General features: G+C 70.1%; 214 protein-coding genes and 2 tRNA genes (1 of these 216 cut by a window edge). 102 read left to right on the forward strand and 114 right to left on the reverse strand.

What is annotated here, in order from left to right; genetic code table 11:
- Positions 1-473 precede the first annotated feature (473 nt).
- Positions 474-878 (forward strand): hypothetical protein, encoded by a 405-nt coding sequence (locus Pmi06nite_RS15000; protein ID WP_203953602.1) that lies wholly within the window; start codon positions 474-476, stop codon positions 876-878.
- A 70-nt stretch (positions 879-948) separates the two neighbouring features.
- Here Pmi06nite_RS15000 and Pmi06nite_RS15005 read toward each other — a convergent pair whose 3' ends face one another.
- Positions 949-2,544, reverse strand: a complete 1,596-nt coding sequence (locus Pmi06nite_RS15005; protein WP_203953603.1) for an ABC transporter substrate-binding protein — start codon at positions 2,542-2,544, stop codon at positions 949-951.
- Between the two features lie 183 nt (positions 2,545-2,727).
- Here Pmi06nite_RS15005 and Pmi06nite_RS15010 point away from each other — a divergent pair, with 183 nt between their 5' ends.
- Together Pmi06nite_RS15010 and Pmi06nite_RS15015 are read left to right on the forward strand one after the other, a co-directional pair.
- A complete protein-coding gene (locus Pmi06nite_RS15010) occupies positions 2,728-4,737 on the forward strand; it encodes a sensor histidine kinase (protein ID WP_203953604.1) in 2,010 nt (669 codons plus the stop codon).
- On the forward strand, positions 4,734-5,105 hold the full coding sequence (locus Pmi06nite_RS15015; protein WP_203953605.1) for a DUF742 domain-containing protein: 372 nt from the start codon (positions 4,734-4,736) through the stop codon (positions 5,103-5,105). The genes Pmi06nite_RS15010 and Pmi06nite_RS15015 overlap by 4 nt, the downstream gene beginning before the upstream one ends.
- A 53-nt stretch (positions 5,106-5,158) precedes the next feature.
- Here Pmi06nite_RS15015 and Pmi06nite_RS15020 read toward each other — a convergent pair whose 3' ends face one another.
- From Pmi06nite_RS15020 to Pmi06nite_RS15095, 16 genes are all read right to left on the reverse strand, one after another.
- A complete protein-coding gene (locus Pmi06nite_RS15020; RefSeq protein WP_203953606.1) occupies positions 5,159-6,877 on the reverse strand; it encodes a hydantoinase B/oxoprolinase family protein in 1,719 nt (572 codons plus the stop codon).
- Positions 6,874-8,877: a hydantoinase/oxoprolinase family protein gene (locus Pmi06nite_RS15025; RefSeq protein WP_203953607.1), complete on the reverse strand. Its 2,004-nt coding sequence runs from the start codon at positions 8,875-8,877 to the stop codon at positions 6,874-6,876. The genes Pmi06nite_RS15020 and Pmi06nite_RS15025 overlap by 4 nt, the downstream gene beginning before the upstream one ends.
- Before the next feature lie 43 nt (positions 8,878-8,920).
- A complete protein-coding gene (locus tag Pmi06nite_RS15030; protein ID WP_203953608.1) occupies positions 8,921-10,339 on the reverse strand; it encodes a PucR family transcriptional regulator in 1,419 nt (472 codons plus the stop codon).
- Positions 10,323-11,285: an ABC transporter ATP-binding protein gene (locus tag Pmi06nite_RS15035; protein WP_203953609.1), complete on the reverse strand. Its 963-nt coding sequence runs from the start codon at positions 11,283-11,285 to the stop codon at positions 10,323-10,325. Before Pmi06nite_RS15035 ends, Pmi06nite_RS15030 begins: the two co-directional genes overlap by 17 nt.
- Entirely contained in the window at positions 11,282-12,070 is a 789-nt protein-coding gene (locus Pmi06nite_RS15040) for an ATP-binding cassette domain-containing protein (protein WP_203953610.1), read from the reverse strand. Before Pmi06nite_RS15040 ends, Pmi06nite_RS15035 begins: the two co-directional genes overlap by 4 nt.
- Complete coding sequence (locus Pmi06nite_RS15045; protein WP_239094740.1) at positions 12,067-12,945, reverse strand: ABC transporter permease; 879 nt, start codon at positions 12,943-12,945, stop codon at positions 12,067-12,069. Before Pmi06nite_RS15045 ends, Pmi06nite_RS15040 begins: the two co-directional genes overlap by 4 nt.
- The gene (locus Pmi06nite_RS15050; protein WP_203953611.1) at positions 12,942-13,958 is read right to left on the reverse strand and encodes an ABC transporter permease; all 1,017 of its coding nucleotides are present in this window, start codon (positions 13,956-13,958) and stop codon (positions 12,942-12,944) included. Before Pmi06nite_RS15050 ends, Pmi06nite_RS15045 begins: the two co-directional genes overlap by 4 nt.
- Positions 13,959-13,961: 3 nt before the next feature.
- Positions 13,962-15,578: an ABC transporter substrate-binding protein gene (locus Pmi06nite_RS15055; RefSeq protein ID WP_203953612.1), complete on the reverse strand. Its 1,617-nt coding sequence runs from the start codon at positions 15,576-15,578 to the stop codon at positions 13,962-13,964.
- Between the two features lie 29 nt (positions 15,579-15,607).
- Complete coding sequence (locus Pmi06nite_RS15060) at positions 15,608-17,158, reverse strand: hydantoinase/oxoprolinase N-terminal domain-containing protein (protein WP_203953613.1); 1,551 nt, start codon at positions 17,156-17,158, stop codon at positions 15,608-15,610.
- Positions 17,155-18,225: an S-methyl thiohydantoin desulfurase family protein gene (locus tag Pmi06nite_RS15065; protein WP_203953614.1), complete on the reverse strand. Its 1,071-nt coding sequence runs from the start codon at positions 18,223-18,225 to the stop codon at positions 17,155-17,157. The genes Pmi06nite_RS15060 and Pmi06nite_RS15065 overlap by 4 nt, the downstream gene beginning before the upstream one ends.
- A gap of 148 nt (positions 18,226-18,373) precedes the next feature.
- Positions 18,374-18,447 (reverse strand) — tRNA-Met (locus Pmi06nite_RS15070).
- Between the two features lie 204 nt (positions 18,448-18,651).
- Positions 18,652-18,725: transfer RNA gene (locus Pmi06nite_RS15075), tRNA-Met, on the reverse strand.
- A 49-nt stretch (positions 18,726-18,774) separates the two neighbouring features.
- A complete protein-coding gene (locus Pmi06nite_RS15080; RefSeq protein ID WP_203953615.1) occupies positions 18,775-21,690 on the reverse strand; it encodes a UPF0182 family membrane protein in 2,916 nt (971 codons plus the stop codon).
- 130 nt (positions 21,691-21,820) lie between these two features.
- The gene (locus Pmi06nite_RS15085; protein ID WP_203953616.1) at positions 21,821-22,867 is read right to left on the reverse strand and encodes a YlbL family protein; all 1,047 of its coding nucleotides are present in this window, start codon (positions 22,865-22,867) and stop codon (positions 21,821-21,823) included.
- A gap of 28 nt (positions 22,868-22,895) precedes the next feature.
- Positions 22,896-23,321: a molybdenum cofactor biosynthesis protein MoaE gene (locus Pmi06nite_RS15090; protein ID WP_203953617.1), complete on the reverse strand. Its 426-nt coding sequence runs from the start codon at positions 23,319-23,321 to the stop codon at positions 22,896-22,898.
- A gap of 330 nt (positions 23,322-23,651) precedes the next feature.
- Positions 23,652-24,722, reverse strand: coding sequence for an NAD-dependent epimerase/dehydratase family protein (locus Pmi06nite_RS15095; protein WP_239094739.1), 1,071 nt, complete (start codon positions 24,720-24,722; stop codon positions 23,652-23,654).
- Positions 24,723-24,804: 82 nt separating this feature from the next.
- Here Pmi06nite_RS15095 and Pmi06nite_RS15100 point away from each other — a divergent pair, with 82 nt between their 5' ends.
- The 3 genes from Pmi06nite_RS15100 to Pmi06nite_RS15110 all read left to right on the forward strand — a co-directional run bounded on the left by Pmi06nite_RS15100 (position 24,805) and on the right by Pmi06nite_RS15110 (position 27,831).
- Positions 24,805-26,103, forward strand: a complete 1,299-nt coding sequence (locus Pmi06nite_RS15100) for a zinc-dependent metalloprotease (protein WP_239113912.1) — start codon at positions 24,805-24,807, stop codon at positions 26,101-26,103.
- 131 nt (positions 26,104-26,234) lie between these two features.
- Positions 26,235-26,780 carry an NUDIX hydrolase gene (locus Pmi06nite_RS15105; protein WP_203953619.1) on the forward strand — a complete coding sequence of 182 codons (546 nt, stop codon included), beginning with the start codon at positions 26,235-26,237 and terminating at the stop codon, positions 26,778-26,780.
- A 70-nt stretch (positions 26,781-26,850) separates the two neighbouring features.
- The gene (locus Pmi06nite_RS15110) at positions 26,851-27,831 is read left to right on the forward strand and encodes an endonuclease/exonuclease/phosphatase family protein (protein WP_203953620.1); all 981 of its coding nucleotides are present in this window, start codon (positions 26,851-26,853) and stop codon (positions 27,829-27,831) included.
- Here Pmi06nite_RS15110 and Pmi06nite_RS15115 read toward each other — a convergent pair whose 3' ends face one another.
- Entirely contained in the window at positions 27,832-28,407 is a 576-nt protein-coding gene (locus Pmi06nite_RS15115; RefSeq protein ID WP_203953621.1) for a glycosyltransferase family protein, read from the reverse strand.
- On the reverse strand, positions 28,404-28,919 hold the full coding sequence (locus Pmi06nite_RS15120; RefSeq protein WP_203953622.1) for a M48 metallopeptidase family protein: 516 nt from the start codon (positions 28,917-28,919) through the stop codon (positions 28,404-28,406). Before Pmi06nite_RS15120 ends, Pmi06nite_RS15115 begins: the two co-directional genes overlap by 4 nt.
- Positions 28,920-29,118: 199 nt before the next feature.
- Between Pmi06nite_RS15120 and Pmi06nite_RS15125 the strand changes: the two genes are divergently transcribed.
- Both Pmi06nite_RS15125 and Pmi06nite_RS15130 read left to right on the forward strand, forming a co-directional pair.
- Positions 29,119-30,183, forward strand: a complete 1,065-nt coding sequence (locus tag Pmi06nite_RS15125; protein WP_203953623.1) for a ThiF family adenylyltransferase — start codon at positions 29,119-29,121, stop codon at positions 30,181-30,183.
- Between the two features lie 20 nt (positions 30,184-30,203).
- The gene (locus Pmi06nite_RS15130; RefSeq protein ID WP_444544151.1) at positions 30,204-31,523 is read left to right on the forward strand and encodes an ABC1 kinase family protein; all 1,320 of its coding nucleotides are present in this window, start codon (positions 30,204-30,206) and stop codon (positions 31,521-31,523) included.
- A gap of 59 nt (positions 31,524-31,582) precedes the next feature.
- On the opposite strand, the gene Pmi06nite_RS15135 is transcribed toward Pmi06nite_RS15130, so the two are convergent.
- The 5 genes from Pmi06nite_RS15135 to Pmi06nite_RS15155 form a co-directional block, all read right to left on the reverse strand.
- A complete protein-coding gene (locus Pmi06nite_RS15135) occupies positions 31,583-32,317 on the reverse strand; it encodes a quinone oxidoreductase family protein (protein ID WP_203953625.1) in 735 nt (244 codons plus the stop codon).
- 455 nt (positions 32,318-32,772) lie between these two features.
- The gene (locus Pmi06nite_RS15140; protein WP_203953879.1) at positions 32,773-33,036 is read right to left on the reverse strand and encodes a WhiB family transcriptional regulator; all 264 of its coding nucleotides are present in this window, start codon (positions 33,034-33,036) and stop codon (positions 32,773-32,775) included.
- Between the two features lie 121 nt (positions 33,037-33,157).
- The gene (locus Pmi06nite_RS15145) at positions 33,158-33,448 is read right to left on the reverse strand and encodes a hypothetical protein (protein ID WP_203953626.1); all 291 of its coding nucleotides are present in this window, start codon (positions 33,446-33,448) and stop codon (positions 33,158-33,160) included.
- A 136-nt stretch (positions 33,449-33,584) separates the two neighbouring features.
- Positions 33,585-34,469 (reverse strand): acyl-CoA thioesterase II, encoded by an 885-nt coding sequence (gene tesB / locus Pmi06nite_RS15150; RefSeq protein ID WP_203953627.1) that lies wholly within the window; start codon positions 34,467-34,469, stop codon positions 33,585-33,587.
- 26 nt (positions 34,470-34,495) lie between these two features.
- Entirely contained in the window at positions 34,496-36,544 is a 2,049-nt protein-coding gene (locus Pmi06nite_RS15155) for an ATP-dependent DNA helicase UvrD2 (RefSeq protein WP_239113914.1), read from the reverse strand.
- Positions 36,545-36,659: 115 nt separating this feature from the next.
- Between Pmi06nite_RS15155 and Pmi06nite_RS15160 the strand changes: the two genes are divergently transcribed.
- Positions 36,660-37,631, forward strand: a complete 972-nt coding sequence (locus tag Pmi06nite_RS15160; protein ID WP_239113915.1) for an alpha/beta hydrolase — start codon at positions 36,660-36,662, stop codon at positions 37,629-37,631.
- A 99-nt stretch (positions 37,632-37,730) separates the two neighbouring features.
- A complete protein-coding gene (locus Pmi06nite_RS15165; RefSeq protein ID WP_203953628.1) occupies positions 37,731-37,970 on the forward strand; it encodes a mycoredoxin in 240 nt (79 codons plus the stop codon).
- A gap of 15 nt (positions 37,971-37,985) precedes the next feature.
- Here Pmi06nite_RS15165 and nudC read toward each other — a convergent pair whose 3' ends face one another.
- Complete coding sequence (gene nudC / locus Pmi06nite_RS15170) at positions 37,986-38,888, reverse strand: NAD(+) diphosphatase (protein WP_203953629.1); 903 nt, start codon at positions 38,886-38,888, stop codon at positions 37,986-37,988.
- Positions 38,889-39,011: 123 nt separating this feature from the next.
- Between nudC and Pmi06nite_RS15175 the strand changes: the two genes are divergently transcribed.
- From Pmi06nite_RS15175 to Pmi06nite_RS15185, 3 genes are all read left to right on the forward strand, one after another.
- A complete protein-coding gene (locus Pmi06nite_RS15175) occupies positions 39,012-40,193 on the forward strand; it encodes an ATP-grasp domain-containing protein (RefSeq protein WP_239113916.1) in 1,182 nt (393 codons plus the stop codon).
- Complete coding sequence (locus tag Pmi06nite_RS15180; protein WP_203953630.1) at positions 40,190-41,845, forward strand: IucA/IucC family protein; 1,656 nt, start codon at positions 40,190-40,192, stop codon at positions 41,843-41,845. The genes Pmi06nite_RS15175 and Pmi06nite_RS15180 overlap by 4 nt, the downstream gene beginning before the upstream one ends.
- Before the next feature lie 210 nt (positions 41,846-42,055).
- Entirely contained in the window at positions 42,056-43,720 is a 1,665-nt protein-coding gene (locus tag Pmi06nite_RS15185) for an IucA/IucC family protein (protein ID WP_203953631.1), read from the forward strand.
- Here Pmi06nite_RS15185 and Pmi06nite_RS15190 read toward each other — a convergent pair.
- A complete protein-coding gene (locus Pmi06nite_RS15190) occupies positions 43,702-44,757 on the reverse strand; it encodes a type III PLP-dependent enzyme domain-containing protein (protein WP_239113917.1) in 1,056 nt (351 codons plus the stop codon). The two genes, Pmi06nite_RS15185 and Pmi06nite_RS15190, sit on opposite strands and share 19 nt — an antisense overlap.
- 175 nt (positions 44,758-44,932) lie before the next feature.
- Here Pmi06nite_RS15190 and Pmi06nite_RS15195 point away from each other — a divergent pair, with 175 nt between their 5' ends.
- Positions 44,933-45,628, forward strand: a complete 696-nt coding sequence (locus Pmi06nite_RS15195; RefSeq protein ID WP_203953632.1) for a Uma2 family endonuclease — start codon at positions 44,933-44,935, stop codon at positions 45,626-45,628.
- 29 nt (positions 45,629-45,657) lie between these two features.
- Here the strand turns inward: Pmi06nite_RS15195 and Pmi06nite_RS15200 are convergent, their stop codons facing one another.
- From Pmi06nite_RS15200 to Pmi06nite_RS15235, 8 genes are all read right to left on the reverse strand, one after another.
- On the reverse strand, positions 45,658-48,903 hold the full coding sequence (locus tag Pmi06nite_RS15200) for an ATP-dependent helicase (RefSeq protein ID WP_203953633.1): 3,246 nt from the start codon (positions 48,901-48,903) through the stop codon (positions 45,658-45,660).
- A 19-nt stretch (positions 48,904-48,922) separates the two neighbouring features.
- Positions 48,923-52,111 carry an ATP-dependent helicase gene (locus tag Pmi06nite_RS15205; protein ID WP_203953634.1) on the reverse strand — a complete coding sequence of 1,063 codons (3,189 nt, stop codon included), beginning with the start codon at positions 52,109-52,111 and terminating at the stop codon, positions 48,923-48,925.
- Between the two features lie 452 nt (positions 52,112-52,563).
- Positions 52,564-52,881, reverse strand: a complete 318-nt coding sequence (locus tag Pmi06nite_RS15210) for an MGMT family protein (RefSeq protein WP_203953635.1) — start codon at positions 52,879-52,881, stop codon at positions 52,564-52,566.
- Entirely contained in the window at positions 52,869-53,240 is a 372-nt protein-coding gene (locus Pmi06nite_RS15215) for a hypothetical protein (RefSeq protein ID WP_203953636.1), read from the reverse strand. Before Pmi06nite_RS15215 ends, Pmi06nite_RS15210 begins: the two co-directional genes overlap by 13 nt.
- A 79-nt stretch (positions 53,241-53,319) precedes the next feature.
- The gene (locus Pmi06nite_RS15220; protein ID WP_239113919.1) at positions 53,320-54,489 is read right to left on the reverse strand and encodes a S8 family serine peptidase; all 1,170 of its coding nucleotides are present in this window, start codon (positions 54,487-54,489) and stop codon (positions 53,320-53,322) included.
- A complete protein-coding gene (locus tag Pmi06nite_RS15225; RefSeq protein WP_239113920.1) occupies positions 54,483-55,247 on the reverse strand; it encodes a hypothetical protein in 765 nt (254 codons plus the stop codon). The genes Pmi06nite_RS15220 and Pmi06nite_RS15225 overlap by 7 nt, the downstream gene beginning before the upstream one ends.
- Before the next feature lie 120 nt (positions 55,248-55,367).
- Complete coding sequence (locus tag Pmi06nite_RS15230) at positions 55,368-56,618, reverse strand: S8 family serine peptidase (protein WP_203953639.1); 1,251 nt, start codon at positions 56,616-56,618, stop codon at positions 55,368-55,370.
- Entirely contained in the window at positions 56,612-57,331 is a 720-nt protein-coding gene (locus tag Pmi06nite_RS15235) for a hypothetical protein (RefSeq protein ID WP_239113921.1), read from the reverse strand. Before Pmi06nite_RS15235 ends, Pmi06nite_RS15230 begins: the two co-directional genes overlap by 7 nt.
- Positions 57,332-57,489: 158 nt before the next feature.
- On the opposite strand from Pmi06nite_RS15235, the gene Pmi06nite_RS15240 reads away from it, so the two are divergent.
- The gene (locus Pmi06nite_RS15240) at positions 57,490-57,957 is read left to right on the forward strand and encodes a hypothetical protein (RefSeq protein WP_203953640.1); all 468 of its coding nucleotides are present in this window, start codon (positions 57,490-57,492) and stop codon (positions 57,955-57,957) included.
- The gene (locus Pmi06nite_RS15245) at positions 57,957-58,259 is read left to right on the forward strand and encodes a winged helix-turn-helix domain-containing protein (protein WP_203953641.1); all 303 of its coding nucleotides are present in this window, start codon (positions 57,957-57,959) and stop codon (positions 58,257-58,259) included. Before Pmi06nite_RS15240 ends, Pmi06nite_RS15245 begins: the two co-directional genes overlap by 1 nt.
- 97 nt (positions 58,260-58,356) lie before the next feature.
- On the opposite strand, the gene moeZ is transcribed toward Pmi06nite_RS15245, so the two are convergent.
- Positions 58,357-59,535: an adenylyltransferase/sulfurtransferase MoeZ gene (moeZ, locus tag Pmi06nite_RS15250; protein WP_203953642.1), complete on the reverse strand. Its 1,179-nt coding sequence runs from the start codon at positions 59,533-59,535 to the stop codon at positions 58,357-58,359.
- Between the two features lie 98 nt (positions 59,536-59,633).
- On the reverse strand, positions 59,634-60,554 hold the full coding sequence (locus Pmi06nite_RS15255; protein WP_239113922.1) for an alpha/beta fold hydrolase: 921 nt from the start codon (positions 60,552-60,554) through the stop codon (positions 59,634-59,636).
- Between the two features lie 375 nt (positions 60,555-60,929).
- Here Pmi06nite_RS15255 and Pmi06nite_RS15260 point away from each other — a divergent pair, with 375 nt between their 5' ends.
- From Pmi06nite_RS15260 to Pmi06nite_RS15280, 5 genes are all read left to right on the forward strand, one after another.
- The gene (locus Pmi06nite_RS15260; RefSeq protein ID WP_203953644.1) at positions 60,930-61,340 is read left to right on the forward strand and encodes a hypothetical protein; all 411 of its coding nucleotides are present in this window, start codon (positions 60,930-60,932) and stop codon (positions 61,338-61,340) included.
- 300 nt (positions 61,341-61,640) lie between these two features.
- Positions 61,641-62,021 (forward strand): hypothetical protein, encoded by a 381-nt coding sequence (locus Pmi06nite_RS15265; RefSeq protein WP_203953645.1) that lies wholly within the window; start codon positions 61,641-61,643, stop codon positions 62,019-62,021.
- Between the two features lie 227 nt (positions 62,022-62,248).
- Positions 62,249-62,653 carry a hypothetical protein gene (locus Pmi06nite_RS15270; RefSeq protein WP_203953646.1) on the forward strand — a complete coding sequence of 135 codons (405 nt, stop codon included), beginning with the start codon at positions 62,249-62,251 and terminating at the stop codon, positions 62,651-62,653.
- Positions 62,654-63,329: 676 nt separating this feature from the next.
- Positions 63,330-63,557, forward strand: a complete 228-nt coding sequence (locus Pmi06nite_RS15275) for a hypothetical protein (RefSeq protein WP_203953647.1) — start codon at positions 63,330-63,332, stop codon at positions 63,555-63,557.
- Positions 63,558-64,210: 653 nt separating this feature from the next.
- A complete protein-coding gene (locus tag Pmi06nite_RS15280; RefSeq protein ID WP_203953648.1) occupies positions 64,211-64,522 on the forward strand; it encodes a hypothetical protein in 312 nt (103 codons plus the stop codon).
- Positions 64,523-64,759: 237 nt separating this feature from the next.
- Here the strand turns inward: Pmi06nite_RS15280 and ku are convergent, their stop codons facing one another.
- On the reverse strand, positions 64,760-65,653 hold the full coding sequence (gene ku, locus Pmi06nite_RS15285) for a non-homologous end joining protein Ku (protein ID WP_203953649.1): 894 nt from the start codon (positions 65,651-65,653) through the stop codon (positions 64,760-64,762).
- A gap of 77 nt (positions 65,654-65,730) precedes the next feature.
- Here ku and ligD (Pmi06nite_RS15290) point away from each other — a divergent pair, with 77 nt between their 5' ends.
- The 5 genes from ligD (Pmi06nite_RS15290) (at position 65,731) to Pmi06nite_RS15310 (ending at position 68,835) form a co-directional block, all read left to right on the forward strand.
- Positions 65,731-66,693 carry a non-homologous end-joining DNA ligase gene (gene ligD / locus Pmi06nite_RS15290; protein WP_203953650.1) on the forward strand — a complete coding sequence of 321 codons (963 nt, stop codon included), beginning with the start codon at positions 65,731-65,733 and terminating at the stop codon, positions 66,691-66,693.
- The gene (gene ligD / locus Pmi06nite_RS15295) at positions 66,690-67,577 is read left to right on the forward strand and encodes a non-homologous end-joining DNA ligase (RefSeq protein WP_203953651.1); all 888 of its coding nucleotides are present in this window, start codon (positions 66,690-66,692) and stop codon (positions 67,575-67,577) included. The genes ligD (Pmi06nite_RS15290) and ligD (Pmi06nite_RS15295) overlap by 4 nt, the downstream gene beginning before the upstream one ends.
- 45 nt (positions 67,578-67,622) lie before the next feature.
- Positions 67,623-67,823: an Rv3202a family protein gene (locus Pmi06nite_RS15300; RefSeq protein ID WP_203953652.1), complete on the forward strand. Its 201-nt coding sequence runs from the start codon at positions 67,623-67,625 to the stop codon at positions 67,821-67,823.
- A 65-nt stretch (positions 67,824-67,888) separates the two neighbouring features.
- Positions 67,889-68,509, forward strand: coding sequence for a TetR/AcrR family transcriptional regulator (locus Pmi06nite_RS15305; RefSeq protein ID WP_203953653.1), 621 nt, complete (start codon positions 67,889-67,891; stop codon positions 68,507-68,509).
- A gap of 95 nt (positions 68,510-68,604) precedes the next feature.
- Positions 68,605-68,835 carry a DUF3107 domain-containing protein gene (locus Pmi06nite_RS15310; protein ID WP_203953654.1) on the forward strand — a complete coding sequence of 77 codons (231 nt, stop codon included), beginning with the start codon at positions 68,605-68,607 and terminating at the stop codon, positions 68,833-68,835.
- A 51-nt stretch (positions 68,836-68,886) separates the two neighbouring features.
- Here Pmi06nite_RS15310 and Pmi06nite_RS15315 read toward each other — a convergent pair whose 3' ends face one another.
- From Pmi06nite_RS15315 to Pmi06nite_RS15330, 4 genes are all read right to left on the reverse strand, one after another.
- Positions 68,887-69,402: an SRPBCC family protein gene (locus Pmi06nite_RS15315; protein WP_203953655.1), complete on the reverse strand. Its 516-nt coding sequence runs from the start codon at positions 69,400-69,402 to the stop codon at positions 68,887-68,889.
- A 216-nt stretch (positions 69,403-69,618) separates the two neighbouring features.
- Positions 69,619-69,957: an ArsR/SmtB family transcription factor gene (locus Pmi06nite_RS15320; protein WP_239113923.1), complete on the reverse strand. Its 339-nt coding sequence runs from the start codon at positions 69,955-69,957 to the stop codon at positions 69,619-69,621.
- A 12-nt stretch (positions 69,958-69,969) separates the two neighbouring features.
- Complete coding sequence (locus tag Pmi06nite_RS15325) at positions 69,970-70,317, reverse strand: VOC family protein (protein ID WP_203953656.1); 348 nt, start codon at positions 70,315-70,317, stop codon at positions 69,970-69,972.
- A 69-nt stretch (positions 70,318-70,386) separates the two neighbouring features.
- Positions 70,387-71,058 carry a ferritin-like fold-containing protein gene (locus Pmi06nite_RS15330; protein WP_203953657.1) on the reverse strand — a complete coding sequence of 224 codons (672 nt, stop codon included), beginning with the start codon at positions 71,056-71,058 and terminating at the stop codon, positions 70,387-70,389.
- Between the two features lie 399 nt (positions 71,059-71,457).
- Between Pmi06nite_RS15330 and Pmi06nite_RS15335 the strand changes: the two genes are divergently transcribed.
- The 3 genes from Pmi06nite_RS15335 to Pmi06nite_RS15345 all read left to right on the forward strand — a co-directional run bounded on the left by Pmi06nite_RS15335 (position 71,458) and on the right by Pmi06nite_RS15345 (position 75,309).
- Complete coding sequence (locus Pmi06nite_RS15335; RefSeq protein ID WP_239113924.1) at positions 71,458-73,284, forward strand: DEAD/DEAH box helicase; 1,827 nt, start codon at positions 71,458-71,460, stop codon at positions 73,282-73,284.
- A gap of 221 nt (positions 73,285-73,505) precedes the next feature.
- On the forward strand, positions 73,506-74,384 hold the full coding sequence (locus Pmi06nite_RS15340; RefSeq protein ID WP_203953658.1) for an alpha/beta fold hydrolase: 879 nt from the start codon (positions 73,506-73,508) through the stop codon (positions 74,382-74,384).
- Between the two features lie 13 nt (positions 74,385-74,397).
- On the forward strand, positions 74,398-75,309 hold the full coding sequence (locus tag Pmi06nite_RS15345; protein WP_203953659.1) for an oxygenase MpaB family protein: 912 nt from the start codon (positions 74,398-74,400) through the stop codon (positions 75,307-75,309).
- Here the strand turns inward: Pmi06nite_RS15345 and Pmi06nite_RS15350 are convergent.
- From Pmi06nite_RS15350 to Pmi06nite_RS15360, 3 genes are read right to left on the reverse strand one after another with little or no spacing between them, the layout of a single operon-like run.
- Positions 75,306-76,295 carry a RecB family exonuclease gene (locus tag Pmi06nite_RS15350; protein WP_203953660.1) on the reverse strand — a complete coding sequence of 330 codons (990 nt, stop codon included), beginning with the start codon at positions 76,293-76,295 and terminating at the stop codon, positions 75,306-75,308. The two genes, Pmi06nite_RS15345 and Pmi06nite_RS15350, sit on opposite strands and share 4 nt — an antisense overlap.
- A 6-nt stretch (positions 76,296-76,301) precedes the next feature.
- Complete coding sequence (locus tag Pmi06nite_RS15355) at positions 76,302-77,012, reverse strand: MBL fold metallo-hydrolase (protein ID WP_203953661.1); 711 nt, start codon at positions 77,010-77,012, stop codon at positions 76,302-76,304.
- 39 nt (positions 77,013-77,051) lie between these two features.
- The gene (locus Pmi06nite_RS15360; protein ID WP_203953662.1) at positions 77,052-77,696 is read right to left on the reverse strand and encodes a DUF6758 family protein; all 645 of its coding nucleotides are present in this window, start codon (positions 77,694-77,696) and stop codon (positions 77,052-77,054) included.
- 73 nt (positions 77,697-77,769) lie between these two features.
- Here Pmi06nite_RS15360 and Pmi06nite_RS15365 point away from each other — a divergent pair, with 73 nt between their 5' ends.
- Positions 77,770-78,174, forward strand: a complete 405-nt coding sequence (locus tag Pmi06nite_RS15365) for an NUDIX hydrolase (RefSeq protein WP_239113925.1) — start codon at positions 77,770-77,772, stop codon at positions 78,172-78,174.
- On the opposite strand, the gene Pmi06nite_RS15370 is transcribed toward Pmi06nite_RS15365, so the two are convergent.
- Together Pmi06nite_RS15370 and Pmi06nite_RS15375 are read right to left on the reverse strand one after the other, a co-directional pair.
- Positions 78,155-81,523: a hypothetical protein gene (locus Pmi06nite_RS15370; protein WP_203953663.1), complete on the reverse strand. Its 3,369-nt coding sequence runs from the start codon at positions 81,521-81,523 to the stop codon at positions 78,155-78,157. The two genes, Pmi06nite_RS15365 and Pmi06nite_RS15370, sit on opposite strands and share 20 nt — an antisense overlap.
- Before the next feature lie 147 nt (positions 81,524-81,670).
- Positions 81,671-82,651 (reverse strand): CPBP family intramembrane glutamic endopeptidase, encoded by a 981-nt coding sequence (locus Pmi06nite_RS15375; protein WP_203953664.1) that lies wholly within the window; start codon positions 82,649-82,651, stop codon positions 81,671-81,673.
- A 131-nt stretch (positions 82,652-82,782) separates the two neighbouring features.
- Here Pmi06nite_RS15375 and Pmi06nite_RS15380 point away from each other — a divergent pair, with 131 nt between their 5' ends.
- Both Pmi06nite_RS15380 and Pmi06nite_RS15385 read left to right on the forward strand, forming a co-directional pair.
- On the forward strand, positions 82,783-83,484 hold the full coding sequence (locus tag Pmi06nite_RS15380; protein WP_203953665.1) for a hypothetical protein: 702 nt from the start codon (positions 82,783-82,785) through the stop codon (positions 83,482-83,484).
- Positions 83,485-83,538: 54 nt separating this feature from the next.
- Complete coding sequence (locus Pmi06nite_RS15385) at positions 83,539-84,090, forward strand: DUF6529 family protein (RefSeq protein ID WP_203953666.1); 552 nt, start codon at positions 83,539-83,541, stop codon at positions 84,088-84,090.
- A gap of 4 nt (positions 84,091-84,094) precedes the next feature.
- Here Pmi06nite_RS15385 and Pmi06nite_RS15390 read toward each other — a convergent pair whose 3' ends face one another.
- The gene (locus tag Pmi06nite_RS15390) at positions 84,095-85,036 is read right to left on the reverse strand and encodes an HpcH/HpaI aldolase/citrate lyase family protein (protein WP_203953667.1); all 942 of its coding nucleotides are present in this window, start codon (positions 85,034-85,036) and stop codon (positions 84,095-84,097) included.
- 272 nt (positions 85,037-85,308) lie between these two features.
- Between Pmi06nite_RS15390 and Pmi06nite_RS15395 the strand changes: the two genes are divergently transcribed.
- Both Pmi06nite_RS15395 and Pmi06nite_RS15400 read left to right on the forward strand, forming a co-directional pair.
- Entirely contained in the window at positions 85,309-85,875 is a 567-nt protein-coding gene (locus Pmi06nite_RS15395; RefSeq protein WP_203953668.1) for a biotin transporter BioY, read from the forward strand.
- Between the two features lie 9 nt (positions 85,876-85,884).
- Positions 85,885-86,235, forward strand: coding sequence for a hypothetical protein (locus tag Pmi06nite_RS15400; protein ID WP_239113926.1), 351 nt, complete (start codon positions 85,885-85,887; stop codon positions 86,233-86,235).
- A gap of 39 nt (positions 86,236-86,274) precedes the next feature.
- On the opposite strand, the gene Pmi06nite_RS15405 is transcribed toward Pmi06nite_RS15400, so the two are convergent.
- Positions 86,275-87,216 (reverse strand): EamA family transporter, encoded by a 942-nt coding sequence (locus Pmi06nite_RS15405; protein WP_203953669.1) that lies wholly within the window; start codon positions 87,214-87,216, stop codon positions 86,275-86,277.
- Between the two features lie 83 nt (positions 87,217-87,299).
- On the opposite strand from Pmi06nite_RS15405, the gene Pmi06nite_RS15410 reads away from it, so the two are divergent.
- Both Pmi06nite_RS15410 and Pmi06nite_RS15415 read left to right on the forward strand, forming a co-directional pair.
- Positions 87,300-88,508, forward strand: a complete 1,209-nt coding sequence (locus Pmi06nite_RS15410; RefSeq protein WP_239113927.1) for a magnesium transporter MgtE N-terminal domain-containing protein — start codon at positions 87,300-87,302, stop codon at positions 88,506-88,508.
- A 5-nt stretch (positions 88,509-88,513) separates the two neighbouring features.
- Positions 88,514-88,975: a DUF1003 domain-containing protein gene (locus Pmi06nite_RS15415; protein ID WP_203953670.1), complete on the forward strand. Its 462-nt coding sequence runs from the start codon at positions 88,514-88,516 to the stop codon at positions 88,973-88,975.
- Here Pmi06nite_RS15415 and Pmi06nite_RS15420 read toward each other — a convergent pair.
- The gene (locus tag Pmi06nite_RS15420; RefSeq protein WP_203953671.1) at positions 88,972-89,706 is read right to left on the reverse strand and encodes an aspartate/glutamate racemase family protein; all 735 of its coding nucleotides are present in this window, start codon (positions 89,704-89,706) and stop codon (positions 88,972-88,974) included. The genes Pmi06nite_RS15415 and Pmi06nite_RS15420 overlap by 4 nt on opposite strands.
- Before the next feature lie 117 nt (positions 89,707-89,823).
- On the opposite strand from Pmi06nite_RS15420, the gene Pmi06nite_RS15425 reads away from it, so the two are divergent.
- Positions 89,824-90,963, forward strand: coding sequence for an Mrp/NBP35 family ATP-binding protein (locus Pmi06nite_RS15425; protein ID WP_203953672.1), 1,140 nt, complete (start codon positions 89,824-89,826; stop codon positions 90,961-90,963).
- A 10-nt stretch (positions 90,964-90,973) separates the two neighbouring features.
- Here Pmi06nite_RS15425 and Pmi06nite_RS15430 read toward each other — a convergent pair whose 3' ends face one another.
- The 4 genes from Pmi06nite_RS15430 to sigE all read right to left on the reverse strand — a co-directional run bounded on the left by Pmi06nite_RS15430 (position 90,974) and on the right by sigE (position 93,935).
- Positions 90,974-91,321, reverse strand: coding sequence for a sec-independent translocase (locus tag Pmi06nite_RS15430; protein WP_203953673.1), 348 nt, complete (start codon positions 91,319-91,321; stop codon positions 90,974-90,976).
- 69 nt (positions 91,322-91,390) lie between these two features.
- The gene (locus tag Pmi06nite_RS15435) at positions 91,391-92,710 is read right to left on the reverse strand and encodes a S1C family serine protease (protein WP_203953674.1); all 1,320 of its coding nucleotides are present in this window, start codon (positions 92,708-92,710) and stop codon (positions 91,391-91,393) included.
- A gap of 59 nt (positions 92,711-92,769) precedes the next feature.
- Positions 92,770-93,330, reverse strand: a complete 561-nt coding sequence (locus tag Pmi06nite_RS15440) for an anti-sigma factor family protein (RefSeq protein WP_203953675.1) — start codon at positions 93,328-93,330, stop codon at positions 92,770-92,772.
- Complete coding sequence (sigE, locus tag Pmi06nite_RS15445) at positions 93,327-93,935, reverse strand: RNA polymerase sigma factor SigE (protein ID WP_203953890.1); 609 nt, start codon at positions 93,933-93,935, stop codon at positions 93,327-93,329. The genes Pmi06nite_RS15440 and sigE overlap by 4 nt, the downstream gene beginning before the upstream one ends.
- A 185-nt stretch (positions 93,936-94,120) precedes the next feature.
- Here sigE and Pmi06nite_RS15450 point away from each other — a divergent pair, with 185 nt between their 5' ends.
- Complete coding sequence (locus tag Pmi06nite_RS15450; RefSeq protein ID WP_239113928.1) at positions 94,121-94,756, forward strand: O-methyltransferase; 636 nt, start codon at positions 94,121-94,123, stop codon at positions 94,754-94,756.
- Here Pmi06nite_RS15450 and Pmi06nite_RS15455 read toward each other — a convergent pair.
- The gene (locus Pmi06nite_RS15455; RefSeq protein WP_203953677.1) at positions 94,753-96,168 is read right to left on the reverse strand and encodes a leucyl aminopeptidase; all 1,416 of its coding nucleotides are present in this window, start codon (positions 96,166-96,168) and stop codon (positions 94,753-94,755) included. The two genes, Pmi06nite_RS15450 and Pmi06nite_RS15455, sit on opposite strands and share 4 nt — an antisense overlap.
- Before the next feature lie 83 nt (positions 96,169-96,251).
- Positions 96,252-96,419, reverse strand: coding sequence for a DUF3117 domain-containing protein (locus tag Pmi06nite_RS15460; protein WP_203883600.1), 168 nt, complete (start codon positions 96,417-96,419; stop codon positions 96,252-96,254).
- Between the two features lie 180 nt (positions 96,420-96,599).
- On the opposite strand from Pmi06nite_RS15460, the gene Pmi06nite_RS15465 reads away from it, so the two are divergent.
- Together Pmi06nite_RS15465 and Pmi06nite_RS15470 are read left to right on the forward strand one after the other, a co-directional pair.
- Positions 96,600-97,373, forward strand: coding sequence for a PaaX family transcriptional regulator (locus Pmi06nite_RS15465; RefSeq protein WP_203953678.1), 774 nt, complete (start codon positions 96,600-96,602; stop codon positions 97,371-97,373).
- Position 97,374: 1 nt separating this feature from the next.
- Positions 97,375-98,154 (forward strand): enoyl-CoA hydratase-related protein, encoded by a 780-nt coding sequence (locus Pmi06nite_RS15470; protein WP_239113929.1) that lies wholly within the window; start codon positions 97,375-97,377, stop codon positions 98,152-98,154.
- On the opposite strand, the gene Pmi06nite_RS15475 is transcribed toward Pmi06nite_RS15470, so the two are convergent.
- Both Pmi06nite_RS15475 and Pmi06nite_RS15480 read right to left on the reverse strand, forming a co-directional pair.
- Positions 98,120-98,695 carry a DNA-3-methyladenine glycosylase I gene (locus tag Pmi06nite_RS15475; RefSeq protein ID WP_203953680.1) on the reverse strand — a complete coding sequence of 192 codons (576 nt, stop codon included), beginning with the start codon at positions 98,693-98,695 and terminating at the stop codon, positions 98,120-98,122. The genes Pmi06nite_RS15470 and Pmi06nite_RS15475 overlap by 35 nt on opposite strands.
- On the reverse strand, positions 98,689-99,135 hold the full coding sequence (locus Pmi06nite_RS15480) for a hypothetical protein (RefSeq protein WP_203953681.1): 447 nt from the start codon (positions 99,133-99,135) through the stop codon (positions 98,689-98,691). The genes Pmi06nite_RS15475 and Pmi06nite_RS15480 overlap by 7 nt, the downstream gene beginning before the upstream one ends.
- A gap of 44 nt (positions 99,136-99,179) precedes the next feature.
- Between Pmi06nite_RS15480 and Pmi06nite_RS15485 the strand changes: the two genes are divergently transcribed.
- The gene (locus Pmi06nite_RS15485; RefSeq protein ID WP_203953682.1) at positions 99,180-99,452 is read left to right on the forward strand and encodes a hypothetical protein; all 273 of its coding nucleotides are present in this window, start codon (positions 99,180-99,182) and stop codon (positions 99,450-99,452) included.
- 1 nt (position 99,453) lies between these two features.
- On the opposite strand, the gene Pmi06nite_RS15490 is transcribed toward Pmi06nite_RS15485, so the two are convergent.
- The gene (locus Pmi06nite_RS15490) at positions 99,454-100,032 is read right to left on the reverse strand and encodes an LOG family protein (protein ID WP_203953683.1); all 579 of its coding nucleotides are present in this window, start codon (positions 100,030-100,032) and stop codon (positions 99,454-99,456) included.
- Positions 100,033-100,036: 4 nt separating this feature from the next.
- Positions 100,037-100,783 (reverse strand): LOG family protein, encoded by a 747-nt coding sequence (locus tag Pmi06nite_RS15495; RefSeq protein WP_203953684.1) that lies wholly within the window; start codon positions 100,781-100,783, stop codon positions 100,037-100,039.
- 106 nt (positions 100,784-100,889) lie between these two features.
- On the opposite strand from Pmi06nite_RS15495, the gene Pmi06nite_RS15500 reads away from it, so the two are divergent.
- A complete protein-coding gene (locus tag Pmi06nite_RS15500) occupies positions 100,890-101,345 on the forward strand; it encodes a hypothetical protein (RefSeq protein ID WP_203953685.1) in 456 nt (151 codons plus the stop codon).
- Entirely contained in the window at positions 101,342-103,504 is a 2,163-nt protein-coding gene (locus Pmi06nite_RS15505; RefSeq protein WP_203953686.1) for a bifunctional polysaccharide deacetylase/glycosyltransferase family 2 protein, read from the forward strand. Before Pmi06nite_RS15500 ends, Pmi06nite_RS15505 begins: the two co-directional genes overlap by 4 nt.
- Before the next feature lie 9 nt (positions 103,505-103,513).
- Here Pmi06nite_RS15505 and dapE read toward each other — a convergent pair whose 3' ends face one another.
- From dapE to fdxA, 5 genes are read right to left on the reverse strand one after another with little or no spacing between them, the layout of a single operon-like run.
- Positions 103,514-104,575, reverse strand: a complete 1,062-nt coding sequence (gene dapE, locus Pmi06nite_RS15510) for a succinyl-diaminopimelate desuccinylase (protein WP_203953687.1) — start codon at positions 104,573-104,575, stop codon at positions 103,514-103,516.
- Between the two features lie 11 nt (positions 104,576-104,586).
- Complete coding sequence (locus tag Pmi06nite_RS15515; protein ID WP_239113930.1) at positions 104,587-105,390, reverse strand: hypothetical protein; 804 nt, start codon at positions 105,388-105,390, stop codon at positions 104,587-104,589.
- A gap of 21 nt (positions 105,391-105,411) precedes the next feature.
- Complete coding sequence (locus tag Pmi06nite_RS15520; protein ID WP_203953688.1) at positions 105,412-106,056, reverse strand: DUF4178 domain-containing protein; 645 nt, start codon at positions 106,054-106,056, stop codon at positions 105,412-105,414.
- 11 nt (positions 106,057-106,067) lie between these two features.
- Positions 106,068-107,147, reverse strand: coding sequence for a succinyldiaminopimelate transaminase (gene dapC / locus Pmi06nite_RS15525; RefSeq protein WP_203953689.1), 1,080 nt, complete (start codon positions 107,145-107,147; stop codon positions 106,068-106,070).
- 32 nt (positions 107,148-107,179) lie between these two features.
- Positions 107,180-107,506, reverse strand: a complete 327-nt coding sequence (fdxA, locus tag Pmi06nite_RS15530; protein WP_203953690.1) for a ferredoxin — start codon at positions 107,504-107,506, stop codon at positions 107,180-107,182.
- Positions 107,507-107,603: 97 nt separating this feature from the next.
- On the opposite strand from fdxA, the gene Pmi06nite_RS15535 reads away from it, so the two are divergent.
- From Pmi06nite_RS15535 to Pmi06nite_RS15565, 7 genes are all read left to right on the forward strand, one after another.
- Positions 107,604-107,849 (forward strand): hypothetical protein, encoded by a 246-nt coding sequence (locus Pmi06nite_RS15535; RefSeq protein ID WP_203953691.1) that lies wholly within the window; start codon positions 107,604-107,606, stop codon positions 107,847-107,849.
- Between the two features lie 21 nt (positions 107,850-107,870).
- A complete protein-coding gene (locus Pmi06nite_RS15540) occupies positions 107,871-108,956 on the forward strand; it encodes an ABC transporter substrate-binding protein (RefSeq protein WP_239113931.1) in 1,086 nt (361 codons plus the stop codon).
- Between the two features lie 75 nt (positions 108,957-109,031).
- Complete coding sequence (locus tag Pmi06nite_RS15545; RefSeq protein WP_203953692.1) at positions 109,032-109,808, forward strand: class I SAM-dependent methyltransferase; 777 nt, start codon at positions 109,032-109,034, stop codon at positions 109,806-109,808.
- A gap of 66 nt (positions 109,809-109,874) precedes the next feature.
- A complete protein-coding gene (locus tag Pmi06nite_RS15550; protein WP_203953693.1) occupies positions 109,875-111,521 on the forward strand; it encodes a hypothetical protein in 1,647 nt (548 codons plus the stop codon).
- 4 nt (positions 111,522-111,525) lie between these two features.
- Positions 111,526-113,586: a UvrD-helicase domain-containing protein gene (locus Pmi06nite_RS15555; protein ID WP_203953694.1), complete on the forward strand. Its 2,061-nt coding sequence runs from the start codon at positions 111,526-111,528 to the stop codon at positions 113,584-113,586.
- A 49-nt stretch (positions 113,587-113,635) separates the two neighbouring features.
- Positions 113,636-115,480: a sigma factor-like helix-turn-helix DNA-binding protein gene (locus Pmi06nite_RS15560; protein WP_203953695.1), complete on the forward strand. Its 1,845-nt coding sequence runs from the start codon at positions 113,636-113,638 to the stop codon at positions 115,478-115,480.
- A 10-nt stretch (positions 115,481-115,490) separates the two neighbouring features.
- Positions 115,491-116,708 (forward strand): CysS/YqeB C-terminal domain-containing protein, encoded by a 1,218-nt coding sequence (locus tag Pmi06nite_RS15565; RefSeq protein WP_203953696.1) that lies wholly within the window; start codon positions 115,491-115,493, stop codon positions 116,706-116,708.
- Here Pmi06nite_RS15565 and rraA read toward each other — a convergent pair.
- The 4 genes from rraA to mshB are packed head-to-tail and all read right to left on the reverse strand — an operon-like array spanning position 116,690 to position 118,943.
- Positions 116,690-117,172: a ribonuclease E activity regulator RraA gene (gene rraA / locus Pmi06nite_RS15570; RefSeq protein ID WP_203953697.1), complete on the reverse strand. Its 483-nt coding sequence runs from the start codon at positions 117,170-117,172 to the stop codon at positions 116,690-116,692. The two genes, Pmi06nite_RS15565 and rraA, sit on opposite strands and share 19 nt — an antisense overlap.
- The gene (locus Pmi06nite_RS15575; RefSeq protein ID WP_203953698.1) at positions 117,153-117,605 is read right to left on the reverse strand and encodes a hypothetical protein; all 453 of its coding nucleotides are present in this window, start codon (positions 117,603-117,605) and stop codon (positions 117,153-117,155) included. The genes rraA and Pmi06nite_RS15575 overlap by 20 nt, the downstream gene beginning before the upstream one ends.
- A 44-nt stretch (positions 117,606-117,649) precedes the next feature.
- Positions 117,650-118,027, reverse strand: coding sequence for a DUF6113 family protein (locus Pmi06nite_RS15580; RefSeq protein ID WP_203953699.1), 378 nt, complete (start codon positions 118,025-118,027; stop codon positions 117,650-117,652).
- Positions 118,028-118,037: 10 nt separating this feature from the next.
- The gene (mshB, locus tag Pmi06nite_RS15585; RefSeq protein WP_203953700.1) at positions 118,038-118,943 is read right to left on the reverse strand and encodes an N-acetyl-1-D-myo-inositol-2-amino-2-deoxy-alpha-D-glucopyranoside deacetylase; all 906 of its coding nucleotides are present in this window, start codon (positions 118,941-118,943) and stop codon (positions 118,038-118,040) included.
- Positions 118,944-119,000: 57 nt separating this feature from the next.
- Between mshB and Pmi06nite_RS15590 the strand changes: the two genes are divergently transcribed.
- A complete protein-coding gene (locus tag Pmi06nite_RS15590) occupies positions 119,001-121,073 on the forward strand; it encodes a DPP IV N-terminal domain-containing protein (protein ID WP_203953701.1) in 2,073 nt (690 codons plus the stop codon).
- A 67-nt stretch (positions 121,074-121,140) separates the two neighbouring features.
- Here the strand turns inward: Pmi06nite_RS15590 and Pmi06nite_RS15595 are convergent, their stop codons facing one another.
- Together Pmi06nite_RS15595 and Pmi06nite_RS15600 are read right to left on the reverse strand one after the other, a co-directional pair.
- Positions 121,141-122,889 (reverse strand): ABC transporter ATP-binding protein, encoded by a 1,749-nt coding sequence (locus tag Pmi06nite_RS15595; protein ID WP_203953702.1) that lies wholly within the window; start codon positions 122,887-122,889, stop codon positions 121,141-121,143.
- Positions 122,890-122,891: 2 nt separating this feature from the next.
- A complete protein-coding gene (locus Pmi06nite_RS15600) occupies positions 122,892-124,592 on the reverse strand; it encodes an ABC transporter ATP-binding protein (RefSeq protein ID WP_203953703.1) in 1,701 nt (566 codons plus the stop codon).
- Positions 124,593-124,691: 99 nt separating this feature from the next.
- Here Pmi06nite_RS15600 and Pmi06nite_RS15605 point away from each other — a divergent pair, with 99 nt between their 5' ends.
- Together Pmi06nite_RS15605 and Pmi06nite_RS15610 are read left to right on the forward strand one after the other, a co-directional pair.
- Positions 124,692-124,925, forward strand: a complete 234-nt coding sequence (locus Pmi06nite_RS15605) for an RNA polymerase subunit sigma-70 (RefSeq protein WP_203953704.1) — start codon at positions 124,692-124,694, stop codon at positions 124,923-124,925.
- Positions 124,926-124,928: 3 nt separating this feature from the next.
- Positions 124,929-125,501: a Clp protease N-terminal domain-containing protein gene (locus tag Pmi06nite_RS15610; protein WP_203953705.1), complete on the forward strand. Its 573-nt coding sequence runs from the start codon at positions 124,929-124,931 to the stop codon at positions 125,499-125,501.
- Between the two features lie 109 nt (positions 125,502-125,610).
- Here the strand turns inward: Pmi06nite_RS15610 and Pmi06nite_RS15615 are convergent, their stop codons facing one another.
- Genes Pmi06nite_RS15615 through Pmi06nite_RS15625 form a run of 3 tightly spaced genes read right to left on the reverse strand, consistent with a single transcriptional unit; the run spans position 125,611 to position 129,042 of the window.
- The gene (locus Pmi06nite_RS15615; RefSeq protein ID WP_203953706.1) at positions 125,611-126,351 is read right to left on the reverse strand and encodes a succinate dehydrogenase/fumarate reductase iron-sulfur subunit; all 741 of its coding nucleotides are present in this window, start codon (positions 126,349-126,351) and stop codon (positions 125,611-125,613) included.
- A gap of 31 nt (positions 126,352-126,382) precedes the next feature.
- Positions 126,383-128,314 carry a fumarate reductase/succinate dehydrogenase flavoprotein subunit gene (locus Pmi06nite_RS15620; RefSeq protein WP_203953707.1) on the reverse strand — a complete coding sequence of 644 codons (1,932 nt, stop codon included), beginning with the start codon at positions 128,312-128,314 and terminating at the stop codon, positions 126,383-126,385.
- A complete protein-coding gene (locus tag Pmi06nite_RS15625) occupies positions 128,311-129,042 on the reverse strand; it encodes a succinate dehydrogenase cytochrome b subunit (RefSeq protein WP_239113932.1) in 732 nt (243 codons plus the stop codon). Before Pmi06nite_RS15625 ends, Pmi06nite_RS15620 begins: the two co-directional genes overlap by 4 nt.
- Before the next feature lie 165 nt (positions 129,043-129,207).
- Here Pmi06nite_RS15625 and Pmi06nite_RS15630 point away from each other — a divergent pair, with 165 nt between their 5' ends.
- From Pmi06nite_RS15630 to Pmi06nite_RS15660, 7 genes are all read left to right on the forward strand, one after another.
- A complete protein-coding gene (locus Pmi06nite_RS15630; RefSeq protein WP_203953708.1) occupies positions 129,208-130,152 on the forward strand; it encodes a LysR family transcriptional regulator in 945 nt (314 codons plus the stop codon).
- 50 nt (positions 130,153-130,202) lie between these two features.
- Complete coding sequence (locus Pmi06nite_RS15635) at positions 130,203-131,396, forward strand: PP2C family protein-serine/threonine phosphatase (RefSeq protein WP_203953709.1); 1,194 nt, start codon at positions 130,203-130,205, stop codon at positions 131,394-131,396.
- On the forward strand, positions 131,393-132,967 hold the full coding sequence (locus Pmi06nite_RS15640) for a sensor histidine kinase (protein ID WP_203953710.1): 1,575 nt from the start codon (positions 131,393-131,395) through the stop codon (positions 132,965-132,967). The genes Pmi06nite_RS15635 and Pmi06nite_RS15640 overlap by 4 nt, the downstream gene beginning before the upstream one ends.
- On the forward strand, positions 132,960-133,397 hold the full coding sequence (locus tag Pmi06nite_RS15645; protein ID WP_203953711.1) for a response regulator: 438 nt from the start codon (positions 132,960-132,962) through the stop codon (positions 133,395-133,397). Before Pmi06nite_RS15640 ends, Pmi06nite_RS15645 begins: the two co-directional genes overlap by 8 nt.
- A 102-nt stretch (positions 133,398-133,499) precedes the next feature.
- Positions 133,500-134,300, forward strand: coding sequence for a succinate dehydrogenase subunit SdhC (gene sdhC / locus Pmi06nite_RS15650; protein ID WP_203953712.1), 801 nt, complete (start codon positions 133,500-133,502; stop codon positions 134,298-134,300).
- 2 nt (positions 134,301-134,302) lie between these two features.
- Positions 134,303-136,198 (forward strand): fumarate reductase/succinate dehydrogenase flavoprotein subunit, encoded by a 1,896-nt coding sequence (locus tag Pmi06nite_RS15655; RefSeq protein ID WP_203953894.1) that lies wholly within the window; start codon positions 134,303-134,305, stop codon positions 136,196-136,198.
- A complete protein-coding gene (locus Pmi06nite_RS15660; RefSeq protein WP_203953713.1) occupies positions 136,198-136,953 on the forward strand; it encodes a succinate dehydrogenase/fumarate reductase iron-sulfur subunit in 756 nt (251 codons plus the stop codon). The genes Pmi06nite_RS15655 and Pmi06nite_RS15660 overlap by 1 nt, the downstream gene beginning before the upstream one ends.
- A 57-nt stretch (positions 136,954-137,010) precedes the next feature.
- Here Pmi06nite_RS15660 and Pmi06nite_RS15665 read toward each other — a convergent pair whose 3' ends face one another.
- From Pmi06nite_RS15665 to Pmi06nite_RS15710, 10 genes are all read right to left on the reverse strand, one after another.
- Positions 137,011-138,069 carry a hypothetical protein gene (locus Pmi06nite_RS15665; RefSeq protein ID WP_203953714.1) on the reverse strand — a complete coding sequence of 353 codons (1,059 nt, stop codon included), beginning with the start codon at positions 138,067-138,069 and terminating at the stop codon, positions 137,011-137,013.
- Between the two features lie 106 nt (positions 138,070-138,175).
- The gene (locus tag Pmi06nite_RS15670) at positions 138,176-138,571 is read right to left on the reverse strand and encodes a (deoxy)nucleoside triphosphate pyrophosphohydrolase (protein ID WP_203953715.1); all 396 of its coding nucleotides are present in this window, start codon (positions 138,569-138,571) and stop codon (positions 138,176-138,178) included.
- Positions 138,572-138,577: 6 nt separating this feature from the next.
- Entirely contained in the window at positions 138,578-139,720 is a 1,143-nt protein-coding gene (locus tag Pmi06nite_RS15675) for a C40 family peptidase (RefSeq protein ID WP_239113933.1), read from the reverse strand.
- Positions 139,717-140,364 carry a hypothetical protein gene (locus Pmi06nite_RS15680; protein WP_203953716.1) on the reverse strand — a complete coding sequence of 216 codons (648 nt, stop codon included), beginning with the start codon at positions 140,362-140,364 and terminating at the stop codon, positions 139,717-139,719. The genes Pmi06nite_RS15675 and Pmi06nite_RS15680 overlap by 4 nt, the downstream gene beginning before the upstream one ends.
- A 10-nt stretch (positions 140,365-140,374) precedes the next feature.
- Positions 140,375-142,672 carry a type IV secretion system protein gene (locus tag Pmi06nite_RS15685; protein WP_239113934.1) on the reverse strand — a complete coding sequence of 766 codons (2,298 nt, stop codon included), beginning with the start codon at positions 142,670-142,672 and terminating at the stop codon, positions 140,375-140,377.
- Positions 142,669-145,149, reverse strand: a complete 2,481-nt coding sequence (locus tag Pmi06nite_RS15690) for an ATP-binding protein (RefSeq protein ID WP_203953717.1) — start codon at positions 145,147-145,149, stop codon at positions 142,669-142,671. Before Pmi06nite_RS15690 ends, Pmi06nite_RS15685 begins: the two co-directional genes overlap by 4 nt.
- Before the next feature lie 157 nt (positions 145,150-145,306).
- Positions 145,307-148,318: a conjugal transfer protein gene (locus Pmi06nite_RS15695; RefSeq protein ID WP_203953718.1), complete on the reverse strand. Its 3,012-nt coding sequence runs from the start codon at positions 148,316-148,318 to the stop codon at positions 145,307-145,309.
- Between the two features lie 21 nt (positions 148,319-148,339).
- Positions 148,340-148,609 carry a hypothetical protein gene (locus Pmi06nite_RS15700; RefSeq protein WP_239113935.1) on the reverse strand — a complete coding sequence of 90 codons (270 nt, stop codon included), beginning with the start codon at positions 148,607-148,609 and terminating at the stop codon, positions 148,340-148,342.
- 68 nt (positions 148,610-148,677) lie between these two features.
- Positions 148,678-149,697, reverse strand: coding sequence for a conjugal transfer protein (locus Pmi06nite_RS15705; RefSeq protein ID WP_203953720.1), 1,020 nt, complete (start codon positions 149,695-149,697; stop codon positions 148,678-148,680).
- 408 nt (positions 149,698-150,105) lie between these two features.
- Positions 150,106-150,519, reverse strand: coding sequence for a hypothetical protein (locus tag Pmi06nite_RS15710; RefSeq protein ID WP_203953721.1), 414 nt, complete (start codon positions 150,517-150,519; stop codon positions 150,106-150,108).
- Positions 150,520-150,782: 263 nt separating this feature from the next.
- Here Pmi06nite_RS15710 and Pmi06nite_RS15715 point away from each other — a divergent pair, with 263 nt between their 5' ends.
- The 4 genes from Pmi06nite_RS15715 (at position 150,783) to Pmi06nite_RS15730 (ending at position 153,069) form a co-directional block, all read left to right on the forward strand.
- Positions 150,783-151,196 carry a DUF2089 domain-containing protein gene (locus Pmi06nite_RS15715; RefSeq protein ID WP_203953722.1) on the forward strand — a complete coding sequence of 138 codons (414 nt, stop codon included), beginning with the start codon at positions 150,783-150,785 and terminating at the stop codon, positions 151,194-151,196.
- Positions 151,193-151,453, forward strand: coding sequence for a hypothetical protein (locus Pmi06nite_RS15720; RefSeq protein WP_203953723.1), 261 nt, complete (start codon positions 151,193-151,195; stop codon positions 151,451-151,453). Before Pmi06nite_RS15715 ends, Pmi06nite_RS15720 begins: the two co-directional genes overlap by 4 nt.
- An 11-nt stretch (positions 151,454-151,464) precedes the next feature.
- The gene (locus tag Pmi06nite_RS15725) at positions 151,465-151,887 is read left to right on the forward strand and encodes an SHOCT-like domain-containing protein (RefSeq protein ID WP_203953724.1); all 423 of its coding nucleotides are present in this window, start codon (positions 151,465-151,467) and stop codon (positions 151,885-151,887) included.
- A 183-nt stretch (positions 151,888-152,070) separates the two neighbouring features.
- Complete coding sequence (locus Pmi06nite_RS15730) at positions 152,071-153,069, forward strand: threonine ammonia-lyase (RefSeq protein ID WP_203953725.1); 999 nt, start codon at positions 152,071-152,073, stop codon at positions 153,067-153,069.
- A gap of 79 nt (positions 153,070-153,148) precedes the next feature.
- On the opposite strand, the gene Pmi06nite_RS15735 is transcribed toward Pmi06nite_RS15730, so the two are convergent.
- On the reverse strand, positions 153,149-153,688 hold the full coding sequence (locus Pmi06nite_RS15735) for a DUF1062 domain-containing protein (protein WP_239113936.1): 540 nt from the start codon (positions 153,686-153,688) through the stop codon (positions 153,149-153,151).
- A gap of 505 nt (positions 153,689-154,193) precedes the next feature.
- Between Pmi06nite_RS15735 and Pmi06nite_RS15740 the strand changes: the two genes are divergently transcribed.
- The 5 genes from Pmi06nite_RS15740 to Pmi06nite_RS15760 all read left to right on the forward strand — a co-directional run bounded on the left by Pmi06nite_RS15740 (position 154,194) and on the right by Pmi06nite_RS15760 (position 157,980).
- Complete coding sequence (locus Pmi06nite_RS15740) at positions 154,194-155,267, forward strand: sensor histidine kinase (protein WP_203953727.1); 1,074 nt, start codon at positions 154,194-154,196, stop codon at positions 155,265-155,267.
- A 2-nt stretch (positions 155,268-155,269) separates the two neighbouring features.
- The gene (locus tag Pmi06nite_RS15745; protein ID WP_203953897.1) at positions 155,270-155,938 is read left to right on the forward strand and encodes a response regulator; all 669 of its coding nucleotides are present in this window, start codon (positions 155,270-155,272) and stop codon (positions 155,936-155,938) included.
- A 293-nt stretch (positions 155,939-156,231) separates the two neighbouring features.
- Positions 156,232-156,888, forward strand: coding sequence for a hypothetical protein (locus Pmi06nite_RS15750; protein ID WP_203953728.1), 657 nt, complete (start codon positions 156,232-156,234; stop codon positions 156,886-156,888).
- Between the two features lie 48 nt (positions 156,889-156,936).
- Positions 156,937-157,536 (forward strand): Chromate resistance protein ChrB, encoded by a 600-nt coding sequence (locus Pmi06nite_RS15755; protein ID WP_203953729.1) that lies wholly within the window; start codon positions 156,937-156,939, stop codon positions 157,534-157,536.
- Between the two features lie 3 nt (positions 157,537-157,539).
- On the forward strand, positions 157,540-157,980 hold the full coding sequence (locus Pmi06nite_RS15760) for a YkvA family protein (RefSeq protein WP_203953730.1): 441 nt from the start codon (positions 157,540-157,542) through the stop codon (positions 157,978-157,980).
- 182 nt (positions 157,981-158,162) lie between these two features.
- Here Pmi06nite_RS15760 and ychF read toward each other — a convergent pair whose 3' ends face one another.
- A complete protein-coding gene (gene ychF / locus Pmi06nite_RS15765) occupies positions 158,163-159,251 on the reverse strand; it encodes a redox-regulated ATPase YchF (RefSeq protein WP_203953731.1) in 1,089 nt (362 codons plus the stop codon).
- 122 nt (positions 159,252-159,373) lie between these two features.
- Here ychF and Pmi06nite_RS15770 point away from each other — a divergent pair, with 122 nt between their 5' ends.
- Together Pmi06nite_RS15770 and Pmi06nite_RS15775 are read left to right on the forward strand one after the other, a co-directional pair.
- The gene (locus Pmi06nite_RS15770; protein WP_203953732.1) at positions 159,374-160,687 is read left to right on the forward strand and encodes a DNA recombination protein RmuC; all 1,314 of its coding nucleotides are present in this window, start codon (positions 159,374-159,376) and stop codon (positions 160,685-160,687) included.
- Between the two features lie 9 nt (positions 160,688-160,696).
- Positions 160,697-161,194, forward strand: coding sequence for a DUF6542 domain-containing protein (locus tag Pmi06nite_RS15775; protein ID WP_203953733.1), 498 nt, complete (start codon positions 160,697-160,699; stop codon positions 161,192-161,194).
- Between the two features lie 22 nt (positions 161,195-161,216).
- On the opposite strand, the gene Pmi06nite_RS15780 is transcribed toward Pmi06nite_RS15775, so the two are convergent.
- Complete coding sequence (locus tag Pmi06nite_RS15780; RefSeq protein WP_203953734.1) at positions 161,217-162,182, reverse strand: 4-hydroxy-3-methylbut-2-enyl diphosphate reductase; 966 nt, start codon at positions 162,180-162,182, stop codon at positions 161,217-161,219.
- A 175-nt stretch (positions 162,183-162,357) separates the two neighbouring features.
- Here Pmi06nite_RS15780 and Pmi06nite_RS15785 point away from each other — a divergent pair, with 175 nt between their 5' ends.
- Together Pmi06nite_RS15785 and xseA are read left to right on the forward strand one after the other, a co-directional pair.
- Positions 162,358-163,119, forward strand: a complete 762-nt coding sequence (locus Pmi06nite_RS15785) for a DUF8129 domain-containing protein (protein WP_203953735.1) — start codon at positions 162,358-162,360, stop codon at positions 163,117-163,119.
- 8 nt (positions 163,120-163,127) lie between these two features.
- Positions 163,128-164,330 (forward strand): exodeoxyribonuclease VII large subunit, encoded by a 1,203-nt coding sequence (gene xseA, locus Pmi06nite_RS15790; protein WP_203953736.1) that lies wholly within the window; start codon positions 163,128-163,130, stop codon positions 164,328-164,330.
- Between the two features lie 4 nt (positions 164,331-164,334).
- On the opposite strand, the gene asnB is transcribed toward xseA, so the two are convergent.
- Positions 164,335-166,179, reverse strand: coding sequence for an asparagine synthase (glutamine-hydrolyzing) (gene asnB / locus Pmi06nite_RS15795; RefSeq protein ID WP_203953737.1), 1,845 nt, complete (start codon positions 166,177-166,179; stop codon positions 164,335-164,337).
- 113 nt (positions 166,180-166,292) lie between these two features.
- On the opposite strand from asnB, the gene Pmi06nite_RS15800 reads away from it, so the two are divergent.
- The gene (locus Pmi06nite_RS15800) at positions 166,293-166,544 is read left to right on the forward strand and encodes an exodeoxyribonuclease VII small subunit (protein ID WP_203953738.1); all 252 of its coding nucleotides are present in this window, start codon (positions 166,293-166,295) and stop codon (positions 166,542-166,544) included.
- Positions 166,545-166,555: 11 nt separating this feature from the next.
- On the opposite strand, the gene Pmi06nite_RS15805 is transcribed toward Pmi06nite_RS15800, so the two are convergent.
- The gene (locus Pmi06nite_RS15805) at positions 166,556-167,095 is read right to left on the reverse strand and encodes a DUF4245 domain-containing protein (RefSeq protein WP_203953739.1); all 540 of its coding nucleotides are present in this window, start codon (positions 167,093-167,095) and stop codon (positions 166,556-166,558) included.
- Between the two features lie 11 nt (positions 167,096-167,106).
- Positions 167,107-167,697 (reverse strand): TetR/AcrR family transcriptional regulator, encoded by a 591-nt coding sequence (locus Pmi06nite_RS15810; RefSeq protein WP_203953740.1) that lies wholly within the window; start codon positions 167,695-167,697, stop codon positions 167,107-167,109.
- Between the two features lie 139 nt (positions 167,698-167,836).
- Here Pmi06nite_RS15810 and glpX point away from each other — a divergent pair, with 139 nt between their 5' ends.
- Complete coding sequence (glpX, locus tag Pmi06nite_RS15815) at positions 167,837-168,865, forward strand: class II fructose-bisphosphatase (protein ID WP_203953741.1); 1,029 nt, start codon at positions 167,837-167,839, stop codon at positions 168,863-168,865.
- A 49-nt stretch (positions 168,866-168,914) separates the two neighbouring features.
- Here the strand turns inward: glpX and Pmi06nite_RS15820 are convergent, their stop codons facing one another.
- Positions 168,915-169,571: a DUF1707 SHOCT-like domain-containing protein gene (locus tag Pmi06nite_RS15820; protein WP_239113938.1), complete on the reverse strand. Its 657-nt coding sequence runs from the start codon at positions 169,569-169,571 to the stop codon at positions 168,915-168,917.
- Between the two features lie 111 nt (positions 169,572-169,682).
- Between Pmi06nite_RS15820 and Pmi06nite_RS15825 the strand changes: the two genes are divergently transcribed.
- Positions 169,683-170,864: an MFS transporter gene (locus Pmi06nite_RS15825; RefSeq protein WP_203953742.1), complete on the forward strand. Its 1,182-nt coding sequence runs from the start codon at positions 169,683-169,685 to the stop codon at positions 170,862-170,864.
- A gap of 18 nt (positions 170,865-170,882) precedes the next feature.
- On the opposite strand, the gene pdxR is transcribed toward Pmi06nite_RS15825, so the two are convergent.
- Positions 170,883-172,250, reverse strand: coding sequence for a MocR-like pyridoxine biosynthesis transcription factor PdxR (pdxR, locus tag Pmi06nite_RS15830; protein ID WP_203953743.1), 1,368 nt, complete (start codon positions 172,248-172,250; stop codon positions 170,883-170,885).
- A 67-nt stretch (positions 172,251-172,317) separates the two neighbouring features.
- On the opposite strand from pdxR, the gene Pmi06nite_RS15835 reads away from it, so the two are divergent.
- The 3 genes from Pmi06nite_RS15835 (at position 172,318) to Pmi06nite_RS15845 (ending at position 176,080) form a co-directional block, all read left to right on the forward strand.
- Positions 172,318-173,283, forward strand: coding sequence for a DMT family transporter (locus Pmi06nite_RS15835; RefSeq protein WP_239113939.1), 966 nt, complete (start codon positions 172,318-172,320; stop codon positions 173,281-173,283).
- Positions 173,284-173,470: 187 nt separating this feature from the next.
- The gene (locus tag Pmi06nite_RS15840; RefSeq protein WP_203953744.1) at positions 173,471-175,141 is read left to right on the forward strand and encodes a fumarate hydratase; all 1,671 of its coding nucleotides are present in this window, start codon (positions 173,471-173,473) and stop codon (positions 175,139-175,141) included.
- Between the two features lie 438 nt (positions 175,142-175,579).
- Positions 175,580-176,080, forward strand: coding sequence for a hypothetical protein (locus Pmi06nite_RS15845; protein WP_203953745.1), 501 nt, complete (start codon positions 175,580-175,582; stop codon positions 176,078-176,080).
- A gap of 60 nt (positions 176,081-176,140) precedes the next feature.
- Here the strand turns inward: Pmi06nite_RS15845 and Pmi06nite_RS15850 are convergent, their stop codons facing one another.
- Positions 176,141-176,467, reverse strand: a complete 327-nt coding sequence (locus Pmi06nite_RS15850; protein WP_203953746.1) for a hypothetical protein — start codon at positions 176,465-176,467, stop codon at positions 176,141-176,143.
- A 568-nt stretch (positions 176,468-177,035) separates the two neighbouring features.
- On the opposite strand from Pmi06nite_RS15850, the gene Pmi06nite_RS15855 reads away from it, so the two are divergent.
- The 8 genes from Pmi06nite_RS15855 (at position 177,036) to Pmi06nite_RS15890 (ending at position 187,664) form a co-directional block, all read left to right on the forward strand.
- Entirely contained in the window at positions 177,036-178,199 is a 1,164-nt protein-coding gene (locus Pmi06nite_RS15855) for a serine/threonine-protein kinase (protein WP_203953747.1), read from the forward strand.
- Positions 178,200-178,241: 42 nt separating this feature from the next.
- Entirely contained in the window at positions 178,242-179,795 is a 1,554-nt protein-coding gene (locus tag Pmi06nite_RS15860; RefSeq protein WP_203953748.1) for a serine/threonine-protein kinase, read from the forward strand.
- A gap of 12 nt (positions 179,796-179,807) precedes the next feature.
- Complete coding sequence (locus tag Pmi06nite_RS15865) at positions 179,808-181,199, forward strand: class II fumarate hydratase (protein WP_203953749.1); 1,392 nt, start codon at positions 179,808-179,810, stop codon at positions 181,197-181,199.
- A 67-nt stretch (positions 181,200-181,266) separates the two neighbouring features.
- On the forward strand, positions 181,267-182,028 hold the full coding sequence (locus Pmi06nite_RS15870; RefSeq protein ID WP_203953750.1) for a 3-hydroxybutyrate dehydrogenase: 762 nt from the start codon (positions 181,267-181,269) through the stop codon (positions 182,026-182,028).
- 1 nt (position 182,029) lies between these two features.
- Positions 182,030-183,883 carry a helix-turn-helix domain-containing protein gene (locus Pmi06nite_RS15875; protein ID WP_203953751.1) on the forward strand — a complete coding sequence of 618 codons (1,854 nt, stop codon included), beginning with the start codon at positions 182,030-182,032 and terminating at the stop codon, positions 183,881-183,883.
- A 78-nt stretch (positions 183,884-183,961) separates the two neighbouring features.
- Positions 183,962-185,311, forward strand: coding sequence for an MFS transporter (locus Pmi06nite_RS15880; RefSeq protein WP_203953752.1), 1,350 nt, complete (start codon positions 183,962-183,964; stop codon positions 185,309-185,311).
- Positions 185,311-186,648: a 3-hydroxybutyrate oligomer hydrolase family protein gene (locus tag Pmi06nite_RS15885; protein ID WP_203953753.1), complete on the forward strand. Its 1,338-nt coding sequence runs from the start codon at positions 185,311-185,313 to the stop codon at positions 186,646-186,648. The genes Pmi06nite_RS15880 and Pmi06nite_RS15885 overlap by 1 nt, the downstream gene beginning before the upstream one ends.
- Positions 186,645-187,664 (forward strand): alpha/beta fold hydrolase, encoded by a 1,020-nt coding sequence (locus tag Pmi06nite_RS15890; protein WP_203953754.1) that lies wholly within the window; start codon positions 186,645-186,647, stop codon positions 187,662-187,664. The genes Pmi06nite_RS15885 and Pmi06nite_RS15890 overlap by 4 nt, the downstream gene beginning before the upstream one ends.
- Here Pmi06nite_RS15890 and Pmi06nite_RS15895 read toward each other — a convergent pair.
- Together Pmi06nite_RS15895 and Pmi06nite_RS15900 are read right to left on the reverse strand one after the other, a co-directional pair.
- Entirely contained in the window at positions 187,646-189,571 is a 1,926-nt protein-coding gene (locus Pmi06nite_RS15895; protein WP_203953755.1) for a glycosyltransferase family 2 protein, read from the reverse strand. The genes Pmi06nite_RS15890 and Pmi06nite_RS15895 overlap by 19 nt on opposite strands.
- Before the next feature lie 173 nt (positions 189,572-189,744).
- Positions 189,745-190,458 carry an aggregation-promoting factor C-terminal-like domain-containing protein gene (locus Pmi06nite_RS15900; protein WP_239113940.1) on the reverse strand — a complete coding sequence of 238 codons (714 nt, stop codon included), beginning with the start codon at positions 190,456-190,458 and terminating at the stop codon, positions 189,745-189,747.
- 262 nt (positions 190,459-190,720) lie between these two features.
- Between Pmi06nite_RS15900 and Pmi06nite_RS15905 the strand changes: the two genes are divergently transcribed.
- The 3 genes from Pmi06nite_RS15905 to Pmi06nite_RS15915 are packed head-to-tail and all read left to right on the forward strand — an operon-like array spanning position 190,721 to position 193,361.
- Positions 190,721-191,395 (forward strand): response regulator, encoded by a 675-nt coding sequence (locus Pmi06nite_RS15905; RefSeq protein WP_203953756.1) that lies wholly within the window; start codon positions 190,721-190,723, stop codon positions 191,393-191,395.
- A complete protein-coding gene (locus tag Pmi06nite_RS15910) occupies positions 191,392-192,822 on the forward strand; it encodes an ATP-binding protein (protein ID WP_203953757.1) in 1,431 nt (476 codons plus the stop codon). Before Pmi06nite_RS15905 ends, Pmi06nite_RS15910 begins: the two co-directional genes overlap by 4 nt.
- The gene (locus tag Pmi06nite_RS15915) at positions 192,819-193,361 is read left to right on the forward strand and encodes a hypothetical protein (RefSeq protein ID WP_203953758.1); all 543 of its coding nucleotides are present in this window, start codon (positions 192,819-192,821) and stop codon (positions 193,359-193,361) included. Before Pmi06nite_RS15910 ends, Pmi06nite_RS15915 begins: the two co-directional genes overlap by 4 nt.
- A 12-nt stretch (positions 193,362-193,373) precedes the next feature.
- On the opposite strand, the gene phoH2 is transcribed toward Pmi06nite_RS15915, so the two are convergent.
- The 8 genes from phoH2 to abmR all read right to left on the reverse strand — a co-directional run bounded on the left by phoH2 (position 193,374) and on the right by abmR (position 202,015).
- Positions 193,374-194,684, reverse strand: a complete 1,311-nt coding sequence (gene phoH2 / locus Pmi06nite_RS15920) for an RNA 5'-3' helicase PhoH2 (protein WP_275409571.1) — start codon at positions 194,682-194,684, stop codon at positions 193,374-193,376.
- 263 nt (positions 194,685-194,947) lie between these two features.
- Positions 194,948-195,709, reverse strand: a complete 762-nt coding sequence (locus Pmi06nite_RS15925; RefSeq protein WP_203953759.1) for an isoprenyl transferase — start codon at positions 195,707-195,709, stop codon at positions 194,948-194,950.
- A gap of 54 nt (positions 195,710-195,763) precedes the next feature.
- Complete coding sequence (locus Pmi06nite_RS15930; protein WP_203953760.1) at positions 195,764-196,225, reverse strand: SCO6045 C-terminal-like domain-containing protein; 462 nt, start codon at positions 196,223-196,225, stop codon at positions 195,764-195,766.
- A gap of 19 nt (positions 196,226-196,244) precedes the next feature.
- The gene (locus Pmi06nite_RS15935; protein WP_239113941.1) at positions 196,245-197,075 is read right to left on the reverse strand and encodes an MbnB/TglH/ChrH family RiPP precursor modification enzyme; all 831 of its coding nucleotides are present in this window, start codon (positions 197,073-197,075) and stop codon (positions 196,245-196,247) included.
- Complete coding sequence (locus Pmi06nite_RS15940) at positions 197,062-198,084, reverse strand: TIGR04222 domain-containing membrane protein (RefSeq protein WP_203953762.1); 1,023 nt, start codon at positions 198,082-198,084, stop codon at positions 197,062-197,064. The genes Pmi06nite_RS15935 and Pmi06nite_RS15940 overlap by 14 nt, the downstream gene beginning before the upstream one ends.
- Positions 198,085-198,253: 169 nt before the next feature.
- Entirely contained in the window at positions 198,254-199,183 is a 930-nt protein-coding gene (locus Pmi06nite_RS15945) for a TIGR04222 domain-containing membrane protein (protein WP_203953763.1), read from the reverse strand.
- Between the two features lie 127 nt (positions 199,184-199,310).
- Positions 199,311-201,215 carry a phosphoenolpyruvate carboxykinase (GTP) gene (locus tag Pmi06nite_RS15950; protein ID WP_203953764.1) on the reverse strand — a complete coding sequence of 635 codons (1,905 nt, stop codon included), beginning with the start codon at positions 201,213-201,215 and terminating at the stop codon, positions 199,311-199,313.
- A 281-nt stretch (positions 201,216-201,496) separates the two neighbouring features.
- On the reverse strand, positions 201,497-202,015 hold the full coding sequence (gene abmR, locus Pmi06nite_RS15955; RefSeq protein ID WP_203953765.1) for an ATP-binding transcription factor AbmR: 519 nt from the start codon (positions 202,013-202,015) through the stop codon (positions 201,497-201,499).
- Positions 202,016-202,091: 76 nt separating this feature from the next.
- Here abmR and Pmi06nite_RS15960 point away from each other — a divergent pair, with 76 nt between their 5' ends.
- Positions 202,092-203,591, forward strand: coding sequence for a DHA2 family efflux MFS transporter permease subunit (locus Pmi06nite_RS15960; RefSeq protein ID WP_203953766.1), 1,500 nt, complete (start codon positions 202,092-202,094; stop codon positions 203,589-203,591).
- 25 nt (positions 203,592-203,616) lie between these two features.
- Entirely contained in the window at positions 203,617-204,201 is a 585-nt protein-coding gene (locus Pmi06nite_RS15965; protein WP_239113942.1) for an acyl-CoA-like ligand-binding transcription factor, read from the forward strand.
- 4 nt (positions 204,202-204,205) lie between these two features.
- On the opposite strand, the gene Pmi06nite_RS15970 is transcribed toward Pmi06nite_RS15965, so the two are convergent.
- The 3 genes from Pmi06nite_RS15970 to Pmi06nite_RS15980 form a co-directional block, all read right to left on the reverse strand.
- On the reverse strand, positions 204,206-205,471 hold the full coding sequence (locus Pmi06nite_RS15970) for a C40 family peptidase (protein WP_239113943.1): 1,266 nt from the start codon (positions 205,469-205,471) through the stop codon (positions 204,206-204,208).
- Positions 205,472-205,590: 119 nt separating this feature from the next.
- Positions 205,591-206,091, reverse strand: coding sequence for a transcription elongation factor GreA (gene greA, locus Pmi06nite_RS15975; RefSeq protein ID WP_203953769.1), 501 nt, complete (start codon positions 206,089-206,091; stop codon positions 205,591-205,593).
- A 75-nt stretch (positions 206,092-206,166) separates the two neighbouring features.
- Positions 206,167-206,604, reverse strand: a complete 438-nt coding sequence (locus Pmi06nite_RS15980) for a DUF4307 domain-containing protein (RefSeq protein ID WP_203953770.1) — start codon at positions 206,602-206,604, stop codon at positions 206,167-206,169.
- 149 nt (positions 206,605-206,753) lie between these two features.
- On the opposite strand from Pmi06nite_RS15980, the gene mca reads away from it, so the two are divergent.
- From mca to Pmi06nite_RS15995, 3 genes are read left to right on the forward strand one after another with little or no spacing between them, the layout of a single operon-like run.
- A complete protein-coding gene (gene mca / locus Pmi06nite_RS15985) occupies positions 206,754-207,635 on the forward strand; it encodes a mycothiol conjugate amidase Mca (protein ID WP_239113944.1) in 882 nt (293 codons plus the stop codon).
- 9 nt (positions 207,636-207,644) lie between these two features.
- Positions 207,645-207,818 (forward strand): hypothetical protein, encoded by a 174-nt coding sequence (locus Pmi06nite_RS15990; RefSeq protein ID WP_203953771.1) that lies wholly within the window; start codon positions 207,645-207,647, stop codon positions 207,816-207,818.
- Positions 207,815-208,123, forward strand: a complete 309-nt coding sequence (locus Pmi06nite_RS15995) for a GNAT family N-acetyltransferase (RefSeq protein ID WP_203953772.1) — start codon at positions 207,815-207,817, stop codon at positions 208,121-208,123. The genes Pmi06nite_RS15990 and Pmi06nite_RS15995 overlap by 4 nt, the downstream gene beginning before the upstream one ends.
- An 11-nt stretch (positions 208,124-208,134) precedes the next feature.
- Here the strand turns inward: Pmi06nite_RS15995 and Pmi06nite_RS16000 are convergent, their stop codons facing one another.
- The 3 genes from Pmi06nite_RS16000 to Pmi06nite_RS16010 form a co-directional block, all read right to left on the reverse strand.
- On the reverse strand, positions 208,135-209,283 hold the full coding sequence (locus Pmi06nite_RS16000) for a hypothetical protein (protein WP_239113945.1): 1,149 nt from the start codon (positions 209,281-209,283) through the stop codon (positions 208,135-208,137).
- A 192-nt stretch (positions 209,284-209,475) separates the two neighbouring features.
- Positions 209,476-211,272, reverse strand: a complete 1,797-nt coding sequence (locus tag Pmi06nite_RS16005; RefSeq protein WP_239113946.1) for a sensor histidine kinase — start codon at positions 211,270-211,272, stop codon at positions 209,476-209,478.
- Positions 211,262-211,972, reverse strand: a complete 711-nt coding sequence (locus Pmi06nite_RS16010) for a response regulator transcription factor (RefSeq protein WP_203953773.1) — start codon at positions 211,970-211,972, stop codon at positions 211,262-211,264. Before Pmi06nite_RS16010 ends, Pmi06nite_RS16005 begins: the two co-directional genes overlap by 11 nt.
- A gap of 68 nt (positions 211,973-212,040) precedes the next feature.
- Between Pmi06nite_RS16010 and Pmi06nite_RS16015 the strand changes: the two genes are divergently transcribed.
- The 5 genes from Pmi06nite_RS16015 to Pmi06nite_RS16035 are packed head-to-tail and all read left to right on the forward strand — an operon-like array spanning position 212,041 to position 217,803.
- A complete protein-coding gene (locus Pmi06nite_RS16015; RefSeq protein WP_203953774.1) occupies positions 212,041-212,625 on the forward strand; it encodes a hypothetical protein in 585 nt (194 codons plus the stop codon).
- Positions 212,615-213,826, forward strand: coding sequence for an efflux RND transporter periplasmic adaptor subunit (locus Pmi06nite_RS16020; RefSeq protein ID WP_203953775.1), 1,212 nt, complete (start codon positions 212,615-212,617; stop codon positions 213,824-213,826). The genes Pmi06nite_RS16015 and Pmi06nite_RS16020 overlap by 11 nt, the downstream gene beginning before the upstream one ends.
- Complete coding sequence (locus Pmi06nite_RS16025) at positions 213,823-214,509, forward strand: ABC transporter ATP-binding protein (protein ID WP_203953776.1); 687 nt, start codon at positions 213,823-213,825, stop codon at positions 214,507-214,509. The genes Pmi06nite_RS16020 and Pmi06nite_RS16025 overlap by 4 nt, the downstream gene beginning before the upstream one ends.
- Positions 214,506-215,729 carry an ABC transporter permease gene (locus Pmi06nite_RS16030; protein WP_203953777.1) on the forward strand — a complete coding sequence of 408 codons (1,224 nt, stop codon included), beginning with the start codon at positions 214,506-214,508 and terminating at the stop codon, positions 215,727-215,729. The genes Pmi06nite_RS16025 and Pmi06nite_RS16030 overlap by 4 nt, the downstream gene beginning before the upstream one ends.
- 52 nt (positions 215,730-215,781) lie before the next feature.
- Complete coding sequence (locus Pmi06nite_RS16035; RefSeq protein WP_203953778.1) at positions 215,782-217,803, forward strand: thioredoxin domain-containing protein; 2,022 nt, start codon at positions 215,782-215,784, stop codon at positions 217,801-217,803.
- A gap of 7 nt (positions 217,804-217,810) precedes the next feature.
- On the opposite strand, the gene Pmi06nite_RS16040 is transcribed toward Pmi06nite_RS16035, so the two are convergent.
- Both Pmi06nite_RS16040 and Pmi06nite_RS16045 read right to left on the reverse strand, forming a co-directional pair.
- Positions 217,811-219,949, reverse strand: coding sequence for a transglycosylase domain-containing protein (locus Pmi06nite_RS16040; protein WP_203953779.1), 2,139 nt, complete (start codon positions 219,947-219,949; stop codon positions 217,811-217,813).
- Positions 219,950-220,188: 239 nt separating this feature from the next.
- Complete coding sequence (locus Pmi06nite_RS16045; protein ID WP_203953780.1) at positions 220,189-220,656, reverse strand: Lrp/AsnC family transcriptional regulator; 468 nt, start codon at positions 220,654-220,656, stop codon at positions 220,189-220,191.
- Positions 220,657-220,752: 96 nt separating this feature from the next.
- On the opposite strand from Pmi06nite_RS16045, the gene hppD reads away from it, so the two are divergent.
- Together hppD and Pmi06nite_RS16055 are read left to right on the forward strand one after the other, a co-directional pair.
- A complete protein-coding gene (hppD, locus tag Pmi06nite_RS16050) occupies positions 220,753-221,856 on the forward strand; it encodes a 4-hydroxyphenylpyruvate dioxygenase (RefSeq protein WP_203953781.1) in 1,104 nt (367 codons plus the stop codon).
- A gap of 86 nt (positions 221,857-221,942) precedes the next feature.
- On the forward strand, positions 221,943-223,412 hold the full coding sequence (locus Pmi06nite_RS16055) for a M1 family metallopeptidase (RefSeq protein WP_239113947.1): 1,470 nt from the start codon (positions 221,943-221,945) through the stop codon (positions 223,410-223,412).
- A 67-nt stretch (positions 223,413-223,479) separates the two neighbouring features.
- Here Pmi06nite_RS16055 and ilvA read toward each other — a convergent pair whose 3' ends face one another.
- The 4 genes in view from ilvA to Pmi06nite_RS16075 are tightly spaced (at most 40 nt apart) and all read right to left on the reverse strand, a layout consistent with a single transcriptional unit that may run on beyond the window.
- Positions 223,480-224,694: a threonine ammonia-lyase gene (ilvA, locus tag Pmi06nite_RS16060; RefSeq protein WP_203953782.1), complete on the reverse strand. Its 1,215-nt coding sequence runs from the start codon at positions 224,692-224,694 to the stop codon at positions 223,480-223,482.
- Positions 224,695-224,721: 27 nt separating this feature from the next.
- Positions 224,722-225,369 carry a LysE family translocator gene (locus Pmi06nite_RS16065; RefSeq protein ID WP_203953783.1) on the reverse strand — a complete coding sequence of 216 codons (648 nt, stop codon included), beginning with the start codon at positions 225,367-225,369 and terminating at the stop codon, positions 224,722-224,724.
- 40 nt (positions 225,370-225,409) lie between these two features.
- On the reverse strand, positions 225,410-226,375 hold the full coding sequence (locus tag Pmi06nite_RS16070) for an ROK family protein (RefSeq protein WP_203953784.1): 966 nt from the start codon (positions 226,373-226,375) through the stop codon (positions 225,410-225,412).
- 1 nt (position 226,376) lies between these two features.
- Positions 226,377-226,399, reverse strand: partial view of an FIST signal transduction protein gene (locus Pmi06nite_RS16075; RefSeq protein ID WP_203953785.1) — the end only. It continues 1,165 nt past the right edge of the window; 23 of the gene's 1,188 nt are visible here — the last part of the coding sequence; the start codon falls outside the window, past its right edge; its stop codon occupies positions 226,377-226,379.

The following is a 226,399-nucleotide window of genomic DNA, read 5'->3' on the forward strand; positions in this document are numbered from 1 at the left end:
CGACAAGATTAGCAGCCCTTGAGACCACCTTGATCCGAAAGGCGAGCACCCATCCGCATTGCCGTGCCGTCCCCGAACCGGCCCGAAGCCGGCCGCGATCACTCGGGCGTCGCCCCCGCGACCGGCGAGCACGCGTCACGGGTGCCGCGGCCCCCCTTCGGGGCCGTCCCGGAATGTCCTTTCAAAGACGCGAGCGTCCGGGGACAACCGGATCGTTCTTTCAAGCATCTAAGTAGCGCGACGGCGAGCACGCCGGCGACGCGCAACGGGTCGGGGAGAGGGACGGGCATGAGGGGTGAGGTGTCCTCAGCAGCGGTTTCGCTTGACAGGACGGCGTCCCGAATCGAAGTCACAGCCCCCGCGCAACCGGATGTCAAGTCGCCCGCAATCGCCTCACGTTACGAACATGATGCGGGAGTCTTCACTCGGCGGCAGCCAAGCCGCCTCTGCTCCCGCCGGTGGAGGTGGCCATCATGACGCGGTCGGAGTTCGACGACATTCGCGCACACATCGCGGCCGAGGACCCCCGGTCGGGCGGTCTACTCGACATCGCCCGGGAGTTGCTCGACGACCTCGAGCAGGCCCGCATGCGCGAGTCGATCCTGCGCACCTACTACTTGGGGTTGCTCACCGCCGCCCGCGCGACCGTCGCCGCGGACATGGCCGGCGACGCGTCGCCGATGACGTTCCTGGAGCACGAGCTCGGCAAGCACGGGCAGATGCCGTCGGGCGAGCAGATCGAGCGCATCCTGTCCGACGCGCGCACCGCACAGACGCTGCTGGCCCACCTGGGCGAGCCGGCGCCGGCGCCCCGGCGCTCGGTCCCGATCCGCTTCGGCGGTCGCTGCGTGGGCACCCCCCGCAGGCTCCGCGGCTGACGAAGCCCGCAGAGCCGCGACGGAAGACGACGGGGCCGATCCGGCCCCGCGCACACGGGGATACGCCGGATCATCCGCCAGGGATGAGGTCGTGCACGAACACCACGTTGGGATACGCGGGGTTGTCCGTGTATCCCTGGACGTTGCCGAGATACGCGCGCTGGTAGTTCGACACCCAGGGGACCGCGACGACCGCGTCCTCATCGATGAGCGTCCGCTGGAGATTGAGATACGCCTTCTCCGCGGCGGAGCGGTCCGTGGCCACGAGTGACGGCAGCTTGTCGATCTGGCTGTCCAGAGCCTTGCTCTTCATGTAGGTGAGGTTGAAGGACACCGGGTCGCCGCTGTGGAAGACGTTGAGGAACCACGAATAGGCGTCCGCGTAGTCCGGCCACCAGTACATGACGAAGATGTCCTGGCGCTTGGTGAGATCCTTCGACTTGCCCTGGTCCCACTGCGCGTTCCACTGCATCGCCAAGGCGTTCACCTTCACGTTGAGCTGACTCAGCGTCCCGGTGAGCTGATTGACGAGCACCTGCTCGTCGTCGTCGCCCTCGGCGTAGGTGAGCGTCAACTCGAGTTGCTTGCCGCCGGGGCCGTACCCCGCCTGCTGGAGCAGCGTGGTCGCTCCGGGGATGTCCTGCTTCGGAGCGACCTTGCTCGAGTGGCCGAGCAGTCCCTCGGGCACCAGTCCGTTCGCCTTGGCCCCCGCACCCTTGAGCGCCTTGATCAGACCGTCGTAGTCGATGACCTTCTGCATCGCTTGGCGGAGCCGTATGTCCTTCAGGGGACCCGACGCGGAGTTGAACAGAACGAGCATGTTCTGGAACGAGGGGACCTGCAGCGTACGCACCCCGGCCGTCATGTCGGCCTGGCGGTAGAGGGCGGGGTTGAGCCGCTGCACGTAGCTCACCTCGCCGCGGAGCAACTGCTGCCACGCCGTGTTGAGGTTGGGCGTCACACGGAACTCGACGTTCTTATAGTGCGCGCCGTCCCAGCCGCCCCAGTACCCCTCGTAGGCGCGCAACGTGAGCTCCGTGCGCTGGCCCTTCTTCCAGGCCCCGACCGTGTACGGCCCCGAGCCGGCGTCCTTGCCCTGCTGGAACCACTTCGTGAGGTCGCCCGAGCCGGCGGCCGCGGTGTCGTAGATGTAGGCGGAGTAGTCGGCCGAGGCGATCAGGTCCAGCGGAGCCGGGTACTTGAGCGTGAACTCGACCGTGAGCGGGTCCTTGACCGTGATGTTCTGGACGCAGTCCCAGATGTAGGCCGCAGGACCAGCGAGCCGCTTGGTCCTCTCGATCGACGCCTTCACCGAGGTGGCGTCCAGTGGCCTGCCGCTGTGGAACTTCACGCCGTCGCGCAGCGTGAACGTCCAGGTCTTGCCGTCCGACGACGACGTCCACTTGGTCGCGAGACGCGCTCCCGCGCGCTTCGTCACCGGGTTGTAGACCGTCAGCGAGTCGTAGATGTTCTGCATCGCGATCACCTCGTTGGAGTACGAGGTCGCGGGATCCCAGTCGGTGATGACGTCCAGGTTCGATACGTAGACGAAGTTCGAGTCCTTGGGACTGGTGGTGGTTCCGGCGGTGGTCTCGGCCACCGAACCCCCACCGCAGCCGGTCAGGGCCAGGGCGGCCACGAGACCTAGGACGAGCAGACGGCGCATGCGGCGTGAGGTCCTTTCCACCATGAGCTACCATGATCGAAACTACCGCATGATCACGATTCAAAATGATATTTCGCGATATCTCAACGCAGAACTCTCATTTGAAACATAGCGCTGCTAACCTCTCTCCCTGTCTCACAAGAGTTCAGCGGAAGCTCATCATCCCCATCGGGACGAGGTGCCATGAGTCCCCGTAGGCGTGACCGGTCGATCAAGTTCAGGCTTATCGGCCTGCTCGTGGTGCCGCTCCTCTCGCTGGTAGCCCTGTGGGCGGTCACGGCCGGTGTGACCATCGGCGACAGTCTCCGCTTGAGGACCTACAACACCCTGTGGTCCACGCTCCGTCAGCCCGCCGACAAGCTGATCGTCGAGCTTCAGCGGGAGCGTCTCGACTCCGCGCGCTACCTCGGGTCGGCGAGCCGCTCGGGCCGCTCCGAGATGGAGGCGCAGCGGCTGCGCACCAACACCGCCCGCGACTCCGTCCGGCGACTGGCGCTCTCCGACTCCTCACGCTCCGCGACCACACCGGCCATGCGCTCCCAGGTGGACGAGATGCTGGACGGCCTGGGCCAGCTGGACGAGATCCGGGCGGAGATCGACGAGGGCCTGTCGGACCGCCTGCGCGCGATCGAGACCTACAACCTCGTCTCCGACTCGATCTACCGGATGCACTACAGCCTGGCGCTGATCGACGACATCCCGATCTACCAGCAGTCCCGCGTGGTCATCTCCCTCGGCTACGCCAAGGAACTGCTGACCCGCGAGCAGGCGATCGCCTCCGCGGCCTCGGCCTCCGGCACGATGACCGTCGAGGAGCGCAAGCTCTTCACACAGCTCGTCGGCAACCGGCGGTTCCTCATCGACCAGGCGCTCCCCGAGCTGGACGAGGGTCTGCGCCAGATGAACGTCAACCTGATCACGACTCCGCTCTACCAGCGGCTCCGGCTGCAGGAAGAGAAGATCATCTCCGGAGGTGCGCTCACCGCCCGGACGGAACAGGTCTGGCAGTCCACCTCCGACGACATCGCCGCGTCGTTCCAGCAGGCCCAGACGGACGCCGGCACCAAGCTGACCGAGCGTGCGGCGCCCATCGCCGACTCGATCCTCACCCGGGCCGTCATCGCCGGTGGCGCAGGACTGCTCGCGGTGCTCGCCTCGATCCTCATCTCGCTGCGCTTCGGCTCCCGCATCGCGCGTGAGCTGGCCACCCTGAGGCAGGCCGCGCTCGACCTCGCCAACGTGCGGCTGCCCCGCGTGCTGGACAAGCTCAAGAAGGGCGACGAGGTCGACATCGCCACCGAGGCTCCGCCGATGCCGGCCATCGGCCAGACCGCGGAGATCCAGGACGTCGGCCGCGCCTTCTCGACCGTGCAGCAGACCGCCGTCGAGGCCGCGGTCGGTCAGGCCAAGCTCCAAAGGGGCGTCGGTCAGGTCTTCCTCAACCTGGCCAGGCGCAGCCAGACCCTGCTGCACCGGCAGCGCACGCAACTCGACGGCATGCAGCGCCGTACGACCGAGCCGGAGACCCTCGAGGACCTGTTCCGCCTCGACCACCTGACGACTCGAATGCGCCGCCACGCCGAAGGCCTGATCATCCTCTCCGGCTCGGTGCCGGGCCGGGCCTGGCGCAAGCCGGTCCCCCTGTACGACGTCGTACGCGGCGCGGCCGCCGAGGTCGAGGACTACGCACGGGTGACCGTGTTCCCGATGGAGGAGCACCGGCTGGACGGCACGGCCGTCGCCGACGCCATCCACCTCATCGCCGAGCTGATCGAGAACGCGACGATCTTCTCGCCGCCGCACACGTCGGTCTCGGTGCGCGGAGAACTCGTGGGCAACGGCTTCGTGGTCGAGATCGAGGATCGCGGCCTGGGCATGACCCCCGAGCGGCTGGACGAGCTCAACGAGCGCCTGGCCAACCCGCCGGAGTTCGATCTCGCCGACACCGACCGGATGGGCCTGTTCGTGGTCTCCAGACTCGCCGCACGTCGCGAGATCTCCGTGACACTCCGGCCCTCGCCGTACGGCGGGACGACCGCGATCGTGCTCCTCCCCACGGCGCTCATCGACTCTCCGAAGGATCCCGACCTCGCGCGCCTCGCGACGGACGAGGTCACGCCGGAGGACATCATTCTTGCCTCGCTCAGCCGGGGAACCCAAGACAACCAGGAGCCCGGCGAGGAGAGGTCATGACCGAGCGCACCCACGACCAGTGGCTGGACGAGGAGGCAGGGCCGGTCGTCCCGGCCTACGCGCTGACCCGCGGGCGGGTGCTGCCCGCGAACAAGGCGATCGACCTGGTGGCCATCGTGACCGCCACAGGCGGGCCCACCCCGGTCAGCCTCAACCCGGAACAGTGGATGATCCTCAGCCTCTGCGCGCGGGCGACTCCCTTGGCGGACATCGCCGCGGCGATCGACCTTCCGCTGGGCGTCGTGCGCGTGCTGGTGGGCGACCTCCACGAGCAGGGACTGGTGCAGGTGCGCCCGCCCGCGAGCGTGTCCCAGTTGCCGAGCGCGAGCATCCTGACCGAGGTGATCAGCGGGCTGCGCGCCCTCTGATCCAGTCTGAGTCTCCAGTCTGAGCCAGATGGCCGCGCAGCCCCTGAAGGCGTCTAGAACGCGTGGGGGTAGTGCCGCCTCGCGTGCCCGGCGGTGATGTACCCCTCCCGCAGATCGGCCTGGACGGCCTTGGGGTCGCGTTCGGACGGCGGGCCGTACCCGCCACCCGATCCGGTGCGCAGGTGGACGACCGCGTCCTTGGGCAGGAAGATCCGCGTCTTCAGCGAGAACTCCTCCTCGCGCCCGTCGGGGTATTCGACCGTGAGCCGGTTGGGCCGCCCGGCCAGACCGCCGGACAGGCCCCAGGGCTCCAGAGCGGTCCTGGCCAGGCCGGCGGTGAGGTACTGGTCCTCAAGCACGCGGAAGGAAAGGTCGAGCCCGAGCCCGCCCCGGTACGTTCCGGCGCCGCCCGAGTCCTCGGCCAGGGCGAGGCGCTCGATGCGCCAGGGGTTGCGGGCCTCCCAGATCTCGGCGGGCGTCAGGCGGGTGGCCGACTCGGAGATGTACATCAGCGCGCTGGCGCCGTCCGCGGCGGGAGACGCGCCCTGCCCGACCGGGTGCGGCGCTCCGTCGGCCCAGGGCTCGCCGGTCGCCTCCCTGTTCCCCCACCACACCAGGGCGTTGATGTCGCCCCCGCTCGCCGCCGGCACCGAATCGGGCACGGCCTCGGCCAGCGCGCGGATGATGAGCTCGATGGCGTGGTCGGACGGGATCCCGTACATGAAGCAGGGGGCCGGCCGTACGGGATGGAAGAGCGACCCGCGCCTGGTGATCAGCTCGAGCGGCCGGAAGTGCCCCTCGTTGGGCTGCTCGCCCGAACCCGCGAGGAAGGCCACGGCGATCCGGACGGCCGCCACCGTCGAGGGGAGCGGGCAGTTGACCGGGCCGCCCACCTGGTCGGGGCAGTTCGTGAGGTCGACGGTCACCGACGACCCGCTGATCGCGACCTCGACGCCGAAGCGGATCGGCAGGCCGTTCACGCCGTCGGAGTCGATCACGCTCTCGGCCGTGTAGACGCCGTCGGGCAGCTGATCGAACCAGCCGCGCACCAGTGCCTCGCCGTGGGCGTACATGCGGGCCACGGAGCGGCGGAAGGTGTCCAGACCGTAGCGGCGCACCAGCGCGCCGAGCGCCTCGGCTCCCGTCCTGGCCCCCGCGACCATGGCGTTGATGTCCCCGATGACCATCTCCGGCATCCTGCTGTTGGCCAGGATCATCCGGTAGACGTCGCTCACCAGCCGGCCCGCGTCGTAGAGCTTGACCCCGGGGAAGATGGTGCCTTCCTGGTGCACGTCGACCGTGTCGGTGCAGTAGGGGTCCTTGCCGCCGATGTCGAGCCAGTGCGCCTTGATCACGGCGTAGCCGACGAGGACGTCCCCCTCGCCGGTGAAGATCGGCACGACCATCGCGGCGTCCTGCGGGTGCGAGCCGGTCCCGTAGGGGTCGTTGTAGAGGATCACGTCACCGGGGCACAGGGCGCATGCACCGCCGACGGCCTCCACCGCCTCCTGCACGCAGAACCCCAGCGTGCCCATGAACGCGGGCAGTGTGGGCGCCTGGGCGAGCATGCACAGGTCGACGTCGTAGAACGCGACGGCGAAGTCCAGCGCCTCGTAGATGATCGGTGAGAACGCGGTGCGGATCAGTGACTGCTTCATCTGCTCGGCGGCGGCGTTGAGCCCCTGGCGGATGATCTCCGTGGTGACCGGGTCGGCTCCGTCGCCGAGCCCGGGGTTCGCCTCGGTGTAGCGGGTGCGGACGATGCTCGTCATCGGTCGCCGTCCTTCCGTGTGATCAGCAGACAGCCGCTGGGATGCGCCTCCGCGGTGAAGCCCGCGTCCACGTACGTCGTCGCGGTCGGCTCCACCACCAGGAGCGGTCCCTCCGCGGGCCCGGAGAATCCCTCTCTCGGCACGACCTGGGCGTCGGCCCAGGCGCGCCTGCCGAACGACCACAGGCGGGTCGTCCCTCCCGCGGACGCGCCAGACGGCGGCGCGGGCACCAGCGGGCGCGCCGCGTCGAGCACGATCCGCGTCGTCGCCCTGACCGTGACCACTTCCAGCGGGTCGGGCAACTGGTGACCGAAGGTCCGGTGGTAGGCCTTGGAGAACCGGTCCGCGACCGCCGCGACGTCGTCCTCACCCAGTCGCAGGGGGACCGTCAGCGTGTGCTCCTGGCCGCGATGGCGCAGGTCGAGGTCGACCTCCCGTACGGCTCCCGCCGTGGACAATCGCTCGAACAGCGCGCCGGCCATCGCCTCGATCGCCGGCAGCGCCTCCTCGTCGAGGGGCCGGACCATCGTCCGGGCAGCCGAGCGCACGACGTCGGCCTGGACGAGCCCGACGGCGGAGAAGTTGCCCGCGTTCGGCGGGACCACGACCGTGTCGACGTCGAGTTCGGCCGCGAGGAGACAGCCGAACAGCGGGCCCGCCCCTCCGAACGCGACGATGGCCGCGCCGCGCGGATCGACTCCCCGCTCGACCGTCACCCCGCGCACCGCCTGGGCCATGTTGGCCGCAGCGATCCTGATGACCCCCTCGGCCACGGCGTCGGTGCCGGCGATCCCGGTCGGCTCCGCGAGGGGCGACAGCACCTCGGCGGCCTTCTCCGGGGAGAGGGATATCCCGCCCGACATATGGCCTGCGGGGATCATGCCGAGATGCAGGGCGGCGTCGGTGACCGTGGGCTCGGTGCCGCCCCGCAGGTACGACGCGGGACCGGGCACGGCGCCCGCGCTGCGCGGGCCGACGCGGAGCAGGCCTCCCGCGTCGGCGTGGGCGACGGACCCGCCGCCCGCCCCCACCGATCGCACGTCGACCCAGGGGCTCTGCAGCGGGAGGCCGACGACCTCCCCATGGAACATCAGGGGAAGCCTGCCGTCCTCGATCAGGGCCGTGTCGAAGCTGGTGCCGCCGACGTCGGCGGCGACGGCCGTGCGGAGCCCGAGGGTCTCCGCGAGCCTGGCGGTGGCAACGGCCCCGGCGACCGGCCCCGAGAGGATGGTCTCGAACGGCCGCGCGGCCGCCTCCGCGAGTGTGAGCGCGCCGCCGCCCGAGCGGGTCACGAGGAGCTCGCCGGCGAATCCGCGCTCCCGCAGCTCCCGCTCGAGGTTGTGCAGGTAGGGGCCCATCCGATGGCGGACGAAGGCGTCCACGACCGTGGTGCAGGTCCGCTCGTACTCCCGGTACTCCCCCGACACGTCGTGGGACAGCGAGATGGGCCCGTCGAACCCGGCCGCGCGGAGCAACTCGCCGGCCAGCACTTCGTGACGGGGATTCGCGTAGGAGTTCATCAGGACGATCGCGACGGCGTCGACTCCCTCGGCCGCGAACAGCCGGGCCGCCTGCCGTACGCTCTCGGGGTCGAGCTCCCGGACCACCGTGCCGTCCGCGGCGACCCGCTCGGCGGCCTCGGCCCGCAGCCGGCGCGGCACGAGCGGCGGCGGCGGCGTCCAGAAGAGGTCATAGGGATCGTCGCGGTCGCCGCGCCGGATCTCGAGCACGTCGCGGAACCCGGCCGTGGTGATCAGCCCCACCGTGGCGCCGCGGCGTTCGAGCAGCGCGTTCAGGCCGACGGTCGTGCCGTGGACGAAGTGGCCGCTGCGGGCCAGCAGTTCAGGGGGCACCGCCGCGTCCACCGCGGCCAGTACGCCGAGCTCGGGCGCGGACGGTGTGGTGGGCTGCTTGGCCACCCTGATCTCGCCTGTCGCCGCGTCGTGGAGCACGAGGTCCGTGAAGGTTCCGCCGACGTCCACTCCGATGACCGTTGCCATGACTGGCAACGTAGGACCACGGTGAGGTGGCGTCGATGTGGCCTCACAACGACGAGACGGCGTCCGTTGTGCCGGGGAGACATTCCCGATCGAGAACGACGTGACAGGCCACGTGGAGGGCGAACCGGGTCTGCGGATCCGACAGGTCGGCGCCGAGCGCCTCGCTGATGCGCCTGATCCGGTGGGCCACCGCGTTCGGGTGCAGATTGAGCAGCTCGGCGGCCCTGGTCCGCGACCCCCAGCTGTCCAGATACGCCTTGAGCGTGGGCACGGCGTGGTCCGCCAGCACGCCCAGGCCGTCCAGAGGGGCCAGCATGTCCCGGGCGGCGACCAGCGCGCTGTCGCTGCCGCCCAGTTCGGCGAGGATCGCGTAGGCCCCCAGCCGGTCGAACCGCGCCACCTCGCCCGCGACCGCCCGGCCGGCCGCCGCCCTCGCCTGCGACGCCGTACGGCGCAGCCCGTCGGGGCCGGGCTGGCAGGTGCCGATCCCGGCGGTCAGTCGCGGCCACGCGTCGTTCGGAAGGTCGGCGACGGCGCGCTCGTCCGTCGTGAACAGGACGAGGATGCCGTCCTGCCAGCGGGTGACGACCGGAGACCCGGCGAGGTCCTCACCCCAGGGAGCCGTGGCGACCGCTTTGCGCACCCGCCGGGTCGTGACCTCGGCCGGACCGGCGGGAGAGTCGGGATCGCGCAGGAAGACGGCGACGTGCCAGCCCTCCACCGGCACGCCCTCGTGCCGTGCGCGGCGGGCCGCGGTCCTGACCTCCTTCACCCCCACACGCAGCAGGGCGAGCACCGCCTGCTCGCGGGCGCCCTCGGCGGCGCGGGCCGACGCGCGCACGCGGCCCAGGGTGGTGGCGACGACGCCCGCGACGATGGCGGCGGCGGGATCCTCTCCGTCCCAGCACACGTAGCCGTCGGGACGGCCGTCGACCCGGATCACGGCCGAGTTGGCGGATGGTCCCGCCACCTCGGCCACGCCGTAATCGACGCCGATCGCGCCCGAGGCCGCCCGGAGGATGTCGTCCTCCCCCGCGCCCTCGATCGCACCGAGTCCCTCGATCGCGTCACGGGTCCTTCGCAGAAGCAGGCTGGGGTCGGCTCGCAACACCGCGCTGAGACCGAGGACCGTCTCGGAGAGCGGCTGGTCGGAGGCGCCTGCGAGCAGCGCGACTCCTGCCCTGCGCGCCGTGCCGACGATGTCCGGCGAGGTGCCTGAGGGGCCGGGCACCACGATCGCGGCCAGTTCCCTGCGGCCCGCGACCGTCAGCGCCTCGAGCACGCCCGCTCCGTGCATGGCGTGGCGGGACAGGATGGCGAGCGCTCCCCGCCCCGCCGACTCCAGTTCGCGCATCTCGTCGACCAGGATGACGCTCTCGACCGGCCGGGCGTCCCAGGGGCCCGCGACGAGCGTCAGCCGTCTGCCCGCAGGCGTCCGAAGCAGGTCACTTACGTGGTGCATGGGGGACCTCACCTTCGGCCAGCACGTCCTCGGCGCGATGACATGCCACCATACGCCCTTGTACGTCCCTGACCTGGGGTGCCTCCTCCCCACAGACGTCCACGGCGAACGGGCACCGCAACCGGAACGGGCAGCCCGACTCCGCCGGCTTCGCCTCGGTCCGCCCGCCGGGGCGGGGCGGCTCCCCGCCCAGCCGCGGCACCGCGTCGCGCAACGCCAGCGTGTACGGGTGGGCGGGACGCGTGAGCAGGTCCGTCGTCGGGCCCGACTCCACCACGCGGCCGGCGAACAACACGTGCGACGTACGGCAGAGCCGGTCGACGACGCCGAGGTTGTGCGTGATGAGCAGATACCCGAGGCCGTGCTCGGCGGCCAGCCCCTCCAGCAGGTCGAGGATCCTCGCCTGCACGGTGACGTCGAGCGCGCTCGTCGGCTCGTCCAGCACGAGCAGGCGGGGCTCCACGGCCAGAGCGCGGGCGATCGCGACCCGCTGCCGCTGACCGCCCGACATCTGGTGCGGCCTGCGCGCGGTCAGGGCGGAGTCGAGGCCCACGTCGGCCAGGAGTTCCGCCACCCTCGCGCGGCGGTCGGCCTTCGCCATCCGGTGGTGCGTGGTCAGCGCCTCGCTTATCGACGCCTCCACGGTCATGCGGGGGTCGAGCGCCTCACTGCCGTCCTGGAAGACGGGCTGCACGTCGCTGCGGAACCGGGCGCGCTCCTTGCGATCGAGCGACGCCAGGTCGCGGGAGCCGTACGTGATCGTGCCGGAGCGCGGGCGCAGCAGCCCCAGCAGGGCGCGGGCGAGCGTGGTCTTGCCCGAGCCGCTCTCGCCGATGAGGCCGATCCCGCCCTCGCCGACCGACAGGCTGACGTCGTGGACGACGGCCGTGTGCCCGTAGGCCAGGGTGACCGTCTCCGCGCCCAGCACGGCGGGCCGCTCGCTCATGTCTCCTCCTCGCCCGGCCGCTCACCGGAGTGGCCGGGGAGCCGGGGAACCGCGGCGATCAGCTCGCGGGTGTAGGCGTCACTCGGCCGGGTGAAGACGGCGTCGGCCCGGCCGCACTCCACCACGGCGCCCTCCTTCATGACCACGACCCGGTCGGCGATCGTGGAGACGAGGGCCAGGTCATGGGAGACGAACAACACGGCGAGGCCGCGCTCGTCGCGCAGGCGACGCAGCACGGCGACGACCTCGGCCTGCACGGTCACATCGAGCGCGCTCGTCGGCTCGTCGGCCAGGATCACTTCCGCGCCGAGCGCCAGCGCGAGCGCGATGGCGAACCGCTGCGCCTGCCCGCCGGACACCTGGTGCGGATAGCGCCGCAGGATGGCGGGATCGAGCAGCACCGCCGCGACCGCCTCGTCGGCCCGGCTGCGCGCCTCGCCGCCCTTGACTCCGTGCCGGGCGAGCGCACGGCGCATCAGCGTGCCGAGCCGCATTGTGGGGTTGAGCGCGGCCTGCGGGCTCTGCATGACCAGAGCGGCCCGGGAGCCGCGGATCCGCAGCAGGTCGGCGGGGGCCGCCGTGAGCACGTCGACGTCGCCGACGCGGATCTCCCCGGAGACGGCGGCGCCCTCGACGAGGCCGAGCGTGGCGAGCAGCGTCGTCGTCTTGCCCGACCCGCTCTCGCCCACGATGGCCACGCACTCCCCGGCGGCCACATCCAGCTCGGGGACGGAGGCGATCAGCCGGTCGCCGATCCTCACGGCGAGGTTCCTGATCCTGATCATCGAGCCAGCCTCGCCCTCAGTCCCTCGCCCAGCACGTTGAAGGCGAAGGCCGTGATGAGGATGGCCACGCCGGGGCAGGTCACCACCCACCAGTCGGTGGTGAACAGCGACTGGCCCTGCTGGACCATGAGGCCCCATTCGGAGGTCGGCTCGTGGGCCCCGAGACCCAGATAGGACAGGGCGGCCGCGGTGAGGATGACGCCGCCGCCGTCGAGCGAGAGCTGCACGAGAACCGGCGTCAGGGAGTTCGGCAGGACGTGCCGGAAGACGATGACCGGCGCCGGCACCCCCAGGCAGCGGGCGGAGTCGACGAACCCCCGTGTGGACACCGACGCCGCCACCGACGCGGTGAGCCTGGCGTACCACGGCCACCAGGTGACCGCGATGGCCACGATCACGGTCGTCACGCTGGGCTGGAGCACCACGGCGAGGGCGAGCGAGAGCAGCAGCGCCGGGAAGGCGAGGAAGACGTCGGTGACCCGCATGATCACGTCACGGACCCAGCCCCCGGCGTACCCCGCCACGACGCCGAGGACGACCCCGACGACTCCGGCGATCACCAGCACGGCCACGGCGATCAGCAGCGACGTCCGCGCGCCGTAAAGGACCCGGCTGAGCACGTCGCGGCCGACCTGGTCGGTCCCGAACCAGTGGGCTCCGCTGGGCGGCAGCAGCGCCTCGAGTGGATGGGTGGCCGAACCGCCGTCGTCCGGGTACGGCGCGATCAGCGGGGCCAGCAGCGCGGCGAGCACGATCAGCGCGAGCAGCACCGCCCCCACGGTGGCCAGCCGGTCCATCCCCGCGAGCCCGCGCAGTGCCGTACGGCGAAGCTGTGGCTGGAGCGTGGGAGCCCCGGCCGGTCCTGAGACGGTCATCGCGACCTCACCCTCGGGTCGATCACGCCTTGGACCAGGTCCACGGCCAGGTTGGCGACGACGTACAGGATCGCGACGAGCAGGGTGACCCCGGCGATCGCCGGAGTGTCCAGCGAGCGGATGGAGTCGGCGGCGTATCGGCCGAGTCCCGGCCAGTTGAACACGGCCTCGACGAGGAAGCCGTTCACGATCGAGTACGCGAAGACGAGCGCGATGAGCGACAACACCGGGTTGAGCGCCGGTCGGAGGGCGAACCGGGTGAGCACCGCCGTCTCGCCGAAGCCGAGGGCCCGTTCCAGCCGGGCGTGGTCACGGGACGACTCCTCGATCAGGGCGGCACGAGTCATCTGGGCGATCACACCGGCCGGGTAGGCCGCGATCACGAGAGCCGGCAGCACGAGGTGCGCCAGCGTGCTGCCCAGGATCGGCCAGTTGCCGGTGAACAGCGCGTCCACGGCGGTGATGTTGGTGTAGACGTGCAGCGGGCTCGTCGCGTCGAGGTTCGCGTCGTACTCCCCCGCGACGGGGAACCAGCCGAGGCCGCTGGCGAAGAGCGTCTGCAGGGCCAGAGCGAGCCAGAACACGGGGACGGACACGGCCAGCATCGAGGAGATCCGAATCGACAGATCCGGTAATTTCCCCTTGTAGCGGGCGGCAGCGATCCCCAGAGGAATCCCCACCACGATCGCGACGACCAGGGCGGCGCCGACCAGTTCCAGGGACGCGGGGAACGCCTGGAACAGGTCGTCGCGGACCGGCCGGCGGGTGTGCAGGCTCGTGCCCCAGTCCCCGCCGAGCAGGTCACGCACGTAGCTCCAGAGCTGGACCGGCAGCGAGTCGTTCAGCCCGAACCGAGCACGCGCCGCGGCGAGCTCCGCCGGCGACGCCCTCGGCCCCGCGTACGCCACGGCGGGATCCCCGGGGACCAGCCGCATGATGACGAACGTGAGGATGACCACGCCGGCCACGACCAGGACAGCCTGGCCGAGCCGGCGGGTCAGATAGCGGAGCATGCCTCAGGCACCGGGCTTGAGGTCGTAGACGAACACCACGTTGGGGTAGGCGGGGTTGTCCACGTACCCCTGAACCGACTTGGCGAAGGCCCGCTGGTAGTTCTGCACGTACGGCACCGCGACGGCGGCCTCCTGGCCGATGATCTTCGACTGCAGGTCGGCGTACGCCGCCTCCGCCCCCGCCTTGTCGATCGCGGTGAGCTCGGGCAGCTTGTCGATCTCCTTGTCGATCCCGTCGTTCTTCATGTAGGAGAGGTTGAAGGAGATGGGGTCCGCGCTGCGGAAGACGTTCACGAACCACGAGTAGGCGTCGGCGTAGTCCGGATACCAGTACATGATGAAGATGTCCTGGCGCTTGGACGTGTCCTTCGACTTGCCCTGGTCCCACTGGGTGGTCCACTGCAGCGGCTTGGCCGTCAGCTTGACGTTGAGCTTGTCGAGCGCCGACGTCAGCAGGGTGACAAGCACCTCCTGGTCGCTGTCGCCCTGGGCGTAGGTCAGGGTGAGGTCGAGCGGCTTGCCGCCCGGCCCGTAACCGGCCTCCTTCAGCAGCGCCTCGGCGCCCGGGAGGTCCTGCTTGGGCGCCTGCCCCGGCGTGAAGCCGAGCAGGCCGTCGGGCACCAGACCACTGGCCTGCACGCCGGCGCCCTTCAGCGCGGCGACGAGACCGTCGTAGTCGATGGCCTTCTGCACCGCCTGGCGCAGCTTGACGTCCTTGAGCGGGCCGCTCTCGGTGTTGAACAGCGCCAGCAGGTTCTGGAACGAGGGCGTCTGCGAGGTCTGGACGTTCGCGGTGCCGCTCGCCTGCTGGAACAGCTGCGAGTTCAGTCGCTGGACGAAGCTCACCTCACCGCGCTGCAGCAACTGCCACGCGGTCGTGAGCTCCGGGGTCACCCTGTAGGAGATCTTGGAGTAGTGGGCGCCGCTCCAGCCGCCCCAGTAGCCGTCGAACTTCTTCAGCGTGAGCTCGGTCTCCTGGCCCTTCTGCCACGAGTCGATCGTGTACGGGCCCGAGCCGGCGTCGTGTCCCTCGTTGAACCACTTCGCCAGGTCACCCGTGGCGGCGGTGGTGTCGTAGATGTACGAGGCGTATCCGGCGGAGGCGACCAGGTCGAGCGCCGTCGGGTACTTGAGCGTGAACACCAGGGTGGTGGCGTCCTTGGCCTCGATCTTGTCGACCGCGCCCCAGATGTAGGCGGCGCCCTGCCCGACCTTCATGGTGCGCTCGATGGAGGCCTTCGCCGCGGCGGCGTCGAGCGGCTTGCCGGTGTGGAACGTCACCCCCGGCCGCAGGGTGAAGGTCCACTGCTTGCCGTCCGGCGTGCTGGTCCAGGACGTCGCGAGCCGCGGCTCCGCCTTCTTGGTCTGCGGGTTGTACCTGGTCAGCGACTCATAGACGTTCTCCATCGCGATGATCTCGTTGGAGTACGAGCTCGCGGGGTCCCAGTCCGTGACGACGTCGAGGTTCGGGACATATACGAAGGTGGCGTCAGCCGCGCTCTGAGACGTGCCCGGCTGCGGGGAGTCTTCGGTGCCGCGGACCTTGCCACCCCCGCACGCGGAGGTGAAGGCCACGACGGCCACGGCTCCCGCCGCGAGCAGACGCTTGTGCCAGCGCATTTGTGGGGGTTCCTTTCGTTTCCACCGGCCTACCGGCTGAGTGGACCGGCAGCCTTTACCTGCAGGCGCACAGCGGGCTCCGGCAGGTAGCTGAGGGGGATCTCGCTGAGCTCCACAATCTGGACCGACGCCGGATCGGCCCCGGCGGCGACGGCCCTCGCGGCCGCCTCCTCCTTGGCTTTCTCGATCAAGGCAGCCCGGGCGTTTCCGTTTCCGGTCGGCACGATCGTTTCGAGCCGGCCACTCGCGAGCGCGATCGCCGCGCCGACCGCGTTGGCGACCTCCGCGTGGCGCGGCCGGATCACCTCGCTCGCCCCCGGAATGCGTCCCGCCAGCAACAACGCGCCCCCGCCCACCGCGATGAGCGGCCGGTCGGCCTTCCCCAGCGCCACGCGGTCGACCGCGTCCGCGACCAGTTCGTCGGCCCGCGCCACGGCCTCCGCCAGCCGGACCCGCCACTGGTCGGGAACGCCGTGCGTGCCGACGGTCCCCCTGCCCGCGGCCACCGCGGCGTCGGTCATCGTGGGCGTCGGCCCTCCGAAGACCAGTGCCTCCCGGCCGATCCGGTAGCCCACCGAGCGGGGCTCCGCGCCGACCATCGTGCCCCCGCCGAGGGCGATCGACAGGATGTCGGGCATCCGGAAGTTGGTCGTGACGCCGCCGATCTCCACGGCCGCGGCGGACTCCCGGGGGAACCCGCCCACGAGGACACCGAGATCCGTCGAGGTGCCGCCGACGTCGGCGACGATCGCGTCCTCCACGCCGGACAGGTAGGCCGCTCCCCGCAGGGAGTTGGCCGGCCCCGAGCCGATGGTCAGAACGGGATAGCGGGCCGCGTAGTCGACGGCCATCAGCGTGCCGTCGTTCTGCGCGAAGAACGTCTCCACCTTCAGCCCGCGCGAGTCCAGCGCGTCCTGGAGCGCGGTGGTGACGTCACGCGCGACGCCGTACAGGGCGGCGTTGAGCACCGTGGCGTTCTCACGCTCGAGCAGCCCCAGCGAGCCGATCTCGTGGCTCAGACTGACCGCGACGTCACCGAGCTCGGCCCGGATTATCTCGGCGACCTGGTTCTCCTGGTCCGCGCTGCCCGGGCTGAAGACCCCCGCGACGGCGACGGCGTCGGCCTCGCTCCCCACGTCGGCGAGGAAGCGCTTGACCGCGTCCGTGTCGAGCGGGGCGATCGGCCGCCCGTCGACGAAGTGGCCGCCGCGCACGATCGCCGCGCCCGCCGCCACCACGTCCCGCAGATCGGCGGGCCAGTCGCTCAGCGGAGGCACGGACGTCGTCGCCGGAAGACCGAGCCGCAGCACGGCGACCCGCCCGAGCGACCGGCGCTCCAGGATGGCGTTGGTGGCGTGGGTGGTGCCCAGCATGACGCGGGTCACCAGCGAGGGGTCGTCGAGCTCGGCGAGGACGGCGTCAAGCGCGGCGCGCAGGCCCTCGGTCACATCGGGACTGGTCGGCCGCTTGGCGGTCGCCACGACACTGTCGGTCTCGTCGAGCACCACGGCGTCGGTGTTCGTGCCGCCCACGTCGATCCCGACGCGGAGGCGACGGCGCTGGTCAGGTCGCTCGCTCATGGCGCGATCTTCTCGACGGGAAGGTAGTCGAGGTCGTAGCCGAAGGCCCGCGGACCGGCCGTCTCCAGGCCCTTGGGCGTGCGCCACAGCGGGTCACAGGGCCACGCGAGCACGGTCACCCGCTGACCATAGCGGAGCCCTTCCGTCTGGACGGCGGTCGCCGCCTGAGTATCCACAACTGTGATCAAATCGGGCACCATCGCTCTCACCCGGCCGTCCTCGACGGCGACGAGGTTCTCGTTCTGGATCTCCAGGCCGAGCGTCCTGCCGCGGTCGTCACCGGTCCCCTCAATCGTCACCGTGCCCCGGACGAAGCCTCCGGTGGTCCGCCGGTCCAGGTCGGTGAGCTTGCCCGTGATGAGCCGTACGGCGCCGAGCTCGTCCTGCAGGGCGGCCAGCGGATCCTGCGCGCCTTCCGTCGCCCGGCCGATCGCGATGGCCCGGCTCACGGTCCCCTCGATCACCGCGCCGCGGCACTCGCGGGCCGTCAGGACGTAGTCGGCCATCAGCGCGCTGGAGCCCGAGGCCACGCACACCGCGCGGGCGATCTGCTCCGACCACAGACCGTCGACCGGACGGATCGTCACGACGTTGCCGACCACATCGGACATGATCACGATGTTCGCCGGAACGCCGGCGACGTACATCGACACCATCTGGACCTCGGGGAACGCGCGTCCCATGGCGTCGGCGTCCAGCAGCGGCAGGCCGAGCCTGGCCGCCCACGCCACCGGGGCCACCCCGTTGCCGCCGCCGATCTCCGACGACATCACGGCCGCCGGGGGCCGGCCGAAGATGCGTTCGACCTCGTCGCGGATCCGGACGGGCTCGTCCTCGGCGTGGATCATCTCGTGGCTCACGGTCGGCGCGCCGATGCCGGAGAGCGGGAGGATCAGGGCGTCTTCCGGAAGTTCGTCGAGCCGGACGAGCGGGACCTCCCCGTACTCGAGGATGGCCCGGCGTGCGGCCAACCCTCCGGCGCGGACGTCACCGCCGCCCCCCGTCCCGAGCACTGCGCAGCCACGGGCCAGGGCGGGCACGTCGTCAGTTGAAATGCGGGCCTGCATGGCGGGAGCCTTCACCACTCACCGGTCCGGACTCAATGTCACCCTTCGACACCACTCCGACATACGTTGTCGTATCACGACAAAAGGCATATCGACCGGCGGAAACGCAGAAGGCCCGGAGGAGATCCTCCGGGCCTTCTGACCTTTGTAGCGGGGACAGGATTTGAACCTGCGACCTCTGGGTTATGAGCCCAGCGAGCTACCGAGCTGCTCCACCCCGCGTCGGTATGCCTTAACCATAGCGCTCCCATGGAACCGCGGCAAATCAATGGAGGGCTCCGCTGGAATCGACGGCCCTCAGGACCCCGAGGCGCTCAAGGGGATCGTGGATGGGAACCGCACGCAGACGAGGTGGTCGGGAAAAAGTGGTGCGGCATGACGAAGGCCCCCGAACCTAACCCGGTTCGGAGGCCTTCGTTTCTTTCGTAGCGGGGACAGGATTTGAACCTGCGACCTCTGGGTTATGAGCCCAGCGAGCTACCGAGCTGCTCCACCCCGCGTCGGTAATGCAAGATTATCCGGCGCGGGGAGAAGTAGCAAATCGGGGGCTCAACCACTCGGTGAGGCGCTCGGACTCGCCGGCGGCGAGGCCGGGGGCGTGGACGTAGGCGTGGCTGTGGGCGTCGCAGACGGCGTGGCCGTCCCCTGCTGACTCTGGATCTTGTTCAGGTCGTCCAGGGCCTGCCTCAGCTGGTCCTGGGCCGTACCGTAGGCCGTCCAGTCGGGCGGGTTCGCGGACAGCGCCTTCTGCGCGTCCTCGTACGCCTTCTGCGCCTGCGCGATGACCGACGTCAGCGTGCTGAGGTTGGTCGGATTCTGCTGTGGCGGGGACTCCGGATTGGCGGGTGCCTGCGCACCGGTGCCGAAGACCTGATCCAGGGCGTCCTTGAGCGTGTCCGCCGAGCCGACCTTGTCGCCGAACATGACCAGGACGCGCCTGAGGATCGGATAGGGCTCCTGCCCCGCCCCCTCGGCCGTCTGGACATAGACCGGTTCGACGTACACCAGCCCCCCGGCGAACGGCAGGGTGAGCAGGTTGCCGTACAGGATCTGGGCCTTGCCCAGCCCCAGGATGTTGAGCTCGCCGGAGAACCGGTTGGTGAAGGTGTTCTGCACCTGCCCCGGACCGGAGATCGTCGTGTTGGCCGGCATCCGCAGGATCTGCAACTGGCCGTAGCCGGGCCCGGGGTTGGCGTCCACCGCCATGAACGCCGCCAGGTTCGGTCCCTGACGGGGCACGAACGTGGTGGTCAGCGAGAACGACGACTGGGCGCCGGGCATCTTGACCGACAGGAAGTACGGCGGCTGCTTGATGTTCTTCTCACCGGACGACGGGTCGTCGGGGACGTTCCAGAAGTCCTGTCCGCTGTAGAAGGCCGGCGCGTCGGTGATGTGGTAGCGCGACAGGACGTCACGCTGCACCTTGAACAGGTCCTCCGGGTAGCGCAGGTGCTCCTTGAGCTGCGGGCTCATAGCCGTCTGCGGCTGGATGACCCCGGGGAACGCCTTCTCCCAGGACTTCAGCACCGGGTCCTGCGAGTCCCACTCGTAGAGCTTCACGGTGCCGTCGTAGGCGTCCACCGTGGCCTTGACCGAGTTGCGGATGTAGTTGATCTGGTCGCGCGGCTGGGGCGCGATCGCCCGCGGGTCGGTCGCGGTGTCCCTGATCATGTCGGAGAAGCTCTTGCTCTCCGAGTACGGGAACTCGTTCGCCGTCGTGTACGCGTCGATGATCCACACGATCCTGCCGTCGACGACCGCCGGGTAGGGGTCGGAGTCGAGGTTGAGGAACGGCGCCACCTTGGCGACCCGCTGGGCGGGGTCCCGGTCGTACAGGATGCGGGACTGGGAGTTGATGTCGCCCGACAGCAGCAGGTTCTTCTCGCCGTACTTGACGGCGTAGAGCAGCCGGTTGAAGAACGAGCCGAGCGGCACGCCTCCCGAGCCCGTGTAGGTGTTGTTCGACTGGCCGGTCCCGCCGCTCTCGGGGAAGTCGAGTTCCTGCGGCTTGTTCGGCGAGCCGCCGACGACGACGTAGTCGGTGCCGCGCTCCCCGAAGTAGACGCGGGGCTCCTTGAGACCGGTGTCCGTGACGAGCGACCCCGATGCCGGCATGTCCTTGGCGTCGAAGTCGGGAAGCCCCTCGGAGTCGACCTCGTTGCCGGGGGCGGCGACGAACCCGTAACCGTGGGTGTAGACCAGGTGCCGGTTGATCCAGTTGTCCTGCTCCGCGGGCGGGCCCGTGAGCTCGCGGACCGCCACCACATGGTCGCGGACGCTGCCGTCCGCCTCCTTGTAACGATCGACGTCCAGCGGGTCGGCGAAGTCGTAGAACCCGCGGATCCGCTGCTTCTGCTGGAAGGTCTTGGCCACCAGCACCGGGTCGAGGAGCCGGACACCGGACACGGTCTCGTCGGTGGTGGCCTGGCCCGCCTCCGGCGTTCCCTTCGCCTGGTACGGCACCACCTTGACGTTCTTCACTCCGTACGCTTCGCGGGTCTCGTCGATGTTCCGCTTGATGTACGGCTCTTCCTTGCTCTGCTGGGTCGGCTTGACCTGGAACTGCTCGACCAGGACCGGGTAGACCGTGCCGATGAGGATCGCCGACAACACCAGGAGCCCGAACGCGACCCCGGGCCACATGCCACCGGGCCGGACCACCCCGGCGAAGAAGATCAGTGCGCAGATCAGCGCGATCCCGGCCAGGATTCCCTTGGCCGGGAGCACCGCGTTGATGTCGGTGTAGGAGGCCCCGTAGACGAAGCCCCGGTTGGAGAAGACCAGTTCGTAGCGGTCGAGCCAGTACGCCAAGGCCTTCAGCAGGACGAAGACGCCCAGCAGCACCGACAGATGGCTACGGGCCGCCCGGGAGGCGCTGACTCCGCCCGGCGACTGCACCCGGAACCCGCCATAGAGGTAGTGCACGATCGCCGCGAGGATGATCGACAGGATGACGGCCGTGAACAGGAAGGTCAGCACCATCCGCAGGAACGGGAAGGTGAACATGAAGAACGACACGTCGACGTGGAACTGCGGGTCCTTGTGGCCGAACGGCGTGCCGTTGACGAACAGCAGCCAGGTCTTCCACTGCCCCGCGATCGACGACCCGGTGAACAGTGCCAGGACGCCCATGCCGACCAGGAAGACCAGTCGCCGATGCGGGTCGACCGACAGCCGGTAACGATCGGCTCCCTGCGGCGTCCCGAACATCCCCGGCCCGAACATCGGGCGCATGCGGTGGGCGAGCACCATGTTGCCGCCCACGATGCCCACCATCAGCGCGGCGCCGACGATGAAAAGCAGAATCTGGGTGAGCAACATCGTCGAGAAGACCGACGAGAAGTTCACCGAATCGAACCACAGGAAGTCTGTGTAGATCCCGTCGAAGATCAGAAGTAACACCACGATGGCTACGAGCGCGATCGTGACGGGAATGAGAAGTCTCGGCCGACGGGGCAAGCGCATCGCCCGTCCGGCTCCGGGGCTCCGGAAGCTCAACGCCATCCCCTTGTCTCAGAGAGCAACGGTCCGTGCCTGGAAACCTACACCGCGAAATCTGAGGGTGGGTGATCCAGGAAGCCGGGTGTCAACCAGGCTAGCCCGCGGTGCAGGCGGGTACGTCGCCGGAACCCGTGCGAAGCGTGTCCAGTGCCTTGATCGCGCCCGAGAGAGTCTCGACCTTGACGAGCCTGAGGCCTTGGGGAACGGCCTTCACGGCGTCTCCGCAGTTGTCCGCGGGCGTGAGGAAGACCGTGGCTCCCGCGGCCTTAGCGCCGACCATCTTCTGCTCGATCCCGCCGATGGGCCCGACGTTCCCCGCGGGGTCGATCGTCCCCGTGCCGGCCACCGACTTCCCTCCGGTGATCGAACCCGGGGTCAGCTTGTCGTAGATGCCGAGCGAGAACATGAGCCCCGCGCTGGGGCCCCCCACGTCGCCCACGCTGATGTCGACCTTGAACGGGAACTTGTACGACGTCTGCATCCGGACGCCCACCACGGTCCTGCCGTCGTCCGCCTTGCCCGCGGTGAGCGTGACGTCGGTCGAAGATCCCCCGCGCCGTACGGTGAATTTGACCGGGTCGCCCGCCTTGTGCTTCTGCACGGCCGTCGCCACCGACTCGAGCGCCGTGACCGGGGTGCCGTCGACGGCGATGATCACGTCGCCCGGCTTGAGCTTCCCGTCGGCGGGCGCGCCCTTGTCGGTCTGCGCCACGGAGACGGACTCCTCGATCGGGACCTTCAGCGCGTTGAGCGCCGCCGCGGTCGCCCACTGCTGGGAGTCGGACATCTCCTGGGTGTTCTCCTGCTCGACCTGCTCCAGCGACGAGGTCCGGGGGAAGATCGCCTCCTCCGGCACCACGGCGATCGACGGGTTGGCCCAGCCGCGAAGCGCGGTGAGAAGGTCGAGCCGGTTGTCGGGGCCGCCCTGATAGGCGACGGTGACCAGGCTGAGCTTGCCGTCGGTGGGGTAGGTCTGGTGGCCGTCGATGGTGATCACCGGCTTGCCGTTGGCGTCCCCGATCGTGTTCTCCGTGGGGCCGGGGCTCAGCGCGACGTACGGCACGGGCAGCATGGCGCCGAACAGCGCGAGCACGACCGTCAGGAACCCTGCCACCATCAGGGCCAAAGCGCGTCGGGACATGGACGAACTCTATGCGTTCGCCCGGGCGCTAATCACAGGCCCCGACCCACTCGGCGTCTCCGTCGGTGAACTCCTGGTGCTTCCAGATCGGGACCTCCTGCTTGAGGTCGTCGATCAGTCGGCGGCAGGCCTCGAACGCCTCCCCCCGGTGAGGGCAGGCCACCGCGACGATCACCGCGATGTCACCCAGCCGGAGGTCGCCCACGCGGTGCACCGCGGCCAGGGCCGTGACCGGGTAGTCGGCGGCCACCTTCTCCGCCACGCGCCGGAACACCTCGGCCGCCGACGGGTGGGCGGAGTAGGACAGCAGCCGAACCGGCCTGCCGTGATCTTGCTCACGTACCGTCCCGACGAAGAGCGACGTTCCTCCCGCCGCGTGATCGCCGACGGCGCCCAGCACCTCGTCGACGGACAACGGGGTGTCACGAATCCCCAGCAACCGGATGACGTCCACCCCATGAGGTTAGTACGGCTCAGCGCCTCAGGCCGAGGACGGCGTGATCAAACCCGCGAGTGGAACGCGAGGGCCGCGCCCGTGCCCGCTTCCCAGCGACCCACACCAAGCCCGAGTCGAACCCGCGGGCCGCTGCGATCAGGAGCCCGAGCCTCACCACTGACGCGAGGGGCGCGGCCGTGTCTGGACTGAGGAGTGAGCGGGGAGCGAGGAACGAGCGACCCCGAACGACGAAGGAAGACGCGGCCTCTAAGGCGCCCCGAGCCTGCCTCGCCGGAGGCGAGGCAGGCGAACGCTACCCCCGAGCCCGCCTCGCCGCAGGCGAGGCATTTATATGCGCCGCTTTCTGCGGGCGGCGCGGACGATCGCGGCGGTGCCGATGACGGCCACCGTCGCACCCGCGGCGGTGATCGTGGCGTCCTTGCCGGACAGGCGCCGGCCCACGACGGCGTGCCGTCCCTCCCGAAGCTCCAGCAACTCCTGGAGTGCCGCGTCGTTCGTCCAGGCGGGTTTCCAGCCGGCCTCACGGAGCGTGGCGGCGTCGACCACCCAGGGGTAGACGACGTAGTGCAGGTCGGTGGCGGGGGCCGGGGTGATCCCCAGCCGGTGCAGCCGCTGCGCCGTGCCGAAGGTCAGCCCCGCGGGCAGTTCCAGGCGGCGCAATCCGGAGATCTCCTCCACCTGGTCGGTCTCCAGCCAGCCGTCGGAGCCGACCGCGACCACACCGCTCACCTGGCCGAGAGCGGCGACCTCCAGCGCGGACACCAGGTCGTCGACGTGGCAGAACTGCCAGTGGGGCAGGCAGCCCTTGACCACCAGAAGCCGGGGAGCCTCGAAGTGCCGGGTGACGACGGTGTCGATCCCCTGCCCGACGAGCGCCGCCGGCCGGAGGACGGTCACCTCCAGGCCCGGGTGGGAGCGCGACGAGCGCCGGACCAGCGACTCGATCTCCAGGAAGTCGCCGACCAGCCCGGTGTCGGGCTCGGCCGCGACGGGGGCGTCCTCGGGCAGCGGCACCTCGTTGTCGGCGGCCGCGCCGTACACCATGGCGCTGGTGACCAGCACCACCCGGCGTACCCGGGCCGCCGCGCAGGCGGTGAGGACGGTCTGGGCGGCCCTGACGTTGTAGCGGCGGCGCTCGGCGGCGTCGGAATCCAGCGACATGTCCGTGCCCAGATGGACCAGGACGTCCACGTCTGAGATGCGGTTCGCCAAGAGCGGATCCCGGATGTCGAGCACCCTCCAGGTGACGTCGGGCACGTCGCCACGATGGTCGTCGATGGCCACGACGCGGCGGAAATCCGCAGACGAGGCCACTTTTGAGAGGAACGCCCTGCCTATACCGGAGGCGCCGCCGGTGACGGCGACGACGGGCGGACGGAGGCGTTTCGAGGTAGGCACGAGGTCCTCACTTTGCACTGATCCGCCCCGCGGCGGATAACGTGGCGGATGTGGACTACTCCATCCTGCACGAGGTGGCGCGGTGACTGACCTGCCAGGTCGCGAAAACGACCCCAACGAGAACCCGTTCGCCATGTTCGGCAGTCCGGAGCAGGTCGCCGCTGCCATGCGGCAGTTCGCGGACATGTTGTCCGCCTCGCCGGACGCCGGACCGGTCAACTGGGACATGGCGAAGAACATCGCCCGGCATGTCGTGGCCGCTGAAGGTGACCCGAGCGTAATGGAGGGCGAGCGCCGCCAGATCGTCGACTCGCTCAATCTGGCCGATCTGTGGCTGAACGAGGTGACGACCCTTCCGAGCGGAGTGGTGAACCCTCAGGCCTGGAGCCGGTCGGAGTGGATCGAGAAGACGGTGCCGGTCTGGAAGCAGCTGTGCGACCCGGTCGCCGCCCGCATGGTCGAGACCATGGGCGGCACGCTGGGAGCCGCCGGGCTGCCGCCCGAGGCGCAGGCCATGGCGGGGCCGCTCATGGGCATGCTCAAGCAGATGGGCGGCATGATGGTCGGCCAGCAGATCGGGCAGGCCCTCGGGACGCTCGCGCGCGAGGTCGTGGGGTCGTCCGACATCGGCCTGCCGCTCTCGGACACGGCCGCGCTGCTGCCTGGCGGGATCGCCTCGTTCAGCGCGGGGCTGGAGACGCCGTCGGAGGAGATCCGGCTCTACCTCTCCCTGCGCGAGGCCGCACACCACCGGCTGTTCCAGCATGTCCCGTGGCTCCGGGCGCATCTGCTCGGGGCGGTCGAGGAGTACGCCCGGGGCATCACCGTGGACGTCTCCGCCCTGGAGGAGAAGCTTCAGGGGCTCGACCTGAGCAACCCGGAGCGGATCCAGGAGGTCCTGGGCGGCGGCGAGCTGCTCAAGCCCGAGGAGACCGAACGGCAGAAGGCCGCGCTCGTCCGGCTGGAGACCGCACTCGCCCTGGTCGAGGGCTGGGTCGCCACCGTCGTCGACGCGGCAGCCGAGGGCAAGCTGCCGTCCGCCGCGGCCCTGGCCGAGACGGTACGGCGCCGCCGCGCCACCGGCGGGCCCGCGGAGCGGACCTTCGCGACCCTGGTCGGCCTGGAGTTGCGCCCGCGGAGGCTGCGCGAGGCGGCGGCCCTGTGGAAGACGCTGGGCGACGAGCGGGGGATCGACGGCAGGGACGCCGTGTGGGGTCACCCCGACCTGATGCCGACGGCAGGCGACCTGGACGATCCGGAGAGCTTCGTCAAGGGTGAGGCCGAGCTCGACATGTCCCTGTTCGAGGAGGACGGGAAGCGCCCGGACGCGGACGGCACGGACGAGACCGGCGGCAGGGACGGCTCCGGCTCCTCGGAGTGACATGCCCTCGCAGTGACATCCCCTCAGAGTGACGCCATCTTGGAGACGACCCCCTTCGGAGACTCTTCGGAGACGGCTATTCGGAGCGTCGGACGGCGAAGGCCGTGACGTGCCGCCGGTAGGCTGCCGCGGTGAGTCTCCATGGTGACGCCCGAGCCGTACTGGAGGGGTGGACGGCCCCCTCCGCCGATGAGGAACTGCTGCGCAAGGAGTTCCTCGAGCACCTGCGAGCTCACGATGACGCGATGTGGCGCGAATGCGTCCGCGGCCATCTGACGGCGACGACCGCGGTGTTGTCGCACGACGGCACGCGGGTGCTGCTCACCCTGCACCCCAAGGCGGGGATGTGGCTCCCCATGGGCGGGCACTGTGAGAGATCGGACACATCACTCGGCCAGGTCGCCCTGCGCGAGGCGGTGGAGGAGTCCGGCATCACCGGGCTGGTTCCGCTGGACGGCCCGCTCGCCCTGGACAGGCACAAGGTCTGGTGTCACCCGCCGCACAGCTGGCACCTCGACGTGGAGTACGGCGCCGTCGCCCCGCCCGAGGCCGAGGCCGTGATCAGCGACGAGTCACTCGACCTGCGCTGGTTCCCGATCGAGGAGATCCCCGAGTTGAGCGACGAGGCGACCCGGCGTCTGGCTCGCAGGGCCCGCGCGAGGCTTGCCACCGCTTGATGATGTTTCGCACGCAATCCTCAGGTCCGGCTTACGCGTGGTTTCACCTTCGCTCGTTAGGGTCGGCAGCATGACCAAGGCGTACGCAGGCGGCGTGATCGCGTCACCTCCGCGACGCCAGTGGCGAGTGTCTCCCGCCTTCGCGTGGGTCGCGGTGGCCCCGTTCATTCTCTGGACGGCCGGGCGGCTGACCGGCGTCGACCAACGGCCGGTGATCGTCGAGTTCATCACGCTGACGCCGTATGTGGCGGCCGCGTCGCTGGGAGCGGTGCTGATCGCGCTGGCCTCCCGCAGCCGGGCCGTCATCGCCGTGTCGGCGGCCACGTCCACGCTTCTGGCGGCGATGGTGCTGCCCCGGGCCCTCCCCTCGGCGCCCACGGCCACCGGGCCGACGTTGAAGATCCTCACCAGCAACATGTTCTTCGGCAGCGCCGATCCGAAGACCATCGTCGATCTGGTGCGGCGGCTCAAGCCCGACATCCTCAGCACCCAGGAGCTCACCCCCGCCGCCGTCGAGGCCCTGGACGCCGCGGGCCTGGAGGAGTCGCTGCCGTACACGCTCAACCAGGCGGCGTTCGGCGCCTACGGCAGCGGAATCTGGTCGCGATACCCCCTCACCCCGATGCCGGACTTCGCCCTCCAGGGCAGCCGCAACATGCCCCGGGCCCGGGTCGCGGTGCCAGGCGGACCGCCCGTGGAGATCGTCGACGTGCACACCATCTCCCCGGTGGGCCGGGACGTCTACGAGTGGCGGGCGGACATGGCGTCGCTGCCGGCGCCGTCCTCCGATGTGATCAGAATCCTCGCCGGCGACTTCAACGCGAGCCTCGACCACTCACCGCTGCGGGACGTCCTCGCCCGGGGCTACGCGGACGCGGGCGACGCGACCGGGACGGGGCTGCACCCCACCTGGCCCGCCGACTGGCGCATCCCGCCCATGATCACCATCGATCACGTCCTGTACGACAAGCGGGCCTCCGCGGTCACCACCAGCGTGCACACCGTCCCCGGCACCGACCACCGGGCGCTGTTCGCCGAGCTCCGCCTGTGATCAGGTGAGGAGGGCGCGGGTGTTGTCCCACCCTTCGAGGCCGGGATCGAGTCGTGCGATGTCCGTGGGCTTCCTGAGGCGATGCCAGCCGGGACCGGTCGCGACCATGCGGCGTCCGGGGGCCTGACCGCGGAGCGTCGCGACCACGTCGGGCTCGTCGAAGTCGGGGACGGCCCAGTCCGGCAGCGGCAGGCGGGAGGCGATGGCCACCGCTCCCCCGCCCTCGGCCGGGCAGACGGCGATCGGGGCGCGTCCCAGCTCCCGGAAGAGCTTTCCCACCAGGAGCGGCGGCAGATCGGGGGCGTCGGCGCTGATCACCACGGCCTCGGTGCCGTACGGCAGAGCCGCGAACGCCTCCGAGGGGGAGCCGACGGGGATCACGGGCGTGCCCGGCCAGGCGATGGCGTCCAGATCGGGGACTCCGGCTGAAAGGATCACCGGCTCGACGAGTTCGAGGCCGGCGACCATCTCGTAGGTGTCCTCCGCCATGGCGAGCAGGAACTCCTCCGGGTCGACGCCCGGGGGCGAGGCGTCCGTCATCCCCGCCGTGACGAGGACCGCCACGATCCGGGTCAACACTCCTCCGCTGAGCCGCTGGCCCCCATGGAGAACCCCTCGAGGAACCCTCTGGCGCGTTCCGCCCGTGGATACCGCTCGACCAGTTCCCAGAAGGCGGGGCCGTGGCTGGGGACGAGCAGGTGGACCAGCTCATGCATGATCACGTAGTCGACGACCCAGGCAGGCATCCCCTGGAGCCGGGTGGACAGCCGGATCGTCCCGTGGTCGGGAGTGCAGGAGCCCCACCGGTGGCGCTGGTTCTCGACCCACCTGACGCTGGTGGGAGTGGCCTTGTCGTCCAGATAACGGGTCGCCAGGTCCGCCGCTCGCTCGAGCAGATCGTCGTCGCTCGGCCGTCGCCGTTGCTCTTTGGCGGCGAGCCGGTCGAGCATGCGGCGTACCCATTGCTCCTCGTCGGTCAGGCTCAGACCTGCCGGGAGCAGCACGATGGTTTTGTCTCCATCGCGGTATGCGGAAACGGTTCGCCGCCGACGTGTGCTCCGACGAACCTCGACTGTCTCGGGGGGCACATATGAAAGGTAGCCGACACGCGCGGATTTCCACAGGGGGGGAGTTATGTTCCCCCTGGTCAATCGAGCGAACGTGACCTTGCGAGCGCGAAAACGACCGCCCTCGCGTAGTTCACCCGCCACATTCACCCCGGTAATTATCCACAACCCCGAAGATTCCGGCCTCACCAGGGGCGGCGTGTGGCAAGGTCTGGCGACTATGAGGCCCCGTCTGAAGCCCGTTCTGCGCCGTGTAGACCGCGACGAGCACACCCTCCAGCTCGGCGTCCATCCCCACCGGGCCGTCGTCCTGACCGGCGTCGAGCCCGCCGTGCGCCGCCTGATCGACAGCCTGGACGGCACCCGGACCCTCACCCAGGCGGTGGCCGAGAGCGATCTCGACGACTCCTCGGCCCGCGAGGTGATCGCCCTGCTGACGGCTCGCGGCGTGATCGACGACGCGGCCGTGCGTCCCGAACCCCTGGCAGACCTGACCAGGGCCGAGCGTGATCGGCTCCGTCCCGACATCGACGTCCTGTCGCTCACGTCGCCGGACGGAGGGATGGGCGCGGTCGAGCGCCGGAGATCGGCGCGGATCCGCGTGCACGGCGCGGGGCGGGTGGGCGCCCAGATCGCCGTCCTGCTGGCCGCCTCGGGCATCGGCCACCTCTGCGTCGTCGATCCCGGTACGGCACGGCGGGAGGACGTCGTCCCCGGCGGACTGGGCTGGTCGCAGGTCGGGACGGCCAGGGAGGAGGGAGCGGTGGCCCTCGCCCGCGAGATCGCGCCCGGTGTCAACGCCTGGAGCGGCCGATCGGCGTCGCAACTGAGTGATCACGGCTCCCGTCCCGATCTCGTGATCCTCGCGCCCGTCGGACCGCTCGACCCCGTGCTGGTCCGCGAGCTCGGTGCCGAGGAGATCCCGCATCTTCTCGCCACGGCCTTCGAGGGCTGCGGCCTGGTGGGACCGCTGGTGATCCCGGGAGTGACGCCCTGCCTCGACTGTCTCGACCTGACCCGGCGCGACCGCGACCCGTCCTGGCCGGCCGTCAGGGCACGACTCGGCGGCTATCCCGCCGGTGAATCCGCCTGTGACACGACCCTGTCGTCGCTGGTAGCGGCGCAGGCCGCGGGGCACGCGATCGCCTTCGTGGACGGGGCGGACACGCCGGCCGGGAGCCTCGACATCCTCCCCGATCGGCGATGGCGGCACCGGTCGTGGGAGCGTCATTCACAATGTCAATGTGGTCGAAACGACCCAAATTCGCTAACAATGGTCGCGTGACCGACCTTCCCCATCGCGCTGTGACTCGTTCAGCCAAGCTTGCCTCGCTCCCCCTCGGGTTCGCCGGCAGGACCGCGATCGGGCTCGGCAGACGGCTCGGCGGCGCATCCGCGGAGATCGTCACCAGGGAGATCCAGCAGCGGACGGCGGACCAGATCTTCAAGGTGCTCGGCGAGCTCAAGGGCGGGGCGATGAAGCTCGGCCAGGCCCTGTCCATCTTCGAGGCGGCACTGCCACCCGAGTTCACCGAGCCGTATCGGGCGACGCTGACCAGGCTGCAGGACGCCGCTCCCCCGTTGCCCGCGGCCAGCGTCCACCGGGTCCTCGCGGAGCAACTCGGCGACGACTGGCGGGACAACTTCGTCGAGTTCGACGACCACCCGACCGCCGCCGCCTCCATCGGCCAGGTGCACCGGGCCGTCTGGCACGACGGGCGCACCGTCGCCGTGAAGATCCAGTATCCGGGGGCGGGCAAGGCCCTGCTCTCCGACTTCAACCAGCTCGCACGGCTCGGCAAGCTCTTCAGCGTGATCCTCCCCGGCCTGGACATCAAACCGCTCCTCAACGAGCTCAAGGAGCGGGTGGCCGAGGAGCTCGACTATCTGAACGAGGCCGAGGCCCAGCACGCGTTCGCCCAGGAGTTCATGGGCGATCCGGACTTCGTGGTGCCCGACGTCATCGCGGCGAACGAACAGATCCTGGTCACCGAGTGGATGGACGGCACCCCCCTCTCCAAGATCATCACTGATGGCTCGCAGGAGGACCGGGACCGGGCGGGCCTGCAACTGGTCCGATTCCTCTTCTGCTCTCCGGCGAGGGTCGGCCTGCTGCACGCGGATCCGCATCCGGGCAACTTCCGGGTGCTGGAGGACGGCCGCCTGGGGGTGCTCGACTTCGGAGCGGTCAACCGCCTGCCCGAGGGTTACCCCCCGATGTTCGGCAAACTCACGAGGATCTTCAACCAGGGCGACATGGAGTCGGTGGTCCGCGGTCTGCGGGATGAGGGCTTCATCCGGGAGCACATCGAGGTCGACGTCGACGCTCTGCGCTCGTTCCTCGCCCCCTACGTCGAGCCCACCCAGGTGGAGGAGTTCACCTTCACCCGGGAGTGGCTGCGGCACCAGGCGGTGGCCGTCGCCGACCTGCGCCCGACCAACGTGGTGCGTCAGCTCAACCTGCCGCCCTCGTACGTGCTGATCCACCGGGTGCATGCCGCCGGGGTGGGCGTGTTGTGCCAACTCGGCGCGACCGCCCGGTTCCGCGACGAGGCCATCCGGTGGGTTCCCGGCTTCGCCGACGACCCCGGTGAGCCGGAGGACACCGCACTCGCCGCATCCTGAGCTCGCGCCTCCTGAGCTCTCGCCTTCTGAGCTCGCCCGGACCGCGGCGTCCGATATGGCTAGGCGAATGTGGTGAGCACGACGCGCCGGCCGGGTTCCGTGGGCGCGGTCCAGGCGTGTTCGACCTGGGAAAGCGGGAGCGGCAGCGCGGCGGCGGTGAGGGCACCCGTCGAGAGTTCTTCGATCAAGGACGGCAGCTCGGCGACGATGCCGGCGGCGGTGAGCGATCCCTGTCCGCTTCCCATGATCCGCAGGTTGGCCGCGCGGAGAACGAAGGAGGGCAGGGTGATGTCCGGCCCGGCCGTCGACCCGATCTGAATCCAGTCCAGGGGGGCGCTGCGTTCGGTGCGGCGGGTGAGCAGGGCGGGGACGGCCAGCTCGGTGGGGATGCCCCAGGTATAGTCGATCACGACGTCGACGTCCGCGGCGGCCTCGCCGAGCCGGTCGGCGGCCTCGGCCGGGTCTCCTGCCAGGGAGACCACACGGGTGGCGCCGAGATCGGTGAGCAGGTCCAGACGTTGTGGGTCGCGCCCGGCGGCGACGATGTGGGCCGCGCCGAGACGGCGGGCGATCTGCACGGCCATCTGGCCCGCGTTGCCGGTGGCGCCGAGCACCAGCACGCTCTGCCCGGCCTGGAAGGCGACCCTGCGGCGCAGTGCCACCCATGAGGACATGGCGGGGTTCATCGCTGCCGCGATGATCACCGGGTCGGCGTTCTCCGGCAGCGGGACGGCGCGGCGTGGATCGAGGAGTGCCTGCTCGGCCATCGTGCCGGGTGCGTCATCCTCTGCCACGAAGTACACGCGACGCCCATCGGGCAACCGTCCCACACCGTCGACGCCGGGGATCAGGGGCAGGCGCCACGACGATCTGACGCGCCGGCCCCCTCCTCGACACCGTCGAGTCCTACGACGTGACCGGCGGCAACGCGGTTGCCGTACAGACCTGGGGGCGAAAAGGGGAAGGCCCCGGTCCACATCGGACCGGGGCCGTCGCGTCTTCAGGCACGTCTGCCGTCACACACGCGATAACGCGTCACTGAGGCGGCGGGAGGCGCGCTCCATCCGCCGACGAGCCTTGCGCACGCTGTTGACCCGGCTGGCGAGCCGCTCCTCCTCCGCCTCAAGGTGGAGGGTTCGTATTCGCTCGTGAACCAGTTCTTGATTCAGATACAACGACGCGCTCGGGGAGAGGTTCATTCGAGTGGTTCCTTTCGGATTGCTACTGCTTTTTACTGGCGAAATTGCGGTCAGGCCGCTACGGGGGCCTTCCTGGGACGCCCCCTCGGGCGCTTGCGGGGTACGACTACCCCCCGCAGGATCAGTTCGCCGCCCCAGACGCCCCACGGCTCCTCGCGCTCCAGCGCGCGGGCCAGGCAGGCCTTCTGGATCGGGCATCCCCCGCAGAGCGCCTTGGCGAACTCGACGTCCTCGGGAGACTCGGCGAACCACAGGTCGGGCTCGGTACGACAGGGGATTTCGGCTTCGATCAGGTCCATGACCGGGGCCGCCATCTGCGTCACCTCTTCGTTCGTTTCTGGTCTGGTTGTCCTCGTGGGTGGGCGGGAACGTGGCCGGACAATAAGAAAGGCCGCGGATCCTTTGCGGATCCGCGGCCTGGAGAGAGGAGACCGGTCAGGTTATGACTGGTTCTCTCCAGGCGTATTGCGGACCCTGCGCCCCACCATTGGCGGTGCGGTCGGTCTGCTCATCGCTCATCGGTCGGACCACAGGGATCCGGACATAAGCGGGGGTGCCGTGGCTGGCCACGCCGGCGAGGTCGCCGAAGGCTGACGTCCCACGCTCTCTGGCGATCGGAGCCTGGGCGCGAACGGCCTTGCCACCCGACAGTTCGATCTGCGCGATGACGGCGGCCAGGCATGCGAAAGCGAGCCACGTGGCCAGGAACACGGTCATGTTCTCCACGGGACTCACCTCCACTCGAATGCGATCGGCCGGACGGACCGTCCGGCGGTTTCCTGCGACCTCATGACTGCTGAGATCAGTCATGACCCTAAACGCGAACCGCAGGGGTGGGCAACCTATTTTCTACCTGCGATTTTCACGACTTCATGACATCTTCGCTGACCCTGATCATGCACTCCTGAACCACCGACACCGCCAGGTCACCCGAGGGCGTGAACATCTCCCCGCGGGCGAGGCCTCGCGCGCCTCCTGACCAGGGCGACTCCTGGGCGTAAAGCAGCCAGTCGTCGGCGCGGAACGGCCGGTGGAACCACATCGCGTGGTCGAGCGACGCCCCCCGGACATTCGAGGAGCCCCAGGCCAGGCCGTGCGCGAGCAGCACGGTGTCCACGAGCGTGAAGTCGGAGGCGTAGGCGGCGAGCACCACGTGCAGCAGCGGATCGTCGGGCAGGTCGGCGTCGTAGCGGAACCACACGTGGTTCTCCGCGCTGATCAGGCTCGGGTCCTTCTGCGCCTCCCAGGTCAGCGCGTTCACGTAGCGTGCGTCGACCGGGCGCGGCCTCGACAGGTAGTCGCGCCACGCCGGATCGTCGCCGACGACGTTGACCATGCGCTCCTGGAAGGTGGGCAGCGTCTCGGGGTCGGGCACCCGCGGCATCGTCACCGCCTGGTGAGAAACCCCTTCCTCGTGGATGTGGAAGGACACCGACATCGTGAAGATCGCTTTACCGTGCTGGACCGCCACCACGCGCCGCGTCGTGAACGAGCGGCCGTCCCGGATCCGCTCGACGTTGTAGACGATCGGGATGGCGGGATCGCCGGGCCGGATGAAGTAGGCGTGCAGGGAATGAACCATGCGGTCGGAGGGGACCGTGCGACCGGCCGCCACGAGCGCCTGCGCGGCGACCTGACCGCCGAAGACCCGCTGAATGCGCTCCTCTGGGCTGCGCCCCCGGAAAATGTCCAGCTCGATCTGCTCGAGGTCGAGCAGACCCAGCAACTCCTTGAGCGCCGAGTTCACGGGGCCTCCATCACGCGGGGGATTTATTACTCATCAGTAACACTAGTGGCGGCGCGGCACAGATCCAGAACGGCTTCGCCGTACCGGTCAAGTTTGACGCGTCCGATCCCCGCGATCGCGAGCAGGCCCTCCTCCGATGTCGGAACCCGCTCCGCTATGGCCTGCAGCGTCACATCGGTGAACACGACGTAGGCGGGGACCTTCGTCTCCTTGGCCACTGCCGACCGCCAGGACCTGAGGCTTTCCAGCAGAGCCTCATCGTAGTCGGCGGGGCAGGTCGCGCAGCGGCCCAGCTTCTGCTCGGCCGCCACGGACAGGGTCTTGCCGCAGATCCGGCAGTGCAGCGGCGCCGCCGTCTTCTTGGCGCCGCCGGAGGGCCGCTCCACACGGCTCACGACGGGGGTACGCGGCGACAGGCCGTCGAGGAAGCGTGAGGGGCGGCGGGAGCGGCGGCCGCCGGGCGAGCGGGCCAGCGCCCACGACAGGTGCAGGTGCTCGCGGGCGCGGGTGACCCCCACGTACAGCAGGCGCCGCTCCTCCTCGACCTGCTCGGGGGTCTCCGCGTAGATGATCGGCAACATGCCCTCGGTGAGGCCGATGAGGAAGACCGCGTCCCACTCCAGGCCCTTGGCCGCGTGGAGCGAGGCGAGCGTCACCCCCTCGACCGGCGGCGCGTGCTGCTCGGCCGCCCTGCGCTCGAGTTCGGCGACGAAGGCGGCCAGGTTGGCGCCCTCCGCCGCGAGGTCCTCCGCGAGATCGGCGAGGGCCTTCAGCGACTCCCACTTCTCCCTGGCCTTGCCGCCACTGGGCGGCTCGGCGGTCAGTCCGATCCCGGACAGGATCGCGTGCACTCCGGGGGCCAGCGGCTCCTCGTCGTTGGCCGACCGGGCGGCGCCCCTCAGCAGCACGACCGCCTGCCGTACCTCGGGGCGCTCGAAGAACCGCTCGGCGCCACGCAGCAGGTACGGCACGCCCGCCTCGGTGAACGCCTGCTCGTAGGCCTCGGACTGGGCGTTGATCCGGAACAGCACCGCGATCTCGCGGGTGGGCACACCGTCGGCGATCAGCTTCTTGACCGTCAGCGCCACTCCGAGGGCCTCGGCCGGCTCGTCGTCGTACTCGGTGAAGACGGGCTCCGGCCCCTCCGGCCGCTGCGCGACCAGTTCCATCCGGTGCACCGACCGCGCGATCACCCGGTTGGCCAGCGTGACGACCTGCGGCGTCGACCGATAGTCGCGGATCAGCCTGATCACGCTGGCGGAGGGATGCTCGACGGCGAAGTTGGTGAGGTAGTGCGGGGTCGCCCCGGTGAAGGAGTAGATCGTCTGGTTCGGGTCGCCCACGACGCACAGGTCGTCGCGCCCGCCGAGCCAGGTGTCCAGCAGGAGCTTCTGGAGTGGGTTGACGTCCTGGAACTCGTCCACGACGAAGTAGCGGTACTGCTGCCGGATCTGGGCGGCGACCTCGCGGTGCTCGGTCATGACGGCCGCGGTGAGCTCGAGGATCGTCTCGAAGTCGATCAGGTTGCGCTGGCGGCGCAGGGTCTCGTAGCCCTCGTAGAGCCGGGAGACCTCCTCGGGCGCGACGGGAGGAGTGCGCCGGGCCTTCACCGCTGCGGCAGGGTAGTCCTCTGGGGCGACCTGGGTGACCTTCGCCCACTCGATCTCGCTGGCGACGTCCCTCAGCTCACCGCGGTCGGGATTCTTCCGCAGGCGCCGGCAGGCCTCGATCAGCAGCGGCAACTTCGACTCGACCACCTGGGGCGGATCCCCGCCGATGACCCGCGGCCAGAAGTAGCTCAGCTGGCGCAGTGCCGCGGCGTGGAAGGTCCGCGCCTGGACGCCGGGGGCGCCGAGTTGGCGCAGCCGCTGCTTGAGCTCGGCGGCCGCCCGGGTGGTGAAGGTGACCGCGAGAACGCCCTGCGGATCCACGATCCCGCTCTGCACGGCGTAGGCGATGCGGTGGGTGATGGCGCGCGTCTTGCCCGTGCCCGCACCCGCGAGCACGCACACCGGGCCGCGCACCGCCTCAACGACCTCGCGCTGTTCGGGATCAAGGCCCTCGAGGACGTCCAAATGGGCTCCCAATATGCGATGCGGACGGATGTACTGGCATCATCCTTCCAGCAGCCGCCCTGGCGTGTCCTGAGACCGGGTCGGCACACGGTACCAGCGGGGAGGGAACCAGCCCGTGCGGAAAGCCGTGGGCGCGGCGATCGGGGTCGGAGCGCTCGCCCTCACCGCGATCCTGTTCGTCTTCGCCGGACAGAGAGCGGTGCCCGAGGCGGTGAAGTCCCCGGCGGCGGTGACGAAGCCCACTCCGGTCTCGTCGCCCAAGCCGTCTCACAAGCCGACGCCCACCACCCGGACGCTCGCCTCCGCGACCGACATCAAGGTCCGCACGGTGGCGTACGGCAGCGGCCCCCGGCGGCGGATGGACGTCTGGTGGCACACGAAGGGGCCGCGCCGCCCGGCGGTGTTCGTCATACACGGCGGATGGTGGTCGGGCGGCGACAAGAAGACCATGACCACCGTCAGCAGGACCTACGCCCGCCTGGGCTACACCGTGGTCAATCTCGACTACCGGCTCTCGGGGGACGCGCGCTGGCCGGCCCAGCGAACCGACACGATCGCCGCGATCGCCGCCGCGCGCGCTCAAGCCGCCCGGTACAACACCGACCCCGACCGCTATGTCCTCATCGGCTTCTCCGCGGGCGGTCACATCGCGGCCGCGGTCGGCACCTACGGGAACGGCCTTCCGGGCCTGCGCGGGGTCGTCGGCGTCTCCCCCGTGATCTCACCGCTGACGTCCTACGCCGACGGGGGCGAGGGCGGGAGCCACGACCAGCGCAAGCTCCGCAAGACCGCCACGGCGCTCGCCGGGGGATGCGCCCCCTCCGAGTGTCCCGACGTCTGGGCGAGCATGGAGGTCTCCGACCACGCCTCGGCCGGCGACGCCCCGATGCTCGACGTGCACTCGCAGGACGAGTTCGTCCCGCCGTACCAGAGCGAGTTGCTCCAGCAGGCGCTGAAGACGTACGGCGTGCCGATGTCCATCAAGGTCATGCCGGGCACCCAGCACAGCGCGCCGCTCTACCGCGAAAAGGGCGTGGCCAAGACCGTCGAGGACTGGATAGCGGCACGACTCGAGTCCGACAGGTGATCACCGAACATGGTTCGGGAAAAGGGCCGGAACTGGGAACACGACGCGGATCCGCCGTGTTGACGGTGATTACTCGGCTCTGCGCACGGAAGGACGATCATGTCGCTCACGGTCTACACAACCAGTTGGTGCGGCCCCTGTAAGCGGCTCAAGAGCCAGCTGACCCGGGAGGGCATCGCCTACAGCGAGGTCGACATCGAGCGGCATCCCGACGCGGCCGAGTTCGTGATGAGCGTGAACAACGGCAACCAGGTCGTCCCCACGGTCGTGACCGACTGCCACACGATGACCAACCCGTCGGTCGCCGAGGTGAAGCGCCACCTTCAGGGCGCGTGCTGAGCGCGGCTCAGCCCGTCACCAATCGCCGGGGATCGGCTTGCCGTACCAGGTCTCGATGAGCCTGCGGGCGATCGAGACCTGGCCGGGCAGGCGAAGTCTTCCGGACTCGACCTGGGCGGCCAGTTCGTCCCGCGACAACCACTGGGCCTCGGCGATCTCGACGGGGTCCATGACGATCTCGGTCGTGGTCGCGCGGGCGACGAAGCCGAGCATCAGACTCCGCGGGAACGGCCATGGCTGGCTCCCCATGTAACGAGGAGCGGTGACCGTGATGCCGACCTCCTCCAGCACCTCGCGCATCACGGCGTGCTCCAGCGACTCGCCGGGCTCGACGAACCCCGCCAGGACGGACATGCGCCCCTCGGGCCACTCGGGGCCGCGGGCGAGCAGCACGCGGTCCTCGTCGTCGTGGATCAGCATGATCACCGCGGGGTCGACCCGGGGGAAGTGCTGGCTCCCGTCCTTCGGGCAGACCCGCATGTGGCCGGAGGATGTGATCGTCGTACGGCTCCCGCACCGCGGGCAGAACTCGTGAGTCGTGTGCCACGCCTCCAGGGCGACGGCGTACACGACGAGTCCCGCGTCGCGATCGTCGAGCAGGGCGCCCGTCTGCCTCAGCCCCGCGGCCTCGCCGGGCGGGAGCGGAGCCTGGACCGCGAAGTAGGCCACGCCGTCCGGGTCGACGCCGAGGAGGTAGCGGGGACCCTCCGGCGCGTCCAGCGGAGACAGGAACACCACGGCGGCGCCGTCGGTGAACCTGCGGATGACGGTCTGGCCGTCGTGGACGACCAGGACCCGCGTCTTCTCGTCGGCCCACACGCGGGCCAGCCACTCCTCGTCACCCCGGAGCGCGGCCGACCGGTCGATCGCGTTCCGTGCCAGCAGCAGCGGGCCGAGCAGGCCTTCCGAGATCTCCACGGCGTCATCCTTCCACGGGTGCCTCCACAACACGCTGCCGCCGGTGGCGATTCCCGGCGCGAACCGATCTGACCGTGGCTAGGATGCGACGGGTTAGGTTAGGCTTACCTACGGAGGATCTGCGTGCGGCTCTACCTCACGGCGCTCAACCCGACCGACTCCGTGATGGACGGTTTCCTGCCCGCCGCCGCCGCGCTGGGGTGGGACGTCACCGTCCTGACCGACCAGCCGGGCGGATATCCGGACCATGAGGCCATCGAGACCGACGTGCGCGACCCCCGCGCGGTGATCGACGTCATCGCCGGTCACCATCGGCCCGACGTCGTCTTCTCCAACTCCGACCACCTCCAGGCGGAGACCGCGCTGGCCGCCGGTTACTTCGGCCTGCCGGGCAAGGACTGGCGCGCCTGCGTCACCGCCAAGAACAAGGCGCTCACGCGCCGCCGTCTCACGCCGGTGGAGACCGTCCGGTCCGTACGGCTCCCGCCGGGGGGCGACCTGCCGCCGGCCCTGCCGTACCCGGTCGTCGTGAAACCGGCGATGGGCGTGGCCAGCGAGGACGTCGTGCTCGCCGCAGACGTCCACGAACTGGCCGCGGCCGTCTCCGAGATCAGGAAGCGGCGGCCCGACGACGTCCTGGTCGCGGAGGAGTTCCTCGACGGCCGCCTCCACACGCTGGAGACGCTGGGCGACGGGCGGACCCTCCGCGTCCTGGGCGGCTTCAGGACCACACTCGGCCCGTTGCCGCACTTCGTCGAGGAGCGCCTGGACTGGCACCCCGATCCGGGCGGCGAGCACGTGACGCACGTGACCGCCGCGCTGGACGCGATCGGCGCCGGCTTCGGGGTGTGTCACACGGAGTACGTGGTCACGGAGGACGGGCCGCGCATCGTCGAGGTCAACTACCGGCTGATCGGCGACAACTGCGACTTCCTGCTCGGCGACCTCGTCGGCGGGCCACTGCACGAATGGGTCCTGCGCGTCCACGCGGGCGAGCCTCTGGACGCGCTCGGCGGCCGGGAAGGCCCGCGGGACGACCTGTTCGGCACGGCGGTCAGCCTGATCGCCGACCGGTCGGGCGTCGTCACGGCGGCGCCGTCGGCCGTGTCTCCGGACGAGCCGTCCGGCGACACGGCCGGGGTCCGGCTCTGGCACCGCCCGCTGCGCGCGATCGGCGACCGGGTGGAGGTGACCCACACGAACAGGGACTACCTCGGCATCGTCCGGGCGATCGGCCCCGACCAGGTCACCGTGGACGCCGCCGTCGACTCCTTCCGCGCACTCCGGCCCTGGACGATCGCGTGACCGAGGTGCGCGGCAGGGAGACGTACCTGGGGGCCCGCGTCCTGGACACCCTGCTCCGGGAGGACTACGCGAGCATCGCGTCCCGCCTGACGAGCGACAAGGACGGCGTCGCCGTCGTCCTGGCCTCCGGCAGGCGGGTGCGGCTGGCCGTCGGCTCTCCGTTCCAGGACTTCGCCGTCGCCGAGGGGAGGGCAGGCCAGAACGGAGGACCGACCCTCGCGGAGGTGCTGCACACCCTCGCCGTGATCGCCGACCCCGCCGACGCAGCCGGGGTCGCGGCCTTCACCAGGGAGTGCCACGAGGCGCTGGCCGCGCTGGTGCTCCATGACCGCCACCGCGCGGAGGTCGCGGCCCGGCTCCGCGGCCGGGAGCGCACACTCCTCTTCTACGAGGCGCTGGCCGCGACCGTCGACCATCCGATCTATCCGACGGCCCGGTGCCGTCTCGGCGTCTCGGAGGCGGACCTTCTCGCCCACGCGCCCGAGTTCGCCCCCTCCTTCGAACTTGCCTGGGCGGCGGTCCCGAGAGAGCGCGTCACACTGTCCGGCGCCGGACTGCCGGACTGGTGGCCGGGGGCGGGCGACATCGGGCTGCCGGACTGGTGGCCGAGGGTGGGCGACATCGGCCTCCCCGAGCGGTTCGCCGCGACCCATGTGCCGTTCCCCGTCCATCCGCTGACCGCGCCGGTGACCGAGGGCCTTCCCGGCGTCGTCATGGGAACCAAACCGCATCTGACGGTCCGCCCGACCCTCTCCATGCGCACGGTCGAGGTCGACGAGCGGACCCACCTCAAGCTGCCGCTGGCGACGAGCACCCTGGGTCTGCTCAACCGGCGGTCGATCAAGCCGGGCACGCTCGGGGACGGGGCGCTCGCCGAGGCGCTCCTGCGCGAGGTGCTCGCCCGGGAGCCCGCCGCGCGGGTCTCGCCGGCCGGCGAGCAGACCTACGGCCACGCCGGCCACGAGTACCTCGGCTGGCTGATCCGGGACCTTCCCGAGGGCGAGATCGTGCCCGTGGCGGCCCTCCTCGCCCCCTGGCCGGACGGCGACGGGAGGCGACTCGTGCTCCACGACCTCGCCGACCGCCACTACGGCGGGGACGTGCGCGCGCTGCTGCGCGACTACCTGTCGGTGCTCCTGTCCTGGAACACCCGCCTGTTCGTCCGGTACGGCATGGCGCTCGAGGCCCACCAGCAGAACCTGGCGCTCGTCTTCGGCGGCGGGCGAATGCGACTGCTGGTGAAGGACAACGACGGCCTGCTCGTGTCCCCCGGTCTCCTGGGCGCGGCCGGGATCGAGACGCCCGCCTTCTCCGACCGGCGCATGCTCACCGACGACCCGCATGCGCTCGCCGACGTCTTCGTGACCATCACGCTGCACCTGGCCGCCGCCGCGATCGTGTTCCCGGCACTGGGCGCGGCCGGCCCGGACTCCTCGGCGTCCGCGCTGATCAGGGACGAGTTGTCGGCGGCGCTGGAGCCCTACGGCGACGACCCGATGGCGCGGCTGCTGCGGGCCAGGACCCTCGACTCGGCCCGGCTGATCGGCAAGTCGATGGTCGTCGCCGGAACCCTCGTGGACAAGCGGAGGTCGGGAGCCGCCGACATCAACAAGTTCTACGGCGTGACCGGCCCCAACTACCTCCGCCCATGACCCCCCACCACCACCCCCTTGGCCGTGATCATGCGCACTCTCGCAATCATGCCCGCCCACCTGCGACAACCCCGACCGTGATCATGCGCACTCTCGCAATCATGCCCGCCGGCCTGCGGCGACTCCGGTCGTGATCATGCGCGAATTCGGCGGCTTGCCGCCCGACCTGGCCTTCCCTGATCCGTGACCATGCAAAGGGGCACATCACCCATGGACCGCCTCCTGCTCGACCCGCACGTCTCCAGGGCCGAGGAGGTCACGCTGGGCGCGCTGCTGCGATGTTGCGCCCGGGAACTCAGCGGCCCGCGCGGCCACGTGTGGCCGGCCGAGCCGTACCTGCTGCTGGAGGTCGCGGGGACCCTGATCCGCGTGCGCGCGCACGGCGGCATCGCGCTGCGCTTCGAGGGCCGGGCCGAGTGGCTGTCGGACGGGTCGTGGCTGCCCCTGACCTCCGACCTGCTCGTCGAACTCGCCGAGCGCGAGTTGGAGGAGGCCGGCGCGGTCGACCACGCGGTCGGCCGCACATCCGCACACGGAAACGGCCGCGGGAGCGGGCACGGGGGCAACGACGAGTTCGCCGCGCAGGTCGCCGCCAGCCGCGACGCCATCGCGACACTGCTCACCGCTCGTGCGCGGACCCGCCCGCCGTCGGACCCGTGGCTGACGTCCGAGCAGTCGCTCGTCGACGGCCATCCCTTCCACCCTTCACCGAAGGCACACACCGGTTCAGGACTGACCCGGTACGCCCCGGAGGCGCGCGCCGAGTTCCCCTTGCGCCTGCTCGGGGTCCGCGCCGATCTCGTGGCGGAGCAGGGGGACACCACGCCGCTCGACAGGCTCGGCGCCGCCCCCGTCGGGTACACGCTCCTGCCGGCACATCCCTGGCAACTCGAGCTCGTCGCCGACGACCTGCGGGACCCGCTCGCCGACGGACGGCTCATCGATCTGGGGTACGGCTCGCGCCCGGTGACCCCCACATCGTCGGTGCGCACGGTGTACGACGCCGTCACGGAGAACTGCCTGAAGTTCAGCCTCGACGTGCGGATCACCAATTGCGTCCGCAAGAACGCCTGGTACGAGCTCATCGGAGCCGTCGAGCTCACCGAGCGGCTCCGCCCGATCTTCGGCCTCCTCGCCGCCGACTTCCCGGGCACGCGCTGGCTCCCCGAGCCCGGCTACCGTTCGGCGGCGCTCGGGACCCGGCTGTTCGAGGCGCTCGGGGTGATCATCCGTTCCGGCCCGTGGCGGGAGTGCGGTCCCGGCGTGACCCCGATCCTCGCCGGGGCGCTCGCGACCGCCGGGGACGACCTGCCCGAGGCCGTACGAGCCCGCCGGTGGGAGGACCCACTCGGCTGGTGGAGGGCCTACGCGGAGCGGGTGGCGCCGCCGGTGCTCGACGCGTACTTCACGCATGGGGTCGTCCTCGAACCTCATCTCCAGAACGTCCTCATCGGCGTCGGCGCCGACGGCCTCCCCTCGGAGGCGGTCTTCCGCGATCTGGAGGGGACGAAGCTGGTGTCCGGCCGCCACGACCTGACCGGCCTGCCGGACCGGGTGGCCGAGGCGGTGACCTACGAGGCCGGACAAGGCTGGAACCGGGTCGTCTACTGCCTCGTGGTCAACCATCTCGCGGAGGTGGCGGCCACGGTCGCCGGGACGGACCGGCTGCTGGACGACTTGTGGCACGTCGCCCACGAGATCCTGGAGGACTACGCCGGGCGGCGCGGACGGCCCGCACCGCTGGCGGAGCTGCTCGGGGGCGCGCCGCTGCCGGCCAAGGCCAATCTGGGCGTCCGCTGGACCCGCTCGGCCGACCGGGCGGCCGGGTACACCACCGTGGCCAACCCGCTGGTCGCCTACTCGCCCCGGAGGTAGTGGAAGGCGGGCTTGGGGTGCATCAGGAAGTCGTGGTGGGAGATGTTCCACGCGTAAGCCCCGGCCATGGCGAACTCGACGACGTCGCCCACCTCCAGCCGCACCGGCACTCTGCGGGCGAGCACGTCCTTCGGTGTGCAGAGCTGCCCGACGATCGTGACGGGCTCGCCGGGCTCCCCCGTCGCCAGCGGCTGGTCGTGGCCCTTGGTGGCCGGGGTCCGCAGGTGGTGTGTGCCTCCCGCCACGACGGCGAACAGCTCGCCGTGCACCCGCTTGACGTCGATCACCCGGGTCACGTAGCGGCCGCAGTAGACGGTCAGGGCCCGGCCCGGCTCGACCCGCAGCACCTCTCCCGGACGGCGCATCCCCGCGAGGCCCTTGCCGTACGAGTGCCAGTCGAACAGCGCGCCCGGGTCACGGTAGGACACCGCCATGCCACCACCGAGATTGATCTCGGTGAGGCCGAGGTCTCGCGCGTAGTCGAGCACTCCGGCGGCCAGCTCCAGCAACCCCGCGGCGTCGAGCCCACTCGCCAGATGGGCGTGGAGCCCGCGAAGACGGACGGTGTCCTGCCTGTCCAGCAGGTCGACGCACTCGGCGACGCCCGCCGGATCCATGCCGAACGGCGTCGCCCCTCCCCCCATGACCAGCGAGGCCCCCTGGACCGGGAGGTCGAGGTTGGCCCGCAGGAGCACATCGGCCGGACGGCCGGACGCGAGCAGCCGGCGCAGCTCACCGGGGCTCTCGACGTGCAGACGGGTGACCTCGGCGGACAGCTCCACGTCGGTCTTGCCGGGGCCGCCCAGCGCGACCTGCGCGGCGGGGAACAGCCCGCGGACGTGTGCGAGCTCACCGCCTGAGGAGACCTCGAATCCGTCGACGTGCGGGGCGAGCACGCGCAGGAGTTCGGGATCGGGGTTGGCCTTCACCGCGTAGTAGAGCTCGACCCCTTCCAGCGCGGCTCGTACGGCTCCCGCATGGGCGTCCAGGCCTGCCAGGTCGTACACATAGGCGGGCAGTTCCCGACTGTCTGTCACGTGGGCGCCTCCGATCGCTACGAGGGTTGCCGATACGAGTGAGAACTCTCCACCGCGATGGGGATTTCCTCCACCCCGTCCTCTCGATCACCTTCCGGCGTGGCTACGTTCCGTCACACTCCAGCGACGACACGTACCATCAGACGCATAAGGAGTCCGAGAGGATGGCGACGACATGGCGCTCACCAGGCCCACCCGGCACGGGCGGAACGACCACGTTCCCGCTGAGCGACAGCCTGACACCGAGCCTGAGCAACCTGACGCCGAACTCGATCGGGCCGATCCCGGACCTGAGGACCTCGACGACGAGACCGCGACCGTGGCGCTCTGTCAGGAGCTCAACGACGCGGGCTACACCGCGGAGATCTCCTGGGGCCGAGTCGTCGTGAGCCCGTGGCAGAGCAAGCAGAGTTCCCACATCGTGGACGAGCTGGCGGACCTGTTGATCCCGCTCAAGCTCGCGAACGGCTGGCGTTTCCACCACAATCTCGCCGTCCACATCCCGCCGTTCCTCGATCACCGGCTTCCGGACCTGATGGTCGCGCCACGAGACGCCGAACATGTCGACGATCTGCGGATCAAAGGCGACAGCACCCTGCTCGTCGTCGAGGTGTGCTCTCCGGGAACACGCCAGATCGACTGGGACGAGAAGCCGTTCGACTACGCGCGGGCCGGAGTGCCGTTGCTGCTCGTCGTCGATCCGCTCGCGGACCCGAAGACGGTCACTCTGATGAGCGAGCCGCTGAAGGATCTCGCGCAGGACGACATGCGAGAGCCGTACAAGCAGGTCGTCACGGTCGAAGCAGGGGAAGCGCTGGCGCTGCCCGAGCCGTTCGGGATCAAGCTTGAGACCGAGAAGCTATTCGAGTGACGGGCCGAAGGCGCGGGCGGCCGCCTGAGCTATTCCGCTGACGGGATCCGGTCGATCAGAGCGGTGAGTCCGTCGGCCCCGAGGAGGTCGACCGGGCGCACCGTCTCGTTCGACCGGACGTAGTGGAAGGCCGCCCCGACCTTCTCCAGCGGCACGCCCGTGAGGGAGGCCCAGGCCAGACGGTACGCCGCCAACTGGACCGAAGCGGTCTCCGCCGCCTTGCCGTGGAGCCGCTCCCCGGTCTTCCAGTCGACGACCACGTAGCCGTCGCCCTCCCGGAAGACCGCGTCCATGCGGCCGCGCAGCAGGCGATCGGCGATGACGGTCTCGAACGGCACCTCCAGATCCAGCGGCTCCCGCCCGGCCCACTCGCTGTCCTCGAACCGTTCCTGCAGCTCGGACAGGTGGATCTCGGCCTCCGACGGCTCGTCGGAGGCTCCCGGCAGGTCGAAGTCGTCGAGCAGCCGCTGTTGTCCCCAGCGCGTTTCCAGCCATCGGTGGAAGGTCGTGCCGCGGCGGGCGAGCGGCGCGGGTTTGCGCGGCACGGGACGCCGCACCTGGCGTGCGAACGCCGAGGGATCCGAGGCCAGCGTGACCAGTGACGACACCGTCAGCCGCGTGGGCAGTTCCACGGCTCCGCCGCCCCGCCGCCGGTTGGCCTCACGTTCCCGGATGAGCAGGTCGGTGTCCCGCGCCCAGGCCCGGGCCCGTTCCCGGTCACGATCCCTGATGTCGGCCGCGTCCGTGACCTCCGTACGGCCTTCGCCTGCCAGCGCCTCCTCCACCAGACGTGCGCCGTCCAGCACCGACTCGCGCACGGACACGAGCGGCCAGACGGCCTCGGCGGGCTCGGCGAGCAGGGGGTTCTCCTCACTGGTGTCCTCGGTCCAGCCCATGACCTGCGCGCCGGCCTCGCGGATCTCCAGGAGGAAGTCGGACGGCTCCAGGGCCTTGGTCGAGCCGCCCCACCGGTACCCGGAGGCGATCAGCAGGTGGTGCGCCCGGGTCACGGCGACGTACGCGAGCCGCCGCTCCTCCATCAGGTCCCGGTCGCGGCACCGCTCGTCGAAGTCCGCCAGCGCCTCCTTGTCCAGGCCCGCGAGAACCGGCAGATCCGCCTTGTCGCCGCGCAGGGGGTACGGCAGCTTGCGCGGGTTCTCCGTCCACCGGGAGTTCGTCACCGGTGTGGCGGGGAACACGCTGCCCCTGGCCAGCCCGCCCTTCTGCGTGGTGAGCTGCGACAGGCCGGGGACGACGACCACCGGCCACTCCAGGCCCTTGGACGCGTGGACGGTCATGAGCTTGACGCTGTTGGTGTCGCCGACGCGTCCGGCCTCCAGTCCGAACTCCTCGGTCTCCGCGGCCTTGAGGTAGGCGAGGAAGGCCCCGAGAGTGGGGTCCTCGGCGTCGCCCGCGAACCGCGAGGCGGCGTCGAGGAACGCGTCCAGGTCGGCACGCGCGGCCAGCGGGCTCCCGCCGCGTGCCGCCACCTCGATGTCGAGCCCCAGACGTCGCTCGACCTCGCTGATGAGGTCGGGGAGCGGCTGTCCCGTATGGGATCTCAGGTGGCGCAGTTCGAGGGCGAGCGCGGGCAATCGCACGCGGGCGGGCGCCGAGAACACCTCCAGCCACTCGGGCCGGTCGGGCAGTTCGTCGAGAGCGTCGACCAGGCTGCCGCGCTCCTCCGCCATGTCCGTGACGACCTGTTCGAGCGGGTCGTCGGGCCGTGGCCCGCCGTGGAACTCGCGGTTCAGCTCACGGGCGAGGTCGCCCAGGGCCTTCATGTCGGCGGGCCCGATCCGCCAGCGCGGCCCGGCGAGCAGCCGCACCAGCGCGTCTCCGGCCGTCGGGTCGTAGAGCATCCGGAGAGTCGCCACGATGTCGGCCACCTCCGGCACCGTGAGCAGGCCGCCGAGGCCGACCACCTCGACCGGGATGTCCCGTGCCTCGAGCGCCCGGCGCAGGGCGGGGAACTGTGACCGCTTGCGGGCGAGGATCGCGACGTCCTGCGGCTGTACGGCGGCGCCGCGCCTGGGGCGCTCTCCCTCCCCCCAGGGCAGCCCGTCGGGCGCCCCTTCGAGTCCGAGTGTCCTGGCCACGCCTTCCGCGACCCATTCGGCCTCGGCCTCCGCGGTCTCGTGGAACGCGCACACCACCCGTCCCCGACCGGCCCTGTTCGCGCCGGGGACGAGCACGGGCACCTGCCCGGCCTCCTGCCGGAGCGGCGCCTGCAGCGCGGCGGCGACGCCGAGCACCCGCTCGCCGTTGCGGAAGCTGACCGACAACTGGCGCACGGGCGCCGGGTCCCCCGACGAGGTGGGGAAGTCCTGCGGGAACCGGGACAGGTTGCCCGACGACGCCCCGCGCCACCCGTAGATCGACTGGCAGGGGTCGCCCACGGCCGTGACCGGATGGCCCCCGCTGTACAGCGCCCGGAGCAGGACGAGCTGGGCATGGCTCGTGTCCTGGTACTCGTCGAGCAGCACGACGGAGAAGCGGGAGCGCTCCGACACCCCCACCTCGGGATGCCGTGACGCGATCAGCGCGGCGAGCGCCATCTGGTCGCCGTAGTCGATGACCTCGCGGCGGCGTTTCAACCGTTCGTACGCTTCGACGAGCGGCAGCAACTGCTCCCGGACGGCCTGGGTCCTGACCGGGCGCTGCTGAGCCAGGATCGTCTTACCCGGCAGGGCCGCGAGGTGGTCGCGGAGCCAGTCGCCGACCTCACGCACCTCTCCCGAGGTCCGCAGATGCTCGGCCATCTCACCGGCCAACTCCAGCACGGCGGCGGTGACGCTCGGCGGACCGAGGTCCACCTTGTCCATCGGGCCGTCGTACTGCCCCACGACCCGCGCGGCCATCTGCCAGGAAACGGCCGGAGTGACCAGCCGCATGGTGGGCTCGAGCCCCTCGCGGAGCGCGTGATCGGTGACCAGCCGGGCGGCGTAGGCGTGGTAGGTCGAGATGGCCGGCTCCGCGTCGAGCAGTTCCGGCTCGACCAGCCCGGCCGCCGCCAGCCCGTTCAGCCGCTTGCGCACGCGCTCGGCCAGCTCCGCGGCGGCCTTCCTGGTGAAGGTGAGCCCCAGGATCTGCTCGGGCCGCGCCAGGCCGTTGGCCACCAGCCACACCACGCGCCCGGCCATGGTCTCGCTCTTGCCCGAGCCCGCACCCGCCACGACAACCGCCGGCTCCAGGGGCGCGTCGATGACGGCGGCCTGCTCCGGGGTGGGGGGAAGGACGCCGAGCTTGGCGGCGAGGTCCGCGGGGCTCAGCATCAGGCCATCGTACGGAGACTCAGCACACCTGGCCCCCGTTGTCGTTGACCGGGCAGGCGACCCTGGCGGCGCACGTCCGGCAGCCGTCGTTCACCTTCGCCACGAACACGTTCCTCGCCATCCCCGCCGCGACGGTCTCGACCAGTTCCTCGGCCCATTTCGGCTCGGGATCGTCCCGCAGCGCGCCCTGCGCCTGTTCCTTGGCCGCGCCCGTCACACCGGCCGCCTTGCCGACCTGGACGAGCGAGGCGCCCCCCGGCTCGACGAGGCCGTGCCGCTTGAACGCCCCGAGCAGCGTGGCGAGCTGGTACACCCCGAGCTGCGGATGCCGGTCGAGCTCGTCGTCCTTCGGTTTGGAGGCGCCGGTCTTGATGTCGATGATGACGGCGCGGCCGTCGCCGTCGCGTTCCACCCGGTCGACGCGGCCCCTGATGTGCACGCCCTCGGCGACCACCGCCGTGAACGCCTCCTCCTGGGCGACGAGCTCGCGCGGGTTCTCCTCGTGCCACCGTACGAACCGCTCGACCATCTGCTCGGCGACCTTGCGCTGCTTGCGGTTGAACCAGACGCCGCCGAAGTCGAACTGCTCCCAGACGTCGTCGAGCCGCGCGACCAGGTCCACGCCGTCCTCAGCCGCCAGCACGGCTATCGCGTGGATGACCGACCCGAGGCTCTGAGTCACGCTGGAGTTGCCCGCGCCCACCGCGGTCTCCAGCACCCACCGCAGCCCGCACTTGGTGAAGTTCTCCACGGCCGAGGGCGAGATGCGCACGATGTCGTCGGGCCAGCCCAGAGGCCGGTCGTCGGAGAGCGGCGTCATCGCATACCACTCCCGCGGGCTCGCGCCGGGCACCCCCGCACGCGCCAGCCGGGCGAGGTGCCCGGCCGCGTCGCGGCGGAGCGATTCCGGCTTGGTCGCGTCGCACACGGCCGCCCGCAGGTCCGCCACCAGAGCGGACATGTTCAGCCAGCGGGCGCGGTCGTCGACGGTCGCCTCCTCGACCCCTCCGGGCAGCAGCTCGGTGAGGAATCGCGACGGGCGCTCGTCGGTGTCCTCGCCGCCCACGGCGGTGACCACCAGCTTGCGCCGCGCCCGGGTCGTCGCGACGTAGAACAGCCGCCGCTCCTCGGCCAGCAGCTTGGAGGACAGGGCGGCCGCCGTCGCCTGGGTGCTGTCGAGGGCGATCCCGGCCGACAACTCGACGAGCTCCTCGGCGCCGAGGAGCGACCCCCTCAACCTCAGGTCGGGCCAGACCCCCTCCTGCACGCCGGCGATCACCACCACGTCCCATTCCAGGCCCTTGGACCGGTGCGCCGTGAGGATCCGTACGGCGTCGCCCTCCGGGGCCTGCTCGGCGAGGGAGTCGCCGGCGATCTCCTGGGAGGTCAGGTCGTCGAGGAACACCTCGATGCCGGCCTTGGGCAGCCGGTCGGTGAAGCGGGCCGCGTGGTCGAACAGGGCGACGACGCCGTCGAGGTCCCGGTCCGCCTGAACGCCCCTCGACCCTCCGGACAGGCTGGTCTCGGTCCACCGCTCCGCGAGGCCGCTGGCCTGCCAGACGTCCCAGAGCACGTCCTCCGCGCCGTGGCCGTGCCGTACGGCGTCGCGGGCGATCTTCAGGAGCTTCGCGACCCGTTCGGCGGGCGCGCCCACATGCGGCTCGACATTGACGAGCTCGCGGGCGTCCCTGAGCGCGGCGACGAGCATCTCGTCGGACGACCTGGCCGTGAACGGCAGGGCCGGCTGCCCCTCCTCGGCGGCCGCCTCCGACGCGGACGCGGCCTCGTGCTCGGCGACCCGCAGGGCCCGGCGCAACCGGCGGACACCGATCATGTCGGTGCCGCCCAGCGCCCCGGTCAGCAGCTCCTCCGCGGTCGCGACGTCGAGGGACGACGAGTGCACGGCGACCTTCAGCAACGTGATCAGCGGTCGCACTCCCGGCTCCTGGACCAGCGGCAGCTCGTCACCGGCCACGATGACGGGCACGCCCGCCGTGATGAGCGCCCGCCGCAGCAGAGGAAGCTGCCGGGCGGCGCTGCGGACGAGGACGGCCATCGAGGACCACGGCACGCCGTCGAGGAGATGGGCCCGGCGGAGGGTGTCGGCCACCACGGCGGCCTCCTGGCTGTCGCTGTCGGCGAGCAGCACCGAGACCTCGCCCGGCTCGGCGTCGGCGAGCGGCGCGAGCGCACGGTGGCGGCCCGCGGGCAGGCGGGAGGCGACGCGGCGGGACGCCTCCAGCAACTCGGGGCCGCTCCTGCGGCAGACGCCGAGCGCGATGACCGGGGCCTCGCCGCCGCCCGCCGTGCGGAACCTCTCCGGGAATCGCAGGATCCCCTGCACGTCGGCGCCGCGGAAGCCGTAGATCGACTGGTCGGGGTCCCCCACCGCGATCAGGTCGCGCCCGTCCCCGGCGAGTTGCTGGAGCAGGAACTCCTGTGCCGGATCGGTGTCCTGGTATTCGTCCACGAGCACGACGTCGTAGGCGTCCCGCTCGCGTCTCCTGACCTCGCCGTCGGTCAGCAGCCCCGCGGCCTCGCGGATCAGCTCCGCGTAGTCCATCGACGGCACGGGATCGAGGTCGAAGCGGTCCTGGTAGCGGTAGGAGAACCGGCCCGCCGCCTCCCAGTCGGCCCTGCCGTGCGCGCGCCCGAGGTCGATCAGCGCGTCGCCGTCCAGCCCGCGCTCGGCCGCCCGGGACAGGAAGTCACGCAGTTCCTCGGCGAACCCCCGGGTCTTGAGAAGCTCTCGCATCCGGTCCGGCCAGCGCTCGGCTCCGTCCTCCAGCTCACCGTGGAGGAGTCTGCGGATCTCCAGGAGCTGTTCCGGTCCGGTCAGCAGGCGCGGAGGCGGCTCGCCGGCGAGCACGGCCTCACGGCGCAGCAGAGCGTAGGCGTAGCTGTGGAAGGTCAGGGCGAGCGGGGTCCTCGTGGTCCTGCGCATCCGTCCGGTGATGCGCTCGCGCAGCTCACCGGCGGCCTTGCGGCTGAAGGTGAGGACCAGGACCCGTTCCGGATCCACGCCGCGCCGCTCGATGCGGTCGACGACGGTCTCCACGATGGTGGTGGTCTTGCCGGTGCCCGGTCCGGCCAGCACGAGCAGGGGGCCGCTCTCGTGCTCGACGACGGCCCTCTGGTGCTCGTCCAGGACGGGGGCGGAACGGCTCACCCCGCCCCGGCGCACCAAACGGTATTTCTGACCACTCACAGCTCAGAATTCCATCAGAACACTGGGATAGATCGTGCCCGCTTGACCAGTACAGCGCGACGTGGTCGCGATCAGCCGCACGACACGCCGGACATGACCGGCGGATATGGGACATCCCAGGCGGCCCACGTGAGCCTCACCACTCTCACGCAAGCCACACCCTTTGGCGTGATCATGCACAGGTTCGAAATCATGCCCCGTGACCTGCCCAAACCCTCCACGTGATCATGCACACATTCGTTTATGCACGCCATGACCAGCGGAAACGCCATCCGTGATCATGCACAAAGCCCAGCCGTCACGAGAGGGGCGCGGCCGTGTCTGGACTGAGGAGTGAGTGGGAAGCGAGGAACGATCGACCCCGAACGACGAGGGCTGTGTTCATGGCGCGCCTCCGGCACGACCGACGGCCTCTAAGGCGCCCCGAGTCCGCCTCGCCGGAGGCGAGGCAGTCAAACACCGTCCCAGCGAGCTCTGCGCATGTCCGCCCGGGTACCTCTGAGGGGGGTGCCCTCCTCGCGCCACCGGGCGAGGCACTCGCTCTCCAGGCCGGGCGCGGCCGAACCGTCGGCTCTGATCACACGCCACCAGGGAACGGCACCGCCCCAGGTCGACATGACCCGGCCCACCTGCCGCGGCCCGCCCTCACCGAGGTATTCCGCCACGTCCCCATAGGACATGACCCGGCCTTTCGGGATGCGTTCGACCAGGTCGAGCACTCTCTCGGCGTACGGCGGGGGCTCACCGCGCCGTCGGCTCAGGTGCTCCATTCGGTGGGCCCGGCGGCGACGATCTCCTCGAGCTTCCCGAACTCGTACGTCGCGGAGCCGTTGACCTGCTCGACGACGCCGTTCCTGAGCCCGTAGGTCTCGCCGTCCTCGCCGACGAGCCATCCGCCGAGCATGTCGGCGACGCGGGCCAGCTGGGCCACCTGCCAGTCCGATCCCGGCCTACCGGCCAGCCGTCCCGACCAGGTCGCGATGTGATGCGCGGAGTCACCGTGCCACGCGACCAGCTCGCCGGCCTCCGGTGTCCCGCGCAGCTCGAATCCGGCGCCGGCCGAGATCACGCTCGCGAGTTCGGCGTAGGCGAGCGGTGCTGCACGCTCCACGCGCAACTCGTACCCCATGAGGCATGGACCTTAGCGAAACTTGACGTCGCCCTGTCGTCGAAATCCGAAACGCCGCCAAATGGCGGCCAACATGTGATCACCTGCGGCTGAGGACGACGATCGCGCCGCAGAACCCGCCCAGGCCGACGAGGGCGGCGATTGCGTAGATCCAGAGCCTAACCGGATCGGGCCCCGGGCGCATGGGCGCTTCGGACAACGGTCCCTTCCCGAAGTGGAGATCGTCCCGCACGGGGGCCGCCTGGGCGTATCCCGCCAGTTCGGCCGCCTTGGCCACGGCCGCTCCCGCGTCGACCTCACCGAATCCCACTTTGTCGTCATAGCCGGCGCTCGGACTGGGGTGCGAGGTCGAGCTGAGCGCCCGCGACACGAGTTCGGGCGCCATATTCGGATATTTCGCCTTTATCAGCGCGGCTGTCCCCGCCACCAGCGCGCTCGACGCGCCGGTCCCCGACACCGTGCCGTGCTTGCCCCCGGTCAGGACCGCGGGCACGTCGGCCCCCGGAGCGGAGACGAGGACCGACAGGTTGTCGCTGCTGGAGGTGGTCTTGCGGCCCTGCCTGTCGACTCCCGCAACGCCGATGACACCGGGATAGCCCGCGGGGAACCGCCAGTAGGAGGTGCCCGTCTGCTGGGTGTACGCCGACTGGCCCCCGTCCCCCGCCGCCGCGACCAGGACGATCCCGCGCGACAGCGCGTAGGAGACCGCCTCGCGGTCCGCCCGGTCGATGCCGTAGCCCGCGATCGGGATGCAGATGACCGTGGCCCCGTGGTTGGCGGCGTACCGGATGCCGCGCGCCAGGGGGCTGTCCTGAGCCCCGCCGACCCCGGCCTGAGGATCGGCCGCGACCAGCTCAGGCTCGCCGGTCGCGACCCTGATGGACAGGATCCGCGCCTCCGGCGCCACACCGGACAGGCCGCCGCTTCCGGCGATCAGCGACGCCGCGGCGGTGACGTCACCCGTGGACGTGTCCGGGGAGTCGTCGAAGAGCTCCCCCGACAGATCGGGCCCCTGCGTGATCCTTCCCTGGAGTTCGGACACCTCGGCGTCCACCTGCTCGTCGCCCAGCAGGGCCACGGTCACACCGGCGCCCTTGGTGACCTTCCACGCCTCCTCGGCGTTGATCGCGTCCAGCGCCCAGCGCTCCTCACCCGCCCCCGGCCTCGACTCGGCGTGCGCCGCATGGGACGGCCCCGCGGCCAGCAGAGCGCCCGCGACGGCGGCGCACAGCGCGATCGGCTTCAGCACACGTTCCCCTGGGTGCATCGCGGGACGTCGGGCGGCTCGCCCAGGGATCGCGCGATGCGTCCGGCGATCGACTCGGCCGTCGGCCACATCTCGCTGTTCAACTGCTCCTCCATGGGGACGGAGTCGCGGGTCCTGCCATCGGTGTACCCGACGGCGGAGAAGACGATGTACGGCCCCGCCCCCACCCATCCGGTCCGCTGCCGCTGGGCGGCGCCGAACATGTCGGTCACCGTCCCGGGGAAGGCCACGGGCCGGATGCCCACCCGGTCGTCCACGGGCAGCTTGGTGGCGGCGTCCAGCCGGGCGTCCTCGTCCTTCAGGACGGCGACGCCCACGGTGATGGCGAACGTCGACGTCTGGTCGACGTAGGTGGCCCGCAGCATCGTCCGGCAGCCCTGCTCGCGCAGGACCGAGGCGACGGGCGAGTCGACCGTCGTGGCGCAGACCTCCTCGGGGGCCACGCCGACTCGGTGGGCGTACTGCTGGGCCCGGCCGAGACCGTTGTACGGAAGCTCCTCGGGGAAGACCATCCCGACCGGCCAGGCGTGCCACCGCCTGGCGACGTCCTGCGCGGCGTACTGGGCCCGTTCCTCGTCGGTGAGGGGACGCGAGCGCGTCTCCTGGATCAGCCCGACCGAGCCCAGCAGGATGTCGAGGGCTCCGACGGCGAGCACCACGCCCATCAACGTCAGGAAGAGGGAGCGGAACCTGAGGCCCCGCTTGAGCTCCGCCTGTTCCCTCGCGGCCTGGGCCGCCATCGCCCGTCTCCCTGACGCGGGCCAGCGACGCGCTCGTGCCCGGCCGGCGGACGAGCCCAGGGGCAGTCCACGCCGACCACCGGGCGGTGTCCTGGGCTCCTCGGGCGGCATGATTCGATGCTACGTCGGAAGACCCGGGGGCTGAGGAGGCGACATGGCGAGATCGTCGTGTTCCTCCCGTCGTGCCCGACGGAGGAGGAGGATCAGCACGATCAGGCTGGCGGCCGCGCTGACCAGCCCCGCGAGGGCGATGCCGCCGGAGATGGCGATCGTCCGCTGGTCGCGGCGCACCTTCACGGCGGCGGGCGTGTCGTGGGCGCCCTTCCCGACGGCGCGGGCCGGATCCTGCACTCCGGGGCCCGACGCGGTGGCCCGGTGGCGGGCCAGGGTGTTCGCGACGGTCAGGGCGCGATAGGCGTCGACGACGCCGAAGCCGGTTCCCGTGTTGTAGGCCGACTTCCTGGCCGGCGACGAACTCAGCGCCTGGGCCACGAGAGCGGGGGACATCGCCGGGTGGCGCGACTTGATCAGCGCCGCCACTCCCGAGACCAGCGCGGTGGCCTGCGAGGTGCCCCGGCCCACCCAGTACTCGTCGCCGGGGCCCGCGCCCAGGACGTCGACGCCGGGCGCCGCCACGAGCACGGAGGAGTTCCGGTTGGAGAACGAGGCGCGGATCAGGGCCGGCGTCACGGCGGCCACCGAGATCACGCCGGGGATCGCGGCCGGGTAGGAGTACGGCGCGGTCCGCTTGCCCGTGCCGTCGTTGCCCGCCGCCGCGACCAGGACGACGCCCTTGGAGATCGCGTAGCGGATGGCCTCCCGCTCGGCCTCCGTGGGCCGGTCCTTGGAGATCGACAGGTTGATCACGTCCGCCCCGTGGTCCACGGCGTACCGGATCCCCTTGGCGACCACTCCCGCGTACCGCGGGTCGGAGTTGAACTTCCGGAAGCCCGCCTCCTCGTCCTCAAGGATCACCCGGACGGAGAGGATCTTCGCCTGCGGCGCGACCCCCATGACGCCGTCGGCCGCTCCCGGGCCGTGCCCGTGGCCCGCGATCAGTGAGGCCATGTAGGTGCCGTGCAGGCGCACCTCCGCGGTTCCGCGCGGGGTCGCGCCGGCGGTGAAGTCCTTGCCGGTGATCACCGATCCGGCCAGGTCGTGATGCCGGGCGTCCACGCCGGAGTCGAGCACAGCGACCGTGACCCCCCGCCCCTTGGTGACCTTCCACGCGTGCTCGACGTCGAGCGTCCGCAACACCGACTGCTGGCTCGTACGGACCGTGTCCGCGAGAGCCGTACCGGTCGTTCCGGGGAGCAGCAGCGCCGCGGCCGTGAGGGTCGTGACGACTCCGAGCGCCAGGCGTCTCAGCATGGCGCCTCCTTGCCCCCGCATTCGAGAGGTGACGGGACGGTGAGAGCGTCGGCGACGCCCTCGGAGAGGTCGTCCGTGAACGAGAACATCGCCGGACGCTGCTTGCCCAGCGCGCGGGCGGGACGCCCGTCCACCTGGCCCACCGTGGTCAGGACGATGTACGGCCCGGCCTGCCGCAGAGTGGCCGCCTGGCGGGCGGCGGCGGTGAACCGGTCGGTCACGGTGCCGTCGAAGGCCAGGGCGCGCAGGCCCGGGGACGGTTTCTCCTGCTGGGGCAGCGCCGCCTCGGCGGCGTCCGCCGACCGGGCGTCGGGAAAGGCCGCGACGCCGATCGTGACGACCATGCCCTGGAGGGCGTCCAGATACGTCGCCCGCAGGATCGCCTTGCATCCCGCGGTCCGGACGGGCGCCTGGAGCGCGGCGTCGACGGCGCCCTTGCAGTCGGTCTTCGACGAGATGCCGACCCGGCTGGCCTTCTCCTCGCCGCCCTGTTCGCCCGTGTAGGTGAGGGTCGGGGGGAAGATCCGGCCGGCGGGCCACGTCTGCCAGCGGTCGGCGACCTCGGTCGCCGCGGCCTGCCGCACCTCGGCCGCGCTGGGACCCCGGGTGAGTTCGGCGGCCGCCGAACTGGCCGCGACACCGGCGACGACCGCGCAGACCAGGGTGAGCACGGAGGCGACCACGAGAGCCGGCCAGGTCCGCCACTCACTCACCGGGGTCTCCGCTCCCTCGCTGCGGGTTTACCAAGCGACCTTAGCCCCACCAAGGGCGTCTATCTCCCCAAATACCCCGGAAAGTACTTGACGCTATGGAAAGCGGAAAGTACTTTCCATGATGGAAAGGTAATGATGTGACGTCTCGAGGAGCCCCCGTGAACGCCGACGAAGCCGCACGGAGTCTCGCGACGATCCGGGACACGCAGACCAGGGCCGTGAGATCACAGCCCTGGTTCCCGACGTGGTACGCGATCGGCGTCTCGCTGTTCGTGACCGGCATGCAGATCGTGACCGAACCCGGCGTCCCCGGCCCGCTGACCGGCGGCGTGGCCGTCCTGCTCTGCGCGGCGCTCGGCGCCATGGTCGCCGTGCTCGTCAAGACCCGCCGGATGACCGCCCACCGCAGCCTGCTGCCGCGCGGCGGGTTCGCCGTGCTCGGGGCGTGGCTCGCCGCCTGCTTCGCCCTCTGCCTCATCCTGGCCCTGCGCTGGCACGCCGACGAGATCGCCTACGCTCGGACGTACGCCGCGCTCGTCATGACGGCATTCGTGGCGGCGACCGGCCCCCTGGTGTCGCGGGGGATCTCCCGGATGATCGCTCGCAAGATCGAGAAAGGGGCGTGATGGAGCTCGATCCCGTGATCCACGCCCCCACCCGGCTGCAGATCGTGTCGGTGCTGGCGGCGGCCGAGGAGGCCGAGTTCGGTTTCGTGCGGGACACGCTCGGCATCAGCGACTCGGTGCTCTCCAAGCACGCGAGCGCCCTGGAGACCGCCGGATATGTGCGCATCCGCAAGGGATACGTCGGCAAGCGGCCCAAGACCTGGTTCAGCCTCACCGAGCAGGGCCGCTCGGCGTTCGCCGACTACGTGCGGAACCTGCAGAAGATCGTCTCACCGAGCGGGCTGACGGTCCTGCCCGGCTGACCGCCCACGATCACGGCGATGTCCGGGAACACCCGTACGGCCGCCGCCCCGCTCAGCGAGGGCGACGGCCGTACGTCAGCCGATCAGCGAATGCCCGTCAGTAGGTCGGCAGGCTGGGGTCGATGGTCTTGATCCAGCTCAGGACGCCGCCGCCGACGTGGACGGCGTCGGAGAAGCCGGCGCTCTTGAGGACCGCCAGGACCTCCGCGGAACGGCCACCCGACTTGCAGTGCACGACGATCTTCTTGTCCTGCGGCAGGCCCTCCAGCGCGGATCCGTTCAGGAACTCGCCCTTGGGGATCAGCACGGCGCCGGGGATGTTGACGATCTCGTACTCGTTCTGCTCCCGGACGTCGATCAGGTAGATGTCGTCGCCCCGGTCCTGCATGTCCTTGAGCTCCGCCGCCGTGATGGTCGAGCCCGCGGCGGCCTGCTGCGCCTCGTCGGAGACCGTGCCGCAGAACGCCTCGTAGTCGATCAGCTCGGTGATCGAGGGGTTCTTGCCGCACAGCGGGCACTCCGGGTCCTTGCGGACCTTGACGTCGCGGTACTTCATCTCCAGCGCGTCATAGATCATCAGGCGGCCGACGAGAGGGTCGCCGATGCCGGTGATGAGCTTGATGGCCTCGTTGACCTGGATGGAGCCGATCGAGGCGCACAGCACCCCGAGGACGCCGCCCTCGGCGCAGCTCGGCACCATGCCGGGAGGCGGGGGCTCCGGGTAGAGGCAGCGGTAGCAGGGGCCGTGCTCGGACCAGAACACGCTCGCCTGGCCGTCGAAGCGGTAGATCGAGCCCCAGACGTACGGCTTGTTGAGGAGGACGGCCGCGTCGTTCACCATGTAGCGGGTGGCGAAGTTGTCCGTCCCGTCCACGATCAGGTCGTAGCCCGAGAAGATGTCCATCACGTTGTCCGTCGTGAGGGCCACGTTGTGGATCACCACGTTGACGTTCGGGTTGACCTCGCGGACGCTGGCCGCGGCCGACTCCGCCTTGAGGCGGCCGACGTCGGACTGGCCATGGATGATCTGGCGCTGCAGGTTCGACTCGTCCACGATGTCGAAGTCGACGATGCCGAGGGTTCCCACCCCGGCCGCGGCGAGGTACAGCAGGGCGGGTGAGCCCAGACCGCCCGCGCCCACACACAGGACCTTGGCGTTCTTGAGCCGCTTCTGCCCCGCCATGCCCACGTCAGGGATGATCAGGTGGCGTGAGTAGCGGCGCACCTCGTCGACGGTCAGCTCAGCTGCCGGCTCTACCAGCGGTGGCAACGACACAGTTCCACTCCCGTTTTCGCGCCAATGGTCGCGCTCGGCTCCATGGGCCCATCACAAGCTCTTCTCACAACCTAACCGGGGTATCCCGCATTCCCCAATCACGCTGATCGCGCGGCGGACATCCGTGGAGTGGCCGTCTCGGCGATGAGCCGGCGCGCCTCCCTGGCGACGGCTTCGGGGAACTCCATCTGGGCGACGTGCGCCGCGTTCGCGAGCGTGACGAGCCGGACGTCCGGGAACACACGGCCCGCGCGCAGGGCCATCCTGGCGTCGACGAGCCGGTCTCGGCGGCCGTAGATGACGAGCGTGGGGGCCGTGACCTGGGCGGCCTGCCGCCACAGGTTGCCTGGCCCGACGCGGAAGTACTCGTTCACGATCGCCCGGGCGCAGCCGACCATGGCCGCCGCCGCGTACGGCAGGCCGTCGCGGCGGCGCAACTCCTCCTCCGCCTCACGGAGACGCTGGGGATGGACCCGGCTCCCGTCGGCGTAACACCAGCTGAGGGTCGCTCGGACGCGCCGGTCGGCGGGGACGCCGTTGAGCTTCCTGATCGCGATCTCGCCCAGGCGCGGTGCGGCCGACATGGCCACGCGGGCCGGGCCGAACCGGGGCAGCAGGTCGGGCAGGGCCGGAGAGATCAGCGTCAGCGACCTGACGAGGTCGGGCCGCGTCGCGGCCACCCGGACGGAGACCGCCCCGCCCATGGAGTTGCCGAACAGGTGGACCGGCCTGCCGACGTGCTCGATCACCTTCGCCACCACGCTCGCGTGGCCGTCCACCGAGTAGTCGCCGTCCGGGGGCTCGGGCGAATAGCCGGCTCCCGGCAGGTCGAGGGCGTGTCCCCTGACGTCGCCCGCGAGTTCGCCCATGAGATCGGTCCAGTTGGTGGCCGAGCCGGCCAGGCCGTGCACGAACACCGCGGCCTCTCCGGGGCCCTCGGGTGTGGATCTCACGTGGACCCGCGTATCGCCCATCTCGATGAGCTCTCCCGGCCACGACGGAATCGGCTCGACACCCACGCGTCCTCCCCTGTTCGCCTTCTGTTTCGACGATAGCCCCCTGCCGTACGGCCTTGCCATGGGTCGCGCCCACGCTCGGACGGCCCGCGGCCCGCCGTCATTAACCGGGAACAAAGCCGTGAATATCGCTCATATTGGGACATTCTAAATCCGACATAAATGACATTTCCGATGAAAATGATCAGAAATAGTTCAACGTCGTCAATAAAGAGATAAGCAGATGGCAAAAGCCGCCGATCGCCGTTTGTCGCTCCGCTGACGCGGAAAACAAGACAATGCAGGGAAGACCCACTAAGGGTCGCCAGAAGAACATTTTCCAAGCTATTTGGACAATGTCAGCGCATAGGACGTAAGTCCTTTCAAGGGGGAAACGAAATGCCCAACTTCAAGAGCCTCGTGGGAGTTCTCGCCATCAGCACCGCGCTGACCGGCGGGGCTGTCGCCCTCGGTACCGCTGTCACCGCCGGCACCGCGAACGCCACCACCGTCATGGGCTGCGGCGGCGGCTGCGGCGGCGGCGGCTGGGGCCGTGGCCACCGGAACCACAACCGCAACTGGAACCGGAACCACCAGTGGCAGCACGAGCGTCAGCACCAGCACCAGCGCCAGTACCTGCTGCGCGACTTCACCCTGGTCGTGACGCCCTTCCAGAAGAGCGACAACGACGCCACCCCGTGGCAGAAGCAGGACACCGACTCCAAGTCGGAGGCTGAGGCCGAGAACGAGAAGAAGTACTACGGCCCGGGCACGGGCACGGCCGCTCCGGTCGCGCCCTCCATCGGCTAGTACGTCGCCGATTCGCGCGGACGTCCTGACCGGATGGTCACGGACGTGAGCATCGAATGAAAACCATGCCCGTGCTCGCCGGCCGTACGGCTCACCCGTCCGGGGGACGCCATGCCGACGGGCACGGGCATCTTCGGAAAACTCGCGATCGTCACGCGGATTTCCTCGGCGCACATTCACCGGCGGCCGTCCGCGATTCGGCGCCCGCATTCCACTTCCTGTTCTCCCTCGCCGAGGCGATTTCACAACGACGTGGAGCCGCCTTCGTGTGGGAAACGCATAAATCAAAGGGAAAAGCACATGTCCAAGCTCAGCAACATCATGGGCGTTCTCGCCGCCGGCGTCGCGCTGTCGGGCGGGGCACTCGCCCTCGGCGCCACCTCCGCGAGCGCGTCCGTCGTCATGGGCGGCGTTCCCGCTCCGGCCCCGGCTCCGGTTTCGGTCTCGCGGCCCGTCTGCCACAAGTCGGTGTGCGTCCGCGAGGGAAGTCACCACAACCGCAACCACAACTGGAACCACAACCGTCAGCGTCAGCACGCGCGTCAGTTCGAGTTCCAGCGCCAGTACCTCATGCGCGACTTCTCGCTGATCGTGACGCCGTTCCAGTCGTCCGAGAACGAGGCCACGCCCTGGCAGAAGTCGGACACCGACTCGCACTCCGAGGCTGAGGCCGAGGACTGATACAGGCCCATCGCGTCCTGATCCAGGTCTGAGAGGTGCGGGTGCGTGCTCGCCACGGCTTCATCCGGGGCGGGAGTCGCTCAGCCGAGAATGCCGTGCTCGCTGACATCGCGGTTCCAGGAATCACGGTCACTGAGCGAGCACAGGCATCTCCCTGACGTCCGCGCACCATGACGCCCCTCGGGGCGCAGCAATGGGTCAGGCAATCACACGAAAGGGAAAGAGATATGTCCAAGATCGCCAACCTCGTCGGGATCCTCGCCGTCAGCACCGCGCTGACCGGTGGGGCCGTCGCGCTCGGCACCGCTGTCACCAGCACGTCCGCGAGCGCCACCACCATCACGGGCTGCGGCGGCGGCGGCTGCGGCGGCTCCGGCTGGGGCCGCGGGCACCGCAACCACAACCGCAACTGGAACAAGAACCGCGAGTGGCAGCACGCGCGTGAGCACCAGCACCAGCGTCAGCACCTGCTGCGTGACTTCTCGCTGATCATCACCCCTTTCCAGAAGTCGGACAACCAGGCCATCCCGCAGCAGAAGCAGGACACCGACTCCAAGTCCAAGGCGGAGGCGGAGGGGTACGGCAGGACGCCCGCTCCGGTCGTCACCGTGACGGTCACCGCCACTCCGTAACCCGTTTGTCCGACGCACATCCAGTAGTCAGTCAGTCCCGCGCCGGCGGGGACATCGCGGTTCTGCTGAACCTCGGCCGGCCGGTGAAAACGAAAACCAGGAGAGGACACGACGGCCGGCACGGCCGTACGTGACCGCATGGATCTGGAACCGCAATCCAGGTGCCTTCTGTCCGCAACGCCTTCCTGGCCGTGTCATACGGCCCAGGGAGTGCATTCCATATCCGACACCGAGCGAGGGCTCCGCGGCATCGTCCGCGGAGCCCTCCTCCATTTCTCCGCCGCGCCCGTTCCCCCGGCCCTCATCTTCTCCGCCGCGCCCGTTCCCCCGGCCCTAATCTTCTCCGCCGCGACCGTCCCCCGGCCCTCATCTTCTCCGTCGCACCCGCTCGCGCGGGCCTCGCCTTCTTCCCCTGCGCCCGCTCCGTCGGCCCCCATCCCACCTGTCATCGCGATCCGAATCGGACATATAAGACATATCCACCGCTATTAGTCTAAGACCGTTCACAGCTAGCCAATAAGCACTTAAAAGCACCAGAACGTCGTTTGTAGGGTGCCAATGCTGGAAATCTAGACAGCGCAGGACGATAGCCTCTTAGGGGGCTGTCAGCGACATTCATTCTCGTTTCAGAAATTGTCGCGATTAGGGCAACCGATCCTTTCAAGGGGGACACCCAATGCCCAAGCTCAAGAACGTCATGGCCGGTCTTGCCATCAGCACGGCGCTCGCCGGCGGTGCCATCGCTATGGGCGCCACCTCCGCGAGCGCCGCCACCACCGGCTGGGACCACGAGAACCGCTTCCAGGACGAGGACTGCACCAACTTCACCGTCGGTGCCAACAACGCCTTCGTCCACTTCTCGGAGTTCGACAAGGACTGCAAGCGGTTCCACTGGGGTCGCTAGACCGAGCGCGTTTCGGAGCGGGCTTCGGCGACGGGACTGACGAGCCGGTGAGCGGCACACCCCTGTTCGCCCGGATAATTTGATATCCACTCATGTATAGCGGTGAAACGACGGCCTCACTGACGCGGCCTCGCGGAACGGCTTTCAATCGAATATCCGAGCTCGATCTCAGGCACACACAGAGGCGAGGGCTCCGGTGGATGACCAATCCATCGGAGCCCTCGCTTTTCGCGCGTCCGGCTCCTCCGGAAAGCCCGCCCGCCGCTCAGGACGGGCCAGGCGGACAGAGAAGCCGCTCAGGTCCTGGAATGCCATGAGAGCTGCACCGATGCCCCAGCGAGCCACTCAGGCCCGCGCACCGTTTCACCTGTCTCCCACCTCCACGCACCCAGGGGGACGGTACAGGCGGAGCCCATTCAGCCGGCTTCGCCGAATCGGACATATCATGACAAAAACGTCATTAATGGTCTATGCTCGGTTATAAAGAGACAATAAGCAATCAAAAGCGCACGATCGTCGTTTGTGACCCGACTCTTCCGGCAATTAACTCAGCGCGGGAAAGATAGTCCATTAGGGGCTATCGGGTGCATTTTCTCTTTCATTGAAAAATGCGCCGATTAAGGGCAATCGAATCCTTTCAAGGGGGACACGCAATGCCCAAGTACAAGAACGTCATCGCAGGGCTCGCGATCAGCACGGCGCTGACCGGTGGGGCCGTCGCGCTCGGCGCTGCCACCACCACCACGACCGCCAGCGCGGCCACTGTCTCCAGCTGGGGCGGCGGCGGCGGCTGCGGCGGCGGCTTCTGGCGCAGCAGCCACCGCCGCTGCGGTGGCGGCGGCTGCCACCGCGGCTGGTCGCGTGGCTGCCACAACCGGTTCCGCTCCACCTGGCGCAACAACGAGCACCGCCAGCTGAACAACATCAACGTTCGCAACTCGGACGCCGACGTCGTCGTCGGCTGACCGCGCAGCCCGTCGCGATGAGCTCCGCGCCCCGAACTGAGGAGTGGGGAGACCGGAGTGCCCGGAGACACGGGCACCAGGCCTCATGACGCATCGACCTTTCATGGGCCGCCCCTCAGCGGAAACTGGAGCCCGTTCTCCAGGGGCGTAGAGGCGAGGGCTCCGGTGGATCACTTCCACCGGAGCCCTCACAGCGAGACATCACAGACGGACATGACGACGAGACATCAGAGCGGCTCAAGCCGATCGGCGGGTCCTCCGCTTCGCGGGCGCCTTCTCCTCCGCCTTCTCCGCGGCTTTCTCCTCCGCCTTCCCCGACGCCTTCCTCTTGGCGGCGGGCGCCTCCCGGCCTCCCTCCCGCTCCTTCTTCGCGGCCTCGACGCTGGCGCGCAGCGCGGCCATCAGGTCGACGGCGGGCCCCGTCTCGGACGGAACCTCTGCGGCGACGACCTCCTTGCCCTCGATCTTGGCCTCGATGACCTGCTGGAGCGCCTCGCGATAGGCGTCCCGATACTCACCCGGGTCGAAGTCGGCGACCATGGTCTCGATCAGGGACTCGGCCATCTTGAGCTCCTGAGGCCGGATGTCGACGTCCTCCTCCAGGAACGGGAACTCGACCTCTCGCACCTCGTCCGGCCAGAGCATCGTCTCCAGCACGAAGATGCCGTCACGGACCCGGAGCGTCGCGAGCGCCTCCCGCTGACGCAGCGCCACCTTCACGATCGCCACCTGGCCGGACCGCTCCAGGGCGTCGCGCAGCAACACGTACGGCTTGGCCCCCTGGGCGTCGGGCTCGAGGTAGTAGGACTTGGCGAAGTAGATGGGGTCGATCTGGTCGGCGGGGCTGAACTGCAGGACGTCGATCCGCCGCGAGGTGGTCAGCGGCAGGTCGGCGAAGTCCTCGTCGGTCAGCACCACGATCTCGCCCGTGGCCAGTTCGTATCCCTTGGCGATGTCGGCGTACGGCACCTCCTCGCCGTCCACGGTGCAGACCCGCCGGTACTTGATGCGCCCGCCGTCCGTCCGATGCACCTGGTGGAAGGTGACGTCCTTCTGCTCGGTCGCCGAGTACAACTTCACTGGGATGGTGACCAGTCCGAACGAGATGGCGCCTTTCCAGATGCTGCGCATAACCACATTCTCGTCTCTGTGTTCGAATACCACCATGGGGGGATTCAAGGGACTTACCTCATGGGCAGGTACCCACTATGGCAATGCCGTATCCGGTCGAGCCCATGCTCGCGGTCGCCGGCGACCTCCCCCTCGATCGTTCCGCGTACGCCCTGGAGGTGAAGTGGGACGGCATCCGGGCGATCGTCTACGTCGACGGCGGTGTCCGTGCCACCGGCCGAAAGGGCACCGACTGCACCTCCCGCTACCCCGAGATCGCGCGGGTCGTCGCCCCCCTGGCGGGCCGAAGCGCCGTACTCGACGGCGAGGTCGTCGCCTTCGACGCCCTCGGACGGCCCAGCTTCGAGCTGCTCCAGCGGCGCATGCACGTGGCCGACCCCGCGGCCGCCGGGCTCCTCAGCCTCGTGCCCGTCACCTACATGCCCTTCGACCTGCTCTATCTGGACGGCCACGCGCTGTTCGACCTGCCCTACCGTGACCGCAGGGAACTGCTGGACACGCTCGGGCTGGAGGCCCCGCCGTACCTTCCCTGCGACCCCGACGTGCTGGAGGCCACCCGCCTGCAGGGGCTCGAAGGCGTCGTGGCCAAGCGGCTCGACTCGCCGTACCGGCCGGGGCGGCGGACGGACTGGTGGGTGAAGGTCAAGAACCTCGACACCGCGGACGTCGTGATCGGCGGCTGGCGCCCCGGCAAGGGCCGCCGCGCGGGCGGCGTCGGCTCGCTGCTCCTCGGCATGTACGGAGGACCGGCGCCGGGGCCCTCGGAGTTCCTGTTCGTCGGCCATGTCGGCACCGGGTTCACCGATGCGATGCTGGATGACGTGCATCAGCTGCTGACACCCCTCGAAATCAGGCAGAGCGCCTTCTCCGCGCTGCTTCCGCGGGAGATCAGCAGGGACGCACACTGGGTCAGGCCCGAGCTCGTCGGCGAGGTCGCCTTCACGATGTGGACGCACGAGGGGCGCCTGCGCCACCCCGTGTGGCGCGGCATCAGGGCGGACAAGGTGCCCGCGGACGTACGGCGAGAGGAGCAGGGGTGACGGAGAAGGTGCTGGTGCGGGTCGACGGCCGGGAGCTTTCCCTGAGCAACCTGACCAAGGTCCTCTATCCCGCAGGCGGCTTCACCAAGGCCGAGGTCATCGACTACTACACCCGGATCGCCCCGGTCATGCTCCCTCGTCTCCGCGGCCGGCCCCTGACCGTGAAGCGTTTCCCCAACGGAGTCGAGCGCCAGTCGTTCTTCGAGAAGAACGCCCCCGCGCACACCCCGAAGTGGGTCCGCAAGGTCACGCTTCCCGTGCCGGGCAGCACGATGAACCGCGAGAAGATCGACTTCGCGGTCGTCGACGATCTGCCGACGCTGGTCTACTACGCGAACCTCGCGGCCATCGAGTTCCACGTCCCGATGTGGCGGGTGGGCGGAGACGGAGATCCGCTGCCACCTGACACTCTCGTGTTCGATCTCGACCCCGGGGCCCCGGCCACGATCGTCGAGTGCTGCCGGGTCGCCGTCCTGCTCCGCGACGAACTCGAGCGGGACGGCCTGGAATGTCTCCCCAAGACCAGTGGGAACAAGGGCATGCAGCTCTACGCACGCTGGGATCGCGGCCCGGGCACCGCCGACTACGCCAAGGCGCTCGCCCAACGCCTGGAGAGCGCCCACCCTCTGGTGACGAGCGTGATGGCCCGCAAGGTCCGCCCCGGCCGCGTATTCATCGACTGGAGCCAGAACAACCCGGCCAAGACCACGGTGGCGCCCTACTCGATGCGCGCGAACCGCCTCCCCACCGTGTCGACGCCGCTCCTGTGGGACGAGGTCGAAAAGTGCGACGAGCCCGATCAGCTGATGTTCACGGCCCCGGAGGTCCTGGCCCGGGTGGAGGAACACGGCGACCTGTTCGGGCCCTCCGGCTCCGCGCCGTAGTGTGGGAGCTGTCGCAGCAGGCCCCTCGAACGAGAGGACGTGCACATGTCCGAGATGGACTCGCTCGACGACGTCGCCGAGCTCTCGATCGAGGCTCCGGAAGCGGACGCCGTGGAGCAGCACCAGTTGGCCCGGTCGTCCGGGGACGACCGCTGGCCCGAGCACGTCCCGTTCGACGCCGACCCCGCGGACGTCGCGGAACAGGAGCGCACGGTGGACGTCGGCGACGATGAGGAATATCGCTGACCTGGCCACCCGCCCCGTAGGATGGGACGCTGGGGCGGCGAGCCCCTCGTATCAAGGAGACTGCCGTGACCACACCCCCGGATGCCAAGCCCCGGGGCACCCGGCTGCCCCGCTTGGCCCGCCGCCGCCAGCTGTTGAGCGCCGCTCAGGAAGTCTTCGTGGAGAACGGCTACCACGCGGCCGCGATGGACGAGATCGCCGAGCGCGCCGGCGTCAGCAAGCCGGTCCTCTACCAGCACTTCCCGGGCAAGCTCGAGCTTTACCTCGCTCTGCTCGACCTGCACGTCGACGACGTGGTGAGCCGCTGCCGGGACGCGCTGGCCTCCACCACCGACAACAAGCAGCGGGTGCAGGCGGCCATCGGGGCGTTCTTCGACTTCGTCTCCAGCCAGGGTGAGGCCTTCCGGCTCGTCTTCGAGTCCGACCTGCGCAACGCCGCCCCGGTGCGCCAGCGCATCGAGCGCTCGCTGCGGGAGAGCGCCGAGGCGATCAGCCAGGTCATCCAGGAGGACACCGGCTGCTCCAGCGACGAGGCCCACCTGCTGGGCGTCGGCCTGGTCGGCATGGCCGAGGTCAGCGCCCGCTACTGGCTCACGAGCCAGGGCTCGATCCCCAAGGAGGCGGCCACCCAGCTGATGGCCCGTCTCGCCTGGCGCGGCATCAGCGGCTTCCCCCGCACCGGCTGACGGCGAATTCCTGTTCGCTTGACGCGATCAAAGGGCTCGGCGCGCCGCGAGGCGACGACGATGGGTACCACAAGCCCTCTCGAAAGGGGAGCCCGATGGAAATCAAGATCGGCGTACAGTCGGTGCACCGAGAGATCATTGTCGAGACCGACCTGTCGGCCGACCAGATCGAGGAGGAGCTCCGCAGGGCGCTCGCCGCGGACAAAGGCGTGTTCTCACTGACCGACACCAAGGGCCGCCGGGTGGTCGTCCCCGTCCAGTCGCTCGGATTCGTCGAGATCGGCGAAGACGAGACGCGGCCCGTCGGCTTCGGCGGAACCCTGTGACCCGTCGGCCCCCGGTGACCGACGTAACCATTTGATCAGCGCGACGCGCGACTAACGGCCCTCGGCATGGGCCGCCAGGCGGTCCAGGATGAGACTCCACCCCGCGGTGTAGCTGCCGGGATAGCGGCGGGCGAGGTCGGGCGAGAGGCGTTCCCAGCCACGGTGCTCCAGCTCCACACGGGTCAGTGCGGGGCCGAGCGCCAGGAATCGCAGCTCGACCTCGGTCACCGCCCCGTCGGGCGACAGCCGCCGCTCCGGCGCGCCGTGCTCGTAGCGGGTGGACTCCCAGGTCATGGCGAACCGTTCCGGCGGTTCCCAGGCCAGGACCTTCCCCCAGGAGCACTCCGTGCCGTCCGCGTCCGTCTCGTACACCCGGCCGCCGACGTGCCGCTCGACGGTGACGGAGACGACCTCGGCGGTCCCCAGCGAGTGGGACGACGTCGGCCACCACTGCCCGATCTCGCGGACGAAGACGTCGAAGACATGATCGCGATCGCTGCGGACCATGACGGACTTGTGAATCGGGGGGACGATCTCGGGCCCGGTTCCCTGCTCAGCTCCGGCCATGACGGCATCCGCGCGGGCGGCGGGTGAGGTCGGCGCCGTGGGTTTCACCCCGCCTCTGGCCGACAGTCGGGCAATGCTCGCTTCCTCTGCGCAACACCGCGCGCGAGGTCCAGCGATTCGGCCCACATCTCGTCAAGGAACTGCCGTAGCGGCGCGAGGCCCTCATGCCACGCACGCTACAACCATTTGGCCGCCGGATCAGCAGACCGGCCCATCTCATCCCGCCTGCGACCGGTGATCGGACAACCCGCGTTCGGCCTCCGCGATCCGGCGCGCGAAGTCGAGCGACTCGCCCCACATCTCGTCGAGGAACTGACGTAGCGGCGCGAGGCCCTCGCGCCGGGCCCGATACAGCCGCTTGGTGCCCTCACGCCGCTCGATCAGCAGACCGGCCTCCTTCAGCACCTGAAGGTGCTGGGAGACCGCGGGCCGGGTCACCTCGAAGTGCTCGGCGATCCGGCCCGCGGGCATCTCCTGGTTCGCGACGAGCCGCAGGATGGCACGGCGGCGCGGCTCCGCTATCGCCCGCAGCGCCTCATCCATCGGCTCGGTCATGCGTCGCTCCTGTCAGCGCTTCCAGAGCCCGATCCGGTTGCCCTGGGGGTCGGTGAACTCCGCGAGCGTACCCGTCCCCGGGACCTCGTACGGCGGTACGACGGTCTTGCCGCCGAGCGCCTCGGCCCTGTCCAGGTGTCCCTGGACGTCGTCGACGGCGACCACGATGCTCACGCCCTTCGCCGCCCCCTCCCCAGCGGTCCCGATGCCGCCCGGGATGCCGTCCTCGGCGGCCTCGACCAATCCGTACCCCATGGGGTTGTCCGCGTCGACACGCCAGTCGAACAGGTCGGCGTAGAAGCCGAACAGGGACGGCGCGTCACTGGTCGCGATGTCGAAGAAAACCACAGGCCGAGCCATGGCTGTGCTCCTTTCCTGGAACTGTCTCCAGGAAAGTTAGTCATCGCTTTCGTAAGTGTCAACTAACGCTTAGCCGCTCGTGGTGAGCCCGATCGCCGCCATGCGCCTGCCGTGCTCCTCGGTCAGCCGGGCGAACAACCTGCCGATCTCCGCGAGGTCCTCCCCCTCCTCGCCCACCAGCATCGCGGCCAGTTCCGGACGCGCGGCGGCGAGCCGCTGGCCCTGGCTCAACGCCTCCCCCACCATTCGCCGCGCCCACAGAGCCAGCCGGCCGCTCAGCCGGGGGTCGGCCTCGATCGCCGCCCGCACGCGCTCGACCGCGAACTCGGACCGGCCCTCGTCGGTCAGGACGTCGTCGACGAGCCGGCGGATGGGCTCCTCCGCGTGGCGGGCGGCCTCGCGGTAGAAGTCCCCCGCGATGCCCGTGCCGACATAGGCCTTCACGAGTGCCTCATGCCAGTCCCTGGGCCTGGTCTGCGCGTGCCAGGCGTCGATCGCGTCCACGAACGGGTCCATCGCCTCCTCCGGGTCCACCCCAAGAGACGACAACTTGTCGCGCAGCACCCGGAAGTGGCCGTATTCGGTCGCCGCGACGTCGCCCAATGCCGCCCTGTCGTTGAGGGTCGGGGCAAGCAGGGCGGCATCCTCCGCCAATTTGAGGAATGCCGTCAGCTCGGCGTACGCGAGCACGCCCAGCAGGTCCACGACGCCAGGGGAGAGGCCGGGAGAGGAATCAGTCATGGGTGCAGCGTACGTGTCCAAGGTCACGTCCCATCAGCCCGTCGACCACCTCCGCATCACTGGTGCGATGGAGACTATTGGTCGGAAGAAACAGAAATCGGTTCCCCGTTGTGGTATCGAGTAGACTGCTCAGTGAAAAGTGCGACCGCGCTGTGTTGATCCGGGGTTCGGCCCCGGTGCCCCCAGTAATTGGATGTGGCGGTCGCTCATCACGACGAAGGCGTGATCCACGAGGACCCGGACCGGGAAAGATCTGCCGGCTGGATGACCAGGAGGCCGCCTTCGCACCGATTTAGGCAGGCCACACTGACAACGACGTTCCGAGACCTGGGAGTCATCCCAGAGATCGCCGATGCCCTCGAGACCGAGGGCATCTCTTCACCGTTCCCGATTCAAGAGATGGCGCTCCCACTGGCACTCGCCGGCCAGGACGTCATCGGCCAGGCGCGCACCGGCACGGGCAAGACCTATGCCTTCGGCGTCGCCATGTTGCAACTCGTCGGCAAACCGAGGAAGAACCGCAAGAAGCCACGCGGCCTGGTCATCGTGCCGACCCGTGAGCTCGCCCTGCAGGTGACCGAGGACCTGGTCCTCGCGGCGGGCAAGCTCGGCTCGCGGATCCTCACCGTGTACGGCGGCCGCGCGTACGAGCCCCAGATCGAGTCGCTCAAGAACGGCGTCGACGTCGTCGTCGGCACACCGGGGCGCCTCCTCGACCTGGTCAAGCAGAAGCACCTCGACCTCGGCCAGGTCACCATGCTCGTCCTCGACGAGGCCGACCGCATGCTCGACCTCGGCTTCCTGCCGGACATGGAGCGGATCATCAAGCTGGTCCCCGAGCAGCGGCAGACCATGCTGTTCTCGGCCACCATGCCCGGTGAGATCGTCACGCTCTCCCGCCGTTACCTCACCAGGCCCACCCACGTCCGCGCGGAGAACAGCGCGGCCGAGGACGAGGCGCTCCCCCAGACGACCCAGTTCGTCTACCGCACGCACCGCATGGACAAGATCGAGATCGTCGCCCGGCTGCTCCAGAGCAACGGAAGCGGGCTGACGATGGTCTTCTGCGAGACCAAGCGCGCCTGCGACATGGTCTCGGAGCAGCTTCAGGAGAAGGGCTTCGCCGCCGCGGCGGTCCACGGCGACCTCGGTCAGGGTCAGCGCGAGCAGGCGCTGCGGGCCTTCCGCAACGGCAAGATCAATGTGCTGGTGGCCACCGACGTGGCGGCGCGCGGCATCGACATCGACGATGTCACCCACGTGGTCAACTACGACTGCCCCCAGGACGAGAAGGCCTACGTCCACCGGATCGGCCGCACCGGCCGGGCCGGACGCACGGGTGTCGCGGTGACCTTCGTCGAGTGGACCGAGCTGACCCGCTGGAAGGTCATCAACAACGCGCTCGACCTCGACTTCGCCGACCCGGTCGAGACCTACTCCAGCTCACCGCACCTCTACTCCGACCTCGACATCCCCGAGGGGACCAAGGGCGTGCTGCCGCGCGCCAACCGCTCCCGTGCGGGGCTCGCGGCCGAGGAGATCGAGGACCTGGGCGAGACCGGGCGCATCCGGACTCGCAAGCAGGGACGCGGCGAGCGTGACCGCGACGACGACGCGGAGGAGCGCCGCAAGCGTCCGGCCCGCACCCGCGAGCGACGCCGCACCCGCGGCGGCCGCGCCCAGGAGGCGGAGACCGACGGCGTGACCGCCGCCGAACCCGCCGCCGAGACCGCTGCCGGTGTCGAGCCCGTGAGCGCCCCCGCGCCCAGGGCCGAGACGGCGGCTCCGGTCGAGACGGTTCCCGTGGTCGAGACGGTGCTTCCGGTCGAGACCGTCACCCCGGTCGAGGCCGAGCAGGCGAGCCCGGTCAAGCCAGTGAACTCCACCAGGCGGGCGGCGTCCGCCAAGCGGGCAAGGTCCGCCAAGCCGGTCACCCCGGTCGAGACCGAGAGCGAGCCCGTGACCGCCGCCGAACCCGCCGTCACCATCGAACCCGCGAGCAGAGTTCTGCCGGCGGACATCCTCGAGGAGGCACCACCCATGCTGCCCCCCACACCGCGTCCTGCGCCGCAGGCCGAGCGGATCGTCCCGGCGAGTCCGTTCGTCGTGGTCTTCCAGTCGCCCGACCTCGCGACCGAGGACGACGATCCCGCTCCGTCGGCGGCGACCGAGCGTGCCCAGAGCAGGCGCAGGGTGAGCCGTCCGCGGCCTCGCCGTACGACCTGATCCGGGAGGCCCTCCTCCCAGTGGGTATGGACTTTGGCATGAGGCGTGTGCGATGACCAGCCGCAACCTGCATAAGTTTTTCGGCAGTGTCGCGAACAGTTTCGCTCGGTATCGTGATGCCACGTGAGCGAAGCAGCCGACAGGCACAGCAGCCGGTCCCACGCGGGTAAGCCGTCCCGCCCAGCGGTAACGCGGCTCCCGGGTGGGGCGGAGGAGACACTGTGAGCACGCCGCGGTTCCTGACGCTGCCGCCGGGAGTCTCCGTTCTCCCGATCGAGACGGAGCTGGGCTCGTTCACGGCCCTCGAGGCACTGCCGGTGAGCGGCGTCGCGGAGCGCTGGCCGGCGCTCCTGGTTCCCGGATACACCGGGAGCAAGGAAGACTTCATCGCGGTCCTCCAGACGCTGGCCCAGGCCGGCCGGCGGGTGATCGCGGTCGACATGCGCGGGCAGTACGAGACGCCCGGGCCCGACGACCCCCAGGCCTACACCTGCGCGTCGCTGGGCGCCGACGTCGAAGCGATCGCCCGCGTCGTGGGCGCGGGCGAGCCGGTCCACCTCCTCGGCCACTCGTTCGGCGGCCTGGTCGCCCGCGAGACCGTCCTGAACGGCTCGGCGCAGCTGGCCTCGTTCACGCTGATGAGCTCGGGACCCGCGGGGATCATCGGCCCCCGGGAACGGGCAGGCCGGATGATGCTGGCGGAGCTGCCCGAGCACGGCGTGGACTACCTGTGGTCCAACCGGATGGAGCCGGACGCGCTCAGGGCGGGTGTGCCGGACGACATCGTCGCCTTCCTGCGCAAGCGCCTGCTGTCCAACTCCCCCGCCGGCCTGCTGGCGATGGCGGACGAGGTGCTGAACGCCCGCGACCGCGTGGCCGAACTGGCCGAGAGCGGCCTCGACCTCCTCGTTCTGTACGGCGAGCACGACGACGGGTGGCCACCTCTCCTGCAGGCCGAGATGGCCAACCGGCTGGAGGCCGACTGCGTGGTCGTCCCCGGCTCCGTCCACTCACCCGCCGTGGAGGCTCCGGAGACCACCGCCGCGGCCCTGACCAGGTTCTGGAACGCCGCGGAGAGCCGGCTGCTCCAGTACGGCTGAAGGCGCGACCGGCATGGGGACGAGCGACGCGCCCACGGCGCAGCCACCGGAATCGGCCACGTGGCTGGTGCACATCGACAGGTCCATGTGGGTGGGCGGTGTCCGCGGCCTGATGTTGCAGGCGCTCCACCCCACGGCGATGCGCGGGGTCTGGCAGAACTCCAACTTCCAGGAGGATCCGTTCGGCCGGCTTCGGCGTACGGCGGACTTCGTCGGCCGGGTGACCTACGGCAGCCCCGAGGAGGCCGAAGAGGTCGGCCGGCGCGTGCGGGGCATCCACCGGGGGCTGCGCATCAACGACCCGGAGACGGGACGGCGTCACCGCGTCGACGATCCTGAGCTGCTCCTGTGGGTCCACTGCGCCGAGGTCATGTCCTACCTGGAGATCGTCCGCCGGGCCGGCGCGAAGATCTCCGACAGCGTGGCCGACCGCTACCTGGCCGAGCAGCGACGTAGTGCGGCCTATGTGGGGCTCCATCCGGAGGACGTGCCGGGCTCGGTCGCCGAGATGGACGCCTACTTCACCGAGATGCGGCCCCACCTGAAGCCCATCCCCGAAGCGGTGGCGGCGGTCCGGTTCCTACTGTGGCCGCGGCTGCCGCACGACCTTCGCTTCCTGGCCCCCGGCAAGCCTGTGTACTTCCCGTTCGGGGCGCTGTGCTACTACACCCTGCCCGACTGGGCCCGCCGGATGTACGGCGTGCTGCCCGAGGTGCCGCAGAGTGCCGTGACGGCCGCGCTGAGAGCGTTCCGCACGGTGACGAACTCGCTGCCGGAGTTCGTGCACCAGCGCGCGTTCACCCCATCGACGAGGGAGATGTTGCAGGCGTCGCGGGAACGGCTGGCCGCGGCGGGATACGACGTCAGCAAGGGTCTGCGCGGGCTGGTCGATCCGCGCAGGAGGCCTGGCCAGATCGTCGTCTAGGGCGTCGGGGTCGTGGCCGGGGTGTCCGTCTCCGAGTCGACGGCGAGAGCGGCCCACGGCAGGCGTTCAGGGGAGGCGGCCCGGCCCTCCGGGCAGTGCCGCCGGAAGTCGCACCACGAGCAGATCGGGCCGGGATTCGGCCGGAACAGCTCATCGATCTCGGGCGGCACCGTGGCCGCGGCCCCTGTGCGGCCCGCGTCCGTCCGCCCTGTGTCCGTCCGCCCCGTGTCCGTACGGCCTGTCCTCGTCCGGCTCGGTTCCGTCCGGCCACCGCGACGGCCCGCCCAGTCTTGGTAGGCCTCGTCGGCCGCTGAGGCCTCCGTGGCGATCTCCTCGGCTCTGTGGAGATGGCGGGCGAGCGACTCGTCGGTGTGCTCCCACTCGGCGACGGCGCCCGTGGGCAGGTGGTGGAGTTCGACGCGGCGGCACGTGCGGTGCATCATGCGCGACGAGGCGATGGCGTAGATGGCCAGGGCGATCGAGGACCTGGCGTCGTCGGCGTCCAGCGGCCTGCGGCCGGTCTTGTAGTCGACCACCACGAGCTCGTCGTCCCTCCGGTCGAGCCGGTCCACACGTCCCGACACCGCGATCACAGCCGTGCGGGTGGCCACCGTGCGCTCGACGCCGACCGGGTCGTCCGAAGGATCAAGCGTCCTGACATATCCGGACACCATTTCGCGTGCCCGATCACGCCATAACGCCGACTGCTCCTCGTCGCGGAAGCCCTCGGTGATCCACCCGTTCGTGACGAGAATGGCCGCCATCATCGGCGTCCGGCGCTCGTACGGCTCACGCCACCACGCCGCCAGGGCGTTGTGAACCGACGCCCCGACGCTGTTGTGCGCCCACGGGGGGCCCTTCTGCGGCGCCGGGCGGTCGAGGTACGTGAAGCGGTACCGGCGCCCGCAGTCGAGCCACGAGTTCAGGCGGGACGGCGTGCACGTGTAGAGCCGCCTCGGCATGCCGTCGAGGCCGAGCTGCTCCATGACCCGCTACTCGTCGAGGTTCAGCCTGACACCGGAGGCCCTGGTGCCGTCCACGAGAGGCGGCGGCTCCGCGATGCTCTCCTCCGAGGTCAGCGAGCCGGACAGCCACTTGTCGAACTGCGGCTCGAGGTCGCCGATGCTGCTCTCCTCGCCGTGCGCGGGGAGCACCCGGGTCGCGTGCGGGAGCGTGAACAACCGCTCGCCGATGGAGGTGAGCTGGTCGCTGAGGGCGGGGTACTCGCCGGCGAGCTTGCCCGGGCCGTCCAGCTGGAGCGTCTTGCCGGTGAAGACCGCGTCGAGCTCCTCGCAGTAGAGGGACACGCCGCCAGGCGTCACGCCAGGAGTGGCCAGGACCTCAAGCTCGACGTCGGCGACGGCGAACAGGCCCTCGTCCTCCATCTCGATGTCGGGCCAGGTGTCCTCCCACGTCTGCCGCCACAGGCGCTTGTCCTTGACGTGGACGGCGATCACGGCCTCGTCCCTGGCGGCCACCTCGATCGCGGCGCCCACGTGGTCGGGCAGGCCGTGGGTGCAGATGACGGCGAGGACCTCGCGGTCGCCCACCTTCTCCAGGATCTTCTCCGCGTCACGCGCGGCGTCGATGACGATCACCTCGTCGTCGTCGCCCACGATCCAGGTGTTGTTCTCGACCTTGTGCTCGACGTCCTCGATCTCGACGACGCCCGAAGTCACGACTCGTTCGATACGCGCTGTCACGGCTCAGAACCTTACTATCCCTCGCTGATCGCGCCCGCCTTACTGGACATCGGCGTCCAGTCTGGGCGAGAAGGCACCGAACGGAAGGTCCAGCGCCTGGTCGTTATCGCGCAGGTCGCGCAGAGACAGGTCGGCCAGTGCGATGAGGCAGCCGACCTCCGCGGGCCAGGCGATCGTCCACAGCCAGTTGCCGAGGGCCTCGCCGACGTAGGCCGCCCGGTCCTCCGGCACCCTTCCCGCGCACCACAGCGCGGTCGGATGGCCACGAGCGTCGATCTTCACGTGCGGAGGTCCCGCGTCGAATCCGGCGCCGGGATCCGGTCCCGGCAACCCGGCGTAGGCCGCGCCGAGACCGACCCCCGGTTCCTCGGCGACCAGCAGCATGTCGGCTGGTCCGTAGGTGATCGAGGGCCCCGAGATCGCGACGACGCTCGCCCTGACCCCGCTGCGCTCGTCGCCCACTTCGGCGAATCCGGTCACCAGCCAATTCGGCGGCAGCGGCCACGGGAGCCAGACGGGGACCCTGGCGGCCCCGCGCAGCGCGTCGAGGGCGGCCTGGGAGGGGCGGCGGGGAGGCTGGAAGGGCAGCACGTCACCGTGCGCACCGCAACGCCAGGAACTCGACCAGACGTTCGGCTCATGCAGCGGCCCGAAACACCGCGGACAGGTAGGCGCGGTTCTCACAACTACTCACGGTGCTGCGGGGTGAGCGTTCGCGTCAAGAGTCTTCCTGTTATCCAGTCGTAATCTTGGTTTTGTGCGGCGTGTCAGATGTGTGGGAGCGATCGTGGTAGACGACGGCAGGCTGCTGCTGGTGCGCAGAGGTCGCCCTCCGGGGCAGGGGTTGTGGTCGCTGCCCGGAGGCCGGGTGGAGCCCGGAGAGACCGACGCGGAGGCGCTGCGCCGCGAGCTTCTGGAGGAGACCGGGCTCGAGGTGATCGCGGGGCCACTGGCCGGCACCGTCGAGCGGCCGGGCCCGGACGGCGTCGTCTACGAGATCCACGACTACCTGGCGACGAACGCCCCGGACGGCCGGCTCACCGCAGGAGACGACGCCGCCGACGCCCGCTGGTGCCATCCCTCCGATCTCGTACGGCTCCCGCTGACCGACGGCCTCGCCGCGGCACTCGCCGAGTGGGGGATCATCGACCCCCTGCCGTGAGTGAGCTCCGCCAGATGGTGAGGTGGTCGTCGGCGTATCCCGTGGACCTGCCGATCGCCAGCACACGGGTGCCCGACACGGCCACGGCTCCCAGCCACTGTGTGCCGGCACCGCCGAGGCCGTCCTGGGTGAGCGTCTGGCGGGTCCAGGCGAGCCCGTCCTCGGAGATCCACGCGGCGCTGTCGCCCTCGCCCGCCGGGCCGTGCGACCCCACGGCGACCAGACCGCCGTTGGCCGCGACCAGGTCGAGCACCACGGCCGTCTCCTCGGCGGGCAGCCTGCCGTACTCCCAGTGGGCGCCGTCGTCGGCCGACACCGCAGAGAACGGGCGGACGCCCTCCTCGGTGACTTCGGTGCCGATCGCGACGACTCCCGAGTCTGTCGCCACCACGTGCCGCAGTCCGGCCGAGCGGGCGTCGTCGGGGATCACCCTGCCCGCCTGCGTCCAGCGAAGTCCGTCGGGCGAGACCCAGACGACGCCGGTCTCGAGGTCAGGCGCGCCCGACCCGCCCACGGCCATGAATCCGGACGGCGTGGCGGTGACCGAGGTGAGACGCACACCCGCTCCTCCGGCAGGCATGCCGGTCGGGGGAACACGGGTGAACCGCTTGAGATCGGGGCTGAACCAGAGAGCGGGCAGCACGCCGGTGGCGCTGCGGTCGTCGCCGGCGAGGATGTAACCCTTGGGCCCGCCCGCGACCAGGCGCGGCGCGACCAGGAAGTGGCCGGCGGGGACCTGCATCGCCGGACCGGCCTTCCAGGACCTGCCGTCGGACGAGGTCACCAGCAGGGGCCGGGTGACGGCGGGGTCGGTCATCGTGCTGCCGACCGCCAGCCAGCCCTTCGGCCCGTGCGCCACGCCGTTGAGGGCCTGGCGACCGGGTCCGCCGAGCACCGTGGAGAGGCGGACGTCGGTCCAGTTGGCCCCGTTGTTCCCGCTCGTCCAGATGGCGGCGTCGCCGTTGGCCGAGCCGACCGCGACGAACGCGCCGGCGGAGACCGCGACGTCGGCGGTGTCCCTGGCCAGATGGCTGAGGCCGGCGACGTTCCCCAGCGGCACCGACCGGGGCGTCTTGCCGTCCCCCGCCGTCATGAGGACGGGCAGGTTCTCCACGTCGCCGGCGCCGCGTTTGTCCCCACCCGCGACGACCAGGCCCGCGTCGGTGATCGTCAGCCCGCGCAGGGTGCCCGGGATCTCACCCAGGTTCGCCTCCTTGGACCACTTGCGCCCGTCGTCGCTGGTGTAGACGGCATACGTCTCCCAGGCCGACTCGACGACGGCGGCAACGCCCGCCGACGACGACGCCAGCCCGCGGACTCCCGTGCTCTCGGAGCCGAGGCCGCCGATGCTCCCGCACTCGCTCCACTGCTCGCCCTCGGGCGAGCAGTACACGGTCACCTCACCGGCGGCAGAACGCTGGCGGAGCGGGACGAGGACGAACCCGTTCCCCGCCGCCGTGAGAGCACCCGGCTCGGGTTGCACGCCGGCGAGGGTCGCGGCGGTCCTCAACCACGTCCTGCCGCCGTCAGTCGACCGGAGGATCACCGAACCCGAGTCGCCGGGACCGGGATCGGCCAGGGCCACGACCTGATCGCCTCGGGCGACGACCGCGCGCATCCCCCGGACCTTGTCCGGCGTGCCGATGTCGCCCGCCCTCGACCAGGTCCTGCCGTCGGGCGACGTCCAGGCCACGGGACCGACCGTTCCGTTCTTGAGCGTGGCCGCGCCCACGGCGACGAATCCCGTGGCGGTCCTGGCCACGTCGGTGATCCGGTCCTGACCGCCGAAGACGGCGAGTCCCGCCGGGTCCACCGACGTCCACGCCCGGCCGTCCGGCGACACCCACATCCCGCGGGCCGCCTGGCCCGCCCAGCCCGAGACGTCGGTCCCGACGGCCAGCCAGCGGCCGCCGCCTCCCACGACCCGGCCGACCGCGCCCGCGCCCGCCTCATAGCCGGCGGGACCGGCGACGCGTCCCAGGTCCCAGTCCTTGCCGCCATCGGTGGACACGAGGAACAGGGGCCTCGGCAGTGTGCTGGTGGTGTCGCTGCCCACCGCCACCACGGTCGACCCCACCGAGGCGATCGCGTTGAGGACCTGGCTGGAGCCGTTGCCCGGCAGGCCGGGTGCGGCGAAGGCGGCGTCCCCCGACTGGCCGTCGCCCGCCGCGAGGCGCAGTCCGGCGGGCTGCGGGGCTCTGGCCCAGTTGACCGCCAGCACTCCCAGCCCCGCGGCCGCCAGCAGCACGATCGTCACCAGGGCGGGAAGGACCAGCCTGCCGGGCCTGAAGCGGCGCGACGGGGCGAGCCGCCGATGGTGCCGGCCCGCTCCCGTCCTCGGCGGGCCGATGGCGACCAGCACGTCGGGCCGGGCGGGCCGCCCTCCCGGAGGGCGGCCGATGCGCTCGACCGGTTCCTGCGGGGGCTCGGGATCCGCCGGATACGTGGCCTCGGGCACCGGACGGTACATGGGCTCGGGACCCGGCCGGTGGACGGGAGGGTCGCCGGGCGAGGCGACGGGCTCGGGTTCCGCGGGGATCTCCGGTCCCAGCCGGATGCCGCTGGGGGAAGGGGAAGCCGGATCTTCGGCAACCGGGACCGGCGGCCTGTGTGCCAGAGCGTGGTCGTCTCCGGACGAGTACGGCAGCCGCCGCTCCCGCCGGGGAGCCCCGGCGGCGTCGGGGTCCTCCTTGGGAATGTTCGCCCGGGGCGTTCGCGGCGGGCCTGAAGCCACCAGCTTGTCGGGAGCGTCCACCAGTCGTCGCCGGGGCGGGTCGTCGGGAACGGTCGGCCCGCCGGACGAACCCGGGCCGGACGGGCCCGGGGTCGGCCCGGGCATCGGGGCAGACGACCCAGGCGACCCGCCGGACGACCCAGACTGCCCGGACGACCCGGACTGCCCGGACTGCCCGGACGACGCAGGCGGCGGATCAGACCGGCTGGTCTGGCCGGGCGGCGAGTCGGGCGGCGAGTCGGGGGAAGGCGGCGGCGTCTCGGATCGACGGTCCCCTGTACGGCTGTGGCGGGGCTGCGCCTGGCCGGACGACGTCGAGTAGGGGCGGCGCCCGGTTCGCGGCTCCCGCTTGCTCTCAGGGGCGTCCGTGCCGTCCCCGGGAGAGGGCTCGGGCTGCGGCGCCCACAGATTCTGCGCGTTCTCCGGCTGCTGCGCGCCCTCGGGCTCCTCGGCGTCCTCGGGCACGGGAGCGCCGAACGGAGGCATCGCCCAGGGAGAGACGATCGGAGGCGTGTGATGAAGGGCCGGAGGGGGCTCCGGGTGGCCCTCGTCGTGTGCTCTGCCGTCGTCGCCGGCATCCTGCCGAGGCTGGCGCTCGTGGGGGCCCGAGGCCACGCTCAGTACCTCCTACCTCTGGCCCAGAGGGATATTAAGGACCGTTCCACCGCTTCTATGGCGAAGCGGACGCGATCCCCTTGATACCCCATCACCGTTCCAGAGCAACACGGGAACGCCGACGCGAACAGACCTCTCTAGTCAGATTTATCGCGAGAGCGTCTGAATTGCCCTCTTTCGGGCGATTATCACGACCGCGAAGCCGTACACGGCGAACTGGACGATCGTTCCGGTGATCGACTGCCAGGGAAGAGCACCCTGGTTCAGCGCGCTCCCGACGTCTCCGGAGGCGGCGGTGATGCCGAAGGCCGCGAGGTTGTTCATCACATGCAGGGCGATGGGCGCCTCGAGCCCTCCGGTGAGGATCGCCAGCCATCCCATGAGCACGCCGAACCCGAAGACGTAGGCGATGCCCCAGTCGGTGTAACCGTGCAGCGAGGCGAAGGCGGCGCCGCCCAGCAGGACGCCCGGCCACGGGTTCTTGAAATAGGTGCCGAAGGCCTGGATGACCCAGCCCCTGAACGCGTACTCCTCCGCGGCCGCCTGGAAGGGGACGAGCAGAAGGATCACGATGAGGGGCGTCAGGAACCGATCCCACCCCACCCAGCCGAAGCCCGGGCTCACGCCGCTCAGCAGGAGCGTCCCCGCCTCGGCGAACTGCGCCAGCGCGACCGCCACGATCGCGATCAGCAGGCACTGCCCCAGCCACGCCCAGCGGAGGCGGAAGGCCACGGACGAGAGCGTGCCCGGTGGCCGCCGCTGGATCGCCCAGGCGGCGCCGAGGACGAGCGGGATGGACAGCGCGATCACACCAAGCTGGAATCCCAGATCGGCCACCGGATCCATGAAGATGTGCGTGCCGTCCATCGACATGGGCAGACCGGCCACGATGGAGAGCAGACCCGCGACCAGTCCGAGCCCGATCGACACCACCAGGAAGGCGGCCACGATCGCCAGCGTGCCGGCGACGGGCCGCCACCACCGGTGGGCCGACGTCCGGGCGAGCCTGTCGTAGCGAATCCCCGGCAGCGGCCGTACGGCCCATGGCGCCCGAACCGGCTGCCACGCGTACGGCGCCCCTTGGTAGGGGCCCGGGTAAGGCCACTGGTAGGGCTGAGGTTCGCTCATACCTCCATTGTTCGTGCAGTCCTTCGACCACTCGACGATGCCCCTCGCCATTTGCGTAGAAGTTCACAGACAGCGGGTCCGGAAGAGGGTTCACTCGAAGGCAAGAGCCACCGCGAACCCAGGAGCACGCAATGAGCCGGCTAGGACCCGTCTACACGCTGGCCGCGGGCGCGGTGATCGTCGTCGCCCTCGGAGCGGCCAGTGTGAAGGCCGCCCCCTCCTTCCAGCAGGTGGGAGCGGGGCAGGACACGACCGCCGCTGCACCCCCCGCGGAGCCGTTCCCCGCACCGTCGCAGGAACCCTCGGATCAGCCGTCGCAGCAGCCGTCCGGCGATCCTGCGGCGAAGCCGGACGCCACGCCCAAGAAGGCCGACTACGCCGGAGTGGTGCAGGGCAACGGCGGACTGGTGGCGATCGCCGTGCGCGACGGAAAGGCGATCGCCTACTTCTGCGACGGCCGCATCGAGGCCTGGCTGAAGGGCACCGCGGAGAACGGCACGGTAACCCTCGAGGGGAAGGACTCGCTGATCACCGCCGCCCTGGGCGGCGGCAAGGCCCAGGGCAGGCTGCAGGTCGGCAAGGCCAAGTGGCGCTTCACCGCCCCTCTGGTCAAGAAGCCGTCAGGTCTCTACCGGGCCAGCGCCGTGGTCCGCGGAGCGAAGATCGTCGGCGGCTGGATCGTCCTGCCGAACGGCCAGGAGGTCGGCCGGGTGCAGATCGGCGGCAGCGGCGAGCCCGCTCCCCGATTCGTGCCGGGCACGGCCGTGGACTACTACGGCATCACGCTGCGGCCCGAGGAGCCCGACGACTTCATCGACGAACTCGCCCGGTGAGCCCGCGCCGGCCCACTCCCAGCCCCACTCGCCGTTGATCGAGGAGCCTCCCCCGTGACCCACACCACCGTCATCACCAAGCGGAGCCTCGTCCCGCTTCTCGTCCCGCTCGGTGCCGGGGCCCTGGTCGCCGTCGCGCTCGGCGTGTACGGCAAGGCGCACGCCCCGACCGGCTTCTCCGTCAGTGTGGCCGGGTTCTCCGGCCCCCTGGCCATGAAGGCCTGGCTGACCACCGGTGCGGCCCTGCTCGCGATCGTGCAGGTCCTGTCCGCCAGGGCGATGTGGCGCAGGACGGGGACGAGATCCGCCTGGGTCGCCCCCCTGCACCGCTGGTCGGGCAGGATCGCCTTCCTGCTGACGATCCCCGTGGCCTTCCACTGCCTCTACGCGCTCGGCGCCCAGTACGACAGCCCCCGCGTCCTGATCCACTCGTTGCTCGGAAGCTTCTTCTACGGCGTCTTCACGGCCAAGATGCTCGCGCTGCCCCGGCGCGGCCTGCCCGGCTGGAGTCTGCCGGTCCTCGGCGGCCTCGTCTTCACCGCGCTGATCGGGCTATGGCTGACCTCGTCGTTCTGGTTCTTCACCACGCTCGGCATCCGGCTGTAGGACTTCACGAGGCCGGAGGGGTGAAGGAGGTCGTGCGGGGAAGACCCGCCGCGCGGCCCTTGGCGGAGATCACGAGAGCCATCTTCCGCGAGGCCTCGTCGATCATCTCGTCACCGAGCATCACCGCGCCTCGCTTCTCGACGGTGGTGTAGTACTCGTAGGCGTCGAGGATCAGTTCGGCGTGGTCGTAGTCCTCCTGGGAGGGCGAGAACACCGCGTTGGCGGCCCCCACCTGCGACGGATGGAGCACCCACTTGCCGTCGAACCCCAGGGCCGCCGCCCGGCGGGCCACCTGGCGGAAACCGTCCGCGTCGCGGATCTGGAGATAGGGCCCGTCGATGGCCTGGAGGTCGTGGGCCCTGGCCGCCATCAGAATCCGCATCAGGATGTAGTGGTAGGCGTCGCCCTCGTCGTATCCGGGTGGCTGCTGTCCGACGACGAGCGTCCGCATGCCGATCGAGGCCATGAAGTCGGCGGGCCCGAACACCAGGGTCTCCAGTCGCGGCGATGCGCCCGCGATCTCGTCCACGGCGACCAGGCCCCGGGCACTCTCGATCTGGGCCTCGATCCCGATCCGGCCTTCCGGCAGGCCGGTGGCCCTCTCGATCTGGCCGAGCAGGGTGTCGAGCCAGGTGACGTGGGAGGCGTCCTCGACCTTCGGCAGCATCACGCAGTCGAGCCGGTCGCCCGCACCCTCGACGACCTCGATGACATCGCGATACGTCCACTCGGTGGTCAGGTCGTTCACCCTGACCACGACGGTCTTGCCCGCCCAGTCTCCGTCGCGCAGCGCGGCGACGATGTTCGTGCGGGCGTCCTTCTTGGCCCCGGGGGCGACGGAGTCCTCCAGGTCGAGGAAGACCTCGTCGGCGGCCAGCCCCTGCGCCTTCTCCAGGAACCGGGGGTTGCTGCCGGGGACGGCGAGGCAGGAACGTCGAGCGCGCATGGTCCACACCGTAGCGAGAAACGGCCGGGATGCGCGGCAGGGGGCAGGTACGACCGCAGTCGTTCGTAGACCTGCTACAACCGCAGCACGTCATGTGACCGCCTTGTCCGGGGTTACGCAGCCCGACAACTGTTCATCCCACACAAAACGGCCCACTTGTTCTTGGCGCCGCCCCCGTACGGCTTTGCGCCCCGCTCGCCAAGAATGGACATCGGCAAAGTGATCCTCCGCGCCGGTTCAGCCGGAGGCGACAAGTCGAGAGGGAGCCATTCATGGCCAACGCCGCCGCCGGAACCCGCCCCGCCGTGCTTTCCGACCTCATCCCGGGAAGGCTCGTACGCGACATCGCGCTGATCGCCGGCGCGGCCCTGCTCACGGGTCTGTCCGCCAAGGTCAGCTTCCCGGTGCCGGGCACGCCGGTCCCCGTGACCCTGCAGACCTTCGCGGTCCTGCTCTCGGGCGCCGCGCTCGGCCTGCACCGTGCCGCGATCAGCATGGCCCTCTACCTGGTGGCCGGTCTCGCCGGAGTTCCGCTGTTCGCCGCGTCCGGCGACGCCACCCTCGGATACGTCGTCGGGTTCTTCCTCGCCGCGAGTGTCGTGGGGGCACTCGCGAGCCGGGGCGGCGATCGGACCGTCTGGCGGACGGTCGGCACCATGGCCGCGGGCACCGTGCTGATCTACGCGATCGGCATGCCGTGGCTCATGGTCGCCACCGGCATGGACCTGCCGACCGCCTTCGCCCAGGGTGTCGTCCCCTTCCTCGTCGGCGACGGCCTGAAGGTCCTCATCGCCGCCGGTCTCCTTCCGGCCGCGTGGAAGCTCACCGGCCGGAGCTAGGCTGCCCTCATGAGCCTGCCGGTGATCGAGGAAGGCGCCAAGAAGTCCGGCGTCCTGTGGATCGGACGCCGACTGGCCTGGCATGCCTGGCATGACGGCGCGATCTACGTCGTGACCGGAGGGGGCGAGCAGGATCTGCCCGGCCTCTCGGACTCGGCCGAGGTCGACGTCACGCTCCGCAGCAAGGACAACGGGGCGGAACTGGTCCGCTTCGCCGCCTCGGTCGAGATCGTCGACCAGGCGGCGGAGCCGGACGCGGTCGCCGCCCTCGCGAAGGAGCGCCTCAACGCCCCCGACGCCGCCGGGCTGACCGCCCGGTGGGCGGCGCACTCCACGGTCGTACGGCTCACGCCCCGCTAGGGAGCGGTGCGCGGCGGCGGCACGGCCGGGAGACGGGCCTCACACCCGGACGGCCTCCGCGGTCTCCGGCGCCGTCTCCGGCGAAAGCCGTACGGTCGCCGACTGGGCGAGCAGGGCGCCGACCAGCACGATCAGGCCTCCCACGATCTGGGCGGTCCCCAGGTGCTCACCGAGCAGGATCCAGGCGATGACCGCGCCGGTGATCACCTCCAGCGACGCGACCGTGGCCCCGACGGCGGCCGAAAGACGACGGACCGCCGTCACCCCGGCGAAGTACGCGATCACCGTGGCGACCAGCACGAGCCACAGGGCGGCCCCCGCCACCGGGAGGGCGTGCCCGCTGACCGCCGCGGTCGTGCCGAACGTCTCCCAGGGGATGTTCCAGGGCTGTGAGATCGGCAGAAGGACGACCGCCGAGCCCACCATGCCCCACGCGATGAGCCCGAACGTGTCCACGTCGTCGGCGAACGAATCGCTCAGCAGGAAATATCCGGCGCTGCACCCGCCCGCAACGAGGGCGATCAGGAGCCCCAGCGCGTCGACCCGCATGCCCTCCCAGACCTGGACCACGATCGCCAGGCCGACGACGGCGATCAGCGCGCCGAGGTAGGCCGCCCGCGGGAGCCGTACCCGCCGGACGAATCGCACCCACAACACGACGATGACGGGAGAGGTGTACTCGATGAGCAATGCGACGCCGACCGGCAGCCGCGTGATGGCCAGGAAGAACAGGGTCTGGACCGCCGCGACCGCGACGACCGCGTACGCGACGAAGAACGGCAGGCGCGCGCGGGGGATGCGCAATGCCCGCGGCCGGACGATCGCGAGGGCCAGGATCAGGATCACCCCGGATCCCGCCATGCGGACCCAGACGGATTCCAGCGGTGTCAGACCGGCGGCTCCGAGATATTTCGCCATCGGCCCGGAGAACCCGAAACAGACGGCCGACACGAACGCGATCGCCAGGCTCACAGCCCGCATGCCCACCTGCCCATGTAATTACTGTTAGATGCTCTTGATGCTGTCATATCGGTATCTAGCTCGCATCCGCGTAACCTGGCTGCGTGGATCGGATCTTCGTGGCCCGGCTGGCCGGCCTCGCCGTCTTCGATCCGGCCGGAGACCAGATCGGTCGGATCCGTGACGTCGTGGTCTCCCTGCGTGGCCCCCTTCCGCCACGTGTCCACGGCTTCGTCGTCGAGGTGCAGCCACGCCGCCGGGTCTTCCTGCCGATCACCCGTATCACCAGCATCGAGGCCGGCGCGGTCATCTTCACCGGCAAGCTCAACGTGCGCCGGTTCGAGCGGAGGAACGCCGAGACGCTGGCCATCGGCGAGATGCTCGACCTCGGCGTGCAGTACAAGGGCGAACCGGTCACCGTCCTCGACCTCGCGATGGAACAGGCACGGCCGTCCGAGTGGCAGATCGTCAAGGTGGCGGTCCGGAGAGGCACCCGCCGCCGGGGCGAGACGCTCGTCGTCGACTGGGACGAGGTCACCGGCTTCGGAATCACGCAGAAGGACCAGGGCGCGGCCAATCTGCTCGCGGCCTTCGAGTCCATGCGCCCGGCCGACCTGGCCAACATGCTCCACGAACTGCCCGGCAAGCGGATGGCCGAGGTGGCGGCCGCGCTCAACGACGACCGGCTCGCGGACGTGCTCGAAGAGCTGCCCGAGCGCGACCAGGTGGTCGTGCTGAGCCAGCTCCAGAAGGAGCGGGCCGCCGACGTGCTGGAGGAGATGAGCCCCGACGACGCCGCCGACCTGCTGCAGGAACTTCCCTCCGAGCAGGCGGAGACGCTGCTGCGGCTGATGATCCCCGAGGAGGCCGCCCCGGTCCGGCGGCTGCTGACCTACCGTGAGGACACCGCCGGGGGCATGATGACGTCCGAACCGGTCGTGCTGCCCCCGAACGCCACCGTGGCCGAGGCGCTCGCGCACATCCGGCAGCGGGAGCTGACCCCGGCCGTCGCCGCCGAGGTGTACGTGACCCGGCCGCCCACCGAGACGCCGACCGGCAGGTTCCTCGGTGTTGCGCACTTCCAGCGGCTGCTCAGAGAGCCGCCGTCCACCCTGCTCGGCGCCATGATAGACATCACCCTGGACCCGATCAGGCCGGAGTTCAGCCTCCGGGAGGTGGCCTCCTACATGGCCACCTACAACCTGGTCGCGATTCCCGTCGTCGATGAGCTCGGGCGTCTGCTCGGCGCGGTGACCGTGGACGACGTGCTCGACCACATGCTGCCCGAGGACTGGCGGGAAAGGCACGACTGAGCGACATGACCGAGCGCCTCGACCAGCCGCGTGAGCTGACCTACCGGGTACGGCTCTACTACGACCCCGAGGCCTTCGGGCGGCTCTCCGAGCGGATCGCCCGGTTCCTCGGCACCGCCCGCTTCATCGTCTACATGACCGTGTTCGTCGGGGCCTGGCTCCTGTGGAACTTCCTGACGCCCTGGGCGTTCGACCCCTATCCGTTCATCTTCCTGACGCTCATGCTCTCCCTCCAGGCGTCGTACGCCGCCCCGCTGATCCTCCTCGCGCAGAACCGGCAGGCCGACCGGGACCGGATCCAGTACGAGCAGGACAGGATCACGGCCGAGCGCAACCAGGCGGAGATCGAATATCTCACCAGGGAGATCGCCGGCCTGCGCATCGCCGTCGGGGAGGTGGCCACCAGGGACTACATCCGGGCCGAACTCCAGCGTCTCCAGGACGAGCTCTCCGGCCAGGCCTCCTAACCGGCCTGCGTGAACGGCCCGCCGCGCCAGTCCGGCATCGGAGCGCGGCCGGAGGCCACCTCGAAGGCCGCCCGGGCGAGCAGGCGGGTCGAGTCCAGCGTCGGGAGCGGGGAGACGCCCGGCGTCACGAGGAGGGGGATCTCCGTGCAAACGAGCGCCACCGCGTCGCATCCCCGATCCGCCAGCCGCCCGATGACACGCGCATACTCCCGCCGCCCACGCTCGGAGACCACGCCGTTGAGCAGTTCCTCGAAGATGACCTCGTCGACGATCTCCCGGTCCCCCGCCTCCGGCACCTCGGCCGCGATCCCGCGCCTCCCGAACGCCACGGGATAGAGCGGGCCGTCCATCAGGTACCGGGTTCCGAGCACACCGACCCGCGTCCTGCCGTCACGAGCGGCACGGTCCGCGACGACGTCGGCGATGTGCAGGCCCGGCAGGGCGAGATCCTCTCCGGGCAGTTCCAGGGCCATGTGGGCGGTGTTGTCCGGGCAGACGAACAAGTCCGCCCCGGCCCTCGCGAGCCTTCCCACGCTCACCGACAGCGTGTCCCTGATCGAGGCGTGGTCCCCGGCGTCCCAGGCGGGCATGCTGCGCGCCAGAGCGATGCAGTCCATGGTCACGTCCGGATGCTCGTGCGGGCCGAGCCCGGCGAACCCCTCCTGACAGAAGGCGAGGAAGCACAGCGCGGCCCCCTCGGTGCTGTGGGCGAGAATGCCGAGATGCCTCATCGGGGCTCAGTCCTCTTCCGTAAGCCGTTTCCCATTGGTCTTCATATTGCGCAAATCCTCGCGGACGCAGGCACACCCGCGTTCGTCGGACCGCGCGAGAGTCCATAGCATGGATTCATGGCACCATCCCCAGAATTGGTAACGGCCGCGCTGGCTACGGTCAACGACCCCGAGATCCGCCGGCCGATCACCGACCTTGACATGGTCAAGAGCGTCGATATCTCCCCGGACGGGGTGGTGCGCGTCGGCATCTTCCTCACGGTCGCCGGCTGCCCCATGAGGGACACCATCACCCGCGACGTCACCGCCGCGGTCTCCAAGCTCGACGGCGTCGCCCGCGTCCACGTGGACATGGACGTCATGAGCGGCGACCAGCGCAAGAACCTGCAGACCAAGCTGCGCGGCGACCGCGGGCCGGAGAAGGAGATCCCCTTCGCCAGGCCCGGCTCGCTGACCCGCGTGTTCGCCGTGGCCAGCGGCAAGGGCGGTGTCGGCAAGTCGTCCGTCACCGTCAACCTCGCGGCCTCGATGGCCGCCTCGGGCCTGAAGGTCGGCGTCGTGGACGCCGACATCTACGGCCACTCCGTGCCCCGCATGCTCGGGGTGAGCGACCGGCCCACCAAGGTCGAAGACATGATCATGCCGCCCGTGGCGCATGACATCAAGGTCATCTCGGTCGGCATGTTCAAGCCCGAGGGCAACACCCCGGTGGTCTGGCGTGGCCCGATGCTCGACCGCGCGCTGCACCAGTTCCTCGCGGACGTCTTCTGGGGCGACCTCGACGTGCTGCTGATGGACCTGCCGCCCGGCACCGGCGACATCGCGATCTCCGTGGCCCAGCGGATGCCCACGGCCGAACTCCTCGTCGTGACCACCCCGCAGCAGGCGGCCGCCGAGGTCGCCGAGCGCGCCGGATCCATCGCGGCGCAGACCCACCAGCAGATCGCGGGGGTCATCGAGAACATGGCGTGGCTGCCCTGCCCGCACTGCGACGAGCGCATCGCGGTGTTCGGCGAGGGCGGCGGTCAGACGGTGGCCGACGCGCTCACCCGAACGCTGGGCTCCCGGGTGCCGCTGCTCGGCCAGGTGCCGATCGACCTGCGACTGCGTGAGGGCGGCGACGAGGGCAAGCCTCTCGTCCTGACCGATCCGGACGCTCCGGCCTCCGCCGAACTGCGCCGGATCGCCGCCGGCCTGAGCAAGAAGTCCACCAGCCTCAAGGGCCTCAAGCTGGACATCTCGCCCACCAAGCACTGACGACGGGGGCCTACGTGGCCTCGTTGTCGTAGGGCGGGATCTCCCCGAAGCCGAGTTCCGGCTCGGCGGCCTCGATCGGCTCGGAAGCGGTGCGGGTCGTACCGTTCCAGTCGTTCTCGATGTCGTCGAGCAGGTGCTTGCGCACGAAGGTCTTCGGATTGAGGTCCGCCGGGTCGAAATTGGAGAACTCAGGCCCGAGATTGGCCTGCAGGTCCGCCTTGGCGTTGTTGGCCATCTGGCGAAGCTGCCGCAACGTCTTTCCGGCCTGCGAGGCCGCCTGTGGCAGCTTGTCGGGACCGAACACGAGCAGACCGATCACCACGAGCGCCAGGATCTCCCACCAGCCCAGTCCGAACACGGTGATCTCCTCAATAAAGCAACGACTGGGTTCAGCCTAATACCCCCCATTCCGGCCCGGGACCGGGCCTCAGGAGGGCCGCACCGCCGGGACGGGCGCCGCGCCCACCGTTACCGTGGCCGTCTTCGTCTGGCCGTCGTGCTGGAACCTGATGGTCACCTTGTCTCCCGGCGTCTTGCTCCTGATCGTGACGACCAGTTCGCGACTGCCCCCGACCGGCTGGCCGTCGACCTCCAAGATGACGTCCCCCGGCGCCAGACCGGCCTCGGCGGCCGGGCCGCCGGGAGTCACGGGGGGTTCACCTGACTCGGTCCTGGTCGCGATCCTGACGCCCTCGCCCTGGTAGCCCTGGTCGATGGTGATGCCGATCCGCGAGGTCCTGGCGACGCCGGTGGTGATGAGTTCCTGGGCGATCCTGCGCACATGGTTGACGGGGATCGCGAAGCCGAGGCCGATGCTGCCCGTCTGCTGGCCCAGCGCCGGGGAACCGCCGACCGCGGCGATCGCCGAATTCACGCCGATCACCTCACCCGAGCCGTTGACCAGCGGACCACCCGAATTTCCGGGATTGATGGCGGCGTCCGTCTGGATCGCGTTGATGAGCGCGTAGTCGGACCCGGTCGACCCGCCCGCCTCGACCGGCCGGTTGAGCGAGCTGACGATGCCGGTGGTGACGGTGCCGGCGAGGCCCAGCGGCGAGCCGATGGCGATGACGGGGTCTCCGACCACCACGCTGTCGGAGTTGCCGAGAGGCAGTTCCGGGGCCGTGACCGCCCCATCCGGCTTGACCACGGCGATGTCCGAGTTGGGATCACGGCCGACGATCTTGGCACCGGCGGACGAGCCGTCGTTGAACCGGATCTTGATCTCGCCGCCCTGCCCGCTGACCGCGGCCACGTGATCGTTGGTCACGATGTAGCCGCCCTTGATGACGAAACCCGAGCCGGTGCCCGCCTCGCTGTTGCCCCTAACCTCCAGCGACACGACGCTGGGCAGCACCTTGGCCGCGACGCCCGCCACGGACGCGGGCGGACGGGCCGTCGTACCGGCCGCAGGGGCGGCCAGGGAGTATCCCGGGTCGGTGCCCGCGGGCGGCCGGGTGAGGAGCCACGTGCCCACACTCGCCGCTCCACCCGAGACCAGCGCGATGACCACGGCCAGCGTCGCGAACAGCCCGGCCCGCGCCGGAGCCGGCCTGACCGGCCCGACCGGCGGCAGGCCGCTCTGCAGGAGGGCGGGCGGCGCCGTGGGAGACGCCCAGCCCTGACCGATGCCATGCGCGCCGGGCGAGGGCGGAGATCCGCCGGGATGACCCCAGCCGGGCTCCTCGCCCACAGGGAAGAACTCAGGCCGGTCCGACGCGCTGGAGGAACGCGTGTGATCGGTCATCGGGGCAACCACTCCTCACGCGACGACGGCAACGCCTGATGCTATGCCGTTTCCCGTGGTCAGCGGGAGAACCCCGGGCTGGTGCTGCCTGACGGCGTCGGCGACGCCTTCACGAAGGGCGCCGGGTCCTGCGCCGGGTGTACGAACAACACCTCGGGACCCGGATCCTGGTGGGCGCCGGATCCGCCGACCATGAAGATCGTCCCGAGTGCCACCGCCGCGGACGCGACGCCGACGGCGACGTATCCGGCACGCCTGGCCCGGCCCGGCCGCCTCCCCGGACCGGACAACCCGCTGGGGCGCCCCGGCCGGTTGTCGAGCGGGGCGATGCCGTGCATCCCCGGCAGGCCACTGGACGCGAACGCCGGATGGTCGGGAAAGGGGCGCATGCGCGGCGGCAGCGGCCCCCCCGGCTCCGACATCCTCAACAGGGACATCGTCAGGTCGGCCGGCATGGCCGGCGGCTCCATGGACCGAAGACGGCTCTTCAGCGCGCGCAGCGCGTCGACCTCCGCACGGCAGTCCGCACAGAACGTCAGGTGGCCAAGCGCCCGCTCACGCTCGCTGTGGCCGAGTTCGCCGTCGATGAGCGCGGAAACGCGCTCGCCAAGGTGATTCACAGTCCCTCCCTGCTGAATGACGGGGGGAACTGATCGCCGCTTCTGTCTGTGGAAGGTGCGCGGTGCTCCAGAGCCTCCCGGAGTTGTGCCCGGGCCCGGTGGATGCGGCTGCGCACGGTCCCGAGCTTCACGCCGAGTGTCGCGGCGATCTCTTCGTAGGACAGGCCCTCGATGTCGCACAACACGACCGCGGCCCGGAACTCGGGCGCCAGGGCGTCGAGCGCCGCCTGGATGTCGGGCTCCAGGTGCGCGTCGTCATAGGCCTGCGCGGGTGAGGGCTCCCGGCCGCGCAGCCGCTCGGCGGCGTCGTCGGCCAGACCCTCGAAGCGGATGCGCTGCCTGCGCCGCGCCATGTCGAGGAAGAGGTTCGTCGTGATCCGGTGCAACCAGCCCTCGAACGTCCCCGGCGTGTAACTCGACAGGGAACGGAACACGCGGACGAAGACCTCCTGGGTGAGGTCTTCCGCGTCGTGCACGTTGCCCGTCAGCCGGTAAGCCAGCCGGTACACCCGCGCGGAATGCGTTCGGACGACCTCCTCCCAGGTGGGAGGCGTCCAGCCGGACACCGAAGTCTCCGCCTGGTGGTCGTGCTCGTCCACCGGCATTCCTCTCTGCAGGATCGTCGCTACAGCCATAGTGCCTGGTTTCGCCCCTTCCCGCGCACCGCGAGTCGAACGGCCTTGAACAAAGACCGTCCAAAGCGTGCAACGTCACCGTTGTGGCGTGAGTTCCCGTTCCGGTCCGACTCCCCTAGGCTGCGACCAACATGAACCAGGGGAAGGAGAGGCCGATGGCGACTCCGGCCAGCCTGGAGTACGCGGAGGACTTCGTTCCAGAGGACGAGATCCTCCAGGAGGCCCGCAGACGTGGCATCGAGGTGGGAGCGACACCGCTCCTGCCCGGGTGCGGGGCGGCCTTGTGCTTCCTCGCGACAGTGGCCGGCGCCCGTTCGGTGGTCGAGGTCGGCACCGGATGCGGCGTCTCCGGCTTGTGGCTCCTACGCGGAATGCGACCGGACGGCACGCTGACCAGCGTGGACGTCGAACCGGAGCACCAGCGCATGGCCCGGCAGACGTTCGCCGAGGCCGGCTATTCCGGCAGCAGGATCCGCCTCATCGGAGGCCGCGCCCTCGATGTGCTGCCGCGCCTGGCCGACGGCGGCTACGACCTGGTCTTCTGTGACGCGGCGAAGCAGGAGTACCTCGACTACCTGGACGAGTCGATCCGGCTGCTGCGCCCCGGCGGCGTGGTGGCCTTCGCGAACGCCCTCTGGCGCGACCAGGTCGCCGACCCCACCCGGCGCGACCCGGACACCGTCGCCGTCCGGGAACTCGGCCGGATGGTCAGGGAGGAGGAGCGTCTGCGCCCGCTCATGCTCCCCCTGGGCGACGGTCTCCTGGTCGCGGTCAAGCTGCCGCCCGCCTAGGCGGCCAGGTAGCTCAGCAACATCCTGACGCCGAAGCCCGTGGCGCCCTTGGTGAACTGGCCGTCGTCGGCGGCCGACCGCGCGGGCCCGGCGATGTCCAGGTGCGCCCAGGGCCGCTTGCCGACGAACTCCCGCAGATACAGCGCCGCGATGACCGACCCCGCGGCACCGGACATCTTGCGGTCCACGTTGGTCAGGTCGGCGACATCCGAGTCCAGGTCGGCGCGGTAGTCCTCGAGCAGGGGCATGCGCCAGAACCGGTCTCCGCTGGTCTCACCGGCGGAGAGCAGAGAGTCGGCGACCGACTCGTCTGTGGCGTAGAGCGCCCCCAGGGAGACCCCCAGCGCCACCTTCGCGGCACCGGTGAGCGTGGCGATGTCGATCATCACGTCGGGGTCCAGTTCGGCGTCGGCGTACGCCAGGGCGTCGGCCAGCACGAGCCGGCCCTCGGCGTCGGTGTTGAGCACCTCGACCGTGCGCCCGCCGTACTGCGTGATGACGTCGCTCGGCCTCTGGGCCGAGCCCGAGATGGCGTTCTCCGCGCAGGCGACCAGGCCCGTCACGCGGACCGGCACCTCGAAGGCGGCCAGCGCGCTCATCACGGCCATCACGACCGCACCGCCCGCCATGTCGGTCTTCATGGTCTTCATGCCCTCGTTGGGCTTCAGCGACAGGCCGCCCGTGTCGAACGTGATGCCCTTGCCCGCCAGGACCACGTGCGGGGTGCCGTCACCGGCGTTCTCCGGCGTGTACTGGAGCTGGACGAACCTGGGCGGGTGGATCGAGCCCTGACCGACCGCCCGGATGCCCCCGAACTCGCCGAGGTCGGCGCCCGCCCAGACCCGTACGGCCAGGCCGTGATCGGCGGCGATGACCCGGGCCTGGTCGGCCAGCCATTCGGGAGTCTTCACGTCGGCCGGGGTGTTGACCAGGTCGCGGGCGAGTGCGGTGGCGCGGGCGGCCACCTCGCCGCGGCGCAGAGCCTGCTCGTCCGCGCCGGTGAAGACGATCTCCTCCACCGCGCTCGTCCGGGTCTGGCCGATCCTGAACGTGTAGGAGGCGAGGAGCGTCCCTTCGACGAGAGCGCTCACGTCACCATGGGCGGGGACCACGACGGAAAGGGAGGGCCGGCCCTTGGCCTTCCGCGCGATGGCCGCTCCCGCCTTGCGCAGCGCCGGAGCGGTGCAGTCGCCCGTCCCGTAGAGCAGCACGCGGCCCACACCGTCCCCCCTGACCACGGGAACCTCGAAGACCTCGCCAGGCTCGCCCTTGGCTTCGTAGTGGGACAGCAGGGCGCTCACCGGCACGGGGAGCTCGACCGGCGGAGCGAGGTCCGGCCCGAAGGGCACCGCGGTCAGCTCCGCGTCTTCGGCGAGCCGGTCAGCAACGGTCAACGTGGTCTCAATTGGCACGAACGCCTCCAAATAGGGCGGCCCCGGCGCGGGGGGGAAATCCCGTCACCAGGGCCGAAAAGTCGAACAAGTCGGCTGAAACCTCAGCCGACCACTGTCTTCAGCGCGTCTCCGAGAGCGCCGGCCTCATCCGCCGAGAGCTCGACGACGAGTCGGCCGCCACCCTCGAGAGGGACCCGCATGACGATGCCCCGTCCTTCCTTGGTGACCTCCAGCGGACCGTCGCCAGTCCGTGGCTTCATCGCCGCCATGCGTGTATCCCTTCCCGCGTAGTCGGCCACCCCGAAGGGTGACCGGCGCATTCACGTTTCTGTGATGTTCTATTATCCCGCCTCCGAGCTCAAAAAGGTAACGGCCCGGCTCCGGTCAGTCGATCAATAAGGGCTCAGGCGCATTGTCGAGGAGCGATCCCGACCCTCAAACTGAGAGGGATGAACGCCCGAGCCGCACTTTTCGACCTCTACGGCGACCACCTCCGCACGCGTCACGGGCGGGCTTCGGTGGCCGCGCTCGTCAGGCTGCTCGCGCCCCTCGACATCGCGGCCCCCGCCGTACGGACCGCGATCTCCCGCATGGTCCGTCAGGGGTGGCTCGACCCGGTGCGCCTGCCACAGGGGCCGGGATATGCGGTCACGCCGAAATGCGAGCGCCGTCTCGACGAGACCGCCGCGCGGGTCTACCGCGCGGGCGCCGCCGACTGGCGGGGACGCTGGCACGTGCTGGTGCTCGAACCGGTCAGGGACCGGGCGAGGCGGGAGCGGATCCGGGCCGATCTGGCCTTCCTCGGCTACGCTCCGCTGACGGAGGGCACCTGGATCGGGCCGTGGGCCTCACCGGAACTGGACGCTCTACGGCTGCCCGCCCACCGGTTCGACGCCGCGCTGGAGGGCGACCCCCGCGAACTGGTCGCCCAGGCGTGGGATCTGGACGGCATCGCCGGAGCGTACGAGGATTGGCTCGCCGGCGCCGTGGATCTCGTGGGATCGCTGCGGGGGGACTCCCCGGACCACCAGATCTTCGCGGTCCGGAGCAGGCTGGTGCACGGTTGGCGCAACTTCCTGTTCCGCGACCCCGGCCTGCCGGCGCAACTGCTGCCTCCGGGGTGGCCGGGCGACAAGGCCCGCGCCTACTTCGAGCAGGAGGCGGCTCGGCTGCTGCCCGCGGCGGCGGCGTTCGTCGACCGCAACCTGGATGGGGGATCGTGAGATGAGTGTCGGCTACGAGGTCGAGCAGGCGGTCGCGACGGTCACTCTGGACCGCCCTGACGCGATGAACTCCCTGACCGCGGCCATGAAGGGCGAGTTGCTCGCGGCGCTGCGCCGGGCCGCCGCGGACGGGTCCGTCCGCGCCGTCCTGCTGACCGGGGCAGGCCGGGCCTTCTGCGCGGGACAGGACCTGCGCGAGCACGCCGACAACCTGGAAAGCGGCCTCGGGCTCGCGAACACCGTTCGCGAGCACTACAACCCGATCGTGCTCACGATCACCTCGATGGACAAGCCGGTGGTGGCCGCCGTCAACGGCGTGGCCGCCGGAGCGGGAGCGTCCCTGGCCTTCGCGTGCGACTTCCGCGTCGCCTCCGAAAGGGCGAAGTTCGCCATGGCGTTCACCGGGATCGGCCTCGGGCCCGACTCCGGCGCCTCATGGACCCTTCAGCGCCTCGTGGGGCCGGCCGTGGCCAGGGAACTGCTGCTCCTCGGCGACGCCGTCGACGCGGCGCGTGCGCTGGAACTGGGCCTGGTGACCAAGGTCGTGCCGGGCGACGACGTGGTGCCCGCGGCCCGCGATCTGGCGCTGCGGCTGGCCCAGGGCCCCACCCTGGCCTACGCCGCGACCCGGCGGGCGCTCGACTTCGCCGCGTCCCACTCGCTCTCCGACGCGCTCGACCTCGAGGCCGGCCTGCAGGACGAATGCGCGGCCACGGCCGATCACCTGGCCGCGACCAAGGCCTTCCTCAGCAGGGAGCGGCCTCGTTTCGAAGGGCGCTGACCTCCTCGCGCACCCAGCAGTCGATCACGTGGTCGTTGACCAGGCCGATCGCCTGCATCAGCGCGTAGGCCGTCGTCGGGCCGACGAACCGGAATCCGTGCTTCTTGAGCTCCTTGGCCAGCGCCTTCGAACCTGCGGTCTGCGCCGGGACGTCGCCGAGTCCGGCCGGCGCGGGCGCGGACCAGTCGGCGAACTTCCAGACCAGCTCACAGAGCCCGCCCGGCAACTCGGCGGCCGCCCTGGCGTTGGCGATCGCCGCGTCGACCTTGGCCCGGTTCCTGACGATGCCGGTGTCGTTCATCAGCCGCTCGACGTCGGACTCGTCGAACGCGGCGACCTTGGGGATGGAGAATTCGGCGAAGGCCCGCCGGAAGTTCTCCCTCTTGCGCAGGATCGTCAGCCACGACAGGCCGGACTGGAACGCCTCCAGCGTGATCCGCTCGTAGACATGGTCGTCGCCGTGGACGGGACGCCCCCACTCGTCGTCGTGGTAGGCGATGTAGTCCGGGGCCGAGGTGGCCCACGCGCACCGGTTCACCATGACTCCTCCGCGTCCGAGCGGTCGTCCTCCCAGCCGCCCGCCGCGGTCTTGGAGGGGATCTCGGGCTTGGAGGCGATCTCGGGCTGGTGCTCGGTGCGGACCGGCTCGGCCGGTCGCGCGAAGACCTCCTGCCGCGCCTGGAGCCGGCCGGCCAGCAGGTCCGCGACGCGCTGCTCCAGCACCGCGATCCGCGTGTCCCGCTCGCCGAGCGCGGTCGACAACCGATAGAGCGCCTCGTCCACGACCTGGGTGTGGTAGCCGACCAGGCTCAGGGGGAGTTGCAGGCCCATGAGGTCGGCGGCGGTCAGGTGGCCGGCGTCGGGCAGCTCCGTCGGAGGCATGTCAGGCGGGAAGACCGCCAGCTCACCGCCACGGCCGAGCGACACCATCCACACGCAGACGAGGACGGCGAGACCGGCTATGACGAGGACGACCAGCACATACGAATCGTGCCACAACTCGCACGCGTGCGAGCATTGAAGACATGACCATTGTGATCCACCCGGATGACGAGATCGATCCGGCCTGGGCGGCGGCGTCCTCGCTGTCCGAGGTCTCCGCGCTGGCCCGGGCCGGCCGTACGGTCATGGTGACGTTGCCGGAGGACGAGACCGAGGCGGTCGCGGCGGCCGCCGCGTTCGCGTGGGCGGGGGCGACGGTGTTCCGCACCCCCCACCAGGTACGGCAGGCGCTCGACATGACCGAGGTCCTGCTGGGCCGCCGCTCCCCCGCGCTCACCCGCCGCGGCCTCGCGTGACCTAGGGCTCCCCGATCTCCTCGGCCGTCGGCAGCAGGAGCGGGACGGTCCGTTCCAGCAGGTCGAAGGCCTCCTCGACGGTGGTCGTCCAGGAGATCGCGTCGAAGACGTTCGGACGGGTGAACCCCTGCTCGTACATGCCGTCGACGAGTTGGCGCAGCGGCGCGTACAGGCCCCACGGGTCCAGCACCACCAGAGGCCTGTCATGGATGCCGAGCACCCGCGCGGTCCAGATCTCGAAGAGCTCCTCCAGCGTGCCGATCCCGCCGGGCAGCACGAGGAAGGCGTCCGACCGGGCGTCCATCAGGCCCTTGCGCTCACGCATGTCGCCGGTGACGATCAGCTCGGTGGAGTCGGTGTCCGCGACCTCGATGTCCACGAGCACCTGCGGGATCACCCCCACGGTCTGGCCGCCGCCCTCCCGGACGGCCCGGGCGACCTCGCCCATGCAGGACACGATCGCACCGCCGCTGACGAGGCCGTGCCCGCGCCGGGCGAGTTCCGTGCCGACGTCGCGGGCGAGGTCGAGGTACTTGCGATCGATCTTCTGGCTCGACGCGCAGAACACGCAGATGAACACGTCGTCACGCTCCCGCGCGGTGCCGGTCGGCCTCGAGGATGATACGGACGGCCTCGTCGGGGTCGTCGGTGATCCGCATGAGGTCGACGTCCGACGGCGAGATCTTGCCGGTCTTCGCCAGTGTCGTACGGACCCAGTCGACCAGCGGCGTCCAGAACTCCGACCCGATGAGGATCACCGGGAACGAGGTGACCTTCTGGGTCTGGACCAGGGTGAGCGCCTCGAACAACTCGTCGAGCGTGCCGAAACCGCCCGGCAGAGCGATGAAGCCGGAGGAGTACTTGACGAACATCGTCTTGCGGACGAAGAAGTAGCGGAACTCGACGCCCAGGTCGACGTACTCGTTCAGGCGCTGTTCGTGGGGGAGTTCGATGCCGAGGCCGACGGAGACGCCGCCGGCCTCTAACGCCCCCTTGTTGGCCGCCTCCATGACGCCGGGGCCGCCGCCGGTGATGACGGCGTATCCCACCTTGGCCAGTGCGTGACCCACGCGGACGCCCATCTCGTAGTCAGGGTTGTCGCGGGGGGTGCGTGCGGATCCGAAGACGGTCACGGCCGCGGGGAGGTTGGCCAGGGAGCCGAAGCCCTCGACGAACTCCGACTGGATGCGCAGGACCCGCCACGGGTCCATGTGGAGCCAGTCGGTCGGGCCCTTGCGGTCGAGCAGGCGCTGGTCATACGTGGAGTCGGGAACGAGATCGCCGCGGAGCACCGAGGATCCCTGGCGGCGTTCAGGCCGGTCGTGGTTCATGTGCTCACGCTAGCGGGCCAGGGCTAGTGCGGGCGTTTCACACAGGATGGTCACAAACGTCGCTTTGTTCCCAGCTGTACATGTCTGCTGACTAGTATCACGGCTCGTGAACGAGCCACCCCGTCAAGACACCGCCGTGTTCGTGGACCAGAGCGGTCGTCGTGGCCGGATTCTCACCGTGACGGCGATAGGTTCCGGGGCCGTCGTCGTGACCCTTCTGGCCTTCGTGATCACCGGGATGCTGGGTGGCACCGAACTGCCCGGACTGAGCTGGCCCGGCAAGGCTCCGGACCGGCCGGCGGGCGGGGGAACCGCCTTCCAGTCGCCCACCGGCTCGCCCACACGGGCACCCCGTGTCGGCCCGTCCGCGACCCCCACGCCGGTTCCGCAGGCGCCTGTGTCCTCCCCGAGCCAATCGCCGCTACAGACCCCCGCCACCACGCCCCCGGCCAACAAGCCCAGCAAGACGCCTCCCGCCACACCCGGGGGTTCCACGACGGACCGTCCGGGCCACGGCGGCACCCCGCCAGGGCAGGTCGGCAAGACGCACGGGCCGAAATGAGCGGGCGCCGGAGCAAGCGGAGCGACCCACGCGGCCACTGGTTCCTCGTCGCCCTGGCGGCCGTCCTGACCGGTGGAGCGCTCTTCCTGAACGGCTACGTCCACAACGTCGTCGGCGAGACGCACCCTGCCGCGGCCGACACCGGCGATTCGGCGGTGCTCGACCGGGTGCACGCGGGCGGTCCCGTGGTGAACATGTCGGGAACACAGCCGCAGACCGTGCGCGTCGCCCGGCGCACGGTGGCGCTCACCTTCGATGACGGGCCCGACCCGCGCTGGACACCCCAGTTGCTCGACGTGCTTCACAAGCACGGTGCCACCGCGACCTTCTTCGTGGTCGGGGCGCACGTCGCCGAGAATCCCGACCTCGTACGCCGCATGGTCGCCCAGGGCAATGAGCTCGGCAACCACACGTACACGCATGCCGACGTGACGACGACCCCGGACTGGCGGACCCGGCTGGAGTTGTCCCTCACGCAGAAGGCGCTGGCGGGGACCGCCGGCATCAACACCCGCCTGGTCCGCATGCCGTACTCCGCGTCGCCGGACGCCGTGGGGGACAAGCAGTTCGCGGCGATGCGACTGCTCGGGGCGGAGGGCTACCTGGTGGCTCTGACCGATCTCGACTCCAGGGACTGGAGCCGTCCGGGAGTGGACCAGATCGTCAAGGCGTCCCTTCCGCCGCGTGACAGGGGTGCCGTGATCATGTTCCACGACGCGGGAGGTGACCGCTCGCAGACCGTGGCGGCGGTCGACCGGTTGCTGACCACTCTGGACAAGCGGGGCTACACGGCCACCACCCTCACCCGGGCGGTCGGGCTTCCCCCGGCGCACACGCCCGCCTCCACGGGCGACCGGTGGCTCGGCAAGGCGCTGGTGCTCATCCAGCGGGCCTCCTCCGCGTTCACCGGATCACTCGGCTGGATCCTCGCCGCGGCCGGTTTGCTGACCCTGCTCCGGCTTACGCTGTTCGTCGCCCTCGCCTGGGTCCACGCGCACAGGGCGAGGCGGCAGCGAAGGGACAGGGACGCAGGGCGCCGCCGCCGCGGAATCGCGCGGTGGCCCGCTCCGCCTCCCGTCACTGTGATCGTCCCCGCCTACAACGAAGAGGCAGGCATCGAAGCCACGGTCCGCTCGCTCGTCGCGACCGACTACCCGGGGCCGGTGGAGGTCATCGTCGTCGACGACGGCTCCACGGACCGCACGGCGGAGATCGCGGCATCGTTGGCTCTCCCCGGTGTGCGGGTGATCCGTCAGCCGAACGGCGGCAAGCCGTCCGCGCTGAACACCGGGATCGCGCAGGCGGTGCACGACATCCTGATCATGGTCGACGGGGACACGGTGTTCGAACCGTCGACGATCGGCAACCTGATTCAGCCGCTGGCCGACCCGTCCGTCGGCGCGGTCAGCGGCAACACGAAGGTCGGCAACCGGCGGGGCATGATCGGCCGGTGGCAGCACATCGAGTACGTCATCGGGTTCAACCTCGACCGGAGGGCGTTCGACCTGCTCGGCTGCATGGCCACGGTCCCAGGCGCCATCGGCGCCTTCCGCAGGTCCGCGCTCACGTCGGTCGGCGGGGTCAGTCTCGACACCCTCGCCGAGGACACCGATCTCACGATGGCGATCTGCCGTGCGGGCTGGCGCGTGGTCTACGAGGAGCACGCCCGAGCGTGGACCGAGGCGCCCACGACCCTCGGTCAGCTCTGGCGCCAGCGTTACCGGTGGTGCTACGGCACGCTGCAGGCGATGTGGAAGCACCGCGGGGCGGTCCTGGAGCGCGGCTCCTTCGGACGCCGTTGCCTGGGCTATCTCACGCTCTTCCAGGTGGTCCTGCCGTTGCTGGCTCCAGTCGTGGACATCATGGCGGTGTACAGCGTGGCCGTCGCGGATCCCCTGCCCGTGGTGGCCGTGTGGGCCGGTTTCGTCACCGCTCAGGCGCTCAGCGGGTGGTACGCGCTCCGGCTCGACCACGAGCCGGCCTCCGCTCTTTGGGTGCTTCCGCTCCAGCAGTTCGTCTACCGGCAGTTGATGTACCTGGTGGTGATCCAGTCGGTGGCCACGGCCGTACTGGGAGTGCGCCTGCGCTGGCACACCATCCGCAGGGAGGGCACCTTCAACCCTGAACCCGCGCTCACCGAGGTCACGACCGGCCGCTGACGGAGTCGCTCAGCGCGGTGAGCCCAGCCAGTCGAGCATCCGTCGCTCGGTCTCCGCGATCATCGTCAGGCTCACGTGCTCGCCGCTGGTGTGGGCGAGGTTGGGGTTCCCGGGACCGCAGTTGACGGCGGGCATGCCGAGAGCCGAGAACCTGGCCACGTCGGTCCAGCCGAGCTTGGCGCGCGGTGTGCCGCCGACGGCGGCGGCGAACGCCGCGGCCACCGGATGGGTGAGCCCGGGCCTGGCTCCCGGCGCACCGTCCACGAGCCGCACCTCGAAGCCGTCGAACTGCTCCCGGACGTGGTCGAAGGCCTGCTCCACGGTCAGATCGGGGGCGAAGCGGTAGTTGACGGTCACGACGCACTCGTCGGGGATCACGTTCCCCGCCACCCCGCCGCGGATGCCCACGGCGTTGAGCCCCTCGTGGTAGCGCAGGCCGTCGACCAGGGGACGCCTGGTCTCGTAGGCGGTGAGGATGTCGACGACCGGCTTGATCCCGTGGATGGCGTTGACGCCCTCCCAGGACCGCGCGCTGTGCGCCCTGGCCCCGCGCACGACCACGTCGGCCCGCAGCGTCCCCTGGCAGCCGCCCTCGATCAGCCCGTCGGTCGGCTCCATGACGACGGCGAAGTCGCCGGCGAGCCACTCGGGATGCTCACGGGTGAGGCGCAGCAGGCCGCTGCGCTCCGCCTCGATCTCCTCGCAGTCGTAGAAGACGAAGGTCAGGTCCCTGTTCGGGTCCTCCAGCAGGGCCAGCTTGAGCTGGACGGCCAGGCCGCTCTTCATGTCCGAGGTGCCGCAGCCGTAGAGCAGGTCGCCGTCGACGCGGCTGGGCAGGTTGGCCGCGACGGGAACGGTGTCGATGTGCCCGGCGATCACGACGCGCTCCGCGCGCCCGAGGGTCGTCCGGGCCACGATGTTCTGCCCGTCGCGGACCACGGTGAGGTGGTCCAGCGGGGACAGGGCCTCCTCGATGGCGTCGGCGAGGGCCTTCTCACCGCCGCTGACCGATTCGATGTCCACAAGGCGCGCCGTCAGCGCTCCGACGTCCTGTCCAAGGTCCAGCCGCATGCCCCCTGAGCCTAGGCGATGCGCACCGCGCCGGACGCCTTGGCATCGTCCTTCAGCCAGCCGTCGTGCCCCGCCTCCGCGGTCCAGGACATTCCGCCGTAGTGCACCTCCCGCAGGCCGTACTTCTGCGCGTTGGAGACGTACCACTCGGCGATGAGCCACCCGTGGTCGGCCGAGGAGTCGTCGCCGAGGGCCCGGACGAGTTGCTTTCGCGCCTCCTTCGGCTGCGGTGTGACCGGCTTGTCCGCCGGGGGGTACCAGCAGTGGACGGCCTTGGGGACGCGACCGGTGAAGGCGCCGGCGAGGATCTTCGCGGACGGCTCGTGCTGCGCGTACGCGGAGCCGTCGGCCGAACGCTGGACGGCCTGCGCCGCCTCGTGGAGGGGCAGGGTCTTGTAGTGCTTGACCTTCTCCAGCGCCGCGAAGAACTTCTTGGTCGCGTAAACGGGATCGTTGAGCTGCTCGACCGTGCCCCATCCCTGGGAGGGCCGCTGCTGGAAGACCCCCACCGAGTCCAGGTCGCCGAACGGCAGGTTGGCCAGCTTCGACTCCTGGATGGCGGTCACGTAGGCGATCTGCAGGGCGCGGTCCGGCAGCTTCCTGCGTGCGGCGACCGCCGCGATCGTGGCGGCGATCTGCGCCTGCTCGATGTCGAGGTCCAGCGTGCCGTCCGATGTCGTCACCAGGCAGTGTTCGCCCAAGGCGAACGGCTGAGCCTTCTTGATCAGGTGATAGACGCCGTATCCGAGGCCCCCCAAGATCAGGACGACAATGATCAGAACGGTCAGGCCTACGCGGGAACGACGCCGAGTCACCCCCCAGAAACTACCGGGCGATCAGGGGATCCGTTCCACCTGGATCGAACCCGGCGTCAGCGGGCGGGTGTAGAAGGCCGACCACTGGCCGCCCTGGACGCGCTCGAACGACAGCAGCCGGCCGTCGGCGGCCCGGTAGTGGGCGAAGTCGAGAAGCCCCCGGTCGGGCTGGCCCGTCATCCCCTCGGAGCGGAAGGCCACCGTGCCGCGCTCGACGGGGAAGAACTCCACGCCCTCCATGATCAGCATGTGCTTGGCCGGGACCATCCCCTGCGTCGGCACCTGGGTCCACAACATGACCTCGAGGTGAAGGGGCTCGCCCTCCGCGGGACCGCGCCGTTCCTCGACCGAAAGCCACTGGTAGCGCCGGACGCCCTCGTCGAGGAGGTACTCCGTCCACTGGTCGCCCTGCCTCGACAGGTGCAGCGCGCCGATGGCCCGGGACTTCACACCCTGGATGTGAACGGTGTCCCCGACCTTGATCGTCCTGGGGTCGAAGTAGTCGGCCGCGGGGGCCGGAACCCGGACGGGCGCCGCCTCGGGCTCCTCGGGCGGCAGAGGCGGCATCGGAGCGGGAACCCGGCCCTGCCGGGCCGTCACGACGAACGCACCCAGGACGACGACCAGTGTGGCGACACCCAACACGAGCACGACCGCTGCCGTCATGCCGCGCGATCCTACTGGAGGCGGCGCACCACCGCATCGATCCGTTCATCGGTGGCCGTAAGGGCGACGCGTACATGGGCGCGACCTGCGGCTCCGTAAAAGTCGCCCGGTGCCACCAAAATGCCCTTTTCGGCCAACCCGCGAACCTGATCCCAGCAGTCGGTGCCATCGGTGGCCCAGAGATAGAGGCCGGCCGTGGAGTGGTCGATCCGCCAGCCCGCCCGCTCGAGCGCCGGGCGCAGGACCTCACGGCGCCGGGCGTACCGCCCCCGCTGCTCGTCGGCGTGCTCGTCGTCGTCGAGGACCGCGGCCATCGCGGCCTGGACCGGGGCCGAGACCATCATGCCCGCGTGCTTGCGCACCTCCAGGAGCCGCTTCACCAGAACGGGGTCGCCGGCGACGAACCCGGCCCGGTAGCCCGCGAGGTTGGACCGCTTCGACAACGAGTGGACCGCGAGGATCCCCTCGTGCGAGCCGCCGCACACGTCGGGGTGCAGCACGGAGACGGGATGGTCCTCCCAGCCGAGTTCGAGATAGCACTCGTCCGAGGCCACCACCGCACCGCGCTCGCGCGCCCAGGCGACCACCTTGCGCAGGTGCTCGGCGGGCAGCACCCTGCCCGTCGGGTTGGACGGCGAGTTGACCCAGACGAGCGGCACGCGCTCGGGGCCCACCGCGACCAGGCCGTCCACCGCGTACGGCTCGGCCCCCGCCAGGCGGGCGCCGACGTCATAGGTGGGATAGGCCAGTTCGGGGATGACCACGCGATCTCCGCGTCCGGCGCCCAGGAGCGTCGGCAGCCAGGCCACCAGCTCCTTGGAGCCGATCGTCGGCAGCACGTCGTCCGGGTCGACCGTGACCCCGTGCCTGCGCCGCAGCCACCCCGCGGCGGCCTCGCGCAGTCGCGCGGTGCCGTGGGTCTGGGGATATCCGGGGCTGTCTGCGGCCGCGGCGAGCGCCTTGCGGGCGGCGGCGGGCACCGGGTCGACGGGTGTGCCGACCGACAGGTCGGCGATCCCGTCCGCGTGAGCCTGGGCGAGCTCCTTGTACGGCGCCAGCCGATCCCACGGGAAATCCGGCAAGGCGATCAAGAGATCACCCCGGTCAGCGGACGGGCCCGCACTCAGTGGTCCTCGGCCTGCGGCGGGAGCGCGGCGACGACGGCGTGGTCCTTCTCGATCTTCCCGACCTTCGAGGCGCCGCCGGGCGACCCGAGCTCGTCGAAGAACTCGACGTTCGCCTTGTAGAAGTCCTTCCACTGGTCGGGAAGGTCGTCCTCATAGAAGATCGCCTCTACCGGGCACACCGGTTCGCACGCCCCGCAGTCCACGCACTCATCGGGGTGGATGTAGAGCATGCGCTCGCCCTCGTAGATGCAATCGACGGGGCACTCCTCGATGCACGCCTTGTCCAGGACATCCACGCAAGGCTGCGCGATGACGTACGTCACCTCGGGCTCCTTCTGGGTTGCACGGCTCGACCGCGGTTGCTACGCCCTAGTATTGCGGTGCCTGTCTAGTAGCCGGAACAGGAGGGGGCCAATCATCGTGAGCCCTCAGTTCGGAGCCAGGCTGGTTGTGGCCATCACCCCCGCCGATGTGGGGCAACGGGTGACGGTGCGCCGCGTCGAGACCGGTGGTTTCCGTGACGCGGTCGGCGTGTTGGAGTCGTGGACCGGCGGCGTCCTCATCCTGCGCAAGCGGGACGGCACGACGGTCGAGATCGCCGAGAACTCCATGGTCGCGGCCAAGATCGTGGCTTCTCCCCCGCGTGCCTCCTCGACCGGCGGCTGAGCAACACGGAATATACGTAGCGTGACCATACGTGCCAGTGCTGTAGTGGTGATGCTCGTCTCCGTGGCGGCCGCGTGCTCCGCGCCGTCGGAGGGCGGCAAGGAACTCCCGCCGGTGAATCCCACGGCGACGAGCATGAAGGACGGGTTCTCCACCATGGACAGGCTGGTGGAGGCGGCCAAGCGGGAGGGCACGCTGACCGTCGTCGGCCTGCCCCGCGGTTGGATGAACTACGCGGACATCATTGACCGCTTCTCCGACAAGTACGGCATCAAAGTCATCGGGATCTCCCCCGACGCCAACAGTCAGCAGGAGATCGACGCGGCGACCCGCCTGCGCGGATCCAAGGACGCGCCCGACGTGTTCGACCTGAGCCTCGACGTCGCGGTCGCGAACGCGAAGCGGTTCGCGCCCTACAAGGTCACCGGCTGGGGCGACATCCCCGATCGGCTGAAGGACGCCAAGGGCCTCTGGTACGGCGCCTACGGCGGCTACATGTCGATCGGCTACGACCCCAGGAAGGTCTCCGCCCCCGCGTCCTACGCGGCGCTGGTCAAGCCGGGCGTCTCCGTGGCGCTGCCCGGCGACCCCCTGCGGACCGCCTCCGCCTTCAGCGGCGTCATGGCCGCCTCGCTCAACGACGGCAAGGTCGACGCCGCGCGTGGCGTGGACCTGTTCGCCCGGATCAAGCGCGCCGGAATGCTGAGCCAGCCCGAGCGGGCCGCCTCCGTCGTCGACTGGGACTACCTCAACACCGCCAGGGCCGAGGCCTCCGCCCGCAACGACAAGCCCGCCTGGCAGGTGACGATCCCGCGTGACGCGGTCCTCGCGTCGTACTACGTGCAGGCCATCAGCAAGGACGCCCCGCATCCGGCCGCCGCGCGACTGTGGGAGGAGTTCCTCCTGTCCGACGAGGGCCAGAACCTCTACCTCAAGGCCTACGCCCGTCCGACCAGGACGGAGGCCATGGAGATGCGCGGCACGCTCGACAAGACCGCCGCCGCCAAGCTTCCCACGGCGACCGGAACCCCGGTCATTCTCACGATCCCGCAGCAGGATGAGGCCAAGTCCTACCTCAAGACACATTGGTCACAAGCGGTGGGCTAAGCATGCACAACTCGCAAGGGCATCTGAAGCCGTAAAGTGTGTCGCTATCTGAATGACTCAGAATGCGAGCTGATCTTGCGGTACGAAACCCCCAATCTCACGAGATGGAACGCTCGTGCGTACGACAGCTCCTTCGGCTACGTCTCCGCGCACGGAGCGCCGCTCGTGGAGCTGCTCGATCCCCAGCCGGGTGAGCGCGTGCTCGACCTCGGCTGCGGGACCGGCGTGCTCACGGCCGACATCGCCGCCCGCGGCGCCGAGGTCCTCGGGATCGACGGCTCCCACTCGATGATCGAGACGGCCATCGCCCAGCATCCCGGGCTGGACTTCACCGTCGGCGACGGTCACGATTTCACGGTGGCCCAGCCGTACGACGCAGTGTTCTCCAACGCCGCGCTGCACTGGATGAGCCGTGACCCCGAGGCGGTGATCGCGTGTGTGCGCATGGCCCTGCGCCCTGGCGGACGATTCGTGGCGGAGCTCGGCGGCGCCGGCAACTGCGCGGCGCTCACCTCCGCCATGCTGACCGCCTGGCGGGAGTACGGCCTGCGCGAGCCCGAGCTTCCCTGGTATTTTCCCAGCCCGGCCGAGTATGCGCGGCGTCTGGAGCAGGGGGGCTTCACCGTCCGGATCCTGGAATACTTCGACCGCCCGACGCCGCTCGACGACTGTCCGAACGGCGCCGCGGACTGGGTGCGACTGTTCGCTGGCTCGCTGCTGGACGGTGTGCCGCTCGCGACCGTGGAGCCGCTGCTGCTGCGGGTCAACGAGCTCGCCGCCCCTGCCCTGCGCAGGGAGTCCGGGTGGATGGCCGACTACGTCCGGCTGCGTTTCGCCGCCGTTCGTCCCTGACGCAGTGCCCCTTCGAATGGGGATTTGTCAGACTATGGTCTGGTCCGACGGAGTGATGGGGAAAGCATGAACTTCTGCCTGAGTGACCTCGTGCCACCGCTGCGCTGGAGTGACGCCTCCCGCATCGGAATCCTGAGCGAGCAGGGCGACCTTCCGGACGCCTGGTGGCGCAGCCTGCCCATGGAGCGGGTGCTCGGTGTCATGGACCCCGACGCCCTCGGCGAGCTGATCACGGATCTGGCGCTGGAGCACTGGCCCGCCGCCGCGGTGGGTGACGTCCTGCCCGCGCTCTACGTGCTCGACCCCGACGAGGCCGACGACCCCCAGGTCGCGATCGCGCTCGACCGTGCCGGCTCCTGGCCGGGCCTGCTGACCCTGTCCGGCCGTGAACTCACCGACCAGCCCTTCATCAAGGCGCGGCCGGTCCTGACCGCCCTGTTCACCGCCGTGTTCGCCCGGCTGGCGCCGTCCCTGGCCATGCCGGGCGAGGCCGCCGAGCCGGCCCCCGCCAAGGCGCGCGCGGCCCGCAGCCCGGTCAGGCACCTCAGGCCGGCGCCCGAGGTCCCGGCCCCGCGGACGCCGCAGAGCGACGTGGACTTCCCCGCGCTGATCGACGGGGCGTTCTCCGACATGGACGACCGGACCTGGATGGTCGCCCAGAACCGGGTCTTCACGGACTCGCCCTCGGCCATCGAGGAGCTGGGCAAGCTCCTCGCCGTCTCCCCTGACGTCCTCCAGGCGCTGGAGACCACTCTGCGCCTCTGGCTGGCCGAATGGCTCGACAAGCCGGAGGCCGCGCCGTACAAGGCGCATCTGGCCTGGCTCTCCGACGAACTGGGGGTCGCGGCGCCCAAGAGCAGGCTGATCGCGGCGGCCGAGTGGCACAAGGAGGAGTTGCGCTCGCTCGACGTGCCCGCCTGGCACTTCGTGGTGGCGACCCTGCCCGGCTACCAGGTGTCGGGCGACTGGCTGGTGGCGGGAGACCTCGCCGATCTGCACGAGCGGACCCGCGGCCTGATCCTGAACGCCGAGCGCCCGACCGTCGCCCGGGCGCTGGAGCTGGTCTCCTCCCTCGGCATCCATCCGGACGTGGCCAAGGAATGGCTCGAGAACGTCCCGCAGCTGAGCATCCAGAGCGGCAAGAAGAGCGCCAACGGCGTGCCCCGCTCCGCGAACGGCGCGACGGCGGCGAAGCCTCCGGGCCAGCTCAAGGACGTGGCCCTCACCCGGAGGTGCTTCCGCCAACCGGACGGACGCTGGTGGCTGCGGGTGGACGTCACCGGCGAACACATCCAGGGCGCCGAGGTGCCCATGCCGACCGGTTTCGCCGCCTATCTCGGCCTCAAGCCCGGCGAGAACCGTCCGGCGCGGAGCGCCGCCGGGGACGTGGAGCTGACCTGGGCGTCGCGTCCCGGCTTCGGCTCACTGCAGCGGATCCTCACCGAGGTGGCCGCCAAGGAGGGCAGCCACGTCTTCCTGACCATCTCCGACGAGGGCATGCTGCGGGTGCGGCACCTGTCCGCGTCCAACGGCGGCGACCCGACCTCGCAGGCGCTGCGCCTGGTCGGGTACACCGCGCCTGGGGGAACCCCCGACCAGGCCGTACGAGTGATCGCGACGAGGATCGGCCTCAGCGGGCCGGCGGGAAGGCCCGAGCTCCTCACCCGGCTCCGCGAACGAGGCGACCGCGACCTCATCTCCTTACTGGACTAGAACGGTGCCCCGGCTCGCGATCTCCCCGGAGTTCACCAGGGAGCTCAGCACCCTGGCCCGGCCGGTGCGCCGGGACGCCGTAGTCGCGGTCCGCCGGTTCCTCGGCAACTCCCCCTCGGCGCCGCATCCGGAGCGGGTGCGCAACAGCCGCGACCACCGGGTGACCACGCTGCGCCTGGCCGATCGCCACCGGGCCGTCGCCTTACGCCAGGGCGACACGTACTGGCTGATCACGGTGTTACCCGACGCGGCGGCGTGGTCGTACGCGCAGCGCCACAGGTTCGAGGTCAACCCCGCCATCGGGGTGATCGAGACCTGGGACGCCGAGGCGCTGGAACGCGTCGAGCCCGCACTGCGGAGGTCGGCCCAGCGGTCGAAGCGTCGGTTGTTCGCCCAGTTCTGCGACACCGACCTGCTCGAGATCGGCGTCGACCGGCAGTTGCTCCGCCTCCTGCGCCTGATGACCACCGAGTCCCATTTCGAGGCGCTGGAGCCTCTGCTGCCGGAAAGCCAGTTCGCCCCCCTGGCGGCGCTCGCCCGTGGCGGCACCCTCACCGAGGCCTGGCGCGAACTCGACGCCTGCCGTTCCTCGGAGCCCGGCGTGGTCGACACCGCCGACCTGGCGGCCGCGCTGCGGCGCAGCCCCCACCTCGCGGCCTTCGCGGCCGACCGCGACGAGCTCGACCGGATCATGGCCCTGCCGCACTGGTGCACGTTCCTGTACCCACCGCAGCACACCTACGCGAACTGGGCCGGCTACGACGAGCCCGTGCTGGTGACGGGCGGCGCGGGCACCGGCAAGACGATCATCGCCCTGCACCGGGCGGCCCACCTCGCCCGCGCCGGCGCCGGCGCCATCATGCTCGTGACGTTCTCCCAGGGCCTGGCCACCGAGTTGTCCGCGCGGCTCGACCTGATCATCGAGGACGAGGTCGAGCGCAAGCGGGTCGAGGTCGGCAACGTCGACCGGCTCGCCCACCGGATCGTCGCCGAGGCGGAGGGCCGCCCGCCCGCCCTGGTCGGCGCCGGGGATCTGGCCACGCTCTGGGAGGAGGCGGCGGGCAGCCGCTTCGGGGCCGCGTTCCTGCTGCGGGAGTGGGAGCAGGTCATCCTCGCCCAGAACCTCCGCACGCTGGAGGAGTACCAGACCGCGAGCCGTCCGGGCCGGAGCGTGGAGCTGAGCCCGGAGAGCCGGACCGTGGTGTGGGAGGCCGTCCGGCACGTGGTCGACCGGCTGAGGGAGTCGGGCCGCCGCACGCTCCTCCAGCTCGCCTCCGAGGCGGCGGCGCTGCTCGGGCAGTCGACGGGCGACCTCCTCGGTCAGGAGGCCCCGGGGCGGGAGCCGTACCGGCACATCGTGGTGGACGAGGCGCAGGACCTGCACCCGGCGCAGTGGCGGCTGCTGCGGGCGGCCGTCCCCGTGGCGCCGGACGACCTGTTCATCGTGGGCGACCCCCACCAGCGCATGTTCGACACCCGGGTCGCGCTGTCGAACGTCGGCATCCCCGCCCGCCGGTTTCAACTGAAGATCTCCTATCGTCTTCCACGGGAGATCCTTTCCTGGGGCGTCCGGCTCCGGGGCGGAGGGCCCGCCGACGGGCTCGTCGACGGAATCGCCGACCTGTACGGCTTCCGCGCCGTGCGGAATGGGACGCGCCCGACGGTCCTGGGGTACGTCAGCCCCGAGGCCGAGATCGCCGGGCTGATCTCGCATGTCTCCGAGTGGATGGAGGAAGGCGTGCCGACGCAGGACATCGCCGTGGCCGCTCGGACCGCCGAGCTGGTGAAGGCGGCCCGGACGGCCCTGCGTGACGCAGGGATAACAGTGAAAGTCACGATGCTGCATGGGATGAAAGGGCTGGAATTTCGCAGGGTGGCCGTGATAGGCGTGGCTGACGGAATCGTGCCGGCGCCCGACGCGCTGACCCCGGCCTCGGAAGACCCCACAGCCCGGGCTCACGACCTGCAACGAGAACGGGGGTTGCTCTACGTGGCGTGCACGCGGGCCGGCGAGCTGCTGTACGTGTCCTATTCCGGCCGGGCAAGTCCCTTCCTGCCTGGCTGATCCCCTACCCTGAACTGCGGATATATTCCCCTTGCCGGTTGGACCTGCATTGAATCTGAGCCTGAGCGACATCGTGCCCCCCCTGCGCTGGACGGCGCCGAGTCAGGTGGAGCCGATCGCGAGCGATCCCGGCCTTCCCGACGCCTGGTGGCAGTCGCTTCCGCTCGACCGGGCCTGCGCCCTGGTGGGAACCGCGCAGGTCGCGTCCCGCCTCACCGACCTCACCAGCGCCTGCTGGGAGCATCTCGTCCTCGGCGACATCCTGCCGCTGCTCAGATTCACCGATCCCGCGGACTGCCTCAAGACGCCGGGCTCGCGCGAGAGCGTGCACGAGCTCTTCGTCGGGGTGCTCGACAAGCTGCTGGCGACCGAGCCGTCGGACGAGCCCCCGACCGGTGCGCTGCCCGAGATCATCGACCGGCTCTTCGCCCGTCTCGACGACCGGCAGCGGGCCATCGCGAGGGACCGGCTGTACTTCGACGCGTCGCAGAACCCCACCCAGACCGCGCAGCGGGCCACGCTCGACGAACTGGCCCAGAGGTTCTCCGTCACCCGCGAGCGGATCAGGCAGATCGAGCGCGATCTCCGCGAACACGTCCTGAGCTGGCTGGCCGGTCAGGAGGCCGCGCCTCTCAACGCGCACCTGTCCTGGTTGCACACCCGGCTCGGTTCCGCCGCGCCCGCGGACGAGCTCGCCGGCGCGGCGCCGTGGCACCGGACGGAGCTGGCCACTCTCGCGATCCCCGCGTGGCGCTTCGTCCGCACCCTGCTCACCGGCTACGAGCAGGGTGACGGCTGGCTGGTCGCCGGAGGCGCGGAGGAGATGCGGGAGAAGACCCGGCAGCTGTTCACGGACGGCCCGCGGAAGCTGGAGGAGTCCGTCTCCCTGGTCTCCCAGCTCGGCGTCCGCGAGGACCTGGCCGAGCGGTGGCTCGCCTCCGTCCCCCACCTGCGGGTGCTGGAGGGACACGTGGTCCTGTGGCCGCGCGGCGTCAACGACAAGGCGGAGGCGGTGCTGGCCGTCGCGGGCGCCCCCCTGAGCCCCGAGGAGATCCAGGAGCGGATCGGCGAGGACCACAGCGTCGTCGGCGTCCGCAACCAGCTCGCCTCGGACGAGCGCTTCGTCCGCCTCGACCGCAACAAGTACGGCCTGCGGCGGTGGGGCGGCGGCGAGGAGTACCTCGGCATCCGCGAGATGATCGCCAGGGAGATCGAACGGGCGGGCGGCGAGGCGTCGGTCAACACGATCGTCGGCAACCTGACCTCGCGATACGAGGTGAGCGAGAGCTCGGTCCGCGCGTACGCGGGCGGCCCGGGGTTCGAGCGCACACAGCGCGGCTGGATCCGGGTCGCCGGGCCGGAGCAGGCCGAGCCGTACCATCCGCGCAAGGACGTCTCGATGACCCGGCGGTCCTTCCGCAGCCGCGACGGCCGCTGGTGGCACCGCGTCGACATCAACGCCGAGCATCTGCGCGGGTCGGGGTCCCCGCTGCCGACCGGTTTCGCCGCCCACCTGGGGATGGCGCCCGGAGGGCAGCTGACCACCTCCACACCGGCGGGCGACGTGGTGATCAGCTGGCACAACCAGCCGACCATGGGCTCCATCAGGCCGGTGCTGGTCGATTACAACGCCTCGGACGGCGACCACGTCTTCCTCACGGTCTCCGACGGCGGGGAACTGCTGACCCGCTTCCTCCCGGCCTCGGCGGCCGGGCTCCCGCCGCTCAACCGGGCCCTGCACCTCATCGGCTACACGGCCCCCGTGGCGTCCGACGCGGAGGGCATCCGGCTCATCGGCTCCCGCATCGGCCTTCCCGAGGGCGCGGCCCGCGAAGAGGTGCTCGAACGTCTCAGGGAACGGGGGGACCGGGACATCCTCGGCTTCCTCGCCTAGGCTCGGGAGCATGCTCCGGGTCTACGACACGCACGCCGGGCGGATGGATCCGGTGGTGGCCACGGGTTCGCGGGTGCTGCGGATGTACGTCTGCGGGCCCCCCGCCCACCGATACGCCCACATCGGGGACCTCCGCTCGCTCCTGCTCGCCGATCTGGTCAGGCGGGTGGCGGAGCGACGGGGGCCACGGGTGATCGCCTGCCGGAGCGTCGCCGACGTGAGCGGCCACGGCGAAGCGGCGAGCCTCCTCGACGGCAAACCGCCCGCGCCGCTCTACGAGGACACCTTCCGCGCCGACGCGCTCGCCCTGAACATCCGCACCCCGGAGCACACCCCGCGGGAGTCGGAGAACGTCGACGCGGTGATCGAACTGATCACCCGGCTGATCGAGCGGGGCCGGGCCCGTCCCACGCCCGACGGGTCGGTGCACTTCGACGCGGACCCCCAGCGGCCGCTGTGGACGGCCACCGTGCCCGCCTGGGACTCTCCCTGGGGCCCCGGCGCCCCCGGCCCCCACGTGGGCTGCTCGGCCCTGTCCCTGCGGCATCTCGGCGGGCGCGTCGACCTCTACGCCGGCGGCGACGCCGGCCATCGCGAGGGTGTGCGCGCCGAGTCGGGCGCGGCCACCGGCAGCAAGACGACCGCTCCCTGGCTCCACGGTGGGCGCCTGCTCTTCGAGGGCAGGCCGGCGGACGGGCTCGACCCGGTGCTCCTGTCCGACGTGACGGAGGAGGGCCTCGACCCGCTGGCCGTACGGCTCGCGCTCATGGGGTGGCACTACCGGGAGCAGGCCGACCTCACCCGGGAGGGCCTCCGGACGGCGGCCAGGACTCTCCGACGCTGGCGGCGGCGGGTGGCCGACTGGGCGGAGTCGCCGAGTCGTCCCATCGACGCCGACCGGGCGGCGGCGGTCCAGCAGGCGCTCGACGACGACCTCGACATGCCGCGGGCTCTGGGGCTCCTGCACGACCTCGAGGACGACGACGGCGTGACGCCGGGCTCCCGGTTCGAGACGTTCCTCCTCTTCGACCACGTGCTCGGCCTCGACCTGTCGATCGACATCGGGAAGGTCCCCACGCTCCCGCCCGGTGCGGGAGAGCTTCTGCAGGCGCGCGAGCGTGCGCAGACGGGGGGCGACTGGGCCGCCTCCGACCGGCTCCGCGACGATCTGGCCGATCTCGGCGTGAAGGTCGCCGACACCCCGACCGGTCAGTCCTGGACCCTCTGAGCGCTCACGACCACGCCGTCCTCGTCGCTGTAGAGCCACTCGCCAGGCACGAACGTCACTTCGCCGAAGGTCACGGGGACGCCGATCTCGCCCCGCCCCTCCTTCGCGCTTCTGCGCGGGTTGGACCCGAGGGCCTTGACGCCGAGGTCGAGCCCGGCCAGCGCCGCCGTGTCCCTGACCGCGCCGTTGATGATCACACCCGACCACCCGTTCCGCACGGCGGACGCCGCGATGAGGTCGCCCAGCAGCGCCGTCCGCAACGATCCGCCGCCGTCCACGACCAGGACCCGCCCCTTCCCGGGTGTCCCGAGCACCTGTTTGACGAGCGCGTTGTCCTCCAGGCAGCGGACCGTCTCGATCCCCCCGGAGAACCGGGTGCGGGAGCCGTACGAGCGGAACTGGGTGACGCAACTGCTCAGCGCGTCGCCGTGGGCGTCGAGCAGGTCAGCGGTCGTGAACGTCATGATCGGATCGTCCCTCTCGCGATCGGCGCCACCGGACTGCCTTGTGGGGGTAGCCGCCGTCGTCCAGGCCTGCCAACCGCTCGAAGGCGTTCCACGACGCAGGGTTACCGCACAGGGCGTAGGACACGCCCGAGGCGACGAGGTACAGCACGATCATGGGGAGACCGACGCACGCCACGTACTGGCTGGCGTGCCGGGCCTCGTGGTCGAGCAGCCTGCCGGTGAGGTAGCCGTCGGCGTTCTTGGTGAGGACCACGTTGCCCACCGTGAACGCCCCCGCGACGGGGAAGGGGATGCGGTACCCGTGGGCGAAGATCAGCCCCTGCTCGCCCCTGCGCGGCCGCGCACCGCCGATCAGTGCGATGAGCAGGCCGGCCGGAGTGGAGAGGTTGACGTAGTTGATCACCTGCCGGGTTCGGTGCCATCGCCGCATGACCTCAGAATCGGCGAAGGCCGCCCCGAGGTAAAGCACCTGTCTCAGGTGCCGCCTGGCGACTTCAGGAGCCACGACCCGCTGGAGCGGGTGAACATGATGGCGGCCGCGACGGCGACGGCTCCGCCGTAGAGGTACCAGTACCCCGCCGAGTCCCCGGCGATGGCCAGGTCTCCGGCGGGCTGCCGGGTGGCGAGCAGGAACGACGACACGAGCCAGCCCAGCGCCGGCGCCGTCGCCCCGAGCCTGCCGCCCATCAGCCTGCCCATGGCGTACGGCACGGCGAACAGGATCAGGAGCCATCCCAGCGCGGCAATCGGCACATTTCCGGCATACCAGGAGTGCTCGAACCCGCCGACGACACCCAGCACGAGGCCCAGCAGGAACAGCATGCCGTAGGCCGCGCCCGTCACCGCTGTCATGCCGCCGAGGTTAGCGGATGCCCGCGAACAGGTCGTCCTCGCGGTTGTAGGGCTCACCGATGCCGCCGGCCTCATAGGGGGCGCCGGCGCCGGACGGCCCGGGGACCCCGGCGCGCAGGATGAAGTGCTCGACGCCGAGGACCTGCTGTCCGATCTTGTTCGAGAGCGCGAACCACGGGGCGTCGACGGCGATCTGGGAGGCGTGCGCCCGCATGGCGTCGAGCTTCTCCTCCACGTGGGGCCGGGCGTCGATCTCCGTCGTGACGTCCCCGTCCGCGCAGCCGAAGGGCATGTCGTCGGAGTCGACGTTCCAGAACTCCACGTCGGCGTCGCGCATCGCCTCGGCCGTCCGCCTCATCACCGATTTGGGCATCGCCGTGTAGTAGAACTTCGCGATCCGCCACGGGTCGCCGCCCGGATGGCGGGAGTCCGCGGCGAGCTGGAAGGCGCGCCAGGCCACCCGGTGGGCCTGGATGTGGTCGGGGTGCCCGTAGAAGCCGTTCTCGTCGTAGGTGACCAGGACCTGCGGCCGGACCTGGCGGATCACAGTCACGAGCTCGCCCGCGGCCTCGTCGAGATCCGCCCGCCAGAAGCAGCCGGGGCGGTCGTTGGTCGCCGCGCCCATCATCCCCGAGTCGCGCCAGCGGCCCGCTCCGCCGAGGAACCGGTGATCGGTGACGCCGAGCGCCTTGCACGCCGCGGCGAGCTCGCCGATACGGTACTGACCGAGGGTGTCGTCGCGTTCGGCCGCGTGGTGGGCGAGCTCCGGCGGGATGATCTCCCCCTCCTCGCCGAGCGTGCAGGTGACCAGCGTGACATGGGCGCCCTCGGCCACATATCTGGCCATCGTCGCTCCCGTGCCGATCGATTCGTCGTCGGGATGGGCGTGAACGAGCAGCAGGCGCCGATCAGTCATGCCTCCGAGCCTAGGTCATCGCCCTGACCGTCGAGCCAGCTGACAGTATGTGGGGCTATGACTGAGAGCTTCCCGCGGCTGTATGCCAGGACCCGCCGGTTCACCCTTGGAATCCCCCGTGGTTTCACGGTCTCTCCGGAAGGCGGCCGGGTCGTCTTCCTCCGGACAAAGTCGGGCACGGATTCGGTCACGTGCCTGTGGGAGCTCGACGCCGCCACGGGGGTCGAGCGTCTGGCCGTCGACCCGCTCTCGCTGGGGGCCGCCGACGAGGACCTGCCCGCGGAGGAGCGGGCCCGCCGCGAGAGGTCGAGGGAGTCGGCCGGCGGCGTCGTCGCCTACGCGACGGACCGCGAGGTGCGGCAGGCCGTCTTCGCGCTGTCCGGCGAGCTCCACCTGGCCGACATCGCCACAGGTGCCGTGCGCAGGCTCACGACCCCGGGCGCGGTGATCGACCCCCGGCTGAGCCCCGACGGGACCCGGGTGGCCTACGTCACGGCGGGCGCCCTGCACGTCCAGGACGTGGCGACGGGCGAGGACCTGGTGCTGGCCGCGCCCGAGGGTGACGAGATCGCCTACGGCCTGGCGGAGTTCATCGCCGCCGAGGAGATGGACCGCATGCGCGGCTACTGGTGGGCCCCTTCCGGTGACCGCCTGCTGGCCGCGCGCGTCGACGAGTCGCCGGTCGGGTTGTGGCACATCGCCGACCCCGCGAACCCCGACCGCCCCGCGACGGCGCAGCGCTATCCGGCCGCCGGCACGGCCAACGCGAAGGTCTCGCTGTTCGTGCTCGGCCTCGACGGCTCCCGGGTCGAGGTGCCGTTCGAGCAGGAGTATCTGGTGACGGCCTCCTGGAACGGGCACGGCGCGGACATCGTCACGCTCTCCCGTGACCAGAGGACCAGGCGCCTGTTCTCCGTCGACACCTCGACCGGCGCTACGGACCTCGTCAGGGAGGACACCGACCCGGCCTGGCTGGACATCGTCCCCGGCGTGCCCGGCCGCCTGTCCGACGGACGCCTCGTCTGGGTGACGGTCGCCGAGGGCGGGCATCGCCTGTTCATCGGCGATGAGCCGGTGACGCCGCCGTCGTTGCAGGTGCGGGCGGTGCTCGACGTCGACGGCGACACCGTCCTGTTCACGGCCTCGACGGAGCCCACCGAGATCCAGCTGTGGACCTACTCGGGCGGCTCGCTCCGCCCGGTGACCACCGAGCCCGGCGTGCACTCCGGCCGCCTCTCCGGCGGCGTCACCGTCATCCTGCGGCAGAGCGTCCAGGCCGAGGGCATGTCGGTGACGGTCGTGCGCCGCGACGGCGCCTCGGTGCCCATCGCCTCGGTCGCCGAGCGGCCCGGCCTCGAACCGCGGGTCTCACTCGTGCGCGCGGGATCGCGCGACCTGTCCACCGCCGTCCTGCTGCCGTCCTGGCACATCCCCGGCTCCCGCCGCCTGCCCGTCCTGATGGACCCGTACGGCGGGCCGCACGCGCAGCGGGTCCTCGCCGCCGGACGGATGTTCCTGGAGCCCCAGTGGTGGGCCGAGCAGGGCTTCGCCGTGGTGGTCTCCGACGGCAGGGGCACGCCCGGACGTGGCCCCGCGTTCGAGCGCGAGGTGCGGCATGACCTGTCCCTGGCGCTCGAGGACCAGGTGGACGCCCTCCAGGGGGTGGCCGCGCTGCATCCCGACGACCTCGACCTGTCGCGGGTGGCGATCAGGGGCTGGTCGTTCGGCGGCTACCTGGCGGCCCTCGCGGTGCTCCGCAGGCCCGACGTCTTCCACGCCGCCGTCGCCGGAGCCCCCGTCACCGACTGGCGGCTCTACGACACCTGCTACACCGAGCGTTACCTCGGCCACCCCGACGAGGGGCACTACGAGGCGTCGTCGCTGATCGGCGACGCGGAGAAGCTCGAGCGGCCGCTCCTGCTGGTGCACGGCCTGGCCGACGACAACGTGGTCGCGGCGCACACGCTCAGGTTGTCGTCGGCCCTGCTGGCGGCGGGCCGGCCGCACACCGTCCTGCCTCTGTCCGGAGTCACCCACATGACCCCGCAGGAGGTCGTCGCGGAGAACCTGCTGCTGCTCCAGCTGCAGTTCCTCACCAGCTCGCTCGGCGGGGAGTTCCGCCGGGATTGAGCCGCACGAACGGCCTGAGGGCGGCCGGTCCCGCGATCGTCGCGGGGCCGGCCGCCCTCGGCCGTCCTCACCTGCCCTTGCCGTGCCAGCTGTCCCACAGGGCGGCGTACGCCCCGCCGGCCGCGACGAGCTCGTCATGGGAGCCGAGCTCGCTGACGCGTCCGTCCTCCACGACGGCCACGCGGTCGGCGTCGTGGGCGGTGTAGAGCCGGTGCGCGATCGCGATCACCGTACGGCCGTCCAGGACGGCGGCCAGCGAACGCTCCAGGTGCCGGGCCGCCCGCGGGTCGATCAACGAGGTGGCCTCGTCGAGCACCAGCGTGTGCGGATCGGCCAGGACGAGCCGCGCGAGCGCGAGCTGCTGTGCCTGGGCCGGGGAGACGGCCTCGCCGCCCGACCCGACGATCGTGTCCAGGCCCTCGTCGAGGGCCTCGGCCCAGTCCCAGGCGTCCACGGCCTCCAGCGCCCTGCGGACATCGTCGTCCGTCGCGTCCGGCCGCCCGATCAGCACGTTGTCGCGGAGCGTCCCGCGGAACACGTGGTGCTCCTGCGTGACGAGCGCCACGTGGCCCCGCAGGTCGTCGAGTGGCAGCTCGACGAGCTCGACGCCGCCGACGGTGACGGAGCCGGTCCCGGGACCGTGGATGCCCGCGAGCAGGCGCCCGAGCGTGGACTTGCCCGCGCCTGACGGGCCGACCATGGCGAGCCGCTCCCCCGCCCGGACGTCGAGGTCGATGCCGTGCAGCACGTTGTGACCCTCGCGGTAGGCGTAGGTCACGCCGGTCGCCTTCAGCTCCTCGCCGTCGGGCCGCGCGCCACCGGCCACACGGTCGTCCGGCACGTTGACCACGCCCAGCAGCCGGGCCATGGACGCCCCGCCGACCTGGAGCTCGTCCATCCACGACAACACCCGGTCGAGCGGGTCGATCAGCTGCTGCACGTACAGCGTGGCGGCGGTCACCTGGGCGAGGGAGACCCAGCCCTCGGCGTGGAACAACCCTCCCAGCAGGAGGGTCGCCACGACGGGGATCACGTAGCCGATCTCGACGGAAGGGAACCAGACCGTCCGCAGGCCGAGGGTGTAGCGCTCCGCCGCGAAAGACCGCGCGATGTCGCCGTCCGTCCGCTGGTGGCGGCGCTTCTGGATGCCCAGGGCCTCGACGGTCCTGGCGCCCTCGACGGTCTCGGACAGGCCTTCGGTCATGTCCGCGTAGGCCGCGTTCTCGCGGAGGTATCCGTCCCTGGCCCGCTTCAGGTACCACCTGGTGGAGATCCACAACACGGGGACCGCCACCAGGGAGGGCACCGCCATGACCGGGCCGACGAGCAGCAGCGCGCCCAGGGCGAACACGCACGTGACGACCGCGATCAGCGTCTCCGGGACGGCGTGCCGTACGGACCTGGACAGGGCGTCCACGTCCCGCGACGTGCGTGTGATGAGGTCGCCGGAGCCGGCTCGCTCCACCGTCGACAGCGGCAGGGCGAGCACCTGGTCGACGAAGTCCTCGCGGAGCTCGGCCAGCACCTTCTCGCCGAGGCGCGAGGACGCGTAGACCGCCAACCGCACCAGGACGGCCTGCACGACGACGAATCCCGCGATGGCCAGCGCGATCGTGTCCACGTGGACGTCGCCGGACCCGTCGGCGACGGCCTGGACCAGCTCGCCCAGCAGCCGCGGCGAGGCGAGGCCCGAGATCGCCGCGAGGGCGTGCAGGGACAGCGCCAGTCCGAGTTCCTTCGGATACTTCAGGGTCAGCCGCCGCGCGTAGGCACGCACCTGCGCGCGGTCGGCGACCGGCAGAATCCGGCTTGCCATGGTCAGCCCTCCCCTCTCGTGACGGTGGCCGAGTAGCCGGGCTCCGCCTGAAGCAGCTCCCGATGTGCGCCCTCGGCCCGGACCTTGCCGTCCTCGACGAACAGGACCAGATCCGCACGGTCGAGGACGAGCGGACTGGTGGTGCAGACCAGCGTGGTGCGGCCCGCGCGGGCCGCCCCGATCCGGTCGGCGATGCGCGCCTCGGTGTGGGCGTCGACCGCGCTGGTCGGCTCGATCAGGACCAGCACGTCGGGGTCGGCGGCCAGCGCCCGGGCGAGCCGCAGCCGCTGCTGCTGCCCGCCGGAGAACTCCCGGCCCGCCTCGGCGACATGGGCGTCGAGGCCGTCGGGCAACGACTCGACGATGTCGTCGGCGCAGGCGGCGTGCAGGGCCAGCCGTACGTCGTCGTCGGTCGCCGTGCCCCGCACGTCGAGCTCGTCGCGCAGGCGGCCGGTGAACAGCCGGGCGGCGTTGTCGGCGACCAGGATGTGCCGTCTGACCTCGTCGATCGGCAGCTCGTCCAGGGAGACGCCGCCGAGGGTCACCTCGCCGGGCGCGTAGCGTCCCAGCCGGTCCGTGATCGCCGCCGCCTCCTCGGGCACGGCCGTGACGAGCGCGGTGAGCCTGCCCGGCCGTACGGTGACGCCGGACTCGCCGTCCCGTAGGACGTCCGACGCGGCGTCGGCGGGCAACGTGGCCGTGCCGCCCTGGATCTCGGGGTCCAGCGACAGGATCCGGCAGACGCGGCGGGCGGCCACGTGCCCCTTGGTCACCCTGTCGGCGGCCTCCGTGAGCGTCCGGAGCGGGGCGATCAGGAAGGCGGCGTAGGCGTAGAACGCGACGAGCTGACCGGGGCTGATCCGCCCGTCCAATGCGAAGTGCGCGCCCAGCCAGGTGACGGCGGCGATGAGCACGCCGGGCAACAGGATCTGCGCGCCCTCCAGCGCCGACTCGACCGAGGCCACCCGGACGCCGGCCCGCCGGACCTTCTGCGACTCCTCGCGGTACCGGGCGGAGAAGAGCTCCTCTCCGCCGATCCCGCGCAGGACCCTCAGGCCGCCGACGATGTCGGAGGCGCGGGTCGCGAGGTCGCCCTGCAGGTCGCGCTGCGCGTGCTGCCTGTTGTGGAGCGGCCTGAGCAGCGGGCCCACGGCCCCGACCATCAGCGGCACGCCGATGAGCACGACCAGTCCCAGGGGCGGCGACGTGGACAGCAGGATCACCGTCACCGTGGCGACCGCGACGAACGCGCCCGTGCCGCGGAGCAGGATCTCCATCGCGTTGCCGATGTGGGCGATGTCGGAGTTGCCGACGCTGACGACCTCGCCGGTCGACAGTCTTTTCGGCAGCGTCGCACCCAGCCGGGTCGCCTGGCGGGTGGTGACCTGGACCGTCCGGTAGGACGCCCCGAGCCAGGTGAGCACCGCGAACCGGTGCCGCAGGACGCCCGTCACCGCCTGGATCACGCCCAGGCCGAAGATCGCGGCCGACCACTCCACCAGGACATTCGTACGGCCGTCCGCCAGCGCGTCGATCGCCCTGCCCAGTGCGGCGGGGACGAGCGCCTGCGCCAGCCACCACAGGATCGCCAGGCCGATGCCGACGAGCAGCGGCCACTTCTGGACACGCGCCACCCACCACAGGTACCGGATGGGACTGCGGGCGTCTGGAGTGCCGGGATCGGCGACAGGCAAGGAAATCATGGTCATTCTAGGCTCGCAAGATCGCAGGTCACCGGGCAAATGGTTTTCTGTCGTCAACCGAGGTTGACATGGGGAGGATTGTCAACTTAGGTTTACGGCATGAGCGACACGGCACAGCTGGCCAACGACGCCGGCAGCCGCGACCCAGCGATAGGGCTGCGGGCCGTACGGGCCCTGCGATTGCTGGTCGAGCGGCTGGAAGCACTGCAGGTGGAGAACGCCCGCAACGCGGGGTGGTCCTGGCAGGACATCGCGCTCCTGCTGGGGGTCACGCGGCAGGCGGTCCACAAGAAGTACGCGGGCGGACGGGGACTGATGAGGCGGGAGAAGTAGACGATGTTCGAACGATTCACCGACGAGGCCCGGCAAGTGGTCAAGCTCGCCCAGGGGAACGCCCGGAGCCTCCGGCACAACCACATCGGGACCGAGCACCTTCTCCTCGGCATCCTCGAGCAGCCGGACACCATGTCCGCGCGGCTCGTCAACAGGCACGGACTGAACCACGAACAGGCCGCGGAGGCGGTGACGCGCGTTCTCGGCACCCTGCCGATCGGCGACATCGACGCGGACGCCCTGGACTCCATCGGCATCGATCTGGCGGCGGTACGCGAGAAGGTCGAGGCCGCATTCGGGCCGGGGGCCCTCGACCGCCATCCGAGCAGGGACCGGCGAGGCGGCCTGGTCAGCGGCCGCGGCATCCCCTTCACCCCACGTGCCAAGAAGGTCCTCGAACTGTCGCTGCGTGAGGCCCTCGCGCTCAAGAGCCGCGACATCCGCGACGGCCACATCCTCCTCGGCCTGCTCCGCGAGGGGGAGGGCCTCGGTGTCAGGATCCTCTCCGACGCCGGCATCGACCTTCCGGCCCTTCGCGTGGAGATCCGCGCCGAGATGGAAACCCCTCCCCGGTAGAAGCCCTTCACGGGCGCGCGGACCGCACGACTCGGCGGCGGTACGTGAGACGCCGATGTGGCGGACGCGCGTGGGCGACGTCCACCACACCGGCACAGGAATGCGCGCTCTACTTCGACGCGGTCTTGAGATAGTCGGCGTTCATCCGGGCGATCGCGTCCAACGGGATGCCCTTCGGGCACACCGCGGTGCACTCCCCCGTGTTGGTGCAACCGCCGAAGCCCTCGGCGTCCATCTGCTCGACCATGGCCTTCGCCCGCGCGGCCCGCTCGGGCTGCCCCTGCGGGAGCAGGCCGAGGTGGGTGATCTTGGCCGCCGTGAAGAGCGAGGCCGACCCGTTCGGGCAGGCGGCCACGCAGGCGCCGCACCCGATGCAGGTGGCCGCGTCGAACGCCGCGTCCGCGTCGTCCTTGGGAACCGGGACGGCGTGGGCGTCGGGCGCGGATCCCGCGGGAACGGAGATGAACCCACCGGCCTGGATGATCCGGTCGAAGGATGACCTGTCCACCACGAGGTCCTTGACCACGGGGAACGGCGCCGCGCGCCAGGGCTCGATCGTGACGGTGGCGCCGTCCTCGAAGTGCCGCATGTGCAGCTGACAGGTCGTCGTCGCGCGCTGCTCGCCGTGGGCGACGCCGTTGATGACCATGCCGCACATGCCGCAGATGCCCTCGCGGCAGTCGTGGTCGAAGGCGACGGGATCGTCGCCCTCGAGGGTCAGCCGCTCGTTCAGGACGTCGAGCATCTCCAGGAAGGACATGTCCGGTGAGACGTCCTGGACCTCGTAGGTCACCATCCGTCCGCGATCCGACGAGCCGTTCTGGCGCCAGATCTTGAGGGTCAGGTTCATGCCCGCTTCCCCTTGCCTGCGTGGCGCTCGCTCACTTGTAGCTCCGCTGGGTCATCTTGACGTATTCGTACTCGAGCTGTTCCTTGTGCAGGATCGGGCCCTCGGGGCCCCACTCCCACGCGGCGACGTAGGCGAAGTGCTCGTCATCGCGCAGCGCCTCGCCGTCCGCGTCCTGCGACTCGGCCCGGAAGTGGCCGCCGCACGATTCGGTGCGGTGGAGGGCGTCCAGGCACATGAGCTCGGCCAGGTCGAAGAAGTCGGCGACCCGGCCCGCACGCTCGAGCGCCTGGTTGAGGCCCTCGCCGTCACCCGGCACCTTCACGTTGTTCCAGAACTCCTCGCGGAGCTCGGGGATCCGCTCCAGCGCCTTGCGCAGCGACTCGTCGGTCCGCTCCATGCCGCAGTAGTCCCACATGAGACGGCCCAGCTCGCGGTGGTAGGAGTCGGCCGTACGGGTCCCGTTGACGGCGAGCAGCCTGTCGATCTTCTCCTGGACCGCGGCCTCGGCCTGGGCGACCTCGGTCGCGTCCACCTCGCCGAAGCCGCCGGCTCCCGCGAGGTAGTCGCCGAGGGTCGTCGGCAACACGAAGTAGCCGTCCGCCAGACCCTGCATCAGCGCTGACGCGCCGAGGCGGTTGGCGCCGTGGTCGGAGAAGTTGGCCTCGCCGATCACGAACAGGCCGGGGATCGTCGACTGCAGGTCGTAGTCGACCCACAGGCCGCCCATCGTGTAGTGCACGGCGGGATAGATGCGCATCGGCGTCTCGTAGGGGTTCTCCCCGGTGATCCGCTCGTACATCTCGAAGAGGTTGCCGTACTTCTTCTCGACGGCCTCACGTCCGAGCCTGGCGATCGCGTCGGCGAAGTCCAGGTAGACGCCGAGCCCGCCGGGACCGACGCCGCGGCCCTCGTCGCAGACGTTCTTGGCGGCGCGGCTGGCGATGTCCCGCGGAACGAGGTTCCCGAAGGCCGGATAAATCCGCTCGAGGTAGTAATCGCGCTCGTCCTCGGGGATGTCCGCCGGCGTCCGGTCGTCACCCGTGCGCTGCGGCACCCAGACCCGGCCGTCGTTGCGCAGCGACTCCGACATCAGCGTCAGCTTCGACTGGTACTCCCCGCTGACAGGGATGCAGGTCGGGTGGATCTGCGTGTAGCAGGGGTTGGCGAACATCGCCCCGCGCTGGTGGGCCCGCCAGATCGCCGTGGTGTTGCACCCCTTGGCGTTGGTCGACAGGAAGAACACGTTGCCGTAGCCGCCGGTCGCGAGCACCACCGCGTCCGCGAGGTGGGTCTCGACCTCCCCGGTGACCAGGTCGCGGACCACGACTCCGCGCGCCCGCCCGTCGCTGATGACGAGTTCGAGCATCTCGTGGCGGGTGTGCATCTCCACGGTCCCGGCCGCGATCTGCCGCTCCAGCGCCTGGTAGGCGCCGAGCAGCAGTTGCTGACCCGTCTGACCCCTGGCGTAGAAGGTGCGGGAGACCTGGGCGCCGCCGAACGACCGGGTGTCGAGCAGCCCGCCGTACTCACGCGCGAACGGCACGCCCTGCGCCACGGCCTGGTCGATGATGTTCACGCTGACCTGGGCGAGCCGGTAGACGTTCGACTCCCGGGCGCGGAAGTCGCCGCCCTTGACGGTGTCGTAGAAGAGCCGGTGGACGCTGTCGCCGTCGCCGCGGTAGTTCTTCGCCGCGTTGATCCCGCCCTGCGCGGCGATCGAGTGCGCACGCCGGGGTGAGTCCTGGTAACAGAACGACTTGACCTTGTAACCCAGCTCACCGAGCGTCGCCGCCGCCGAGCCGCCCGCGAGGCCGGTGCCGACGACGATGACGGTCAGCTTGCGCTTGTTGGCCGGGTTGACCAGCTTGGCCTGGAACCTGCGGGTGTCCCAGCGCTCCTCGATGGGTCCCGACGGGGCCTTCTCATCCTTGATCGGCTCGCCGATCGTCCACGAGAGGCTCATTTCACCACTCCGATCATCACGGCTAGGGGTACGGCGACGAATCCGGCCACGAGCACGGCGGAGATCACGGTCGAAGCCGTCTTGAGTGCCTTGTACCGGTGGGCCAGGCCGAGCGTCTGGAGCGCGCTCCACATGCCGTGCCGCAGGTGGAGGCCGACCATCGCCAGGGCGACCACGTAGAACACCGTGACCCACCAGCGGTCGGGCGCGAACCCGGCCACCACCCGGTCGTACGGCATGGCCTCCCCGCCCTTGGGGTTCACCACCCCGAACGTGAGGTCGAGCAGGTGCCAGATCACGAAAAGCAGGATGATGACGCCGCCGTAGCGCATGGTCCGCGTGGCGTACCCTCCGGCCTGCGGCTTCACCCGGGCCGCGTACTTCACGGGCCGCGCCTTGGCGGCACGCCTGGCCAGCGACACCGCCGACCACATGTGCAGCACGACGGCTACCGTGAGGCCGATCTCGGCGATGGTCAGCAGGGTGCGGTTCGGCAACGCGGGCGAGCCCACCGTCCGCAGCCATTCGGCGTAGTGGTTGAAGGAGTCGGCGCCCAGGAACACCTTGAGGTTCCCCAGCATGTGGCCGACCAGGAAGAGCACGAGGACGGCGCCCGTGACGGCCATGACCGCCTTCTTGCCGTTCGACGAGCCGTAGAAGCCGCGGGGGCGCCTCCGCACGGGGGCGGCGGGCGCGCGGTCCACCTTGTGGTCAACAGTGGCTGTCACATCGGGAAACGCTAGGCAGAACCGTGTTCGGGCGTCCAAGTCATCGCAGGTCTGGTTTCGATAGCCGGGGGCTATCCGCCGTGCCCGGCGGGGTTGACAGGCCTTGACGGCTTCGGCCCGGTGCGACCAATCTCACAGAGTGGACAGGTCGTAGGCTATCGACACGTGCAGTTCCAACAGCTGGCCTACTTCCTCGCGGTGGCCGAGGCCCGGCACTTCACCCACGCCGCCGAGCGGATGCGGGTCGCCCAGCCGTCCCTGAGCAAGCAGATCAAGGCTCTCGAGACCGAGCTGGGGGCGCCCCTGTTCAGCCGCGCCCGGGGCAACGTCACGCTCACCCCCGCAGGGGAGGCCCTCCTCCCCCTCGCACGGCGCATGCTGGCCGACGCCGAGACGGCCCGGCGTGAGGTGGCCGAGCTCGCCGGTCTCCGGCGAGGGCGTGTACGGCTCGGCGCGACGCCCTCCCTGTGCGCGGGGCTCCTCGCGGACGTGCTGGCCCGCTTCCACGGCGACTATCCCGGCGTAGAGCTCCAGGTCGAGGAGGGCGGCTCACGCGACCTCGTCCGCGACCTGGCGAGGGGACAGCTCGACCTCGCGCTCATCATCCTGCCCCTGCAGAGCAGCGACCCCTCTCTGGTCACCGAGGAGATCCTCCGGGAGGACCTCGTGGTCGCCTCGGCCGCCAAGCCGGGCCGCAGGCCGCACATGCGGATCGACGAGCTGCGCGGACGCCCCCTGGTGATGTTCCGGCGCGGCTACGACCTGCGCGAGGCGACGCTCACCGCGTGCAGGCAGGCGGGGTTCGAACCCCGGTTCGCCGTGGAGGGCGGAGAGATGGACGCGGTCCTGCGGTTCGTCGAGGCCGGTCTGGGGGTCGCCGTGGTCCCCTCGATGGTGCTCGACGGCCGGCCGGGGCTGGTGGGAACCCCGATCCTCCCGGGGCTGCGCAGGACCGTCGCCCTCGCCCACCGCAAAGACGTCGAACCGACGCGAGCGGCCCAGGCCTTCCGTTCCGAGCTCCTGTCCTTCCTGGTGGAGGCGGCCGCCATGGGAACTCTGTCTCCGGGGATAGAGGCACTCACCCATCAAGAGCCAGGCGAGAATTCGTAAATTGACGGTAAGATTTCCCGATCGTGTTCCCGACGCTTCGAGAGGCGTAAGTGATCACGGCCTCGCCCGATCTGCCCGACCCGCTCACCCTCCTGCTGATCGAGGATGATTCGGCCGACGCGTTCCTCGTCGAGGAACTGCTCGCGAACGCCGAGCGACCACCGAAGATCACTTGGGCCCGCACTCTGGCCGAGGGGCGCGAGCGGCTGACCGACGACGTCCACTGCGTGCTCGTCGACCTGTCCCTGCCGGACGCGTCCGGCCTGGAGGCCCTCGAGCAGGTGCTGTCCATGGTCTCGGACACCGCCGTGCTGGTGCTCACCGGCCTCAACGACGCGCACGTCGGGATCGAGGCGGTGGCCGCCGGCGCCCAGGACTTCCTGGTCAAGCAGGACGTGGACGACCGGCTGCTGATCCGCGCCATCCGCTACGCCATCGAGCGCAAGCGCGCCGACGTCGCCATGCGCGAACTGGTCGAGGAACGGATCGTCGGACAGGAGAACGCGCGCCTGGAGCGCGGACTGCTCCCTGTCCCGCTGCTCGCCCCGGGTTCCCTCCTGGACCACCAGACGAGATATCTGCCCGGGCGGGTGCGCGGCCTGCTGGCCGGCGACTTCTGGGACACCGTGCAGACCGCCGACGGCGCGGTGCACATCCTCATCGGCGACGTCTGCGGTCACGGGCCCGACGAGGCCGCCCTCGGCACGGCTCTGCGCATCGGCTGGCGCACGCTCGTCCTCGCCGGCCACACGGGCGACGAACTGCTGGCGACGCTCGACACGCTGCTCAGGAACGAGCGGAAGTCACCGGAGATCTTCACGACCCTGTGCACCGCCACCATCGATCCTGAGCTCCGCAACGCCCGCATGCACGTGGTCGGCCATCCGTCTCCGCTCGTGATCAGGAACGGCGTCGTGGACATCGTCACCGACATCCCGTCGGGGCCGCCGCTCGGCATCTTCGACGACGTCGTCTGGAATCCCGTCGACATCCCTCTGGGCGACACGTGGTCGCTCCTGCTCTACACCGACGGGCTCATCGAGGCGACGACCGGGCCCGGCCGCGACCTGCTGGGCACGGACGGCCTGGCCGACATCGTCCGCGACCACGGCGGCGTCGACCTCGACCGGATCATCGCCCAGGTCGGCGACACGCTGAACGACGACGTGGCCGCCATGCTGATCTCCCGGAACGGCTCAGGAGACGGCTTCAGCGACGACTTCCAGGAGGCCGGGAGGTCATGATGAAACCGGAGCCTCTCGCACCGCTGGCGCCCCATACCGGCAGGCGGGGGCTCCCCCTGGCCCGGTGGTTCGTCCTCGCCGGCACGGCATCCGCCCTCGTCTTCGTGCTGGGGGTCACCGCGATCCTGCTGACGCTCAGCACGACGCGCCAGGCCAGGGAGACGCTGGTCGACGTGATCGACCCCGCGACGCTGCACACCCTGGAGATCTCCACCGCCATCCAGGCCCAGGAGAGCGCCATCAGGGGATACGGCCTGACGACCGACCAGCAGTACCTCACGGCGTACCGCCAGGGCGTCGCCGCCGAGCAGACCGCCACCGCCGCCACCGCCGCGCTGATCCCCCGTCTCCCCGAGGCGCCGGCCGTACGAGCCGGGCTGGACCGGCTGTCCGCGGCCTCGGCCGACTGGCGGCGTGACTACGCGGAGAAGATCGTCGAAGCGGTGCCCACATCCGGGACCAGGGCGGTGAACCGCGACACGGCGAAGGTCAACGTCGAGCGCTTCGCCCGTGTCCGCGCGGCGCTGAACGCGCAGCAGAACCAGCTGAACCGGCTCCACGACATCGGCAGGAGCAGTCTGTACGACGGCTGGAACACCATCTACGTCGCAGTCGGTGCGCTCGTGGTCGCCGTGGTGGCCGCGGTGATCGGCTGCGCGTTCATCGTGCGCAGGGTCGTGGTCCGGCCGGTGGCACAGCTCGCCGGACAGGTCAGGACGGTGGCCGCCGGAGACTTCGACCACGAGCTCGGCGTCGACCGGCCGTACGAGCTGCGGGAGTTGTCCGCACACGTCGACGGCATGCGCAGGCGCATCGTCTCCGAGTGGCGGGCGGCGGTGGAGACGCGCCAGCAACTCTCCGACCAGACCAGGGAGCTCACGCGCTCCAACGGCGAGCTGGAGCAGTTCGCCTACGTGGCCAGCCACGACCTGCAGGAGCCGTTGCGGAAGGTGGCGAGCTTCACCCAGTTGCTCGAACAGCGCTACGGCGACCAACTCGACGACCGCGCCCGCCAGTACATCGCCTTCTCGGTCGACGGCGCCAAGCGGATGCAGCTGCTCATCAACGACCTGCTCGACTTCTCCCGGGTCGGCAGGGTCGGCGGGGACCTCCACCCGGTGCGGTCCGCCGACGCGCTGGACGCGGCCCTGCACAACCTCGACGCCCTCCTGTCCGACGCGGACGCCGTCGTCACGCACGACGACCTGCCGGAGGTCCTCGGCAACGTGCCGCTGCTGACCCAGCTGTTCCAGAACCTGGTCGCCAACGCCGTGAAATTCCGCTCCGCCGATCCGCCCCGCGTCCACATCGGCGTACGGCGGAACGACGCGATGTGGGAGTTCAGCTGCTCGGACAACGGCATCGGCGTCGACCCCCGGTACGCCGACCGGATCTTCCTGATCTTCCAGCGTCTGCACCCGCGCGACGTCTATCCAGGTAGCGGCATCGGACTCGCCCTCTGCCGCAAGATCGTCGAATACCATGGCGGCCAGATCTGGCTCGACTCCGGGGAGGGGCCAGGAGCCACGTTCCACTGGACGCTGCCGACCGTGGGAGAACCCGATGCCTGACTTCCGCCCCATCGAGGTGCTCCTCGTCGAGGACGACCCCGGCGACGTCCTCCTGACCAGGGAGGCGTTCTCCTACAACAAGGTCGGCAACCGGTTACACGTGGTGCACGACGGCGAGCAGGCGCTGATGTTCCTGCGCGGTGAGGGCGCCTACGAGGCGATGCCGCGGCCCGACCTGGTCCTGCTCGACCTGAACCTGCCCCGGGTCGACGGCTTCGAGGTTCTGCAGGAGATCAAGAACGATCAGGATTTGCGGATCATCCCGGTGGTGATCCTCACCACATCGGAAGCGGAGCAGGATATCCTTAAGGGTTACAACCTGCATGCAAACGCGTACGTGACAAAACCGGTGGACTTTGACCAGTTCATTCGCGTGGTGCGACAGATCGACGATTTCTTCGTGACTGTGGTCAAACTGCCGGGGAAGTGACGGGAATCACAGACGGTTGGGAGTGACCCTCCTCACACTTCGGGATGTGGCCGTCGTAATGTTTCCCCCACCATAAGCGTGCCAGAGGGTGGAAAGTCTCCGATGACCCAGACAACGGCCGAGAGCCCGACAAGCAAACAGCGAGCGCAACTGAAGGTGCGCACGCTCCGCACCGACAGGTGGTGGCTGGTCCCGGCGCTGACATTCGCCGGACTGATGTCATTCCTGATCTACGGAGTCTGGGCGATCTTCGACAAGAGCTACTTCGCAGAGCCGTACATCGCGCCGTTCTCGTCGCCCTGCCTGGCGACGTCCTGCCCGGAGGGGGCCCGCTTCCTCGGGCTCGCGCCGTTCGGCGACTGGTACGGCCTGCCGCCCGGCCTCCTCATCCTCGGCCTGCCGGGTGGTTTCCGGCTCACGTGTTACTACTACCGCAAGTCGTACTACCGGTCGTTCTGGCTGTCACCGCCGGCGTGCGCCGTGTCCGAGCCGCACACGAAGTACTCGGGCGAGACCAGGCTCCCGCTGATCATCCAGAACGTCCACCGCTACTTCTTCTACCTCGCCGTGGTCATCGGCGCGATCCTGGCCTACGACGCGGTGCTCGCGTTCAGGGACGAGCACGGCAACTGGGGCCACGTGGGTCTCGGCACGATCATCCTGGTGGCCAACGCCGTCCTGATCGCCTGCTACACCCTCGGCTGTCACTCCTGCCGGCACATCACCGCCGGCCGCCTGAACCACTTCTCCAGGCACCCGATCCGATACAAGGCGTGGACCTTCGTCTCGAAGCTCAACGCCAGGCACCAGCAGTTCGCCTGGGCCTCGATGTACTCGGTCATGATCGCGGACCTCTATGTGCGCCTGGTCGCCAAGGGCGTCATCAACTTCCCGTTCGCTTAAGGATTCTCAACGTGGAGCGTCACGAATACGACGTCGTCGTCATCGGAGCCGGCGGAGCCGGCCTGCGCGCGGCGATCGAGGCGCGGCAGCAGGGCAAGCGGACCGCCATCATCTGCAAGTCGCTCTTCGGCAAGGCCCACACGGTCATGGCCGAGGGCGGCGCCGCCGCCGCGATGGGCAACGTCAACTCCGACGACAACTGGATGGTTCACTTCCGCGACACCATGCGCGGAGGCAAGTTCCTCAACAACTGGCGGATGGCGGAACTGCACGCCAAGGAGGCCCCGGACCGCGTCTGGGAGCTGGAGGAATGGGGTGCGCTGTTCGACCGCACCAAGGACGGCAAGATCAGTCAGCGGAACTTCGGCGGCCACGAGTACCCGCGTCTCGCCCACGTCGGCGACCGTACGGGCCTGGAGCTGATCCGCACCCTGCAGCAGCGGGTCGTCGCCCTCCAGCAGGAGGACGAGCGCGAGCACGGCGACCCCGAGGCGTTCATCAAGGTGTTCGCCGAGTGCACGATCACGCGCCTCCTCAAGGACGGCGACGCCATCGCCGGCGCGTTCGGCTACTGGCGTGAGACGGGCGACTTCATCGTCTTCGACGCCCCCGCCGTGGTGCTGGCGACCGGCGGCATCGGCAAGTCCTACGTCGTCACCTCGAACTCCTGGGAGTACACGGGCGACGGCCACGCGCTGGCCGTGCTCGCGGGCGCCAAGCTGATCAACATGGAGTTCATCCAGTTCCACCCGACCGGGATGGTCTGGCCTCCGTCGGTGCGCGGGATCCTCGTCACCGAGTCGGTCCGCGGCGACGGCGGCGTGCTGCGCAACTCCGAGGGCCGCCGGTTCATGTTCGACTACGTGCCGGACGTCTTCAAGGACAAGTACGCGACGACCGAGGAGGAGGGCGACCGCTGGTACACCGACCAGGCGAACAACCGCCGGCCTCCGGAGCTGCTGCCCCGTGACGAGGTGGCCAGGGCCATCAACTCCGAGGTGAAGGCCGGGCGCGGATCGCCGCAGGGCGGCGTGTTCCTCGACGTCTCCAGCCGCCTCCCCGCGGCCGAGATCATCAAGCGCCTGCCGTCCATGCACCACCAGTTCAAGGAGCTGGCGGACGTGGACATCACTCGGGAGCCCATGCAGGTCGGCCCGACCTGTCACTACATCATGGGCGGCGTGGAGGTGGACGCCGACACGGGCGCCGCGTCCGTGCCCGGCCTGTTCGCCGCCGGAGAGGTCTCGGGCGGCATGCACGGCTCGAACCGCCTGGGCGGCAACTCCCTGTCCGACCTCCTGGTCTTCGGCCGCCGCGCCGGCCTGGGCGCGTCGGCCTACGTCGACGGGCTGCCCGCCCGGCCCGCGGCCGCCGAGGTGGCGGACGCCAAGGCGGAGGCCCTTGCGCCCCTGGAGCGGACCGGCGGGGAGAACCCCTACGAGGTGCACCACGAGCTTCAGCGCACGATGAACGACCTCGTCGGGATCATCCGGAAGGCCGGAGAGATCTCCGAGGCGCTCCAGGTCGTCGAGAAGCTCAAGGAGCGGTCGAAGAACACGGGCTCGTCCGGCAGCCGCGTCTACAACCCCGGCTGGCACCTGGCGATCGACCTGCGCAACATGCTCCTCGTGAGCGAGTGCGTGGCCCGCGCCGCGCTGCTGCGGGAGGAGAGCCGCGGCGGCCACACCCGCGACGACTTCCCCGTCATGTCCGCCGATTGGCGGCAGAAGCTGCTCGTCTGCGCCGCCGCGCCGGACGGTTCCGGCGTCACGGTCGAAGAGAAGGTCCAGCCGTCCATGCGGGGCGACCTGATCAGCCTCTTCGAGCGGTCCGAGCTTGAGAAGTACCTCACCGAAGACGAGCTGGCGGAGTACGACGCCGCGGTCAAGGAGTCGTGATGGGTTACAAGGCGAAGTTCCGCGTCTGGCGCGGCGAAGGCGGCGAGGGACAGCTCGAGGACTTCACCGTCGAGGTGAACGAGGGCGAGGTCGTCCTCGACGTCATCCACCGGTTGCAGGCCACCCAGGCCCCCGACCTCGCGGTCCGGTGGAACTGCAAGGCCGGCAAGTGCGGGTCGTGCTCGATGGAGATCAACGGCAGGCCCCGGCTGGGCTGCATGACCCGGATGTCCACGTTCGAGGAGACCGAGACCATCACGGTCACGCCGATGCGGACGTTCCCGGTCATCAAGGACCTGGTCTGCGACGTCTCGTTCAACTACCAGAAGGCGCGGGAGATCCCCTCGTTCACCCCGCCGAAGGATGTGAAGCCGGGCGAGTACCGCATGCAGCAGATCGATGTCGAGCGGTCCCAGGAGTTCCGCAAGTGCATCGAATGCTTCATGTGCAACAACGTCTGCCACGTGATCCGCGACCACGACGAGAACAAGCCGGCCTTCGCCGGCCCGCGCTTCCTCATGCGCATCGCCGAGCTCGACATGCACCCCTATGACGAGCTCGACCGCAAGGAGTCGGCCCAGGAGGAGCACGGCCTCGGCTACTGCAACATCACCAAGTGTTGTACGGAGGTCTGCCCCGAGCACATCAAGATCACCGACAACGCGCTGATCCCGATGAAGGAGCGCGTGGTCGACCGGAAGTACGACCCGCTCGTGTGGCTGGGCTCCAAGATCTTCAAGCGCTCCGGCGTCTGAGAGTCCACAAACAAAGCGCCGGCCGGAATCCTCCGGCCGGCGCTTCGTCTTTCTCGTCTAGTCCTTGCCGGCCTTGCCGCTCTTGCCTGCCTGCTCGACCTCGGTCTGCTCGACCGCAGCCTGGTCGACCGCGGCCTTCGCGGGCCGCTCCGGCTGGCCGGCCTGCCCAGCCTCGGTCTGCTCCGCATCGGCCTGCTCGGGCCGTTCCGGCCGGTCGCCCTGCTCGGCCTGCTCGGGGTACGGATAGGGGTACGGGTGGGCGTAGATCTGCGGGTACCCGTAGGCCTGGGGGTATCCGTACGGCAGTTGTCCCGCCGGGTAACCCTGCACCGGCACGTAGCCGACCATCTGCGGGTAACCCTGGCCGTCTGGCGCGGAGCCCTCGGGCGCGGCAGGCGTCGCGGGAGTCCGCCACGCCCGTGGTCCCGCCTTCCGCACGGCGGCCGCGTGCACCATCCGCCGGAGCCTGCCTTCGAAGACGAGCCAGGCCAGCAGTGCCAGCAGCACCAGCACCGCGGCGAGGATCGACAGCTTGCGGCTGACCGTCACCTGGTCGAACTCGGGAGTGGCGTTGCGGATCTCGATCGGCACCGACTCAGGCGTCGGATCCTCGAACGTGGGCGACGGCGTCGGCATCGGCGTCGGCTGCGCGGGAGCCAGGGTGACACCCAAGTCCGGCGTCGGCGTGGTCAGCGGCGGCGGGACGGCCACGTTCGTGGAAAGAAGCGGCAACCCCTGGGCCGGAACCGTCGCGGTGTGGGTGACGGGCGGCGACGTCCGTGTCTTGGTGACGGTGACCGTGACGACCGGGGTCGGCTTCACAGTCGGCGTCGGCGTCTTGGTGATCGTCACCGTGACCACAGGGTGCGACACCGGCGGGGGCGGCTGCACGGTCTTGGTCGCCGTCGCAGTCGCCGTGGCCGTCTCGGTCGTGGTGACGGTCGACGTCACGGTGACCGTCGGAGCCGCATCGGTCGGGTCGCCCGCCGCCGGGTCGGTCGGGTCGGCTTCGGCGGTCACACCGAACACCGGCCCTGCCGCGAACACCACCGCGGCGGCGATGCCCAACGAGGCCGCGACGGAGGACACGGCTCTCAGCTGTGCACGTCGTACCACTGCTGGCCTCCACCCTTTCGGCCTGGGTCTTGCAACAGTCTAGTTCTGCTCAAATGATGGCAAAGCCTGCCGACAAACACCATTTCCGTTCCCCACTCGTCACCCACTATTCCCAAACGATCTTTTCGACCGCCGCCACGATCGGCAGGTCGGGCGCCAGCCACGCGACGTCGTACAACTCGTGGTGCGGCAGCCAGCGCAGGGCGAGATGTTCACGGGCCTCCGGCACGCCCCGCCGGATGCTCGCGAGCCAGACGCGCATCACGTAGTCGTTCGGCAGCGGCCATTCCCCCGCGACCCGCTCACCCGGGACGATCTCGACGCCCAACTCCTCCACGCATTCGCGGACCAGCGCGTCGAGGTCGCTCTCACCGGGTTCCACCTTCCCGCCGGGGAACTCCCAGCCTCCCCTGAGCGCCTCCGGCTCCGCCCTCTGCGCGGCGAGAACCCGGCCGTCCTGCACGATCGCGGCCCCCACGACGAGCTTTCTGATGGCGTCCATGGTCGATCAGGTTATGGCGCGCTTCAACTGCGCGAGGACATCGGCGTTCTCCAGCGGGCGGGTGAATCCCACGATGTTGGGCCGGTCGGTGTATCCCGTGACCTTGATGGGCCCGCACAGGGTGCACCGGGCCTCGATCATCTTTCCCTTCGAGACGACCATGCCGACGTGGCCGGGGCGGCCCGGGCCGTTGTTCGGACCGGCGTTGAAGAACACCAGGTCGCCCGGCTGCTCGTTGCCGGCGCGCACCTGTACGCCGAAGGGCCACTGCCCGAACGTCGTACGCGGGATCGACAACCCGGCGTTCCGGTAGGCCATGTAGATGATCCCCGAGCAGTCGAACGCGTCGGGACCCGTCCCACCCCAGCGGTACGGCTTGCCCCGCTGGGCCAGCGCGTACTCCAGAATCTTCTGCACGACCTCGCTGGTCGCGCTGTCCACGTATCCGCCGTCGCACGCGGGATCCGCATCGGACGGGACGCCGATCTCCCCTGTGGCCGCGTAGCGCTTGGCGATCTCCAGAACCTGGTCGACGTACCAGGTCGCCCGGTTGTAGACGAAGATCGCCCGTGGCAGGTCGTCGGGAGCGCCGTTGCGCTTGAGCATCTTGGCCGCGCCCAGGATGGCGTCGGCGGGATCGTAGACGTCGCCGTAACCGTCGCCGTCGCCGTCCGACGCGTACCCGTTGATCCCGGGACGTATCTTGATCTTGGACTTGCCGCCCCAGGTGCTGATCAGGAACTGCATCGGGCCGGCCGCCCCCGCGTAGTTGGTGCCGCTACTGACACCGGGGAGCTGTGATCGGCCGTGGTCGGTCTCCCGCTTGCCGATGGCGGCCAGGACGTTCCACTGGACGCCGATCTCCTGGCCGACCTTCTTGTAGATCCGGAGATAGTCGGCCGGGATGTCGGATGCGGCGGTCTGCGACGCGTCGGCCGCCGAGGCCGCCGACGCGCAGTCCTCGCCGAAACTCCCCCCGACGAAGATCGACGGGGATGGCGACATCAGGATGATCGAGCCGAACAACGTCAGGGGGACGATCAGTGTGAGAACGATGGCGATGACCCGCCACGAACCCCCGCCCGCGCTGATCACCCGCAGGCTCCGCAGGCCCCGCGAGCCCAAGCCTGTGCGCGGAGGTGCCGTCACGGTGAGGTGTCCCCGTCCTGGCCGGCGCCTGCGGGCTCCATGTCGTAGACCCGCCAGTCGGCGGCCGCCTTGATCACGGTGACGGCGTACTGGTCGCTCTGGTCCTTCTCACCGCTCCGGGCGATCACGTGGCGGACGGATCCGACGACGAACACGACCGTGTTGGCCGTCATGTCGCGGATCGAGACCACCTGCGCCGAGCCCTTGGAGACGACGTGATCGGCCTTGTTCTGCTGGACCACCGCCGGGTCGGTCATGGCCCGGGTGAGCTGCGCCCCGAATTCGGCCGTGGAGAACGCGTTCAGCCGCGTCGCGAAGGCCGCCGGGTCCTCGGAGTACTCGAACGTCCCGTACGCGGCGGTGAACCGCCGAGCGAGGTCGGCCGCCGCTCCGAGCTCGCTCCTCGACAGCGGCAGGTAGCGGTAGACGTCGAACGTGCCGGGGGTGACGGCCACCTGGGTCGGCGCGGGGGCCGGAGCCTGGATGGACGCGACGGTGGCAGGCGCCTGCTCCGCCACCGTCTCCGTGCGGTCGCCGCCTCCGGACGACGGGCTCATCGTCAGGTACACGCCGACGGCCGCGAGCACGACGACGGCGCCCGCGAAGGCGAGCCCCTTCCTGCGGTCGGTTCCTTGGGTCGTCATCAAGCCTGCGTCAGGTGTCTCGGGAGTCTCGGTCGGAGGGGCGCGCCCAGAACGGGGTGGGCGCGTCGCCGGATCCTCGCCTGGTGTCGCCCCTGCTCTGCAACCACAACGGTGGCGCGTCGGAGGATCTCGACCTGCTGGAGGAGCCGTTGTCGCGCGGAGGCGCCGGACGGGAGCGACCCCCCGAGCCTCCGGACGAGTCGGATCGGCGTGACGACGAGGAGGAGCCTCCGCCACCGCCCGACGATCGTCCCCCGCCTAAACCGCGCGAGCCGCTGGGTGCGGCAGGCCGGGAGGACCAGCCGCCTGAGCGGCCGCTGAACCAGCCGCCGCCACCACCGGAGCCGGATCTCGAACCCGAACCGGATCCGGAGCTCGGGACCGGTCCGCCACCGCCACCGCCTCCGCCGGTTCCGCCGCGCGGCGCCGGGCTCGAGGGGGGACGACCCGGCCGCGCGGGCCTGGACGGCCGGGGGGCGTCGGCGGGCCGGACGCCGGTGAGGTTGAGCGGCGGCGCCGAGCCGGTGCGGGGAACCGTTCCCCCGGCCTTGCGGCGCCCGGCGGCCTGCGGATCGGTCTCCAGCGGTTCCGGCTGAGCGCCCGCCCGCGCACGGGCCTGTCCCGCCGCCGTGGCCGCACCCTCCTCACCGCGGACGCGCCCCTGCGCCACGGACGTCGCCGCCGCGGCGGTTCCCACCCCGGTCGCCATCGCGGCCGCGCCCATGACGGGCTCGGCCTTGCGCAGGCCCCACCGGGCGGCACGCGTGGCCGCCACCGGCGGCAGCGCGTTCGCCGCGCGCTGCAGCGTGGGCGCCGTCGCGGCGTCGCCGAGCATCCTGGTCGCGAGCGTGTGACCGTCCATCGAGGCGAACAGGTGCTGGAACGGACGTCTGTAGAAGAAGACGGCGATCGTCAGCAACGCCATGAACAGGATCTGCATGCCCCACGGCAGGTTGGTCGAGATGATCAACGCATAGCCGTACACCAGGATGCTCAGGACCAGGGCCAGCACGGCCTGTCGCAGCAATGTGCCGACCAGCATCTCGACCCAGCGCATCGCGATGATCCGCCCGGAGCCGGGATGCACGCCGATGAGCAGGAAGATCGGCCCGAGCATCAGCAACAGCAGGAAGCCGACCTTGAGCACCAGCAGCGACACCGCCACCAGGAAGATGAGCAGGCCCGCGACCATCGCCGCGATGAAGGCGCCGATGGCGATGCCGAGACGGCTGGTCCAGTCCTTGCCCTGGAGCAGGAAGAACGTCGGGTTGCTCTCCAGCGGCTTGGCGATCTCCTCTTCGAACCGCTTCTGGTGGGCGTCGCCGCTCGGCATCTGTTTCGCGGCCTGTTCGCCGGCGTCGATCGCCTGGATGTCGAGGAGGTTGGCGCCGAAGGCCTTGACGATCGGGGCGCTCGCGTCGGCGGTGCCGAACTCGCCCATCAACCAGGGCTTGCACACGAGCGTGGACCACAGCGCGTCGGCGTTCTGGTCGACGCCCGGAGTGCCCTGCTGGCCGTACCCGCCGGGCTGGGGTTGCGCGGTGGCGTCGCCCTTGGTCGGCAGGCAGGACGCGCCGCCCGCGCCCGGCAGCCCGGAGAAGGCGGAGTTGACGATCTCCCCGGTCTTGTCGGTCACGGTCTTGCCGAGAGAGGTGAAGTCGCCGGGGCGGCTGAAGAACCAGATCGCCACCGTGACCGCGAGGACCATCCAGATGACGCCCTCGGTCGTGGTGGTCGCCCGCTTGCGGATCAGGCCGTACCACGCCAGCCAGATCGCGCCGAGGATGACGATCGGCCGCAGATAGGGCCAGTACATCGCGTCGGCGAGGTTGGTGACGACCTCGTCGGCCACATTCTTGATCGGCTGGAGCGGTCCTTCGGTGGCCGCGGCCTGGTAGGTGCTGATCGTGATCCGGTCGACCGCCTTGGCCCAGGAGAAGACCGTGTTGGCCCACGCGTTGCCGAGGACCGCCGTGACGTCCGAGCAGCCGAGGCCGTAGGTGTGCCAGTACTGGCCGGCCATGCCGTACCGGTCGTAATTGGTGAGCGGCTCCTTGGGGGCGGCCTGCGTTCCGGCGGCTCCCGCCGTGCCGTCCGAGTCCGGCGGCGGGGGCTCGACCAGGCCGTCCACGCCGCCGCCCACGATCTCCGGGGCGAGCTCGGAGGAGAGGTCACACGGTCCGGCCGCGCTCGCCGTGTCGGCGGGGAACGCGAATGGCAACATCACGAACGCCGCGAAGGCGACGAGGAGCAGGGCGAGCTTGCGCCGTACTCCGAATCGGACGCGACCGTTCCTGCGCAATCTCAAGACCGCACCTCCTGAGCGACCCCCGACCGATCAGCGCCCCCGTTAAGACGATCATGCACTTTCTCGCCTGGTTTGTCGTGCGTCGGATTGGTATCGAGCCAGCGAAGGAGTTCCTCGGAGACGAGGTCCACCCCGATGCGGCCCGCCCGGCCGTCCAGGTCCCGGAAGACGCATTCGCCGTTGCCCAGCGACCGCAACACGGCCTTGTGCTCCTCAGACGGATCCACCCCGAGCAGTTCCATCACGTGCCCGACCTCGACCCGCTCGGACGAGCGGAACGCGAAGACCGAGGAGAGACAGTTGGTCACCTGCTCGTTGAGCAGGTCACCCGCGTTCTGGGACACCAGGACGAGCGCCGTGTTGCGGGAGCGGCCCATCCGGGAGACCTCCGGCACCAGCTTGGCGCCCTCGGGCGTGGACGTGATCGCCCACGCCTCGTCGAGGAAGATCGCCTTGGGCGTGCGCCGGTCGAGGCCGTTCATCAGCCGCCGGGCGAACTGGGACACCAGATAGAGCAGGGCCACCGACAGCCGCTGCTCGTAGGAGTAGTCGTCCCGCGTGGTCGCCACGTCGGGGAGCGTGAGACCGCCCAGTGTGAACACCGTGGTCCATCCCTCGGTGTCGATCTGGTCGCCGCCGTATCTGTCGAAACAGAGTTGCGCGAGGTGCATCTCGGACATCGACCGCAGGACAGCCCCGAGGTTCTTCGACGCCGGATCCGTGTTCTGCTCCAGGTGGTCGACCACCTTGCCGAGCGAGGGGTCGGGCTCGTTGGAGACCGCGGCCACCGCCTGGATCATCGCCGACTCGCGCTCCTCCGACATGCGGGGCAGCAGCAGCCGCAACGTCTCGGAGGCCATCGTCTTCTTCGCCGCGATGTCGTCGCCGAACGAGAACGGGTCGAGCAGGCCGGGCGCCGCCGACCCCAGCGGGATGATCCGCGCCTTGCGGCCGCGCCGCTGAAGGAGCTGGACCAGCGACTCCGCGTCGCCCTTCGGGTCGATGACCGCGACGGTCACCCCGCGCAGGGCCATCTGGTAGATCAGCAGGAGCGCCAGAGTCGTCTTGCCTCCGCCGGGCTCCCCCGTGATCGCGATGGCCGTCGGTCGGTTCCTGGTGGCCGCGACCAGCGGGTCGAAGTGGACGATGCTGCGGGCGCGCCCCAGGGTCTCCCCGATGTACGGTCCGACCCAGCCGGCGTTCGACTCGTCCACCCGGTCGCCCAACTCGACGGTGGCCGTCGACATGCCACCCGCGATCGTCCGGAGGGGCTGGCGCTGGGCGTAGGCGTTGACCCGGACCTTCTCTCCCGGCAGGGCTTCGCAGAACAACGAGAACTGGTCGCCGGTGGAGTTCACCACATCGATGCCGATGTCGCGGTAGTGCTCCACCACCGCCTCGACCCGCTGAACGCAGATCTCCTCGGTCGGCGCGCTGACGCTCAGCCGGTGCCAGCCGTACACGAACGGGAGCCGCTCCTTGGTGATGCCGTGCTCCAGCATGCGAGCGGCGTCGATCTGCTCGGCCAGCGCGAGGGGCGCCTCCGCGCCCGCCTCGCGGATGTGGATGTCCATGTCTCGGGCGTGTGCCAGCTTCCTCGCCACGTCCTTGCTCGCACGGACCGGCGAGATCAGCCGCATCCTGCTCGAGATCTCCACGGGGAACGGCAGTTGGTCGGCGAAGTGCAGCCACGGCTCCCCGTCGGGGAAGGCCATCAGGTCGGGGAACCGGGCGAAGGACAGATGCGCGGTGAACGCGTCGCCCGACATCTGCTCGATCCGCAACAACGACCTGCCGTTGTGGATCTGCCCCTCGACCAGGGCCTCGATCTCGCCCTTGCCCCACTTGCGGCGCGGCGAGGCCGAATGCGGCGGCTCGCCGAGCGCTCCCGAGGCGGCGTGCTGGAACAGCCAGGCGATCTCCGTGGAGGTGGCGTGCCGCGCGTAGAGGGCGCTGGAGGTCAGAGCCCGGCCGAGCCGTTCCGCCTGACCGGTCCACCGCTCGACCTCGCGGTCGGGCACGTGGTCGTCCTCGATCCCGAGCGCCCGCTCGCTTCGCTGGTAGAAGCCGAACAGCTGGGACAGCACTCCGCTGCCGAGTTGGGCGCCGCGCGGGCCGAGCCGTACGCCGAGGTAGACCTCTTTGCTCCAGAAGTCCTTCGCCCAGACGTGGCGGTACATCTCCTCGAGGTAGTCCCGCCAGCCGGGACCCTCGTCGGAGGTGGCGTTGAGCGCCATCGCCCATTCGGCCGCGGGATACGCCCGGTGCGCGATGCGCAGATGCACCTCGGCGTCGGGCATCCTGATCGCGGCCAGCGCGATCGTGATGTTGGTGGCGAGCGCCTCCCGCTCCTCGGGCGTGAGGAACTCATAGCTCACCGTCGGCAACCGGAAGTAGGCCCACGCCGCCGAGTCGGTGAGCAGGACACGGTCGTCGAAATACCGCACCGCGAGGCGGCTCCGCGCCCCTTTGCTCATCGGTCGCTCACCGACTTCCTCGCTCGCAGGTTCCAAGACCCCTTACGCGCCGCTCGCTCGTCGGGTTCGCTCCCGCACTCATCGGTCGCTCACCGACTTCCTCGCTCGCAGGTTCCAGCGCCGCTCGCTCATCGGCTCCCCTTCTCGCACCCGGCGCTCATCTGGCCACCTCCTGCTTCGCCTGGATCGTCGCCAAGCCACTCACGATCACACCGGCGAGTGCAACGTACGCCCTGCGGCCGCCGATCCGGAGGTGGTTGACGTCAACCGGTCCAGGACGGCCAGGAGCCAGCTCGTCCTCCCAGGGCACGCGGACGATGGCCCGGCAGCGGCCGCTGGCCACGGCCTCGGCCTGTTCCACGTCCGGCATGCTCCGCCGGCTCACGCCGTTGATCACCATGACGGCCCTGCGCCGGAGATCGGAGACACCGTGGCCGTCGAGCCACTCGTACGTCATGGCGATCGCGTCCGACGCGTCCTCGCTCGCCGGCGCGACCAGCACCAGCTGATCGGTGTACGGCAGGAGCCTCGCGGCGAGAGCGGCGGCCGGGTCGACCACGACCAGGCGGTAGTGCTGGTCCAGCGCGGAGAGCGTCCGCCGCCAGTCGTTCAGCAGGGCCCGGTCGGAAAGGCGCTGCTCAGCCCCGGCGTCGGTGTCGGCGCCGACCACCTCGAGCCCCGACTCGCACCGCGTCGTGTAGGCGCGCATGCCGAGGTAGCCGGAAACCGCGTGCGACCCTTCGAGCAGCGAGCTCAGCGTCTCGGGCGACTCGGCCTGGATCCTGGTCGTCAGCGTGTTGTCCCCGGTGTTCGCGTCGAGGGCGAGCACCCTGTCTTCCCGATAGCGGGCGAGCGTGTGGCCGAGCATGAGCGCCGTGGTCGTCTGCCCGGCGCCGCCGGTGCAGCCCAGCACCATCACCCGCCTGCTCGTGGTGAGCGGCGTGCGTGCCCGCGCCTCGTCGACCTCCATGCCGTCGGTACGGCTCCCGCCGACGACCACCTGGGCGATCCTGCGCCAGCCGCCCGAGGAGCCGCGCCCGACGACGGACTCCACACGGCGGACTCTGGGCTCGTCCACCGGCGAGGACGGCAGAGCGGCGGGGGGAAGGACCGGAGTGGCGGGGCCGCTCGCCTGGGGAAGCGTGGGAACCCTCCGGATCGACACGCCCCTGTTCACGCCGGGCGACGGCGAGGCGTTCGCGGCGGGAGCCTGCGAAGGTCCCGCGGTGCGCTCGACGGACGGCTCAGCTGAAGGCAGCGTGGGCGGCTGCACGGTGACCGGCAGCGTGGGCGGCCGCACGGTGGGCGGCCGCATGGTGACCGGGTCAGCGGACGGCCGCGTGGGCTGGACGGGAGGCTGAGCGGGCTTGGCAGCGGGCGACTCAGCGGCCGGCGACTGGGCGGCGAGCGGCGGCGCGGCCGGAGCGGAGGCGGGGGCAGGCGCAGGAGCAGGGGGCACGGCGGGACGGACGAGCCGTGGCGGCTGGCCCTTCCTGTGCTGCTCCCAGGCTTCCCGCTGTCGATCGGACGTCGCCGGGCGCGGCTCCCGCACCCTGTCTTGTCCTACTCGTCCAGCCTGACCGGAATCCATCGCCGGCTCGCTGACGACGTTCTCCGCAACTTCCCGCACCGGCTCCCGCACCGGAGCCTGAGCCGTTTCTTGCCCTGCCGTACGAGCAGGCGTCTGCGCCGTTCCTTGCGCTGGGGCCTGAACTGGCGTCTGCGCTATTTCTTGCCCTGCGGCGGGGACAGAGCCTTGCGCCGGCGATTCCTGCGCGGAGTCCGGCACCGGATCCGCGGGCGCGGCGTCGCGTGTCGGCTCCTGAGCGGATTCCCGCGCGGGGATCGGAGCCGCGTCCTGTGCCGCCGATCGGACCGCTTCCCGCGTGGGGGTCGAAGCCGCGTCCCCCACCGGCTCAGGGGCCGTCGGGTCGCGCATCGCCTCGGGAGAGGCCTGCCGTACGGAATCCGGCTCCGGGGCCGCGTGGCGCGCCGGACTGGGCGCCGCATCCGGACCGAGGTCCTGTGCCGACTCCGGACCGGCGTGACGCGTCGGGTGGGGGGCGGATTCCCGCGCCGACTCGGGCGCGGACTCGGCACTGGCCGCGAGCCTGCGCAACCGCCTCAGCGCCTCGGTCCCGATAGGTGGCACGGGAGCGACGGACTCCTCGGCGGCCGGACCGGACGGCGGCGTCGGCGGTACCGAGGGTGGTGCCGGAGGCAGCGCGAGCGGCGCGGCCCGCTCCGGCAGCGCCACCCGGATCGGTGGGGGCGGCTTCTCCCCCGGGGACACGGACGGCTTGGGCATGTAGAAGACGGGCTCGTCCGCGGAGACGGCCTGCACGGGCTCGCCCGTCGTGGCCGGCTTCGCGGTGGGCCTGCTCCACGAGTCGGGAGGCGAGTCGGTTACCGGCGCGGCGGCGGCCGCGGCCGCCGCCACAGCCGGGTGCACGGTGGCGGGTCGACCGGCGGGGGAAGGAGGCAGCGCACGAGCCGGAATGACGCGATCGGGTGTCCACGGCTCGACGGCCTTGCCCCGGCCCTTGGCCTCCCCGGCTCTGGCCCTGACTCCCGCGCCGGTGACCGTGGTCTCCGGCGTCCTCGTCCTGGGCCCTGAGCCGCGCACCTTCTCCGCGCCACGCGCCTTCTCCGCGCCACGCGCCTTCTCCGCGCCACGCGCCTTCGTCTCGGCGCCGCTGGTCTTCGTCGCCGCGCTTCGTCCCTTGGTCTTCGCGTCCTGTCCCGCGGTCTCCGCCGCCACGGCCTTGCGCGCGGCCTTGACGCGGACCGGCGCGGCCGACGGCGCGATCCGCCAGACACGAGCGGTCAGGGTGATCGTCTCCGGCTCCGCGACCGGCGCCATGCGAGCCCAGGTGCGCGGCTCCGCCAGGTAGCGCAACTGCGACTGCAGCACCTCGGTGAGCCGCTTGCCCTCGATGACGGGACGGGTGGACAGCCAGGTGACGACGCCCGGCGGGACCAGGTAGACCACGTGCCAGGGTGCCGCGAACGGCACCTTGACGAGGTAGAGGAAGAGCCACCAGGGGACCAGGACACCCACGAACACACCGATCCAGACGATCGGAAGAGGCATGGGCAGCCGTAGGTCGTACAGCTTGTAGAGCCGCTTCTCAATTCGCCAGATATTGGTATATGTGGGGAGATCCACCCGATCCTCCTCTCCGCCGGATCACTTGATTCCGAGCGCGCCCGCGATCGCCTTCGCCGTCACCTCGATGATGTTGGGCACATAGAAGATCACGCCGATGGCGATCGCCAGAATGATGAACTGCACGAACCTGGTGATCTCACGGGTGAAGAGGAAGAAAAGCGCCACGATCGAGACGACCACGAGGAACAGCGGCGCGAAGAAGGTACGGAGGAAGTCCGCCAGACCTTCGGTGTTGATTCCCCCCGACGGGGGCTGCGAGGGCGCGGCCAGTTCCAATGAACTGTCCACGATGGTCTTCAGAATCAATTCTCGCCCTCCCGGGGGTATGGATCAGCGATGTCATGGCCGGGCATGCGCTACCCCACGGACCGGCTCGCACCCTGGACCTGCTGGACGAACCACTTGCCGCCCTGCTTCTCCATGGTCAGTCGGTAGGCCTGCTCGAGGCCGCCGGGCTGGACGGCCGGGTCGTTCTGCACGGAGGTCGAGACGGCGTCCGTTCCGTTCGACGAGACGGCCCACACGACCACTGCGGTGACCTCCCTGGTGTTCGCCTCACCTTCCGGCACGACGAGATCCTTGAGTTGGGCCAGGGTGAACTCCCCGTTGAAGCCGTCGATCGGCTTCCCACTCGCGACATACCGCTGCAGATCCACCTGGTTGCCCGCCGCGAACGCCTTGAAGAAGCCCTCGATCTGCGGCCGTAGCTCCGCCTCCGTCGCCGAGTCCCGCGACGGGCCGGAGACCTGGGGGAACCCCGGCAGCGCGGGAGCGGGCAGCAGTCCCGGCTGTCCCGACACGACGAAGTGGCCGCCGTCGTTGTAGATCGGAACAGACAGCAGCCCACGGTGCCCACCGGTCTGGTAGGCGACCGTGACGACGGCGTCGTGCTCGTCGCTCACCTGAATTCCGGAGAACTGAAATGCGCCCGCCGTCATTCGGCCATAGCCGTTCCAGCCGAACTGCTCGTCCGCGCCGTCAGGAAGAAAAGCCTTCAACCGTTCCGCTCTTTGCTGCGCGTTGGTGGCGTCGTAATTCAAATAGACGGCGGCGAACTGATTGGCGAATGCGGCAGCCTGCGTAACGGGAAAATCACGGTCACTCGAGCTCGGCGTCGTTTCCGAATCCGTCGCGGCGCCGCTCTGGCTCAGCCGCTCGAAAGGCGCCCGGACGCCGTTGACGACGATCACGATGATGAGCGCCCACAGAATGGCACGCCCCGCCCACACGAGCCAGCGGCCCCCGCCACCGCCCCAACCTCCACGCCTGGAGGACGTTCCACGCGACACTGTCACCCGATCAGGGCCCTCCAGAGGGTACGACTCGGGGTCGCCAGCGATCCGAGGATCCTGCTGGACGGTTGACCTGCGAGCCATCACGCCTCCGCTCGCGCCGATCCCCCCGGCTGGCGCGGTGTCGTCTTACTCTCGATCCGGTTAGCCGCATTGAAGTATTCACCCTAGCGGTCTCGCCAATTCTTCCAGGAAAGCCACGCCCATGGTGCAAGCATCGCCGTGACCGAGCAAACCAGGTCTACTTCCAGATGAGACGACCCCACGCCTGACGCTCCGCGGGAAAGCACGTTACGCCTGGCCAGCGCGGACATCGATTACCTAAGCGCCACGTATTGCTGTCCTCGCAGCTCAGAGAGGTATCGACGATGCCGATCTCGACGGTGCAGCGGGAACTCTGACCGCCGCCCGACCTGCCCCAGGGCGCAACGCTCGCCCGGATTGCCGCGCGGCCGTCCGACCTCACGTCGGCGGTTGTTCGTTGCCGAAAGTTCACGGTGTCTTGTGCCCGCCGGCAGCGGGGAGCGGCGGCCCGGGTGGTCCGCCCGCAGCACCGGGAGCGTCGGTCGCAGGCGTTGGATCAGTGGCATCGAAGTACACGCTGTCCGAAACCGGGTCGAGGTAGAACTCACCGAAGTACGCCTCACCCGTGACCTCGCCGTCGAAGGCCTCACTCCGGACCCACTTGGCGCCGTCCGGCAGGAACCCGGCCAGCCGGCCAGGCACCTGGCTCGGCGTCTCGGGACGGAAATCAGACTGTCGCGCCGCAACGATGAGCGCACCCTCGCCTTCCCGAAGCTGGGCGACACCCACCACACGGACATCGGAGGGGCCGGGAACCGAGATCCGTGAGTCGGACCCCAGCGTCGCACCCAGCCAGTGAGCGTCGGAGAGCCGGCCGAACACGGGGAAACGACGTTCCAGTGGAACCGCGTCTGTGCGGACCTCACCTGCTTTGTCCTCCCAAGACTGGGAGGACGGCTCCTGAGATGCACATGCCGCGAGGACGGCCGCGGCACCGAGTACGAGCAGTCCCCGACGGCCCAGATCCACCGTTCCCCCCGACTTCGGCCCTTCGAGATCAAGAGGCCGATCCTAACCTCTGTACGTCCCAGGCCCGAGGCTCAGCCCCAATGAAGTGCTGGTTTTAGAAAGTTAAGATCAACATCTTGAAAGTTAAGAATCTGTCGGGTAGAACTTTAAATATGACAGAGCAGGCGATGGACTGGCAGGAACTCACGAACCTGACCCGGGGTCGGCCGTTCGTCGTCGAGCGGGTGCGCCTGGCAGGCAGTGGCGTCGCGATCGAGGGCGAGTTCGAGCTACCGCAACTGGCTCAGCTCAACGTCGAGGATCAGGTCTTCGTCACGGCGTTCGTGCGGTGCCACGGCTCCATCAAGGAGATGGAGCGGATCTTCGGGGTGAGCTACCCGACGATCAAATCGCGACTGAACCGGATCACACAGATGCTCGACTTCGTCGAGACCGATCCGGCGCCGTCGCGGGCCGACATCATCGATCGGTTGCGCCTCGGCGAGATCACCGCACAGCAGGCATTGTCCGAATTGGAGGGCCGGACATGATGCCGCAGTTGGTGACCGTACGGGTCGAGCGCCCGGACGGCCGTCCCATCCGGATCTGGGTCCCGGTACTCCCCGTGGTGCTCGTGTTCTCACCGGTCGTGGTCCTGGCCGTACTGGCGGCGGCCGTGGCCTGCCTCGTGTTCGGCGTCAGTGTGGTGCGGGCACTCGGCACCAGTTGGCGCGTCATCTCCGCGTTGCCCGGCACCCGGGTCGACATCGAGCAGAGCCGTACGGCTGTGCTCGTAACCATCAGATAGGAGAGGTTCCGATGAACGAACAGCGCAAGGACATCCTCGACATGCTGGCCGAGGGAAAGATCACCGCAGAGGAGGCGGAGCAGCTCATCGCCGCGCTCGAGCGGGACCAGCCGCCGGCGGCGTCGAGTCTCGACGCCCGGCCGAAGGGCAAGGCGAAGTACCTGCGGGTGATGGTGGACGCCCTGGAGAACGACGAGCCGACGCGAGTCAACGTCCGGGTGCCGCTCCAGCTCCTGCGGGCCGGCGTACGGCTGGCGGCTCTGATCCCGCCGCAGGCACTGGGCAAGGCCACCGCCGAGCTGAACAAGTCGGGAGTGCCGTTCGACCTGACGCAGCTCAAGCCCGAACAGCTCGAGGCGCTCGTGGAGCACCTCGACGAGATGACGGTGGAGGTCGACCAGGCCGATGCCAGAGTTCGTGTCTTCTGCGAGTAGGCGCCGTCCAGTTGGACGGACCCCCGAGAGGGTGCTGGAACACCCTCCCGAGGCCGCGCCCGTTACAGCAGAGCACGGTTGAACTGCCGCCTGGAGTCTAGCCGCGCATCGTCGCGTGGCGGAGGGGCCACTCGTCCGAGTGGCCCCTCCTTCCGTTCAAGCGTCCACCTAAGCTGCTGTGCCATGCAGGAGACGCGCCTCGACACTGCTCGGATCCGGGCGGGTCGCCGGGTGATCGACCCGATTTTTCTCGACACTCCGCTGTACCGCTGCGAGGCGATGGAGCCAGACCTCGGGTGCTCGGTGAGCATCAAGCTCGAGACGGCGAACCCGGTCCGCAGCTTCAAGGCCCGCGGCACCGAGGTGGTCGCGAGCCTGCTCGCTGACCATGGCCCTCGAGCCGTGGTGTGCGCCAGCGCGGGCAACCTCGGCCAAGCCCTCGCCTGGTCCGGTCGCGGCCGGGGGCTCGACGTCACCGTCGTGGCATCCCGCTTCGCGCCTGCGGCCAAGCTGGATCGCATCCGCGCACTGGACGCCCGGCTGGAGCTGGTGGACGGTGACTTCGACATGGCTCGCGAGCGGGCGGCGGCCATCGCGCGCCACGACGGGATCCGCCTGGTCGAAGACAGCCTGGACATCGAGACCTGCGAGGGTGCGGCGACCATCGGCCTGGAACTGGTGGACACCGTGCCGTCGTTCGACGCCGTCCTGATCGCTCTCGGCGGCGGGGCGCTGGCCACCGGTGTGGGTCATGTGGTGAAGGCCTTGGCGCCCGAAGTCGAGGTGATCTGCATCCAGCCGCTCGGCGCACCGGCGATGACACACTCGTGGCGACAACGGCGCGTCGTCACCACCGACTCGACCGACACCATCGCCGACGGCGTCGCCGGCCGGCGTCCCATCCCGGCCGTCCTGGACGACCTCCTCCTGGTCGCCGACGACGCCGTCCTGGTCCAGGAGGCGTCGATCATCGCCGGTATGCGGATGCTCCTCGACCACGCCGGCCTCGTCGTCGAACCGTCGGCCGCGCTCGGCATCGCGGCGATCCTCGAAGACCGTGACCGCTTCGCCGGCCGACATGTGGTCACCATCGTGTGCGGCAGCAACGTCGACATGGACGCCTATAACCGCTGGGTCGGCGCGGCTCCCATCCGCAGGTCGCGGCCTTCTGGGCTCACGTGAGTAGTCAAGCGCTGCCGAAGGCAGAACCCGGCACAGCCGTGTTCTGCCTTGGCGGAGAGCGTCGCGCCGAACCCTGGGGCTAGTGAACCGACCACACCAGGACGAATGAGAAATCCAGTTTCGTCCTGCGGTTCAGCGGGATATCGATCTTGACTCTGCGAGCGATCTCATTACGGCTGATGCCCAATCCATGAGCGATGAGCCGTTCGGGACGGACTGGCACGGGATCGTCGAAGGTGACCGTGATCTGAAGGGGCCACGGATCCTCGGGAACCGGAGATGCGTGGAGTTCCCAGCACCCGTCCCAATCGAGCGCGAACCGGTTGCGCCGGGCGATCAACGGGTCGAGAAGGGTATCCACGACGAGGGAAGGCGAGTTGGCCGAGTAAGCGGCCAGAAGGTCAGCGGGCAGTGAGCGGACCGGGACGCGATCGTGGACGGTGAGCTTGCTGGTCCAGCCGCAGGAAACGCAGTTGACCAGGAGCCAGACGTCGAGAAGTTTGCCGTTGGCGTTGACGCGGAATCTGCCGTCGCCGACGGTGGCCCGGCCGGAAGGGCAGGCCACGCACCGGAGGGCGAGCAGAGGCAGGCGGGTGCGCCGCACCACCCAGGGCAGCACGATATGAGGATGTGAAGACATGATCTCTCTGAAGACCTGACGAAGAGCATGGAAAACAGAGCCGACGGCGTCGTCGGCGACCGATGCGCAGGAAGTGTCAGGTCTAAAGAGCAGGCGGCGTCATGCGCGCGAAGTCCTCACGTTGGGGTGAGGACCCAAGCTAGGCGACCACCATCCGCGAGATCCACCCGTTTTCGCGCTCGCCGTTCTCGTCGAACTCGACCTCTGCCGACTGGTGGTGGCGACGCACCAACCCTTCTGCCGAGGACAGGGCCGTTTCAGACGTTGAAGCGGAACTCTGATCGCCACTCAGCCGACCTGGGACATTGAACTCGCCGCGCTGGTCGGGCAGGCTTCTGGCTTCACGTCGGTGGTTGTTCGTTGCCGGAAGTTCACGGTGTCTTGTGCCCCGTACGCGCCCCGAGGACGCGCTTTATCGGGTGGGCCGTGCTCAGTAGATGTCTATTCTGTGATCATGCGTGCAGGTTCTGCAGTGGACGCGGCTATGGCGGTAATCTTCGCCACGTTCATGGCCCTGATGTCGCAAGTCGCTCGGGTGACCCAGCCAGAGGCACGTCCCGTAACCGCGCTCGGGCTGGCGCTGTTGGTGGTGTGCGGGTTGGCGTTGGCTCTGCGGCGGGTCAACCCGCTGCTCGCCTTCACGCTGACCGTGGGCACAGCAGTGGCCTACCTGGGGTTGCGGTTCGCTGGCTGGCCTATCTATCTGGGCGCGTTCGCGGGTCTGCTGGCGCTGGTCTTCGGGGTCACCGAAGCGCGCGTGTGGGTTCCGTTCGCCACGATCGGCGGGGTGGGAGTGGCGGTCGCCACCGGGCCGCCGGAAGGCTGGCAGCCTGCCCCGATGATCACAATCGCGCTGGTATGGACGGTGGTCACGGTCCTGGCCGCCCGGGCCGCGCAAGTTCGCCGGAAGCTTGCCGAGGAGGGAGCAGCCGGCAGGGTGGTCGAGGAGCGGCTCAGGATCGCCCGAGAGCTGCATGACGTGCTCTCCCACAGCCTGGCCACGATCAGCCTGCAGGCCGGCGTCGGACTGCACCTGGTGGACGATCAGCCGGAACAGGCTCGGGAGGCGTTGCACGCGATCCGTCAGGTCAGCAACGACGCGCTGGCACAAGCGCGTGCCGCATTGGCGGTTGTGCGAGGGCCGGGTGGGGAGCCGCCGCAGGCCGCGCCCGGCCTGGCGGACCTGGATGCGCTGGTGACGTCGGTGCGCGCGACCGGCTTGGACGTGGATCTGGCCATCGACCTGGAGAGCCGCGCGATCCCGGATGTGATCTCTGCCGCTGCCTATCGAATCGTTCAGGAGGCGTTGACCAACGTGATGCGCCACGCCGGACCCGGCGCCCGTGCTCGGACCCATGTCGGAACCGTTCACGGCTGGCTGGAGATCGAAGTCATAGACGACGGCGTCGGCCCTGCCGTACCGGTGCGCAGCCCTGGCCATGGATTGCGTGGGCTGGCTGAACGGGCCAGAGGGGTCGGTGGCGAGTTGCAGACCGGCCCGGCTTCCGGCGGCGGCTTCACCCTGCACGCCCGGCTGCCGCTGGGGGCGCAACAGTGAGCGTGCTGCGTGTTGTGCTCGCCGATGACCAGGTGATGATCCGTTCCGGGTTACGGGCGCTCCTGACGGCCGAACCCGGCCTGGAGGTCGTCGCCGAGGCCGACGACGGACAGCAGGCGCTCGACGCCGCTCGTGCCCATCGCCCGGATGTGATCGTGATGGATATCCGCATGCCGGTGTTGGACGGGCTGGCGGCAACGCGGGCGATCGCCGCCGACCCACAACTGTCCAACGTGCGGGTGCTCATCTTGACGACATTCGATGAGGACGCGCTGGTCTTCGAGGCGATTCGTGCGGGCGCATCTGGGTTCCTACTCAAAGACGCCGAACCCGCTGAACTGCTGCGCGGCATCCGGGTGGCCGCCGCCGGCGACGCGTTGCTCTCCCCCCAGGCCGCACGCCGACTGGTCACAGCGTTCGCCGCTGCTCCCACACCGACCGGGCCCGCCGCGCAGGCGCTCGATTTCCTCACCGCGCGGGAACGGGAGGTCGTCGCCCTGGTGGCCCGGGGGTTGTCCAACGAGGAGATCGCCGATCGGCTGACCATCAGCCCTGCGACCTCCCGTACCCACGTCTCCCGGGCAATGGTCAAACTCGCCGCCCGCGATCGCGCGCAACTGGTCGTCTTCGCCTACGAATCCGGCCTGGTCCACCCCGGCCGCACCAGTTGACCTGCGCGGTTTCCACCCGCCTACGTTCGGCAACGTACGCAGGGATCCCCGGATACCGGGGCTTGCGTAGATGAAGTGCCGCCGGGCACCTGACGACGTGGCCCATGGCCGAGCGGAAAGCTAAGGGGCAGCACCGCAACGGCGAGCCCTCCTCAACTCCTCGTTGCGACGTCGGCGGCTCCCAGGAGGTACCGGAAATGATCCCCTCCGCGTTCGGGCGCTCATCCCGCCCGGTGACCCTGAATGAGCACACAGGAGATTCACCCACTCCGGACGAGAATTCTCCCGAGAAAATGCCCGGATACGAGCGGCTATGGCGGCTTGTCCTAGCGGTGGCGATCGTCGGCGGACCGCTCGGTTACGACGTCGGCAGCATCCTCATACCGGCCGTCCACGAGGACGGCTCGACGAGCATCGCGGCGAACGCCGCCGCGAATCCGATCACCAACACCATGCACCTGGTCGCGTACGTCCTCGCCTCTTTCCTGCTCCCTCTCGGAGCGGTCGGCCTCGCGTATCTCTCCTATGCCCGGGCGCCGTGGCCGGCCACGATCGGCGGGCTGCTCGCGGTGGTGGGCTGGCTGCCGTTCTCCGCTCTGACCGCCCTGGACGACCTCACCATGGCCATGGCCGCCCTACCCGACAACGGTTCGTACGCCACGCTGTCGGACCAGTTCGCGAACGACGCGGTGATGGGCGGCTACCTGCTCGTCTACATCGTCGGGCATCTGGTGGCCTACATGTTGCTCGCTATCGCGCTGCGCCGAGCCAGAGTCATCCCGAGATGGGCGGCCTGGTCCATGTTCGCCAGCAGCCCGCTGACAGTCGCAGTCTTCGTGTTGCCGGGTCGCCCCCTTGTCCTGGGTGATGTCGCACTGAGCCTGCTCGTGATCGGCAGCATCCCCGCAGCCCGAGCCGTGGCCACCCGCAACCGTCTCTCCAACGCGTAACAAACAAGCGTAACTTTGAAATGTTACGCTCGTTACATTAGCGCTGGCGTGGATGTGGGGCCGAACTGGCTGCTGGTTACTGCCTCGACTGGCCAGGTGGCCTCGCTGCGCGTGTATGTATGGCGGCAGTTGCGCAAGCTCGGCGCCTTGTACCTTCAGCAGTCCGTTTGTCTGCTACCTGATCGGCCTGATGTGGTCAAGCCCGTCGTCAGGCTCGTTGCTCGGGTTCGGGACCAGGGCGGGCAGGCGCGCATGCTGCATGTCAGGGTGACCGACTCGCAAGAGCACGAGGCTCTTGTGGCCGAACAACGGGCGGAACGTGACGCGGAGTATGCCGAGGTAGTCGAACGCACCCCTGCGTTCCTCGCCGAGATCCAAACCGAAACCGCTCGCGGGCGTGCGACGTATGCCGAAGTCGAAGAATCCGAGGCCGACCTAGAGCGCTTCGAGAAGTGGCTGGCGGGGATCGCGGCCCGCGACTATTTCAACGCCCCAGGCGGAGCCGCGGCACGTGCGGCGGTCCAACAGTGCCGGCACGCGCTGGCCGACTTCGAGCGTGCGGCCCTACACGCTGACACCGCCGGATTCAATCGTCCCCACAGCGGCGGCAAAGCACCGCTCTCCGAAGACGACGCGGCCGAGGAGTAACGCATGTGGTGGGACATCGCAGTGGGTATCGCTATCGCGGTGCTGGCGAGCTGGCTCCTACTGATCGCAGCGCTCATCATCGTTCGGCCCAAGGCCGGTCTGTTGAAGGAAGCACTGCGCATCCTGCCGGACCTGTTACGGCTCTTACGTCGCCTGGCAGGCGACACGACTCTTCCTCGCGGCGTCCGGGTTCGGCTCACCATGCTGATGGTCTACTTAGCGATCCCCTTCGACCTGGTCCCCGACTTCATCCCTCTTCTCGGCTACGCCGATGACGCGATCATTGTCACCGCCGTCCTTCGTAGTGTCGTTCGTCGCGCCGGCCTGAACGCATTGGAGCGACACTGGCCCGGCACGCCGAATGGATTCGCTGCTCTCTGCCGACTGACCGGCATCACCGCAGCAGACAGGCCACCACTAGCGGACGAAGCACCCCACGCCTAGGACGCCCCGGCGCTCGTCTCACAGACGGTCCCTCTACTCCATCCCGTTTGCCGTCGACCCAGCCGCGAAGCGGCAACGGGCCGGCGACGGAGGAGGTGGCCTGTCGGGCTTGCCCGGGTCGACGGCGGGGACGTGCCCCAAGTCGACAACCTGAACGCCTGACCTGGGGAAACGGGGCCGTCTCAGACGTTGAAGCGGAACTCCACCACGTCGCCGTCACGCATGATGTAGTCCTTGCCCTCGATCCGGGCCCGGCCGGCGGACCTGGCGGCGGTCATCGACCCCGCCTCGACCAGATCGTCGAACGAGACCACCTCGGCCTTGATGAAGCCGCGCTGGAAGTCGGTGTGGATGACACCGGCGGCCTCGGGCGCGGTGGCGCCCTTGCGGATCGTCCAGGCCCGGGCCTCCTTGGGCCCCGCGGTCAGGTAGGTCTGCAGGCCGAGCGTCTCGAAGCCGACCCTGGCCAGCTGGGACAGGCCGGATTCCTCCTGCCCGACCGACTGCAGCAGTTCCAGCGCCTCGTCGTCGGGCAGCTCGACCAGCTCGGACTCGATCTTGGCATCGAGGAAGACGGCCTCCGCGGGGGCGACGATCGCCGAGAGCTTCGCCCGCAGGTCGTCGTCGGTGAGCTCGTCCGCGTCGAGGTTGAACACGTACAGGAACGGCTTGGCCGTCAGCAGGTGCAGCTCACGCAGGTCGGCGAGGTCGATCCCTGCCGCCTTCGCACCGGCGTACAGCGTCGTCCCGGTGTCCAGCAGCTTGGCGGCGGCCTCGGCGGCCTCCAGGAGGATCTTGCGGTCCTTGTTGGTCCGCGCCTCCTTCTGGAGCCGCGGGACCGCCTTCTCGATCGTCTGGAGGTCGGCGAGGATCAGCTCGGTGTTGATCGTCTCGATGTCGCGCGCGGGCGAGACGTCGCCGTCGACGTGGGTGACGTCGGGGTCGGTGAAGACCCGGATGACCTGGCAGATGGCGTCGGTCTCGCGGATGTTGGCCAGGAACTGGTTGCCCCGGCCCTGTCCCTCCGAGGCTCCCTTGACCAGCCCCGCGATGTCGACGAACTCGACCTTGGCGGGCAGGATCCGAACGGAGTCGTAGATCTCCGCCAGCCGGCCCAGCCGCGAGTCGGGGACGCCGACGATGCCCACGTTGGGCTCGATGGTGGCGAACGGATAGTTCGCCGCCAGGGCGTTGCCGCTCTTGGTCAAGGCGTTGAAAAGCGTGGACTTGCCGACGTTGGGCAGGCCGACGATGCCGATGCTCAGGCTCACGTTGGCCGAGTTTACGGGCCTCCGCCGGTGAGCAGGACATCAGCGCTTCAGCGCGCCCTCAGGCGCGCCCGGGTGAGCGCGCCTCCACGTCATGGAAGGGACAACCTGGGATCATCCACACCGTGGATGTCGTGGCTCTCGCACTCTGGCTGGCCGTGGGGCTCCTCGCCGGGCTCGTCGTCGGTTTCGCCCTCGGGCGGGGCCGGATGACCCGTGAGGCGGCCGACTCCGCCGTCAAGCTCGCCGAGGCCCGGGCACGGGCGCAGGCGGCCGAGGACAGGATGGCCTACGTCGACGCCCAACTTCCCGAGAGGTTCCAGGCCCTGTCCGCGCGGGCCCTCGACGTCGCCAACCTCCGCTTCCTCGAACTCGCGGAGAACCGGCTCAACACCACGCGGGCCGAGGCCGCGGGCGATCTCGACCAGCGGCGCCAGGCCGTCGAAGGCCTGGTCGCGCCGCTCAAGGAGACGCTCGCGAGGGTCGAGGAGCAGCTCAGGGAGACCGAGTCGGGCTCCCGGGCCGCCCGCGCCGAGCTGAGCAAGCAGATGGAGTTCGTCAGGGCCAGCTCAGAGCAGCTCAAGACGCAGACGACGGCCCTCGTCAGGGCCCTCCAGCGGCCGGAGGCACGCGGCCGCTGGGGAGAGCTTCAACTGCGCCGCGTCGCCGAGATCGCCGGCATGGCCCGGTTCTGCGACTTCGACGAGCAGGTCAGCGCCGCGACGAGGGACGGGCTCGTCCGCCCCGACATGGTCGTACGGCTCAGCGGCGGCAAGAACATCATCGTCGACTCCAAGGTGTCCCTCGCGGCGTATCTGGAGGCCGCTGAGGCGACCGACCCCGAACTGGTTTCGGCACGGCTCGACGCGCACGCCCGCCATCTGCGCGAGCACGTGGACCGGCTGGCCGCCAAGACCTACTGGCAGGCGTTCAGCCCGTCCCCCGAGTTCATGGTCCTGTTCATCCCCGGTGAGGCGTTCCTCGCGCCCGCGCTGGAGCGCGATCCCGCGCTGCTCGAATACGCGATGAAGCGGCGCGTGCACATCGCGACCCCGACCACGCTGATCACCATGCTGCGGACCGCCCAGTACGCCTGGCAGCAGGCGGCGCTGAGCGAGAACGCCAGGGCGGTCTTCGACCTCGGCAAGGAGCTGTACGAGCGGCTGGGCAACCTCGGCCGCCACGTCGACGGCCTGGGCAAGGCGCTGTCGAGGGCGGTCGTCGCCTACAACCAGACCGTGGGGTCGCTGGAGACCCGGGTGCTCGTCAGCGCCCGCAAGATGAACGACCTCGGCCTGGTGAGCACGCCGCTCAACTCGCCGGAACTCGTCGAGGAGGTCCCCCGGCTCGTCGGGATACCGGAAGTGGAAGGTGAAGAGCAGGTAAGCCACCCTCCATTCCCGCGCCAGAACGGTAAATTGACGCGAGACTTGTCGTAAGGGGGGCTCATGACAGGCACCGATCAGGCAAGGCTCAAGCTGACGGCCCGTGGCGCCGTCGCACTGCTCTTCATCGTCACGCTCCTGGGGCAGATCGTCTCCCTCCCCGGACCGGCGTTCGTCGCCGGCTGCATAGGCGTCGCCCTGCTCGTGCAGCAGCGAGACCTTCTGCCGATGGTCGTGACCCCGCCGCTGGTCTTCTTCACCGCCACGACGTTCATCGAGGTCGTCCGGTCGATCGGGGCCGACTCGATGGTGCAGACGCTCGGCCTCGGCCTGTTCACCGCGCTGTCGTCCGGTGCGCCCTGGCTGTTCGGCGGCTCGGCTCTGGTGCTGGGGATCGCCTGGCCGCGGGGCCTACCCGACAACGTGCGCGATCTCCGGCACGACCTCGCCGTCAAGACCCCGGGCATCCCGAAGCAGCGGGTGAGCAGCGAGGGAGCCTACGCGCCCGAGCCCGAGGGCTACTTCGAGCCCCGCGTGTACGGCAAGACCACCGACGACTGAGCCCTGATCGGGCGGGCCTCGATCAGGCGGTGCGCAGATCGCGCCGCAGCTCGTGCGGCAGGGCGAACCGCATGCTCTCCTTGACGGACTCGACCTCCTGCACGTCGACGAAGCCGAGTTCGGCGAGCCGTGCCAGCACGCCGTCCACCAGCTCCTCGGGGACGGACGCGCCGCTCGTGACGCCGACGGTGGTCACGCCGTCGAGCCACTCCTCCTGGACGAACGATGCGTCGTCCACGAGGTAGGAGGCGTCGGCGCCGTAGTCCTTGGCCACCTCCACCAGCCGCTTGGAGTTGGAGGAGTTGGTGGAGCCGACCACGATGACCAGCTCGGACTCGGCCGCGATCTCCTTGACGGCGGTCTGCCGGTTCGACGTGGCGTAGCAGATGTCGTCGCTCGGCGGGTCGATCAGATTGGGGAAGCGGCCGCGCAGCCGGGCGACGGTCTCCTCGGTCTCGTCGACCGACAACGTCGTCTGGGAGAGCCAGACCACCTTCTCCGGGTCGCGGACCTCGATGCCCTCCACGCCGTCGAATCCGTCGACGAGCTGGATGTGCTGCGGCGCCTCTCCCGCGGTCCCTTCGACCTCCTCGTGGCCTTCGTGGCCGATGAGCAGGATGTCGTAGTCCTTGGCGGCGAACCGCCTCGCCTCGTTGTGGACCTTCGTGACCAGCGGGCAGGTCGCGTCGATCGTCTTGAGACGGCGGCCGGCGGCCTCCTCGTGGACGCTCGGCGCCACGCCGTGGGCGGAGAACACCACGATCGCGCCCTCGGGGACCTGCTCGGTCTCCTCGACGAACACAGCGCCCCTGGCCTCGAGCCGCTTCACCACGTGGGTGTTGTGCACGATCTGCTTACGCACGTAGATGGGCGCGCCGTACTGGTCGAGCGCCCTCTCGACCGCCTCGACGGCTCGATCCACTCCGGCGCAGTAACCGCGCGGTTTGGCGAGCAGGACACGGCGGGCCCGAGGGGTCTCTGAATCCATGTTCCTATGCTATGTGGAACGCCAGCCGCCTCTTGACCCCGGTCTTGCGAGACTGGACGTCCACCGAAATATCTCCCCAGGAGCAGCGATGTCCGTCCTTAGAACCATTACGAAACCGCTACGCGACGCTCTACATCGCCGCGATCAGCTTCGCGACAAGGCAAAAGACCTGCCTGTGAACGCCCTCCAGACTGCTCTGAGCAGCGTCGGGCACGCACTGCTCCTCAGCGACCGTGTCAGGACGGCGCTCAAGCGGCTGACGACGTCCGAGGAGAAGGAGGCGGCGGACACCACGCGGACCGCGACCACCGAGCCCGCCGCCGCGCACGAGGAACCGGCCGCCCCCCAGGCGGAGGAGCCCAAGCCCGCACGGCGTGAGCCGGTGATCTACGCGCCGCGGCAGGAGAGCAAGAAGGCCGAGGCGGAAGCGCCCGCAGAGACGCCGGCAGTGACGCCGGTGGAGGCGCCGGCGGCGGCCACGGCCGAGGCCGTGGAGACGCCGGCGGCGGTCGAGACGCCCGTGGAGACTCCGACGGCAGCCGCGGTGGAGACCGAGACGCCCGTGGAGACTCCGGCCAAGACCCCGGCGAAGGCTCCGGCCAAGCCCAGGGCCAAGGCGGCCCCCAGGACGACCGCCAAGACGGCCGCGAAGCCGAGGACCAGGGCGGCCGCGAAGACCGCGGACACGACCGGCGCCGAGGAGGCCCCCGCGACGAAGATCGCGGCGGACACCGCTGTGGACACTGCTGTGGACACCACAGGGGAGCCGCTGCCCGGCTACGGTGAGCTGACGATCGCGTCACTTCGCGCGAGGCTCCGGAGCCAGTCGATCGACCAGATCCGGGACCTGCTCGCCTACGAGAAGGCGCACGCGGGCCGCGCCGAGGTCGTCCGCCTGTACGAGAACCGCCTGGCCAAGCTCGAAGCCCAGCCCTAGGAGCACATGTGACCGCGAAGACGTCACCGGAGGCGCCGCTCCCGATCAGGTCGGTGCTGCAGATGGTCGCCCAGTGGATCGGCAAGCTGGGAACCATCTGGGTCGAAGGACAGATCACCGAGCTGACCGCCCGCGGCGGCACGGTGTTCCTGACTCTGCGCGACCCGGTGGCCAACGTCTCCGCACGGGTCACATGCACGCGGAACGTCTACGAGGCGAGCGTGCCCCGGCCGGTGGACGGGGCACGGGTGGTCATGCACGTGAAGCCGGACTTCTGGGTCAACAAGGGCTCGTTCTCGTTCACCGCGACGGAGATACGGCCGGTCGGCATCGGGGAGCTGCTGGCCAGACTCGAACGGCTCCGTCATGTCCTCGCGGGTGAGGGCCTGTTCAACGTGGACCGCAAGAGACGGCTGCCGTTCCTGCCGTCCACCATCGGCCTGATCTGCGGGCGGGACTCCGCCGCGGAACGCGACGTGCTGGAGAACGCCCGGCGCCGCTGGCCGGCCGTCCGGTTCAAGGTCGAGGCGGTGGCCGTACAGGGGCCGTATGCCGTCGGCGAGGTCACCGATGCGCTGAGCAGGCTCGACGCCGACCGGGAGGTCGACGTCATCATCGTGACCCGCGGCGGCGGTTCTCTCGAGGACCTGCTGCCGTTCTCCGACGAGTCGCTGGTACGCGCGGTCGCGGCATGCCGTACGCCCGTCGTCAGCGCCATCGGCCACGAGCAGGACAGCCCCCTGCTGGACCTCGTGGCCGATGTCCGGGCCTCCACCCCGACCGACGCGGCGAAGAAGGTCGTGCCCGACGTCGGCGAGCAGCTCACGCTGGTCCGCCAGCTCAGGGATCGCGGCCGCCGCGTCGTCGGCGGCTGGGTCGAACGCGAGCTGTCGTGGCTGGGCTCGGTGCGCTCCCGGCCCTCCCTCGCCGACCCGGTCCGCGAGCTGGACCGCCGGGCCGAGCAGGTGGACGCCCTGCGTGAGCGGTCCAGGCGCAGCCTCACCTCGTCGCTGGACCGCTCGGCCGACTCACTCGAGCACCTGCGCGCCCGGCTCGTGGCGCTGTCACCGGCCGCCACGCTGGAGCGCGGCTACGCGATCGCGCAGCGCGCCTCCGGCGAGGTCGTACGGCTGGCCGGCGACGTGAAGCCCGGCGACGAGCTGACGATCCGCTTCTCCGACGACCGGGTGACCGTGACCGCCCAGGAATGACGCCCTAGACGACGATCCGCGTCCCGTAGTCCTCCAGCCAGGTGTTGAACTGGAGCAGGCCCTCCAGCGCGGCCCTGGGGCCCTGGAGGCTGGTGGCGGCCAGCGGCTCGGCGAGGATGGCCCGCACCTTGGCGGTGTCGACCAGCGACTCGGCGGCGAATCCCCCGCCGTCGAGCAGCCTGGCGGTCTCCGCACGCAGGGCCTCCTCGTAGGACGGGTCCTGCGTCGACGGGTAGGGGCTCTTGACGCGGTCACGCACCGAGACCGGCAAGACGTCCCCCGCGGCCGCCCGCAGCAGGCTCTTCTCACGGCCGTCGAAGGTCTTCATGCTCCACGGGGCGTTGAAGACGTAGTCGACCAGCCGGTGGTCGCAGAAGGGCACCCGGACCTCGAGCCCGACGGCCATGCTCATGCGGTCCTTGCGGTCGAGCAGGATCTGCACGAACCGGGTGAGGTGCAGGTAGCTGATCTCCCGCATGCGCCGCTCCAGGCCCGTCTCGCCGGAGAGCCTGGGCACCTCGGCCAGCGCCTGCTGGTAGCTGTCCGCCCGGTAGGCGGGGATGTCGAGCTTGCGCAGCAGGTGCTCCTCGAGGAAGTGCCCCCTGCTGGTGTGCCCGGCGAGGCCCACGCCCGCCAGCCACGGGAACGTGCCGGAGTTGACCGCCTCGGGGTCGTGGAACCACCTGTATCCGCCGAAGACCTCGTCGGCCGACTCGCCCGACAGGGCCACCGTCGAGTGGCCGCGGATCGCCTTGAAGAGCAGGTAGAGCGAGGTGTCCATGTCGCCGATGCCGATGGGCAGGTCACGCGCCCGCAGCACGGCGTCCCGCACGGCCGGATCCATGAGGTCGGCCGAGTCGAGGATGATGTCCGCGTGCTCGGAGCCGACGTGCCGCGCGAGGTCGTGCACGTAGGGCGTGTCGGGCGTGTCACGCATCTCGTCCGGCTGGAAGTTCTCGGTGTATCCGGTGAAGTCGACCGAGAAGGACCGGACTCTGTCCTGGCCTTCCAGCGCCCGCGCGGCGAGCGCGGTGACGACGCTGGAGTCGAGCCCTCCGGACAGGAGCGTGCACAGCGGAACATCGGAGATGAGCTGCCGGGTGACGATGTCGTCCAGGAGTTCGCGGACGGTCCTGACGGTGGTCTCCAGGTCGTCGGTGTGCTCGCGGGACTCCAGCTGCCAGTAGCGGCGCTTGCTCAGGCCTTCGCGGCGGATCCGGACGATCTGACCGGGGCGCACCTCGTACATGCCGCGGAAGACAGCGTTCTCCGGGGTCTTGACGAAGGCGAGCAGCTCACGCAGCCCGTCGGCGTCGACGACCGGCCGCGCCAGCGGGTTGGCCAGGATCGCCTTGGGCTCGGACCCGAAGAGCACGCCGGTGGGGGTCGGGTAGTAGTACAGGGGCTTGATGCCCATCCGGTCGCGGACCAGGAGCAGTTCCTCGCGCCGGGTGTCCCAGATGGCGAAGGCGTACATGCCGTTCAGGCGGGCGACGAAGTCCTCGCCCCATTCCAGGTACGCCTCGAGGACGACCTCGGTGTCGCTGGAGGTGCGGAAGCGGTGGCCCCGCTGCTTCAGTTCGTCGCGCAGCTCGTGGAAGTTGTACGCCTCACCGCTGTAGGTGAGGACGGCGATCGGGCGGCCGTCCTCCTCGGCGATCATGGGCTGGCGGCCGCCCTCGATGTCGATGATCGCGAGTCGCCGGTGGCCGATGGCCGCGTGCGGCGAGAGCCACAGCCCCTCGGCGTCCGGTCCCCTGCAGGCCATGGTGTCCACCATGGCCTGCGCTGTCCCCCGTGCCTGCTGGAGATCACGCTCATAGTCGACCCAGCCGCTGATTCCACACATCGTCGAGTCCCCCGACTTCGTCGTAGTGGTTAGCCGTGCTAAGTGAAAAACGTTCAAATATGCCCTTTTATGCCCATATCGGACACTCGGCATGCCGACGCCGGAGGGCCTCTATGGTGGGGGACGTGGCTGAGGACAAGCAGACGCCGTCGTACGAGCAGGCCCGGGAAGAGCTGACCGAGGTCGTGCGCCGGCTGGAGACGGGCGGGCTCACGCTGGAGCAGTCGATCGAGCTCTGGGAGCGCGGCGAGAAGCTGGCCGCGCTCTGCGAGGAGTGGCTGCAGGGCGCCCGCGTGAAGCTGGCCGCGGCGATGGCCCAGCGCCAGGAGCCCCAGACGGGCGGAGCCGACGAGGCGCCCTTCTGACGGAAGGCCCCTCAGCCTGCCGTGGCGGCGTGGGGCTGGGGGGCGAGCGAGGCGGCCAGATCCGTCAGTTCCTGCCAGTCGGCCGAGCCGGTGACGACCACCGCGTGGGTCGGCTGGATCTGGACGAGAGATCGCTGGTTCTTGTCGGAGCGGAATCGTTCCTGCCAGGCCGTGCCGTTGATCTCACGGCTTCCGGTGACCTTGTCGGTGTTGGCCATCCGGTTGGCGAACTCGGCCGCGGGCTGCTCGTTGCTCTGGGCGACCAGGGCGTGCATCTGCTTGCCCGTGGCGAAGCCCAGCCGCCAGGTCACGGTCGATCCGTCCTGGGTGACCGACGAGCTGTTGGGCACCCAGTTCGGCGGAACCTGCCGGGGCGCCTCGATCGGATACGACGCGGCACGTACGGCGTTGGCCTGGTCGATCGAGTAATTGACTCTGGGAACGTGCTGCTCCCCGCTCTGCGGCGTGACGAGCAGGAACAGCCCGACCGCGGCGAGGCACACGAACAGAGCGAACGCGTAGCCGTAGAAACCCTGGGTGAATCGTCCCACGTAACCGCAGATTACCCGGTCGTGCGGGCGATGATGAGAAGAGCGTCCTCGGCCAGCTTGCGGGCGGCCTCGGGATCCTCGGAGAGGGTCACCTCCTGCACGACCGCCGACAGGGCCCCGGTGACCACGATGACCAGGGTGTCCTCGTGCTCGAACAGGGCCGCCGTCCGCCGGGCCCACTGGCGGAGCCGGTCGCGCATGATGACCTCGAAACCGGGAGGGGCGTCACCCCGCAGGAAGAGCGCGGCGAGGTCGCGCTCGGTCAGGCAGCCCTCCAGATAGGCCCGCGCCCCGGCGAGGAACAGGGGCATCGGCTCGTTCTCCCCCGCCGTCCTGGCGTCCTGGACCGCCTGCCGGGTCCGCTGCGTCTGCCGGTGCTGGAACTCCTCGAAGAGCGTCAGATAGAGGTCGGCCTTGCCGGAGAAGTGGTGGTAGAGGCTGCCCACGCTCGCCCCCGCACGTGCCACCACCTCGGTCACACCGGCCTCGGCGAAACCGCTTGTGACGAATATCTCCCTGGCGGCGTCGAGAAGCGCACCCCGCGTGGCGGCTCCACGCTCTGACGTGCGTACTGTTACCGTTCGCTCGGTGTCGCTGCTCATGACGGCGACGATATCCCGCCCCGCCTCCCCTGGGGCACTCCCGGACCAAATGGCCCTTCACCTGCGGCAACAGGTCCAGACCAATCGGACAAAGGGCGGTCCGGGGAACTACGATCTCTGGAAGACGGGAAGGGGATCGATGTCCGACCACGTACCGGCCGCCCTGGCGACAGGCGAGCACGCACCCGACCGAAACCTGGCACTCGAACTCGTGCGAGTGACCGAGGCCGCCGCCATGGCCGCCGCCCGCTGGGTGGGCCGCGGCGACAAGAACGGGGCCGACGGCGCCGCCGTGAACGCGATGCGACAACTGATCAACACCGTCTCCATGCGAGGCGTGGTCGTGATCGGTGAGGGCGAGAAGGACAACGCGCCCATGTTGTTCAACGGCGAGGAGGTGGGCGACGGCACCGGCCCCGAGTGCGACGTGGCCGTCGACCCCATCGACGGCACCCGGCTCTGCGCCCTCGGCATGAACAACGCGATCTCCGTCATCGCCGTCGGAGAGCGCGGCTCGATGTACGACCCGTCCGCGGTCTTCTACATGGAGAAGCTGGTCACGGGCCCGGAGGCCGCCGACAAGGTGGACATCGAGGCGCCCGTCGCCGACAACATCAAGGCGGTGGCCAAGGCCAAGGGCGCCAAGCCGTCCGACGTCACGGTCGTCGTGCTCGACCGCCCGCGGCACGAGGGCATCGTCAAGGAAATCAGGGAGACCGGAGCACGGATCCGGTTCATCACCGACGGCGACGTGGCGGGCGCGATCATGGCGGCCCGCGCCGGGACCGGCGTCGACCTGATGCTCGGCGTCGGCGGCACACCTGAGGGCATCGTGGCGGCCTGCGCGATGAAGTGCCTCGGCGGGGTCATCCAGGGCAAGCTGTGGCCCCGCGACGCGCAGGAGCGCGCCAAGGCCCTCGACGCCGGGCTCGACCTCGGGCAGGTTCTGACGACCGACGACCTGGTCCGTTCCGACGACGTGTTCTTCGCGGCGAGCGGGATCACCGATGGCGAACTGATGTACGGCGTGCGTTTCAAGGGCGGCGCCGCCGTCACGAACTCGCTGGTCATGCGGGGCCGCTCCGGCACGATCCGCAAGATCGAGAGCGAGCACCGGCTGTGGAAGCTCGGCGCCTACAGCGCGATCAACTTCGACACGGCGGTCTGAGGGCGGGCCTCGGCCGCCGAACACGAGTCCGCAGGCTCGACGACGGGCGTCAGTCCCGGCGGAAGAGCCCCTTCCTGGGGCGTCGCGGCGACTTGGCGACGACCTTGCCGCCGAACACGAACCCCGCCAGTTCGATGACGGGCGCGTCCGGAGCATGACCGGTCGCGCCCGGCGGCAGCCGTACCTCGTTGCGCACGGAACCCACCCGCGCCGACGGACCGGTCACGATGCGTACCCCCTCGGGGACGATCAGCGTGACCGTGCCGGCCATGACCGCGAGCTGGACCACCACCCGGCGTGACTGGAGCAGGGCCTCGCACAGGTCCATGGTGACGCGACCGCCGAGGGACGTGACGGGGACGTGCGAGGGGACGACCCAGCGACCCCCGCGACTCTCGTTGCGGAAGAAGGCCGTCAGCGGGCGGCCGTCCATGCGGACCGGCTGCTCTTCCGGTGGGAGCAGGTCAGCGGTCAGCGTGGCGAGGTCGCCGAGCGTCCGGGCGGCGTAGGCCAGCTCGACGCGCTCCTCATGCTCGGGATGGGTGAGCCGGCCGTCGGTGACAGCGTCCGTCAGCGCGGCGATCACCCGCTCGCGATCCGCGTCGGACGCCCGCAGGTCCTCGGCGGGAGGCGTGTCCGGGCTTCGCGAGGCGAGGAAGGCGGACAGCAGGTTGTTCAGCCGGGACTCGCGGGGCTCGCTGCTCACATCTTCGAGACTAAACCGATTCCTGGGGTCGATCACCCGGCCATTGACCCTACGGTCCACGGCTCCTAGTCTGACGGAACTTGAACCCCCCTCATGTTCGTGGAGGCCGCGGTGCCCCAGCCACGCGACCGGCGGGCGCGTCTCGCCACCTTCGCCGTCTTCTTCGTCCAGGGCCTCACGTTCGCCACCCTGCTCACCCAGGTCTCCGCGCTGCAGAAGAAGCACGGGCTCACCGACGGCGAGTTGTCGATCCTGCTGCTCGTCGTCCCGGTCATCGCCGGGATCGGCAGCGTGGTGGCGGGAAGCCTCGCGACGCGGTTCGGCAGCCGCTGGATCCTCAGGTTCGTCCAGCCGCTCGCGTGTGTGGCGGTCGTCCTGGCCGGCGCCGCCCCCAACGTCCCGACTCTCGTGGCGGCCAACGTCCTGTTCGGGCTCAGCCTCGGCGGGGTCGACGCGGGCATGAACATGCAGGGCGTCACCGTCGAGCGCCGGTACGGCAGGCCCGTCCTGACGGGCTTCCACGCCCTGTGGAGCGCCGCGGCGGTCATCGGAGCGTTGTGGGCGTCCGCGGCGGGCGGCATGGATCTCGCCCTGCCCGCCACGTTCGCGATCGCCCTGGCCCCCGCCGCGGTCATCTCGCTGGTCGCCTCCAACTGGCTCTGCACGCCGGAGGAGGAGCACGTGGAGGTGGAGGCCGCACACGCCGGCCCCCAGGTCCCCTGGAAGGCGATCATCCCGCTCTGCCTCGCGATGGCCTTCCTCTACGTGGGCGACTCGTCGATCTCCAACTTCGGCTCCGTCTTCATGGACAAGGTCATGCACGCGTCGGCGGCGGTCGTGCCGCTCGCGCTGGGCGCCTACCAGGCGACCACGTTCGTCGTCAGGATCGGGGGCGACCTCGCCGTCCGCAGGTGGGGGCCTGCCTTCATCGTCAGGATCGGCGGCGCGGTGGCCACGCTCGGCTTCGTCGCGATCGTCGTCGCGCCCTCCGAGCCGCTGGCCATCGCCGGCTTCGCGCTCACCGGAATCGGCCTGTCGGTCGTCGCCCCCCAGTCGTTCTCGGCGGCCGGCCGCCTGGACCCCGCGGGGACCGGCGTGGCGATCGCGCGGGTCAACCTGTTCAACTACGTGGGCTTCATCGTGGGCGCCGCCCTGGTCGGCGGCATCGCGGACGCCGCCGACTACCGGATCGCCTTCACCGCGCCGCTCGTGCTCGCCGCCGTGATCATCCTGCTCGCACGGGGTTTCCAGCCTCGTACGGCTCCCGCCGTCACGGCGCCCGCCACCTCCTGACGCAGGTCGCCGGACGGCCTATCCGAGACGCCCGGCGACCTCCTCGACCGCCCGCAGGATGCGGTGGGCGGGCAGCCGCGCGAATCCGATGACGAGCGCGGGGGGCCGTCTCCTCGCTCCGTCCCGGGTCACCGGATCGACACTCAGCCCGGCGGCCCTGGCCGCCTCGGTGATGGCCTCCTGCCTGCCGTCCGGTAGTTCGGCGTAGAGGTGGAGGCCCGCGGAGATCCCGTGCACCGTGATCTCCGGAAGGTGCTCGGCGAGGGCGTCCACCAGTGCGTCCCTGCGTACCCGGTACTCCCTGCGCATGCGGCGCAGGTGCCTGTCGTAGCCCCCCGACCCGACGAGGTGGGCGAGCGCGTGCTGGTCGATGACGGGAGAGCCGAGGTCGAGTTCCCCCCTGGCCCGCCGTACTAACCCGGCGATGTGCGGCGGGGCCACCAGCCAGCCGAGCCGCAGCCCGGGGGCGAGCGACTTGCTGACGCTGCCCGCCAGGACGACCCGGCCGGGGGCGAGCCCCTGCAGGCAGCCCACGGGCTCGCGGTCGAAGCGGAAGTCGGCGTCGTAGTCGTCCTCCAGGAGCACGGCCCCGGTCCTCGACGCCCAGGCGATCAGCTCGGCCCGTCGGCGGGGGGAGAGCACGACCCCCGTCGGGTACTGGTGCGCGGGTGTGAGAAGGACGACCTCGGCTCCCGTCCCCGCCAGGTCCTCGGTGACCATGCCCTCCTCGTCGACGGGCACCCGGATCAGTTCGGCCCCCGCACGGGCCAGCAGCGGGAGCTGGCGCGGGCTCGTGGGGTCCTCGACGGCGAGGGCCACCCTGCGCCCCGCCCGCTCCGCCAGGACGCGGATGACCAGGCTGAGTCCCTGCGCCATGCCGGTGACGATCACCAGGTTCTCCGGCGTGGCGTCCGCGGCACGCACCCGGCGCAGATACGGAGCCAACTGCTCGCGCAACTCCGGGACGCCGCCGGGATCGCCGTAGTCCAGCGCGTCGTTGGGCACCGTCGTGAGCACGTGCCTGATCGCCGCGAGCCACGCCTGGCGGGGGAACGCCGTCAGGTCGGGCGAGGTCGGCCGGTGCCCGTAGTACGGCGCGGCCGGCTCGGGCCGGTCGTCCACGACCGAGGGGGTCCGGCTGGGCGCGGCCGCCACCCGGGTACCGGCACCGACCCTCGCCTCCAGGAAGCCCTCTGCGACCAGCTGCTCGTAGGCCTCGACGACGACGCCACGCGACAGTCCGAGGTCCCTGGCGAGGTCCCTGGTGGCCGGAAGGCGGGTGCCCCGGGCCAGGCGCCCCGACCGGATCGACTCTCTCAGCTCGCGGGCGACCTGAGCGGCTAGCCCGCCCGCGCTCCGGTCGAGCGTGAGATGCAGATCTGCCATTGGTACTCGATTCCGCTGCCCGATTGGACCCGTTCAGTGAACCATTGGCTTCCTAACATCTCCACACGTGACTTCCCTCAGCGAGACCGTTCCCCGTCCCGTGACCCTGCCCGCCGCGGCGGGCGCGGCCGGGGCGATGTTCATGGTGGGCACGCTGGCCGCCGTCTCCGGCCTCATCGGCGGCTACCCCCTCTACGGCGGGCAGGCCCTGCGTTACGCGCTCGCCGCCGTGATCCTTCTCGCCGTCGCCAGAATCCGGGGTCCCGTACGGCAGGCGAGGCTCGGGCCGCCCGCCTGGGGGCTGCTCTGCGGCCTGTCCCTGACCGGACTGGTGATCTTCAACGTGTGCGTGATCGAGGCCGCCAGGGCGTCGAGTCCCGCGCTGCCGGGCACGGTCCTCGCCACGGTGCCGCTGGCGCTCGCCGTCCTCGGCCCGCTGGCACGGGGGTCGGGGCCGTCGCTCCCCTCTCCGAAGGTGATCGCCGCGGCCCTGGTCGTGGTCGCCGGCGCGCTGCTCGCGACGGGGTTCGGCAGCGGCAACCTGCCCGGCCTGATGTGGTCGCTCGGCGCGCTCGCCTGCGAGGTGTGCTTCTCGCTCCTCGCGCTGCCCCTGCTGCCCTCGCTGGGCCCGATCCGGGTCTCGGCCTACGCGACGGCCCTCGCCGTCCCGTTCCTGCTGGTCATCGGCTTCGTCATGGACGGGCAGGCCATGTTCAGGATGCCTACGGTCCCCGAGGCGCTGGGTCTGGGCTACCTGTCTCTCATCGTGACCACGGTGGCGTTCTTCCTCTGGTACGACTCGCTGCCCCGGCTGGGCGCCGACCGCGCCGGACTGTTCGCCGGGATGATCCCGGTCGGCGCGATCAGCACCTCGGTGGTCCTCGGTCTGGGCCTGCCGTCGGCGGCGGACCTCGCCGGCGCGGCCGTCGTCATCGCCGGGATTTCGCTCGGACTTCGGACGACCGGTTCTTACGCTCGTCGCGGATCTCGTGCAGAACGATCGCGAGCAGCGAGAACGCCAGCGCGACCATGATCCCCGCACCGAAGAAGATCATCATCATGACTTCGGTCCCCATGGCCTCCCCCTCATGCCATCAGGGCTAATTATCCCGTTTTATGCCCCTATTGACCTATAAATTCGATCAAAAGAAGGGCGAAGCGGAACCGCCTCGGCAGAGCCGTACGCTGTGGGGAAAACGCGATGACGCAAGGGACCGAGGATGCCCGAGTTCGACTACACCGACCTGCTGCCGCTGGGCCCGGACGAGACGGAATACCGCCTGATCACGACCGAGGGGGTGCGCGTCACCGAGGCGGCGGGACGGAGGTTCCTCGAGGTCGATCCCGAGGCCCTGCGCCTGCTCACCGAGACCGCGGTCCACGACATCTCGCACTACCTCCGCTCGTCCCACCTCGCCCAGTTGCGGAAGATCGTCGACGATCCCGAGTCGAGCGGGAACGACCGTTTCGTGGCGCTCGACCTGCTGAAGAACGCGAGCATCTCGGCGGGCGGCGTCCTGCCGATGTGCCAGGACACCGGCACGGCGATCGTGATGGGCAAGCGCGGCAGGCACGTCCTCACCGACGGGAGCGACGCCGAGCACATCAGCCGCGGCGTGTACGACGCCTACACCAAGCTGAACCTGCGCTACTCCCAGATGGCGCCGCTGACCATGTGGGACGAGAAGAACACGGGTAACAACCTGCCCGCCCAGATCGAGCTGTACGCGGAGGACCCGGCGGGGCACCCGGACGAGTACAAGCTGCTGTTCATGGCCAAGGGCGGCGGCTCGGCCAACAAGTCGTTCCTCTACCAGGAGACCAAGGCCGTCCTCAACGAGAAGCGGATGCTCCAGTTCCTCGAGGAGAAGATCCGCTCCCTCGGCACCGCCGCCTGCCCGCCGTACCATCTGGCGATCGTGGTGGGCGGGACCAGCGCCGAGTTCGCGCTCAAGACGGCCAAGTACGCGTCGGCGCGGTACCTGGACTCCATCCCGACGGAAGGCTCCACGAGCGGCCACGGCTTCCGCGACCTCGAGATGGAGAAGAAGGTCTTCGAGCTCACCCAGAAACTCGGCATCGGCGCCCAGTTCGGCGGCAAGTACTTCTGCCACGACGTCCGGGTGATCCGGCTGCCCAGGCACGGCGCGTCCTGCCCCGTCGCCATCGCCGTGAGCTGCAGCGCCGACCGCCAGGCCCTGGCCAAGATCACTTCTGAGGGCGTCTTCCTGGAGCAGTTGGAGACCGACCCGGCGAAGTTCCTCCCCGACACGACGGACGAGCACCTGTCCGACGACGTCGTTGCCATCGACCTCAACCGCCCGATGCCGGAGATCCTCGCCGAGCTCAGCGGGTATCCGGTCAAGACGCGGCTGTCCCTCACGGGACCGCTCGTCGTCGCCCGCGACATCGCCCACGCCAAGATCTCGGAGCTCCTCGACGAGGGTGGCGAGATGCCCGGCTACCTCAAGGACCACGCGGTCTACTACGCCGGCCCGGCCAAGACGCCCGAGGGGTACGCCTCCGGGTCGTTCGGCCCGACCACGGCCGGGCGCATGGACTCCTACGTCGAGCGCTTCCAGGCCGCCGGCGGGTCCATGGTGATGCTGGCCAAGGGCAACAGGTCCAAGCAGGTGACCGACGCGTGCCGGGAGCACGGCGGCTTCTACCTCGGCTCGATCGGCGGCCCCGCGGCACGGCTGGCCCAGGACTGCATCACCAAGGTCGAGGTCCTGGAATACCCCGAGCTCGGCATGGAGGCCGTCTGGAGGATCGAGGTGGTCGACTTCCCCGCGTTCATCGTCGTGGACGACAAGGGCAACGACTTCTTCACCGCACAGCAACCATCACCGACGTTCACCACAATCCCTGTACGCACCTCCGGCGCGTAGGGGCCGTTCCCGGGTACCGCGCTCGGCCGGGTGTCCGTGTCCCCCACGGGACACAGCCCGCCGGAGCGCGGCCCCCCGTCATCGCACCCACCCAGATGCGGACCCATCCCACCCCCCGGCTCTCGAAGGAGCCGGAAGCTTCAACGGCGGGTGCCGCCCTCTAGGACCTATACCGCCCCCAATAGAAGTATTAATTTCGGGGCGTTCATTCGTGCCGCCGTTCAAAGGCCCGCACGGCCTACTTACGCGGTTTCAGTCCGAACGCGGTTGCACGTAGGCCTAAACCAGCGGCTATGGCCGGCCGGGCAACGACTGCAATTCCGCTTAGAGCGGTCACTATGTGGCGCCCCGGTCTCGCGGGGGATTTGGGATCGGCCATAATCCCGTACGCCCGCTGGGAAAGGTCCAGCAGACTGCTCTCCCCCGCGAAGAGGAACGATGAAGCATTCAGGACCCGCAGTCGCCGCCTTGGCTCTCGCACTGCTGGCGGGGTGCGATGTGAGCGGCGGCCAGGGTGGTGGCCGAGTAGTCGCCGCCGTGGACGTCATCCAGAGACTGCGGGACGCCGGTTACCAGTGCGACCCCAACCAGGGGCCGGGACTCATCCCCATCCCCAACAACACTCCCAAGGTGTTCTACGCCTGCGGCCAGGCCCAGGTCTTCACCATCTATGACGACACCCAACGCATGGGTGAACAGAGTCTTGCTGTGAACAAGCTGTTCGGTTCAGAGGGACAGCTCGGCGGCGAAGTCTTCGAGGACCCGAACAATCCCAACAGCGTTTACCCATTCTGGGACCTCATGTGCATGGACGACGATGTAAGGCCGCCGCTCATAAGGCAGGCTGGTCAAGTTAGCACTGCCGATCTTGACGGCTTCATTAACGAGGTTGCCCGGGACGAGCGGCGGATACGTGAGACACCCGAGCCCCGAGGCTGACTGTTCCGGGACCGGGTTCAGCTTTCGACACCGCAGGCAGGATGTGTAAGGCATGGGGGTCTATTCCGAATAGATAGGGGCCGTGCCGGCCGTCTCCTGTTCCTCGTCCCATTCTTCGACCAGCCACGCGTCAACACGCACAACGGCAACGTCCAGTCCTGCGACCTTGAAGGCGTCTCGGACGGAACGCCCGGCGAACGGCGCAACGTCCCAAAGGGCCGGCACGCCCACGGTCATGGTGAACTCGCTGCGGTCCTGCCAGAGCTGGGCCGCGGGCGAATACTTCAGAAGTTCCCCGGTCACCAGGTCGAGCGCTTCCCGCGCGTCGTCCTCGGACAGGTTCACGCCCGCATGGGCGACCCTGACGACGGCCTGATATTCACGCATCGTTTAAACACTCTCCGGTTCAGGAACGGAGCCGATCGTGTCGGCTCATTTTCCTCGACCTTAGAGGGAAAATACCTGTCCGCCCCCCTTGAGGCCCGCCTTCTCGGCGATCTCAGAAAGCCCGTCATCCAGACGATCACACGGCGAGAACCCTGCTCGGCACTGCGATCACAACCGTTATCCGTGGCTCTGAAGAAACATCATCGGCGCATGCGTGCTGCACCATTTCGCGGCAACGGTTTCGAAGCGGCACCCCCGAACGGCTCCACGCCGCCGACCCACACGGCCGACACGTCTCAAGCGCCGGCGCGCTCGGCGAACCACGGGCTGAGGCCAGGGCGCTACGCATCGCGCCCGGCACGTCCAGATCCTGTGCCCAGCCCGACCCGCGACGCGACGCGACCGTGAACAACCTGGCCGGTCGCCCGATGCTCCGCCGCCACGCGCTCCTTACCATCGGCCGCTGCTGACCTACGACCCGCAAGTCAGAACATTTGACAGAAGATCTCAACAATTTCCCGGCATGGTCTCTACAGGTCATGTGGCACGAATCGGTAAGCTGCCACCCATGCGTGCGCCGTCCGGATACCAGTTAGCCGCGCGCTACCGGCTCATGGAGCCGGTCGGCCGCGGCGGCATGGGCACCGTTTGGCGTGCGCGCGACGAGCTTCTCGACCGCGACGTGGCTGTCAAGGAGGTCCGGCTGCCGATGGTCCTCGATGAGGAGCTGCGGGCCGAGCTCTGCGCGCGGACCGAGCGTGAGGGCCGGGCCACCGCCATGGTGGCCCATCCCTCCGTCATCACGGTGTTCGACGTGATCACCGAGGACGAGCGTCCGTGGATCGTGATGGAGCTCCTCAAGGCCCGGTCCCTCGAGGAGATCGTCAAGCAGGACGGCCCGCTCGACCCGCGGCACGTGGCGGACATCGGCAGGCAGGTGCTGGGCGCGCTGCGCGCCGTCCACGCCAAGGGCATCCTCCATCGTGACGTGAAGCCCAGCAACGTGCTCGTGACCCAGGATCGGACCGTGCTGACCGACTTCGGGCTGGCCGCCCTCGAGGGCGACGTCTCCCTGACGCAGGCGGGCATCGTGCTCGGCTCCGCCGGTTACATCGCACCCGAGCGGGTGCTGGGCGACAAGGCCAGTCCGGCGGCCGACCTGTGGTCGCTCGGCGCGACGCTCTACACCGCGGTCGAAGGACGCGGCCTGCACGGCCGCCGTTCCGCCGCGGCCGCCCTGGCGGCGCTCACCAGCGGCGCGCCGATACCCATGGAGCGGGCGGGTCCGCTCGCGCCCGTCCTTCGCGGGCTGCTCCAGATCGACCCGGCCGTCCGGCTCGACGCGGTCCGCGCGGCGGTGCTTCTCGCCAGGATCGCCGCCGGCGGGAGCGGAGAGGACCTGAGCCCGCAACCGCACCGGCCGATCCGTCCCCAGGCTTCGACGGCGGTGCCGGCGGCTCAGCGCAGGCCGCAACACCGGGGGCAGCACCGGGCCGAGCCACGGCCCGCGCCGAGTGTGGCGCCGCGCAGCTATCCGCGCGACCCTCAGGACTCGGGCCCACACCAGACCAGGATCTACCCCCAGAATCCGCGACGACCGGGCGAAGGCGTGCATCGCAAGCCCGCCGGCCCGGCCAGGCACCACTCCGTCGGCGTTCCGGTGATCCAGCGGCTGGTCCAGGTCATCGCGATGGTGCTGCCGCGTCGGTACCGGCCGAAAAAACTCAAGTGACCGGAAGACGCTTCTCAACCGAGAATCGCTATCTTTCTTAATATGCCGGAACAGCAACCGCGGCTGATCGCCGGTCGGTACGAGCTGATCACGCCCATCGGCCGGGGCACGATGGGCACCGTCTGGCGCGCCTTCGACCGCTCACTCGCACGCGTCGTGGCGGTCAAGCAGATCCGCCAGGACCCGGGCCTCAACCGCGCCCAGCGCGAGGAGTTGCGGGAGCGCATGATCCGCGAGGGCCGCATCGCGGCCCGGGTGCGCCATCCGTCCGTCGCCACGATCCATGACGCCATCGAGGTGAACGGCAGTCCGTGGATCGTCATGGAGTTGGTCGACGGGCGGTCGCTCGAGCAGGTGATCGACGAGGAGGGCCCGCTCCCGCCCCGGCTGGTCGCCCAGATCGGTTACGACCTGCTCGGAGCGCTGCGGGCCGCGCACGCCCAGAACATCCTCCACCGCGACGTGAAGCCCGGGAACGTGCTGCTGACCGACGCGGGCAGGGTCGTCCTGACCGACTTCGGCATCGCCAAGGCGCCCGGCGACAGCCCTCTCACGCGGACCGGCATGGTGATCGGGTCGCCGGGATACACCGCGCCGGAGCGGGCCAGGGGCGACTACACCGGTCCCGAGTCGGACATGTGGTCGCTCGGCGCGACGTTGTACTTCGCCGTCGAAGGCCGGCCCGCCTACGAACGGGGCACGGTCCAGGAGACGCTGGCGGCGCTCATGACCGAGACCGCGGACCCGCCGACCCAGGCGGGCCCGCTGCGCCCCGTGCTCGAGGGCCTGCTGAACAAGGACCACACCCTCCGGCTCTCGCCCGACAGGGCGGCCGCGATGTTACGGACGGTGGCCGACACCCCGTCAGGCCGGCCACACCCCTCCGAGGCGCCCCCGGCGGCTCCCCGTACGGCTTCGCCGTCCCCGGCCCCCCGGACTCCGCCTGCCGCGCCACGCGCCACGCCACCCCCCGCTCAGCGCTCGGCGCAGGCACCCGCTCCCCGCTCCGCGCAGGCGCCCCGGCCCGCGCCGCCTTCCTCCCCGCGCTCCGCGTCACAGCACGCGGACGACGAGGGGACGATGGTGATCAAGCGGCCTCTGCCCGGTCCCCCGGGACCGGCGCCCGCCTCCTCGCCGACGTCCGCACCGGCGGGCCCCCCACCCGGGCCGACGCCGGCCAGGCCGGCTGCGGCCGGCCCTTCTGAGGAGGACCCGACGGCCCCCGGCAGGCTGCCCGGGCGCCCCCTTCCGCGTGAGGGTTCAGGCCGTCCCCACAGTCCGGCCGCTCCCGCCGCGGGGCATCCGGCGGCGCGACCCGCAACACCGGGCCCGGTGCGGCCCGCCATGCCGGGGACGGCGCCAGGCATGCCGACGCCGCAGGTCTCCGGCCCGCCGCCCGAGTCCGTGCCCCCCGCCCCGCCCGGTGATCGCGGGCTCGGCACGGACCTGTTCGCGATGAGAGGTGATCCCACCCAGCCGGAGACGGACGGCACCGGGAGGCGCCTCCTCACGGTGCTCGCGATCGCACTCGCCGTCTTCATCGTGCTCGCCGCCGTGGCGGTGGCGGCCTTCGCCGCCGGTCCCGGCGGCGCTTGATAGGACTGGGGCATGGACGATTTCCGGATCGAGCACGACTCCATGGGCGAGGTGCGGGTTCCCGCCCGCGCGAAATGGCGGGCGCAGACCCAGCGGGCCGTGGAGAACTTCCCGATATCAGGCCGCGGGCTCGAGCCCGCGCACATCTCCGCGCTCGGGCGGATCAAGGCGGCCTGCGCCACGGTCAACGCCGAGTACGGAGTCATCGACAAAGACCTGGCCGAGGCCGTACGGGACGCGGCGAACGAGGTGGCCGAGGGCCGCTGGAACGACCAGTTCCCCGTGGACGTGTTCCAGACCGGGTCGGGCACCTCGTCCAACATGAACGCCAACGAGGTCGTCGCCACGCTCGCGGAGGAGCGGCTGGGACGGCCGGTACACCCGAACGACCATGTCAACGCGGCCCAGTCGTCCAACGACGTGTTCCCCTCCTCGATCCACGTGGCCGCCACCATGGCGGTCGCGCACGACCTGACCCCCGCGCTCGAGCACCTCGCGTCGGCGCTCGAGCAGAAGTCGGCGGAGTTCGCCGACGTGGTCAAATCGGGCCGCACGCACCTCATGGACGCCACGCCCGTCACGCTCGGTCAGGAATTCGGCGGCTACTCCACGCAGATCGAGCTGGGGATCGAACGGCTGCAGAGCGTGATCCCGCGCCTCGCCGAGCTGCCCCTGGGCGGCACGGCCGTCGGCACCGGCATCAACGTCCCCGCCCCCGACTGGGCGGCCACCGTCATCGCGGAGCTGACCCGCACGACCGGCCTCCCGTTCACCGAGGCCAGGAACCACTTCGAGGCGCAGGGCGCCAGAGACGGCCTGGTCGAGCTCTCGGGCGCGCTGCGGGTGATCGCGGTCTCCCTCAACAAGATCGCCAACGATCTCCGATGGATGGGCTCGGGTCCGCGCGCGGGCCTGGGGGAGATCAACCTTCCCGATCTCCAGCCGGGGTCCTCGATCATGCCGGGCAAGGTGAACCCGGTCATCCCTGAGGCGGTCACGATGGTGGCCGCGCAGGTCGTCGGCAACGACGCGACGATCGCGATGGCCGGAGCCTCCGGCGCGTTCGAGCTCAACGTGATGCTTCCGGTCATGGCGCGCAACGTGCTGGAGTCCATCAGGCTGCTGGCGAACGTCTCGCGGCTGCTGGCCGACCGGTGCGTCAGCGGGATCACCGCCAACGCCGACCGGCTCAGGGAGTACGCCGAGTCGTCCCCGTCCATCGTCACCCCGCTGAACCGGTACCTCGGGTACGAGGAGGCCGCGAAGATCGCCAAACAGGCGCTCGCGGAGCGCAAGACGATCAGGCAGGTCGTCGTCGAGCGGGGCCACGTCGCCGACGGCACGGTGTCGGAGGCGCAACTCGACGAGATCCTCGACGTGCTCTCCATGACCCGGCCCACATAGGAGGACGACGATCTATGTCTGCCGTCCCCATGGGCCGGACCGGCCGCGATTCCTAGGGTGAATCGTCATGAGCCTTGAAGGGCGTACCGCTCTGGTGACGGGTGCGGGCAGCGGCATCGGCCGGGCCTGCGCCCGCCGGCTGGCCGGCGAGGGCGCGCACGTGATCGTCGCCGACGTGAACGGCGACGCCGCGAAACAGGTGGCCGCGGAGGTCGGCGGCGCCCCTCTCGTCGTCGACCTGTCCGACCCCGCCTTCCTGACCGCCTGGCAGGACCAGCTGGGCGGCGAGATCTCCGCCGACATCGTGGTCAACAACGCGGGTTTCCAGCACGTCGCGCCGATCGAGGAGTTCCCTCCCGAGACCTTCTCGAAGATCCTCCGGGTCATGGTCGAGGCGCCCTTCCTGCTGGCCAGGGCCATGTTGCCCGGCATGTACGAGCGAGGCTGGGGACGGATCGTCAACATCTCCTCGGTGCACGGCCTGCGCGCCTCGCCGTACAAGTCGGCCTATGTGACGGCCAAGCACGCACTCGAGGGCCTCTCGAAGGTGATCGCGCTCGAAGGGGCGCCGCACGGCGTGACGTCGAACTGCGTGAACCCCGCCTACGTCCGCACCCCGCTCGTGGAGAACCAGATCGCCGACCAGGCGCGGACCCACGGCATCAGCGAGGACGAGGTCGTGGAGCAGGTCATGCTCGCTCCCGCGGCGATCAAGCGGCTGATCGAGCCCGACGAGGTCGCCGCGATGGTCGCCTATCTCTGCGGCCCGCAGGGGTCGTTCATCACCGGGGTGTCGATCCCGCTCGACGGAGGATGGAGCGCGCGCTGACGTGAACGTCTACCTCGAACTCCTGGTCAGAGAGGCTTCGGCCGTGGAGTTCGAGGGGCCGGTCCTGCAGGCGCGCGCGGCCGGCGCCGACTCCGCGACGCTCGACGAACTGGAGCAGGCCAAGGTCGCCGCGCTCAAGGTCCGTGCGATGTTGCGCAGGAGGGCCAAGCGGGAGGCCGAACTGTCGGCGCTGTTCGACACCGCGAGCGACCTCGCCGGGCTGAGCGACCTCGACGCGGTGCTCGAGGCGATCGTGCACCGGGCCCGGCTGCTGCTCGGCACCGACATCGCCTACATGACGCTGAACGACCCGGAGCACGGCGACACCTACATGCGGGTGACGGACGGTTCCATCTCCGCGCACTTCCGGCGGGTACGGCTGGCCATGGGCGCCGGCCTCGGCGGTCTGGTCGCGCAGACGGGCATGCCGTACAACACGGCGGACTACTTCGACGATCCGCGCTTCCGGCACACGAACACGATCGACGAGGCGGTGCACGAGGAGGGCCTGGTGGCCATCCTCGGCGTCCCGCTCCGCATCGGCGCCCAGGTGATCGGCGTGCTGTTCGCCGCCAACCGGAGCGCCCGGCCGTTCCTCCAGGAGGAGGTGGCGCTGCTGGTCTCGCTGGCCGCGCACGCCGCCGTCGCGATCGACAACGCCCGGTTGCTGCAGGAGACCAGGGCCGCCCTGGCGGAGCTGAGCCAGGCGAACGGTCTCATCCGCGCGCACAGCGAGGCCATCGAGCGGGCGGCGGCCGCCCACGACCGGATGACCGGGCTCGTCCTGCGGGGCGGCGGCGTGGAGGACGTCGCGGCCGTCGTGACCGAGGTGCTCGGCGGCAGCCTGACCGTCCTCGACGACGAGGGCCGGCCGCTCGTCGGGCAGGCGGGCCACCTGGACGCGGGAGTGTTCGACGCGGCCCAGTCGTCGCGCGCGCTCGGCCGTACGGTCAAGAGGGGCGACGCGTTCGTGGCCTCGGTCGACGTCGGCGCGGCGCCGCTGTGCACGCTGGTCCTGCGGACCGACAGCCCGGTCTCCGACACCGACCAGCGCATCCTGGAGCGGGCGGCCCTGGTGACCGCGCTGTTGCTGCTGTTCAGGCGCAGTGTGTCCGAGGCGGAGGGCAGGGTGCGCGGCGAGCTTCTCGACGACCTCATCTCCCGGCCCGACCTCGGCGGCCTGCGCGACCGGGCCCGCAGGCTCGGCGTGGACCTCGGCGCCCCGCACGTGCTGATCGTCGCCCGGCACGAGGGGCAGCGGGAGCGCGCCGCGTTCTGGGCGTCGTCACAGGCGTCCATCGCCCACGGTCTCGCCGCCGCGCGCGGCGACGAGGTCGTCCTGTTGCTCCCCGGCGACAAGCCGGGCCTGATGGCGCGCCGCGCCGCGGCCGATCTGAGCGCCTCCCTCGGGCGTCCGGCGACGGCGGGCGCCGCGGCGGGCAGCCCCGCGTCGGTGGCGGAGGCGTACCGCGAGGCCCAGCGCTGCGCCGACGCGCTGATCTCTCTCGGGCGCACCGGCGACGGGGCGAGCGCGGAGGAACTCGGCTTCGTCGGCCTGCTGATCGGCGAGGGCCGCGACGTCTCCGGCTTCCTCGTCTCGGCTCTCGGCCCGGTGCTCGACTACGACACACGGCGCGGGACCGCCCTGGTCAAGACGTTGACGGCCTACTTCGGCGTGGGCGGCTCCCTGTCGCGTACGGCTGACGCGCTGCACATCCACGTCAACACGGTGACCCAGCGGCTCGACCGGGTGGGGCAACTCCTCGGCGCCGACTGGCAGGAGCCCGAGCGGGCCCTGGAGATCCAGCTCGCCCTGAGACTGCACCGCCTGCGCACCCACATGCCCGACGCCTGAGGTGTGTGTGGAGGCCCCATAGGAGTGACCCGGGTCACTGCGTACGTTGGCCGGAACCCCCCATGCGAGGAGTTCGACATGGTCAGCACATCGCCACCCCGCACCCGGATCGGCAAGATCGTCGGCGCCAGCCTGATCGGCACCACGATCGAGTGGTACGACTTCTTCCTCTACGGCTCCGCGGCCGCGCTCGTCTTCAACAAGCTGTTCTTCCCCACGCAGGACGCGCTCACCGGCACGCTGCTCTCGTTCCTCACCTACGCCGTGGGATTCGCCGCCCGCCCGCTCGGCGGCCTGGTCTTCGGGCACTACGGCGACCGGCTCGGCCGCAAGCGACTGCTCGTCATCAGCCTCCTGATGATGGGCGGCGCGACGTTCCTGATCGGTCTGCTCCCCACCTACGCCACGCTGGGCACCGGCGCCGCGGTTCTGCTGACCCTGCTCCGGCTGATCCAGGGCTTCGCCCTCGGCGGCGAATGGGGCGGCGCGGTGCTGCTCGTCTCCGAGCACGGTGAGCCCCGCAACCGCGGCTTCTGGGCCTCGTGGCCGCAGGCCGGCGCTCCGGGCGGCAACCTGATCGCCACCGGCGTGCTCGCGCTGCTCACAGCCGTCCAGCCCGAGGACGCCTTCCTCTCCTGGGGCTGGCGGATCCCGTTCCTGCTGTCCGGTGTGCTCGTGCTGATCGGCCTGTGGATCCGGCTCACCGTCACCGAGTCCCCCGTCTTCCAGGAGGCGCTCGCCAAGCAGGAGAAGACGCCGTCGATGCCCATCCTCGACGTGCTGCGCTACCACTGGCGTGACGTCCTCCTCGCGATCGGCGCCCGGCTCGTCGAGAACATCTCCTACTACGTCATCACCGCCTTCATCCTGGTGTACGCGGTGGAGGCGGCAGGCCTGTCCAAGCAGACCGCGCTCAACGCGGTGCTGATCGCCTCGGCGATCCACTTCGTCACGATCCCGCTGTGGGGCGCGCTCTCCGACAGGGTCGGCCGCCGGCCCGTGTACCTGTTCGGCGCCGCCGCGATGGGCCTGTGGGCGTTCGCCTTCTTCCCGCTGATCGACACGAAGTCGTTCTTCCTGGTCACACTCGCCGTGACCGTCGGCCTGATCTTCCACGGCGCGATGTACGGACCGCAGGCGGCGTTCTTCTCCGAGATGTTCGCGACCCGCATGCGTTACTCGGGTGTGTCGATCGGCTACCAGCTCGCCTCGATCGTGGCCGGCGCGCTCGCCCCGATCATCGCCGTCGCCCTCCTCGGCGCCTATGACTCCGGCCTTCCCGTCTCCATCTACGTGGCGGTCGCGGCCGTGCTCACCCTGCTCGCGGTCTACCTGTCCAAGGAGACCCGCGACCGCGATCTGACCGCGATCGAGGCGACCTCGACCCCTGGTCAGCCGTCCGTGATCCACGCCGTCAAGGAGGCCTGATGTCCCGCCGTGTCCAGGGGCTGCTCATCGCCGCGGTGGTCGCGGCCGCCGGGCTCACCGCCGCCCCCGCCTCCGCCTCCTCGTGCCGGTCGATCACCGTGCCGGGAGCCGAGCACCAGATCAGCGCCTGCCTCGACGACCTGACCACCAAGGGCACCCTGGTCTCGGGCCACACCGACGTGACCGACTGGTCCGGGCTCAACTCCGCCGGAGCCGTGAACCCGAGCGGCGTGCCGGGCACACAGATCGACGGCTACTTCCCCGACACCTCGACCGGGGACACCAACCACGGGTGGAACCACGACTCGCAGTTCGTCATCCGGCTCCCCGAGAACTGGAACGGCGGCCTGGTCGTCGCGGGGTCGCCGGGCAACAGGGAGACCTACGCCAACGACTTCACGATCTCCGACTGGGCGCTCGCCCAGGGCTACGCCTACGCGGCGACCGACAAGGGCAACGTGGGCACCACGTTCTACCTCGACGGCAAGCGCCCGGGCGACGCGGTCGCCGAGTGGAACGACCGGGTCAGCCAGCTCGCCGTCGCGGCCAAGAAGGTCGTCAAGAAGAGGTACGGCAAGGCGCCGAAGACCTCCATCGTCGCCGGCCAGTCCAACGGCGGCTACCTCGTGCGCTGGCAACTCGAGAACCGTCCCGACCTGTGGGACGGCGGCGTCGACTGGGAAGGCGTGTTGTGGAAGGCCGACGGGCCCAACCTGCTGACATTCCTGCCGCCGGCGCTGCGGGCCTACCCCGCGGGTGACACCGAGGGCATGCTCACCGCGGGCTTCGCGCCCGGCTCCGAGTTCCTGTGGCCCTTCCACTACCAGATCTACTGGGACCTCACCCAGCGGATCTTCCGCGAGGAGTTCGACCCGGACTTCGACGGCGCCACCCAGGCGGGCACGCCGTACTGCGCCACGGGCACGCCCGCCTGCGACACCGACTACGACTACGCGTCCAGGCCCAGGAGCGTGCACAAGGCCGTGGAGAGGGTCTCCCTCACCGGAAAGATCAAGCGCCCGCTGATCACCGTGCACGGCACTCTGGACACCTTGCTCCCCATCAGCCAGGATTCGGACGTCTACGCCAAGATGATCGCCGACCACCACCGTGACGGTCTGTTCCGGTACTACCGGATCGAGGACGGCAACCACGTCGACGGTCTGTACCCCGCCTACCCCGACAAGCTCCGCCCGCTGCTGCCGTGCTTCCGCAGCGCCTTCACCGCTCTCGAGCGGTGGATCGGCACCGGCGCGCCGCCCCCCGCCAGTCGTACCGTTCCCCGCCCGACCTCGGGCGACCTGGAAAACACCTGCTCTCTCGGAGCCACGCAATGAGTTCATCGATCTCGTCCGAGCGCGTCACCACGCCGCGCCTGACCCTCAACGTCGTCTCGGTGCCGGAGGCGACGGGCGACCCCGTCGTGTTCGTCCACGGCAACGTCTCGTCGAGCACGTTCTGGCACTCCACCATGACGGCGATCGCCGGGCGGTTCCGGCCGCTCGCCCTCGACCTGCGCGGGTTCGGCGAGTCCGACCCTGAGCCGGTGGACGCGTCCCGCGGCGTGCGGGACTACTCCGACGACGTGCTTTCGTTCCTCGACACGATCGGGCCGGCGCATCTCGTCGGCTGGAGCCTGGGCGGGGCCGTCGTCATGCAGGCGCTCCGCGACCGGCCTGAGGCCGTCAGGAGCCTCACGCTGGTCAATCCCTGCTCACCGTACGGCTTCGGCGGGACGCAGGGTCCCGACGGGACGCTCAGCCACCCCGACGGCGCCGGAGCGGGCGGCGGGGCCGCCAACCCGGACTTCGTCGCAGCGATCAAGGCCCGTGACCTCACGGCGGACTCGCCCGTCTCCCCTCGCGCCGTGCTCCGGGCGGCCTACGTGGCCCCCGGCACGGACCTGGGCGAGGAGGAGGACGCGTTCGTGGAGTCGATGTTGTCCACCCGCATCGGCGACGACCACTATCCGGGCGACTCGGCCGCGACCGACGCGTGGCCGGGCATCGCGCCGGGCAAGCGGGGCGTGCTCAACACCCTCGCCCCGACCAACTTCCGCATCGACGACCTGCACACGATCGATCCCAAGCCGCCGATCCTGTGGATCAGAGGCGCGCAGGACGTGATCGTCTCCGACACGTCGCTGTTCGACCTCGCGCACCTGGGCGCGATCGGCGCGGTCCCCGGCTGGGACGGCACCCCGGCCCAGCCGATGATCACCCAGACGCGGGCGGCCCTGGACCTGTACGGCGCCTACCGGGAGGTGGTCATCGAGGGCGGCGGCCACGGCCCCCAGATCGACAGTCCCACCGAGTTCCGTGAGGCCCTCCTCGCTCACCTGCTCGAACGGTAACGAAGGATCCGCCGCGCGATCCTCCTGAGAAGCGACGGCGCGGGCCGCATTCCGGCGGGCAGGACACTCACCTGCCCGCCGCGGCCCACCGTCAGGCCGAACAGCAGGTCGACGTCCTTCTCGTCCATCCGCAGGCTCGGCCGCCAGGATCCCGGCCCGATGCTGTCGTACCCGCCGATCCGGCTCACCGGCACCTTCGCGATGAGCTGCCCGGCCAGGCGCCCGGGGATCCCCGGCTCGACGAGCGCGGGCACCGCCATGCTCCGGCCGCGCCCGTCCCGCTCGCGCAGCACCAGTTCCGCCGGCGGTCCCCCACTGGGCGGCACGTACGGCACGGGCACGACGACGAAGACGTGGCCCTCCTGGTGGGCGACCGACGCCCTCGACGACACGAGCGCGATCGATTCGGGGAACGACTTCGGCTCCACGCAGACGCTGAGCTCGGCGCGCTCGGACCAGCACGGCACGACCAGCCGGCGGGGATCCTCCGCGAGCACCCCCGCGCAGTTCATCGGCGCGTCGGGCCGGGCGACGCGGGTGCGGCCGGGGTGCACGCCGCGCATCCGCACGTGGACCTCCCACACGCCCGGGCGCAGCGGCCTGCCGAGCGCGGCCGATCCCACGTCCAGCCGGGCCTCGCCGCTCGCCCAGACGCGCACCTGGTCCCCCACGGTGGCCCTGCCGACCGTGCTGGTCACCGGGAGGAAGTACATGACGCCGGTCTCGGCGTCGCGGATGTAGACCTCCATGCGGGCCTTGTCCGCCGCCTGGGTGACGTCGGCCGCCTCCTGGTCGAGCACCCCGTGCATCGGCACCATGGGCGTCCAGAACAGCCGCCCTCCCTCCGACCGGAACCGCAACGGGCTCCCGTCCGCGCGCACGATCTCGACGCCGAGGTCGAGGGCCAGCACGCTCTGCTCCCAGCGCACGTCGCGCAACTCGGCACGCAGCCTCGTGCCCTGGAACGCCGCGGCGAGGTCGATGAGCGTCCGCAGTCTGCCGTGGCGGAGCAGCGCCACCCGAGCCCTCAGATGGACGGGGAGGTAGGTGTCCAGGGCCGGAGGGAAACGCTCGACGGTGAGGCGGTACAGCAGGGAGAACAGGATCGTGCGCTCGTCGTCGGGGGTCGCCAGGAAACGGCTCCCGCCGAGGCGGCGCAGCCCCAGCACCCGGTACCAGTGGGCGTAGATGCGGTCACGCTGCCGTCCCGGCTCGGTGTGGGCGTCGACGACATCGAGGACCGCGTGCAGGCCGTCGAACAGCGCCTCAGGATCCGGCGACTCGTCTTCGATCGGCCCGAGATGGCAGCAGATCTCCTCGGACAGGATCGCGACCACCTTCGCCGCCAGGTACGCCCTGGTCACGAATGACGGCTCGGACAGGGGGCGGTCGGGGAAGCGCAACTGGTGGGACTCGACGAACTCGCGGCTGAACAGCTTGTGCGCCGTCGGCAACGCCAGCAGGTGGTCGCGCAGGACGTCGGCACGTGGCTGGTCCCGGGTGAACGCCGACAGCGGCGGACCGCCGTCCACCACCCTGCCGACCAGCACGTCCGCGTCGGTCTCCACCGCCATGCCGTACATGTGCTCCAGCGCGGCGGGCTCCAGCCGGTCGTGCTGGTTCATCAGGTAGACGTAGTCGCCGCAGGCGACCGAAAGTCCCACGTTGCGCGCGCGGGCGACAGAGCCGTTGTGGTCCAGATGCAGCACGCGAACGTTGGGCCGGTTCGCGGCGATCGCGTCGAGCCGCTTGCGCGCGCCGTCCGTCGACCCGTCGTCCGCGAAGATCACTTCGTACTCTTCCGGCGGGAGCGACTGCTCGAGGAGCGAACGCACGCACGCGCCGAAGGCGTCATCCGCCAGCCCGGGGTTGAACACGGGCACAACCACGCTGACCTTCACACCCATGAGGCCAAGGGTGCAGTGCAGACCGGCGGTATCCCCTCAGGCTTGCCGAAAGGTCGACCAAATCTGACCAGAGAATGGACGCCTCACCGGTGTGAACCGACCGGGCGTAATCCTGTTGGCGACGCGCACCGATCCGGGACGCTCCCGCTAGCCGCGGGCTGGGCGGATAGGGCCTAGTACCAGCCGGTCGACTGGGAGTGCGCCCATGCTCCGCAGGGCGACTTGTAACGGCCGGCGATATACCCGAGCCCCCACTTGATCTGCGTGGCGGGGTTGGTCTGCCAGTCGGATCCCGCGCTGGCCATCTTGCTGCCCGGCAGGGACTGGGGGATGCCGTACGCGCCGCTGTAGCGGTTCATCGCCCGCTGGTTCCAGTGGCTCTCGCGGTCCCACAGCTTCTCCAGGCAACCCCACTCGCTGCTCCAGCCGCGGGCGTCGGCCATCTGCTTGCCGAGCGCCTTGTTGCTGCCGGGGTCCGGTGTGGAGCCGGGCGGGAAGTTCGCCGGCGAGAAGCCGCCGCCGCCGGGGGCCTTGGGGACGATCTTCACGGGGTCGAGGTCGGCCTTGCGGTTGTCCGTGACCTCTTTCAGCTTGGCCTGCTTGAGCGCCTGGACGGCATGCGCCTTGAGCGCGTCGTTCTCCGGGTTGGGCGCGTAGGGATCGCTGTTGGCGATGTCCTGGAGGGTGAGCACGTTCCTCGGCGCCTTCGCGTTCTCCATGGCCGTGCGCACCACGTAGGCCGTGCCGCCGGCGAGGACCGCGATCGTGACGCCGATGATGGCGACCCGCTTCGGGGTGACCCAGCCGGGCTTCGACTGGGCATCGGGGCGCTTCGAACGAGAGCGCGACGCGGGCGGACGATCCCTCAGCTGCTGACCAGAGCTCACGGCACCTGAGCTTGCCCTGTCTTGGGGGGTGTTGCGCAACCGAATCGTGAAACACAGTTGGGGTTCTCTTGACCTAACCGGCCCGCTACATGGACTTTCCATAGAAATGTGATTTTGGTCACATCACCCGTAAATCCCGTCACAGCGCACCCGACAGGAAGCCCTTTCCAGCTTGCCCTCGTTTCGTCGGGATCATGTGCACCCGATGTCACAGTTTCATGTCGAAGATGGGAGAACGTCCCGACCGAACCATAATGACCGCGTGGCAGGCATCCTCCTCGTCGAAGACGACCCCTCCGTCCGCACCGGGCTCGAACTGGCGCTCACCCGCCAGGGCCACTCGGTGACGACGTTCGCGACGGGCGAGGAGGCGCTCGACCATGTGCGGGCGCGCAGGCCCGAGATCGTCATCCTCGACGTGATGCTCCCCGGCATAGACGGGGTGGAGGTCTGCCGGCGCATCCGCAAGCTCGACTCGCTGCCGATCATCCTGCTGACCGCGCGGGGCGACGATCTCGACGTGGTCGTGGGGCTGGAGGCGGGCGCCGATGACTACGTGGTCAAACCCGTCGAGCCGCGGGTTCTCGACGCCCGCATCCGGGCGATCCTCCGACGGCTCGAGTCCGCGTCCGCCGACCGCGTCAGCTTCGGCGACCTGATGATCGACCGGGGCGCGCTCAAGATCAGCCTGAACGGTCGCGAGATCCATCTCACCCCGACCGAGCTGCGCCTCCTGCTCGAACTCGTCCGCCATCCGGGTCAGGTGCTCAACCGCCGCTACCTGCTGCGCGCCGTGTGGGACCACACCCACGTCGCGGACTCGCGGCTGGTCGACGCGTGCGTGCAGCGGATCCGGGCCAAGATCGAGCCGGTGCCCGCCGACCCGGTCTTCATCCACACGGTCCGCGGGTTCGGGTACCGCTTCAGCCCGCCATGACCTGGGTGCCCACCGGGCTCCGGGCCCGGTTGGTGATCACCTTCCTCCTGGTGGCGGTGACGGCGTCCGCAATGGTCGCGGGTCTCGGCTACCAACTCGTCCGGAGGGAGCTGCTGGACCGTGCCGAGCGGGCCGCCGTCGCCGACGTCCGCGACACGCTCTCCACGATCACCCTGCCCGTCGGCGCCAGCGACGTCGTGTGGCCGAGTGACTCCACCGTCACCGACGACGACCTGGCCGGCCTGGTCAACGCGCTCAGCGGTCCCGGCCGCTCGGTGATCATGACCTATGGAGACCTCCAGCACACCAGCCCGGGCGGTCACTTCACCATGAGCGACGTCCCCGACCAGCTCCGCTGGCAGGCCGGCAGGCGGCTGGTCTACCAGCGCCTCCGTATCGGGAACCAGCCGTGGCTGCTCGTGGCCACCCAGATCCAGCGGGTCAACCAGAGCGGCGCCAAGCGTGCCACGGGGCTCACCGCGTACGTCTTCGTCTCCCTGGCCGAGGAGGAGGGCGTCCTGTTCCGCCTCCGCACCGCCCTGGCGCAGGCGGGAGGCATCACGCTGACGATCGCGCTGACCGTCGCCCTGGTGTCGGCGCGCCGGGTGCTGCTGCCCGTACGGAGACTCGGCGTGGCCGCCCGGGCGCTGGGGTCCGGCGACCTGCACGTCAGACTCCCCGTCCGGGGCAGGGACGAGCTGGCGGAGCTCACCGCCACCTTCAACGAGACGGCCGCGGCCCTGGAGCACACGGTCTCGGAACTGCGCACGCTGGAGTCGCTGTCGCGCCGCTTCGTCGCTGACGTCTCCCACGAGCTGCGCACCCCGCTGACCGCCATGACGGCGGTGACCGACATGCTGACCGAGGACGCCGCAGGACTGCCCGACGACGCGGGCGAGGCGATGCTCATCGTGGTGCGCGAGATCGACAGGCTCCGCGTGCTGGTGGAGCACCTGATCGAGGTCAGCCGTTTCGACTCCGGCGCGGCCGTGCTGCGGAGGGAGAGCGTCGACGTGGGCGACTGCCTGGCCGACTCCCTGGAGATGCGCGGATGGGCCGACCAGGTGAAACTCACCATGCCCGTCGGGTTGACGTTCTCCCTGGACCCGCGGCGGTTCGACGTGATCGTGGCCAACCTCGTGGGCAACGCGCTCCAGCACGGCTCACCGCCCGTGCTGGTACGCGCCCGCGTGGACAGGCAAGGACTGGAGGTGACCGTGCGCGACCACGGAACAGGCATCCCCGAACAGGCGCTGCCCCACGTCTTCGACAGGTTCTTCAAGGCCGGATCCGACCGGGCGAGAAGCGTCGGCAGCGGTCTCGGGCTCGCGATCGCCAAGGCCAACGCGGAGTTGCACAACGGCGCCATCACCGTGGAGAGGCGCGAGCCCGGCACCCTCTTCCGGCTCAGGATCCCCCGATCATGAGAGGCGCCCGGGCGTTCCTGGTCATACTGACGGCCGCCGTGGCCGCGGCGTGCGGCGTGCCGCCCACAGGCGTCGTCGACACCGGCCCCGCCCCCATCGCGCGCGGGGCGTCGAGTCTCACCAGGATCTATCTCGTCCGCGACGGGCGGCTCCAGCTGACGAACGTCGCCGTGGGCTCCGCCCACGTCAACGACCTGATGGCCACCCTGTTCAAGGCGACCGCCAAGCCCACCGACAGGCTGACCACGGCGCTGGACGGGCTCCACCTCGCCGAGGTGCAACTGGTCCGCTACGCACCCGACCCGAGCAGCCGCAACGACCCGGACAACACGGTGACCCTGCGCATGCGCGTGTTCGTCAGCGGCCTGAAGATATCCAGGATCGCCATGGCCCAGATCACCTGTACGGCACGGCTGCGCTCGGAGGTCTGGGCCGTGGAGATCGCGCACGGCACTCCCGGCGACACGGGACCCCTGAAGGTCCACACGTGCCGGGAGTACTGGGATCTGGCCCCCAAGAACGGCCATCTCCCCCCGTGACGTTCGTCCAGGTCAGACGGCGATGTTCTCCAGCATCTCGGTCACCAGCGCGGCGATGGGCGAACGCTCCGACCTGGTGAGCGTGATGTGCGCGAACAGCGGGTGGCCCTTGAGCTTCTCCACGACCGCCACGACGCCGTCGTGCCGGCCCACGCGCAGGTTGTCGCGCTGGGCGATGTCGTGGGTGAGCACCACACGGGAGTTGGCGCCGATCCGTGACAGCACGGTCAGCAGCACACCCCGCTCCAGCGACTGCGCCTCGTCCACGATGACGAACGCGTCGTGGAGTGAGCGGCCGCGGATGTGGGTCAGGGGCAGCACCTCGAGCATGCCGCGGTCGAGGACCTCCTCGATCACCTCGGGCGTCGTCACCGCGCCGAGGGTGTCGAAGACGGCCTGCGCCCACGGGCCCATCTTCTCGTTCTCCGAGCCGGGCAGGTAGCCGAGCTCCTGACCGCCCACGGCGTAGAGCGGGCGGAAGACGATGACCTTGCGGTGCTGGCGGCGCTCGAGCACCGCCTCCAGGCCCGCGCACAGGGCGAGGGCCGACTTGCCGGTGCCCGCGCGGCCGCCCAGTGAGACGATACCGACCTCGGGGTCCATCAGCAGGTCGAGGGCGATCCGCTGCTCGGCGGACCGGCCGTGCAGGCCGAAGACCTCCCGGTCGCCCCTGACCAGCCGTACGGACTTGTCCGGCAGGACTCGGCCGAGCGCGGAGCCGCGGCTCGACAGTAGTCGGAGACCGGTGTGGCAGGGCATCTCGCGGGCGTCCTCCAGGTCCGCGGTGCCGTTCTCGAAGAGGCCCTCGACCTCTTCGGTCGTGACCTGGAGCTCGGACATTCCGGTCCAGCCGGACTCGACCACCATCCCCGCGCGGTACTCCTCGGCGGCCAGGCCGATGGAGGCGGCCTTCACACGCATCGGGAGGTCCTTCGACACCAGAACCACGTCGCGGCCCTCGGCCGCGAGGTTCTGCGCGACCGTGAGGATGCGCGTGTCGTTGTCCCCGAGGCGGAAGCCCGCGGGGAGGACGGATGGATCACTATGGTTGAGCTCGACCCGGATGGTTCCGACGCCGATCGGCATCGGTTCATCCAGCCGCCCGTGCCGCACCCGGAGGTCGTCCAGGAACCGAAGGGCCTCACGGGCGAAGTACCCCAGCTCGGGGTGATGCCGCTTGGCCTCCAGCTCGGTGACGACAACGATCGGGAGGACGACCTCATGCTCGTCGAAGCGGCTCATCGCCGCCGGGTCAGCGAGCAGTACCGAGGTGTCCAGAACGTAGGTGCGGGATGCGGACGGGTTGTTCGAGGACACTGCCACGCGTTCTCCCCCGGGCACCGAAGAAGGCGCCCTGCCTTGACTGGTGGTGAACGGACCGGGCCCGTGACCTGCCGAAGCGGGTCGGGACTCCAGCCCGCCTCGCAAGGTCGTGACGCAAGGACGGGCCCTCTCCCCAGGTAAGAGCCATCGACCAGGTCGATGGCGACTTACCTACCACGGTACGTAATGAAGCCTCTCGACCCAATAGTTGGGCACTGTCCGAAAGAGGCAGTTCATGTACCGTTTGGAATGATCTCGGCGGCCTAGGAGCCGTACCGCCGGTTACGCGCGGCGTATGAGCGGAGTGCCCGCAGGAAGTCGACTCTGCGGAAGTCAGGCCAGTAGGCCTCGCAGAAGTAGAACTCGGAGTGGGCGCTCTGCCAGAGCAGGAATCCGGACAGCCGCTGCTCTCCCGAAGTCCGGATGACGAGGTCCGGATCGGGAAGACCGCGCGTGTAGAGATGCTCCGCGATGTGCTCGACATCGAGGACCTCGACGAGGTCTTCGATGCTCGCGCCCTTGCTTGCGTGCTCCTGGAGGAGGGAGCGCACCGCATCAGCGATCTCACGTCTTCCTCCATACCCAACCGCAACGTTCACAATCAGCCCGGGACGATGCGATGTGGTTTCTTTTGCATCTTTGAGGACACGGGCTGTGTGATCGGGCAGCAGGTCGAGCGACCCCATGGGCGACACGTGCCATCCCTGGTCCACGATGTCCTGCACCAGACCCTCGATGACCTGAAGCAACGGCCCGAGCTCAGCCTTGTCCCGGGAAAGGTTGTCGGTGGAGAGCAGCCACAGCGTCACGTATTCGACGCCGGCCTCACGGCACCACACCAGCAATTCCGAGATCTTGTCGGCGCCCTTCTGGTGGCCGTGGCTGACGTCGCGCAGCCCCATGGCCCTCGCCCAGCGGCGGTTGCCGTCGACGATGACACCCACATGCCGGGGGATCTGGTCCGAGGAGAGTTTCCGCTCAAGCATGACCTCGTACAGCTTGTACACGAGATCGCGCACACCCATGAAGTCCTCTTCCCTTGCGACCTGGGAGCCTCGGTCAGGCAATTATCGCGGGCCTCACGGAGTAGGCGCGCCATGCCCGTCCCCGGCGGCCGGAAGACGGCCCTGCGCGGTGAGCCAGTCGGCGAAGTCCCTCGCGTCGGCCTGCGAGCCTCCGCCGGGCTTGGGACGGCCCCCGGCGTAGGCGGCGAACGCCGCGGCGAAATCCGGCCCGAGCGACCTGACCAGATCGGGGCGCCGGCGGGCGACCAGGCCGCGCCGTTTGGCGACGAGGCTGTGCGCCTGGATCCTGACGCGCTCCTCGTCGAAACCCTCGGGCACGCCGCCTCCGGCCACCAAGGCCGCCAACAGTGCCCCCTGGGCGGCCCTGAGAGACTCGCGCGCCGCCTGGACGGACGGCTCCGCATCACGCCCAGGCCTCCCCTCGGCGTCGGGCTCCACATGACGCTCAGGCTTCCGCCCGGCATACGGCCCGGACCTCTGCTCAGCCACCTGCGGCCCGGGCCCCTGCTCGGTCACGTGCGGCCTGGACCTCTGCTCAGCCACGTGCGGCCCGGCCACGCGCCATGGCCGCCCGGATCCGGTCCAGTTCGGCCGCCATCGCCGTGTTGCTCGGGTAGTCGTCGTCCCACTCGAGCAGGACTCCCGGAGGCCGCACACGGCCGCACAGCTCCGCCAGGATGTCGAGCACCGCCTCCGGCGCGGCGGCGGTGTGGGTGTCGTGCCAGACGCCGCCGTGGAGGTGTCCTCCGGCCACGTGGACGTAGGCCAGCTCACCGAGAGGAAGCCCGTCGAGGGCGTCCCGGGCGTCCAGCCCGAGGTTCACCTGGTTGGTGTAGAGGTTCGCCACATCGACGAGCAGCTTCACCCCGGTGCGCTCGACCAATTCACCGAGGAACTCCGCTTCGGTGAGCTCGTCGTCCGGCCAGCCGAACAGCGCCGCCACGTTCTCCAGCGCGAGCGGAACGGGGAGGGCGGCCTGCGCGAGCCGTACGTTCTCGGCGATGACGGTCAGGGCCTCACGGGTGCGGGGAACCGGCAGCAGGTGGCCCGCCTCCAGGTCGCCCTCGCGGACGAACGCCAGGTGCTCGCTCACGAGCGGCGCCTCGAGCGCCTCCGCGCAGGCGGCCAGATGGGCGAGGCGCGCCGCGCCGGGCCTGTCCGCGCCGCCGATCCCGAGGGCCACGCCGTGCGGGATGACCGGGACGCCGCGTGCGCGCAGCAGGGCGAGCGACTTCGGGATCCGGGCCGGATCGACGTTCTCCGCGATCACTTCGACGAAGTCGACGTCCAGCCGTTCGACGGTCAGGTCGATCTCCGAGCGCCACCCGATGCCGACTCCCAGCTCGGCCCGGTCAGTTGCCGCCACCTCCGCAGCCCCCTCCTCCGCAACTCGATCCGCCGCCGCAGCCGCCGCCATCAGAACCCGAATGACCGCCACCTGAATGACCGCCGTCCGAATGACCACCACCCCAATGACCGCCGCCCGAGTCGTAACCGGAGTACCCCCAGTCCGAGGCGCCTCCTCCGCAGGACCCGGCCGCACAGCCGCCGGAGCCGTCTCGCCCCCGCACGCCGTGGTCCTGGTCGATTTCCACCGCTACGGTCTGATCAGGCATCTCAGCCAGCCCGTAGAGGGCCACGCCGCCCGCCACACCGGTGTAGACCGCACGGTCGGCCATGAGGGATGCCGGCTCGGCCTTTGTGCGCGCGTTCCGGGTCTGCGCGGCCTGGAGGGCATCACGCCCGCTCCTGGTGAGAAGGCTCGGCAGCGACCTCGCGTAACGGCGGTGGGCGCGCAGGCCGGACGCGGCGGTGACGCCTGCCACGAGCACCGCCCCGACGGCCAGCGGACTCCACGGGAGAAGGCCCGCGATCGGCACCACGAGGGATACGGCCGTGACCGCGAAGGCGAGGGCGACCAGGCGCCCCAACCTGGTGTTGGTCGCGTGCGGGCCGTTGAGCGCGCCGTCAGGGAGCAGGAGCCCCGTGGCGATCAGGCGCAGCTTGAGGTCGGTCATCGCCGGGGCATGGGCGACCTCGTGGCGGATCTCCGACGCCGAGCGCCCTCCCGGTACGGCTGCCAGGTCGAGGACGGCCCGCTCGACTTCGTCCGCGGGCGGAACGGTGCCGGCGACGACGGTGACGCGGCCTCCTCGCGCGACGCGGACGAGTTCCCGATCCACGAGCAGTGCGATCGCCGTGTTGATCACACGACGCGGGCCGCCGGCGAGATAGGCGAGCTCGTAGTGGGTGAGATCGTCCCGGCTGAAGCCGGAGACCGAACGGATCCTGTGGTGCTCCCGGGTGAAAGCCGACGCCGCGTTCCTCGCGAGAACCGCGACCACGACCGCGACCAGTGGAAGTACGAACTCCATGAACGCCCTCCTGGGGGGAAGGAGGGAGCGCGTGACCACCGCCCGTGTCACCCGTACGGCTTGCGCCCCGTCTACCCGTTAGACGCGCGGGTTTCCTCAGAAGTTTCGCATCCGGGGCGCAGGCCGTACAAGATCGGCGGCAGACGGAGACGCGCTTCCCAGCGGCGCCTCAGCCTCCGCATCCGCCGCACCCGCCCCCGCATCCGCCACAGCCGCCGCACCCCGCCGTGGCCTCTACCCCTCCCGCCGTGGGGCCGGTGGACGCCTGCTCCTTCTCGGGCTCGTGCCCTCGCCCGATCTCCTTCGCGATCCCCTGATCGGGCAGTTCGCCCAGGCCGTAGAGCGCCACGCCGATCGCCACGCCGGCGTGGGCGTGCCGTCTCGCCCTCCGCGCCGACGGCTCGCGCCCCGCGGACGAGGGCGCCGTACGTGCACGGGCGTCCTGGACGGCCCGCTGCCCTTCCGGGGTGCGCGTGTTCGCCATCAACCGCGAGTGGCGGCGGCGGACGCGGATGCAGAAAATGGCCGACAGGAGGTTCACCAGCACCGCCGCGACGGACGTCACGCTCCACGAGACGATGCCGATGGCCTGTATCAGGAGCAGAAGCGCGATGAGGGCGCTCTCGAACACGATGAACCCGCTCAGCACACCGGCGTCCAGCCGGCGCTTCTCCGCGGCCTCGTCGGAGATCAGCAGACCCTTGGCGACCAGGCGCGTCTCGAGGCCGGTCATCGCGGAGCCCCGCCAGAGTTCCCGGCGGAGCTGAGCCGACCTGACACCGCCGGGACGGGAGGCCGTCGCGAGCACGGCCTGCTCGACGGCGTCGTCCGAAGTGCGGGCCGACCCGGAGACGCGGTGGATGCGACCTCCCCGCGAGATCCGGATCAGCTCCCGGTTCATGAGCACGACGATCGCCGTGTCGACCACACGGTGGGGGCCTTCGACGAGATAGGCCAACTCGTAGGGATCGAGCTCACCCTGGCCGGAGGACCCGGCGCCGATGTCCTCGTGCCGACCGGCGTCGGCCGATATGGCCGACGCGACGAGCGCGATGAAGCCAGCGATCGCGACGGCGACGACGAGGAGTACGTACTCCATGGCACCTCCTGGGGGAGGAGGAGGCACGCGACGTCACGGCGGCTGTCGTACGGCTTGCGCCTCGTCTACTGATCAGACGCTCCGGGTTCCCCAGAATCGTCGCATCCGGGGCGCAAGCCGTACAGGATCAGCCGAGTCGCTTCACCAGGGCGTCGTACTCGGCCCACAACTGCTTCGGCATGTGGTCGCCGAAGGTCTCGAAGTGCGCCGGGATGAGCGACGCCTCCTCGCGCCAGACCTCGGGGTCGACGGTGAGAAGGAGACGCAGGTTCTCCTCGGAGATGTCCAGCCCCTCGGTGTCGAGGACTGCCGGAAGATTGCCGATCGGGGACGGCACGGCCTCCGCCTCACCGTTGAGCCGCTCGACGATCCACTTCAGCACGCGGCTGTTCTCACCGAAGCCCGGCCACACGAACCGGCCCTCGGCGTCCTTGCGGAACCAGTTGACGTAGTAGATGCGCGGCAGCTTCGCCGCGTCGGCAGCCTCGCCGACCCTGAGCCAGTGCGCGAAGTAGTCGCCCATGTTGTAGCCGCAGAACGGCAACATGGCGAAGGGGTCGCGGCGCAGTTCGCCGACCTTGCCCTCGGCGGCGGCGGTCTTCTCCGAGGCCACGTTGGCGCCGAGGAAGACCCCGTGCTGCCAGCTCAGCGACTCGGTGACGAGCGGGACGGCGGTGGCCCTGCGGCCGCCGAACAGGATCGCCGAGATCGGCACGCCGGCCGGGTCCTGCCACTCACGCGCGATCGTCGGGCACTGCCCGGCGGGAGTGGTGAAGCGCGCGTTCGGATGCGCGGCGGGCTCGCCCGAGTCCGGGGTCCATGAGCGGCCCTTCCAGTCGGTGAGGTGGGCGGGCGGCTCGTCGGTGAGGCCCTCCCACCAGACGTCGCCGTCGTCGGTGAGCGCGACGTTGGTGAAGATGCTGTTGCCCCAGAGGGTCTCGACCGCGTTGGCGTTCGTGCTCTCGCCCGTGCCGGGGGCGACGCCGAAGAACCCCGCCTCGGGGTTGATCGCGTACAGCCGCCCGTCGGGGCCGAAGCGCATCCAGGCGATGTCGTCCCCGATCGTCTCGACCTTCCAGCCGGGGATCGTCGGCCGGAGCATGGCGAGGTTGGTCTTGCCGCACGCCGACGGGAACGCGGCGGCCACGTAGCGGGTCTCCCCCTCGGGCGGGGTGAGCTTGAGGATGAGCATGTGCTCGGCGAGCCAGCCCTCGTCCCTGGCCATCACGCTGGCGATGCGCAGCGCGTAGCACTTCTTGCCGAGCAGGGCGTTGCCGCCGTAGCCGGAGCCGTACGACCAGATCTCGCGGGTCTCGGGGAAGTGGCTGATGTACTTCGTCTGGCTGCACGGCCAGGGGACGTCCCGCTGCCCCGGCGCCAGCGGCGCGCCCACGGAGTGCACGGCCTTGACGTAGTCGCCGTGCCCGTCCCCACGCTGTCGCGCCTGTCGCGCTCCGTACTCCTGGTCGCGCTTGCTCAGACCCTCGTTGGCTCGTCCCTCGCTCTCTCGGGCCTGTCGCGCCGCTCCGCGGTCCTCGATGAGGCGCAGCGCCTCCTCACCCATCCGCGTCATGATCCGCATCGACACGACCACGTACGGCGAGTCGGTGATCTCAACGCCCAACTGCGAGATGTTCCCGCCCAGAGGGCCCATGCAGAACGGCACGACGTACATCGTCCGGCCGCGCATGCTGCCCTTGAAGAGGCCGGCGAACGTCCGCCGCATCTCGTCGGGCGCGATCCAGTTGTTGGTCGGCCCCGCGTCCTCGGCACGCTCCGAGCAGATGAACGTGCGGTCCTCGACCCGGGCTACGTCGCTGGGGTCGGAGGCGGCGTAGAAGCTGTTGATCCGCTGGGTGAGCCGGGTGAAGGTGCCCTGCTCGACGAGCAGGTTGGTGAGGCGGGTCCATTCGGCCTCGGAACCGTCGCACCATTCGATCCGGTCGGGCTGGGTCAACTCGGCGATCTCGGCGACCCATGCGGCGAGCTCCGCATGGGTGGTCGGATTCGATACCTCTACTGAAACTGACACGGGATGGCTCCTCTTGTCGCGGGGCCAAATCATCATCAACGACGAATAGCCGGCGAAGCCAATTGGCGTAGACCATCGAGTTTCCACGCCGTTAAATTCGCGATATTCGTCTTCTCCTCCGCCCGGCTCGCCGTTCTGCCTGGCAGAGGGGGTGATGCTGCATGGGGACACACCCATGCGGGCCACTTCCGAAGAAACGTCCCGTTCTCCTTACCCGCCTCCCGCGACTTACACATTGGTATAGGCCAATATGAATGGTCTAGGCCTATCGGCCAATTGGTTCAGTCCACCAGACCGGGGCCTTCCGAACGGACGCGGTCCACGTGCTGGAGGGCATCGCGCAGGTCAGCGAGCCATGTGTCGGTGTGCTTGCCGACGAGCCTGACGCACCAGGCCAGCGCGTCGCTTCGACTGCGCGCCACACCCGCGGCGACCAGGGTGTCGAGCACCTGCCGCTCGGCCTGCCTGAGCCGGGTCATGACCGGCACGGAGAGAGTGGTGAACATCACTGTCTCACCGTCGACCGTCACCCCCCAGGAGACCTTCCTGCGGAAGCGGTGCTCCGCCTCGCGGGCGATGTCCATCCGGCGTTCGCGGGTCTCCTCACGGAACCGCTCGACGTACCCCTCGGCCGCCGCGGCCCGTTCCACGTCGGGCAGGCCCTCCACCACGGTGAGCGGCGGGAGGGTGCCGATGACCGTGATCTCCTCGCGGTCCAGCACGATTCTGGGCCGTTCGGAGAACCATTCGTCGGGGAGGCGCCCCGCGAACCAGCCCCTCAATTGTTCTTCTGCATCCATGTAATGAAGATTACAACTCCCCCCTTCAGGAACCAAGCGTTGACAGCAACTATCTTTTGATAGCTACTATCAAATTATGGCTACTCTCACTTCTCGCTGGTGGGCGCTCGGCGCGCTCGTGCTCAGCGTGCTGGTCATCGGACTCGACGCGACCGTCCTCAATGTGGCCCTCCCCACGCTCGCCGCCGATCTCGGCGCGAGCACCGGCGACCTGCAATGGATCGTCGACGCGTACATGGTGCCGTTCGCGGCCCTGATGCTCCCCGCGGGCGCGTTCGGCGACCGGTTCGGCCGAAAGCGCCTGCTCCTGGGTGGCCTCGCCGCCTTCGGCGTCGCCTCGGTGATCGCGACGACGGCCGACGGCACGGGCGCCCTGATCGCCTCGCGTGCGCTCATGGGGGCGGGCGCCGCAGTGATCATGCCGCTGTCCACGTCGATGCTGCCGGTGCTCTTTCCCCCGGCGGAGCGCGGCCGGGCCATCGCGGCCTTCACCGCGGCGATGGCCCTCGGCCTGCCTCTCGGGCCGATCGTGGGCGGCTACCTGCTCGATCACTTCTGGTGGGGCTCGATCTTCCTGATCAACATCCCCATCGTGATCGTCGCCTTCGTGGCGGCGGCCGTGCTGGTCCCCGAGTCGCGCGATCCCTCGGCCCCCCGGCTGGACGTCTGGGGAAGCCTGCTGTCCGTGTCCGGTCTGGGCGCGCTCGTGTACGGAATCATCCAGGCGCCCGCGGACGGCTGGGGCGACGCCGGGGTGGTGACCGCGCTCGCGGCGGGGGTCGTCCTTCTCGGGACCTTCGTCCTGGTGGAGACCCGCACGCGTCAGCCCATGATCGACCTCGGGCTGTTCCGCAACCGCGTGTTCATCTGGGGCGCGATCGGTGCGACCTTCATCAGCCTCGGCATGACGGGCGTCCTGTTCGTCGTCCCGCAGGATCTGCAGGCCGTGCTCGGGCACGACGCCTTCGGCACCGGACTCCGCGTGCTTCCCATGGTCGCCGGGCTCATGGCCGGCGGCCTGGCCGGTGAGCGGCTGATGCGGAGGTTCGGACTCCGGGCGATGATGGCCGCCGGCCTGATGGTGCTGACCGCGGGCTTCGGTCTGGGCGCGATGACCGAGGTGACGACGGGCTACGGCTACATCGCCTTCTGGCTGTCCGTCGTCGGCGTGGGCGTGGGGCTCGCCATGGTCCCCGCCATGGACGGCGTGCTGGCCACGCTGCCCGAGGAGCGCTCAGGCTCCGGATCGGCGACGTTGCAGACCATGCGCCAGGTCGGCGGCACACTGGGCGTGGCCGTGCTCGGGAGCCTGCTGTCGGCGGCCTACGTGGGCGGCCTCCCGGCCGGAGCCCCCGAGGCGGCGAAGGACTCGATCACCGGCGCCCTGGCCGTCGGCGACGGCGTCCTCCTGCGGGCCGCCAGGGAGGCGTTCGTCGGCGGGATGGACCAGGTCCTGCTCGCCTGCGGGCTGACGGCGCTGGTGGCCGCGGTCCTCATGGCGATCTTCCTGCCGCGCCGTAATCCGAAGGCCGGTGAGACGGCAGAATCGGAGCATGAGCTCACCGTCGCGCGTTGATCGGAACCCGGACTCTTCGGAAAGCGTGGCCACGAGCCTTCGTGAGCGGAAGAAGGCCAAGACCCGGCGGACGATCCAGGAGCAGGCTCTGCGGCTGTTCGCCGAGCGCGGTTACGAGGCCACGACGGTCGAGCAGATCGCGGAGGCGGCCGAGATCTCCCCGAGCACGTTCTTCCGTTACTTCCCCACCAAGGAGGACGTGGTCATCCAGGACGACTACGACCCCCTGCTCATCGCCGCGATCGTCCGGCAGCCGGCGGACCTGTCTCCGCTGCCGGCGGTCCGGGCCGCGTTCCGGACGGCCCTCGACGAGCTCTCGCCGGAGGAGCTGGAGCAGACCCTCTTCCGGCTCAAGCTGTCCCTCAGCGTTCCCGCGGTGCGCGTGCGGACGGCGGAAGGCCTGTTCTCCACCATCGACGGCCTCGCGCAGGCCGTCGCCGAGCGGTCCGGCGCCGATCAGGACAGCCCCGCCGTACGGACCTTCGTGGGGGCCGTCATGGGGGCGATGTTGCCCGCGATCTTCTCCTGGGTCGAGCAGGAGGGCGCCACATCGCTGCCAGACCTCATCGACGAGTCCCTCGGCTATCTCGAGGCGGGGCTCCCGATCTGAGCCGTCAGCGCACGCCCCTGGCGACCGCCGGGCTCACCCGGACGACGCCCGCCAGGTTCTTCGTGTAGACCGCCTGGAACTTGACGACGTCACCCGTGTGCGGCGCCACCAGCATCTTGCCGTCGCCCCAGTAGATCGCCACGTGCGAGATGTAACCGGGGTTCGTGGGGTCGTTGCGCCAGAAGATCAGGTCGCCCGGCCGCGCCTGCGAGAGCGGGATCCGCGGCCCGGTCGCCCACTGCTGGGCCGCGACCCTCGGCATACTGACGCCCGCCTGGCCGAAGGCCCACTGCACGAGCCCCGAGCAGTCGAAGCTGTCCGGCCCCTCCGCGCCCCACACGTACGGCCGGCCCAGCTTGGCCTGCGCCGCCTGCAAAGCGACCTGGATCTGATCCGTGGACATGAACGCCGTCGTCGGCCACGCCGTACGGCCACGCCGCTCGACGACCACCGGGTTGATGGTCGCCACCTGGCTGCCCTTGGGCAGGAGCTTCAACAGCTTGGCCCGCAGCGCCCGTGAGTCGGCCTTCGGCGCACTGACGACGAGGGCGTTCCCGGTGGGGATGCCCAGCGACCTGGCGGTCTGCCGGGACACGACGGCCGAGATCGATCCCATCCCCACGGTGGCGTAGGCCCCGACCCGTAACTGGCGGCCGCCTCCGTCTACCGTGGAGCCGAGCTTGAGGCCGCCGTCCTGACCGAGGTCGAACGAGACGGCCATGTCACCGGCGGCGATGTTGGCCCAGAGCGCGTCCGACTCGGCGGTCGACTTCGGCGCGTACGGCCGGAACGTCGAGGGGTCGACGCCCATGGTCTGGACCCGCTTGCCGTCCATCCGCACCTCGGCGGCGTCGACGACCTCGGTGCCGGTCACGCCCTTCTGGTCACGCACCTCCGCCACGTCCTCCGGCGGAAGGGGCTGGTCGGCCACCACGAGCAGGTGTGCTCGGATCGGCTTCTTGAGCGGAGCCACCACCGGCGCCGGGGTCGCTGTGGGCCCCGCTGAGGCGGCGACGAACCCGCCCGGATCCCGAACGGGCTGCGTCTGCTGCCGGAAGGCCGCCTTGTCGGGCTCCCTGCCGGTCAGTTCGGCCAGGACCACGACGTCCAGGATCAGCACGGAGGCCAGCAGCGCGGCGATGAACGGCACCGTCCTGCGCAGGTTCTGGATCCGGCGACGAGGGTCCCGCCGGGGCATCCGGGGACGGAAGGCGAGGTCCTGACGGACCTCGGAAACGACCTTGGTGAGCCGCGCTCGACCATCGAGCACGATCTCACCCCTTTCGGCATTAAAGGCCCGGTCCATCCCCGAGCCTGCCGTACAGCCGGGAATCTCGCAATCCTTTACCGCGAGACTCCCGGCATGTGGGTGAGACGTTCTCTACGGCCCTAGTTGCCGATGTAGGGCACGGCCTCGAGGATCTCCACAGTGTTCTGCCGGCCGTTCGGCAGGGTGTAGCTGGCCTTCTCGCCGATCTTCTTGCCGTTGATGGCGGCCCCGAGGGGGGACTTCGGCGAGTACACGTCGATGGGTGCGCCGCTCTCCTCGCGGGAGGCCAGGAGGAAGGTGACCTCCTCTTCGTCGCCGGCGAAACGCACCGTCACGGTCATGCCGGGACCGACGACACCCTCGGCGCGGGGAGCCTCGCCGACCTTCGCGCTGTCGAGGATCTGACGGAGGTGGAAGATTCGGGCCTCCATCTTGCCCTGCTCGTCCTTGGCGGCGTGGTAGCCGCCGTTCTCCTTGAGGTCGCCCTCTTCCCGGGCGGCTTCGATCTTCTTGGCGATGTCGGTGCGACCCGGGCCAGAAAGGTACTCGTACTCCTCCTTGAGGCGGTCGTACGCCTCCTGCGTCAGCCAGGTGACGTTCTCGTTCTGGGAGACGGCCACGGGTTCTCCTTGTTCCAGTAAGTGACTCGGAAGGCTAGGAAGTTAACGCCTTCGAACGCTTCCCCAAAGAATCCACTATACGAGATTGCAGTACTGGACGTGGACTGCCGTGGCCTGGGCAGTGGTCTTCAGTGTCTCGGTGAAAGCGATGTCCGATTCGCCGCGCGGGACGTCGATCTCGCGGCTGCCGACCTCGACGTGCTGGGTGTCGACCGCGCGCAACCGGCAGGTCGCCGCACGGTCCGCGGGCTTGTGCACGGAGAAGGTGATCCGCGCGGACGCCGGGGCGCTCGCGTCGAAGGTGATGACCTCGGCGCTCACCTCCGGATTGCCCTTGAACGCCACCATGACGTATCCCCAGCCTCCGGCCATCAGGGCGACGACGGCGCCGATGACGACGTACGCCAGGAACCGCCGGGGCGTGGCCGGGCGGGGCTGGAACTCGTCCGGCGTGCCGAGGATGGGTCCGGGCACCTGACCCTCCGGGCCGCTGGCGGCCTCGTCGCTCGGCATGGCGGAATCTCCCCCTGGTCTTTCGGCGTTGTGCGAATCAATTGTCCCTGGAGGGTTGTTCGGGGTCGCGGCCGGGCGGCGAATCCGAAGCACCCGGCCAATTAGAAGCTAACCTCTCCTGGGAGCTACCAGGACACTTGAGGAGAGCCGTGAGTGCACCGCTGAGGCTGATGGCCGTTCACGCGCACCCAGACGACGAGTCGAGCAAGGGCGCGGCCACGATGGCCCGCTACGTCGCCGAGGGCGTGGAGGTGCTTGTGATCACCTGCACGGGCGGCGAACGAGGGTCGATCCTCAATCCGAAGATGGACCGCCCGGAGATCCTTGAGAACATGGGCGAGGTGCGCCGTCTGGAGATGGCCGCCGCCCGGGAGATCCTCGGCGTCGAGCAGAGTTTCCTCGGCTTCGTCGACTCGGGCCTCCCCGAGGACGAGAACGAGCCGCTTCCTGAGGGATGCTTCGCGCTCCAGCCGCTCGACGTGGCATCGCGGCCGCTCGTGGCGGCGATCCGCGAGTTCCGTCCGCATGTGATCTTGACGTATGACGACAACGGCGGCTACCCGCACCCCGACCACATCATGACCAACCGGGTGTCGGTGGAGGCGTTCGAGGCCGCCGGCGATCCGGACCGCTACCCCGGCACCGGGGAGCCGTGGCAGCCGCTGAAGCTCTACTACCACATGGGCTTCACCAAGGAGCGGTTCGAGGCGCTGCACGCGATCATGAACGAGCGCGGGATGGGCTCGCCGTACGCCGACTGGATCTCGCGCTGGGAGGACCGCCCGCAGAAGTGGGACATCACCACCCGGGTGCCGTGCGCCGACTACTTCGAGACGCGTGACCGCGCCCTGATGGCGCACGCGACGCAGGTCGACCCCGACGGGTTCTGGTTCGTGTGCCCGATCGACATCCAGCAGGAGGCCTGGCCGACCGAGGACTACCACCTGGCCCGCTCGCTGGTGGACACCTCGCTCCCCGAGGACGACCTGTTCACGGGGATCCACGCGGGGGTCTCCCCTGCCTGCTCGTAAGCTGGAGCCGTGAACGTCACACCCGACTACACCAACGTCGGCCCCGGGATCCTCGCCTTCATGGTCGTCGCCGCCATCGGCGTCGCCCTGTTCTTCCTCATCAAGTCGATGAACAGGAAGTTCGCCAAGATCAACGGCCCCGACGACCGGCTCGAGAACCGCCAGGACGGGGGAGACGAGTGACCGAGGTCGTGGACGACGCCGAAAAGGCGCGCTACGAGATCCTGGTCGACGGCCAGGTCGCCGGATTCGCGGAATACCGGCGCCGACCTGGCAAGATCGTCTTCACTCATACGGTGATCCGCGACGAGTTCGAGGGCAAGGGACTCGGCGGCAAGCTCGTGTCCGCCGCGCTCGACCAGGCTCGGGAGGCGGGTCTGAAGGTCGTGCCCATCTGCCCGTTCGTGGCCGGCTACATCGGGCGTCACCCCGAGTATCTCGACCTCGTCGACGACGCCTACCGCGAGACCGTCAAGTCGGCGGACTGACCTGCCTCAGGTCACTCCGCCGACCAGGCCCGCTCCAGCGCCTTGGGCAGCCCCCACCAGCCCAGCGGCGTGAGCACCTCCGCCTTGTCCACGATGCCGAGGTGAGCCCACAGCGGCGTCACGGCCGTGAAGAGCATCTCGGTGGCCTCGAGGTCCTCCGGGTCGTCGGGCTCGACGTCGATGTCCTCCGAGTCGGCGATGAACCGGGCGATCCGCTCCGGTGAGGCGAGCACTCCCGGGCCGTACCGGGCCAGGGTGATCACCACCGCCAGCCAGTCCGCGTGGTGGATCGCGCACAGGGAGGCCAGGATCGAGTCCTCGTGGCTCAGCTCCCCCTCCATGTCGAAGAAGCGGGCCGCGTCCTCCTCGTCGGGGAGATCGGAGATCGGGGCGGCGATCCCGGCCGCGACGGCGAGCCACAGATCCTCGTCGCGCTCGGGCAGAAGGCCCTCCTCGAGACCCGCGCAGGCCCGCAGGATGTTGCCGGGATAGCCCTGCTGGGTCAGCGTGACGCGCAACCGCCCGGCGGCGGACCGGAGGTCATGTGTGGGGAGCGGAGGTTCGGGCAGGTCCTCGAGCACGCGGCGCAACTCGCTGAGCGCGAACGCCTCCTCCTCGTCCCACGCGGCGAACAACTCCTGGTCCTGCTCGTCGCTGACCACGACGTTCGGAACCCGCCCGTCGGGCAGAGGCGTCGTGAGCCAGCGCTCCTGCAACTCCTCGTAGGCGTGGCGCGCGTCCTGGTCCGCGGAGGCCAGCGCGTCGGCGTCGATCTCGCCGGCGTCCACCCGCTCCTCCAGGAACGCCACCATGCGCTCGTACATCTCGGTGGCGATGGGGCCGCGCTCGCTCTCCTCCGGCCACACGAAGTAACTGCGAGTGAGCAGGATCGGCTCGGTCCCGCTGGACTCCAGCCAGCGCTGGACGTCCCCCACCGTGGCCGCTCCGGACTCGATCCTGGACAGGATCGCCCTGGCCGAGTCCCAGAAGACGACGGAGAGCGGGTTGCCCGCCGCCAGCAGCTCCTTGCGCAGGTCGGACAGGGAGACCAGGGCCTGCCCCGAGGGCACGGCCAGTAGCACGCGGGCCACGTCGCGCCGCGTCAGCGCCGCCGCCTGCCGCCCCGAATGCCTGACAGCGAAGTCCAGATCCAAGCTCACGCCCCGTGAGCCTACGCTGGACGGGGCCGGAACACATCCCCGCCGCGTTCGTGGCGGTTCCTTGCCCTAGTAACGGAATGATCTGCTCGTTGTTTTCCCTGGCCACGAGGGTGCCGCCCGCCCGGGCACGTCGCGGACGCTCACCAGCCAGAGGAGGCGGCCCGAGGACGCGACGGGTGAGACGAACACCGGTCAGGGGGCGTCGGCGGGCGGGCGTCGCATCGGAAGCCGCAACGTGAACGTCGACCCCTCTCCGAGGGTGCTGGTGACAGTGACCGTCCCCCCGTGCGCCTCCGCGATCTGCCGGACGATGGCGAGTCCCAGCCCGCTTCCCCCGGTCTCCCGCGACCGTGACCGGTCGGCACGCCAGAATCGGTCGAAGACGTGCGGCAGGTGCTCGGCGGCGATGCCGTTCCCGGTGTCGGCGACGCCGATCTCGACGTGTCCGTCGCTGGCACGGCCGTACACGGTGACGTGGCCGTCCTCGGGGGTGTGCCGCACAGCGTTGGAAACCAGGTTGCCGACGGCCTGCCTCAGCCGCATCGGGTCGGCGACCAGTTCGGGGTCGCCGTCGGTACGGGTGGCCAGCGTGACACCGGCCGACTCGGCGCTTCCGCCGTGCGCGGTGACGACGTGGTCGAGCAGGTCGGCGACGCGGATCCGTTCCGGGTGCAGCGTCAGCCCGTCCGCGTCGGCGACGGCGAGGTCCTGCAGGTCGTCGATGATGTCCTGCAACTGACGAGCCTCGCGCAGCAAGGTGGCGGCCAGCGCCGGGTCCGAGGCGGGCGTGGCCAGGCCGTCCTCGACAGCCTCCAGCCAGCTCCTGATGTTCGTGAGCGGCGTGCGGAGTTCGTGCGCGATGTCGCTGACCATGACCTTTCGCTGCGCATCGGCCCGCTCCCTGCGCTCGGTGAGGCCGGTGAGCGCCGCGGCCAGCACGCCGATCTCGTCCCGGCCGGTCACCGGCACCCGGCCGAACGTTCCGTCGGGATGTTGCGCCGCCGCGGTCAGCGCCCGCAGCGGGCGTACCAGACGGGCCGCGACGAGGGCGGTCACCGCGACCGTGACGGCCAGCACCAGGGCGGTGACACCGGTGATCCTGGCGACGTTGGCGGGAGAAAGGTTGAACCTGGTTTGTTCTGTGCCGCCGGGGCTGAGCACGAACAGCAGACCGGCCGGCGCCACGTAGGGATCCAGTTGCTCGCGCCGGGCGGCGTCGAGGCACGCCTGCACCTGGGGAATGTCGGAGCGGGCGTCGATGAGGCTGTGCTGCCGGGCGAACGAGCCCGTCAGCCCGACCGCGGGAAGGCCCTTCCGTCGCAGGCAGGCGTTGGCCAGGCCGTTCAGCTGGTTGAAGGCCCGCTGCTCGGTGGGGGTGAGCTCGGTGAGCTCCTGGGCTCCGCAGCCGCTCGTCATGGTCGTGTCCGGCGCTTTGCCGGCGACCTCGACGGTGAAACGTCCGCCCGGGCTCTCGGAGATCTGGGCGGGATACCCCTCGTACCGGATGCAGTCCCGGATCTTGCCCGCGACGACCTTCTGCTGCCTGCGTTCTTCCGCGGTGAGCCGGTAGGGGCCGACCACGCGCGGGTCGACCCGGTCGGTCGTGCCGGGCTGCAGCGCGGGATCGGTCTCCAGTGGATCGATCACCACGGACGCCTTGTCCGGCAGCGTCCGCGGGGCGCCTGCGGACGCCGCGACGCGCGCCCTGTCCTGCGAGGCCAGGATGATCTGCCTGCCGGTCCGCCGCGCCAGATCCTCGACCACGCCCCCGACGCCGTCCCAGGACGGATGCGTGGCGGCGTATCCGACCAGGACGTCGTAGACGTAGGCGTCGTCGGTCAGGGCTCGGCCCTGTTCCTGCTGGAAGGCCCGGGTGGTGCTCTGCACGGCCAGCCACGCGGCCGCCGCGATGGAACACCCGGCGATCAGGACGGACGTGACGACGAGCCGGAGCAACAGGCTCCGGCGCAACGGCACGTTACGCGCCATGCACCCGGCCGATCCGAGCGCCACTGATCTTGTATCCGACACCGAACACCGTCAGCAGGCGGGCCGGCCGGCCCGGGTCGGGCTCGATCTTCTTACGGAGATTGCGGATGTGCACGTCGACGGTCCGCTCGGTGCTGTGCCGATCGACGTTGCCGGCCCGCTCCAGCAGTTGCTGACGGGTGAACACGCGACCCGGGTGGGCCGCCATCGCGGCGAGCATCTCGAACTCGCCGGGAGTGCACTCGACGAGCCGGCCGCCGGCGCGGACCTCGCGGCGCGCGGGGTCGACCGTCAACTCGCCGACCCGGAACACGCCGTCGTCGGCGACCGGCGGCCGCCCGACCCGGCGCAGCAGGGTACGGATCCGGGCCACCAGTTCGCGCGGGCTGTAGGGCTTGGTGAGGTAGTCGTCGGCGCCGAGTTCCAGACCGAGCAGCAGGTCGTCCTCGGTCGAGCGGGCGGTCAGCATCAGCACGAGCACGTCCGACTCGCGCCGCAGCACGCGGCACACCTCCAGGCCGTCGGTCCCGGGCATCATCACGTCCAGGACGACGAGATCGGGCCGGTTCCGGCGTACCTCGTCGATCGCGGCCTGCCCGTCGCGCACGATCGTGGTCGAGTGGCCGTCCTGCTCCAGATAGCGACGGAGCACCTCGGCATGCAACTCGTTGTCCTCTGCGATGAGGACCCGCGTGACCACCGCATCACAGTAGAAGCGGTTCGCGAATCCTGACAAATTCTTCACATCTGTCCGAAATTCTCACCGGCATGTCTCCTGTGATTCGCCGGCCGGGCGTCCAGAACCGCCTCGCGCTCGTCGTGGCGGCGGCCATGTGCCTGCTCGCGGCGTGCGGCGGCCACTCCGGCACCGCCGAGGACCCGGCTGTCGCCTCGATCCCCAGATCGGCCGCACCGAGCGGCGCGGCCGACCCCGTCGCCCACGCCTCCGCCTCCGCCTCCGCCGAACGGCCGCTGATCCGGGCCGACACGTCCGATGAGGAGTTCAATCGGCTGTGGCAGCTCTACTACGGCTGTCTGAGGGACGAGGGCATTCCGACGCTGAACCAGAACGGCCACCTGAAGCCGATGGACGACGGCGGCCCGAAGTACGCGCCGCAACGCGAAGCGTGCGCGCCCAAGCAGCCGGAGGACTACAAGGACCGGCTGGCCCGCACCGATCCGAGTGAGTACCAGGACCGGTTCAGAGCGTGGATCGAATGCATGCGGTCCAAGGGCATGAAGGTGTCGCCCGCCAAGGGGGGCGGGTTCCAGTTCGACGACGACAGTCGAATGACCGAGGAGGCCTTCAGGATCTCCGACGAGTGCGAGGCCGAGGCGTTCGGTGGGAAGTAGCAGTGCACGGCGGCTGACGGCCGTCGCCGCCGTCGTGGCCCTGGGCGCCGCCGTCGCGGGGATCCTGCTGCTCCGCAGCGCCGGTGACGAGCCGGCCGGACCGAGGACGGGCGGCGGCACGGTGCACACCGTGGCGGTCACCCGTACCGACCTGGCCGCCACGACGACGCTGCCGGGCGCGCTCGGGTATGGCGTCGAGCGGCCGGTCGCGGGTGGCGGCGGACGGGTCACGTGGTTGCCGAAGTCCGGTGCGGTCGTGTCGCGGGGCAGGCAACTGTTCCGCGTGGACGACAGGCCCGTCGTCCTGTTCTACGGCGGAACGCCGCTGTTCCGCCGTCTCGACACCCCCGGAATCGTGGGGCGGGACGTGAAGGTGGTGGCCGACAACCTGAGGGCACTCGGGTACGACATCGGCCCACAGCCGGCGGTCGGCGCCACGGTCACACGGCCGGCAGGCGGCGGCCACTCGTCTCCCCCGGCGGCCGGCGCCACGACTGTGCAACCGGACGCCACCGGCTCGGAACCGGGGAACGCCTCGCCGCCACCGCAGACGACGCCGGTCAAGGTCAGGAAGGGCGACGCGGTGCTCACCACGTCGCTGATCGGCGCGATCCGGCGCTGGCAGGGCAAGGCGGGTCTGCCCCCGTCGGGTGTGCTCGACGCCGGGGACGTGGTCGTGCTGCCGCACAAGGTCCGGGTCGGCGCGGTCACGGCCCACCTCGGCGACGAGGCCGCCGCTCCGGTGGTGTCGGTCACGCCGACCACGAAGGTCGTGACCGTCCAGGCGCAGCCCCTTGAAGCGGAGTCGATCCGATCGGCGGGCAAGGCGACGGTCACCCTGCCGGACGGCGCCACCACTCGCGGCACCGTGACGAGCGTCGGCAGAATCGCCGAGACCCCGCAGGGCGGCGCCGGTCCGAACGACCAGCCGGAGCTGACCGCGACCGTGAGGATCGACGATCCGGCCAAGGTGCGGCGCCTGGACGCCGCGCCCGTGCAGGTGGAGTTCACCGGCGAGGTCAGGCGCGGAGTCCTCGCGGTCCCGGTCGGCGCGCTGCTGGCCTTGAGCGAAGGCGGCTACGGCCTCCAGACCGACGGAGGCGACCTGGTCGCGGTCACCACCGGCCTGTTCGTCAAAGGCATGGTCGAGATCCGTGGGACCGGCATCGCCGAGGGCACGCGGGTGGTGACGACGTCATGAGCCCGGTTCTCGCCGTCCGCGACGCGGTGATGGCCTACCCCGGTGGCGTGCGGGCCCTCGACGGCGTGTCGCTGACCATCGAGGCCGGCGAACTGGTCGGCATCGTGGGTCCGTCCGGATCCGGGAAATCCACGCTCCTCAACATCATGGGGACTCTCGACCGGCCGACCGGCGGCACCGTGGAGATCGGCGGGCAGGACATCCGCGACCTGCCGGACCGCAGGGTTTCGGCACTGCGCGGCCGTTGGCTGGGCTTCGTGTTCCAGCAGTTCCACCTGACCGACGGGCTCAGCGCGGCGGAGAACGTGGCCACCGGGCTGCTCTACGCCGGCGTGCCCCGCCGTAAGCGCCGCCCGATGGCGCTGGAGGCGCTCGACCGGGTCGGGCTGGCCGATCGCGTCGACCACCTGCCCGGCCGGCTCTCCGGCGGCGAGCGGCAGCGGGTCGCGATCGCGCGTGCGCTGGTCAATCAGCCGGCCGTGGTCCTCGCCGACGAGCCGACCGGCGCTCTGGACACCGCGAACGGCCACGCCGTACTGGATCTGTTGACGAGGCTGAACCGCGAGGGCACCACGATCGCGATCATCACGCATGACCGGGACATCGCCGCCCGGCTCCCCCGCCGGGTCGAAGTCCTCGACGGCCGCATCATCGCCGACACACGTCCGGGGCGATCCGCATGAACGATCACGCCTCCCTCGATGCCGGTACCCGCCCGGTCCGGCTCGCCCCGCTGGACCTGCTGGGGCTCGGACTGCTGGGAGTCCGGACCCGTCCGGCCCGCGCCGCCCTCTCGGCCCTCGGCATCGCCATCGGGATCGCCACGATGATCATCGTCACCGGCGTCCCCGCGTCCAGCGAACGTGCGCTGATGGACGAGCTGAGCAAGCTCGGGACCAACGTCCTGCAGGCCACGGCGGTCCCGGACGTCGAGCCGCCCGTACAGCTGCCGCCGGAGTCGGTGGACATGGTGGCCAGAATCGGACCGGTCACGCTTGCCAGCGCCGTCGCCAACACCCACGCGGAGGTCAGCCGCTCCGACCGGAACGGCACCGACGACTTCGCCGGTCTCGCCGTGCTGGCCAGCAAGACGAACCTGCCGCAAGCCATCAACGCCCGGGTGCGGTCCGGCCGGTTCCTCGACGCGGCGACCGAACGTTTCCCCACCGCCGTGCTGGGTTCGGTCGCCGCGACCCGGCTGGGGTTCGCCGAGATCCGGCCGGATGAGTCCCCGCCGCAGATCTACATCGGCCACCGCTGGTTCACCGTCATCGGAATCCTGGAGGTCACGCCGCTCTCACCGGACATCGACCGATCCGTGCTGGTCGGCTGGGACGCGGCCCGCACCCAACTCCGGTTCGACGGTCACCCCACCGTCATCTATCTCCAGACGCGCGAGTCCCGCTTGGAGGCCGTCCGCGGCGTCCTCGCCGCGACCATCAATCCGCAGCTTCCCGGAATGGTCCAGGTCAGCCGGCCGTCCGACGCGCTCGCCGCGAAGCGCGCCGCCCAGAACACGTTCTCCGCGCTGTTCCTGGGACTGGCCGGGGTCGCGCTCCTCGTCGGCGGCATCGGGGTGGCCAACACCATGGTCATCTCGGTCCTCGAACGACACCGCGAGATCGGCCTCCGGCGGGCGCTCGGCGCGAACCGCGGCCAGATCCGCGGCCAGTTCCTCACCGAGTCCGTCGTCCTGTCGGGTCTCGGCGGGCTGACCGGAACGCTCCTCGGCGTCCTGGCCACCGTCGGCTACGCCGGCTATCAGCATTGGCCGGTCGTCATTCCGTACGGCGCTCTCATCAGCGGTCTGGGCGGCGCCGTCGCGATCGGCATGATCGCCGGTGTCTACCCGTCGATCCGGGCCGCCCGGCTCACCCCGACGGAGGCCCTGTCGACGACCTGACCTCCTCCGGGACCAGGGGCCTTCGCTCGTCGCGGTGTGAGAAGGTGGATCTATGAACCGGCTTGGCGGCGCTACCTCGCCTTACCTGCTCCAACACGCCGACAACCCGGTCGACTGGTTCCCCTGGGGCGACGAGGCGTTCAAGGAGGCCCGCACCCGCGGCGTCCCTCTGCTGATCAGCGTCGGCTACTCCGCCTGCCACTGGTGCCACGTCATGGCGCACGAGTCCTTCGAGGACCCCGCGACGGCCGGGCTCATGAACGAGCTGTTCGTCAACATCAAGGTCGACCGCGAGGAGCGGCCCGACGTCGACGCCGTCTACATGGGCGCCACGCAGGCGATGACCGGACAGGGCGGCTGGCCCATGACCGTCTTCGCCACCCCCGAGGGGGCTCCGTTCTACGCGGGCACCTACTTCCCGCGTGCCCGCTTCCAGCAGCTTCTGCGGGGCGTCTCCCAGGCCTGGAGCGAGGACAGGGAGGCCGTCGTCGCGCAGGGGGCGAACGTGGTCGCGGCGCTCAACGAGCGCGCGGGGCTCCCCTCGGGGAGGCTCCCCGCGGCTCCGGTGCTGGAGGCCGCGGTCCGCAACCTCGCCGAGAGCTTCGATCCGCGCAGGGGAGGCTTCGGCGGCGCGCCCAAGTTCCCCCCGTCCATGGTCCTGGAGTTCCTCCTCAGGCACGGCACCTCCGACGCCCTCGCCATGGCCGGCAAGACGATGGACGCCATGGCCAGGGGCGGCATCTACGACCAGCTCGCCGGAGGCTTCGCGCGCTACTCGGTGGACGCCGACTGGGTGATCCCCCACTTCGAGAAGATGCTCTACGACAACGCCCTGCTCCTGCGGGTCTACACGCACTGGTGGCGCTCCACCGGGTCGGTGCTCGCCCGGCGGATCGCTCTGGAGACCGCCGACTGGCTGCTGCGCGAGATGCGCACGCCCGAGGGAGGCTTCGCCTCGGCCCTGGACGCCGACAGCGCGGGCTCCGACGGCTCACACGGAGAGGGCCTGTTCTACGTCTGGACCCCCGAGCAGCTCCGTGACGTGCTCGGTGACGACGACGGAGCCTGGGCCACATCGCTCTTCGAGGTGACCGGCACGTTCGAGCACGGCATGTCCGTGCTCCAGCTTCTCGCCGACCCCGATGACGACGCCCGGTTCGACCGGGTCCGTACGGCACTGCTCGCGGCCCGTGAGCAACGGCCGCGGCCGGGGCGGGACGACAAGGTCGTCGCCTCCTGGAACGGCCTGGCCGTGTCGGCCCTCGCCGAGGCCGGCGCCCTGTTCGACCGTCCCGATCTGGTGGAGGCCGCGCGGGCGGCCGCCGTACTGCTCGACGACCTGCACGGCGCGCAGGACGCCCTCGTGGACGCGTCCGGGGGCTCCGCCGTGGAGGGACCGGTGCGGCTGCGACGGACCTCGCGTGACGGGCGGGCCGGCGCCAACGCGGGCGTGCTCGAGGACTACGCGAACGTGGCGGAGGGGTTCCTCGTGCTCTTCGGCGTGACCGGGGAGACGCGCTGGTTCCATCGCGCGGGCGGCCTGCTGGAGACGTTGCTCGCGCGGTTCCCCGACGGCTCGGGCGGCTTCTTCGACTCCCCCGACGACGGCGAACGGCTGTTCCAGCGACCGCAGGATCCGACCGACAACGCCACGCCGTCCGGTCAGTTCGCCGCGGCGGGAGCGCTGCTGTCCTATGCCGCGCTCACCGGATCCGCCCGGCACAGGGAGGCGGCCGAGGCGGCTCTCGGCACCGTCTCCGTGCTGGCGGCCCAGTACGCCAGGTTCGCCGGGTGGGGCCTCGCGGTGACGGAGGGCACGCTGAACGGTCCGGTCGAGGTGGCCGTCGTCGGTCCCGCCGATGATCCGCGCACGAAGGCCCTGCATCGGGCCGCCCTGATGTCGGGCGTGCCGGGCCTCGTCGTCGCGCTCGGGCCCGGGGGGACCGCGGACGTCCCGCTGCTGGAAGGCCGCGGGTTGGTCGGCGGCGAGCCGGCGGCCTACGTGTGCCGCGGCTTCGCCTGCCGGGCTCCGGTCACCACTCCCGCGGAGTTGCGCGCCCAGTTGTCGGCGTGACCGGCCGTCAGCCGATGCCCGGCTGAGTCGGCACCACCGGCGGCGGTGGCTGACCAGGGGTTCCGGCGTCAGGCGGCCTGCCGTCGCCGGGCACGCCCAGGCCTCCGTCCCCGGCGCCTCCGCCGACGTCACCGTCACCGGGCGGGCCGCTGGAGCCGGTGGAGCCGGTGGAGCCGGTGGAGACGCCGGGGCCCGGCGTGACCACCCCGCTGTCCGACGGGCTGGGCACCGGGGTGACGCCCGTGCTCGGCGACTGCGAGGGCGACGCGCTCGCGCCGTTCCCGTCCCAGTAGTAATAGGGATCCCAGGACACGGGGTCGGGGAACTCCTTGACCGGCTTGCCCTCCATGGCCGCGCTCATGAAGTACTTCCAGACCTGGGCGGGCAGGGTCCCGCCGTACAGCGCCCCGTAGCCGGGCACGGTCACCGCTTTGTTGTCGTCGCGGAACATGTCGACCGCCACGGCCAACTGGGGGACGTACCCGGAGAACCACACGGCGGCCGACTCGTCGGTCGTCCCGGTCTTGCCCGCCACGGGGCGGTCGTAGAGGCGGGCGGCGGTGCCGGTGCCCCCGGTCACGACCTGCTCCAGCGCGTAGGTCGTGTCCGCGGCCGTGGCCTCGCTGAAGGCCCGCACCCCGCTGACGGTGATCTTCTTGGTCTGCCCGTTCGCGTCGGTGATCGCCCGGATCACGTGTGCCTGGCGATGGACGCCCTTCGCGGCGAACGTGGCGAACCCGGAGGCCTGCTGGACGGCGCTCACCGACGCAGTGCCGAGCGGGAAGGTGGGGAAGTCCTTCTGCTTGACGAGTTGGTCGGGCGGGATCCCCGCCGCCTCCGCCGCCGCCGCGACCTTGTCCAGGCCGACCAGTCGCCCGAGGTCGACGAACGCGGTGTTGACGGAGTAACGGGCGGCCTGCACCAGCGTGATGGCCGAGCCGTACGACCTGTTCTCGGAATTGGGGATCTCGGCCGTGTCGACCCGCAGGGGCGAGTTGCCGTACACCCGGGTGCCGAGGCCGTAGCCCGCCTGCAGGGCCGCGGCGAGCGCGTAGGGCTTGAACGTCGAGCCGGCCTGGACCTTCGCGGAGAACGCGTTGTCGTACTGGTTGGTCTCGTACCGGCCGCCGTAGAAGGCGACCACCTCCCCGGTGGCCGGGTCGACCGCGGCGAGACCGGTGCGGACGCTCTTGGGCGTGTCGCTGGGCAGCACCGCCTTCACCGATGTCTGCGCGAGTGCCATGAGCTTCTTGTCGAAGGTCGTGGTGATCTTGAGGCCGCCCTGGTTGATGTCCTCGTCGGTGTAGCCCAGCCGGTTCAGCTCCGCCCGCACCTGGGCGAGCATGTAGCCGTTCTGGCCTCCGAGGGACAGCGGGGCCTTCTGCGCGGCGAGCTTGGGGAACTCCTGGGTGGCCGCGGCGGCGGAGGTCAGCGCCCGGGTGGCGACCATGCCGTCGACGACCGCGTGCCAGCGGGAGCGTGCCGCGTCGAGGTCGGCGCCCTTGGGGTCGGCGAACCGGCTGGGCTGCTGGATCACCGTCGCCAGATACGCCCCCTCGGCCGGGGTGAGGTTCTGCACGTCCTTGTTGAAGTACGCCAGCGAGGCGGCCTGGATGCCGTAGGCGCCGCGGCCGAAGTAGATCGTGTTGAGGTACTGCTCGAGCACCCAGTCCTTGGACTTCGACTGATCGACCTTCAGGGCGATCATGATCTCCTTGAGCTTGCGCCCGATGGAGCGTTCCTGCCCGAGTCCGCTGTAGTAGTTGCGGACCATCTGCTGGGTGATCGTCGAGCCGCCCTGGAGTTGGCGGCCGGTGAGCGTGGACCACATGGCGCGCGCGGTTCCGGAGAGCGAGACGCCTTTGTCCTGGTAAAACGTCCGGTTCTCCGCGGCGATGACCGCGTTCCGCACCATCGTGGGGACCTGACTGAGCGGCACGTTCTTACGGTTGACGCCCTCGTTGGCGAGGACGGACTTGCCGTCGCGGTAGTAGATCACCGAGCCCTGCGCGGTGGCCAGTTCCTGGGTCGTGTCCGGAATCGGCGTCAGCGCCCACACGACGCCGACGGCGACGATCAGCGCCCCCGCCAACGCCGCCACCGCGATGAGGACGATCCGGAGCAGCCGCTTCCGCCTTCGCTTCACGACCCGCTGAACGGTCCCCCATTCGGCCGGTATTGACCCTTCGCCGCTTTCGAGCGGCTTGGTCCAATTCCGGCTGTCACGGTCCCCCCGACCGTCTTCGCCGCCGTGCACGCGTTACCCCCAAAACGTCCCCTTACACCCGTGAGCTGGGCGGATGGATCCACGGTAAACGATGGATAACAATGCTTGGCCCATTCCCATACTGGCGTACGGCGCGGTTTTCCCGCCCGCGTTCCGGCCTATGTGCCCGCCGCGGCGACCAATGGAAGGGTCCGATAAGGGACAGGTGTGTCGAGAGCGATCACCGACGAGGTCCGTACGACGCCCTCGACGTCGACGATGAGATCGATGACCCGCTGGAGATCGGCGTTGCTGCGGGCGACCACCCGGCAGAGCATGTCGCCGCCGCCGGTGATGGTGTGGACCTCCAGCACCTCCGGGACCAGGGCGAGCCGGTCCACGACCGGCACGTGTCCGCTGACCTGGCGGATCTGCAGCGTCACGAAGGCGGTGACGTCGTATCCCAGCGCCGCGGGGTCGATCTGCGGCCCGTAGCCCACGATGACGCCCCTGGCCGCCAGACGGTCGAGCCGCGCCTGCACCGTGCCCCTCGCCACGTTCAGCCGGCGGGAACACTCCAGCACGCCGATCCGCGGCTCCTGTGCCAGCAACGAGATGAGCCGGGCGTCCAGCTGATCAATCGTCACAACGTTTACCTCCGTCAGGGATTAGCAATTGCGCAAATTGTCCATCAATACATCTCACTCTTGCACAATTTGGCTACCCCATCGGACAGTGGACTCATGAACGATGTCTTTCCGGTTAACGGCATGGACGCGGTGGTCTTCGCTGTAGGCAACGCGAAGCAGGCCGCGCACTACTACTCGACCGCCTTCGGCATGCGCCTGGTGGCCTATCGGGGCCCCGAGACGGGCAGCTCCGACGAGGTGGCGTACGTCCTGGTCTCCGGTTCCGCGCGCTTCGAACTGCGTGGGTCGGTACGCCCGGGCACGGCGCTCGCCAAGCATGTGGCGGACCACGGTGACGGCGTCATCGACCTCGCGATCGAGGTGCCCGACGCGGACGCGGCCTACCGGCACGCCCTCGAGCGGGGGGCCACGGGCCTCGTGGAGCCGCACGTCGTGGAGGACGACCACGGCAAGGTCGTGATCTCGGCGATCGCCACGTACGGCGAGACCCGGCACACTTTCGTGGACAGGTCCAACTACGAGGGCGTCTACCTGCCCGGTTACGTCCCCGCCCAGCCGATCGTGGCCGGTCCCGACGTGAAGCACGGCAGGGTCTTCCAGGCGATCGACCACTGCGTGGGCAACGTGGAGCGCATGGACGAGTGGGTCGACTTCTACGAGCGGATCATGGGCTTCACCAAGATGGCGGAGTTCATCGGCGACGACATCGCCACCGAGTACTCAGCGCTGATGTCAAAGGTCGTGGCCGACGGCACGCGCAAGGTCAAGTTCCCGTTGAACGAGCCCGCGGAGGGCAAGAAGAAGTCGCAGATCGAGGAGTACCTCGAGTTCTACGGCGGCGCGGGCGTCCAGCACATCGCGCTCGCCACCAACGACATCCTGGCGACCGTGGACCACATGCGGAAGGCCGGGGTGGAGTTCCTGGCCACGCCCGACTCCTACTACGACGACCCCGAGCTTCGCGAGCGGATCGGCGATGTGCGGGTGCCCGTGGAGGAGCTCAAGAGGCGCAGCGTCCTGGTCGACCGTGACGAGGACGGCTACCTGCTGCAGATCTTCACCAAGCCGGTGGTCGACCGGCCCACGGTGTTCTTCGAGCTGATCGAACGCCACGGGTCACTCGGCTTCGGCAAGGGCAACTTCAAGGCGCTGTTCGAGGCCATCGAGCGCGAGCAGGCCCTGCGAGGCACCCTGTAGAGATCATGCGGTAGCGGGCGGCGGGGGAAAAGCCGGATCGTCGGTGCCTGACCTGGGAACCCACCTCACGTAAGGTGGCTCGACATATGGCTGCTCTTCATTCGGCGACCCCGCCGCGCCGCCCCATGAGAAGACTCCTGCGACCGCTGTCGCTGGGGGTCGCGTTGTCCCTCGCCCTGCCTCTCGCGGGCGTCTCTGCGGCGTGCTCCGCCTCCGAGGGCGCGGTGGGCGGCGCGGCGCCGGGAAGCGGCACCCAGGGAGCCTCCGGGATCGGCGACCCCGACTTCCCCGAGGACGGCAACGGCGGCTACGACGTCGAGCACTACGGGCTCAAGCTCTCCTACGACCCCGGTTCCAGGCGCCTGTCGGGCAGCGCGACCGTGCGGGCGAGAGCCGTACAGGATCTGACGGCCTTCGACCTCGACCTGCACGGGCTCACGGTGAGCCAGGTCACCGTCGACGGCGCCGCCGCCCGGTTCGGCCGGCGCGACGACGAGCTGACGATCTCCCCGGTGGCACGGATCGCCAAGAACGCGCGTTTCGACGTCACCGTCGACTACGCCGGGGTGCCCGATCCGATCCGCAACTACGCCAACCTGGGGACCTACGGGTTCATCGCGACGCCGGACGGCTCGTTCGTCACCTGCGAGCCCAACGGGGCCAAGACCTGGTTCCCCTCGAACGACCACCCGTCCGACAAGGCCACGTACGCCTTCGAGATCACGGTGCCCGCGGGGGTCACCGCGATCGCGAACGGCGAACTCGCCGGAACGCCCGTGACGAGCGATGGCAGAACCACGTTCGTGTGGCGGGAGAGGCACCCGATGGCCTCCTACCTCGCGACGATGACGACCGGCAGGTTCGAGACGCGCACGGGGGAGAGCGCCGCCGGCACCCCCATCTACGCGGCCGTCGACCCCGCGTTCCACGGCTCGCTGGACACCCTCTATACGAAGACCGGGCAGATCACCGATTACTGGTCGACCGTCTTCGGCCCCTACCCGTTCTCCTCGACCGGGGCCGTGGTGGACGACTACGCCGCCGGCTACGCGCTGGAGAACCAGACCAAGCCGATCTACGGAGGGTTCGCCCCGGACTCGGGGGTCATGGCCCACGAACTGGCCCACCAGTGGTTCGGCGACAGCGTGAGCATCACCCGCTGGAAGGACCTGTGGCTGAACGAGGGCTTCGCCACCTACGCCGAGTGGCTGTGGTCGGAGCACGAGGGCGGCTCGACGGCCGACACGGTCTTCCGCAACTACTACGCGAAGACCGCCGACTCCATGTGGAGCTACCCGCCGGGCCGGGCCCAGCGCGCCGACCTGTTCAACGGCTCGGTGTACACGCGGGGGGCCATGACCCTGCACGCGCTGCGCAGGGAGATCGGCGACGCGACCTTCTTCGCTCTGATCAAGAAGTGGACCGCTTCCCACCAGTACGGCAACGCCACCACCGAGCAGTTCGTCGGCCTGGCCGAGCAGATGTCCGGAAAGGATCTGTCCGGCCTCTTCGACGCGTGGCTGTTCCAGCCCAGGCGGCCCGCCGCGGTGGCCTGAGCGAGGCCGTGGTGACCTGAGCGATGCCGCGGTGACCACCTGAGCGAGGCCGCGCCGACCTGAGAGATCAGGAGAAGATCAGCTTGTGCCCGTCGCGCCTAAGCGCGCCCAGCACCTCGTCGCAGTGCGCCGGCCCTCTGGTCTCCAACTGCAGCAGGACCTCGACCTCGTCGAGGTGGAGGCGGGCGCCCATCCGTTCGTGCACCACGTCGAGCACGTTGACGCCGAGGTCCGCCAGCCTGCCGAGGAGCGACGCGAGCGCGCCGGGACGGTCGGTCAGCCGGATGCGGAACGCGAGATAACGCCCGGCCGCCGCGAGGCCGTGCCTGAGCACGCGGGCCAGCAGCAGGGGGTCGATGTTCCCGCCGGAGAGCACCACGACGACGGGCGGCTCGAACGCGTGCGGTTGGTCGAGCAGCGCCGCCACCCCGGCGACGCCCGCGGGCTCGACGACCAGCTTCGAGCGCTCCAGGCACAGCAGGAGAGCACGCGACAGGGACTCCTCGGAGACCGTCACCACCCTGTCGACCAGATAGTGGATCAGCTCGAACGGCAACTCGCCCGGACGCCCGACCGCGATCCCGTCCGCCATCGTGGACGCGGGCTCCACCATCACCGGATGCCCGGCCGCGAGCGACTCCGGATAGGCGGCCGCCCGTTCCGCCTGGACGCCGACCACCCGGATCCCCGGCCGTTGCGACTTCACCGCGAGCGCCACGCCGGCGGCCAGGCCGCCACCGCCGATCGGGAGCACGATCGTGGCCGCCTCCGGCAGTTGCTCCAGGATCTCCAGGCCGACCGTGCCCTGACCTGCGACGATGTCCGGGTGGTCAAACGGGTGGATGAACAGCGCGCCGGTCTTCTCCGCGTGCTCCTGCGCCGCCTGCAGCGCCACATCGACCGTGTGCCCCGCGAAGACGACGTCCGCGCCGTACGCCCGGGTGGCCTCCACCTTGGGCAGCGGCGCGCCCTCAGGCATGTAGACGGTCGACTTGGCACCGAGCAGCCCGGAGCCGAGCGCCACTCCCTGGGCGTGGTTGCCGGCGCTCGCGGCCACGACCCCGCGCGCCCGCTCCTCGTCGGTCAGCCGCGCGATGCGCACGTAGGCGCCCCGGACCTTGAACGACCCGGCCCGCTGGAGGTTCTCGCACTTGAGATAGACCGGCCCGCCGACCGTCTCGGAAAGGACGCGCGAGTGCACCACCGGAGTGTGCGCGATCACGTCGTCGAGGACCTCGCGCGCGGCGACGACGTCGTCGAACGTCATCTGTGGGACAGCCATGCCGCCCATCCTTTCGTACGGCGCCGCTTACGGCGTTGCGATCACGGCCCGCGAACGGTCGGTGGCGAGCTTGAGCGCGAAGGCGCCCAGCATGGTGCCCATGACGTACCGCTGGAAGCGCAGCCAGGTCGGCCGCGTGCCGAGGAACGCCGCGAGACTTCCCGCGGTCAGCACGATGAGCGTGTTGACCGCCATGCTGATCACGATCTGCACGGTCCCCAGCAGGAAACTCTGCGTCATCACGTCACCCGCTGAGGGGTCGATGAACTGCGGCAGCAGTGACATGTACATCACGGCCGCCTTGGGGTTGAGCAGGTTGGTGACGAGCCCCATCATGAACAGCTTCCGGGGCGGGTCCGGCTTGAGCGCCTTCGGCTGGAAGACCGACGTGCCGCCCGGCTTGAGGGTCTTCCACGCCAGGTAGAGCAGGTAGCCCGCACCGGCCAGCTTGATCGCGACGTACGCCTCGGGGACCAGGGCGAACACCGCCGTCAGCCCGAAACAGGTGGCCGCCAGATAGGCGAGGAAGCCCACGGCGACACCGGTCAGGGAGACCAGCCCCGCCCGCCGTCCCTGCGTGATCGAACGCGAGACCAGATAGACCATGTTCGGCCCGGGCGTCAGGACCATGCCCAACGCCACGAGCGTGATTCCCGCTAATGCCCCGAGACTCATGCGAGTCGCCCTTCACCCGTCGGACCAGCCGTCACACAGGTTAGCGGGGCGCCCAGTAACGATCGGCGGCGAGGATCAGCCCGGCGGCGCCGATGAGTCCGGCGTCCTGGCCGAGCATGGCGGGCACCACGCGGACCCGCGAGGAGAACTCCATGCGCGCGTGCTCGCGGAGTGCCTCTTCGAGGGGGCCGAACAGGAGCGGCCCGGCCTGCGAGAGCCCGCCGCCGACGGTCACGACGTCGAGGTCGCACAGGTGGGTGGCCGAGGCGATCGCGATGCCGACGGCGCGCCCGGCCCTGACCATCGCGGCGGAGGCGATCGGGTCACCCGCGGCCGCGTCCAGGGCCAGCCGGCGGCCGTTCGCGGTGGCCGCCTCCTGGTAGAGCCCCTCGCCCTGCGGCTGGGATCCGGGCGTCCAGCCCTGCGAGACGGCCCACTCGGCGAGGCCCGGGCCGCGGGCGACGGCCTCCAGGCACCCTCTGCCGCCGCATCGGCAGGGCGGGCCGTCCGGGTCGACGACCACGTGCCCGATGTGACCGGCGTTTCCCGTGCCTCCGTCGATCAGGCGGCCGCCGAGGATGAGCCCCCCGCCGACGCCCGTGGAGACCACCATGCCCAGCATGTTGTCGGAGCCGCGGCCCGCGCCGTGCGAGTGCTCGGCGATGGCCAGGCAGACCGCGTCGTTGTGGATGCGGACCGGCACGCCGGGAAAACGCTCGGCGAGCCGCTCCCGGAGCGGGAAGTCCCGCCAGCCGGGCATGTTCAGCGGCGAGACCTCGCCGGACGGCCAGGTCATCGGCCCGCCCGAGCCGATGCCGACGCCCGCGACGTCCTCTGGCGAGCCGAGCCCGTCGATGAGGCCGGTCAGGGCCTCCCACAGGGCCTCGGCGTCACCTCCGGGAGGAGTCGCCACACGCTCGGAGGAGATGAGCTCTCCGTCTGGCCCGACCAGTCCTGCGGCGAACTTCGTCCCGCCGATGTCGACGGCCAGTACCAGGTCGGCCACGTCACGCTCCTACGGGGGGAGAGG

Origin of the sequence: Planotetraspora mira, from assembly GCF_016863275.1 — a bacterium.
Taxonomy (GTDB): domain Bacteria; phylum Actinomycetota; class Actinomycetes; order Streptosporangiales; family Streptosporangiaceae; genus Planotetraspora; species Planotetraspora mira.

Excerpts from the sequence above, each read along its gene's own strand:
- Pmi06nite_RS15615 (WP_203953706.1), bottom strand. The coding sequence starts at position 126,351 with ATGAACCTGACCCTCAAGATCTGGCGCCAGAACGGCTCGTCGGATCGC.
- Pmi06nite_RS15035 (WP_203953609.1), bottom strand. The coding sequence starts at position 11,285 with ATGAGCGAGCGGCCCGCCGTGCTGGGCGCGGAGACGGTCACCCTGGCC.
- pdxR (WP_203953743.1), bottom strand. The coding sequence starts at position 172,250 with ATGGCAGATCTGCATCTCACGCTCGACCGGAGCGCGGGCGGGCTAGCC.
- Pmi06nite_RS15550 (WP_203953693.1), top strand. The coding sequence starts at position 109,875 with ATGAACTTCTGCCTGAGTGACCTCGTGCCACCGCTGCGCTGGAGTGAC.
- asnB (WP_203953737.1), bottom strand. The coding sequence starts at position 166,179 with ATGTGTGGAATCAGCGGCTGGGTCGACTATGAGCGTGATCTCCAGCAG.
- Pmi06nite_RS15605 (WP_203953704.1), top strand. The coding sequence starts at position 124,692 with ATGAGCGACACGGCACAGCTGGCCAACGACGCCGGCAGCCGCGACCCA.
- ilvA (WP_203953782.1), bottom strand. The coding sequence starts at position 224,694 with ATGGCTGTCCCACAGATGACGTTCGACGACGTCGTCGCCGCGCGCGAG.
- Pmi06nite_RS15230 (WP_203953639.1), bottom strand. The coding sequence starts at position 56,618 with ATGCTGAGACGCCTGGCGCTCGGAGTCGTCACGACCCTCACGGCCGCG.
- Pmi06nite_RS15110 (WP_203953620.1), top strand. The coding sequence starts at position 26,851 with ATGACCAAGGCGTACGCAGGCGGCGTGATCGCGTCACCTCCGCGACGC.
- Pmi06nite_RS15750 (WP_203953728.1), top strand. The coding sequence starts at position 156,232 with ATGCCCGGATACGAGCGGCTATGGCGGCTTGTCCTAGCGGTGGCGATC.
- sdhC (WP_203953712.1), top strand. The coding sequence starts at position 133,500 with ATGACCCAGACAACGGCCGAGAGCCCGACAAGCAAACAGCGAGCGCAA.
- sigE (WP_203953890.1), bottom strand. The coding sequence starts at position 93,935 with ATGCCGGTGGACGAGCACGACCACCAGGCGGAGACTTCGGTGTCCGGC.
- Pmi06nite_RS15575 (WP_203953698.1), bottom strand. The coding sequence starts at position 117,605 with ATGCGGCGATGGCACCGAACCCGGCAGGTGATCAACTACGTCAACCTC.
- Pmi06nite_RS15865 (WP_203953749.1), top strand. The coding sequence starts at position 179,808 with ATGGACGATTTCCGGATCGAGCACGACTCCATGGGCGAGGTGCGGGTT.
- rraA (WP_203953697.1), bottom strand. The coding sequence starts at position 117,172 with ATGACGTTCACGACCGCTGACCTGCTCGACGCCCACGGCGACGCGCTG.
- Pmi06nite_RS15730 (WP_203953725.1), top strand. The coding sequence starts at position 152,071 with ATGCAGGAGACGCGCCTCGACACTGCTCGGATCCGGGCGGGTCGCCGG.
- Pmi06nite_RS15910 (WP_203953757.1), top strand. The coding sequence starts at position 191,392 with ATGACCTGGGTGCCCACCGGGCTCCGGGCCCGGTTGGTGATCACCTTC.
- Pmi06nite_RS15610 (WP_203953705.1), top strand. The coding sequence starts at position 124,929 with ATGTTCGAACGATTCACCGACGAGGCCCGGCAAGTGGTCAAGCTCGCC.
- Pmi06nite_RS15265 (WP_203953645.1), top strand. The coding sequence starts at position 61,641 with ATGTCCAAGCTCAGCAACATCATGGGCGTTCTCGCCGCCGGCGTCGCG.
- Pmi06nite_RS15025 (WP_203953607.1), bottom strand. The coding sequence starts at position 8,877 with ATGGCAACGGTCATCGGAGTGGACGTCGGCGGAACCTTCACGGACCTC.
- Pmi06nite_RS15495 (WP_203953684.1), bottom strand. The coding sequence starts at position 100,783 with ATGAACCACGACCGGCCTGAACGCCGCCAGGGATCCTCGGTGCTCCGC.
- Pmi06nite_RS15260 (WP_203953644.1), top strand. The coding sequence starts at position 60,930 with ATGCCCAACTTCAAGAGCCTCGTGGGAGTTCTCGCCATCAGCACCGCG.
- Pmi06nite_RS15855 (WP_203953747.1), top strand. The coding sequence starts at position 177,036 with ATGCGTGCGCCGTCCGGATACCAGTTAGCCGCGCGCTACCGGCTCATG.
- Pmi06nite_RS15315 (WP_203953655.1), bottom strand. The coding sequence starts at position 69,402 with ATGGCCGGAGCTGAGCAGGGAACCGGGCCCGAGATCGTCCCCCCGATT.
- glpX (WP_203953741.1), top strand. The coding sequence starts at position 167,837 with ATGTCCGACCACGTACCGGCCGCCCTGGCGACAGGCGAGCACGCACCC.
- Pmi06nite_RS15375 (WP_203953664.1), bottom strand. The coding sequence starts at position 82,651 with ATGAGCGAACCTCAGCCCTACCAGTGGCCTTACCCGGGCCCCTACCAA.
- Pmi06nite_RS15270 (WP_203953646.1), top strand. The coding sequence starts at position 62,249 with ATGTCCAAGATCGCCAACCTCGTCGGGATCCTCGCCGTCAGCACCGCG.
- Pmi06nite_RS15405 (WP_203953669.1), bottom strand. The coding sequence starts at position 87,216 with ATGCGGGCTGTGAGCCTGGCGATCGCGTTCGTGTCGGCCGTCTGTTTC.
- Pmi06nite_RS15085 (WP_203953616.1), bottom strand. The coding sequence starts at position 22,867 with ATGTCCCGACGCGCTTTGGCCCTGATGGTGGCAGGGTTCCTGACGGTC.
- Pmi06nite_RS15195 (WP_203953632.1), top strand. The coding sequence starts at position 44,933 with ATGGCGCTCACCAGGCCCACCCGGCACGGGCGGAACGACCACGTTCCC.
- Pmi06nite_RS15475 (WP_203953680.1), bottom strand. The coding sequence starts at position 98,695 with ATGGTGAACCGGTGCGCGTGGGCCACCTCGGCCCCGGACTACATCGCC.
- Pmi06nite_RS16065 (WP_203953783.1), bottom strand. The coding sequence starts at position 225,369 with ATGAGTCTCGGGGCATTAGCGGGAATCACGCTCGTGGCGTTGGGCATG.
- Pmi06nite_RS15380 (WP_203953665.1), top strand. The coding sequence starts at position 82,783 with ATGAGCCGGCTAGGACCCGTCTACACGCTGGCCGCGGGCGCGGTGATC.
- Pmi06nite_RS15415 (WP_203953670.1), top strand. The coding sequence starts at position 88,514 with ATGACCGAGCGCCTCGACCAGCCGCGTGAGCTGACCTACCGGGTACGG.
- Pmi06nite_RS15640 (WP_203953710.1), top strand. The coding sequence starts at position 131,393 with ATGATGAAACCGGAGCCTCTCGCACCGCTGGCGCCCCATACCGGCAGG.
- Pmi06nite_RS16015 (WP_203953774.1), top strand. The coding sequence starts at position 212,041 with ATGTCTCCTGTGATTCGCCGGCCGGGCGTCCAGAACCGCCTCGCGCTC.
- Pmi06nite_RS15300 (WP_203953652.1), top strand. The coding sequence starts at position 67,623 with ATGTCCGAGATGGACTCGCTCGACGACGTCGCCGAGCTCTCGATCGAG.
- Pmi06nite_RS15705 (WP_203953720.1), bottom strand. The coding sequence starts at position 149,697 with ATGGCTCGCAGGTCAACCGTCCAGCAGGATCCTCGGATCGCTGGCGAC.
- Pmi06nite_RS15400 (WP_239113926.1), top strand. The coding sequence starts at position 85,885 with ATGAGCCTGCCGGTGATCGAGGAAGGCGCCAAGAAGTCCGGCGTCCTG.
- Pmi06nite_RS16035 (WP_203953778.1), top strand. The coding sequence starts at position 215,782 with ATGAACCGGCTTGGCGGCGCTACCTCGCCTTACCTGCTCCAACACGCC.
- Pmi06nite_RS15245 (WP_203953641.1), top strand. The coding sequence starts at position 57,957 with ATGGAGCTCGATCCCGTGATCCACGCCCCCACCCGGCTGCAGATCGTG.
- Pmi06nite_RS15740 (WP_203953727.1), top strand. The coding sequence starts at position 154,194 with ATGGCGGTAATCTTCGCCACGTTCATGGCCCTGATGTCGCAAGTCGCT.
- Pmi06nite_RS15000 (WP_203953602.1), top strand. The coding sequence starts at position 474 with ATGACGCGGTCGGAGTTCGACGACATTCGCGCACACATCGCGGCCGAG.
- Pmi06nite_RS15590 (WP_203953701.1), top strand. The coding sequence starts at position 119,001 with ATGACTGAGAGCTTCCCGCGGCTGTATGCCAGGACCCGCCGGTTCACC.
- ku (WP_203953649.1), bottom strand. The coding sequence starts at position 65,653 with ATGCGCAGCATCTGGAAAGGCGCCATCTCGTTCGGACTGGTCACCATC.
- Pmi06nite_RS15425 (WP_203953672.1), top strand. The coding sequence starts at position 89,824 with ATGGCACCATCCCCAGAATTGGTAACGGCCGCGCTGGCTACGGTCAAC.
- Pmi06nite_RS15015 (WP_203953605.1), top strand. The coding sequence starts at position 4,734 with ATGACCGAGCGCACCCACGACCAGTGGCTGGACGAGGAGGCAGGGCCG.
- Pmi06nite_RS15320 (WP_239113923.1), bottom strand. The coding sequence starts at position 69,957 with ATGACCGAGCCGATGGATGAGGCGCTGCGGGCGATAGCGGAGCCGCGC.
- Pmi06nite_RS15005 (WP_203953603.1), bottom strand. The coding sequence starts at position 2,544 with ATGCGCCGTCTGCTCGTCCTAGGTCTCGTGGCCGCCCTGGCCCTGACC.
- Pmi06nite_RS15690 (WP_203953717.1), bottom strand. The coding sequence starts at position 145,149 with ATGAGCAAAGGGGCGCGGAGCCGCCTCGCGGTGCGGTATTTCGACGAC.
- hppD (WP_203953781.1), top strand. The coding sequence starts at position 220,753 with ATGAACGATGTCTTTCCGGTTAACGGCATGGACGCGGTGGTCTTCGCT.
- Pmi06nite_RS15660 (WP_203953713.1), top strand. The coding sequence starts at position 136,198 with ATGGGTTACAAGGCGAAGTTCCGCGTCTGGCGCGGCGAAGGCGGCGAG.
- Pmi06nite_RS15860 (WP_203953748.1), top strand. The coding sequence starts at position 178,242 with ATGCCGGAACAGCAACCGCGGCTGATCGCCGGTCGGTACGAGCTGATC.
- Pmi06nite_RS15880 (WP_203953752.1), top strand. The coding sequence starts at position 183,962 with ATGGTCAGCACATCGCCACCCCGCACCCGGATCGGCAAGATCGTCGGC.
- Pmi06nite_RS16055 (WP_239113947.1), top strand. The coding sequence starts at position 221,943 with ATGGCTGCTCTTCATTCGGCGACCCCGCCGCGCCGCCCCATGAGAAGA.
- Pmi06nite_RS15395 (WP_203953668.1), top strand. The coding sequence starts at position 85,309 with ATGGCCAACGCCGCCGCCGGAACCCGCCCCGCCGTGCTTTCCGACCTC.
- Pmi06nite_RS16025 (WP_203953776.1), top strand. The coding sequence starts at position 213,823 with ATGAGCCCGGTTCTCGCCGTCCGCGACGCGGTGATGGCCTACCCCGGT.
- Pmi06nite_RS15045 (WP_239094740.1), bottom strand. The coding sequence starts at position 12,945 with ATGACCGTCTCAGGACCGGCCGGGGCTCCCACGCTCCAGCCACAGCTT.
- Pmi06nite_RS15010 (WP_203953604.1), top strand. The coding sequence starts at position 2,728 with ATGAGTCCCCGTAGGCGTGACCGGTCGATCAAGTTCAGGCTTATCGGC.
- Pmi06nite_RS15680 (WP_203953716.1), bottom strand. The coding sequence starts at position 140,364 with ATGACGACCCAAGGAACCGACCGCAGGAAGGGGCTCGCCTTCGCGGGC.
- Pmi06nite_RS15055 (WP_203953612.1), bottom strand. The coding sequence starts at position 15,578 with ATGCGCTGGCACAAGCGTCTGCTCGCGGCGGGAGCCGTGGCCGTCGTG.
- Pmi06nite_RS15125 (WP_203953623.1), top strand. The coding sequence starts at position 29,119 with ATGAGGCCCCGTCTGAAGCCCGTTCTGCGCCGTGTAGACCGCGACGAG.
- Pmi06nite_RS15165 (WP_203953628.1), top strand. The coding sequence starts at position 37,731 with ATGTCGCTCACGGTCTACACAACCAGTTGGTGCGGCCCCTGTAAGCGG.
- Pmi06nite_RS15335 (WP_239113924.1), top strand. The coding sequence starts at position 71,458 with ATGGCGCTCCCACTGGCACTCGCCGGCCAGGACGTCATCGGCCAGGCG.
- Pmi06nite_RS15845 (WP_203953745.1), top strand. The coding sequence starts at position 175,580 with ATGAAGCATTCAGGACCCGCAGTCGCCGCCTTGGCTCTCGCACTGCTG.
- Pmi06nite_RS15330 (WP_203953657.1), bottom strand. The coding sequence starts at position 71,058 with ATGACTGATTCCTCTCCCGGCCTCTCCCCTGGCGTCGTGGACCTGCTG.
- Pmi06nite_RS16005 (WP_239113946.1), bottom strand. The coding sequence starts at position 211,272 with ATGGCGCGTAACGTGCCGTTGCGCCGGAGCCTGTTGCTCCGGCTCGTC.
- Pmi06nite_RS15420 (WP_203953671.1), bottom strand. The coding sequence starts at position 89,706 with ATGAGGCATCTCGGCATTCTCGCCCACAGCACCGAGGGGGCCGCGCTG.
- Pmi06nite_RS15020 (WP_203953606.1), bottom strand. The coding sequence starts at position 6,877 with ATGACGAGCATCGTCCGCACCCGCTACACCGAGGCGAACCCCGGGCTC.
- Pmi06nite_RS15775 (WP_203953733.1), top strand. The coding sequence starts at position 160,697 with ATGACAGGCACCGATCAGGCAAGGCTCAAGCTGACGGCCCGTGGCGCC.
- Pmi06nite_RS15850 (WP_203953746.1), bottom strand. The coding sequence starts at position 176,467 with ATGCGTGAATATCAGGCCGTCGTCAGGGTCGCCCATGCGGGCGTGAAC.
- Pmi06nite_RS15620 (WP_203953707.1), bottom strand. The coding sequence starts at position 128,314 with ATGAGCCTCTCGTGGACGATCGGCGAGCCGATCAAGGATGAGAAGGCC.
- ligD (WP_203953650.1), top strand. The coding sequence starts at position 65,731 with ATGGCAATGCCGTATCCGGTCGAGCCCATGCTCGCGGTCGCCGGCGAC.
- Pmi06nite_RS15505 (WP_203953686.1), top strand. The coding sequence starts at position 101,342 with ATGAGCGGGCGCCGGAGCAAGCGGAGCGACCCACGCGGCCACTGGTTC.
- abmR (WP_203953765.1), bottom strand. The coding sequence starts at position 202,015 with ATGGATGCAGAAGAACAATTGAGGGGCTGGTTCGCGGGGCGCCTCCCC.
- Pmi06nite_RS15960 (WP_203953766.1), top strand. The coding sequence starts at position 202,092 with ATGGCTACTCTCACTTCTCGCTGGTGGGCGCTCGGCGCGCTCGTGCTC.
- Pmi06nite_RS15940 (WP_203953762.1), bottom strand. The coding sequence starts at position 198,084 with ATGGAGTTCGTACTTCCACTGGTCGCGGTCGTGGTCGCGGTTCTCGCG.
- Pmi06nite_RS15030 (WP_203953608.1), bottom strand. The coding sequence starts at position 10,339 with ATGCACCACGTAAGTGACCTGCTTCGGACGCCTGCGGGCAGACGGCTG.
- Pmi06nite_RS15485 (WP_203953682.1), top strand. The coding sequence starts at position 99,180 with ATGACCATTGTGATCCACCCGGATGACGAGATCGATCCGGCCTGGGCG.
- Pmi06nite_RS15470 (WP_239113929.1), top strand. The coding sequence starts at position 97,375 with ATGAGTGTCGGCTACGAGGTCGAGCAGGCGGTCGCGACGGTCACTCTG.
- Pmi06nite_RS15670 (WP_203953715.1), bottom strand. The coding sequence starts at position 138,571 with ATGGACGCCATCAGAAAGCTCGTCGTGGGGGCCGCGATCGTGCAGGAC.
- Pmi06nite_RS15565 (WP_203953696.1), top strand. The coding sequence starts at position 115,491 with ATGCTCCGGGTCTACGACACGCACGCCGGGCGGATGGATCCGGTGGTG.
- Pmi06nite_RS15800 (WP_203953738.1), top strand. The coding sequence starts at position 166,293 with ATGGTGGGGGACGTGGCTGAGGACAAGCAGACGCCGTCGTACGAGCAG.
- Pmi06nite_RS15280 (WP_203953648.1), top strand. The coding sequence starts at position 64,211 with ATGCCCAAGTACAAGAACGTCATCGCAGGGCTCGCGATCAGCACGGCG.
- Pmi06nite_RS15870 (WP_203953750.1), top strand. The coding sequence starts at position 181,267 with ATGAGCCTTGAAGGGCGTACCGCTCTGGTGACGGGTGCGGGCAGCGGC.
- Pmi06nite_RS15275 (WP_203953647.1), top strand. The coding sequence starts at position 63,330 with ATGCCCAAGCTCAAGAACGTCATGGCCGGTCTTGCCATCAGCACGGCG.
- Pmi06nite_RS15980 (WP_203953770.1), bottom strand. The coding sequence starts at position 206,604 with ATGCCGAGCGACGAGGCCGCCAGCGGCCCGGAGGGTCAGGTGCCCGGA.
- Pmi06nite_RS15325 (WP_203953656.1), bottom strand. The coding sequence starts at position 70,317 with ATGGCTCGGCCTGTGGTTTTCTTCGACATCGCGACCAGTGACGCGCCG.
- Pmi06nite_RS15840 (WP_203953744.1), top strand. The coding sequence starts at position 173,471 with ATGCCCGAGTTCGACTACACCGACCTGCTGCCGCTGGGCCCGGACGAG.
- Pmi06nite_RS15915 (WP_203953758.1), top strand. The coding sequence starts at position 192,819 with ATGAGAGGCGCCCGGGCGTTCCTGGTCATACTGACGGCCGCCGTGGCC.
- Pmi06nite_RS15925 (WP_203953759.1), bottom strand. The coding sequence starts at position 195,709 with ATGGGTGTGCGCGATCTCGTGTACAAGCTGTACGAGGTCATGCTTGAG.
- Pmi06nite_RS15080 (WP_203953615.1), bottom strand. The coding sequence starts at position 21,690 with ATGCGCTTGCCCCGTCGGCCGAGACTTCTCATTCCCGTCACGATCGCG.
- Pmi06nite_RS15140 (WP_203953879.1), bottom strand. The coding sequence starts at position 33,036 with ATGGCGGCCCCGGTCATGGACCTGATCGAAGCCGAAATCCCCTGTCGT.
- Pmi06nite_RS15885 (WP_203953753.1), top strand. The coding sequence starts at position 185,311 with ATGTCCCGCCGTGTCCAGGGGCTGCTCATCGCCGCGGTGGTCGCGGCC.
- Pmi06nite_RS15945 (WP_203953763.1), bottom strand. The coding sequence starts at position 199,183 with ATGGAGTACGTACTCCTCGTCGTCGCCGTCGCGATCGCTGGCTTCATC.
- dapE (WP_203953687.1), bottom strand. The coding sequence starts at position 104,575 with ATGCGGCTGGACCTTGGACAGGACGTCGGAGCGCTGACGGCGCGCCTT.
- Pmi06nite_RS15435 (WP_203953674.1), bottom strand. The coding sequence starts at position 92,710 with ATGACCGATCACACGCGTTCCTCCAGCGCGTCGGACCGGCCTGAGTTC.
- Pmi06nite_RS15050 (WP_203953611.1), bottom strand. The coding sequence starts at position 13,958 with ATGCTCCGCTATCTGACCCGCCGGCTCGGCCAGGCTGTCCTGGTCGTG.
- Pmi06nite_RS15720 (WP_203953723.1), top strand. The coding sequence starts at position 151,193 with ATGATGCCGCAGTTGGTGACCGTACGGGTCGAGCGCCCGGACGGCCGT.
- Pmi06nite_RS15060 (WP_203953613.1), bottom strand. The coding sequence starts at position 17,158 with ATGAGCGAGCGACCTGACCAGCGCCGTCGCCTCCGCGTCGGGATCGAC.
- Pmi06nite_RS15810 (WP_203953740.1), bottom strand. The coding sequence starts at position 167,697 with ATGAGCAGCGACACCGAGCGAACGGTAACAGTACGCACGTCAGAGCGT.
- Pmi06nite_RS15215 (WP_203953636.1), bottom strand. The coding sequence starts at position 53,240 with ATGGGGTACGAGTTGCGCGTGGAGCGTGCAGCACCGCTCGCCTACGCC.
- Pmi06nite_RS15350 (WP_203953660.1), bottom strand. The coding sequence starts at position 76,295 with ATGGAGCAGCTCGGCCTCGACGGCATGCCGAGGCGGCTCTACACGTGC.
- Pmi06nite_RS15460 (WP_203883600.1), bottom strand. The coding sequence starts at position 96,419 with ATGGCGGCGATGAAGCCACGGACTGGCGACGGTCCGCTGGAGGTCACC.
- Pmi06nite_RS15760 (WP_203953730.1), top strand. The coding sequence starts at position 157,540 with ATGTGGTGGGACATCGCAGTGGGTATCGCTATCGCGGTGCTGGCGAGC.
- Pmi06nite_RS15390 (WP_203953667.1), bottom strand. The coding sequence starts at position 85,036 with ATGCGCGCTCGACGTTCCTGCCTCGCCGTCCCCGGCAGCAACCCCCGG.
- Pmi06nite_RS15040 (WP_203953610.1), bottom strand. The coding sequence starts at position 12,070 with ATGATCAGGATCAGGAACCTCGCCGTGAGGATCGGCGACCGGCTGATC.
- Pmi06nite_RS15580 (WP_203953699.1), bottom strand. The coding sequence starts at position 118,027 with ATGACAGCGGTGACGGGCGCGGCCTACGGCATGCTGTTCCTGCTGGGC.
- Pmi06nite_RS15890 (WP_203953754.1), top strand. The coding sequence starts at position 186,645 with ATGAGTTCATCGATCTCGTCCGAGCGCGTCACCACGCCGCGCCTGACC.
- Pmi06nite_RS15465 (WP_203953678.1), top strand. The coding sequence starts at position 96,600 with ATGAACGCCCGAGCCGCACTTTTCGACCTCTACGGCGACCACCTCCGC.
- Pmi06nite_RS15725 (WP_203953724.1), top strand. The coding sequence starts at position 151,465 with ATGAACGAACAGCGCAAGGACATCCTCGACATGCTGGCCGAGGGAAAG.
- Pmi06nite_RS15450 (WP_239113928.1), top strand. The coding sequence starts at position 94,121 with ATGGCGACTCCGGCCAGCCTGGAGTACGCGGAGGACTTCGTTCCAGAG.
- Pmi06nite_RS15210 (WP_203953635.1), bottom strand. The coding sequence starts at position 52,881 with ATGGAGCACCTGAGCCGACGGCGCGGTGAGCCCCCGCCGTACGCCGAG.
- Pmi06nite_RS15780 (WP_203953734.1), bottom strand. The coding sequence starts at position 162,182 with ATGGATTCAGAGACCCCTCGGGCCCGCCGTGTCCTGCTCGCCAAACCG.
- Pmi06nite_RS16030 (WP_203953777.1), top strand. The coding sequence starts at position 214,506 with ATGAACGATCACGCCTCCCTCGATGCCGGTACCCGCCCGGTCCGGCTC.
- Pmi06nite_RS15345 (WP_203953659.1), top strand. The coding sequence starts at position 74,398 with ATGGGGACGAGCGACGCGCCCACGGCGCAGCCACCGGAATCGGCCACG.
- Pmi06nite_RS15645 (WP_203953711.1), top strand. The coding sequence starts at position 132,960 with ATGCCTGACTTCCGCCCCATCGAGGTGCTCCTCGTCGAGGACGACCCC.
- Pmi06nite_RS15200 (WP_203953633.1), bottom strand. The coding sequence starts at position 48,903 with ATGCTGAGCCCCGCGGACCTCGCCGCCAAGCTCGGCGTCCTTCCCCCC.
- Pmi06nite_RS15185 (WP_203953631.1), top strand. The coding sequence starts at position 42,056 with ATGGACCGCCTCCTGCTCGACCCGCACGTCTCCAGGGCCGAGGAGGTC.
- mshB (WP_203953700.1), bottom strand. The coding sequence starts at position 118,943 with ATGACTGATCGGCGCCTGCTGCTCGTTCACGCCCATCCCGACGACGAA.
- Pmi06nite_RS15065 (WP_203953614.1), bottom strand. The coding sequence starts at position 18,225 with ATGCAGGCCCGCATTTCAACTGACGACGTGCCCGCCCTGGCCCGTGGC.
- Pmi06nite_RS15310 (WP_203953654.1), top strand. The coding sequence starts at position 68,605 with ATGGAAATCAAGATCGGCGTACAGTCGGTGCACCGAGAGATCATTGTC.
- Pmi06nite_RS15595 (WP_203953702.1), bottom strand. The coding sequence starts at position 122,889 with ATGGCAAGCCGGATTCTGCCGGTCGCCGACCGCGCGCAGGTGCGTGCC.
- Pmi06nite_RS15225 (WP_239113920.1), bottom strand. The coding sequence starts at position 55,247 with ATGGCGGCCCAGGCCGCGAGGGAACAGGCGGAGCTCAAGCGGGGCCTC.
- Pmi06nite_RS15895 (WP_203953755.1), bottom strand. The coding sequence starts at position 189,571 with ATGGGTGTGAAGGTCAGCGTGGTTGTGCCCGTGTTCAACCCCGGGCTG.
- Pmi06nite_RS15600 (WP_203953703.1), bottom strand. The coding sequence starts at position 124,592 with ATGATTTCCTTGCCTGTCGCCGATCCCGGCACTCCAGACGCCCGCAGT.
- Pmi06nite_RS15520 (WP_203953688.1), bottom strand. The coding sequence starts at position 106,056 with ATGACGGCAGCGGTCGTGCTCGTGTTGGGTGTCGCCACACTGGTCGTC.